A 230686-nucleotide genomic window follows, 5' to 3' on the forward strand; every position below is an offset into this window, starting at 1 on the left:
CGTTAAAACTGTTCTAGATGGTATTCAAATCGTTGGTTCCTTAGTAGGAACACGTAAAGATTTAGAAGAAGCATTCCAGTTTGGAGCAGAAGGTAAAGTAGTTCCTGTTGTGGAAACACGTTGCTTACATGAAGTGAACGATATCTTTGAAGAAATGGAACAAGGAAAAATCAAAGGTAGAATGGTCGTTGATTTAAAAAAATAAAGTATTTATAAAATAAAAAAAGAGTAAATAGAAAAGATCCTTGAGGGGTGTGGAACAAAAGTAAAAACCACTTTTGTTTCACACCCTTCAGTGCGATTAAACGCTTCTGTCCCAGCCTCAACTTTTTTATAAAAAGAATTGTTTAACCGCTCACCTAGGTACTTTGATAGCTTCTTAAAAAAGATTCTGTTACTATTAATAATAGAATTTAAGCCAAAGAATAAATCAGTAAAAAAACATGGATGATTGTAAATGACGATTCTGTGTCAAAAACAAAAAACATAGTTGAATGGAGGGATGAAAATGATCATTCGTTTAGAACAAGAAAAAGATTTCCCGGTAATTTATGACTTCACAAAAGAAGCCTTTAAAACAGCTAAAGTCAAAGATGGGGAGGAACAAGAATTTGTTAAGCGCATGAGGAAAAGTGAAAACTATTTGCCTGAACTAGCCTTTGTAGCAGAAGAAAATATGCAAATCGTTGGACATATCATGTTAACAAAAACAAGAATAACCAATGAGACAAGAACTATGGACGGGTTGATCTTAGCACCTTTGACTGTTCGATTAGATCAGCGAGGTAAAGGTGTAGGAGCAAAATTGATGACTAAAGCTGAACAAGAGGCCGAAAAACTTGGATATAGCGTGATTATTTTGATTGGTGATCCAGCTTATTACAACCGCTATGGATTCGAACAAGCTAGCCATTTAGGGATCACAACGGATCTGGAAATTCCTGCAACATACATATTAGCGAAGCGAATTGGGAAAAATGATATAAAAGATATTTCAGGAACTGTCTCTATCCCAGTTTAATACTGATCTTTAATAGGTATTTGGCAAGTCTAGCTAATTCCCTTGAGCGTGATATGCAGAAGCTAAAATATTGAAATAGGCTACAAATCATTATCAACAAAATATTGGAGGGATAATAATGAAAGAAAGTGCAAAAGCAGGAATTTCATTTGGTTGCGCATTAGCGTTGGTAATCTCATATGTAAATTGGCATAGTATACTTTGGGCAATTTTTCATGGAATATTAAGTTGGTTTTATGTAATTTATTACGTTGTAGTATATGGTTTGAACTAAAAAAGAAAAAAATCAATGATCAAAAACAGCAAAATCATACAAGGAGCCTCCTGTGCTCGTTTTGTGAATCGGAGAATTAGAGTAATGATAGCATAAGGATTTTTGCTGCTCAGTAGATTTTAACGACTAATTTTTAGAGAAGTTGTGAGAATCATGAGATTTTCTTTCATTCCAATTTGATGAACATTAAAAAAAAATTTAAACGGCGGATTTTCAGAAAATTTCTGTTAATAATGAGGCAAATTATGCTATAATTACATAATTAAGATGGGAGGTTTAGTGCAAATGGAATCCATTTCAAAAGATTTTGCCGTTCAGCTGTTAAACGATGATGCACAACGAATCATGATGTTGATCCGTAATCAAAAAAATAGCCTATGTATTTCCCAGTGTAAAGCCTTTGAGGAAGTCGTAGATACACAAATGTATGGTTTTTCTCGACAAGTGACCTATGCCATTCGACTAGGCATTTTAAGCGCAAAAGAAGGACATCAATTGCTAAGTGATTTAGAAAAAGAACTTAACCAATTATATAGTGACGTTTATGAAGAAACGCAAGAAAAAAAAGAGATTGGCAAGGAGGGTTAAACTTTGCCAAACAAGATAAAAAAGAGACACCTGTTAGATTATAGTATCTTGATCCCGTACTTAGTCCTTAGTGCTGTGGGCTTGATCATGGTTTACAGTTCAACATCATCTTTGCTCATATCAAAAGGCGAATCCCCAACAGCGATGGTCGTGTCTCAATTGCAGTTTTGGGTTTTAAGTTTAGTAGGAATGTTCTTTATTTATAAGATGAAAACAACAGTCTTTCAAAATAAAGGGTTTATCATGTTTGCAATCGCCGTGATATCCTTTCTACTCTTAGCAGTTAAATTTACCCCATTAGGTCGAAACATTAATGGTGCTTCTGGCTGGTTGCTGATTGGCTCATTTTCCATGCAACCGGCTGAATATTTGAAAATTATGGTGATTTGGTATCTTGCCTATATCTTAGGCCGAAGACAGAAGTACATTGATAAAGAGTTTAAGAAAGCAGTTTTTAGACCAATGCTTTTAGTTGGTTTTTTAATTTCTCTTGTGGCGATTCAACCCGATTTGGGGAATGCTGCCATTTTAACTTTATTGGTGATCATTATGTTATTGGCTAGCGGAGTAAACTATATGTACACTTATATCGTTGGCGGAGCTGGGATTTTAGGCAGTATTGCAGTGATTCAAGCATTGATCTTGAGCAAAGGAAGTTTTATTCCAGCTAGATATCAATACGTATATCAACGTTTCGCTATTTTCTTAAATCCGTTTAAAGATGAACGAAACTATGGCCATCAATTAGCTAATTCTTATTACGCAATCAATAATGGCGGTTGGTTTGGTAAAGGGTTAGGCAATAGTATTCAAAAGAAAGGCTTCTTGCCTGAAGCTCATTCGGATTTTATTTTTGCCATTACGATCGAAGAATTAGGGTTGTTCGTTTCATTGGTTATTTTAGCAATTTTAATGTTTATGATTGCTCGTATCATTTTAGTCGGTGTTCGTTCAAAAAAACCGTTCAATTCATTAATGTGTATTGGGATCGGTTCAATGTTGTTATTGCAAGTATTTATTAACTTAGGTGGAATTACTGGAGTGATTCCTCTAACTGGGATCACATTCCCCTTTCTCAGTCATGGCGGGAACAGTGTTTTGATTATTTCAATTGCTGTTGCGTTTGTTCTGAATATCAGTGCCGACGAGAAAAAACAAAAAATGGACCAAGAATACCAATTACTTGGTAAGATATAAATCAATGAAGGTCATTAGATGGCGAAGCAGAAGGAGCGCTTTATAAAATAAGAGCCTATCATTTCTGTTTCGCCCTCAATAAACAGGTAGGAGTGAAAGAATGAAAAAAGTTTTAGTAGCAAATCGTGGAGAAATTGCAATTCGAATTTTTAGAGCCTGTACAGAGATGCACATCGGGACAGTGGCAATCTATGCAGCAGAAGATGAATATTCTGTTCATCGTTTTAAAGCAGATGAAGCGTATTTAGTTGGTAAAGGCAAAAAGCCGATCGAAGCTTATCTTGATATGGAAGACATTATTCGTATCGCAAAAAAATCTGGCGCTGATGCGATTCATCCAGGATATGGGTTTCTTTCTGAAAACTTAGAGTTTGCCCGTCGTTGTGGAGAAGAAGGTCTTATCTTTGTAGGCCCAACATTACATCACTTAGATATTTTTGGTGATAAAATCAAAGCAAAAGAAGCAGCTGTAGCTGCAGGAATTGCATCAATCCCGGGCTCTGATGGTCCAGTGGATTCAGTGGAAGGTGTCTTAGAGTTTGGTAGAACTCATGGGTTTCCGATCATGATCAAAGCATCATTAGGCGGCGGCGGCCGTGGAATGCGAGTAGCACACGATGAGAAGGAAGCAAAAGAAGGGTATGATAGAGCGAAAAGTGAAGCAAAAGCAGCATTTGGTTCTGATGAAGTATATGTAGAAAAATATATCTCAAACCCGAAACATATTGAAGTGCAAATTTTAGGTGATAGTCACGGTAATGTGGTTCATTTATTTGAACGAGACTGTTCGGTTCAACGTAGACATCAAAAAGTAGTTGAAGTTGCACCTTGTGTTTCAATGAGTGAAGCAAAGCGCAAAGAGATTTGCGATGCAGCAGTTCAATTAATGAAACATGTTCAGTATGTCAATGCTGGAACCGTTGAATTTTTAGTTGAAGGGGATCAGTTTTATTTTATCGAAGTTAATCCTCGTGTTCAGGTCGAGCATACGATCACTGAAATGATCACAGATATAGATATCGTAGTCTCTCAACTGCAAATCGCTCAAGGCTTAGATATTCATAAGGACATGAAGATTCCGCAGCAAGAACAAATTACGTTGAATGGTGCAGCAATTCAGTGTCGGATTACTACAGAAGATCCATTGAATCACTTTATGCCGGATACTGGTAAAATCGATACCTACCGCTCACCAGGTGGCTTTGGCGTTCGTCTGGATGTAGGAAATGCCTATTCCGGTGCAGTCGTTACACCGTATTTTGATTCTCTATTAGTAAAAGTATGTACGCATGGTTTTACTTTTGAAAAGGCAATCCAAAAAATGGAACGTAGTTTGCGAGAATTTAGAATTCGTGGTGTAAAAACGAATATTCCGTTTTTACATAAAGTGATTGGTCATCCAGAATTTCAGTCTGGAGAAGCTAAGACAACCTTTATTGACAATACACCGCAATTATTTGAATTTCCAAAATTAAGAGACCGTGGCAATAAGACCATGAAATATATTGGTGAAGTGACAGTTAATGGTTTTCCAGGAATTGAAAAATCAACAAAAAAATATTTTGATGCACCGCGTATTCCAACAGATTTAGCATTACGAAGCGATTATGTGACTGCTAAAAATATATTAGATAAAGATGGCGCCCAAGGCGTTATTGATTGGGTCAAAAAACAAGATAATGTTTTACTGACGGACACGACTTTCCGTGATGCCCATCAAAGTTTACTAGCGACTCGTGTAAGAACGCAAGATTTTAAAGAAATTGCTCGTTTAACAGGTGAAGGATTGCCAGAATTATTTTCTAGTGAAATGTGGGGCGGTGCAACATTTGATGTAGCTTACCGTTTCTTAAATGAAGACCCATGGCAAAGGCTACGCAAGATACGTAAATTGATGCCAAATACCTTATTACAAATGTTGTTTAGAGGATCAAATGCGGTTGGTTATCAAAATTATTCTGATAATGTGATCGAAGAATTTATTAAAGAGTCTGCACGGCAAGGCATTGATGTTTTCCGCATTTTTGACAGTTTAAATTGGTTGCCGCAAATGGAAAAAAGTATTCAAGCTGTTAGAGACACCGGGAAAATTGCGGAAGCAGCTATTTGTTATACTGGGGATATTAATGATCCATCTAGAGCAAAATACAACGTTGAGTACTACAAAAATATGACCAAAGAACTTGAAAAAATGGGTGCTCATATTATTGCAATCAAAGATATGGCTGGTTTATTGAAGCCGCAAGCCGCATACCGTTTAATCAGTGAACTGAAAGATACGACAGATTTACCGATTCACCTGCATACTCATGATACAAGTGGTAACGGAATCATCACTTATTCAGCTGCAACCAAAGCTGGTGTAGATATTGTAGATGTGGCGACCAGTGCGATGAGTGGTGCTACAAGCCAGCCAAGTATGAGCAGTTTGTATTACGCTTTAGTTAATGGTGATCGGACGCCGGACGTTAACATTGATAATACACAAAAAATCAACCATTATTGGGAAGATGTACGTATGTATTATCAACCATTTGAAAATGGCTTGAATGCACCGCAAACCGAAGTTTATATGCATGAAATGCCGGGTGGCCAATACTCCAATTTACAACAACAGGCTAAAGCAGTTGGCTTAGGCCATCAATGGGATGACATTAAAAAAATGTATCACACGGTTAACCTGATGTTTGGTGATATTGTAAAAGTGACCCCGTCTTCAAAAGTTGTTGGCGATATGGCCTTGTTCATGGTTCAAAATAATTTAACGGAAGCAGATATTTATGAAAATGGGGATGAATTAAGTTTCCCAGAGTCAGTTGTGACCTTCTTCCAAGGAGACTTGGGTCAGCCGGTCTGTGGATTTCCTAAAGACTTACAGCGAATTATTTTGAAAGGACGTCCAGCTTTCACAGAAAGACCTGGTAGCTTAGCTGCACCTGTTAATTTTGATAAAGTAAAAGCTGAATTAGCCGAAAAAATTGGCTATGAACCAAAATTAGAAGAAGTATTGAGCTATCTAATGTATCCTCAAGTATTTTTGGACTATCGTACATCTTATCAAAATTTTGGTGATGTTACATTATTAGATACACCTACATTCTTCCAAGGCATTCGTCAAGGAGAATCTGTAGAAGTTCAAATCGAAAAAGGGAAGACCTTGATTATTCGCTTAGATGAAGTCGGTGATCCTGACATTGAAGGAAATCGCGTCTTATTCTTTAACTTAAATGGTCAACGTCGAGAAATCGTTATCAAAGATACTTCCATCAAATCATCTGTCCAAGCAAAACGCAAAGCAGAACCGACGAATAAAGAGCAAATTGGTGCAACCATGTCTGGCTCTGTTCTCCAAGTTCTAGTAAATAAAGGAGATAAAGTTAAAAAAGGGGATGCCTTGTTAGTAACGGAAGCAATGAAGATGGAAACCACGATTGAAGCACGTTTTGATGGAATCGTTGAACATATTTATGTATTTGAAGAAGAACCAATCAGCTCTGGCGATCTTTTGATCGAAGTAAAAGAAAAATAAAGAAAAGTGGGGAAAAAAATGAAACGATTTTTAGCTTTTTTAGGCGTTTTCTTTGTAGTCCTGATTATTGGTTATCTACAACCCGTTTTTTTCCCTGCTGAAAAAGTCCAACAAGAAGCAGATCATGGGAGCGCAATGATCTCCCATACTGCTTTACCTTATGAAGAAATTTCAACTTCTGGTTATGCTGTATACATAGGTAAAAAAGTCTCTGAATTTGTAACAGATTATGGTGAACCCCTTGAAAAACAAAAGAGTGGCATGGGGTATGAGTTATGGATATATGGGCAAAAAGATGCAGATTACCTAGAGCTGAATGTAGTAGATGAAAAAATTATTACGATCAAAGCTTTTAACGACACAAAAGAGGTCGCACCATTTTCAATCGGGATGCAATTATCTGATGTTTCAGAATTAATGACCATCTATTCAAATTTTGCCTTTACATATAAAGAAAATAACTATAATATCGAGCTGATGGAAGAAGATATGAATTACCGTCCTCTGATTGCCTTTGATAATAAGACTTTTGCGATATTATTTTTCAATCATGGAACTGGAAAATTGTCAGCCGTTACTTATCTAAATAAAGAAGCTTTATTGACTTTAATGCCTTACCAATTAATTGAAGGTGAAGTCATTCCTTTTTCTACAAACCAACAAGCGGCAAGTTTTGACGCTGTAAAAAGCAATCAGGTGATCCGAACAATCAATTTGTTAAGAGTTAAAGAAGGCCTACCGACTTACCGTGTAAATACAGAAAGCCAAAACAATGCTCAAAAACTTTTTGAAACCTTAGCTAAAAATCAAAAAAATATCCTTTCGTCAGAACGTGCTGAAACTTGGCAGTTCAGTAAAGAACAGATGACCGCATCAGCTCTTTTTACGTTGACAAATGACGAATATCAAAAGCTATTAAAAGTTGGACAACTAGACAAAAAAAAGGCAACGGGTATGTTTATCGAGCCAGTGTATGATCCAACGATCACAGTCCTTTCTTGGTTTTCTGATTCTTTATATCATTCTAGGTTTGCACACGAAGAAAATGAAAACATTGGCGTTGCTTTCTCTAAAGCAAGTATGTTAGTCTTATTACAAGAAACAGAGAAAGAAATATCTCAAACAGAGGAAAGTGAATAAGTATGATAGTGACAGAAAAACTTTTTGAAATAGAAGATCAGACAGAAAAACTTGTCCAAGCAATTTTAGCAAGCGAGAGCTTTGAAACGTATAAAGTAAATCGTCAAACAATGTACAGTTCAAAAGATGTTCAAGCCAAACAAAAGGCATTTTTAGAGGCAAAAGATTCATTTGAACGAATCGAAGCGTATGGTAACCATGCTCCAGATTTCCGAACAAAACAACGAGCTGTGCGAAAAGCAAAACGAGCGCTGGATCTGAGTGAAGAAGTAGCTGAATTTCGTTTTTCTGAAACAGAGATTCAAACGGTTTTAGATTTGATAGGGATGGCTGTAGCTAAAACTATTTCAGATGATATTAAAGTAGATGCTGGAAATCCTTTCTTTGAAAAAGGAAAACATTCAGGTTGCGGAGGTAGTTGTCATGCAAGTTAATGAAGAAAAAGAATTTGTTATCCAAAAGCGGCGCTGTTTAGTTGTGTGGGTATATAGCTTGAAACAATTAAAAACGCTAAAGCGTTTTGGGTTGATCCATTATGTTTCTCGTCGAATGAAATATGTGGTGATTTATATGAATGAAGAGGCTATTGAAAGTTCAGAAGCGAAAATCAATGGGCTACACTTTGTCCGTAGAGTAGAACGCTCTTATCGTCCTGATGTGGAGATGAACTTTGCTGAGAAAATCGGTACAAAAGCAGCTTATCAGCATGAAAAAGAAGAAGGATTTGAAGTTGAGGAACTAAATACTCAAATTCGTCTAGCTGAAAATGTGTAAAATTTGAGATGAAAAATGTGATCGAACTTCAAACATTTTTCATCTTTTTTCTGTATAGTTTAAGTACGATTAATATATACTGAACAATCAAGTAAAGGAGCACAAACAGATGCGGGTTATTTCAGGGGAATATGGCGGACGACGATTAAAAGCACTTGATGGTGATAATACACGTCCTACAACAGATAAAGTTAAAGAATCAATTTTCAATATGATTGGACCTTATTTTGATGGAGGAATTGCCTTAGATTTATATGCTGGTAGCGGTGGCCTAGCGATAGAAGCAGTATCTAGAGGGTTGGATCTAGGAATTTGTATTGAAAAGAATTTTGCTGCACTTAAGATCATCAAAGAAAATATTGAGGTAACGAAAGAACCTGAAAAGTTTATCGTCAAAAAAATGGATGCGAATAAAGCACTAGAATTTTTAAAACAAGAAGGAACAAAACTAGATTTGGTCTTATTGGACCCACCCTATGCAAAACAGGAAATTGCCAAGCAATTAGAGCAAATGCTAGCCTATAAATTATTAAGTGAAGATGCTATGATTGTTTGTGAGACCGATAAGTCAGTGGATCTTCCTGAAACTATTGGGACGTTGATCAAAACGCGTGAGACGACATATGGAATCACGCAAATCACTATTTTTAAACAGGAGGCCAATAATGACTAGAATTGCTCTTTTTCCTGGAAGTTTTGATCCGTTAACTAATGGTCATTTAAATATGATCGAACGTGGTACAAAAATGTTTGATAAAGTAATTGTCGGTGTTTTTGTAAATACCAACAAGACCGCTCTTTTTACATTAGATGAAAAACTGACGCTGATCAAACAAGCTGTGGCACACTTAGAAAATGTCGAAGTAATTGCTCAAGAAAGCAAACTGGCAGTTGAAAGTGCTGCTGAGTTAGGGGCTAATTTTTTAATTCGAGGCATCAGAAATGTGAAAGATTATGAATATGAAAAAGACATCGCAATGATGAACCATCATCTAGCACCTGAACTAGAAACGGTTTTTTTATTGGCAGATGAAGCCTACGCACACGTGAGTTCAAGTCTATTAAAAGAAGTGCTGAAATTCGGTGGAGATGTCTCGGCATATCTTCCCTTAGTTGTCGACCAAGCACTAAACCAAAAGAATCGTGAGATGAAGCCAAATGAATAATGAGCGTGAAGAAAAAATATCGATTAAATCGATGCTGCCGTTTGCAGTAGTTATTTTATTGATCATTATAATGATTTTTCCTATTCCGTATTACATTGAAGGACCTGGTACAACAGAGAATCTAAAAGAATTTGTGACCGTAGATAATAAAAAGGATTCAGAACCAGGAGCTTTTTATTTAACGACTGTTGGTGTACGTAAAGCAACACTAGGTTCAGCCTTAAAAGCTAAATTTTCTGACTTTCAAGAATTAGTGAGCAAAAAAGACTTGATGGGATCAAGTACAAACAGTGAGTACGAACGAATTCAACAATATTATATGGATTCTTCCAAAAATGCTGCGATCGAACAAGCCCTGAAGCTTGCTAAAGTTCCCTATGAAATGACATTTAAAGGAGTGTATGTCTTAGCTATTGAGGACAACTCTAGTTTTAAAGGGAAAATTTCAGTCGGAGATACGGTTACAGGGATTGATGGTAAAACATTTAAAAGTAGCGAAGAATTTGTTGATTATGTGAAGAAACAAAAGGTTGGACAAGTTGTAACCGTAGACTTTTTACAAGACGGGAAAGCGAAAGAAGCAACAGGCAAATTAATTGAATTACCGACAGATAAAAAGCCTGGTATTGGCATCGGCTTGACCGATCATACTGAAATTGACTCATCGATTCCTGTCGAAATCGATGCTGGAGACATCGGGGGCCCTTCAGCTGGATTGATGTTTACACTTGAAACCTATGAACAATTGACACAAAAAGGGATTCGTAAAGGACATAAAATCGCTGGTACTGGAACAATCAATACAGATGGTATTGTAGGTAGAATCGGCGGAATCGATAAAAAAGTTGTAACGGCCAGCAAAAATAATACAGAGATTTTCTTTGCCCCGGATGATGAGATCACCAAAGAGATGAAAAAAGCAGAACCAGAAATCAAAACGAATTATGAAGAAGCAAAAGCGGCAGCTGAAAAAATTGGTACAAAGATGAAAATTGTTCCAGTTAAAAATGTCCAAGATGCGTTAGATTATCTAGAAACGTTGAAAGAAAAATAAGTAATAAGGAGGTTGGGATAGAAGCGTTTAACTCCGAGAAATAAGAAGAAGTTGCTTCCGTTCCTACCGTTTATTCGGATACGAAGAGCCTGAAACATAACTTTTTTAGTTATATTTCGGGCTCTTGTTTTTTTATAAAAAAGACAAATTTAAAAGCATTTGCACCGTAGGCGTAGTAGTGAAATCGAACATTTGTTTTGCGGGTCCAATATGGAAGAAACCACCTAAAGCTAAGATCAAAAGGAAGGTTACGGCTGCAAAGATGGAGAAATAATACATAAGCCTATAAGCCAGTACAGGATTATTAACGACTCTATCAAATCTACGTTCGCGATAGACTTTTCTTGTGACAAGAATAGTTTGCAGTGCTGGAATTTCCAACAATTGACGTTTTAAAATATCCGCATCTTGTTGACCTAACAATTCTGAAAAGATATGGTCTTCAGATTCAAAATCAAACGTATAGGTATAAAGAGCAACCCGTTTAGGTGGGAAAGAATCATCCCAATCAAAGTAATTCATTTTATTTTCTCTTAGCGTGATTGCTTTGATCGTTGTATATGGGTAACTAAAAAAAGTTCTTTGGTCTAAAAATTCGATGATTGTTGTAAAAATCATTCGTTGGTCAGTGAAAATTAGAATTCGATTTCCTCTGAGATTATTGAAATCCTTCACGTAAGCTTTCGCTTCTTCTGTTTCGGGATGATACATTCCGAGTAAACCAAGCCCTACAACAGAAGCGTTCTGACCATCATTTGTCATTGGTAAGTAGGCATGGATTTCTTCACCATCTTCAAGGTAAGGTTTCATTTTCTCGATAAAATCTTGCAAAAAAATATACATTTTTGTTTGATTGAATAAATTTCTTTTTTGCTGAGTATTCAATTCTTTTTTTTGGCTAGTTGGGATGTCTTTATTGATTTGGTTAATAACAGCTTTAAATGGATTGACCATGAGAATTCCTCCTTGTTTTTTTTCGCCAGTTGTTCAGACGTCTGGATCGAATAACTCTTTGATTTTTTTCCGACCACGAGATAGATGATTATAAACTTGAGTAACATCCATTGTTAATTCCTTGGCAATTTCACTTGGCGTATCTTGATAATTGTAGTATTTGAGAAAAATCAATTGATCTTCTTCTGATAAATTTTGTAACAAATCCAAGAAATTCTCTTTTTCAAAATAGTCATCTACTAAAGTACTTTCAGGGAGCTGTTCTATGAGAATTATGTTTTGTGCACGAATGATCGCTCATTTTTTATCTAAACAAATGTTCCGTGTGATGGTTAAGCTCCATGTTTTTAAGCTACTCTTATCCGCATCATAACTAGCTATTTTCTGTCAAATACGATAAAACACTTCATTTTCAGCTTCTTTCCGATAGGTTATTTCCTCCGGGTGATTTAAGAGCGCCTGGATGCATTTAACGATATCGCTCCCCAATAGATCGGTAAATTGTTCTAACCCTAAAAAATCTCGCTTTATTAATAACGCTATAATTTCCTTCTCCATCTTTTATCACCTTCTTACCCTATTATACGATGAACTTTTTCCTTTTCTATCATGAAAATGGAAAAATAGTGCGTATCTTTATTTTGAAGGAGGAAAAGTATGGATTATCGTGAGCTGTTGAAAAAGTATAAACAATATTTAATTGTTGGGATGATTTTAGTACTATCGATCAGTGGAAGTATTTTTTTCATGATCGTTAATAGTAAACAAAAGCAAGTGGAGGATCCAGATGAAGCGTTGATAATGAATTCAACTAGCGTATCTCAATCGTTGGAAAGTGAGTCGATTTCACAGCAAATATACGTGGATATAAAGGGTGCTGTGGAAAAACCAGGGATGTATGAAGGAAGAGCAAACATGCGTGTCTGGGACGCTGTGATGCTTGCTGGTGGAGTGAATGAGGAGGCGGACACAAAACAAGTCAACTTTTCTGAACGCATTACAGATCAGATGGTGATTTATGTTCCAAAAGTTGGTGAAGAGCTTCAGGTTGAAAATAAAAATGGTGATGCTAAAGAGAATCCCTCAAAAGACACAAGTAAAGTTGATCTTAATCAGGCTGATGAATCTGAACTACAAACCTTACCTAGCATTGGTCAGAAAAAGGCCCAAGAGATCATTCGCTACCGAGAAGAAAAGGGCGGATTCAAAACAATTGACGAGCTAAAAAATATTTCGGGTTTTGGCGAAAAAACATTTGAAAAACTAAAAGAGTCGATTAAAGTGTAAAATACTATTGAATTTTAGAGAATAAATATCACTATTTTACAAATATAGTATGCAGGTTCTTGACGAGACTTTTTCTATAATTTACTATTTGTATATCCTACTATAAAATTGAGTATCGGCGAAATAACTTAAAAAAGTAAATAAATCATAAAAGGAGTAAACTATGACATTTGAAAGAATCCCTTGGGATCAATATTTTATGGCACAAAGTGTGCTTTTATCGTTAAGAAGTACGTGTACTAGACTTGAAGTCGGTGCAACGATTGTTAGGGATAAACGGATCATTGCTGGAGGCTACAACGGATCAGTTAGCGGCGATGTCCATTGCATAGATGATGGTTGTTACATTGTAGATGGTCACTGTGTAAGAACGATTCATGCAGAGATGAATGCAGTCTTACAATGTGCCAAATTTGGTATTCCTACAGAAGGCGCTGAGATTTATGTGACTCATTTTCCTTGTTTACAGTGTACCAAGATGGTCTTACAAGCTGGTATCAAAAAAATTCATTATTTAAAAGATTATCGAAATGATGAATATGCAATGGCTTTGATCAAGCAAGTAGGTGCAACAGTAGATCAGGTAACCTTATCAAAAAAATATTTTGCTGAATTACAACTAGGAGAAGAAGAGCTTGCTTCAGTGGACGAAGCATCTCAAACAGATCAATAATTACTGGATTTTTCCAGTATTAGTAACGATAGGAACAGTCTTTTTTGTTTTAGAACCAACACTTTTAACCGGCATTATCTGGCTTTTTTTCATTGGCCGAGTAGTCTGTACAGGAAATAAAATGATTGTTAGTGTTAGCTTTCTATGTATCTTCACGATGATCGGTCTGTGTTGGCAAATCCGTAGCAAAGAAAAACACTCAAAATTTCCAGAAACAACTGCAGTAAAGGGGCAACTATCTATATTGCCTGACCAATATAAGATCGACGGAGATCGTCTCCAGTTAGAGGGGGCGTTCGCTACACATAAAAAGGAAAATCGAAAAGTAGTAGCATTTTATCAGTTTTCATCAGAACATGAAAAGCAAAACTGGCAAAAAGTAAATCAACCAATCAATATCGATCTTACAGGCGAGTTTGAAACACCACTAGCACAAATAAATCTTAACGGATTTGACTATCGAAAGTATTTAAAAGAAAACAATGTCTATCAAACACTGAGGATCACTAACATCTATAAAATAAAAAAAGTAGTTCCAAAGGTTTACGATATCTTTTCATGGCTAAGTGTTTACAGGAAAAAGGCAATCGATTATTGTGACCAAGTATTTTTGAACGAAACGGCATTGTATCTTAAGACACTGATTTTTGGGTTTAAATCAAGCGAGTTTTCGCAAAAAGAAGGAGTACTAGCAAATTTAGGTATTCTTCATTTGTTTAGCCTATCTGGAATGCACGTGACTTTTTTTGTGGGGAGCTTTAGGTTTTTGTTTTTAAGAGCAGGAATCACAATAGAACGTCTATTTTGGCTACAGCTGCTCTTCTCGGTTGTCTATGGTGGACTTACTGGATTTTCAATCAGTGTTGTTCGGGCTTTGCTGCAAAGTATGATTTCACTAAGTAATCGTGAATTTAAGTGGGGATTATCAGGATTGGATTGTTGGAGCGTGGCACTGATAGTTGGTTTGTTTTTTCGACCCTATTTACTATTTTCAATTGGCGGACAGTTAAGTTATGGGCTATCTTTTTTCATTTTGTATGTTCATCCAATTACAGAGTGGATCAATAATCGCTATTTACGGATGTACTGTTTTTCTATATTGTTGAATGTCATGATGATTCCTTTGGTTGGATTAACGTTTTTTGAGTGGCAGTTAACAAGCAGCTTATTTACTTTTTTACTACTTCCTGTGTTTGAAAAATTGATCTTACCCATTTTAATGGTTAGTTTGGTGAGTTCATTTATCTTCAAACTGCAGCTTTTAGTTAGAGGGCTGGAAGTTTATTTTTTGATTCAACAAAGTATTTTTGAATGGTTGAGCCGTCACAGTACCTTTACATTGGTAATAGGAGCCATTTCACCAATTTTGTTTTTGACACTTTCTATATTGCTTTTTTTGTTCCTACAAATGTTGTATAAACGATCGAACAAAGTTTATGGATTAGCTGTAGCAATCGTTTTACTGCTTTTTAGTAAACATTTTTCGCCAAATGGCACTGTTGCATTTATTGATGTTGGACAAGGAGATAGTATTTTTATTCAATCACCGTTTCATCAAGAAAATATGCTGATCGATACGGGTGGCAAGCTTGATTTTCGAAAAGAAAAGTGGGCAACTAGACGGAATAAAAAAACGAATGCTGACTATTCTGTGATTCCATATTTGAAAAGTAAAGGCGTTAAATATTTGGATAAAGTACTGATCAGCCACGGAGATATCGATCATTGTGGTGATTTACTAGCAATCAATGAAAAGATTCCAATTCGTTCACTCTATTTTCCGGAAGGTACGGAGAAAAAAGTCGTCTTTCTGCGACTTCTTGAAGGGCTAAAAAAAAGTGGAACAAAGTGTTACCCAATTCTGGCAGGCGCAGTGATCAGCCAGTCAATCCCGTTAAAGATTCTCGCACCAACTACTCCAGGAACAGGGGAAAATAAAGATTCTATGGTAGTCTATACTCAATTAGCTGGCAAACGTTTCTTATTCACTGGGGATTTAGAAAAAGAAGGAGAAGTACAGTTGATAAAACAATTTCCTTCATTGAAGATAGACGTATTGAAAGTGGGGCATCATGGGAGTACGACGTCATCAGATGCTTCGTTTATTCAAAGCATCGACTTATCAGATGCGGTAATTTCATGTGGTCGGAATAATCGATTTGATCATCCTCATGAAGCAACCGTTTCGACATTAAAGGCAGCGAAAATCAATGAGTATCGAACTGATGAAAATGGTATGGTCTATTATGAATGGACACCTTTAACAAAAATGTCAGCGGCTAAAACAATCATTGGAGAAGACTAGCATTTCTTGAAATGACATGATAGGATGGATAAAGAAATGAGGGAATTTATGAACTTACAAGAGGCATTGAAAAAAGTAAGACAACAGCAGTTTGCTTCTGTTTATTTAATCCAAGGAACAGAAGGTTATTTAAGTGAATTATTTAAAACAGAATTGATGGATCAGCTGATCAAAACAGAAGATGATCAGTTCAACTATTCTTCTTTTGATATGGAAGAAGTTCCCTTATCTGTCGCAATGGAAGAAGCTGAAACCATTCCTTTTTTTGGCGATTATCGATTAGTTTTTATTGAGAATCCTTATTTTTTAACCGCCGAACGAAAAACGAATGGGCTAGATCATGATATAGATAGTTTGCTTAACTACTTAGAACAGCCATCTCCAACGACTATTTTAGTATTTATTGCGAATGTTGAAAAATTAGATGAACGAAAAAAAGTCACGAAAGCTGTAAAAAAACAGGCAAAAGTCATTGATGTTAATCCAATGGGAGAACGTGATGTAAGGCAATATGTGGAACAAACGATTCAAAGTGAAGGTTATGAAATTCGTCCTGAAGCATTTGATTTGTTGCTACAACTGACAGATTTAAACCTATCAAAAGTTATGGGAGAGTTACAAAAGTTATTTTTGTACGCTTCTGATAACAAAATAATCTCATTAATTGCAGTCAAAGAATTAGTACCTAAATCATTAGAGCATAACGTTTTTGATTTAACAAATGATGTTTTATCTGGAAATGGAGAAAAAGCAATTCAATTATATGAAGACTTATTATTACAAGGTGAGGAAACTATCAAATTAAACGCGATTTTATTAAATCAAATCCGTTTATTTTTGCAAACTAAAATTTTAGCGAAATTAGGTTATCAACAAGCGAACGTTGCAGAAACCTTAAAAATCCATCCCTACCGCGTTAAATTAGCGTTGCAGCAAGTTCGTAGTTTTGAATTAAGTCGGTTAGAAGCTATTTATGATGAATTAGTAGAGAACGATTTTAAAATGAAAACAGGTAAAATGGAAAAAGAGTTGCTATTTGAGTTATTCATTCTAAAATTATCTGGGCAAGTAGCAAGTTAAAAAGGTAGAGAGTTGTTTGAGTGAGGCCAAAACAATAGTAAGCGCATTTTTTGAAAATGTTCGTTCTGGAAAAAATCTCCAAGCAGCATACGAGTTTATGCATGAACAAGTCATTGCTCATCAAGTTCAGTCTGAAGATGAATATACAATCACTAGATCACCTAAAGATTATATTGAGCACGTAGAAGAGATGCAGGAACTTTATGGACAATTTGAATTGATTATTCAAGAAATAGTAGCTGATGAAAATAAAGTCTATGTTCGTTGGAAACAGATTGGACAAACAGATAAAAATAAAGCAATCATTCAGATTGCTAGTGCTGTTTATTTAGTTGAAAGAGGAAAAATAGCGGAGTATTGGATTCAGATCGACCGTAAAGGAATCGAAAATCAATGTCAATAAAGCTAGAGTAGTTCAACAAATCGAGTAAAAATTGTCAGCGCGAGATAGAGCTTTTTTGAGCCTATCTCGCGCTTTTTTTTTAAATAAAAAAGAAGCTAACATAAATGTTAACTTCTAAAAATCATTATTTTGCTAATTTTTTACTTAGACGAGATTTGTCACGGCTTGCTTTGTTTTTATGGATTAATCCTTTTGTTTCAGCCATATCAACAGCTTTAGCAGCTTCTGTATATAACGCATCCACATTGTCAGCACCAGCAGCTACAGCATCTTCAAATTTCTTGATCGCTGTACGCATAGCATTTTTTTGAGATGAATTTTGAGCATTCTTATTAGCATTAGTACGTACACGTTTGATTGCAGATTCAATATTTGGCATTTCTTTCACCTCCGATAAATTAAGGTCTTACACAGGAAAATCCATATGTAATTCAACACTAATCATTATACCTAATCCAAACAGGCATTGCAATAAAAGATGACAAGTTTTTTTCCTTAACAGTAAAAATATTGATTTCTTTAGCCAAAAATCAATTTGAAATCAAGTTTGCTAGGAAAAATAGATACATTTTATAAAAAATATGCTATCATAGCAGGGGAAAAATGAAATGGTGGTGTCAATGTGAATATTGCTTTAGTTGTAACGGTTACACTTGTGATGGGCGTGATATTTGTAAATGGATGGACTGATGCGCCGAATGCAATTGCAACCGCTGTCTCTACACGTGTTTTAAAGCCAAATGTGGCCATTTGGATGGCTGTTGTCATGAACTTCTTTGGTGCCTTAGTGATGACCTATTTTAATGCACAGGTTGCTGAGACGATCAGTAACATCGTGAGTTTTGATGCACAAGGAAATGCACCGCAAGTAGCTCTAGCGGCTTCTTTGTTTTCGATTGTTGTCTGGTCGGTAGCAGCTTGGTATTTTGGTATTCCTACAAGTGAGAGTCATGCGCTGATAGCTGGATTGACAGGGTCGGCAATGGCTTTAGGCGGACTTGGTGCAGTGAATGGTTCTGAATGGGGCAAAGTGCTAGTTGGTTTAGTTGTTTCCACAGTGATGGGCTTCGGTGGTGGTTACCTTGTCACAAAGCTAATTGTAATCTTTTTCAAAGATGTTGCTAGAAGGACTGCAAATAAAGTCTTTACCTATGGGCAAGCATTTGGTGCGGCTGCGAATGCTTTTTTACATGGTGCTCAAGATGGTCAAAAATTCATGGGTGTCTTTATGCTAGGACTTTATTATAATAACCTAGCTGAAAAATCAGGTTCAGGATTTATTATTCCAATCTGGGTCATGGTCCTTTGCTCTGTCACAATGGGGTTTGGGACATCTGTTGGCGGGATGAGAATCATCAAATCAGTTGGGATGGATATGGTAAAATTAGAGCGTTACCAAGGATTTGCAGCTGATTTAAGTACAGCGATTTGCTTGTTTGCGGCCTCTATTTTTGGTATTCCAGTTTCAACTACCCATACTAAGACAACAGCCATCATGGGTGTAGGTGCTTCCAAACGAGTTTCAAGCGTTGATTGGCGGATTGTCAAAGAGATGCTGATTGCTTGGATTTTAACATTTCCAGGTTGTGGTGTCATTGCCTTTGTTATGGCAAAACTATTTATAGCACTATTTTAAGGAGAGAATAAAATGGCTAGAAAGAAGCAATTTGATTATTTTGGGGAATTAGAACATTTGGCAAAAAATGCGCACCAAGCGGCAGAATTGCTAGAAGTGATTGCTCGTGATTATTCGTTGGAAAAATTAGAAACGGATGCAGAGCAAATTCATCTATTAGAACGTGAAGGCGATCAAATCGTTCAAAAAATTATGAAGGAATTATATATATCGTTTATCACACCAATCGATAGAGAAGATATTGTCGAAATAACGCAACGGTTAGATGACGTATTAGATACGATCAATAGTATTGCTTATTTGCTAAGTAGTTTAGTTGTGAAAGAATTGACTGAAAATGCCAAGGTCTTTATCACGTTTGCAGTAGAAGCCACAGCAGGTGTGTTAACGGCTACAAAAGAGTTTGCAAAATTCAAAAATTCTAAAACGTTGCATGCGATGATCGATGAAGTAAGCGAAATCGAAGGAAAAGCGGATAAACTATATAGTGACTCTTTAAAAGCATTATTTACAAACGAACAAAATCCTATCGAAGTAATTCGTTGGAAAAATGTATATGATCAATTAGAAGAGCTATTGAACGCTAGTGAATCTGTAGTTGATGTGATTGGTGGATTAGTTATAAAAAATAGTTGATTCCAAGTTAAATAAAGAGGGACAAAATACAGGTTGTTACTTCCTAATTGTCTATCTGACTGGCAGGGAAGATACTATAGATCGATTTCTATTTACTGATAGGAGGGACTAGGTGGATCAACCAAAAATAGAAGCAATCAAAAGCTATGCACAAACGATAATGGAAAGCGACCAATCAGGTCATGGGATGGATCATATTAATAGAGTGGTGCGCTTATCCAGTGAGATCGCGGAAACTGAAAGTTGTGATCATTTTATCGTAACAGCTGTAGCTTACCTTCATGATACAGTGGACGATAAGTTAGTCGCAAACCCAAAACAAGCTTATCAACAACTAAAAGAATTTTTACAAAAAATTGATGTTTCTACAATACAGATTGAGCAAATCATTCATATCATAACAAATCTTTCCTTTAGCCAAGAATTGACTGGAACAGCTGAAAAACTGACGATTGAAGGGAAAATAGTGCAAGATGCGGATCGTTTAGATGCCATGGGCGCAATTGGGATTACTCGAACGATTTATTACGGCGGTCATAAAGGAAACAAAATCTATGATCCAAACATTAAACCTAGAGCACTCGAATCTAAGGCAGAATATCGAGAAGAAAGTACTGTTATCAATCATTTTTATGAGAAGATTCTATTGTTGAACGAAAGATTAAATACAGATTATGCTAAAGAAAAAGGCAAGAAGCGGCAAAAGTTTTTAGAAGGTTTTTTACAAGAATTTTTGGAAGAATGGCATTGAAAGATCAAAAAAAATTGAAAGTGTCAGGTAAACGGAAAAAAGTTTATCTGACACTTTCAGCTTATCAAAATAGGAATATGAATAGATGGTGTCTTTTAAATAAATTCGGTAGTTTGTGCAGAAAAACGTGTAGCGTGAGATTTTTCAATGGGAATTGTTTGTAACAGTCTCAAACCATTTAAAATGACAAGAATCGTGCTTCCCTCATGACCAATAACGCCTAGTGGTAAATTAATGATTTGAACGAAATTTGATAAGATAAGCAGCACGATGATTCCCGCAGAAAGAATAATATTTTGGGTTACGATTCGTTTTAATTTTTTTGAAAGTAAATGACTCATTTGGAGCTTTTCCAAGTCGTTTTGCATTAACACCATATCGGCTACATCCATTGCGATGTCAGTTCCTTCACCCATCGCAACACCGATGGCCGCGTTGGCTAATGCTGGAGCATCGTTGATGCCATCCCCAACCATTACGTTAACGCCATAAGTTTCCTTTTGTTTTTTGATCAGAATGGTTTTATCTTCTGGTAAGCAATTAGCATAAACGTCATCTACTCCAAGCTCGGCTGCAACAGCAAGAGCTGTTTTTTTGTGATCACCAGTAATCATGGTTGTTTTGATTCCTGCTTGTTTGAAATAATTGATGACTCTTTTTGCTTCCGGCTTTGGAACGTCTAGGAGCCCAAAATAAGCAATAAGTTCTTGATCTTGAAATAGGTAAATCACTGTTTTTCCATCATTTTGAAGTTGCTCGATTTCAAGTTCCAAGTCGTTATTTAGAATAGCTTGATCATTAAAGGCACCTTTACCAACGCGCCAAGTTGTAGAATCAATCGTTGTTTCCATACCAAAACCAACAATATTTTTGACTTCTACATGACTATAATCTGCAGTAACTTCGTCTTCAAAGCGAAGGAGAATAGCCTGAGCTAAAGGGTGGGTTGAGTGTCTTTCCATGGCTAAAAGAATCGTTAAAGCTTCTTCTTTATTATTTAAAAAGATAGCATCAGTCACGACAGGTGTGCCTCGGGTTAAAGTTCCTGTTTTGTCAAACGCAATTGCTTTTAGAGAAGCTAAATTTTCTAAGTAGACACCGCCTTTAAACAATACACCATTTCTGGCACCGTTAGAAATAGCAGCTAATGTCGCAGGCGTTGCAGAAGCGACTAATGCACAAGGTGAGGCGACAACTAGTAGTACCATTCCTCTATAAAAACTTTCTGACCAAGACCAACCTAAAAATAAATAGGGGATCAAAATCATCATAGGAATAGCAAGCAAGACGATTTTGACATAGGTATTTTCTAATTTTTCAATAAAGCTTGCAGTTTGAGAAGGAGTATTTTGTGCTTCATCAACTAGGCGGATAATTTTGGCAAATAAAGTGTTCTCACTTGTTTTACTAACTGTCATTGTCAGTGCTTCACCTAAATTGATTGTTCCTCCAAAGAGTGGAGCATCCATTCCTTTTTCTACTGGAACAGATTCGCCAGTGATCGCGGATTCATCAATGCTTGACGTACCTTTTACCAAAGTACCATCTATTGGGATCCGAGCTCCTTTAGGGACGAGTAATCGGTCGCCAATCTGTAATTGAGTCACAGTAATTTCTGTTGTTTTACCGGATTCATCTAGTAAATAGGCAGTATCAGGTTGCATGTTCATCAAACTGGCAATCTCTTTTTTACTTTTGTTTGTTGTGTATTCCTCTAAAGCCCCGCTAAGACAAAAAATGAATGTCAGCATTGCACCTTCAAACCAATTTCCAATAATACAAGCTCCGATCGCGGCTAAGGCCATCAATAAATCTACATTAAGATGTTTATTTTCCAAAGTATCAAGAAGGCCTTCTTTTGTTTGTTTAAAACCACCAAAAAAAATAGCTGTTACAAAAATAAGTGGATAAAAGCGGACACCTGATTTTTCTAAAATAAAACCGACGATCATAAATAGTAAACATAAGATAGTAGCTAGAATTGCTTTTTTTTCCTCTGAAAGTTTCATTGTGATCACTCCTTACAATGAGCATAGCATAAATAAATTCTAATTGATAATCAAATTACTTAATTGAGAACGATAGTGATTATCAATTAGATTAACGCTGTTTTTATAGTGTTTTTGCATGTATGTAAAATAGATTTATTCTAATTAGTAATGATAATCATTATCAACATGATTCAAGGTAATTCTATAATAAATAAACAAGTTCTAAAAAATATAGTTTTAATTCGCATAAAAAAAGAACCGATTAAATCGGTTCTAAATGTTATTATGAAAATAGCCAGTAACTTATGAGTAGCACACCTAATACAATTCGGTACCAACCAAAGGCGGTGAAATCGTTGCGTTTTAAGTAGTTCAATAAGAACTTGATTACAATAATTGAAACAACAAATGCTACAATCGAGCCAACTAATAGAATGAAAGTTTCAGTAAAGCCAAATGAATTTCCTTTCATTACGAACTTTACAATTTTCAAAAAGCTTGCTCCAAACATGACCGGAATTCCAAGGAAAAATGAAAATTCTGTTGCGACAAAACGTGAAGCTCCAATAATAATTGCGCCAAGAATCGTTGCTCCTGAACGCGAAGTACCAGGGATTAATGAGAGCACTTGGAAAAAACCGACGATTGCTGCGGCTTTATAGGTAAAGTCTCTTAAATCGGTACATTTTGGTTTACGATCTCGATTCCTTTTTTCGATGACCACAAAGGCGATTCCATAAACGATCAGCATCAGTGCAACAGTAAAGAAGTTATGAAATTTGGCTTCCAACCAATCATCAAGTGGAATACCGATGATTGCGGCTGGTGCACAAGCCACAATAACTTTTGACCAAAGAATCCAAGTATCTTTCTTTTCTGTCTCGCTTTTTTGAGGTGAAAACGGATTTAGCTTGTGGAAATAAAGAATAACCACAGCCATGATCGCACCAAGTTGGATTACGACATTGAACATTTCCATGAAATCTTTGCTGAGATTCATTTTAATGAATTCATCGACCAAGATCAAATGTCCGGTGCTACTAATAGGGAGCCATTCGGTGACTCCTTCGATAATGCCTAAAATAATTGCTTTCCATAAATTTGATAAAAGCATAGGTTCAATCCTTTCCAGCATAAAATAGTCAATCACTAATAGTATACCTTTTACGATCAGAAAAACCAACTAAGTTTTCATGACCAATAGAAAAATTTAGATACTGGTCTGTTCTGTATTGTAATTATTCAAAGAATTTTCTATACTATTACTATTCATAAAAGTTGGAGGAGAAAATATGTTTGGATTTTTGAAAAAGAAAGAACCAGTTCAATTAAATGAAACGCTATACGCAGTAGCTACAGGAGAATTGATCCCAATCAGCGATGTAAATGATCCTGTTTTTTCACAAAAAATGATGGGAGACGGTTTTGCAGTTCTTCCTGAATCAGGAGCTATCTATTCACCAATAGTAGGGGAGATCCTAAGTGTGTTTCAAACAAAACATGCTGTCGGTATGAAAATGGCGAATGGACTTGAAATTTTGTTACACATGGGAATCGATACGGTTGAACTTAATGGAACACCATTTGATATAAAAGTTAGTGAAGGAACTAAAGTATCACAAGAGACACAAATCGCAGCAGTTGATTTAGAAGCGATCAAATCTGCTGGCAAAGCAACAGATATGGTTGTTGTGATCACCAATATTGATAAGGTGAAGAGCTTTGAACTTAATAAAACAGGATTTGTAAAGGCTGGCGATGAAGTTGGTCTTGCTAAAGCATAGCTGATCAATCAGGCTAAGCTTAAAACAACATATGATTCAGTTTATGTAAGGCGGAATATGACTCTTAGAGTGATGTTCCAGCCTTATTTTTCTCTTCTGATTTGAAAAATAATTTTATTTATACTCTGTTAAAAATAAATAAGTTGAAATTTTATTTCATTTGTTTTATAATGAAAGCGGATTAGGAGGGAGCAAATAAAAATGTATGGTATTTCAGTATTTTTAGGCGAAGAGATCACCGATGACACACGCAACTATATTCAAAAAATGAGTGAAGTTGGCTTTAATGGAATCTTTACTTCGTTACACATCCCGGAAGACGACTCTGCTTTGTACCGTCAACGGCTAAGAGAGCTTGGTTCGATTGCTCAAAAATTGGATATGAAGTTAATGGTCGATATTTCAGGCGAAGCACTGATACACGCAGGGCTTTCATTTGACCGTTTGGATGAGATTACTTCAATAGGCGTTACTGGCTTGCGTATGGACTATGCTATTTCAAATCAAGTAATTGCTGAAGCCTCTCGCCATCTAAATATTGGTTTGAACGCCAGTACAATTACTGCACAAGATGTCCAAGAATTGCAGATGTTTAAAGTGGATTTTTCAAAATTTGAAGCTTGGCATAATTATTACCCTAGACCTGAAACAGGTTTGTCCAGTACCTTTTTTAGAGAAAAAAATAGCTGGCTACAAGAATCAGGATTTAAAGTTGTTGCATTTGTTCCGGGCAATAAGAAACTAAGAGGGCCTTTATATGAAGGATTACCTACACTTGAAAAACATCGTTACCAAAACCCATTTGCAGCAGCGATTGAACTACAAAAAAATGATCAGATAGACAGTGTTTATCTAGGTGATCCTGAAATAAACGAACGAACTATACAGCAATTTGCTAGATACAATTGTGATCAAATAGTGCAGTTAGAAGTAGAACCTGTGGGGAGTGATTACTATTCACTTATTTTGGGCATACATGTTAATCGTCAAGATGAAGCCCGGGATGTAATCCGAAGTGCAGCTGCACGGTTTAAGGAAATAAATAGGATCGAACCAGAAACGTTAAGAGAGCGTGAAATAGGTAGCGTGACCATTGATAATTTTCAATATGGGAGATATATGGGAGAAATACAAATCGTGAAAAAACAGTTGCCAGCAAATAAAAAGATCAATGTTGTAGCAAAAGTTGTAGCCGAAGATCACTCTTTGCTTAAATTGATCAGCGCAGGTAAAACGTTTAATTTAATTGAGAAGGAGTCACTATAAGATGGATTTAGAAAAATTAACGACTGAACGAAGAAATCAGGAAACAATGAATTTAGATGAACTAACAATAAAAGATGCTTTAGAGAAAATGAATCAAGAAGATCAAAAGGTTGCAATAGCCGTCAAAGAAGCACTTCCACAAATAGAACCAGTAATACAATCGATTATTGCTGCTTTCAATGCCGGTGGCAGATTGATTTATATGGGAGCCGGAACAAGTGGACGTTTAGGTGTATTGGACGCAGCAGAGTGTGTTCCGACTTTCGGAGTTTCACCTGAGATGGTTCAAGGTTTGATTGCAGGTGGTAAAGAAGCCATGACAGTGGCAGTAGAAGGGGCAGAAGATTCTAAAGCGTTCGGACAAAATGATTTAAAAGCGCTGGGATTGACAAATAAAGATGTTGTAATTGGTATTGCTGCAAGTGGTCGAACCCCCTATGTGATTGGTGGATTGGTTTATGCAGATTCAGTTGGTGCCGTTACGGGTTCGATTTCATGTAATAAAGATGCTGAAATCAGCCGCTATGCTAAATTTCCAATCGAAGTCGATGCTGGACCAGAATTCTTAACAGGTTCAACTCGCTTGAAATCAGGAACGGCGCAAAAATTGATCTTAAATATGCTCTCAACGATTTCGATGATTGGAATTGGCAAAGTATACAATAATTTGATGGTGGATGTGAAACCGACAAATGAAAAACTAGTTGAACGATCAAAACGAATCATCATGGAAGCAACAAACTGTGATTACGAAACTGCAGCTGCTTATTTTATCAAAGCCGATGAAAATGTAAAATTAGCAATTGTAATGTTACTGACAAATTCATCAAAAGAAGCAGCAACAGAAAAATTAATACAAGGCAATAATTTTATCAAAAATACCATTTAAAAAATGAGGAGGAAAAGACATGACAGAAGATAAAATCAAACGTCTGGCTAGGGAAATTTATGAAGAGGTAGGTGGGCAGGAAAATGTCTTAAAATTGCGTCATTGTATGACACGTGTCCGGATGGATATTCGGGATTATGATAAAGTGAAATTAGAAGAATTAAAAGAAATTGATGGCGTAATGGGTGTGGTTGAAGACGATACACTGCAAGTTGTGATCGGGCCTGGAACCGTGAATAAAGTAGCTCAAGAAATGGTCGATATGGCGGGTGTAAAATTAGGAGAACCTTTCCCTGAACCGAAAATAACGCAATCAGGGAAGCAGTTAGTGGAAGAAAAGGCAGCTCAAGTCAAAGCAGCACAGAAAGAAAAAAATAAAAATAACTCTGGATTCAAAGCCGTTTTGAAATCCATTTCTAATATTTTTGTTCCGTTAATTCCAGCTTTTGTAGGTGCAGGGATCATCGGTGGTATAGCCGCAGTTATGTCCAATTTATTAGTTGCCGGCACAATTGAAGACTCTTGGCAACAATATATTGATGTATTAAATATTATCAAAAATGGTATTTTTGCTTATTTAGCATTATACACTGGGATCAATAGTGCAAGTGAATTTGGTGCAACACCAGCGCTTGGGGGCGTGATTGGTGCTGTAACGATGTTAACAGGAATGAATCCAGAAGCACCACTACCTAATATTTTGACTGGTGGAACTTTATCAGCAGGTCAAGGCGGAATTATTGGCGTGATTTTTGCAGTTTGGTTACTTTCATTGATTGAAAAACAACTCCATAAAATTATTCCAGATTCAATTGATATTATCATTACACCAACAGTTTCTTTGCTTGTGATTGGGTTAATTACGATTTTCCTAATCATGCCGGTAGCTGGATTGATTTCTAATAGTTTGGTAGGTGTAATCAATGTTGTTTTAGAAAAAGGTGGTATGCTAGCTGGTTTCACTTTAGGTGCAACCTTCTTACCAATGGTTATGTTTGGTCTGCATCAAATTTTAACGCCAATCCATATTGAAATGATTGCTCAAACTGGCATAACATTATTACTACCAATCCTTGCGATGGCAGGTGCAGGTCAAGTCGGTGCTGCTTTAGCATTATGGATTCGTTGTAAATCAGATACAAAACTGGTTGAAATGATCAAAGGTGCATTACCAGTGGGTATTTTAGGAATTGGTGAGCCATTGATCTATGGTGTAACATTGCCTTTAGGACGTCCGTTTATTACAGCGTGTATTGGTGGTGGGATCGGCGGAGCCGTGATCGGTGCTTTTGGAAATGTCGGCTCGATCGCAATCGGGCCAAGTGGAGTAGCGTTGATTCCACTGATTGCTAACAACCAATGGTTAGCCTATGTTTTAGGATTATTGGCTGCTTATGCTGGTGGATTTGTTGCAACATTTTTCTTTGGGATTCCAAAAGATCTACAAGAAAAATAAAGCGTTATTTTAACAACTGAAAAACAACTGATCTCCTAATTTGTGGTACTTTGACTGCTAAATGGAAAGAGATCAGTTATTTTTTTACAAAAAGTGACTTCAGTTTGGCGAATAGATTCCTTTTCTACTTATTTTTAGCTATAATGGAAGAGTATCTTGCCGAAATTTCTCTATTAAGTTTAGTTTGATTTTTGCATAAAAGAAGGATGTGTAGGCCATGCAGCAAAATATAATTTTAACGATACAAGATCATTTTGACCATTTGCCTGGATCTGAACAAAAAGTGGCAGAGTATATTTTGAAAAATACAAGTGAAGTTATTAATTTAAGTGCTCAAGAGTTGGCCAAAAAAGCTGGATCAAGTCCAGCAGCAATTATTCGTTTTTGCCGCTCGATCGAAGTTAGCGGTTTTACTGATTTAAAGTTACTGCTTTCAGCCAACTTGGGAGCAGTGGACACGCCAATGAATACTGAGGTTGAAGATGGTGAAACAACAGCTGCAATCAAAGAGAAGCTCCAGCATCGTTTGATCCATATCTTAGAAAGAACGAATGAGCATCTAGACGATCAAGCCATCGATGAAGCTGTTAGCGAGCTTGAGACTACTGAGATCATTTTTGTTTACGGGTTAGGGGCTTCATCGTTAGTGGCACAAGATATCTATCAAAAATTTACGCGTCTTGGGTTAAGTGTGTTTTTTACAATGGATCATCACTTATTCGCTTCTGCAATCGGAACAAATCGCTTGAAAGGGATTTTTATCGGAGTCTCAAACTCAGGTTCAAATCAAGAAACCAATGCATTGGCTGATCTTGCCATTGAAAAAGGTCTGACAGTGATCGGGTTAACTGCCAATAGTGACTCTGCATTAGCACAAAAGAGCACAATTTTATTATTGACTCCTATTGGTGGAGAAGCGCCATTAAGAAGTGCGGCAACTGTATCATTGACAGCTCAGCTCTATGTTGTGGATGTACTTTTTTTCGCTTATGCTGCTAAAAATTACGAAGAAACGTTGACGCAAATCAAGCATTCTAGAGGCGCCGTTGGCATTGTAAAAAAGGAATTGAATTGAGGATTTTAGTAAATTTAATTTGTAAATCAAAAAAAATAGACTATAAAAAGCAATAGCTGCTTTTTATAGTCTATTTTGAAGGTCATCAATACTGAGTGGAAATCCGGCGTCCATCATCAATATAATGAGTATCATTGACTGTATCGATCGTAAATTTCCCATTTTCATAGATAAGTTTTGTTACACTGCCATTTTCCAAACCAATTTGCATTGGCAAACTATCATCAATTAAGGACATTAAAAATGAAATCGTCAAACCATGAGAAACGATCATCACGTTTCCTCCGCCATCTTTCTCACGATGATGAGCAATATCTTCAAATCCGCTCCAAACTCGTTCACGAATTTTTTCATAAGGTTCCGCCCAATTTGCAGTGTCGGCCGCAATGATAGCATCCGCTAGATCTTTATAACTGATTCTATTGGTCATCATATCCTCATAGTTTTTAAACGCTAAGATTCTAGGTACAACTCCCCAAAGTTCACCATCGTATCCACCATCTAAAGAACCGAAACACCACTCGCGAATACGGCTGTCAGTGCCATATGGAATTGCTTGACCATTAGAATGCTCATGTAAAATGATTCGAGCAGTCTGCATAGCACGTCCACTGTCACTAGAGTAAGCTTCTTTGAACTCCGTATTGCTCAGACCAAGACCTAAATAGTGAATGACTTCTTCACCTTCTTTAGTCAATGGTGTATCCGACCAACCTTGTGTTCTACCAATCGTATTGAACATTGTTTTACCATGACGAATAATATATAACGTTGTAGGTTCATTCATCTCAAATTTCCTCCTTAAATTAAAAGCGCAGCAGGTTCGCTTAACTCTGACAAGAAAATAGGGAATTCCGACTGAGGTGTTCTTTACCTCATTCGGAATTTATCTTTTTCTCGAAGCGCTAGCCTGCGAAGCTAGATAAGACTAAAAGCGTAGTGGGCTCGTTCAGTCTCGACTGAAAAATAGGAAAAATTAACTGTGATGTTTCTTTATCACAGTTAATTTTTATCTTTTTTCCGAGAGATTAGCCCGCGAAGCTAGATAATACATGGTAACAACGTTTCGCTTCGCTAAACCTTGTACTTTTCAACATCAGTTCATTTTATTCACTGTGTTTCAAAGCAAATCAACGAGTTTAAAAAGAGTTAATTAAAAAAAGGATTTGTTTTTTTCTCATGTTCGATCGTTGTTGCGTCGCCATGACCAGGATAGGCAGGGAACTCGTCTGGCAAAGTGAAAAGATAAGTAGTGATACTGTGCAACAATTGCTGCATATCTCCTGTGCGTAAATCCGTTCTACCAATACTACCTTTGAATAGCGCATCTCCTGTAACTACAAAATCATCAAAAACAAAACTAACACTTCCAATTGAATGACCAGGTGTCGGTATAACAGAAAAGTTGATTCCGCCTAAATTATAATCAGTCAATTCAAATTCTACTTCTGCAGGTTGGACGATAATATCGGCAATATCGTTATGACGGCCAAGACCAGATAAATTGAAGATTGGGTTTGAAAGCCACTCTTGTTCAAGCGGGCTGACATACACTGGAATATTGTAAAGATGACGCAACTCTTCAACCGCACCGATGTGATCATAGTGGGTATGGGTTAGTAAAATTGCGATTGGCTTTTTACCTGTTTTTTTGATAAGTGCTGCTATTTTAGTTGCTTCATCACCAGGATCAATAATTAAAAGGTTTGTATCGTTATAAATTAAGTAACAATTTTCTTGGATCACGCCAGTTTGTATTCGTTCGATTTTCAACATAGTTTGTTGCCTCCTAGTTAATAAGATTCTTCTTCAAGTATAACGCAACTTTGACTAGAATCAAAAGGCGGAGCCATTTTTGTTTTGATTTTTAAATAAGTAGCAAAAATAGCGCTTGTTGTAAAATATACGACAGGTTTACTTTTATTTTACTATCACTCATAATGAATAAGTGTTCTATTAGTAACCTAAAAAAAAGGAGTCAATAAAAATGAAGAAAATCAATCAATTTTTAACGTCTATACCGACTTTATTATCAAGTAAACTGTCTATTTTTATTTATTTATTCCTATTTTTCTACTTAGTAGTTTTTGCGGTACTGACTATGTGGATACCTATATTGAAAAATGTGCAACCTTCTGCTAATGTGCAGTTGATACTGGGAAATTATACGAATGTTTTAAGTGCTCTAGGAGCTTCTTTGGCAGCTGGAAGTGGTACGCTTATTCATCATAGCTTGACTACGTTACATAAAAAGCACGATACTATGCATGATGAATTGCAAAAGACAATTACTGAACTACATGAAAAAATCGATTGTTTGGAACAAAGAAATCAAGGAAAGGATGTACAAAAAATTCATGACGATTCTAACAAGTGAAACTGTAACGTGGCGTAAATACCAAAAGCAATTATTGGAACGACTACCAAACTACAAGGAGAATCAGTCGGTTCATCTTGTTGTACCTCCGGGTTCAGGTAAAACATACTTGGGAATCGAAATCATTCGCCAGTTGAATGAGAAAACCTTGATTTTAGTGCCATCTTTAGTACTGAAGCAGCAATGGATTAGGACAATACAAACGATATTTTTGAAAAAAACAGCTGATCGATCTGAGGTTTCTGATTCGATTGATTCATTAAAAATGATTACAGTTGAAACCTATCAGACGATTTACAGTCGATTAAAAAATGATTCAATATTTTTTAAAAGAGAAAAAATCGGTGTTTTAGTTTTAGATGAAGCACACCACTTAAAGAAGAGCTGGGGAGAAGTGTTACTTGCTTTAAAAATTGAAGCCCCTGAATTAATTACTGTTTCGTTAACAGCTACGCCGCCATATGATGCTGACTTACAAGAATGGCAGCAATATCAACTTTTAAATGGACCTATTGATGAAGAAATAGCGATTCCTCAATTAATTAAAGAGCAAGCGCTAGCGCCACACCAAGACTATCTTTATTTAGTTTCAGCACCTACAGGGATCGTTGCACGTTACGAAGAATTTATGCAAAATCAATCTGAAATCGTTGAAACAATTGTTGCAAGCACTGAGATTTCAAACTGTCTGTTGCAAAAAGGCTTTATCCAAAATCCAATAGAATATGAGGAATTTATCTATCAATCTTTCGATGTTTATTTAAGTGCTTTATTATTTTTGCATTTACATGGTTATCAATTAGAGGAGCAACATTGGCACATGTTAGGTGTGTCACGTTCGCAAGGGGAAAAATTATCCTTCCCAACACTTGAAAAAAAACATATGATTCATTTGCTGACTTATTTATACGACTGCGATCCCAAGTTGTCTTTATTTACTTATTTAGAAAGTAAAGGTTGGCTAGTCCAAAATCAGTTACAATTGTTTCCAGAATTTTCAGATCGCATAGTAAACCAAGCGCCAGTTGAAAAAAAAGAAGCGATTTGTCGTATATTACTTTGTGAATATGAGAAAATGGGGCGTGAGCTTTGTGGGTTAGTTTTAACAGATTTTATAAAAAAAGAGGTTCTAGCTGGGAAAAATGGTGAGTTGGAGTACGGCTTGATCCCAATATTCGATTATCTAGTTCCTTTTTTCAGTGAAGATGTAAATTTAGCGGCAGTTTGTGGCGAATTTTTAATTATTTCAAAAGAATTTCAAACCTTATTTTCCGACATTTCAATCAAGATTACCGAGCATCCTTATTTTAGTGAATATGTTGTTGTTTATTCTAATGAACAAATGCGTTCAAAAGCTTTAACAATTGTAACAGAGCTAGTGGATCAAAAAGCGATTCAATTACTGATCGGAACTAGTAGTTTACTTGGGGAAGGTTGGAACTGTCCTGCAATCAATACGGTTGTTTTAGCAAACCACTCTACCTCATTTACTCAAACTCAGCAATTAAGAGGGCGTGGCTTACGAATGCATAAGAAAGGAAAAACAACGAATATCTGGCATTTGGCAGTTGTCCTACCTGGACTAGACTTTTCTAAGCAAATAGACCTTAACCGAATCATGAAGCGTATGGGATACATCTGTGGGTTAACTTTTGAGACACAGCCGGTTATTGAAAGTGGTGTAGAACGTTTCGACTTAATAAGTGTTAGTTCCGGAAAAGAAATTGCGGTCTACAACCAAGAGATGCTGTATTGGTGCAATGAAAGAGAACAGTTGGAACAACGTTGGAAGCAAGGGTTAGAAAAAGGGAATCATTTGACAATGCCTTTAATTATTAGAAAACAAGCTGAAGATAAACCTACCACACCTTTGTTAGTCGTTAAGCCGCAAGCGGCTAAATATTTTGATAAAGGGCGACTTTATTCAGGGATAGGAATTGCTGTTTTGTCAATTGCTGGCATTTTCTCTATGATTGCGGATCCTATTTTGGGCGGTATGATTTTTGGTGTGGATGGATTAGCAATTTTAGCGACTTTCAATAGAGAAAAAGTTTTGGAAACCTATCAAGTGTATGTCGGAAAAAAGGAGTGGCAAAAAGAAGTCAATCACATTCGTCATCTGGTACTCAGTATAACTGAAACATTTGTGGAGCTTGGCATATTTGAGTCAGATGCTTTAAAAAGAATCACAATCAATGTTTCAACTAGTGAATGTACATGTTATTTTACTCAAGCAAACTACCAAAAAGAACGACTTTTTCATACTACAATGAAGGAAGTTCTTTCACCAATAGAGAATCCGCGCTACTTTATTTATTTAAAAAACTCTGAGATTCTAAGTGTACCAGAGATATTTGGTCGAAATAAAAAGACGGCTATGATCTATCAATGTGCAATCAACCACTATTTTTCAGGTAAAAGTAACTTGATCTACTCTAGAACTCTAGAGGGAAGAAAAAAACTTGTCCAAGCTAAGCTTGTTAAGCACACATTGTATAGAAACTCTCTTCCAAAAGAAGTCATCCAAAAAAATATTTGGATCTAAAAAAGTTCTCTTTAAAGACTTAAACAAAATGCTTCATTCATTTTGTTTAAGTTTTTTTGGTTTAATGTTCGTGTTTTGTATATTACACGCGATTTTTTAATCTTTTGATAAAAAAATATAGATTAAAAACGAATTATTGTATATAATACTCTTTGTATCGTTATGAAGGGAGTCCTTAGTTTGTTTAATTTTGTTGTAAAAGGAACTGCATTTTCAAGTGTTGATCCAAAAAATGTTAACACATTAGAAAACTGCTTATTTTGTATTTTAGAATCAGGTGTGATCGGCAAGATTATTGCACCAGAATCAGAAGAATATGATCAAATTATTGAAGAGTATTCGGCAAAAAATAAATTTCAAGAATTGGCACCAGATCAATTTATCCTACCCGGATTTATCGATCTTCACATTCATGCTCCACAATGGGCACAAGCCGGTACGGCGCTTGATTTACCATTATATGACTGGCTCAACACGTATACCTTTCCGTTAGAAGCAAAATTTGCTGATAGTGACTTTGCAGAAACCGTCTATTCGGATTTAGTGACAAAGTTGATCAAAAATGGAACAACAACTGCTTTGTATTTTGCCACGGTTCATCGTGAAGCAAGTCGACGCTTGGCAGAAATTTGCAGCGAAAAAGGTCAAAGAGGCTTAGTGGGGAAAGTTGTGATGGACGATCTAGAACAGAATCCTGCTTACTATCGAGATGCAACAACGGCGGTAGCACTTGAAGAAACGGAATTATTTATTCAAGAAGTATTAGAATTAAATAAAAATACGCCACAAGGAGTATATCCAGTTGTCACTCCTCGATTTATTCCAAGTTGTACTGATGACTCTTTAAAAGGATTAGGTGCTTTAGCCGCTAAATATAATGTTCACATTCAATCACATTGTAGTGAGAGCGATTGGGCGCATACTTTTGTGCAAGAGCGTTTTGGAAAAAATGACGCATTTGCTTTAAATGATTTTGGGTTAATGACAGAAAAATCAGTGATGGCTCATTGTGGCTTCCTTTCCGATGAAGATATGAAGTTATTTGCTGAGAAAGGGACGGCAGTGGCTCATTGTCCGATTTCTAATGCATATTTTGGTAATGCCGTTACCCCAATTGCTAAACTATTGCATGAACATCGAGTAGAAGTAGGTCTAGGAAGTGATATTTCTGGCGGGTTTTCTCCAAGTTTATTTGACAATATTCGACAAGCAGTAATGTCTTCTAGAATGTTAGAAGATGGGGTAGATAACAATTGTTGTAGTGAAAAACGTGGGGTTTCTGGTTCAAGCATTACCTTGAATGAAGCTTTTTATCTCGCAACTGCCGGTGGTGGTGAATCATTAAGTCTACCAATTGGAAAAATTGCTGTCGACTATGCTTGGGATATTCAAATTATTGATAGTAAAGAGTTGCCTATTTTTTCGGAAGAAGAACCTTTAATGGCTATTTTTCAAAAAATTCTGTATTTATCTCGACCTGAAAATATTGATGAAGTTTGGATTCAAGGAAGAAAAGTTCATGATAAAAATAAAAAAGAGCTAGAGGTGTGAAAAGTAAAATGACAGAAAATCAAGTGAAAACATCAAAATTAACCGTAGGACCCAATGATGATCTATCGATTGGACAGTCAGCACTTTTAGGGATCCAACATGTTTTAGCAATGGATGTCTATGTTGTGCCATTTATTATTGCATCGATTATTGGTTTGACAACTAAAGAATCATCAGCACTTATTCAGGCTACTTTCATTGCTGCAGGGATTGCAACGATCATTCAATCTTACTTTTGTATGAAACTGCCCGTAGCACAAGGACCGTCTTTTATTCCAATTGGCGCTATTGCAGGGATTTATTTTGCAAATAATCAAGACGGAAACGGCTGGGGGACTGTTTTAGGGGCTAGCTTGATTGGGGCCGTCTTAGTCATTATTTTAGGATTAACAGGTATTTTTAATCGCTTGATCAAAGCTTTTGTACCGCCCATCGTCGGTGGCACTATTATTTTTATTGTCGGCTTATCATTAATGCCAGTAGCGTTGAATGATAATGTTTTCATGGCATCTGGAGATTTAGGTCAAAATATTTTATTGGCAGTGATTGCAGCTGTTTCACTTGTGCTGTTTGCGATGATCGGATCGCAATTTCCTGGGAAAGGACGGATTTTCCGAATATCTTCTGTGATTTTAGCTTTGGTTATTGGCTGTTTAGCAGCACAGTTTATGGGAATCCTTGATTTATCTCAAGTTAAGAATGCACCGCTACTTAGTGTTCCTCAAGTGCCGTTTGTAGATTTTCACTTTTCATTTGATTTGTCTTCAATTTTGACGATGATGATTATTTATGTTGTATTAATGGCTGAAACGACAGGAACCTGGTTTGCGGTCAGCAATGTTTGTGAAGAACCTTTAACAGATGAAAATATCAATCGCGGAGTGGTCGGAGAAGGAATCGGCTGCCTGATCTCATCCATGTTGGGAACAACACCAGTAACAGGCTATTCTACGAATGCTGGGATTATTTCGATTACAGGAGTTGCAAGTAAAAAAGTATTTGTAGCGGCTGGCGCATGGTTTATCGTATTTGGTTTATCTGGAAAGTTATCGACGTTGATTTCTTCAATCCCTGCGCCTGTGATTGGTGGTGTTTTTGTGATTGTTTGTGGAATCATTTCGATTAGTGGGATGAAAGTTATCAAGGAAGTTGAAATCAACGAGAAAGCTATGTATGTGATTGCGATTCCAATGATCTTAACATTGGCGTTGACCTTGATTCCTAAAGAATTTATTCAATCACTCCCATCATTTTTACAATATCTATTTGGTTCATCAGTTGCAACAGCATCGATTGCCGCAATTCTTTTAAATCGTCTTTTACCTGAAGAAAAAAATGAAAAACAAATAACCAAACAGAAAGAAATAAAGGCCGTCTAAAAAAGACGGAAATCTATTTTGAATCAAAACACGAACAATACCCTTTTAGTTTATGTGTTTTTCGGCATTTACCTTTGACATTTACAAATGGATGGTGTAAATTGACAGAGGTGCTTGAAAATACGAACTATTAATGGTTTGATGTTCGTGTTTTTGCGTGTTTTTATTAGAACCTATTAGGAGGCAATACAGTATGAAAGTTTTTGATTACGAAGATGTCCAGTTAATCCCAAATAAGTGTATCGTGAACAGTCGTTCAGAATGTGATACAGTTGTAAAATTAGGAAAACATACCTTTAAAATGCCAGTGGTACCTGCGAATATGCAGACGATCATTGATGATGAAATTGCAGAATTTTTAGCTAAAAATAATTATTTTTATATTATGCATCGTTTCGATGAAAATGCACGTATTCCATTTATCGAAAAAATGAATGCCAAAGGCTTGATCACATCTATCAGTGTTGGTGTAAAGGAAGCTGAGTATGGGTTTTTAGAAGAATTAGCTAAACGTAATTTGGTTCCTGATTATGTAACGATCGATATTGCACATGGTCATTCAAATGCCGTAATCAATATGATTCAGCATTTGAAAAAACATTTACCAGAAACGTTCGTTATCGCTGGTAATGTGGGAACACCTGAAGCGGTTCGTGAGCTAGAAAATGCAGGAGCCGATGCAACAAAAGTCGGCATTGGTCCTGGTAAAGTTTGTATCACTAAAATCAAGACAGGATTTGGAACTGGCGGCTGGCAATTAGCAGCACTACGTTGGTGTGCAAAAGCAGCTAGAAAACCAATTATTGCTGATGGCGGGATTCGTACGCCAGGTGATGTAGCAAAATCAGTACGCTTTGGCGCAACGATGGTGATGATTGGCTCATTATTTGCAGGTCATGAGGAATCACCGGGTGAAACAAAAGTAGAAGACGGGGTTGTTTATAAAGAATACTTCGGTAGTGCTTCTGAATTTCAAAAGGGTGAAAAGAAAAATGTTGAAGGAAAGAAAATCTGGATCCAACATAAAGGTAGTTTGGCGGATACGCTAGTACAAATGCAGCAAGATTTACAGTCCTCCATTTCTTATGCTGGTGGCCGTGATCTTGAAGCGATTCGTAAAGTAGACTATGTGATCGTTAAAAATTCAATATTTAATGGTGATACAATTTAATCAAAGAGACAAGGGGCTTCTCTTCCTTTGATCACCAAGCATTGCGTACCATCAACTCAGCAATTAGTTGTTAGAGTTTGCAATAAAAAAGGAGCGTATTTTACGCTTCTTTTTTATTTTGATTATTTTTACTTTACCTGTCGTAGTAATCGTGCTATGATAATTACAACGACAGACGTAGTACATCAGATGCAGTAATCGGAGGTGATTCAATGATCGGAAGTGATGCAATCAGAGGCTATAACGATACATTTATTTTGTCTGTATTGCAGGAAGGTGATTCATACGGTTATGCCATTTCTAAAAGAATCACGGAAATTTCTGAGAATAACTATTCAATTAAAGAAACGACATTGTATTCAGCCTTCAATCGTTTAGAAAAAAATGGATTTATAGCCTCTTTTCCAGGTCAAATCACACATGGGAAAAAAAGAACATACTATAAAATCACAACATCTGGACAAACCTATTTAGAGGAAAAGATAGCAGAGTGGACACTTACAAAAAAAGTCGTTGAACGCTTCATCAAGGAGGAAAAGTAATGAAAACGATCAGGGATTATATTGACAGTTTATTTTTGGGAGTAGTAGAAACAAGTCAAACGAAACAATTGAAGGAAGATCTATTAGCTAGTGCCGAAGACCGATATGAAGATTTGAAGGGGCAAGGAAAATCCGAGAACGAAGCAATCGGCGGTGTGATTGCAGAATTTGGTTCAATCGATGAACTATTGGAAGAAATGAATATTAAACAAGAATTCATTGATGAGAAGGGCTACGAATTAAATGAAATCACTCTTGACGAATCAGTTGATTTTCTTAAAGTGTATCACAGAGCTGCGACAATGATCGGTTTAGGTGTGATGATTATTATGTTAGGAGTGGCTGCCTTTTTTGCTAACATGGAAATATATGGTGGAGAGATTACAGAGAGTTTTGGGCTGCTGTTTATTTTCTTAGGAGCAGCGATTGGCGTTCCACTATTTATTATTGCAGGAACGACTATTGCAAATACAAGTAAAAAATTAGATGATCGTTTGATTCCAATTCAAGTAAAAAACGAAATGAAAAAGAGAAAAGAAGTATTTCAGCGTTCATTTATTTTCTGTATGGTTGCTGGGGTGGTGTTGTGTATTTTATCGGTAATACCTGTTATCTTTTTTGCAACATTATATGAATATGAGTTTTTTGGCATTGCTTGTCTCTTAGTTTTTGCATCTTTTGGTGTTTTCTTTTTCATTTTTGGTGGGGTTATCATGGGAAGTTTCACTAAAATGCTAGAACAAACCTATTTTATTTCAGATGATGGAAAGCCAGGTCCTAAAGCAATAGCAGAACGAAATAGCAGAAGACCTGCATGGTTTGAAACGCTGGAAAAAATCTACTGGCCGATTATTGTAGGAATCTTTGTATGTCAGGGGTTACTATTAGGAAATTGGGGAATAAACTGGGTGATTTTCCCAGTTTCAGGAATCATCTTTTGGGTGCTTGAAAGCATTTTTACTAATGATAAATAGAAAAACTTCGCTTAAGTTGGTTATTTCACTAAATTAGGCGAAGTTTTTTTGTTTGGTTCTCTAAAATGATTGCCTTGTAAAAATGACGTCCATTGCTTTTTTCAATGGGAAATAAGCGAGCGTTACAATCACAATTGTCGTAGCTACATTAATAAATGTTGCAGGTAATTTTGATAGGGCGCTTGCAAAAGCCACATTAACATCAGCACCAGCTAAAAGGCCCATTACAGTATTCTTAATTTGAGTCATAATAATTTTAGCAATGCCAGTTACTGTAGCTACTACAATGATTTTCCAAATCGTATCAATATTTTGATGGAAAAGCAAAATAATCAAAGCAGCGGCACCACCAACGATAAAGCTTTCTAAAATAAAGTAAGGTGCTTCAGCGGCAAAGCCATTTAAAACATCAAAAATTGCAAAACCTAAGCCACCAGCTAAAGCGCCTTTTTTATAACCAATCAAAAGAACAGCTAACAATAAAACAGAATTGCCTAAATGAGCAAATGCGCCAGTAGGCATAGGGATTTTAATCATTGTACCAAGAACGGTTAAGGCTGCAAATAAACCAACTAGCACAATAGACGTTGTTGAACTTTGCTTATTCATTGGATCACTCCTTAATTTTTGGTCATTCTGTTGGATGCATGATTGTACGCGCCATGCCAGACATGCCCAAGAAATGGATTGATTTTTTGTCCATTTTTAATTGCTGCAGCTACGAATTTTTTAGCTAAGGCAACGGCTTCAACAACTGAATAACCTTTGGCAAGACCAGCAGTTACTGCAGCAGCGAACGTACATCCTGCTCCGTGATTATAATCAGTTGAAAATAGTTCACTTTCAAAAATAGTAAAATCAGTTCCATCATAAAAAAGGTCGACTGCCTTATCCGTTTTTAAGCGGTGGCCACCTTTGATGACAACATTTTTTGGTCCTAAATCAAGAATCTTTTTAGCGGCTTCTTTCATTTGGTCGATAGAAGTCAAATCACCCATTCCAGATAAAATCCCTGCTTCAACTAAGTTAGGCGTGGTAACAGTTGCTTTTGGTAAAAGTAAACGAGTCATCGCTGCCACATTTTCTGGTTGTAATAATTCACTAGTCCCTTTACAAGCCATAACTGGATCGATCACAATATTATCCATGGCAAATTTATCAATATAAGTGCGAGTGATTTCAATCGCTTCGATTGTACCAAGCATCCCTGTTTTCATCGCATCAAGAGCGCCGCCCGCAAAAATAGTTTTCAATTGCTTTTCTACTAAATCGGGCTCGATTGGTGTTACTAAATGACTCCACCCTTCATCAGGATCCATGGTTACAATGCTAGTTAAAGCTGAAAAACCAAATGTTCCATACTCCTCAAACGTTTTTAAATCCGCTTGAATTCCTGCACCGCCGCTAGAATCAGAACCAGCAACTGTTAATACTTTTTTGATCATCCGTCAACCTCTATTCAGAAAATATTTTGATATACGTATTGTAAAACAAACATCAGTTGACAAAAACAGCCAATTGGGTTATTTTCAGGTCATCCAATTACTGCGAAACACAAAGAACGAAGTGATTTGATGTTGAGCAGTACAAGACGACCAAAGGGAGAGTTGATCCTTTAAACCACCAAACAAAAAAACAGGAGGCAAAAGCATGTGGTCACTAAAAAAAGAAAAAGGCGTACCAGTCTACGTAAGTATTATCGAACTAATTTTAACCTACATAAAAAACGGTGACCTGCTTCCCGGTGAACGTTTACCTTCAGAAAGAAAACTAGCTGCTTACTTTCAAGTCAATCGCTCTACAGTCGTTCATGCTTTAGATGAATTGGTTGCATTAGGTTGGATTCTTAGAAAGCAAGGAAGCGGTACGATTGTTAATGAAGGAAAATGGGGCATTAGTACCACGCCAAGAACGGACTGGCGTCGTTATCTAGAACAAAATGTATTTGCTAAAGTTGATCCATACACAGAACAGATCGAAAGGTTGATCAAACAGTCTGATCATGACGTTTTAGATTTGTATACAGGTGAATTACCCTTAGATCTAATTCCGAGTTTTTCATTTCCACCACTGACCTGGAAACATTTTTTAGAAGAAGAACAACAAGATGATTTAGGCTATTATCCTTTACGACAAGCAATTAGTAATGAAACGGAAAAGGAATATGGCTTTTCTCTTTCTCCAGAAAGTCTTTTGATTACTTCTGGTGCACAACAAGCGCTATTCTTGATTTTGCAAGTACTGTTGCAATCGGGTGACAGCGTTGCGATTGAAGACCCATCTTTTCTTTATGCGCTTCCCATTTTTCAAGCAGCCGGGATCCGTCTTTACGGAGTGAATATGGATCAAGAAGGTATTGATTTGATCTCTTTAGAAAAAGTGATTCGTCAACATCGCGTCAAAATGGTTATGGTCAATCCGTCATTTCAAAATCCTACAGGTAAAACAATGTCGATGAAACGTAGAAAAGCACTTGTAGAACTTTGTCAAAACTACCAAATACCGATTTTAGAAGATGATGTTTTTGCTAAATTAAATTTCGTTCCCTCAGATAAAATTCAGCCGTTAAAAAAATTAGATCCAGAAAATGTGCTCTATATTGGGTCGCTTTCAAAAATTCTTGGTTCGACAACCAAGATTGGCTGGTTAAGTGCACCAACTTCTGTTAATCAACAGCTAGCTGAGGCTAGAAAAATGATGGATTTTTCATTAAGTATCTTTCCACAGTTATTAGCTAATTTAGCGCTAACTGATGAAAATTTTCCAACGAAGGTTTCGTCTCTGAAACAAAAGTTAGAACAAAGAGGAAAAGCTGTATTTCAACTACTAGATCAATTATCAGAATGGGAAGTCACGATGCCAGAGGGTGGTTTTTACATTTGGGCAAAATGGAAGCAGGGGAAACTACAACAAAAAGACTGGGCTGTTTTTTTACAAGAAGGACTATTGATTGCACCTAGTTTCTTTTTTAGTGAAAATCAAGATAGTATCCGGATCAATTTTTCTAGAGTAGATGAAATAAATTTCCCACTATTTGAAACGAAATTACGAGAGATAACTAAAAAAATGAGTATGGACTCAAACAGACTATGATAAAATAGAAAAAAAGGAGGGATTCGCTCTTATGAATCAAACGATTGAATTATTACAAAATCGCCGCAGTCATCGTGATTTTGATGGAAATTATGTTATACCTCAAGCTCAATTACAAGCAATATTAGATGCGGCAAGACAGGCACCTAGTTGGATGAATGGTCAATTTTACAGCATTATCGTACTTCAAGACAAGCAAATCCGTGAACAGTTAGTAGAATGGAATCCAGGCAATCCTCAGATCAAAAAAAGTTCGGTTTTTTTACTTTTTATTGGAGATCTCCATCGTTCGAAGATGGTCAGTGAAGCGTATGATAGCACTTACCCAATAAATGAAAGTATCGAACCAGTTATCTTAGCCACAACAGATGCCGCCTTAGCACTTGAAAATGCAGTTATTGCTGCTGAAAGCTTTGGGTTAGGATCTGTCGTCGTCGGAAGTATTCGCAAACATGGAAAAGAAATTAGCAGATTACTAGAACTACCGGAACATACATTTCCACTATTTGGGTTAAGTATTGGACAACCAATCGTAGAAATGCAGGTCAAACCACGCTTACCAGAGACAACTGTCATTCATTATAATAAGTACCAACCATATGTGTATCAATTGATTGAAGAATACGATCAAACGATGGAAAACTTTGCAGAAGCACGAGAAACCAAACGCTGGAGTCAAAAAATTTCCGATTTCTTTGCTACTGAACCTTCAATGCTTACAGATCAACTCTTGCAAATTCAAGGCTTGTTAAAGTAATTACCAGAAGGAGCGCTTTTTAGGGATTGCTTTCCTCAAAAGCGCTAGAATGATATACTTACTAGTGGGTAAGAAAACAAATGATAAAAGAGGTGCTGATATGTCTTGGGAACAAGTCTATGAACAGTGGATAAATGAAGAAAATATACCAGAAAATCTAAAAAAAGAATTGAAAGATTTAAAAGAAGATCCTGAAAAATGTCAAGATGCTTTTTATGCACCATTAGAGTTTGGCACGGCAGGGATGCGCGGCATTTTAGGTGCAGGGATCAACCGAATGAATATTTTTACGATCCGTCAAGCAACTGAAGGGTTAGCCCGTTTTATGGATGCTGAAGGAATGGAAACGAAAAGACGGGGAGTGGCGATTGCTTATGATTCACGCCACATGTCACCAGAATTTGCAATGGAAGCTGCTAAAACATTAGCAAACCATGATATTCCGGCTTTTGTTTTTGAAAGTTTACGACCAACACCTGAGTTGTCTTTTGCTGTTCGTCATCTCAATGCATTCTCTGGGATCATGATCACGGCCTCTCACAATCCGGCTGCTTATAATGGTTATAAAGTTTATGGTGCAGATGGAGGACAAATGCCGCCCGCTGATGCTGATGCATTAACAAAGTATGTTCGCGAAGTCGAAAATCCATTAGAAGTTGACGTTTTAGCTGAAGACAAGGCAAAAGAGCGTGACTTAATTTCAATCATTGGGGAAGAAGTCGATACTGCTTACTTGAAAGAGATCAAAAACGTTACGATCAACCAAGAATTAATCAATGAGATGGGGAAAGAATTGAAACTGGTTTATACCCCTTTACACGGTACAGGTAAAATGTTGGGTGAAAAAGCATTAAAGCAAGCTGGTTTTGAAAAATTTGTACTTGTTCCGGAACAAGCAATCGCTGATCCAGATTTTACAACAGTCAAATCACCAAATCCAGAAGAACATTCTGCTTTTGAATATGCTATTCGTTTAGGTGAAAAAGAAGATGCTGATTTATTGATTGCAACTGATCCAGATGCGGATCGCTTAGGCGCAGCAGTTCGGTTACCGAATGGTTCTTATCAAGTTTTAACAGGGAACCAATTAGGTTCGATTATGATTCAATACATTTTAGAAGCACACAAACAAGCAGGTACGCTACCAGAAAATGCCGTTGTCTTAAAATCAATTGTCTCTAGTGAATTAGCTACAGCAATTACAGCAAAATACAACACTAAAATGGTTGATGTTTTAACAGGATTTAAATTTATTGCAGAAAAAATCGAGCAATATGAAGCCGATCATTCTCAAACATTCATGTTTGGTTTTGAAGAAAGTTACGGGTATTTAGTAAAATCGTTTGTTCGTGATAAAGATGCCATTCAAGCCCTGGTTTTATTGGCAGAAGTTGCGGCGTTCTACAAGAAACAAGGAAAAACACTTTATGATGGATTACAAGATATCTTTAAAGAATATGGCTATTTTGAAGAAAAAACAATTTCAGTTACATTGAGTGGCATCGAAGGCAGCGAAAAAATCAAAGCCTTGATGAAAAGATTCCGCGAAGAAGCACCTACTGCGTTTGCAGATATCAAAGTAACTCAAACAGAAGATTTTAAAGAACGAACGAGAACCTTTGCGGATGGTAAAGTCGAATCCTTAACATCGCCACCTTCAGATGTGCTAAAATATTTCTTGGAAGATGGTAGTTGGATTGCTATTCGTCCATCAGGAACGGAACCTAAGATCAAGTTTTATTTAGCTACTAAAGCTGCTTCACAATTAGAAGTAAATCAAAAAATCAAGAATTTTGAGCAAGCAGTCAATGATATAACCAAATAAAATGATTAGGACTGAAAAACTGGAAATCAGTATTACTTCAGTCCTTTCATTTGTAAATTTATAAGGAGTGATGGATATGAACATTGGATTTATTGGAGCAGGTCACATGGGTAGTGCGATGATCGAAGGTTTGCTAAAAGCCAAAACAGTAGCGCCAGAAAACTTATTCGTAAAAGGCGGTTCAAGCAAAACTGCTGAAGCACTTCAAGAAAAACTCGGGTTTCAATTGATCAAAGACTATGATGAATTGAAAGCGTGTAAGGTGATTTTTATTGCAACCGGAGCTAGAATTGTCTTAGAAATTTTAAAACAAGCAGCACCATTTATGGCCAAAGATACCATTCTTATTTCAGTAGCTACAGGTCATACAGTGGCAGAAGCTCAAGCTGTGTTAGGTGAAACAATCCATGTTGTTCATGCGATTCCCAACACACCAGTGAGTGTCAATGCAGGAATGATCGGTGCTGTTTTTGCGGACATGCCAGCTCCAACAAAAGCTGAGGCCGTTCGTGTACTAGAGTCTTTGGGGAAAGTTGAAGAAGTTAGCGAAGTTATTTTAGGTACGTTTGGAACAGTTGCCGGATGTAGCCCAGCTTTTGTGGATATCTTTATGGAAGCCTTAGCGGACGGCGCTGTTTTGGAAGGAATGCCTCGTGAACTTTCTTATGAAGTCATTGCTCAGATGATGCTTGGCTCTGCGAAATTAGCATTAGAAACTAAAAAGCATCCTGGTGAATTAAAAGATGGTGTAACCTCTCCTGGCGGTAGTACGATCAAAGGCGTTACAGCTTTAGAAAAGAATGGATTTAGATACGCCGTGATTGATGCGGTTAAACAAGCAAATAATTAACAAGAACAATTGAAAAGGCAAGTAGGGCGTTGTTTTGTCCTACCTGTTTTTTTGATTCCGCTTAAAAGGATGAAATATAGCCTCTTTTGAAAAAAGTTTGCTATAATAGTCAAGAGGAAGAAAGGAAGGAAGCTCAGCGATGAAAGAAATAGATGAGATTCAAAAAGTAAGTCAGTTATATAAAGTGTTGAGTGATCCAACGAGATTGCGGCTTTTACTTTTGTTAAAGCAAGGAGAGTTGAACGTAACAGCAATTGCAGAGCAACTTTCGATGGAACAATCGGCGGTTTCTCATCAACTAAAATTATTACGCGATAGCCATGTAGTGAGATCAAGACGTGAGGGGAAAACAATTTATTATACATTGGATGACCATCATGTTATCGACATTCTTAATCAAACATTTGAACATATCAAACATCAGTAATCTATCTTTTTCTATGATTCCTTCGGGAAATTCACAGAAAAGGGTAGTTTTTTTTTCGGCATTTCGTTATACTAGAGACATGTTTTATTAGAAGAAAATGAAATGTTTCTAATTTTATAGTTGGAGGAAGAAGAATGAAGGAAAAACTGAAAATTGGTTTACTTGGACTGGGGACTGTGGGATCTGGTGTACCAACCATTTTACAAGAACATCAAGAAAAAATTTCTCAAGTAACAGGGATGGAAATTGCTATTTCAAAAGCGTTAGTACGAGACGAAGAAGAAAAAAGACGTCAGGCTGAGAAATTCGATATCCAACTCACGACAAATATTGAGGATATTATCAATGATGATGAAATTAAGATCATTGTTGAATTAATCGGCAAAGTAGAACCAGCAAAAACCTTCATTACCAAAGCACTAGAAAATGGTAAACATATCGTAACAGCAAATAAAGATCTATTGGCGCAACATGGTAGTGAGCTTGTGGCATTAGCACAAAAAAATCATTGTGATTTGTATTATGAAGCGAGCGTGGCAGGCGGCATTCCGATTTTACGTACGATTGCGAATAGTTTAGCTGCTGATAATATCCAAAAAGTTTTAGGCATCGTAAATGGTACGACCAACTATATGCTGACACAAATGGTTTCAGCAAAAAAATCATACGACCAAGCGTTAAAAGAAGCGCAAGAATTAGGCTTTGCTGAATCTGATCCAACGAATGATGTCGATGGGATCGATGCGGCCTATAAAATGGTTATTTTAAGTCAATTTGCTTTTGGAATGAATATTAGATTGGAGCAAGTCGATACACATGGAATTCGCGGATTATCGATAGATGACGTTGCAATGGCTGCCGAATTAGGGTACGAAGTGAAATTAATTGGCTCTTCTGAAAATCAAGAAGGAAGTATTGCTGTTGAAGTAGGACCGATGTTAGTGGCTAAATCGCATCCGATTGCTTCTGTTCGCAACGAGTTTAATGCCGTCTTTATTGAAAGCTCAGGTGTTGGTGAATCAATGTATTACGGACCGGGAGCTGGCGCTAAACCTACTGCTACCAGTGTGGTGAGTGATATTATTACGATTGCTAAAAATATCCGTCTAGGAACAACTGGACATATGTTCAATTCCTATCAACACGATACTAAAATCGCCGCTGATGATACGATTTCTGGGAAGTATTATTTCTCGATCGAAGTACCGGATCGTCGTGGTCAAATTTTGAAGTTGACGCAAATTATGACGGAGGCCAATGTTAGCTTCGATCAATTAGTTCAGCAAAAATCTGACGGAACTAGAGCAAGAATCGTTGCAATCACTCATACCATTACGAAAGAACAAATGAAACAAGTGACGAAAGAAATCGAATCCACTGAAGAATTCGAACTATTAAATACATTTAAAGTATTGGAGGACTAAAGATGTACGAAGGACTATTAAAACAATATAAGGAATATTTACCAATTACAGATAAAACACCCATGATTTCTCTAGCTGAAGGAAATACACCATTGATTCCTTTGCACAGTTTATCAAAAGAATTAGGAATCAATCTATACGGAAAATATGAAGGGTTGAATCCAACCGGTTCCTTTAAAGACCGCGGCATGGTCATGGCCGTAGCTAAAGCTGTTGAAGAAGGGGCTAAAGCAATCGTCTGTGCTTCTACTGGGAATACAAGTGCTGCTGCTGCCGCTTATGCTACAAGAGCCGGTGTTAAAGCATATGTGGTTATTCCAGATGGGAAAATCGCAATGGGTAAATTAGCTCAAGCTATCATTTATGGCGCAGATATTATTTCGATTCCAGGAAACTTTGATGAAGCTTTAAAAGCTGTACGAGATATTGCCAAAACAGAAGCAGTTGCTCTTGTGAATTCTGTTAATCCATATCGTTTAGAAGGTCAAAAAACGGCTGCTTTTGAAGTTTGTGAACAACTGGGACAAGCACCAGACGTTTTAGCAATCCCTGTTGGAAATGCTGGAAATATTTCAGCTTATTGGAAAGGGTTTAAAGAATGGCATGATAAAAAAGGGACTCTTTTACCTAGAATGCACGGTTTTGAAGCAGAAGGCGCTGCAGCAATCGTAAAAGGAGAAGTGATTGAGCAACCTGAGACAATTGCAACAGCTATTCGTATCGGTAATCCAGCTAGTTGGAAATTAGCAGAAGCTGCACGTGATGAATCTAATGGTTATATCGATTCTGTAACAGACGAAGAAATTTTGAATGCTTATCGTAAAGTTGCTGCTCAAGATGGGGTATTCGTTGAACCTGGATCTGCAGCTTCATTAGCTGGTGTGATCCAACATGTGAGAAGCGGGAAAATCAAACCTAGTGAAACAGTAGTAACAGTTTTCACGGGAAATGGTCTGAAAGATCCTGATACAGCTATCAATGCAACAGACGTAAAAATCTCTAAAATGAGTGATTTAGAAGAAATGCGGATGCATTTACGTAATGGAGTGTCAGAATTATGAAAATAAGAATTCCCGCAACCAGTGCAAATCTAGGTCCGGGTTTTGACTCATGTGGGATCGCGTTGTCGCAATACCTGAATATCGAAGTGGTCAAAAATGCTGAAGAATGGAAAATCATCCATTCTTTAGGTGCGGATATTCCAAGTGATAAAACGAATCTATTGATTCAAACCGCATTGAAAATAGCACCTGACCTTTCACCTAAAGTTTTGAAGATGACATCCGATATTCCTTTAGCTAGAGGGTTAGGCAGTAGCTCTAGTGTGATAGTCGGCGGTATTGAGCTTGCTAATCGCTTAGGTAATTTGAACTTATCTCAAAAAGATAAAGTACAAATAGCGACGGAGATGGAAGGTCACCCAGATAATGTTGCTCCCGCCATTTGCGGCGATTTTGTTGTAGCTAGTTATGTTGATGGTGAAGTTTACTCTGTTAAACATCACTTCCCAATGTGTGATGTGATTGCTTATATTCCAGAAGCTCACTTATTGACCTCTGAAAGCCGTAGCGTATTGCCAGCTTCAATTCCATATAAAGAAGCGGTCCAAGCAAGTTCAATCGCAAATGTGATGATTGCGGCGATTTTAAATGGCAACTTGCCCTTAGCTGGTTTAATGATGGAAAAAGACCGGTGGCATGAATCATATCGCAAAAAATTAGTGCCACATTTGGAGCAAATCCGGGATCTTAGTCACAAGGTTGGAGCTTACGGCGCATTTCTAAGTGGAGCAGGACCGACTGTTTTAGTGATCTTGCCAGAAGAAAAAACAACTCAAATGGTTCGAGAGTTGGAAAAATTACCTCATTCGGCTGCTATCAATGTACTATCGATAGACCAAGAAGGAATTCAAGTATTTTAAATTAAAAAAGAGCATGATTGAGGGCGAAAAATAACCTTCAATCATGCTCTTCTATTTGGACTTGTTATGCTTCGGGTGACTCTGTTGCATAATAACTATGATCCTCTAAATTCAACGCATTTAAAATCATTGATGCTGTTTCTTCAATTGACAATGATGCCACATTGATCACGACACAGCCTAATTTCTCATATAAATCGTTAGCAAAGGCTAATTCCTTTCTGATCTTTTCAATATCTGAGTAGGAGGTATCAGCTGGTAAGCCATAAGTTCTCATTCGTTCTTTACGAATGCCGTTTAAGATATCAGGATCATTTGTTAAGCCAACAATTTTCTTAGGATTTGTTTCCCACAGTTGTTTTGGCAGATGTGCCTCGGGAATCAGTGGAAGATTGGCTACTTTCAAATTTTTATTGGCTAAAAATAGACTGAGTGGGGTTTTTGATGTTCGAGAAACACCTAGTAAGAGAACGTCTGCCTCTAAGAAACCTCTCGGATCTTTCCCGTCATCATATTTGACTGCAAATTCCATTGCTTCGATTCGTTTGAAATAATTTTCATTTAAATGATGCAATGCACCAGCTTCTCTGGTCGGTGCAATGCCTGTCAACCGTTCGATCTCAGCTACTGGCGGTGTTAATATATCAAAGTGATATAAATTATTTTCTTCAAAAAAATCATTCGCAATTTTAACTAAACGATCATTTACGATTGTATGTAACACCATGGCATTTTCACGTTTGGCGTCTTCAAGGGCTTTTCTCAACTTTTCTTCTTCTTTAGCAAATGTTCGTCTAAATAGAGAAAAGTCAACGGTAGGGTACTGTGCCATAGAAGCTGCAGCTAATTTTGAAGCTGTTTCGCCAGCCGAATCGGAAATAACAAAAATTGTCACACATTTTTTTTCTTCATTTATTGTCATAATTGGATTCCTCTCTTGCTTTTTTTATAGATTTATTATACCATACCTTCATAAATATTATTCGTAATGATTCTGATTTAAGAAGTGGAGGATCTAAAATGGCACAGTCTAACTCGAAAGTAGAACAATCTTTAACCGTGATGAAAGAGCATGGCTTGAAATATACAAAAAAGAGAGAAGCGATGATTACCTACCTTATTAGAAGAAATCGTTATATCTCGGCAAGGGAAGTTTATGAGTTTATGAATCAGGAATATCAAGGTGTGAGTTATGATACGATCTATCGCAATTTGCATGATTTTGAACAGTTGAATTTGTTGGAGACAACAGATTTAAATGGAGAAAAAAAATTTCGCTTCCATTGTTGTCAAGAAGTAGGGCATCATCATCATTTTATTTGTACAGTTTGTGGCAAAACAAAAGAAATTCATATGTGCCCGATGGATTTTTTTAAAGAACAATTGAGCGGGTGTGAAATTGAAGGACATCGATTTGAGATTTTTGGTCGTTGTGAAGAGTGCAGATGATCATTTTTTTCAGAAAAAAACATGAATATTGCATATGAGTGTAAAACTTTACTCATTTTGGCACTTTTTTATGCATTTTTTCAATACAAAGGTTGACGTTAAAATAACCATTCGATATAATGTAAAAAGAACGGTATTTTATTTATGTCAAATAACTCATAAATATAAAAAACGGTTACTTTTTAAGCTCGGAGGGAGGGAATTAACATGTCAAAAACTGTCGTTCGTAAAAACGAATCTCTTGACGATGCTCTTCGTCGCTTCAAACGTTCCGTTTCAAAAGCGGGTACTTTACAAGAATCTCGTAAACGTGAATTCTACGAAAAACCAAGTGTAAAGCGTAAGAAAAAATCTGAAGCAGCTAGAAAACGTAAAAAATTCTAGTTTTCGATGAATTGGAGTTGGTTGTATGTCATTACTAACAACATTGAATGACGATATCAAAACAGCAATGAAGTCAAAAGATAAAGATACTTTATCTGTACTTCGTATGTTGAAAGCAGCCATTCAAAATGAGCAGATTAAAGCTGGCCGTGATTTGGACGGAGAAGAAGAGTTAACAGTTTTATCTCGTGAGATGAAACAACGCAGAGACTCTTTATCAGAGTTTGAAAAAGCGGGACGTGACGATCTTGCTGACAAAGTAAAAATCGAAATCACAATTGTTGAAAAATATATGCCTAAGCAACTTTCAGAAGAAGAAATTCGTCAGATTGTTCAAACGGCAGTTGATCAGACCGGTGCGACTTCACCAAAAGAATTTGGTAAAGTTATGGGTGCTGTAATGCCAAAAGTCAAAGGCAAAGCAGACGGCAACCAAGTCAATGCAATTGTAAAAGAATTACTACAAGAGAATTAGTCAAATAAAAAAACCAACGGGATTCCGTTGGTTTTTTTGTCCAACTTAACCAAAGTAGAGCCAGATATTAAATCGAATTGTTAGATTTAATCGTGCTCTCTTTTTAATAAATTAATAATATGGTATGATTGTAAAGAATGAAAAAATAAAGGAGATGGGCATTTTTTGACAGAAAATCAGTCGATATCTTTGGAATTGAAGTTAAATGATTCTGACGATGTTAGTATGCTTTTAGGAACCCATGATAAACATATAAAATACTTAGAAGATAATACAGATGTAACGATCAATACACGTGGTGAGACGATTCAGTTGCTAGGAGAAGAAGCAGAAGTACAGTTGGTTGCTTCTGTTGTAAGAACATTACAAGTCTTAATACAGCGCGGCATTAAAATCAGTACGCCAGATGTTGTTTCTGCTTTGAAAATGGCAAAAAATGGTGAACTGGATACATTTGTTGCGATGTATGAAGAGGAGATCTTAAAGGACCACCATGGCAGAGCCATTCGTATCAAAAATGTAGGGCAGAAAAAATATGTTGAGGCAGTAAGAAAACGAGATATTATTTTTGGAATTGGTCCTGCGGGAACGGGTAAAACATTTTTAGCAGTCGTAATGGCTGTGTCAGCATTAAAAAAAGGTGAAGTCCAAAAAATAATTTTAACGCGTCCCGCTGTTGAAGCAGGGGAAAGTCTGGGATTTTTACCTGGTGACTTAAAAGAAAAGGTAGATCCCTATTTGCGCCCGGTTTATGATGCGTTGTACCAAGTTTTTGGTATGGAACATACAAATCGCTTAATGGAACGAGGCGTAATCGAAATTGCACCATTAGCTTATATGAGAGGTCGGACTTTAGATGATGCTTTTGTAATTTTAGATGAAGCACAGAATACGACTATTGCTCAAATGAAAATGTTTTTGACTAGACTGGGTTTTAACTCAAGAATGATCGTTAATGGCGATACGAGCCAAATCGATTTACCTAAAGGCGTTGCTAGCGGGCTGATCCATGCAGAAAAAACGTTACAATCAATCGATAAGATTGCATTTGTTCATTTTGATGCTGGAGATGTGGTGCGACATCCAGTTGTTGCTCAAATCATTCGAGCGTATGAAAATGAAAGTCAAAAATAGAGTTAAACCTGCGGAAAGGAGTGAAAATTCCGTTGAAGTATTCGTTATTAAAATTACGTGATAAATTAGGAAAAGCCTATATTCCATTACTACTACTTATATTTTCCTGTTTTTTATTTATCATTATGTTTGGCAGCGTTCATCAAAAAAGAGTTGAGATCAAAGAAGGACAGCTAGCAGAAAATACAATTCGAGCAAATAAAAATGTTGAAAACACGTATGAAACAGCTCAGAAGAAAAAGCTAGCAGCTGAAGCTGTTACTCCAGAGTACATTTATCAAGAAGAAACAGCCGATGTTCAGCATAAACGTATTGAAAAGCTCTTTAAGCTGATTGTGACAGCAAATGAGAAAACAGATAAAGACTATCAAGAAAAGGTCGCTAAGGCCAAAAAAGATGAAACGATTCCAAGGCCAACGATAGAGGAAAGAGTCGCTAATTTAAAAGCTCAATTTGAAGCGTTGGATCAAGATGAAGTCGCTTTTTATCAAAAATTTCCCAATGTGTTTTATCAAAATATTTTCTCATTAGATGCAACTCAGATTCAACAAGTAAAAACCGAAAGCTTGAAAATCGTAGACGAGAAAATGAAAGATCATGTTCGTGAAGCTGATCTAGATAATGTTCGTCAAAGTGCGATCGAAAAGATTCAATTTCTTGATGTTACCGGAACGATGCAACAAGAAATTCGTTATATTGTGAACCAAGGAATCGTGGCAAATGATTTTGCCAACGATAAAAAGACAAAAGAACTACGTCAAAATGCGATGGATGCCATTCCGCCTTCAATGATTTATCAAGGTGAAATCATTGTTCGTGAAGGGACTCAAATTGATAGTAAAGCGATGGAAAAACTTGAGTTGTTGGGTATGACAAATCAAAGCACTTCTTTATTTCCGATGGCTGCTTTGGCACTAGCAATTGTTTTACAAGTTTTAGTTTTATTGTTTTTCACTAAGCAAGTTACAGAAGAGGGTCGACGAAGACATTTTGTATTATTTTATGTAGGAGCAATGTCTCTAAGTGTTGTATTGATGAAATTTTTCCAAATCTTCCAAACAGAACAAATGATGTATATTTCTTTGTTCTTCCCAGCAGCCTTTACGCCACTAGTCCTAAATTATTTTGTTAGTAGACGAGCGGGTGTTTTAGCAGCTGTTTTCCAAGTGATTTTTTCACTGTTTGTTTTTTATAATGCTATTGGAACGAATACATTGACAGTAATTATAGTGAGCTATATGTTTTCTGGTTTGCTAGCAACTGTAGTTAAACGAACTCGTATTAGTGAGCAAGGCTTAGTTGCCGTATTCTGGGTAATCATTTTTCCAGTTTGTCTAGATTTTGTTTTGATGATTTATCAAGGGATGAGCTTTTTTGATGGTAAATCATGGACGATGATGATTTGTGCTCTTGCTGGGACTGTTTTGGCTTTCCTTGCAACAATGGGACTTCATCCATATATCGAATTACTTGTAACCGATGATAGTGTGATTGTTTTAAATGAGCTAAGTAACCCGAATCATCCATTATTAAAACAACTACTTGAAGAAGCTCCTGGAACGTATCATCATAGTATGATGGTTGCGAGTTTGAGTGCCAATGCAGTAGCTGAAATCGGTGGTCGTTCGTTACTGACTCGTGTTGCTTGTTATTATCATGATATTGGTAAAATCAAGCATGCAAATTTCTTTGTTGAAAATTTACCAGCGGGCGCAGAAAATCCGCACAACTTTTTATTACCTGAAGATAGTAAACAGATTATTTTTGGTCATGTTATTGATGGCGCTAAGATATTGGAAGAGTACCATATGCCTGAAATGGTGATCGATATTTGTCGCCAACATCATGGGACCACGTTAATGAAGTTTTTCTATGTTAAAGCTAAAGAACGTAATGCAGATATTTTAGAAGCAGATTTCCGGTACCCAGGTCCTAAACCTCAAACAAGAGAAGCTGGGATCGTAAGTATTGCAGATACATGTGAAGCGGCAGTTCGTGCAATGGATCATCCGACAAACGAAAAAATTCAAGCTTTTGTTCATAATGTTATCCAAGATCGGATTTCAGATGGACAACTAGATGATTGTGGCTTAACCATGAAGGAGATTCGGATTGTTGAGAAATCTTTAGTTAGTGGGTTGTGTAGCACATTCCATTCAAGAATCAAGTACCCAAAAATGAAATCAGAAGCGCAAGAAATGAAAGATGAACAAGAAAAGAGAGATGACTAATGGACATTTCATTTATTGATGAAACAACGAATTTATCAAAAGATAATTTAGAAGAAGTAGAAAATCTGTTGCAGTTTGCGGCTGATTTTCTGAACATATCTAAGGATACAGAAATGTCCGTGACTTTTATGGATAATTCAGGCATTCAAGTAATAAATCGAGACTATCGAGGCAAAGATGCCCCAACAGATGTCATTAGCTTTGCGTTGGAAGAAGAAGGGGAAGACGAATTGCCGATTATTTTTGACGATGAGACTGAAGCCTTCCCTAGAAACCTTGGAGATATTATGATCTCAACTGAACGCGCTGTAGAACAAGCGGTTGAATACGGTCATTCGTTTGAACGTGAATTGGGTTTCTTGGCTGTGCATGGTTTTTTACATTTAAATGGTTATGATCACATGGAACCTGAGGATGAGAAAGAAATGTTTGGTTTACAGAAAGAGATCTTAGATGCCTATGGACTCAAAAGATAAGCGGACAGCGAAAAATAAGCATTTTATAACATCCTTAGAGTTTGCTCTTCAAGGAATTAAAACGGTATTTAAAGAAGAACGAAACATGCGGACACATATTTTTATGGGAATAATTGCGATTATTTTCGGTTTTATTTTTCGATTAGTGCTTTCAGAATGGTTGTGGCTGCTGCTAGCAATCTTTCTGGTATTGGTGATGGAAATCATTAATACAGTTTTCGAGAATGTCGTCGATATGGTGACGGATTTTCACTTTCATCCAATCGGGAAAAAAATCAAAGATATGGCGGCAGGTGCAGTTCTTTTAACGACCGGATTTGCCGTAGTCGTGGGAGCGCTACTGTTTGTTCCCAAAATTTGGCAAATACTACAAGACTTTTTATAGAGGAGAGAAACTATGACAGAAGCACATAAATCTGGATTTGTAGCAATCGTAGGGAGACCAAACGTTGGTAAATCTACGCTGTTAAATCGAATCGTCGGACAAAAAATTGCGATTATGAGCGATAAGGCTCAAACAACAAGAAACAAGATTCAAGGGATCTATACCGTTCCCGAAGCACAAATCGTTTTTATTGATACACCTGGTATCCATAAGCCAAAACATCGCTTGGGTGATTTTATGGTTGAAACGGCTTATAGTGCTTTGCGCGAAGTTGATGCAACTTTGTTTATGATCAGTGCAGATCAAAAAAGAGGAAAGGGTGACGATTTTATCATTGAACGTCTTAAAACAATGACGAGCCCTGTGTATCTTGTAATCAATAAAATCGATACGGTTCATCCAGATCAGCTTTTGGGTATTATTGAAGATTATGCAAGTCAGATGGATTTTGCAGAAGTTGTGCCAATTTCAGCAACAGAAGGAAATAATGTTGATCGATTGATGGATGTTTTAGTGGATCAAATGCCTGAGGGGCCGCAATATTTCCCAGATGATCAAGTAACAGATCATCCTGAGTACTTTATCGTTTCTGAACTAGTACGCGAAAAAGTCCTCTTATTGACACGAGATGAAATTCCACATTCTGTTGCAGTAGTTGTGGATTCAATGAAACGTGATGAAAATGATAAAATCCGTATTCAAGCGACAATCATCGTTGAGCGTGATAGCCAAAAAGGGATCATCATTGGTAAAGGCGGTAAGATGCTTAAACAGATTGGAACCAAGGCTAGACAAGATATCGAACATTTATTGGACGATAAAGTATACTTGGAACTTTGGGTAAAAGTTCAAAAAGATTGGCGCGATAAAAAAGTTCATTTACAAGACTTTGGTTATCGTAAAGACGATTATTAATAAATGCCAAAAGAACAATTCTGTGTGGGAGCGGAATTGTTCTTTTACTTCTACATCTGCTAAAATAGACTAAAATACAAGGGAGGCGAAATCATGGCTTTAGGCGAAACAAAGGGGATTATTTTATTTACCAAAGACTATAAAGAAAAAGATAAATTAGTTAAGATTTTTACAGAGTCATTTGGTAAATTAATGTTTTTCGTAAAAGGGGCGCACCGAAAAAATAATCCAATTGGTCCTGCTATTTTGCCTTTTACAGAAGCTGTTTATATTGGCGATTTTAGAGAAGAGGGTCTATCTTTTTTGAACGGCAGTAAAGAAGTCTATCCCCTTCGTGTGATTCAGGAAGATATTTTTGTTAATGCCTATGCAACTTATATCTTGAATTTAGTCGATGCCGCTATCGAAGATCGGACTTATGATCCTAATCTATACCATTTTGTGCAGCAAGCGCTAAAATTATTAAATGAGAATAAAGATGCAGAGATCATTACTAATATTTTTGAAATTCAATTACTGAGTCGTTTTGGTATCACGCCGGAATGGAGACACTGTAGTGTTTGCCAAGAAACACGAGGAAAGTTTGATTATTCATCAAAGTATAGCGGTGTATTGTGTGAACGACATTGGCACCTTGATGATCATCGTTACCACGCTAATCCAAGGGCAATCCATTTTATTCGACTGTTTTCTGCCATTTCGTATGATAAGGTTCAGGATATCAATGTGAAAGCAGAGACGAAAACTGCAATTAGACAAACAGTGGATGAGCTTTATGATGAATATGTTGGGATTAATTTGAAGAGCAAGAAATTTATTGATCAGATGAAAAGTTGGGAAGACACGTTGAAAATACCTAAACGAGAAAGAGAAGAGGAAGAAGATGGCAAAACTTTATCTTAAAGGAATCAAATACGATAAAGCTCTTTCTTCAACTGAATTTCCGTTTAATTTACCTATTGCAGCGCATATTGAGCAACTTATATTTGAAACACCAGTTACATTTTTAATTGGTGAAAATGGTTCTGGAAAATCAACAATAATTGAAACGATGGCTGGATTAATGGGCTTAAATCTAGAAGGTGGGTCCAAAAATAATATTTTTACATCCTACAAAGAACAACCTTCATTTGTTGAAGCGACTCGGCCAATCAAATATCCAGATCATCCCAAAGATAGTTATTTTTATCGAGCTGAATCCTTTTATAATTTAATGACCGAGATTGAAACGATCGATCAAGGTGCAGGTTTTTTTGAAAGGTCATTACATACTTATTCAAGAGGAGAATCGTTTTATGAGTTAGTGGCAACTCGATTTTTGGGACGAGGTTTTTATTTATTAGATGAACCCGAAACTGGATTATCTCTTAGTACACAATTGCAATTAATGGTCTTGATGCAAGACTTAGTGCAGAGGGATTCTCAATTCGTAATCGCGACCCACTCTCCAATTTTATTGTTTTTTCCAAAGGCAACAATCTATGAATTTATGAATGGGGACATCGTTAAACGTAAACTAGAAGAGACAAAAATCTATCAAGATTGGGCGATGATTTTCGAAAGAAAAGAGCATTTTTTTCAGAAATTATTTGAATCTTGAAAAATAATTTGACATCTTCTTCATCTAAGATTATCATAAAGAGTAATTAAATAAATACGTTGAGAAAGAAGAGTAGAAAGAACTGCTGTGATAGCGAGTCTGGAAAAGTGTGAGCCAGATACAAGCAACTTTTGAAGGGCGCTTTTGAGTATACTTAAACGAAGCTGCCGATAGTTGTTATCGGAAGTAGGGTGGAACCGCGATTATTCGTCCCTATGTCTCTATGAGGCATAGGGACTTTTTGTTTGCTCTTGATCACTATGTTTTACGTCCTTAATCAAGGGAAAGGAGGAAATTCATGCAGTTTAATGCAACTTTCTTACCTGCTGATTTTTCACAGAACAAGTTAAAGGTTTTGTCGCTTGTTAAATTGTTAGTCCAGATCAAAGATAATGATGGTATCATTATTGAAGCGTTCGAAACAGTTTCTAGCGAAAAAATTTATACTATCAATACAACGCTGACGGACACTATGGAAGTTGAAGTTTCTGTTGTTCAAGGTGAAGTTATTGAGTTTTATCCAGTAGTTACAGCGTTGTAAAAAATTAATTGGTTTCATTAAGTTATTCGTTTAGATTTTTGAAAAAAGTAAATTCTAAATGAGGCAAAAAGCATTTCAATGTCAATTTCCTAATTTTCTACAGGATTGACCGATTTGCTACGCTTTTAAAATAGGAGGATCACAATGGAAAAGAAACTTACTGTACAAGAAATGATTTTAACGTTACAAAAATTTTGGTCATCAAATGATTGTATGCTGATGCAAGCATATGATACGGAAAAAGGAGCAGGAACAATGAGTCCGTATACTTTTTTACGGGCAATTGGACCAGAACCTTGGAATGCAGCTTATGTAGAGCCTTCAAGAAGACCAGCAGATGGTCGTTATGGTGAAAATCCAAATCGATTATATCAACATCATCAATTTCAAGTAGTAATGAAACCATCTCCAGATAATATTCAAGAATTATATTTAGAAAGTTTAGAATTATTGGGAATCGATCCTTTAACTCATGATATCCGTTTTGTTGAAGATAACTGGGAAAATCCTTCTATGGGGTGTGCTGGTTTAGGCTGGGAAGTTTGGCTAGATGGTATGGAAATCACTCAGTTTACGTATTTCCAACAAGTTGGTGGCTTAGCCTGTCACCCGGTTACCTCAGAAATTACTTATGGGATAGAGCGTCTTGCATCGTACATTCAAGAAGTAGAAAGTGTGTATGATTTAGAATGGACACAAGGTGTTAAGTACGGAGAAATCTTTAATCAGCCTGAATATGAGCATTCAAAATATTCATTTGAAGTTAGTAATCAAGAAATGTTGCTGGAAAACTTCGATAAATTTGAAAAAGAAGCGAAACGTTGTATCAATGAAAGCTTGGTACATCCAGCTTACGATTATATTTTAAAATGCAGTCATACCTTTAATTTGCTTGATGCCCGTGGTGCTGTTTCTGTGACGGAACGTGCCGGCTATTTAGCACGAATCAGAAATATGGCTAAAGCCGTTGCGAAAATTTTTGTTGCAGAGCGGGAAAAATTAGGCTTCCCACTCTTAAATAAAGAGGATCAAACTACTAAGGAGGCAAAATAACATGGCAAAAGATTTATTACTTGAAATTGGCTTGGAAGAAATGCCAGCACATATTGTCAGCCCAAGTCGCATACAATTAGAAAATAAAATCGTCAAATTCCTAGATGAAAATAAATTGACCTATGAAACGGTTCAAAGTTTTTCCACACCTCGTCGTTTGGCGGTACGTGTAACGCAATTGCCAGAGCAGCAAGAAGATACGCAAGAAGAAGTCAAAGGACCTGCTAAAAAAATTGCTCAAGATAGTGAAGGCAATTGGAGCAAAGCAGCCGAAGGATTTGTTCGTGGTCAAGGCTTGACGACAGAGGCTATCACATTCAAAGAATTGAACGGTGTAGAATATGTCTATGTGACCAAACAGAACCACGGTCAAAAAACACTTGATGTGTTGGCAGGATTAAAAGAGGTTATTACAAGTCTGACTTTCCCTGTTACAATGCACTGGGCAGATCATGATTTTGAATATATTCGTCCAATTCATTGGATCGTGGCATTATTGGACGATGAAGTGATTCCATTCTCTGTATTAGATGTAACAACGGGAAAAAGTTCTCGCGGCCACCGCTTCTTAGGGGATGATGTGGCATTTGATCATTCAAAAGAGTACGAAGAAAAGATGAAAGAACAGTTTGTAATCGTTGATTCCAATGAAAGAAAAACAATGATCATTGATCAAGCAAATCAATTAGCTGAGAAATATCATTGGACGCTAGATTTAGACGAGAATTTATTGGAAGAAGTGAATAATTTAGTTGAATACCCAACCGCATTTGTAGGGGCTTTCGATGAAAAATATCTTTCTGTGCCCGAAGAAGTTTTAGTTACTTCAATGAAAGAGCATCAGCGTTACTTTGATGTTCGTAATGATCAGGGGTTATTACTTCCGCATTTTATTTCCGTTAGAAATGGAGATAGTGTCCATATTGAAAATGTGATCAAAGGTAATGAAAAAGTCTTGATAGCTCGTTTAGAAGATGCAGAATTTTTCTATAATGAAGATAAAAAACTATCAATTGAAGAATGCATTGAAAAATTAAAAAATGTCACGTTCCATGAAAAAATCGGAACGATTTATGAAAAAATGCAACGGGTGGGTGTTATTGGGCAAATCATTGGAAAAGAAGTCGGATTGTCTGAAGATGAACTAACCGATTTAAAACGCGCTTCTGAAATCTATAAATTTGATTTAGTAACGAATATGGTGGGAGAATTCCCAGAACTACAAGGAATCATGGGTGAGAAATATGCCTTGCTTCAAGGGGAAAAACCAACTGTAGCTCAAGCGATTCGTGAACATTATTTACCAACATCAAGCAATGGCGCCTTACCAGAATCAACAATTGGAGCTGTATTAGCTTTAGCCGATAAACTAGATAGTGTCTTCGCGTTCTTTGCGGTTGGCATGATTCCTAGCGGCTCTAATGATCCATATGCATTACGTCGACAAACATATGGGGTCATTCGAATCGTCGAAGAAAAAGGCTGGCAGTTCCCACTTGTTCAGTTACAGATGGATATCGATGCCGCTGTCAATGCGGATAGTAAAAAATATGGTGTTCAATTGACTAGTGGACAAGAAGAAGTAATTGATTTTATAAAAGCGCGTCTGCGTCAACTGCTGATGACAAAAGATGTACGTCATGATGTCATCGATGCTGTGATTTCTTCTGAACAAAAAGATTTAGCCAAACTATTTTCGTCTGCAACAATTTTGAAAAAGCATTTGTTGGATCAAGGTTTTAGACCCTCCATTGAAGCTTTGACGCGAGTAATCAATTTAGCTAAAAAAGGGCGTGATTTACTAAACCAAGAAAGTAAAGTAGATGCAGCCTTATTTGAAAATGATGCGGAGAAAGCTTTACATCAAGCTGTTAATAAAATTGAAGAGCAGTTTGCTGAAAATACAATGTCGGAAAATTATCAAGCTCTAGTAGCACTGCGTCCATTGATTGAACAATATTTTGAAGAGACAATGGTCATGGTAGAGGATGAGCAAGTGAAAGTAAATCGTTTGAAAGAACTTAACCGAATTGCCAAAATGGCGTTATCATTGGCTAGTCTGGATTTACTGATTGTAAAATAAACTAAAGGTGGACAGAATACTGATTATAGTATTCTGTCCACCTTTTTCACTGTGCTATCAAGATCTAAATAGATAGCAAGCAAAATTTTTTCATAAATATTTTCAACGTGGTAGGATAACCTTATCAATCGATAAGGTTTATAAAATTTTTAGGAGGTAAAAAGATGAGTCATTTTGCGAAATTATTTATTACTGCAGCGCTGGCATTTTTAGTGTTTGATTTTACTTGGTTACTGTTGATTGCTAGACAAATGTATCAAGAATATTTGGGTAGTTTATTGGGGACAACCAAGATAATACCTGCTGTATTATTCTATATAGTTTATTTAGTAGGGCTACTCTTTTTCGTTGTTTATCCTGCGCTTGAAAAAGATAGTATGATGTATGCTCTTTTAGCGGGTGCTTTTCTCGGATTATTGTGTTACGCCACTTACGATTTGACGAATTTAGCTACGATCAAAGATTGGCCAATTTTAGTCACAATAATTGATCTAATATGGGGAACAGTAGTTACAGCAGTTACTAGTGGTATCACTTTTTATGTAGCACAATATTTTAACTGGAGGTGAATGGAGTATGGAAAGTCAACTGATTGACTATAAAGAGCTGGTGAATGCATTTCAACAAGGTGCAATTCTCGTATTGAATGAAAGACGAGAATTGAATCAAATCAATGTTTTTCCAGTTTCAGATGCTGATACGGGAAGTAATTTAGCTTCGTTGATGCAAGCAATTCTTGAGGAAACTAAAAAGGAATCGACATCTGTTATAGAGGTGTTTGAAAAAGTTGCCGACGCTTCTTTGGTTGGTGCTAGAGGAAACTCAGGAATTATTTTTGCTCAATATTTTAATGGGATCTATAATAACTTATTAATTCAAGAGGAGAAGAGTTCTGTTGCTAGTTTTGTGCATAGTGTAAAATTAGCAATTGTCGAGGCGTATCAAGCCATCAGTGATCCTGTTGAAGGAACGATCATTACGGTTATTCGATCGTGGGCAGAAGCCCTTAATGACATCGATCCAGTACACGGGCTAGATAAAATACTGCCGAGAGCCTTGACTAAAGCGGAACAAGCGTTGGAACATACAACGAACCAATTAAAAGTGTTACAAAGAAATCAGGTAGTAGATGCTGGAGCGAAAGGTTTTTATCTATTTATGGTTGGGTTTACTCAAGCATTTGTTGATAAAGAAACTGAAGCCCCAGATAGAAATTACATTGACGATTCACCCAAAATAGGGATATCTGAAACACAACATGTAAATACTGCTGAACCGAAATTTAGATATTGTACCGAAGTTTTATTAGATCAAGTCACAAAGTCAAAGGCTGAAATTCAGATGGATTTGGCTCCGTATGGGGATTCTTTGATCGTGGCTGTAAATCGCAACAAGGCAAGAATTCATATTCATTCTAATCAGCCAGATGAAGTATTACATTATTTAAGTAAGGTTGGTCAGTCTATGCAACAAAAGGCAGATGACATGCTACTGCAATATCAAATCAATCAACAAAGAAAAGCGTCGATTGCATTAGTAACGGATTCAATTGCTGACATTCCTTCTGAGTACTTGTTAGCTAATCAAATTCATGTCCTGCCAATGAATATCTTGATTGGAGATACTAGTTATCTTGATAAACTAACGATTCAAAGTAAACAATTCTTTGAATTGACTAACGCACTAAGTGACCGAGCAACTAGCTCACAACCAACTTTAAAGACTGTAGAGAATCTTTTTTCTTTCTTAGAAACGAGATATGAAGCAGTTATTGTTATTACAGTTGCAAAAAAATTAAGTGGCACATTTCATACAGTTAAGGAAGCGGCAAAGAAAAAAACATCCTCTGTGAAAATCGAAGTAATTGACTCCAAACTAAATTCTGCAGCGCAAGGGTTATTAGTGATGAATGCAAATGAATTGATCCAATCTGGAGCAGGTTTTGAAGACGTGGTGAAACACATTAAGAACAAGCGGAATAAGCTTAAAATAGTGGTTAGTGTAGATGATTTAGATCCGATGATCGAATCTGGCAGAATTCCGCAATTTGCTGGTAAAATAGCAAAAAAAATTAATTTGAAACCAATCGTCAGTTTAAATGAAACTGGTGAAGGGAAGCTGAGTGATTTTGCGTTTAGTTTGAAAGGGAATGAGCGAAAGGTTATTCAGCAATTAAAAAAACATCATAAGAAAAATAAAGTACGACGCTATGTTGTCATCCATGCAGGAGAAGAGGAACGAGCATTACAGTTGAAAAATAAATTAAGTGAAGCGTTAGGCTTTCAACCAAGTTACATGATGGATATTTCAACTGTGGTCGCGATGAGTGCGGGTCAAGGCAGTATAGCAGTAGCATTTGAAGAAGAAAGTGGGGAGTAGTATGACTATTTTGATTATTAGTGGTGTTATTTTTACTTATTTTACGTTGTTATTTTTTTTAGCGCAGTATCTTCATAATAATTCTATTGTAGATTTAGCTTGGGGGATGGGTTTTGTTCTTGTTGCAATTACAGGATATTTCATTATGCCCCAAAAAACAACCGCTAGTACAATCGTACTGGTATTAGTGACGGTATGGGGGTTACGCTTGTTTTTTCACTTAGCTAAACGGAACATCGGAAAACCGGAAGACTACCGTTACGTAAATATGAGAAAGCGCTGGGGGCATCATTTTGCAAAATTGAAAGCTTATCTAAATGTTTTTGTTCTTCAAGGAGTCTTGCTATTAGTGGTTTCAATGCCAATACTATTTGTTATGACAAGTTCAACAGATGCATTTTACTGGTGGAATGGATTAGGTATTGTGATTTGGGGTGTAGGGTTTGCATTTGAAACGATTGGTGATACTCAGTTGACAAATTTCAAAAAGAACGGCAGTAATCAGGGGAAGCTTTTAACAACTGGCCTGTGGTCTATCACAAGACACCCCAATTATTTTGGAGAAGCACTTAGTTGGTGGGGGATTTTTCTGGTCACTTTGAGCGAGCTGCGAAATAGTTGGGGACTTATTGGTCCTTTGACAATCACTTTATTACTTTTATTTGTATCAGGTGTTCCTTTGTTAGAAAAAAAATACAAAGATCGTCCGGATTTTATTGCCTATGCAGATAAAACACCAAAATTTGTTCCATTTTTTGGAAAAAAAGGCTTATAAGGAGGAATTAGCATGTCTAAAAGTAACTCTTTAGGTACGAAATTATTGCTGACGATTATTTATTTCGTTATGATTGCAGTTAATGCAGCAGCTGTATTATTGCCATTAAATGGGATGACGACACAAGAAGTTTCAGATACTTATCCCAATTTATTTGCTCCAGCTGGTTTAACTTTTTCGATTTGGTCAGTAATTTATCTAAGTTTAGCAGGATTCGTTGTGTATCAATGGTTTAAACCAGCTGATCAATCTGTTTTAAACGACCGGCAAATTCGTAGAAAACTTAGCATACTATTTATTACTTCTTCTATTCTAAATAGTGCTTGGCTATTGGCATGGCAATATTTACAAATTGATTTATCAGTGGTGATCATGTTGGCTTTGTTAATCGTTTTGATTTATACAAATCATATGCTGACTAAAGCTTCATTAACGAAGAAGGATTACTTTTTTATCCGGTGGCCTTTTAGCGTTTATTTTGGCTGGATCACGATTGCAACAATCGCCAATATCACAGCTTTCTTAGTCGATAAAAATATCGCTGTTTTGCAAAATAACCAAGTCGTGTGGACGATTATTATCTTGATCGTGGGTTTAGTCATTATTGCCACAACAATCATTCGGAATCAAGATATAGCTTATGGTCTAGCAACATTGTGGGCGTATTATGGAATTTTGCTCAAACACCAGGCTCTCGATGGGTGGGCTGGAGCATATCCAGAGATTATTACTACGGTGGCAATTTGTTTAGGAATTTTAGCGATTCTCTGTCTGTATGAAGCAGCACAACTTTTTAAACATAAAAAGAGTGTTATCTAGTATAGGTTTCTTGGTCTGCTTCTGTTAAAATAGGAGTGAAATCAACTATAGGTGGCTAAACAATGGATAAAGAAACGAAAAATACAAGAGAAAAAATTATTCAAGTCGCAACAAGATTATTTATGGACAATGGCTATCAGAGCACCTCGACAAGACAAATCGCACAGCTAGCTGAAGTGACCCAGCCTAATTTATATCATCATTTTAAGAATAAAGAGGCCGTTTATGTGGGGGTCATTGAAAGCTTGTTAGGCGATGTAAACGAAGAACTAGTGTTGATCGTGGAAGATCAACATCTTGATACAATCAATAAATTACAAAGATTTGCAGTCTGTCTGAAAACAAAGCATCCATTTGATTTTGATTTAATGATGCATGATTTTCGGACCAAATTAACGAAAGAGACGCAACTCAAATTATTTACATTATGGAATCAATCGTATAAGAAGCCTTTGCTGGAGCTCTTTGAAAAGAGTGATTTTAATATTCGTAAAGGCTTATCACCAGAGGTTGCAACGACACACTTTCTTAACACTTTATCTCCTTATATCAAAACAGAGCAAAGAAGCTCCGTATTAAGTATTGCACAGGTAGTTGATTTGTTTGTGTTTGGTGTTTCAGTAAATTAAAAAACAAGACCCAACGCAGTCAATCCGTTGGGTCTTGTTTTTTTGTTACTTTCTATTTTGTTTTCCAGCATTTCTACCTTTTTTAGAAGTATTGTTTTGAGGTGTTGCTTTTTGTACTGTTTTCTCTTGTGTTGGTGTTACATCTTTACGTGGTGTAATCACTTGTTTCGGTGGATTTTGTTTCAATTCCTCTGCCACTTGGGCTTTGATTCTTGGTTTTAAGAATTGATTTGTGATTAATGTTTGGATACTACTGAAGATCCCACCGACTACCCAGTATAATGTTACACCAGCTGGAGAGCTGATTGACATAAATACAATCATTAAAGGTGACACGATCAACATTGATTTCATGGTTTTCTTTTGTTCTTCTGGAATACCAATAGTAGAAAGATACCCTTGAAGTAAATAGGCAACACCGGCTAAAATAACGAAAATCATGCTTGGTTGACCAAGATTAACGCCGAAAAATGAGGCGTCCCCAATACCTTTTGTATAACGAGCAGCAAAGAATAAGGCAGAGAAGATTGGCATTTGGATCAATAATGGTAGACAACCGATTCCACCCATCATGCTCATGTTGTTCTCTTTGTAGACTTGTTGCATCTCAGCTTGAGCTTGCATTTGCTCTTCACGTGTTGTTGCTTCTTTGACCTTGGCTTGAGCCGCATCGATTTGAGGTTTGATTGCTTGCATTTTTTCTGTTTGGATCATACTTTTTTTCGATTGATTCAAGCCTAAAGGCATAATAATCAAGCGAACGATGATCGTGATAAAAATGATTGCCCAGCCATAATTCCAATTGAAATTATCAACAAGGTATGTAATGGCACTACTCATTGGTTTTACTAAAAAATTGTAGATGATTCCTTCACCAGTTGGTTGACCATCCGATCCCGTTTTTACACATCCAGATAAAAATAGGACTAAAGTAAATAGGCCAGAACTCAGTAGCCACTTATTTAATTTTCTCATTTTATTCTTTCCTTTTCTAAAAAATTTGCACAAGGTTAACTATACTTGAAAAAGCGTTTTTTTTCAATAAAAATTAGAAGAATCCGCCTCAAGACTGAGCAAGATTCTTCTTGATCTAAATCAATTTGTTACTTTGAAGCTAGTATATTCTTCCATCAACGGGTCTTCTTGAATATCAACATACGTAACACGGCCTACAGGACTAGGAGAGTCTTTGATTTTTTGGATAAATTGTACCATAGCATCGTCTTCACCCAAAGATTCAATAGAAACAGAACCGTCATCTTCATTTCGTACAGTGCCGTGAATACCTAATTCATCTGCAACCATTTTAGTCATATAGCGAAACCCAACACCTTGAACTCTTCCCTGTACATTCATACGTACCTTTCTCATTGATTCTACACCTCGCTTTTAATTAAATTAATGATAGCGATTTTTTGAACATATGGCAAGTAAAGTTGTGATTGTTTGATTGAAAAAAAACATGGTATAATGCTCGTGTGAGGTGTAGAAATGAAAGAAATTTTATCAACAAAGAATACGATGATCAAAGAGTTAAAAAAACTACATAAAAAAAAGCATCGTGAAGACAATCAAGAATATATGATTGAAGGCTTCCATTTGATTGAAGAGGCAGTTAAAGCAAATGCGCAAATCAAATGGATCCTCTTTAATCAACGAGGGGAATCAGAATGGTCAGCTTGGTTAAACGATCAATCACAAGAACAACTAATTCGTGTTTCTGATGAAGTCCTAGAGTCTATTTCCGAATTACCAACGCCTCAAGGAATGATCGCAATCATTATGATGCCGACAGAAGAAGACATCCAATTAGAAGGTGGGTGGTTACTTTTAGATAATGTCCAAGATCCTGGGAATGTCGGCACTATGATTCGAACGGCTGATGCAGCAGGTCTTTCTGGTGTGATCTTAGGCGAAGGCAGCTCAGATATCTATAATACCAAGGTACTTAGAGCAATGCAGGGAAGTAATTATCATTTACCTGTCATCCGTAAACCTTTAGTTGAAATGATCAACAAATTTAAAGCAGCCAAAATACCTGTTTATGGAACCGAATTAAATCCAGAAGCCATTGCCTATCAGAAATTAACTGGATTAGATCAGTATGCCTTGATTATGGGGAATGAAGGGCAAGGAGTTTCATCTGAAATTTTAGAACTGACAGACCAAACTATTTATATTCCGATCAGAGGGGCAGCTGAATCCTTGAATGTTGCAATTGCAGCGGGAATTTTAATGTATCATCTGGAACTTAATAAGTAGTACCATTTACTAGCTAACTGAAATACAAGATTTCATTCGTTTTTTCAATGACTTTCTAAAAAAAATACTTGATTCGGTTGAAATATATAAAATAATCATGTATACTAGACAACGGTGTGAAAACACTAAATCCACATCCTGATTTGATTTGTAAGGCGGTGCTACTTTTAGTAGTTCCTTATAGATATGAGAACAGGAGAGGGAACAAATAAAAACCAAATTGGAGGAAACAACACATGGCAGTAATTTCTATGAAACAATTACTAGAAGCTGGCGTACACTTTGGACACCAAACTCGTCGCTGGAACCCAAAAATGAAGAAATACATCTTCACAGAAAGAAACGGAATCTACATCATTGACTTACAAAAAACAGTTAAATTAGTAGATGCTGCTTACGATTACATGAAAAATGTTGCTGAAGACGGCGGCGTTGCATTATTCGTAGGAACTAAAAAACAAGCACAAGAAGCGATTAAAGACGAAGCGATTCGTTCAGGTCAATACTTTGTTAACCACCGTTGGTTAGGTGGAACATTGACTAACTGGGATACAATCCAAAAACGTATCAAACGTTTGAAAGATATCAATAAAATGGAAGAAGACGGAACTTTTGATGTTCTTCCTAAAAAAGAAGTTGTTGGTTTAAACAAACAACGTGAACGTCTAGAAAAATTCTTAGGTGGTATTCAAGATATGCCTAGAATTCCAGATGTAATGTACATTGTTGACCCTCGTAAAGAACGTATTGCTGTTCAAGAAGCTCAAAAATTGAACATCCCAATCGTAGCGATGGTTGATACAAACTGTGATCCAGATGAAATCGATGTAGTAATCCCATCAAATGATGATGCGATTCGTGCGGTTAAATTGATCACTGCTAAAATGGCTGATGCGTTCATCGAAGGAAACCAAGGTGAAGATCAAGCTGTAGAAGAAATCTTTGTTGAAGCAGCTCCAGAAGCAGCAACTTCAATCGAAGAAATCGTTGATGTTGTTGAAGGCGCAAACGATTCAGCAGAATAATTTAAAATAACGGAGCTGTCTCGAAGGCTAGGCGAAAAAGCCTGATTCTCCTTTGAGATAGCTTTTTTTAAACGAATTTTACAATTCATATTATCTAGCTTCATGAGCTAGCCTTTCGGGAAAAAGATAAAAATGGAGTGAGATGAAGAGCATCTCAATCAATTTTCCTATTTTCCTGTCAAGGCTTAACGAGCTCATTTAGCTTTTAAAATTATCTAGCTACGCAGGCTAGCTCTTCGGAAAAAAGATAAAATATAAATGAGGCAAAAAGCACCTCAGTTATATTTTCCTATTTTTCAGTCAGAGCCGGACGAGCCTGCTACGCTTTTAAAACTTAGGAGGAACAAAAAATGGCAGATATTTCAGCAAAATTAGTTAAAGAATTACGCGACATGACAGGTGTCGGTATGATGGACGCAAAAAGAGCGTTAGTAGCAGTAGAAGGTAACATGGAAGCAGCAGTTGATCATTTACGTGAAAATGGTATGGCTAAAGCTGCTAAGAAAAATGATCGTGTTGCAGCTGAAGGTTTAGCAAATGTTGCTTCAAATGGTAACTTTGCAGCTATCGTTGAAGTGAACTCTGAAACAGACTTCGTTTCTAAAAACGAAATGTTCCAAGATTTAGTTAAAAAAATCGCAACTGAAATTGCAACAAACAAACCAGCTAACTTAGAAGAAGCTTTAGCAATTAAAACAGACAAAGGCACTCTTGAAACTGAATTGATCGAAGCAACAACTGTTATCGGTGAAAAAATCAGTTTCCGTCGTTTTGAATTAGTAGAAAAAGCTGACAATGCAGCATTTGGTGCTTATTTACACATGGGTGGCCGTATTGCCGTATTAACAGTATTAGAAGGAACAACGGATGAAGAAGTTGCTAAAGATGTTGCAATGCATGTTGCAGCAATCAACCCTCGTTATGTTAACGAAACTCAAATTCCTCAAGAAGAATTAGAGCATGAAAAATCAATTCTTTCTGAACAAGCATTAAACGAAGGCAAACCAGCGAATATCGTTGAAAAAATGGTCGTAGGACGCTTGAACAAATTTAAAGCTGAGATTTCATTAGTAGATCAACCATTTGTTAAAGATCCTGATATGACAGTTGAAAAATATGTTGCATCTAAAGGTGCGACAGTTAAATCATTTATCCGCTTTGAAGTTGGCGAAGGAATTCAAAAACGTGAAGATAACTTTGCAGACGAAGTAATGAGCCAAATCAAAAAATAAATCTGTTACGTATGTGACAGTTGAGGTTGGGACAGAAGTGTTTAACCCCGAGAAATAAGAAGGAATTCACGAAAATTGCTCTTCAAATTTTTGTGAATTCCAGCTTATTTCCGAAGGGGTTGCTTCTACTCCCACCGTTTATTCGTATTTAGGGTGTGAAACAAAAGTGTTTTTTACTTTTGTCCCACACTCTTTTTTTAGGCAAATCAAAAGAAATAGACTGGCAGAATGCCTAGAGTATGTTAAAATGTTCTTAGACAAATGGTGGAGGGAAAACAAAAATGGTAAAACCTAAATATCAACGTGTTGTATTAAAGTTAAGTGGCGAAGCTTTGGCCGGAGAAGAAGGGTTTGGAATAAAACCTCCAACAATCAAAGAGATTGTAGAAGAAATCAAAGAAGTTCATGAATTAGGTATCGAGATGGCAATTGTTGTTGGTGGTGGAAATATCTGGCGTGGGCAAATTGGTGCTCAAATGGGTATGGAACGCGCTCAAGCAGATTATATGGGAATGTTGGCTACTGTAATGAATGCTTTAGCCTTACAAGATACCTTAGAAAATATAGGTGTTCCAACTCGTGTTCAAACATCCATCGAAATGCGTCAAATTGCGGAGCCATATATCCGTCGACGTGCGGAACGTCATTTAGAAAAAGGACGTATCGTGATTTTCGCTGGGGGAACAGGGAACCCATACTTCTCTACCGATACTACTGCAGCGTTACGTGCAGCAGAAATCAATGCCGATGTCATTTTAATGGCTAAAAACAATGTTGATGGTGTATACTCTGCCGATCCTAAATTGGATTCAAGCGCAGTCAAATTTGAAGAATTGACACATTTAGATGTAATCTCAAAAGGATTGCAGGTAATGGACTCAACAGCTAGTTCGCTAAGCATGGATAATGATATTCCATTAGTCGTTTTCAATTTAAATGAAACAGGTAACATTCGCCGCGCATGTCTTGGCGAAAATATTGGAACAACCGTAAGGGGGAAATAAAAAATGAGTGGAACTGTATTAGCAACAGCAAAAGAAAAAATGAGTAAAGCAGAACAAAGTTTACAACGTGAACTTGGTCAAATCCGTGCAGGACGTGCCAATGCAAGTCTGTTAGACAGAATTCAAGTGGATTACTATGGCGCACTTACACCAGTGAACCAACTTGCTGGAATTAATATTCCAGAAGCACGTGTTTTAATGATCACGCCATTTGATAAAAACTCACTGGAAGATATCGAAAAAGCTATCCAAGCAAGTGATATCGGTATTAGCCCGACCAATGACGGCACGGTGATTCGTTTAGTGATTCCGCAATTAACAGAAGAACGTCGTAAAGAATTAGCAAAAGACGTGAAAAAAGCTGCAGAAAACGCTAAAATTGCTGTTCGAAACATTCGTCGTGATGCAATCGATGAACTAAAAAAACAACAAAAAAGTAACGATATTACTGAAGATGAATTACGCAGCTTGGAAAAAGAAGCACAAAAGCTAACAGATGATAGTGTTAAAAATATTGATACTATTACTGCTGAAAAAGAAAAAGAACTTCTAGAAGTTTAAGAATATTAATAGAAAAAACAACAAGGTTCCCGCTTTTTCCAGTGGTGAGTCTAGTTGTTTTTTGTTTTATTTAATATAATTGTTATTTTATTAGTATAAAACAAAAAACATAAAATTATAATCTATTGGATGAGTAAGAATAAGCAACTATGCTGAAAAACATCTTGTTAAAGGTGAAGTGTTATGGAATAATGAGAGTAACTTTATTTTTTTAAAAGGAGTTGATAAAGTGAATTTTATTAATCGTGCATTATGCAGCGTTACAAGAAAAAAGGGGAAATCACTCATTTTATTTGCAGTGATATTTGTCTTGGGGAATGTTATTGCAGGATCGATCGCAATTCAACAGTCGACACAGAATGTTGAAAAAAGCGTCAAAAAACAGTTAGGTGGTATGGCGACTATTCAACTTGATTACGAAAATAATCAAGAAGAGTTTGCAAAAGAAGACCTTAAAATTGATCAACTTAAAGTTGATTTGATGAAAAAAATCGGGAATTCTCCTTATGTGAAATACTATGATTACAATGCTCTATCAATGTCACAAACGAAAGAATTGAAAAGTGCAACATTAGATGCAGAACAATCAGGAGCAATGATGGAAGGATTTACCTTAAAAGGTTCAAACTATCATAAAATTTTAGATGTTGAAGAAAAAAGTATAAAGTTAGTAGACGGTAAAGTGTTTACTCAAGAAGAGGTTGATAACGGTAAAAACGTAGGGCTGATTTCTTCGAAAGTTGCAGAAGAAAATGGACTTTCAGTTGGAGATCAAATGGTGATGGATACTCGAGGCTATGACTATAATGAGAGTGGCGAAGAAAAGGAATTATTTAAAATAGATGTTCCTATACAAATTATAGGGATTTTTGAGCCAACTACGGTAGAAATGAAAGATAAAGAGAAGAAAAAGAATGATGAACAAGAAATGAATCAGCAATTTATGTCATTACAACAAATCAATACGATTTACTTACCAAATAAAACTGTACTAGAAATCAATAAAGACTATACAGAAAAATTAAAAAAAGTCGCACCAGATAGTATGTTTATTCCAGAAGAAGACCAAGAAGAATATTACACACCTATCTACGTACTAAAAAGCCCAGATGACGTAGAAGCCTTTAAACAAGAGACGCAACCTCTGTTACCTAAGTTGTATACAGTCAAAGCATCGACTGATCAATACGAACAAATTGGCGGCAGTATGAAAAAAATGTCTCAAATTTCAGGTTATGTCGTGATGATTGCCGTTATCGCCACATTGTTGATTATTTCCCTTGTGGTTTTATTGTTTATGCGTGATCGTAAACATGAATTAGGCATTTATCTATCATTAGGTGATAAACGAAGTCATGTCATGGGACAAATTATCATTGAAATGCTGATAATAAGTGGAATCGCATTGATTTTGTCGCTGATCACAGGTAATTTCTTAGGGAAAATAGTTTCAGAGTCCTTACTAAATAGTGATCTATTAAGTAATTCTAACGATCAAATGAATATGTATATGGGATTAGATGGATTAGGGTCAACCATGTTAACATCGGATGACATCATGAATGCGTATGAAGTAAAATTCTCATTAGGCTATATCATTACCTATTTAGTTGTTGGATTAGGAACAGTATTGTTAGCGGCTATTTTACCGTTGCTCTATATTGTTCGATTGAATCCAAAGAAAATCATGATGTAGGGGGTTAGAAAAAATGGCGATTTTAGAAACGAAAAATCTCAGCTATTTTTATCAAGATGGCGATCAGCGCCGTTTTATTTTAAAAGATACTAGTGTTTCATTTGAACAAGGAAAATTTTACACGATCTTAGGACAATCTGGCTCAGGAAAAACGACCTTTCTTTCTCTGATCAGTGCTTTAGATACGCCAAAAGAAGGACAAGTTCTACTAAAAGGGCAAGATATTAAGGCAATTGGCTATGAAAAATACCGTCGTGATGATATTAGTATCATCTTTCAAAGCTATAATTTAGTTCCTTATTTGACTGCTTTAGAAAATGTCTTAGTTGCAATGTCGATTACAGATAATGAGCTGCCAGCGAATCAAAAAGAAGTGGCCTATAACCTCTTGGATTATATTGGTATTACGAGCGAAAAGGCAGACCGACTTGTAAACCAACTCTCTGGTGGTGAACAACAACGTGTTGCAATTGCTAGAGCTTTAGCAACAAATGTCGATATCATTTTAGCGGATGAACCAACAGGAAATTTAGATGAAGGTATGGAACAAGAAATTGTCGACATCTTTCAAAACCTTGCTAAAGTCCATAATAAATGTGTTATTGTTGTGACACATTCCAATGATATTGCTGACCAGTCTGATGAGACTTACTACCTGAAAAAAGGTGTGTTAAAAAAATATGAGTGATTTTCTATCAAATTTCAGCGGGGAAAACTATGAAAAAACCCGTCAGGAAAAAAATAAGCAAAAAGAGCAGTCAGACAAACTGGAACGGAAAAAAATAGCAAGACCAGAAAAAAAAGCAAGCAAGCAAGAGCTGTTAGCGGATAAAGCAGTCCAACCTGAAGCTTCCTTTGGACCGCAAAACAGTCCTGAAAATGAGGGGAACTCTACTGGGGAACAGTACAAGAGCCTAACAAGCGAGCCAGAAGACTCAATCTATATCAAAAAACGCATCAAAAAGAAAAAAAACGAACCGAAAAAAGCAACCACTACTAGTGAACCAGTGACAACAGCAACTGTAAATCAGTCCAAGAATCCTGATGAAGTGATCGAAACAGATCCCACATATAAAAAGAAAAAAATCCGTAAATTTATTCTTTTTGGCTTAGGTGGTTTAGTCGCTGCCCTATTATTATACTTTGGGTATTATCAATTGACCCATGTCAAAGTACCAGATTTTGAAGGAAAAGAATTATCAGAAGTACGCGTCTGGACTACGGAAAATGGTGTGAAACTCCAAGTTGAACAGAAATATGATTTTGCTAAAGAAGCAAACATCGTTATCCATCAAAATGTGAAAAATAAAAAAATAAAAAAAGGCAAAGAATTAGTTGTTGATGCAAGTCTGGGTGCAGATCCTGAAGAGGCTATTTTGCTTCCTGATTTTAAAGAAATGAAATTAAACGATGCAAAAAGCTGGATCAAGGAACAAAAAGCTGAAAACTTGGCAATCATTGAAGAGTACAGTGACAAAGTTGCAGCTGGTGATTATCTAAAATTTGAGATAACCAATAAAGATGTAAAAGCTGAAAATTATAAACGTAAAGATAAAGCAAAAGTTTATTTCTCCAAAGGCAAAGAAGTCTTTGAAAAAAATATTTCAGTACCTGACTTTGCTGGAAAAGCGAAAGAAGAAGCAACAGAATGGGCGAAGAAAAATGAGATTACGCTGAAAACCGATGAAGCCGATTCCGAAACAGTGGAGAGTGGCAAAGTCATTTCACAAAGTATTGGCAAAGATACTAAAGTTGCGAAAAAAGAATCGATGTCGGTCACTGTCTCAACAGGTAAAGCTATCGTAGTACCTGATTTTTCACAGTTTACTGCCGAAGAAGCAGAATCAAAAGCAAATGGCTTACAAGTACAAGTAAAGCAGTTGTTTAATGATCAAGTTCCTTATGGCCAATTTATTAGTCAATCAGTAGAAATTGGGAAAAAATATACTGAAAAAGAAGAGAAACCTGTGGTCCAAGTAGTCTATTCATTTGGGAAACCATACCTTAAAGATTTACGGGATAGTACGTTAGAAGGCGATCTTCAAAAGATTTTTTATGATGAATATCAATCTAAAGGTGCGAACATCACGTATCAAGTTTATTACGTAGATTCTACTGTGACAAAAGGAACGGTAGTTAAAATGAGTCAATACAATGAATTCATCCCAATCAATTCTGTGGTTCAAATTGGGATCAGTAAAGGGAATTTAAAACCAGAAGAAAATAAACCCTCTGACAAACCAGAGTAGCCATTTATTTCGTTTAAGAGTATGAGATAAAACTGATTTTAGTTTTGTTTCATACTTTCTTTTTTGAAAATGGAGTGTTAAAAAGTGCTTTTTCATTGTGGATTACAGCAAATCAGCAAGAAAAAGATTAAATAATATCGAAATTCTTTCATTTGCATAGGCATTTTTGAAAGATATTGCTATAATAGTCTAGACAGATTTTTGGAATGGAGGGAAAAATATGTTACGTTTTTTTCCACAAAAGAATAAATACATACAAGAAGAAAGTACTTTTACATTTAATAGTAAAGGACCTATACCCAAACACGTGGCAGTTATTATGGATGGAAATGGAAGATGGGCGCAAAATCGTCGTTTACCTCGGATAGCTGGGCATAAAGAAGGGATGAACACTGTCAAAAAAATCACGAAGCATGCTAGTAAGTTAGGGGTCAAGGTTTTAACCCTATACGCATTTTCTACAGAGAACTGGAAACGGCCCTCTGAGGAAGTAAGCTTTTTAATGCAGCTACCAGTTGATTTTTTTGATACATTTGTGCCCGAACTGATCAAAGAAAATGTAAAAGTTCATGTGATGGGCTACAAAGAATTCTTACCAGAACATACTCAAGATGCGGTAGAGCGAGCAATTGACCAAACAAAAAACAATACTGGGATGGTTTTAAACTTCGCTTTAAATTATGGTTCAAGAGCTGAAATCGTTACGGCAGTTAAAGAAATTGCCCAAAAAACAGCGGATAATGAACTTTCTGCTGAAGAAATCACTGAAAATACAATAGCAGATCATTTGATGACTGGTTTTCTGGCTGATGATTTAAGAGATCCTGAATTGTTGATTCGGACTAGCGGAGAAGAAAGAATCAGTAATTTTTTACTTTGGCAAATTGCCTATAGTGAGTTATTTTTCACAGATGCTTTATGGCCTGACTTTAATGATACATTATTAGAATCGGCACTAGCATCGTTTCAAAATCGGAATCGCCGTTTTGGTGGTTTAAAGGAAACTGAGGAGGAAAAAAAATGAGACAACGCGTTATTACAGCGGCCGTAGCATTAGTTGTTTTTATACCGATTATTTGGTACGGCGGTTTCGTGATCGAACTCGCAGCAGCATTATTAGCTGTAGTTGGAGTCTATGAGTTATTTAGAATGAAAGGATTGGAAATCGCTAGTTTTGAAGGCGTTCTTTCTGCTCTAGGGGCAATATTTTTAGTGCTACCTAAAGACCGTTGGTTCTTCTTTTTACCTGAAAAAGCAGATAATTTCATTTTATTTTACCTAACTGTCATGATTTTGCTAGGTGGCTTAGTTGCATCGAAAAATATGTATACAATCTCCCAAGCAGGATTTCCGGTGATCACTAGCCTATATGTGGGTGTTGGTTTCCAAAACTTTGTGAGTGCTAGACATACTGGTTTTGTTGTCTTGTTGTATGCATTATTTGTTGTTTGGTCGACGGATATTGGTGCATATTTTATTGGTAAACGATTTGGCAAAAGAAAATTGTGGCCAGAAGTTTCGCCCAATAAAACAATTGAAGGTTCACTAGGGGGAATCCTTTGTGCGGTTGTAGTAGCATTCTTATTCTTGACATTGACACCTAATAAAGAGTTATTCACTTATAATTTACCAATCATGTTACTTATCACAGTAGTTTTTTCGGTTGTTGGTCAATTTGGCGATTTAGTCGAGTCATCAATCAAGCGACACTATGATGTGAAGGATTCTGGAACTATTTTACCAGGGCATGGTGGGATCTTAGATCGATTTGATAGCCTACTTTTTGTTTTTCCAATCATGCATTTATTCGGACTATTTTAATTTCTAAACAAGAAGGGAAGGTGAAAAACTCTGAATGTTCAGGGTTTTTCTTTTTAATATGAAAAATATAGCATTATTAGGAGCAACGGGCTCTATTGGCACAAACACCGTAGATGTTGTTATGGCATACCCTGAACTCTTTAAAATCGTTTCGCTGACGTTTCATTCCAATAGTGAAAAAGGGACAGAATTAATAGAACGCTTAAAACCACGATATGTCGGTGTGGGCTCAGAAAAAATCAAAGCAGAGTTAACGGACCGCTTTCCCGATATCGAGTTTGGTGTAGGAGCAGAAGGTCTTGTAGGAGCTGCCATACATGAGGCAGTGGATGTTGTCTTAACCGCTATAACAGGAAGTGTAGGGTTACTCCCTACGATGGCGGCCATCGAAGTAGGGAAAGATATTGCTTTAGCCAATAAAGAGACCTTGGTCATGGCAGGAAAATGGGTCATGGAAGCAGCAGAAAAAAATAATGTCAACATCTTACCAGTCGATAGTGAACATTCAGCGATTTTCCAATGTTTAGAAGGGCAGAAAGCTGATAACTTGAAGGAGTTAGTGATTACCGCTTCAGGAGGCAGCTTTAGAGACCTGACACGTGATGAGTTGGAAACTGTGACCTTAGAACAAGCCTTAAACCATCCAAATTGGTCGATGGGGAAAAAAATTACAATAGATTCTTCTACAATGATGAATAAAGGGTTAGAAGTTATCGAGGCTCATTGGTTATTTGGTACAGATTATGATAAAATAAAAGTTGTTTTACATAAAGAAAGTATTGTTCATTCAATGATTGCATTAAAAGATGGGGCTTACTTGGCTCAAATTGGACCAAGTGATATGCGAGAACCAATTCAATATGCATTGACTTACCCGGATCGGTTGCCAATCAAAAATGAGTTGGCATTTGATTTAACTCAGATTGGTCAATTAAATTTTGAATCGATGGATTTCAATCGTTTTCCAATGTTGGATCTAGCTTTTACGGTCGGGAAAAAAGGTGGTGCCTATCCAACTGTCTATAATGCGGCAAATGAAATTGCGGCAACTTCATTTATAAATGGAAAGATTTCGTATTTACAAATCGAACAATTCGTTCAACGAGCAGTCGATCATTACCAAGAAACTACCGAAGTCACTTTATCAGAAGTGATCGAAATCGATAAACAAACAAGAACTATCGTAAAAAGATGGATAAAGGAAGAAGGTCGGTTATGAAAACAATCATTACATTTATTATTGTCTTTGGAATTCTTGTTTTAGTACATGAATTTGGACATTTTTTCTTCGCAAAGCGTTCAGGTATTTTAGTGCGAGAATTTGCGATTGGTATGGGTCCAAAGATTTTTGCCCATCAAGGCAAAGACGGAACAGCTTACACGATTCGGATACTGCCAATCGGCGGATATGTTCGCATGGCGGGCATGGGGGAAGATGAAACAGAGTTAGCTCCTGGAATGCCGCTTTCTGTTGAGCTAAATGAGCAGCAAGAAGTTGTAAAAATCAATACAAGTAAAAAAGTCCAGTTGACCAATAGTATTCCGATGGAAATGTTAGCAGCTGATTTGGAAAAAGTGTTGTTCATTAAAGGGTATGTCAATGGTGATGAGTCGGAAGAAATCACCTATAAAGTAAATCATGATGCAACTATTATTGAGCAAGATGGAACCGAAGTTAGGATTGCACCAATCGATGTCCAATTCCAATCAGCAAAATTATGGCAACGAATGTTGACCAATTTTGCTGGACCGATGAATAATTTTATTCTGGCTCTCGTGTTATTTACAGTCTATGTCTTTATGCAAGGTGGTGTGACGTACACAAATACTAACTTAATTGGTGGTATCCAACCAGATAGTCCGGCTGAAAAAGCAAGCTTGAAAGCAGATGATCGTATCGTATCGATTGATGGACAATCTGTCAATGATTGGAACGATTTCACAAAGATCATTCAAGATAGCCCAGATAAAGAACTAAATCTGATGGTCGAATCAGCTGGTAAAACAAGAGAAGTGGATATAACGCCTAAAAGTCAAAAATCTGGTAAGGAAGAAATTGGTGTGATAGGAATCTTGCCACCAAAGAAAACGGGTCTAGCAGATAAGTTACTTGGAGGGGTTCAAACAACATTAAGTAGTTCTATGCAAATCTTTACAGCGCTAAAATCATTATTTACTGGATTTAGTTTAGATAAATTGGGTGGTCCAGTAATGATGTTCCAAATGTCTGCAGAAGCTTCAAAAGCAGGTGTCAACACGGTGATTTGGTTAATGGCAATGTTATCAGTCAATCTAGGTATCATCAATTTATTGCCAATACCAGCACTTGATGGCGGTAAAATCGTATTAAATATTTTTGAAGGACTTAGAGGCAAACCTTTAAGTCAAGAAAAAGAAGGTTTACTAACATTGATTGGTTTTGGTTTCATCATGCTATTGATGGTGTTAGTGACTTGGAATGATATTCAACGTTTTTTCTTTTAAATAATTTGATTTTACAACGAAGCACTTGAGGAGTGTCAATTATTCGTTTAAACAAAGGAGAGTTCTAATGAAACAGTCAAAAATGCTAATCCCAACTTTACGTGAGGTGCCTAATGATGCAGAAGTCTTAAGCCACCAAATGTTACTTAGAGCAGGGTATATTCGCCAAGTCTCAGCAGGGATTTATTCTTATTTACCCTTAGCAAATCGAGTACTTGAAAAATTAAAAAAAATCATGCGAGAAGAGTTTGATAAGATCGATGCGATCGAAATGTTGATGCCAGCGTTGCTACCTGCAGAGCTATGGAAAGAATCTGGTCGTTACGAAACTTACGGTCCTAATTTATATCGTTTAAAAGACCGTAATGAACGGGACTATATTCTTGGTCCTACACATGAAGAAACGTTTACAGAATTGATCCGAGATGAAGTGAACTCATACAAACGGTTACCGTTAAATCTTTATCAAATTCAGACAAAATACCGTGATGAAAAACGTCCTCGCTTTGGCTTATTGAGGGGTCGAGAATTTATCATGAAAGACGGTTATTCATTTCATGCAGATGAAGAAAGTTTGGACCAATCTTATCGCGATTATGAAAAAGCGTATTCTGCTATATTTGAGCGTTGCGGTTTGAATTTCCGAGCAATCATTGGTGATGGCGGAGCAATGGGTGGAAAAGATTCTAAAGAATTTATGGCGATTTCTGAAATCGGTGAAGATACAATTTGTTTTTCAACAGATGGTGATTATGCTGCCAATCTAGAAATGGCAACGAGTCTATATACTCCGAAAAAATCACATGAAACGCAATTAGACATCGAAAAAATTGCAACACCTGATGTTAGCTCAATTGAACAAGTTGCAGCATTTTTCAACGTGGAACCACAGCGCATTATCAAGTCTGTTTTATTTATGGCCGACGAAGAACCTGTGTTAGTACTAGTTCGTGGTGATCATGAAGTAAACGACGTTAAATTAAAAAACTTCTTGGGTGTTGATTTCCTAGAGGAAGCAACGGATGAAGATGCACGGAAATATTTAGGTGCTGATTTTGGTTCAGTTGGTCCCGTTGAATTATCAGAAGAAGTGAAGCTATTTGCTGATCTTCATGTTCAAGATTTAGCGAATGCGATCACGGGTGCTAATGAAACAGGTTTCCACTTAAGCAATGTTAATCCTGGACGTGATTTTACACCAATCAGCTATGAAGATTTACGATTTGTTCAAGAAGGAGATCCTTCACCAGATGGCAACGGTGCTTTAGAATTTACTAAAGGAATCGAAATCGGTCATATCTTTAAACTAGGTACTCGCTATAGTGAAGCAATGGGTGCAACAGTTTTAGATGAAAATGGTCGAGAAAAACATGTAATCATGGGCTGTTATGGAATCGGTGTAAGCCGTTTACTTTCTGCAATCGTTGAACAAAATATCGATGAGAATGGTATTAATTGGCCAGCTGGCATTTCACCATTTGATCTACATGTTGTTCAAATGAACATAAAAGACGAATATCAAATAAAACTAGCACAAGAAGTTGAAGAAATGATGTCAGCAGCTGGTTATGAAGTATTAGTAGATGATCGAAATGAGCGAGCAGGGGTAAAATTTGCTGATGCTGACTTGATCGGTTGTCCAATCCGCATCACTGTCGGTAAAAAGGCTGTTGATGGTGTCGTAGAAGTCAAAATCAAGCGCACTGGCGAAATGGTTGAAGTTCGGAAAGAAGAGCTTGAAAGTACATTATCTATATTGTTGAATGCAGATAAAGACTAAGACAAAAAAGCCTGTGAAACTAATCAATGATTGGTTTCATAGGCTTTATCTATTAGCATGTCTATTACTTTGTGAGTGAGTTAAATTGGTTCGTAGTGTTCTTACTTTACATTGTATTTCCTCGGAAAAAATAGTATACTTAATTGTGGCGAGGCACTTGGCAGAAATGTTTAAGGGCCTCTTTCTTATCAAAATGTCCAGTTTAAAACGGATGATTTTTGACTATATTTGGATTATAGAGGCTGGAGTAGTTTATCTAGCTGCATGGGCTAGTCTCTCGGAAAAAAGATAAAAATTAAATGTGATAAAGAAACATCACATTTAATTTTTCCTATTTTTCAGACAGAGCTGAACGAGCCCATTCCGCTTTTGCTTTGAAACACAGTGAATAAAATGAACTGATGTTGAAAAGTACAAGGTGTAGCAAAGCGGAACGTTGTTACCATGCGTTATCTAGCTGCACGGGATAACTCCTTAGGAAAAAGATAAAAATAGTTTGTGGTAAAAAGCACCACAATCGATTTTTCAGTCGGAGTTGAACGAGCCCGCTACGCTTTTATTATAAGGAGGTTCATTTAATGGCAGAAAAGGCACAAGAGTTATTTGCACAGTTGATTGATCAAATTCAATTAAATGAACAAGAGCGGCAACATCCGCTTATTCAACAGGGAAGAATCGATAAAGTCGTTGTTCATCAGCAAAGTCGTTTATGGGAATTTCATTTAGGTTTTGCTGAGATTTTACCAGTGATGTTGTATCAATCATTTATGCAGCAATTAGAACTTGCTTTTCAACAAATTGCAGGTGTAACTGTAAAAATTTCGACTGATAAAAGTGAATTTACAGAAGAGCAATTGACGGATTATTGGCAACTAGCATTATTGAATAGTCAATGTGATACGCCTTTAGTTCAACGTGTAATCAAAACCCAAACACCGATTATTGAAGATAAAAAAATTATTTTACCTGTCGATAACGATGCTGTGATTCCATATCTAAAACAACAATATCTACCAATTATTGAGGAGCTATATATCAATTACGGCTTTCAAAAATTTCATATCGAACCAAAAATGGATGAACAGCAAGCGAAACGTGTATTAGCGCTATTTGAAGAACGTAAGCAAGAGCAAGATGCTGCATTCCAACAACAAGCAGCTGAATCACTGGTTAAACATGAGCAAAAGAAAAAACAACAGCAACAACAAGGTCCGGCACTTGAAGGCCCCATTCGACTTGGTCGGAACATTCCAAATGACGAACCAATTATGCCGATGGGTAATATTCTAGAAGAAGAACGTCGCGTAACGATCGAAGGGTTTGTCTTTGATGTTGAAGTGCGGGAATTACGTTCTAAACGGAAAATCTTGATATTAAAAATTACGGATTATACATCATCTTTTATTGTAAAAAAATTCTCTAATGGTGAGAAAGATGAACAAGTTTTTGATGCGATCCAAAAACATAGCTGGGTAAGAGTACGCGGAAGTATTCAAGAAGATACATTTATGCGGGACTTAGTTATGAACTGTCAAGATTTAATGGAAGTCAAACATGCACCACGTAAAGATTACGCTCCAGAAGGCGATAAACGGGTTGAACTTCATTTACATAGCAATATGAGCACGATGGATGCAACCAATAATGTTGCTGATTTCGTGGCACAAGCGGGTAAATGGGGGCATAAGGCAATTGCAATCACTGATCATGGTGGTGCGCAAGGCTTTCCCGATGCTCATAGTGCAGGAAAAAAAGCGGGTGTAAAAATTTTATATGGAGTTGAAGCCAACGTAGTAGATGACGGTGTGCCAATTGCCTATAACGAAGCTCATATTGAATTGACAGATGCAACTTATGTAGTATTTGACGTTGAAACGACCGGGTTATCAGCTGTTTATGACACGATTATTGAATTAGCCGCTGTGAAAATGCATAAGGGAAATATTATCGATACGTTTGAACAATTTATCGATCCAGGTCATCCTTTATCGCAAACTACGATCAATTTAACAGGAATTACAGATGAAATGGTTCGTGGATCAAAATCAGAAGAAGAAGTTCTGCGTTTATTTAGAGAGTTTTCAGAGGACACTATTTTAGTTGCCCACAATGCGTCTTTTGATATGGGCTTTTTAAATACGAGTTATGGAAAATATGATATTCCGGAAGCTGAAAATCCGGTCATTGATACATTGGAACTATCACGTTATTTAAATCCGACCTTCAAAAGTCATCGATTAAATACTTTGTCGAAGAAATTTGGCGTTAATCTAGAACAACATCACCGAGCTATCTATGATTCTGAATCAACGGGACATTTATGTTGGATTTTTTTGAAAGATGCGAAAGAAAACCATAATATGAACTATCATGATGAATTGAATATGCATATCGGGGAAGGGGATTCTTATAAACGAGCAAGACCCTTTCACGCCACGATTTTAGCAACCACACAAGCAGGGTTAAAAAATCTCTTTAAATTAATTTCCATGTCTAACATCGATTATTTTTTCAGAATTCCAAGAATCCCTCGTTCTCAATTAAGCAAATTACGGGAAGGGCTGATCATTGGTTCAGCTTGTTCAAGTGGTGAAATTTTTGAAGCGATGATGCAAAAAGGGGTAGAAGAAGCAAAGAATCGAGCGAAGTTTTACGATTATATTGAAGTGATGCCCAAAGCTGTTTATGCTCCTTTACTTGAACAAGAATTAGTAAAAAGTGAGGCAGATTTAGAAGAAATCATTGCAAACTTAGTCAAAATTGGTGATGAACTTGATAAGCCTGTTGTGGCGACTGGAAATGTTCATTATCTAAATGAAGAAGATAGTATTTACCGTAAAATATTAGTTGGTTCTATGGGAGGAGCAAATCCGCTCAATCGTCATAGTTTGCCAGATGTTCATTTTAGGACAACAGATGAAATGTTGACTGCCTTCCAATTTTTAGGAGAAGAAACGGCTCATCGCCTTGTTGTCGAAAATCCTAATGCTATTGCTGACATGTGTGATGAAATCACCCCGGTGAAGGATGATTTGTATACACCAAAAATTCCAGGTTCAGAAGATGAAATTCGAAATTTGAGTTACACACGTGCAAAAGAGCTTTACGGGGATCCATTACCTGATATTGTTGAAAAACGTTTAAAAAAAGAACTAGATAGTATCATTGGGAATGGATTTTCAGTTATCTATTTGATTTCACAAAAATTAGTGCATAAAAGTATGGAAGATGGTTACTTAGTTGGTTCACGTGGCTCGGTTGGCTCGAGTTTTGTTGCAACGATGACTGGTATCACGGAGGTCAATCCTTTAGCACCGCACTATCATTGCGTTAATTGTAAACATTCTGAGTTTTTTGAAGATGGTTCGTATGGTTCTGGTTTTGATATGCCAGAGAAAAATTGTCCCAATTGTGGTCAACGACTATTTAAAGACGGTCATGATATTCCATTTGAAACCTTCTTAGGGTTCCATGGAGATAAAGTACCCGATATTGATTTGAATTTTTCAGGGGATTATCAAGCGGAAGCGCACAACTACACAAAAGTTTTATTTGGTGAGGAATATGTGTATCGAGCTGGTACGATTGGTACTGTTGCAGATAAAACCGCCTACGGTTTCGTAAAAGGGTATGAACGTGATCATAATCTTCATTTTAGAGGAGCTGAAGTGGATCGTTTAGCAAAAGGCTCGACTGGTGTGAAGCGGACGACCGGACAGCATCCTGGGGGGATCATCGTTATTCCTGATTATATGGATGTTTATGATTTTACGCCAATTCAATATCCCGCTGATGATCAAAATTCTGAATGGAAAACGACTCACTTTGATTTCCATTCGATCCATGATAATATTTTGAAACTTGATATACTAGGACATGATGATCCCACTGTGATCCGGATGCTGCAGGATCTGTCTGGAATCGATCCAAAAACGATTCCGACAGATGACCCGGAAATGATGCGGATTTTTGCAGGACCAGAAGTTCTAGGTGTAACACCGGAACAAATTTATTCTAAAACAGGTACATTGGGCATTCCCGAGTTTGGAACTCGTTTTGTTCGAGGTATGTTAGAAGAAACACATCCGTCAACGTTTGCAGAATTACTGCAAATATCTGGTCTATCTCATGGTACCGATGTTTGGTTAGGAAACGCTGAAGAACTGATCCGTCAAGGCGAAGCGACCTTGGCTGAAGTTATCGGTTGTCGGGATGATATTATGGTCTACCTGATCCATGCTGGATTAGATAGTGGTATGGCATTTAAGATCATGGAAACCGTACGTAAGGGACTTTGGAACAAAATCCCTGATGAACTAAGGGAAGAGTATTTAACGGCGATGAAAGAGAATAACGTACCAGATTGGTATATTGATTCTTGTTCTAAAATTAAATATATGTTCCCGAAAGCCCATGCGGCAGCTTACGTTTTGATGGCCTTACGTGTTGCTTACTTTAAAGTTTATTTCCCAATCCTTTACTACTGTGCTTATTTTTCAGTACGTGCGGATGATTTTGATTTAGTTGCAATGTCACAAGGAAAAGAAGCGGTCAAAGCGCGTATGAAAGAAATTCAAGATAAAGGCTTAGAAGCGTCTACAAAAGAAAAAAATCTATTAACAGTTTTGGAACTTGCCAATGAAATGATTGAGCGTGGTTTCAAGTTTGGTATGATCGATTTGTATAAATCGGATGCTGAAAATTTTGTGATCGATGGTGATACGTTGATTGCTCCTTTTAGAGCAGTTCCAAGCTTAGGACTTAACGTAGCTAAATCGATTGTGGAAGCAAGAGAAGAACCCTTCTTGTCTAAGGAAGATCTTGCAAGTCGCGGAAAAGTTTCTAAAACGTTGATTGAGTATATGACTGAAAATGGTGTTTTAAAAGATTTACCAGATGAAAATCAATTATCACTGTTTGATATGTTATAAACGAGATGAAAGGGTTTATTCAGGTTTAGAGAGTGAAACAAGACTGATTTTCAGTTTTGTTTCACTCTCTTATTTATGCTATTCGAATTTTACTAAGGTAGTGGTTTTGTATTTTAGGTGGAGAGAGAAACCTAATAAAAGTTATAATAATAACACTAAACCTTTAATTTTCCGTTTTAGTAGCATATAATAGTAAAGGGTTATTTGAAAACACATATTGGTGATTTTCATGGTACAATAGCATGTAATGGATCTATACAGGAGGGAACACTATCATGGTTAAAGAAAAAACAAGATATAAAGCTGTAATTGCCGATCATACGTACACAATTATCGGTCAAGAAAGCAAACAACATATGGATTTAGTCACTAAATTAGTTAATGAACAATTAGCTGAAATTAAACACATATCACCACAAACAAATGACGAACAAGCATCTGTTTTACTTGCGATCAATGCAATTTCTGATCAATTGAAAAAACAAGAAAAAGTGCTTAATTTAGAGCAAGAAGTTGCTGAATTAAAGAAAAGAACCATTCGATTAGCTGAATTGGAAAATCGGATCAAACGCATCGAAGCAATTGAAGAAGAAGCCAGAGGTGTCTTGAAAAAGAATGGACAAGAAGATGTTGAGATCCATAATCATATGGAAGCACAACAAATCTTAAATGAAAATCGTAAACAACAGATTCAAAGCAAAAGTACTCAAGACTAATAATCTGAGAGGATGACAGGATGTTAACATTACTTATTTTACTACTATTAGCCATTGGTTTTTATACAGGCGCTAGGCGCGGACTGATTCTACAAGTTTTATATACATTTGGTTATCTGATTACTTATTTTGTAGCTAAAACGTATTATAAGAGTTTAGCCTCTCATCTGGAATTGTTCATCCCGTATCCTTCGCCGACAGCTGATACTAAATTGGTCTTTTTCAATCAGGAGCTTACGCTTGATTTAGATCAAGCTTTTTATGGAGCAGTGGCATTTTTACTCATTCTAGCAGCTGGTTGGTTAGTGGTCCGATTTTTGGCTATTTTTGCCCATGGCTTAGTTTTCATACCTGTATTAAAACAAGCAAATTGGCTAGCAGGCGGATTAATCAGCTTAGTAGTCATCTATATCGGAATATTTTTAGTATTGAGTACGTTATCGATGTTACCTGTTGATGCCGTCCAAAACCAATTCAAAAATAGTGGCTTGGCAAGTTATATTGTAAAAGATACACCAATATTTTCAAAGCAAATCTATCATTTGTGGGTAGAACAGATGATTAAATAGTTTCAAGTAGTACCTGTAGCAAGTCTTACAAGAACAGAAGGTGAAAAAATGAATACACGAATTTTAACAACACTAGGCTTTGACAAGGTCAAACAGTTGATCTCCCAATACGTCGTTACAGCTCAAGGGGGAGAAGAGATCGAACAGCTTGTCCCTGTAAATGATGCAATGACAATTCAGGCTTGGTTGGAAGAAACGGAAGATGGATTAAAAATCCAACGCTTACGAGGGGGTATCCCAATTCCTAAGCTAGAGAATATTCGTCCTCATATGAAACGTATCGAAATAGGCGCTGATTTGAATGGTATCGAATTGGCTCATGTAGGGCGAGTACTCTCTACCACCTCTGAAGTTATTCGCTTTTTTAACGATTTGCAGGACAGCGAAATCGAATTACTTCGACTGTATTCTTGGATCGATCAATTGATTGTTTTACCAGAATTAAGTCGCAGATTAAAAGAGTCAATCGATGAAGATGGTCGAGTGACAGATGAAGCGTCACCTGAATTAAAAATCATTCGCAATAATATTCGTAGAAGCGAACAAACAATTCGTGAACAATTAGATGGCATTGTTAGAGGGAAAAATGCTAAATATTTAAGTGATGCAATTGTGACAATGAGAAATGAACGCTATGTAATTCCAGTTAAACAAGAATACAAAAGTATTTTTGGCGGTGTAGTCCATGACCAAAGTGCTTCAGGACAAACATTATTTGTTGAACCAAAACAAATCGTTGATCTGAATAATCGCTTGCGTCAGCATCAAATTGCAGAACGCAATGAAATTGAACGGATTTTAGCTGAGTTATCAGCAGAGTTAGTTCCTCATCGCAATGATATCATGCACAATGCGTATGTTATCGGCAAATTAGACTTTGTAAACGCAAAAGCTCGTTTTGGTAAGGAATTAAAGGCAGTCGTTCCTGAAATCAGTGCAGAAAATCACATTTATTTTAAACAAGCGAGACATCCTCTTTTAGATCAAGAGAAGGCTGTTCCAAACGACATAACAATTGGTAAAGAGTATCAAGCTGTCGTGATCACAGGACCAAATACGGGTGGTAAGACGATTACATTGAAAACGCTCGGGTTACTTCAATTGATGGGACAATCAGGCTTGCCGATTCCAGCAGGCGAAGAAAGCCGTATGGGGATTTTTGACGAAGTTTTTGCAGATATCGGTGACGAACAATCGATTGAGCAAAGTTTGAGTACTTTTTCTTCACACATGACAAACATTGTTGAGGTGTTGAAAAAAGTTGATAACTATAGTTTAGTCCTATTTGACGAATTAGGTGCTGGAACGGATCCTCAAGAAGGGGCAGCACTAGCCATTTCCATTTTAGATGAACTGGGTAGCAAAAGTGCCTATGTGATGGCAACAACTCATTACCCTGAGTTAAAAGTTTATGGCTACAATCGAGCAGGCACAATCAATGCTAGTATGGAGTTTGACGTAGACACACTAAGCCCGACTTATCGCCTATTGATTGGTGTTCCAGGACGCAGTAATGCATTTGAAATTTCAAAACGTCTAGGGTTAGATACATCAATCATCGATGAAGCAAAACATATTATGGATGGTGAAAGCCAAGATTTAAATGAAATGATTGCTGATTTGGAAAACCGTCGTAAAATGGCTGAAACTGAGTATCTAGAAGTTCGTCATTACGTGGATGAGGCTGAACGCTTGCATAAAGAATTAAAAGAAGCCTATGGGTACTTTTTCGATGAGCGTGAAAAAGAAATGGCAAAAGCTCGTCAAAAAGCCAATGAATTGGTTTCCCAAGCGGAAGAAGAAGCGAGCCGTATTATCTCAGATATCCGTAAAATGCAGTTGACTAGCGGAAACCAAGGTGGTGTGAAAGAACACCAATTGATCGATGCTAAGTCAAAACTCTCTCAACTGCATCAGGAAGAAACCCATTTAGAAAAAAATAAAGTGCTGAAAAAAGCGAAAGAACAAAAGAAACTTAAATCAGGTGATGAAGTTATCGTTAATACGTTTGGGCAACGAGGCACATTAATTCGTAAGTCTAGCGATAATGAATGGCAAGTGCAATTAGGGATCTTAAAGATGTCTGTTGCAGAAAGCGATATGACCCCAGTTGCACCTGAAAAGGAACCTACACAAAGAGTAACCGCTGTTCGCTCAAATGAAAGTAGTCATGTAGCGAACCAATTGGATCTACGTGGAAAACGCTATGAAGAGGCTCTGGCTGAAGTTGATCAGTATCTTGATGCAGCAATTTTAGCAGGTTACCCTCAAGTCACGATCGTTCACGGCAAAGGAACAGGTGCTTTAAGAACAGGGATTACTGACTATTTAAAAAATCATCGCAGTGTTAGTAGCTTTGAGTTTGCGCCAGGCAATCAAGGTGGCAATGGCGCTACTATCGTAAAGTTTAAATAAGATGCTTACCTTTAGTAAGCAGAAAACTGGTCGAATCAGCAAACCAGTGCTATACTAATTTTAGAAATGATTACCGAGCTTCACGGGTTAACTCTTCAGAAAAAAGATAAAATGGAGTGAGACTAAAATCATCCCAATCAATTTTTACTATTTTCCTGTCAAGGCTAGATGAACCCGCTGTGCTTTAAAAATTAGGAGGTCTATAATATGACACAAGTAATTACAGATAAAGATTTTTCAGCAGAAACAGATAACGGTCTTGTTTTGATCGATTTTTGGGCAACTTGGTGTGGTCCTTGTCGGATGCAATCACCGATTTTAGAACAATTAAGTGAAGAATATGATGAAAGTGAAGTAAAAATTGCGAAAATGGATGTAGATGAAAATCCAGCAACACCAGCTTCATTCGGAATCATGAGTATTCCAACTTTACTTTTAAAAAAAGATGGAGAAGTTGTAGAAAAAGCAGTAGGTGTTCATTCAAAAGAACAGTTACGTGCATTGATCGACAAACATCTGTAAAAAAACTTAGGATGGAGTATTTCTTCATCCTATTTTTTATGCCTAAGTATGGAGAAAATGGTATAATATACTCTATCAATGGATTAGAAAGGAAGTACTATGAACGAAAGAATCAAAAATAAGTTAGCCTTACTTCCTGACCAACCAGGTTGTTACTTGATGAAAGATAAAAACGGTACGATCATTTACGTTGGGAAAGCCAAAGTGTTAAAAAATCGCGTACGCTCTTATTTTACTGGTAGCCATGATACAAAGACAGAACGGCTCGTTAGTGAGATCGAAGATTTTGAATATATTGTAACAGAATCCAATATTGAAGCCCTACTACTGGAAATTAATTTGATTCACAAAAATGATCCTAAATATAATATAATGCTGAAAGATGATAAAAGTTACCCCTTTATCAAAATCACCAATGAAGATTATCCACGCTTATTAATTACTAGGAAAGTATCAAAGGATAAAGCATTATATTTTGGTCCGTATCCAGATGTAGGTGCAGCCAATGAAACTAAACGTTTGTTAGATCGACTTTTTCCTTTAAGAAAATGCCGAGTCTTACCAAAGGAAGTTTGTTTGTATTATCATATGGGGCAATGTTTAGCGCCCTGTGTCTTTGATATTCCTAAATCTACGTACACAAAAATGGTTGCGGAAATCAAAAGTTTTTTAAATGGTGGGCACCCTGTAATTCAAGAAGAAATTCAAAGGAAGATGAACGAAGCCGCTGAAAACATGGAATTTGAAAAAGCGGCAGAATATCGTGATCAGATCAAAGCAATCGAGACGGTGATGACACGTCAAAAAATGACCAATGCTGATTTAGTTGATCGAGACGTTTTTGGATTTGCTGTTGATAAAGGTTGGATGTGTGTGCAAGTATTCTTTATTCGCCAAGGAAAATTGATTGAGCGAGATGTCTCTATTTTTCCTTTTTATAATGAAGAAGAAGAGGATTTTCTAACATTCGTTGGACAATTCTATCAAGAAAACGAGCATTTTATTCCAAAAGAAGTCTTGATTCCAGATCATATTGATATTGCTAGTGTTGAAGCCATGCTATCGACTAAGGTCATCCAACCGCAAAGAGGCGAGAAAAAGAAATTAGTCAAATTAGCTGGAAAGAATGCGACAGTTGCTTTGCAAGAAAAATTTGATCTTATTGTGCGTAAACAAGAACGTACAATCGGAGCAGTTGAAAAATTAGGAAATGCCATGAATATTCCAGCACCTATCAGAATCGAAGCGTTTGATAACTCGAATATCATGGGAACTGATCCAGTTTCAGCGATGGTTGTGTTTATCGATGGACGTCCTGATAAAAAAGAATATCGTAAATACAAAATCAAAACAGTCAAAGGTCCAGATGATTATGCATCGATGCGTGAAGTCATCTATCGCCGTTACGCAAGAGTTTTAAAAGAGAATCTGCCGTTCCCTGATTTGATTGTGATCGATGGTGGAAAAGGGCAAGTAGATGCAGCAAAAGAAGTATTGGATAATCAATTAGGCTTAGACATTCCGATAGCGGGGCTTGCAAAAAATGATAAGCACAAAACAAGTGAATTATTATTTGGTCCTAATTTAGAAATTGTTCCTTTAGAAAGAAACTCCCAGGAATTCTTTTTGCTGCAGCGTATCCAAGATGAAGTTCATCGATTTGCGATTACTTTTCATCGACAATTACGTAGTAAAAACAGTTTTGCTTCTCGTTTAGATAATATTGAAGGATTGGGACCGAAGCGAAAAAAAGAACTGTTAAAACAATTTAAGTCATTGAAGAATATTACAGAGGCAACTATTGATGAGTTAATTGCCTCTGGTTTACCGAAAAATGTCGCTAAAAATGTGTATGATCATTTGCATCAAGAAAAAATAAATTTAGAAGAAAATAATCCATAACTGATTGAGGATGAGATGAGGATCTAAACCTTTTTACTTTTAAAGGAATTCCTGTTGCTCTCACTATTTAGTTGACTTTCATGTGGCTAGGATATAACTCTGTGAGTTGTAACCTAGTCATTTTATTCTTTAATGGATTGTCAAGTAATATGCCTTGGGTTTTAAATCAAGGTTTGACAGTAAGGTCAAGTTTCGGTATTATATCAGTATGTGATATATCATTAGGTGATATAAAGGAGTAAGATATCATGGAAGATACACTGACGGACTCTACTTATCTAATTCTGTTAGCGTTACTGAAACCGCAACATGGTTATGCTATCATGAAAGAAGTGAATGTTTTAACAAATGGGCAGGTAGATATTGGTCCGGCAAGTATGTATACCATATTAAAAAAGCTACAAAAAAATGAGTTTATTACTCTGGAAGATAGTAATGAACGAAAAAAAACGTATTTGATTACAGAGAAAGGATACGATATCTTGCAGAAGGATATTGAGCGCCGTAAACTTCTTTATCAAGCTGGAAATCGTTTGTTAGCTGAAAAAAGGGAGATATGAATGGAGATATTTAGGGGGAAGAAATATATTTTTTCTAGAGGAATTGCCTTTTATCCTGAGAAGGAAATGCAGCTACTAAAGAAACAAGGAGAAAAGGGTTGGCATTTTAGAAAAATGAATCAAGTTGGGTTATTGGTTTTTGAAAAAGGAAAGTCAGAAGAAAAGGAATATTCAGTAGATTTTTTTGACGGTTCATCAGAAGAATTATCTGAATATTTAGTAATCTACAAACAAGCTGGTTGGGAAAACATAGCAAATTATAAAAAGAGATATTTCTATTTTAAAGCGGATTGTGGTACGCCAACTATTTATTCAGATGCTGAAAGCTATTGGATTCGCATGAAAAAAGAATGGAACTGGTTGCTGATTCGTTCGTTGGCTTACCTACCTATTGGGATAGTTTTGCTAATCATGCTATTTTTTACTAAAACATCTAAAACTATTTTTTTTGCTAACCTGTGGATTCGAACGATGCTGATTTTTTTTGGAATGTTATTTACCGTATTACCACTAGGTGTTGCGATCAGCGTTATTTTTTCATTGGTTATTTATAGAGATCGGACAAAATACTACAATCAGCCAGAACGATTTGCTAGAAAGCAAAAAGTTTTGAGGGATTCTATAATACTGGCAATGATTGGTTTTATTGTAGGTATGTTAGTCAGTATCTTACTAAGGAATTCTTTTTAAAAACCGCAAATACGTGGTAAAATCTGTTCAGCATCAACTAAAAACAGGACCATTAAATCGGGTAAGATACTTTTTAAATAAGAACTGAATATAGGAGGATGGGAAATGTTAGAAGTAAAGAATTTGGTTAAAACATTTGGTGATTATACAGCTGTAGACAATATGTCTTTTGAAATCCCAGATGGAAAAATACTTGGGCTGATTGGTCAAAATGGTGCAGGGAAAACAACAACATTCCGTTTGATTTTAGATTTTTTAACCCAAGACAGCGGGGTTGTACTTTGGAACGGTCATCAATTAAGTGGTAAAGATTACAATGATATTGGCTATTTACCAGAAGAACGTGGCTTGTATCCTAAGGTCTCCATTCAAGAACAACTGATTTATTTTGCAGAATTGAGAGGGAAATCGAAAAAAGAAATTGAACCAAAAATCGACGAATGGATGGAAAAATTCAAAGTTAAAGGCAAAAAAACAGATAAAGTAAAATCACTTTCTAAAGGGAACCAACAAAAAGTTCAACTGATCGCAACGTTGATCCATGAACCTAAATTAGTTATTTTGGATGAACCTTTTAGCGGATTAGATCCAGTTAATGCTGAGCTTTTAAAAGATGGCATTCTGGCATTAAAAGAAAAAGGCTCTTGTGTCATTTTCTCCAGCCATAATATGGATAATGTTGAAAAAATCTGTGATCATCTTGTGATGCTACGTAGTGGCGAGATGGTACTCAATGGCAAAGTTCATGATATTCGTGAAAGCTTTGGTCGTACAAAAGTGTTCTTGGAATCGCCTTTGACTCCAGAAGACGTATTAGCTATCGATGGTGTAAAAACAGCTGTCAAACGTGGTGATGGTGTGGTTGAAGTAACGTTAGCTGATCCAAAAGCCGGGGAAGAAATTTTTGCACGGGCCACACAATTCGGTTATATTCCCATGTTTAATCAGCAGCCACCAACCTTAGAAGAAATCTTTAAGATGAAAGCAGGTGAACCAAATGAGTAAATTCTGGATCATAGCAAGTGATGTTTATAAAAAGAATGTAAAATCTGTTTCTTTTGTTATTATGATATTGGTACCATTTATTGTGATGGGGATAATTTATGCTGCGGGTTCACTAGCAGGCGGTTTTTCAGAAGAGACGAAAGTTGGGCTTGTGTCCGATAATCAAGAATTAGCAACCCAATTAGCTAAATCGAAAACAGATGATTATACGTTTAAAGTGGTTTCCTCACAAGATGAGGCAGAAAAACAGTTAAAGGATAAAGATCTTGAAGCATTTCTAGTTTTAGATACGAAAAATGATCAAGTTCAAGGAAAATTGTATGCTGAATCTTCTTTAGGCACAACGACCGAACTAATGATGAGCCAAATGCTCAACGGACTGCAATCTTCACTAAAAGCAAGTAAATTAAATTTAACAGCTGACCAGTTAGCCAGTTTAAGTCAACCAGCTAATTTTGAAAAAACAAAAGTCAGTTTTGATGATAATGGTAAAATGACGACAGGACAAGATAATACTGGGATTCAGTCAGCGATGTCATTTGTCATTACGATTATTCTTTGGGTGATTATCATCACGTATGCATCCATTATCGCTCAAGAGATTGCCTCTGAAAAAGGCACTCGGATCATGGAAGTTATTTTATCAAGTACAAAAGCTCAAACTCATTTCTATGGGAAGTTAACAGGTGTCATTTTGGTTGCGCTGACTCAAATCGTGATTTATGCTGCAGCAATTGGTATTGGTTATTCACAGTTGAAAAACTTAGATATGGTGAAGAGCTTGTTGGAAGGACTTTCAACGACCAATATTTTTGGTAGTTTCTTATACTTCACATTAGCATTCTTTGTTTTAGGAGTCTTAGTTTATTCTGTTTTAGCAGCACTTTGTGGTTCGTTAGTATCAAAACCAGAAGATACTGCCAAAGCTGTTCAACCCATTATTTATATCGCAATGATTGGGTATTTTATTGGGATTTCGTTAGGTACAACGGATCCGCAAAATATTGTCATTAAAGTCTCTTCTTACATCCCATTGATTTCATCGTTTATTATGCCGATTCGTTTAGCCAGCGAAACAGTAACAAATACAGGGGCAATGATTTCTGTTTTGATTCTAGTTGTTTTCGGAGTATTATTGACGATGTTTTCAGCGAAATTGTATAAATCAAATGTCTTGGTTTATAGTGAAGGTGGCGTCTTGAAATCATTGAAACAATCAATTTCGATCTTAAAAAATGAACGTAAAAAAGTAACGAAATAGCCAAAAAAGAGCACTGAGGAAAAAATCTCAGTGCTCTTTTTCTTGTTTTCGCAAGGGAACAGTTTGTCTTTCAATAAGCTGGACACTGATTTCTTGTTCGGGGATCGTCGCTTTATTGAGTTGATTATGAAGATAGATAAACGAATTTTCCGCTTGACGCTTGATTGAATAATCCACAGTTGTTATATGCATTAAACGACTAATTTCACTGTTATCGAATCCGATTACAGCAACATCTTCTGGAACAGAATAGCCTAATAATTGAAGTTCGGATATGAATTCTGCGGCAACTGAATCTGTATAAAAAGCCATTGCATCTGTTTTACTGGTCATTTTATGCCAAAGTTGTGCAATCGTCCGTCCATTGTTGATTCTGGATTTATCTTGGAAAATCCACTCATCGTTGATTGGAATCTGTTTAGCTCGATGAAAATCATCAATAGCTTTTAAACGGGCCTTAGTATTCAAATTTTCAAAATTCCCTAAAACATGACCAATCGAACGGTATCCACGTTGATAAAGGTAATCCAATGAGCGATAATAACCAGAATAGTGGTCAATGTAAGAAGAATAGATACGCTCAGAGTCAATACGATGCCAAGTAGAAATTGGACCATAGATGCTATATGGCTCGATTAGGTCCCATTTATTGGCTCGGGTTAAAATAAAAACACCATCGATTTGTTTGTATTTCATTTGGTTCAAGGCATCGATTTCCTTCTTTTTATCTCCGTCAGTAAAGTATAATGTAACATAATAGTTGTATTTTTTGGCAATAGAAATAAAACTTTGAAGAAAAATACCTAAAGGATCGAAAAAGCCTTGAGCGAGAAAACCAATCGTCTTGGTCTCGCCGCTTTGAAGGTTTCGTGCAATCAGATTAGGAGAATACGATAACGCTTCCATTGCTTCCAACACTTTTTTTCGACTTTCTTGACTAACATAACCATTTCCAGAAATAACTCTAGAGACAGTTGATTTTGATACGTTCGCTTGTTTTGCTACATCAATAATAGTTGTCATAAATACTCCTCACTACCGAGTTTATTTCATTTAGCTGAATCTTACTTTCTATACAGGGTTGAGACCTTTTTACTTTATCAGTATAACATAAAAAAATTAAAAAAAGAGCTTGACATGGGAACATTCCCACATATTATGATAAGAATGTAAACGATATCAGAACATATTCTGAACAAGAAATCAGGAGGGAAACACATGACAAGAGATGCATTGAAAATCGCAACAATTGGTGGCGGATCAAGTTATACACCAGAATTAATCGAAGGATATATCAAAAGAAAAGATGAGTTGCCAATCAAAGAGATTTGGTTAGTAGATATTGAAGCAGGAAAAGAAAAATTAGAAACAGTTGGTGCTATGGCTAAGCGTATGGTCAAAGCAGCTGGATTAGATTGGGAAGTTCATTTAACATTAGATCGTCGTGCGGCTTTGAAAGATGCTGACTTCGTTTCCACACAATTCCGTGTAGGATTACTTGATGCGCGAATCAAAGACGAACGTATTCCATTGTCACATGGGGTGTTAGGCCAAGAAACAAATGGAGCAGGCGGTATGTTTAAAGCGTTCCGTACGATTCCTGTGATCCTTGGTATCATCGAAGATATGAAAGAGCTATGTCCAGATGCTTGGTTAGTCAACTTTACCAATCCTGCCGGAATGGTTACAGAAGCTGCTATCAAACATGGCGGTTGGAAAAAAACAGCAGGATTATGTAATGTGCCGATAGGTCATAGAAAACAAGCAGCTGAAAAGCTAGGCATTCCAGAAGATGATTTATTCTTCAAATTTGCTGGGATCAACCACTTCCATTGGCACCGTGTATGGGATAAACAAGGCAATGAACGCACACAAGAATTGATCGATTTGATTTATGGACCACAAGAAGATTCTGAAAGTCACTTAAAAAATATTCATAATGCACCATTCCACTACGAACAAATCAAAGATTTAGGTATGTTGCCTTGTGGTTATCATCGTTATTACTATATTGAAGATGAAATGCTAAAACATTCGATTGAAGAATTCGAAAAAGGGGAAACTAGAGCACAAGTTGTAAAAGAAACGGAAGCTCGTTTGTTTGAATTATATAAAGATCCTAATTTAGATTACAAACCAAAAGAGTTAGAGCAACGTGGAGGCACGCATTATAGTGATGCTGCTTGTGAATTGATTGCATCCATCCATAACGATAAACGTACGGATATGGTTGTTTCAACTGAAAATAATGGAACAATCACTGATTTACCATATGACTGTGTTGTTGAAGTTTCAGGTCCAGTAACAGCACACGGCCATGAACCTTATAACTGGGGTGCCTTTCCACCGGCAGCACGTGGGATCATCCAAGTAATGAAAGGGATGGAAGAAACAGTGATTCGTGCAGCGATTGAAGGGAATTATGGCGCAGCATTACACGCATTTACGATCAATCCTTTAGTGCCTGGTGGTTCAATGGCTAAAACATTATTAGATGAGTTATTGATTGCCCATAAAAATCATCTACCAAACTTTGCTGAAGCAATTGCTAAAATTGAAAGTGAACAACCAGAGACAGTTGCTTACGTGACAGAATTGATGAAAAGTAATTAATTAATAAAATTGACACTTAACTATAAAAATGTGAACCGTTTCCTGAAAAAATTTTTTCAGAGGAACGATTCACATTTTTAGTTATCTATCGAAAAAGATCAAGCAGCAAGAATCAAGCGGGTTTAATACCACTGATAGACTTCAACAATGACTGTATTGGTCGGTTTGTTTCAACATTGAATTGATAAGAACGATAACGAAACAAATGGTTTAAAATGACAAAAGAAGTTATTTCAACTGCCAAAAAAACTTGAATAGAATTGATAGACAGACAAAGCAGAGAAATTGCTAAAAATAAGATAATGAATAAAGAGAATAATTGCTGAAGACGATAACTGTTTGTAATTGAAATTTCTTTGGTATCTGTTGTAACGACGACTTTTTGAGAAAAACGGAAAAGACCTTCTCTGAACTCAAGTGTATCACCTAATTCAACATCCATTTCTGTCGGAATATTGTTAAATAAATTTCCTTGGCGAATGCCATTTTTATAGACTGTAAAATAGCGGACACAACCCCAAGTAGTTTGTCTTTTTAAGTTAATTTTCATCCTAATCACCTCTTGAGATTAGTTTCTCATGAAAGTTGCTCATGAGAATCAAGCAAAAGGCTGATTTATTCCACATTTTTTCTCATGCTAAAGTCTTAGTACGAATTAAAAAGCTTAATCAGATTCTAGATCAGGTAAACAAGTATATTCGGCAATAGCGGCAGCATGGGTTCCTGCAACATGCCCTGTCACAAAAGCTGCTGTAACATTATAACCGCCTGTATAGCCATTAATATCTAGTAGTTCGCCAGCAAAGAATAAACCATTAACTAATTTACTTTCCATTGTTTTAGGTTGAATCTCTTTTAACGAAATACCTCCTCCAGTTACAAAAGACTTTTCAATTGGCAAAGTTTTTTCAGCAGTTATCTTAAAAGACTTTAATTGCTGGATAAATTGATCTAGTTGTTGATCAGAGACTTGTTTAGCTGAAAGATCAGACATGATAAGTTGGCTTAAAATAAAATCCATTAGACGTTCTGGAATAAAATTTTTCAAAGCATTTTTGACAGATTTTTCAGGTTGCTCGAAAAACTTTGTATTAACTTCTTTTTTCAGATTTTGCCTTTCTACTTCGGGGAACAGATCTAATTGTAAAGTAACGGGATGCTGTTCGTGTTTAGTCAGTTCTTGATTCACAAAGCTTGAACATCTTAAAGCAGCAGGTCCTGAAATACCAAAATGAGTGAAGAGCAAATCCATCTGATGTGTAACAACTACTTTGCCTTTCTCATTTAAAACAGAAAGAGCAATATTTTGTAATGAAAGTCCTTGTAGTGTTTTATCTTGAATAAAGTAATCATTTGAGATAATAGGTGATTCTGTGGCATATAGAGGACTGATGGTATGTCCAAGTCTTTTTGCTAACTTATATCCATCACCTGTGGAACCGGTAGAAGGATAGGTGCGTCCACCTGTTGTTAAAATGACACATGGTGCATAAATTTTTTCATGTTCCAATGCGATTCCAATCGTTTGACCGTCTTTGTGTAATACTTTCTCCACTTTTGCTTCCGTATAAATTGTCACACCAAGTTGTTCTAATTGGTTGAAGAGTGTTTCTACAATTGTTTTAGAACGATCAGTAACAGGAAACATCCGTCCATGATCCTCTTCTTTTAAGTGGGTGCCATTTGACTCAAAAAATTCCATAATATCATAATTATTGAATTGTGAAAAAGCACTATATAAAAATTTACCATTTCCTGGGATGTGGGCAATGATCTCATCAGCGGGTCGGTTATTAGTGACATTACACCGCCCACCACCAGTCAATAATAGTTTTTTTCCGACACGTTTGTTTTTTTCTATTAGTAAAGTTTTGCTGCCGGCTGTTGCTGCTGCGATAGCGGCCATCATTCCACTAGTTCCAGCGCCAACGACAATAACGTCATATAATTTCATACATTCTCCTCCGATTCAATGGTAGTTTAACACAATTTTCAAAACTTTTTCTACTTTTTTTGCAATTCATAGTAAAAAATTGTGGAAATTTTCAGAATTTAGGTTAAAATAGGATTATAACGATGAGAGGGTGATTAAATGGAAGCAAAACAGTACGTGGAAGAGATTCAAAAGAAGATTCATGAAAACGATCGAGGGCAAGTGGAATACTTGCAAGCAGTAGACGAATTTTTACCAACGGTTGAGGTATTCTTAAAAGAGAATCCAGCATTCATTGAAGCCAACATTTTAGGGGTTTTAATTGAGCCTGAACGAATGTTACAATTCAGAGTACCGTGGCAGGATGATCAAGGCAATTGGCGCGTAAACCGTGGTTACCGAGTACAGTACAATTCAGCGATTGGTCCTTATAAAGGTGGCTTACGTTTTCACCCTAGCGTGAATTTAAGTGTGATGAAGTTTTTAGCATTTGAACAAATTTTCAAGAATAGCCTAACTGGATTACCGATCGGTGGCGGCAAAGGCGGTAGCGATTTTGATCCTAAAGGGAAATCAGATGCTGAGGTCATGCGTTTTTGCCAAAGCTTTATGACAGAGTTGCAAAAACATATTGGACCAAGCACTGATGTACCAGCAGGTGATATCGGTGTAGGTGCACGGGAGATCGGTTACTTATTTGGGACGTACAAGCGCTTGAGAAATTACGATGCAGGCGTTTTAACAGGTAAACCGTTAGGGTACTGGGGAAGCCAGGCTAGAACGGAAGCAACAGGTTATGGCTGTGTTTATTTTGTAAAACACCTGTTAGCTGATGCAGATGATTCGTTTGCAGGTAAAAAAGTCGTTGTTTCAGGAAGCGGTAATGTATCAATCTATGCTATGGAAAAAGCGAAAGAATTAGGCGCAACAGTGTTAACGTGTTCTGATTCAAATGGTTTTATCTATGATCCAGCTGGTATTGATGTTGAATTAGTTAAAGAATTAAAAGAAAAAAATCGTGAACGAATTTCAAAATATGTTGAGACACACAGCGATGCTACTTACTATGATGGTCAGTCTGTTTGGGATTTCGAAGTCGCTTATGATATTGCTTTACCTTGTGCGACTCAAAATGAAATCAATGATCAACAAGCTGAACTCTTAGTGAAAAACGGCGCCCAAGTTGTGGCAGAAGGAGCAAATATGCCTTGTACACTAGCTGCTGTTGAAGTATTTGATAACGCTGGTGTTCTATATTGCCCAGGTAAAGCTGCTAATGCTGGCGGAGTAGCCGTTTCTGCATTAGAAATGAGTCAAAATTCAGAACGTTTATCTTGGTCTTTTGAAAAAGTTGATGGTATGTTAGACGACATTATGAAAAATATTTATGAAACTTGTCGTGATACGGCCAATAAATATGATGCCGCTAATAATTTTGTGCTGGGCGCGAATATTGCTGGATTTGAAAAAGTTGCAACAGCGATGCTTAGTCAAGGTTTAGTTTAATAGAGGATGGTTAAAAAAGAATGACCGTGATTTTTTCTCACGGTCATTCTTTCATTTTGGAAGAACCACTCAAAATTTGCATTAGAAAATTACCTTTTTAAGTGTTTTAAAATAAAATTGGTACAGACGTTCATAAATTGCTTGAAAAAAGGGTGAAAAGAACGTAAAGTAGATACTGTATTAAGTTTAATTTCAAGGAGGAGAAGGAATGTCACACATTCAATTCGATTATTCCAATTTGACACCATTTGTTGCTGATCATGAATTGGAATACATGCAGACACAAGTGACTGCAGTGGACAAAGCATTAAGAGAAGGAACTGGGGCTGGCAGTGATTTTACTGGTTGGATTGACCTACCAGAAAATTATGATAAAGACGAATTTGCCCGTATTAAAAAAGCGGCTGAAAAAATCCAATCTGACTCAGAAGTTTTAGTTGTGATCGGTATTGGTGGTTCTTACTTAGGTGCAAGAGCAGCTATCGAATTTTTACATCATTCATTTAATAATTTACTACCCGCAGATGAAAGAAAAACGCCACAAATTTTCTTTGCTGGAAATAGTATCAGCTCAACTTATTTAGCTGATTTGATCAATGTGATCGGTGACCGTGATTTCTCTGTTAATGTGATTTCTAAATCTGGAACAACAACAGAGCCAGCAATCGCTTTTAGAGTATTTAAAGAATTATTAGTGAAAAAATATGGTAAAGAAGAAGCAAACAAACGGATTTATGCTACAACGGATCGTGCCAAAGGTGCTGTTAAAGTTGAGGCTGATGCGCAAGGTTGGGAAACATTTGTGATTCCTGACGATGTTGGTGGTCGTTTCACTGTGTTGACACCAGTAGGTTTATTACCAATTGCCGTTAGCGGTGCTGATATCGATGGCCTAATGACAGGTGCTAATGACGCCCGTAAGGAATATGCTTCTACAACTGATTTAAGCAAAAATCAAGCTTACCAATATGCAGCGTTAAGAAATATTTTATATCGTAAAGGTAAAACAACTGAAATGTTGATCAACTATGAACCTGGGATGCATTATTTTTCTGAATGGTGGAAACAACTTTTCGGTGAATCAGAAGGAAAAGATCAAAAAGGTATTTTCCCAGCAGCTGCTGATTTTTCAACTGACTTACACTCAATGGGACAATACGTGCAGGATGGCATGCGCAACTTATTTGAAACAGTTGTAAAAGTGGAAACACCACGTCATGCTGTATCAATCCCTGAATTGGCTGAAGACTTAGACGGATTAGGCTACCTACAAGGCAAAGAAATCGACTTCGTCAATACAAAAGCCTTCCAAGGAACCTTACTTGCTCATACTGATGGCGGTGTGCCAAATATGATCGTTAAGATTCCAGCAATGGATGCTTACTCATTAGGTTATGTTATGTATTTCTTTGAGATTGCGGTCGGTATTTCTGGTTACTTGAATGGTGTGAATCCATTTGACCAAGAGGGCGTTGAAGCATACAAGAAAAATATGTTCGCTTTACTTGGAAAACCGGGCTTTGAAGATTTAGCGAAAGAATTGAATGATCGCTTATAGAACAACGTTTATATCGTGTTTGTAATAGTAAAAAGAATGCCACTAAAGCATGTGCTAAAATTGCTTTGGTGGCATTTTGGTGGCATTCGATTTAGTTTTGGTTTCCATATGGCTATCTAATTTATCCATAGCGCTCTGCTTTACTTCTTCTGTTATGTGAGTATAGATGAGGGTAGCGGTCGGATTTTTATGTCCTGGTATACCTTGTATATCTTCTAGACTAACTCCGGCTTGACGGAGTAGGACAGCATGCGTGTGCCTTAGATCATGAACCTTGATTTTAGGTAACTTTGCTTTTTTACTAATGCGTTCAAAAGCACCGTTTACCGTTCTGTCTGCTATCGGGTTGAAATTTTTGAAACAAAACACGAAATCTGTGTTAGGATATTTTCTTTCTGAGTAGAAGGGGAGATAGTTTTGTTGCCTATTTTTTAATTCTAGCAATGCTTGTTTCACTGTTTTTGACATTACAAGGGTTCTGAATCCTGATTCAGTCTTAGGTGTGGAAAGTTCAAGTTGTCCGCGCTTTTCTTTGCGATACAAACGTGTCTGATCAATTTTAATCGTATTCCTCAAGAAGTCCACATTACTCCATTGCAACGCCATTAACTCTCCTTTACGCATGGCAGTATAGATGGTGGTGAGAAAGAAGTAATAATATATATATTCATTTTCCTCTTTGGCATATGCTAAAAAAGTTTCGATTTGGTCTTTATTGAAATAGTGCAACTCCTTTTCTTTAGAAGTGATTGATTTCCTGAAATTAACACCGTTACAAGGGTTAATTTCAATCATGCCCAAAGAGATGGCTTTTTTTAATACATTATGCAAAGTCCCGTTTATTAATCTAATGGTAGTAGTGGCCAATCCAAGACCGTACAAATTATTAATGTACTCCTGGTGATCCTTTAGCTTATAATCAGATATGGATATTTGGCACAGTGGGGAGTAAGCAAAGCTCGTTTAGCACAAGTTTTAATGAACGGATTACCTGAAGATGGTAGAGAGACAATCGTTAAACCTAACAAGCCGAATACACCTAAATATAAAGTTGGTCAACATATTCGTTTTGCGTCAATTTACAATACTCCTGATGATCCGACAGAAAAGCATATCAATGCTGATAAAAAATGGACCCAAGTAGGGACTATCACTCAAAAACTAGACGGTCGTAAAAATCTTTACAAGGTCGAAAATAGCGGTAAGTTATTAGGTTATGTTAATGATGGAGATATCGTAGAAATTTGGAATCCCAGTCAACCTACTGCACCGTCTAAACCACAAGATTCTAATTTAGTTTCAATGGTTGGGACGTTTACGACTGATCAAAGTTTGACATTGTCACCAGATAGCACGGTTGAGAGTCCAGCATCAGCATGGTACGATCCGTTTGAGTCAATGGAGTATGATGGTTACGTCTTGCCAATGGTTATGCATGGGTTAGCTACATTGATTACGGTGGAAATCGTCGATACGTTGCCGTTGGTCCAGATGATGGACACGTGGACACGACCTGGGGGACTAGATTTTTTAATTAGACAATGCATATCATTTGAATTCAGTCGTAAACTAATATATTCTATTAATAAGGACATATAACTTTTACATCATTTCCTTGCCCATCTCTTTCGAGGTGGGATTTTTTAGGACCTTTAGCTCAGTTGGTTAGAGCAGACGGCTCATAACCGTCCGGTCGTAGGTTCGAGTCCTACAAGGTCCATTTTAATATCTAGTAGAAGTATCATTCGTTCTTTTTGACAATTCCGACAAATATTTATAAACTAAAAAATGGACACACCTATCTATGTGTTCGTCATAATCATAATGCCGCCCTTTCGTCGGGGCGGTTTTATTTAGCACTTGACTTTTAGGTACGCCTAACTTATTATAGGAGTATCTTCTTTCAGTGTAAGTCAGAAGATTCCCTAGAATAATTATTTATTGTTTGCCGTCTCTTAAGAGGCGGTTTTTTTGAGCATATAAATTTACTGGAATTAAGATTTTCGTTATATTATATACCTAAAGTAGTTAAAGGCACTGGTTGTGATTCCCGCAAAGATCACATTCCAGTGTTTTTTATTGAGCTTTTCATTTGAATAATTATATGTAGCTATATATATTTAAATGAACAGTTGGCTATAGGAATTAATCTTCGTTAAAAAAAATCCAATTCATTTTAAAGGAGAGGTCGAAATGAAGATGAGAGCTATTATAGTGTGCTTAATATCAATCTCTATAATGTTTTTGTTCTTTTTAGCGTTGGGTAATGAAATGAAATCTAACAAAGAAAAAAACTTTAGAATAAAGGCTGAGCTTTCACATGATCCTACTCAATATGAAGGACCTGATAATTATTTAATAGTATTCTCAGATACAGAATTGATTTCAGGAGGAAACTATAAAAATATTTCAGCAATATCAAACGAAGGAAGGATACTTACCACGATTCCAAAAAATGATAGAATAGAAAAGGAACAGAGATAAAAGTTGTAGTCAAAGAAAACTTTAAAGTTTCTAAAGTATATCCCTTCGAGATATTATCGGAGTATGTAAAAGAAGTTAATTTCGTAAATGATTAAATTGAAGCTAAGTCAAATCTCTCAATCCTCTTGGGTAAGAATCTCAAAAGCTCAAATTCATTATAACCTGTGACAATTCGGAATTCATCCACTAAAATAGGTGTCTGTATAACATATGGTTTATCATTAAGAAAAAATTTAAGTTCGTTTATATTTAGATGATTTATGAATTCGCAGTAAATGTTTTTATAATAAATATTTAGAAGTTCACTGGGACCATCTTCGATCATTCTCAAAAGTAACTTAATATCTTTTGATTTCATAGATTGAGGGGCAATACTTTTTTCGATAAAGTCAACATTGTTTTTTTCTAACCACTTTTTCGTTTTGATAGAAGAAGTGCAGTTTTGTGAAGAATAAACGGTTAAAATAATTACACAACCTTTCTTTAAGTTAAAAATAAAATACTATTAAATTCGGAGAATTGCAAGAGAAATAGCTTTTTTTATAAATTGGTCTATATGTATGCCCTTTAATATTGTGATATTTACTTTATTGGTCCGGCCGTGTTGGCTTAAAAATATGATAAAAACCTACTACTCGTTGAGTTGTAGGCTTAAGCAATTGACTTCATCGGTTTTAATATAAATTCTCGAACAAAACTGTCAGGATTTCTGACGGTAAACTTTTCTATCACAAGTTGATTTCTACTGTTATAGTGACCAAAGGTAGCAAGTTCAAATTTACCATCCTCAAGAAAAAGAATAAGGTTAGCGAGTTCTTTCTTGCTGACTAGGCAGTTAATGTCACCAGCGGTAGCATGTAGCGTAAAACGTACTAACATATTGGGAAACGACTTTATAACCCTGATCTTATCTACTACTCCTACATAACTATTCTTTTGCATAATATTCGCCCTCCTCAGCGTTTAAGTAAAAAACAAACTTATCTAATCCGATCTCATTAATTAACCGTTGTCCACAGCCCCATATGTACGACTGGAATTCTTGATAGGTCAGTAATCCAGCTTCATATTCATCGATTAAATTCACGATTCCGCACTCTCCCAATCATCGTAGATATATTCAACTTTCTTCTTTTGCATTTTAAAGTCTGTTTTCTGATAAACTTTTTTACTCGATAAAGTTAGATATTGATAGGGGTCTACGTATTCAAAAACAATAAAATGATCAATTTTTTTCAGCGGAAATGCTATTAAGTAATCTCTTTTTTTAATCTTGGGAAATGACCAGAAATTGTATACAGTACCCTCGATATTAATCCGCTTGGATGACACTTTACGGAACGGGACCAGATGCAACGAGTAAAAATATTGCGCTGGTCTTATATGATCCTTTAAATGCACAGTTTTTACATATCTCATTATCATCACCTAAATACATTATACAAACGTTTGTTCGTGTTTGTCTAGCATGAGATATTTAGCCTTCAGTAAAGTAAGATATAATACATATGATTGATAATTTTTGGTGGCATTTTGGTGGCATATTTTGATAAAAGTGGCAATAAAAAGATTTATATGATAAAAGTAGATAACGGAAACGCCTATAAATAGCCATTCATGACTACTATGATAGTTATAATAAAAGAATAACTTATGAGAAAAATATGTTCGCTTTACTTGGAAAACCGGGCTTTGAAGATTTAGCGAAAGAATTGAATGCACGTCTGTAATCAATATGATAAATTATGTACCGCTAGCAGGAACCTAGAATCTTGCTAGCGGTATTTTTTATTGAGTTCAGAGGACGATGAAAGTTGTAAAATAAAAAAAGCACAAAACTAAATTGTAGTTTTGCGCTTTTTTTATTTGAAATCATCATCTTTTGGATAAGGAAGAATCTGTAAAGGATCTTCCTCTTCAATAATATCTTGAGAATGTGAATTCTGCTCATACTCTGTTCTGAATTCATTATGATAATCTGAATTATTTTGCCTAAATTGCTGCTCTGATGGAGGCGTAGGGGTGTTTTGAGCTAATCGCTCTCTAGCAGCTTCTTCAGCTTGATGTATCTTGTTATGACGCGGTTGCTTATTACCTCCTGTAAACGTTAAATAAATAATTAATGCAATCATAATAATTGTTACTATAATTAAACCAATAAACATGCCGAATGAAATAAACATAATGCTATCCCTCCTTTGTTCAATCTATACTCCATCAGTTTATCAAAAGATCCGTATACAGTCATCTATTTTTCTTGTATATTAGTAATTAAGTTTGATTATTATAAAAAATAGGGAATTCATGGGGGAATAGAGATGAATACATTGGACGCAATGAATTATTTAAAGAAGAAAAAGTGGATTGATTTAAGTCATGAGATACATGAGTCAATACCTAGGTTCGGAGCTTTTAACGGATCTCAAGAAAAAACGTTATTTACAATTAAAAAAGATGGCTTTTTTGCTAAAGAATATACCTTGCCAACGCAATATAGTACACACATCGATGCGCCTATACATTTTGCTGAAGGAAAACGTTACTTACATGAAATTAAATTAAAAGAATTAGTTTTACCATTGTATGTGATTCATAAAGAAGACGTTGTTCAAAATAACCATGATTATTGTTTGACGATTCAGGATATACTTGATTTCGAAGCAGAATTTGGTTCGATTCCAGAAGGTTCTTTTGTTGCGTTTGCAAGTGGTTGGTCAAGTCGCTGGAAATCTACAGAAGCCTATTATAATTGTGATAAAGAAGGGGCAGCTCATACACCAGGATGGAGTCTAGCAGCGTTGAAATATTTAAGTGAGATAAGAAATGTTACGGCGATTGGGCATGAGACTTTGGATACGGATAGTGCTGCTGATTTCAGAAAAAATCAGGGATTACTAGGTGAATATTATTGGTTGAAGCAAAATAAGTATCAAGTCGAAGTGATGCGGAATCTGAATCAAGTGCCTGCTGTTGGGAGTGTGATTGTAACTAGTTTTCCTAATCTACTAAATGCTCCAGGTTTCCCTGTACGTTCAATTGCACTATTACCAGATTAAATGAAATGTTAGTATGCGAAAAAGCATACTGAAATCGATTGCTAAATAGCCATATTCTTGATAAAATTATTCTTGTATAATAATTGTTACAAAATGATTTTGATTATAAGTTGTATGATGACTGGACTAGTGATCGACTTTTACCTAGGTAAAAACGAATGTATATGCCAACGTTATTTTTGACTATATAGATGACTGCTTTGTCCTGCTCGCACAACTTACGAGGAGGGCTTTTTTTGAAAGTAAGCATTTTTTCTACTTGTGTTGTTGATTTACTATTTCCAAATGTGGGACAGGCGATGGTAGAAGTTTTGGAGCGGTTAGGTTGCGAAACAACGTTCCCAGATAAGCAAACTTGTTGCGGACAGCCAACTTATAATAGTGGCTATGTTGAAGAAAGTTATGCCACGCTGAAAAATCAAATCGATTGTTTTGAAGATGCAGAGTATGTGGTGGGACCTGCTGGATCATGTGTGGGAATGCTAAGAGAGTATCGTCACTTTTTAAAAGACGATCCTATTTATGGCCCCAAAGCGGAAGCTCTAGCGGCTAAATCATTTGAATTTAGCCAATTTCTATACCGAGTTTTAGGCGTCACTGATGTTGGCGCAACGTTAAATGCCAAAGCAACTTATCACCGTTCATGCCACATGACCAGAATTTTAAAGGAACGTGAAGCACCATTTATCTTGTTAGACCATGTAGCAGGCTTAGAGATGATTCCATTAAATCATATTGAAAATTGTTGTGGATTCGGCGGTACCTTTTCAGTAAAAATGCCGGAAATCTCTGAACAAATGGTTACAGAAAAAATGAATGATGTGATCGACACTGGCGCTGAAATTTTAATTAGCGCAGATATGGGCTGCCTAATGAATATTGGTGGGAAGTTCAATCGAGTCGGTAAACCAATCAAAATTATGCATATTGCAGAGGTTTTAAATCAACAGGTGGATAAGAAACGAATGGATCAACCAAAAATAATGACGGTCATTTAGGGGGAAATAGTGTGGGATTAACGACTAGTACGAAGCCTTTCAAACAACGATTAGAAGAGAGCAAAAACGATGTTTTCATGCAAAAAGCTGTAGCAAAAGCACAAGATGATCAGTGGATCAAACGAGAAGGCGCAAGAGCAGAACTCGGTCACTGGGAGCATTGGCGAGAACTTGGAGAACAAATCAGGCAGCATACGATTTCGTATTTACCAGATTATCTAGAGCAGTTTAGCGATATGGTTGCTGAACAAGGTGGAAAAGTCTTTTTTGCTCAGACAGCGGAAGAAGCAACGGAATATGTAAAACAAGTGGTTTTAGAGAAAAATGCAAAAAGAGTAGTGAAATCAAAATCAATGGTAACCACAGAAGTTGATATTGATCCTATGTTGTTAGAGCTAGATGGTGTCAGTGTTATGGAGACAGATTTAGCGGAATTTATCTTGCAAATGGATGATTGGGATGAGCCTTCTCATATTGTTTTCCCTAGCATTCATAAAAATCGCGAGCAAATTCGGCAAGTTTTTGCAGAAAAATTAGGGTATAAAGGGGATAACGATCCAGTTAACTTAGCTCGATGTGCTAGAGAGGTTATGCGTAAGTTTTTCTTGGAAGCGGAAGTAGGAATAACAGGGTGTAACTTTGCGATTGCTGACAGTGGCTTAATCAATCTGAATACGAATGAGGGGAATGCTGATTTAACAATAAGTATCCCTAAAACACAAATCGTCTTGATGGGGATGGAGCGAATCGTACCCAGCATGAGGGAGGTTGAGGTGCTAGATAACCTCTTAGCTAGAAGTGCTGTTGGACAAAGTTTAACAACATATGTCACTTTTGCTGGTATCAAAAAAAAAGATGAATCAGATGGTCCTGAAGAGTTTCATGTTGTGATTTTAGATAATGGTCGTTCTAATGCGTTAGGTACAGCTTTTGAACCTGTTTTACAGTGTATTCGTTGCGGTTCTTGTTTAAACGTTTGTCCAGTATATCGCCATATTGGCGGTCATGGTTATGGATCAATTTATCCTGGCCCGATTGGCGCGGTGTTATCCCCAGTGTTAGGCGGCTACAATCAATTTGGAGAGTTACCGTATGCCTCTAGTCTTTGTGGTGCGTGTACGGATACTTGTCCAGTGAAGATTCCATTACATGAATTATTGATCGAGCATCGACGTGTAATGACCGATGAATTAAAGATGCAACATGGCTTTGATGATTTTCAAATGCGGGTTGTAGGAAAAGCGACAGCAACGCCAAGCTTATTTAAAACAGCCATGAAAGTCGATCATATGGGATTAGCACCATTAAGTAAGAAAAAAGGAATTACTGTAGATAATATGTTCCAGTACGGTGGCTATGTTGCAAAAGGACCAGGTCTTGTGAAAGGTTGGACAGATGTTCGTGATTTACCACGTCCGCCAAAAAGTTCAGAAAATTTTAGAAGCTGGTATAAAAAGCATAAAGCAGGTGAACAAAATGACTAATGCCAATATACAAAATAGAGAGTCTTTCTTAAATAAGCTGACGGAAAAACTTGGTACAAAACGTCAAGACACTTTAGAGCATCCATTCAAGCCAATTAATGATTTGCCCGAAACAACGCTTGCAGATAAATCTCAAGATGAATTGTTAGAAATTGCTAAAGCACGAGTAGCGAAAATCAATACCACTCTTGTTGAAACTACGAAAGCCAACTTAAAAGAAACGATCGATCAAATGGTAGAATCATTTGGAGGCGGGAAAATAGTGCTGCCGATTGATGACCGATTTGCAGAATTTGGCTTGCAACAGTTTATACCAGATCAAGAATCAGAAGCAATGCAGGATGAACTGTTACTGTTTTGGAAACCCGGACCAGAGTATAGAGAGACTAATATAGCAACTGTAGCAACTGCTAACATTGCAATAGCTTTTGCCGAATTTTTATTGGCTGAATCAGGCTCGATCGTTGTTGAAACCAATGCAGGTCAAGGTCGTTCATTCCATTTCTTGCCACAACACTATATTTCAATTATCCCAATGAGTAAAATTGTACCTCGCTCTACTCAAGCCGCGGCGTACTATGGAGAGAAACAGAAAAATGGTGAGAAAATCGGATCAGCGATTCATTTTATTTCAGGACCTTCCAATTCGGGTGATATAGAAATGCAATTGGTTGTTGGATTACATGGCCCTTTAGCTGTTTGTTATATCGTTGTAAAAGATATGTAAGGTTAAAATGGTCTTAGCTTTTTAACTTCATTCCCAAAATAATTGAATATATGAAATCTTAAGAGAAATGCTAAAAATTTACCCAAAAAGGAAACAAATCTGTAGAAATTTCTTGGTCTGTGGTAAACTATAGAAAGCAAGTTTTTGGAGGAATGAATTTGAAATCTAAAGAGTTATTAAATACTATATTATTTTTTGTTGGTCTAGCAGCGTTGCTATTTTTATTAAGGCAGTTTGTTTTTACCCCAGTTGTGGTCAAAGGGCATTCGATGGATCCAACATTAGCAGATGGTGAACGTGTGATTGCATTAAAAAATACTGAAATCAAACGCTTTGATATTGTGACGTTCCCAGCACCAGATGAACCGAAAAAAAGTTACATTAAACGCGTGATCGGTTTACCAGGAGATACCGTGGAATACAAAGCTGATGTTCTGTATATTAATGACAAAGAAGTAAAAGAACCCTATTTGGATGAGTTTAAAAGCGCAGTAACAGATGGTTCACCCTTGACGCTTGATTTTACTTTAAGTGAAGTCACTGGTGAGAAAAAAGTCCCTGAAGGGGAATATTTTGTGATGGGAGACAATCGCAGAAATTCAAAAGATGGACGAATGATCGGATTTATCAACAAAAAAGATATATCAGGTGATGTTAAATTCGTCTTATGGCCATTAAATCGTTTCGGTACCATCTAAGTATTGGTTATATAATATAAAAAAGTTCTCTTTTAATTAAGAGGCTTTTTTTGTTGGACAATGAAAGGCGTGTTCAAGGTGATTTTATGATAAACTAAGAAGGTAAGACTGAAATAAAGGATGTGATGAAATGAGTTTGCAGTTTATTCGAGGAACAGCTGAGATGGACTTGGAAGAGGCGCTTTTGCAAACATCTGTTCAGTGGTTAGCTGAAGATGATGCACATGAAGTTTTCTATTTAGTGCCCAACCATATGAAGTTTGAACAAGAAATCAATGCCCTTAAACGCATTAAAATCATCCAAAATAATCAAAGTGATTCTATCGCAACAATGCGTTTTCAAGTGTTTAGCTTTTATCGATTGGCTTGGTATTTTTTACAGCATACTCAATTTTACAGTTCAGAAGTACTTACTGAAGCTGGAGCTGCAATGGTTTTTAGAAAAATCTTATCGGAAAACGAGGAAGCATTAAAGGTTTTTCGTGGAGAAGTCAATAAATCAGGGTTTATTCAGCAATTATTTGATCTGTATCAGGAAATAAAAGAAGGCAATGTTGATTTAGACGACTTATTTGCTCATTTATCAGGAGCAAATTCAGATAGTAAAGAGCAAGATCTACAATTAAAAATCCAAGATATTAAATTAGTTTTTTCAAAATTTGAAGAAACTATGAGTCAGTACGGCATAAAATCAGCAGAAATCATCAATTATTTGACGGACTATTTAGAAACAAAAGACTTAAGTCACGTTCTATTTGTAGTCAATGGATACCATAATTTTTCTGCTAGAGAGCTAAAATTGCTCGATACATTGATGCGTCGTGGTGGTCAAGTCAAAATATCTTTGGTTTTAGATAAAAAATACCCAAATGACGTGCCGCAGTTGATGAATTTATTTTACGAAACGGGTACGACTTATTATAAACTTTATCAGTTAGCTAGAAATTCTAATGTAGCAATATTACCTGACTATGTTGAACAAAAGAAAAGGTTGCTTAAAAATGACAGCCTTCAAACACTGGAAAAATATTGGGTTAATGCCCAAGAAAGTCATCCGAAAAAAGCAAAAGAAAAGATCAATGATGATCATCTTCAGTTTTGGTGTGCAGAAAATCCTAAAGAAGAAATCAATCATATTGCAAAGGAAATCAGAAGATTAGTTGCTGAAGAAAATTATCGGTATAAAGATATTCAAGTGCTAACACGAGAATTGGACAGCTATGAAACCATGATCGAACCGTTATTTTCCATGCATGAAATCCCTGTCTATTTGGATCGAGATATGGCGATGGAACAGCATCCGTTAGTTGAATTTATTCAATCATTATTTGCAATCAATAGTTACCATTACCGTTATCGAGATGTCTTACGCTTTTTAAGAACAGAACTATTTTTTCCTATAGAAGATCAAATGACTATGGAAGAATGGAAAATACAGCGCAATGAATGGCGGCGGAAAATCGACCTAGCTGAGAATGTTGTCTTGGCTTATGGTTATGAGGGATATCATTGGGAAAAAGATAAGGACTGGCATTTTATCCGCTATGATTTTGAAGCCGAACAACAAGACGACACAGAATTGATTGAAAAAGATGCCAATGCTGTGCGAAATAGGGTCCAACAAACAGTACCAGCTTTTTTCAAACAAATGCAAAAAGCGCATAAAGGGATCGAAGCGGCGGATTATTTCTATCGATTTTTAGTCAATAATGGTATCGAAAAGCAATTGATGATGTGGCGGAATCAAGCCATTGAGAGCGGTCAATTAGAAGCAGGTCGCAACCATGAGCAGACCTGGGAAGCTTTAATGACGTTACTGGATGAATACGTCACGATTTATGGGGATGAAGCATTTGATCTCTCAGTATTTGAAGAAATTTTTTCTAGTGGTTTAGAAGGTTTACGCTATAATAAAGTTCCCACAGCGATCGATCAAGTTCAAATTCGTTCACTCGATCTAGCACGACCCGGACAAGCCAAAATCGTTTTTGCAATTGGTTTGACAGATCAAGTTTTACCACAAAAATTTGATAATAAGACTTTACTTTCCGATGAAGAGCGCCAATATGTGAATGGCTATCTAGAGGAAGGGCAGTTTTTACTAAATGATACTAGAAAAAGCATTGCCAAAGAGCCATTTACGGCTTATATCATGTTTGCTTCGGCAACAGATCGGTTGTATTTTTCTTACCCAAGTGTAAAAGATACTGCTAAAGACGTTAAAGTCTCAGCATACTTAATGAATATTCAAAAAGATTTAGGCGTACAAATACAATTAAAAAATGCACTGACAATATTAGATAACGAACAAATTAGTATAGAGCATGTAGGGACTTATCGAACATTGATCAGTGATTTAACGAACTTAAAGCGTCAGAAAAAAGAAACACAGGAAGGCATCCTAGCTTTTTGGCTTACTTTGGAACGCGAATTAATGAAACAGGAACAAGCGAATTTGGCTCACCGTGTTTTTGAAAGTTTAGGCCATCAAAATCTGCCAGAAAACTTAGAGGAACAGCTAGCTGATGAATTATATACAAAACATATTTATACATCCGTTTCCAGAATGGAAAGTTTCTATCGTTGTCAGTATCAATATTTTACTCGATTTGGTCTAGGTCTAAAAGAAAGAGATGTTTTTGGGCTGACACCTGCTGCAACAGGAGATTTTTTCCATGAGGCACTAGATCAGTTTTTCAAATTATTGATTACGCAAAATAAGCAGCTATCTGAATTGACTGATCGTGAAGTGAACGAATTTACAGAACAAATCCTTAATGCCGTATTTGGTGAGATCAAATTTTCGATTCTTGATACGTCAAGTCGGATGAATTATATTCGCTATCAATTAGGTCAAACGATCAAAAAAGTTAGTTGGGCTTTAAAACGTCAAAGTGAGCGTAGTGGGATGTCGACGGTTCAGACAGAAGTTTTGTTTGGTCAGATTGCCAGTCAAAAGGGAATCAAGGGCTTAGAATTGCCACTTGATAACGGTGGTAATATCAGTGTCAGAGGGAAAATCGACCGTTTAGATCAATTAGTGACACCAGATTCTTTATATTTAGGTGTTGTTGATTATAAATCAAGCCACAAAAAATTTAATATTACAGAAGCTTACTATGGTTTAGCGATGCAAATGTTGACCTATTTGGACGTCGCGTTGATGGATGCTGTGAATCTAGTCGGTCAATCAGCTAAACCAGCGGGCTCATTCTACCTACATGTTCATAACCCGATTCTTCCTTATGAAACAGAAGATAAGAAAGAACAGCAGCTTTTAAAGAAATTCCAATTTGACGGACTGTTATTGAATGATCCCGTTTTGCTTGAAAATCTGGATAAAAGTCTACAAGCTAAACAAAGTTCGCTGATTTTTCCAATTGAAGAATCTGCTAAAGAAATTATTAAACCAGGACGCCGCCAAGAAGATAAATTTGTGACAGAGCCTGAATTAGATGCCTTATTGATTCATAACCGCAGCAAGTTTATCGAAGCAGGTAATAAAGTTACCAGTGGCGAAATTGATTTAAACCCAGCTTATCAAGGCAAAGAGCGAATTGCTTGCCGTTACTGTCCGTTTAGGAGTGTTTGCAATTTTGATGTTATGTTAAAGGAGAATAACTATAATCGAATTGAAACATTGACGAAAAAAGAAGTAATGGATCGTTTACTTGAAAATGAGTCGGAAGGAGGAACTATTGATGAGTAAGACTATCCCGTTACGTCCAGAAAATGAGCAATTTACTGATAATCAATGGCAAGCCGTTTTTGATGGTGATGAAAACATTTTAGTTTCTGCTTCTGCTGGTTCTGGAAAAACAACGGTTCTAGTACGCAGAGTTATCGAAAAACTCAAAAGTGGTGTGAATATCGATCGCTTGTTGATCGTAACCTATACAGAAGCGGCCGCAAAGGAAATGAAAGAAAGAATCCAAGCAGCATTACAAAAAGCAATTACAAACGAGAGTGAGCAAGAGAAAAAAAACCATTTTATTAAACAGTTGACCTTGCTTCCAACTGCCAATATCAGTACGCTACACGCATTTTGTTTAACAGTGATTCGTCGTTTTTATTATCTGATCGAAATGGATCCAGTTTTCCGACTATTGACAGATGAAACGGAAATGTTACTTTTGAAAGAAGATGTTTGGGATGGACTTAGGGAACAATTTTATGGTGAAAACCAAGAAGCTTTTTTTCAGCTGACAAGTAATTTTTCCAATGATCGTAGTGATGATGGACTGACTCGATTAATCTTTTCCCTGTATGATTTTGCCCGTGCTAATCCTGATCCAGAGGAATGGTTGACCCATTTAGCTGACAGCTATCAAGTGACTGGGCAGTTAGGTGACTCGGTGCTATTCCAAGACTATTTGAAACCTCAAGTTATGGAAAGTCTATTCCGTTGTGTAGAGCGTTACGAAGAGATGATTCGTTTAACTGAAGGAGAAGAAAAGCTAGAAAAAATTGCAAATCTTGCTAGAAATGAAAAAGAATTTGTGGAAACATTCAGTAGCCAGTTAGCAGATAATGATCTAGAATCAGGCTTTGACGTTTCAAAAACAATCACATTTGAACGTTATCCAACGGTGCGAGTAGAAGAATTAAAAGAAACTGCCGCACAAGCCAAAAACTTACGAGAACAAAATAAAAAAGCAATCAATGCTATTTTAGAGAACCTATTCACTTTATCACCAGAGGAAATGAAAGGAATTTTAGACCGTTCTCAACCACTAGTTGAGGAAATGGCACAAGTTGGAAAAGCCTTCATTGATACTTATAGCCAACAGAAACTAAAAAAAGGGTTAGTTGATTTCAATGATTTGGAACATTTCACCCTGAATATATTAGCAAAAAAAGAGGCAAGTGAGTGGCTCCCAACAGAAGCATCAAACTATTATCGTGAGAAGTTTGATGAAGTATTAGTTGATGAATATCAAGACATTAATCGATTACAAGAAACAATTCTTTATTGGTTAAGAAGACCAACGGCTTCTGAAGGAAACCTGTTTATGGTTGGTGATGTTAAGCAGTCGATCTATTCATTTCGTTTAGCTGACCCAACCTTATTTATCGAAAAATACAATCAATATGGAGCAAATAAAGAGGGAAAGCGAATCGTTTTAGCCGAGAATTTCCGCTCTAGAAGGAATGTATTAGATTTTACCAATTTAGTTTTTGAACAATTGATGGATGAACGTGTCGGACAAATCGCTTATGATGAAGCAGCTAAACTCGTTCATGGTTTTGATCAGTTTGCAGAAGCAGAAAATTATGATACCGAACTGTTGATCTATGAAAAAAAATCAGAACGTGTGGAGGAAGTACTCGGACTGGACGATTCTCAGCTGATTTTGGAAGATAAAACAGAAGGCGAATTGCATATGACAGCGCTGAAAATCAGAGAATTGATCGATAAAAACTTTTTGATCTATGACAAAACAACAAAAGAAAATCGACCATTGACTTATAAAGATATTGTATTGTTGACGCCAACTAAAAAAAATAATTTGACGATTTTAGAGATATTTAAATTAGCAGGTATCCCAATCCAAGTAAACGATGCCCAAAATTATTTTCAAGCAACCGAAATTCAGACAATGGTGGCTCTTTTGCAAATTATTGACAATCCCTATCAAGATATCCCCTTGGCCGCGGTGTTGCGTTCGCCAATTGTAGGATTAAAAGAAAATGAATTAGTAACGCTTCGGTTAGCTGCTAAAAAAAGTTCTTATTATGAAGCGTTCCTGACCTTTAATCAAATTGAGGCGAAAGAGTCAGCTCAATTGGCATTGAAAGAAAAAACACAGGCATTTGCAGCTCAACTTGAACAATGGCGCGAAATGGCACGAAGAAATCAATTAGCAACTTTAATCTGGCAAATTTATCAAGATACGGCTTATTTAGATTACGTAGGCGGTATGCCAGCGGGGAAACAAAGACAGGCGAATTTATTTGCATTGATCGATCGAGCCGCCAGTTATGAACAAACCAGTTTCCGTGGCCTATTTCAATTTGTTCGGTTTATTGAAAAAATGCAGGAAAAAGATAAGGACTTAGCAGAACCTGTTATTTTGAGCGAAGAAAATGCTGTTCGCGTTATGACGATCCACGCTAGTAAAGGATTGGAATTCCCAGTTGTTTTCATTTTAGATATGACAAAAGAGTTCAACCTTGGCGATCTGAATGAACGGTATATCTTTGACGACCGACTTGGTGTTGGGATTCGTTATTTGGATCAAACAGATCGGATGCTTTATGAGACATTGCCGTTTTTAGCAATCAAGCAGGCAAAATTAAAAAAATTACTCTCAGAAGAGATGCGCAAATTGTATGTAGCGTTGACTCGTGCAGAACAAAAGCTTTATCTTGTGGGGTCATATAACAATCAAGAAGCAACATTTAAAGAGTGGCTGAAAGTGGCTGATGTTCAAACTAAAGTATTACCAAGCGAAAATCGGTTACAAGGAAAGAGTAGTTTGATGAACTGGGTGGGAATGAGTTTGGTTCGTCATCAGAAAATGGCTGAATTCCAATCGGCGTTTACAACTGAAAAAATTGTGGGAATCACACAACATCCAGCGGGATTCTCGGTTTCATTCATGACTGAACAAGCCATCCAAGAACAATTTGCTGCCCTTCAATTTATCGATACAGGTTTGAGTAAAGCCGAAAATTCTAAAAGTAGTGATCCTAAATTAGTAGAGCAAGGGTTATACCGTTTAAATTATGATTATCCCTACCAGCTCTCAACCAAAACGACTAATTACCAATCAGTATCAGAAATCAAACGTGTATTTGAAGACCCGGATAATAAAGAAATCGCTAAAATCGAAGTAGATGAAAAAAATACACTTCAGCCAACTCCAATGATCGTTCACCGAATGAGTGAAGGTGAGTTGGGGAAACCTAGATTTATTGAAACGATCCGAAAACCATCAGCAGTGGAGGTTGGTTCAGCAACTCATTATTTATTACAATTGCTGGATTTAAACGAAGAACCAACCAAAGATAGTATTACCCAATTGATCGAAGAATTAGTCCAAACGAAAATTATTCAAGAAAATGTAGCAAAACAAATCAAGATTGATCAGGTACTCTCTTTTTATCAGACACACTTGGGCCAACAACTGTTAGAAAATCCAACTAAAGTTTTGCGAGAACAACCATTTTCAATGTTGTTGAGAGCAGAAGAATTGATCAAAGATTATCCCAGAGAAACACAAGATGATTTATTGATCCATGGAATGATTGATGGTTATCTTGAACAAGACAACAATTGCATTCTTTACGACTATAAAACAGATTTTGTCCAAGATATCGAAAACGTCCAAGAGATCAAGAAAGTCATTCAGCGGTACCGTGGTCAGTTAAATTTATATCGAAAAGCACTTGCTCAAGCTACGAGCAAAGAGGTAAATAATGTTTTTCTAGTCTTATTATCTGCTGGTATCATTATCGATATGGATGAAGAACAGATCATTGAAAAAATGAAGTAAAACAAAAGCAAATCTACTTACAAATTGTAAGTTGTGTGCTATACTCAGTTCACGAGGTGAGGAAAATGGAGCAAGTAAAAACAACCGAATTTTCATTATGTCCTAAGTTTGAAAAAGCTTTTGCGATTTTAGGGAAGAAATGGAATGGTTTGATTATTGACGTCTTGTTGGAAAACGGTCCTCAACGATTTGGTGAGTTAAGACAAAAAATCCCTGAACTAAGCGATCGCGTATTAGTCGAGCGCTTGAAAGAATTAGAAGTTGAAGGGATCATCTCAAAAGCAGTTCGCTGTGACGAGAGTAGCCGTCTTGAATATTTTCTCTCAATCAAAGGCAAGGACTTACAACAAGCAATGGAACAAATCCAACATTGGGCAGAAAAATGGGTCACTGCTGAAGAATGCAGTTGACCTAAGACCTAATTTCTTGTAAACTGTAATCAATTGAATAGCAAAAAGCGTTGATGGAAAAGAGTAATTTGGCTGATACGAAAAGGGAAAACTTGTCTTAGACTGAAAACAAGTTACGTAATCGAAAAATGAAGTTCACTTCCGGAGTTTGTTTGTTCCAAGTGTTCAGACCGGTGAAAGCCGTTATAAGAATTGAGTGCATGATTTTTTGTCATGAAGTAGGATGGTAACACGATAGCTCGTTCCTTTAGATAGGAGCGGGCTATCGTTTTTTGTTTTATCAAGTACCTACAATTAATGTACTTAGTTCAATTATTATAGAAAAGAAAGGATTAGAAAAATGACATTAAAAGCTCAATTAGAAGCTTTAAGAGATGAAACATTGACGAATATTCAAAATGTAGCGGATCTTAAAGCCTTAAACCAAATCAGAGTGGAAACACTAGGTAAAAAAGGACCCATCACAGAAGTCTTGAGGGGAATGAAAGATTTATCAGCAGAAGAACGTCCAGTAGTGGGGAGCTTTGCCAATGAAATCAGAGATTTATTGACTGAAGCTGTTGAAACTCGCAAGGAAGTTTTAGAAACAGAGGCGTTGAATGCAGCTTTAGAACAGGAAACAATTGATGTAACATTACCAGGTAAACAGATGACACATGGCACTCGTCATGTGTTATCCCAAGTGATGGAAGAAATCGAAGATATTTTTGTAGGAATGGGTTATCAAGTTGTAGAAGGCTATGAAGTTGAGTCTGATCATTACAATTTTGAGCGGATGAATTTACCAAAAGATCACCCAGCACGTGATATGCAAGACACGTTTTATATCTCAGATGATATCTTGATTCGCACCCATACTTCTCCTGTACAAGCAAGAACGATGGAAAAACATGATTTTTCAAAAGGTGCACTCCGCATGATTTCTCCTGGGAAAGTATTCCGTAGAGATACAGATGATGCAACACATAGCCACCAATTCCATCAAATCGAAGGGCTAGTTATCGATAAAAATATTACAATGGGTGACCTAAAAGGCACATTAGAAGTTGTGATGAAAAAAATGTTTGGTGAAGATCGTAAGATTCGTCTGCGCCCAAGTTATTTTCCGTTTACTGAGCCTTCCGTTGAAGTGGATGTTAGTTGCTTCAAATGTGGTGGTGCAGGCTGTAATGTCTGTAAACAAACTGGCTGGATCGAAATTTTAGGTGCCGGCATGGTTCATCCAGATGTTTTATCGATGTCAGGTATTGATCCAAAAGAATATACTGGTTTTGCTTTCGGTTTAGGGCCAGATCGTGTTGCAATGTTGCGTTATGGCGTTAACGATATTCGTAATTTCTATCAAAATGATTTACGTTTCTTAAATCAGTTCAAGGTAAAGGAGTAGTCGACGATGTTAGTTTCTTATAAATGGTTAAGTGAATATTTAGATCTATCAAAAATCTCAGCAAAAGAATTATCTGATCAAATGTCTTTGACAGGGATCGAAGTTGAAGGCGTTGAAGTTCCAGAAGATGGTTTGAAAAAAATCGTCGTTGGTGAGGTCAAAGAATGTGTTCCTCATCCTAATTCAGATCATTTATCGATTTGTCAAGTGGATATCGGTGAAGCAGAATTATCCCAAATCGTTTGTGGTGCACCGAATGTCAAGGTCGGTATCAAAGTAATTGTGGCCTTGCCTGGTTCTCGAATCACTGGTAATCAAAAAATCAAAAAAGGTAAAATGCGTGGTGAAGTGTCAAATGGGATGATTTGTTCTTTACAAGAATTAGGTTATTCCGATAACGTAATCCCGAAAGCCTATTCGGATGGAATTTATTACATGCCAGCTGACGCAGTTAATGGCGATGATGTTTTTTCATACTTAGATATGGATGATCATATTATCGAATTATCAATCACGCCAAATCGTGCAGATGCATTGAGTATGCGTGGTGTTGCGTATGAAGTTGGGGCGATTTACCGTCAAACACCCAAGTTTAATGATGAGCCCTTAAAAGAGGATACAAGTGAAACAGCTGCAGATTACATTTCTGTGGAAGTGACCGACAAAGAAGATACACCAGCCTACCAAATCAGAGTCATCAAAGATGTAAAAATCGCTGAGAGCCCACTATGGCTGCAAACACGTTTAATGAATGAGGGGATTCGCCCAATCAATAATGTAGTTGATATCACAAACTATATTCTTTTATTATTCGGACAACCGTTACATGCGTTTGATTATGATAAACTAGCAAGTAAAACTATTTTAGTAAGACGTGGTAAAACAGGTGAAGAAATCGTCACGTTAGATGGCGAAACACGCAAAGTATCAGAAGGAAATATCGTCATCACAAATGGGCAAGTTCCTGTTGCTTTGGCTGGAGTTATGGGTGGAGCCGACTCAGAAATTACTGATGAAACAACAACTGTAGCTTTGGAGTCAGCTTTGTTTAATTCATTATCCGTTCGTAGAACGTCAAAAGAGTTCAATTTGCGGAGTGAGTCTTCTAGCCGATTTGAAAAAGGAATCAATCATGCAACGATTGGTGAAGCAGGGGATGTGGCTGCTGCAATGATTGCTAAATTAGCTGGAGGAACAGTAGTTTCAGGTAAAGCGATTGGCTCAGAAGTAAGACTTGAAGAGGTTATTGTAAGTGTGACGATTTCAAGAATCAATGAATATCTAGGGACTAAAATGGATCAAGCAACGGTCAGTGAAATTTTTGACACACTAGGTTTTGACTATGTACTTGATCAAGAGAAATATACTGTGACAGTTCCCCCTAGACGCTGGGATATTAAGATCGAAGCTGATTTGATCGAAGAAGTGGCACGGATTTATGGGTATGATAACTTACCTTCCACATTGCCAAAAGGTGAAACTGTGGCAGGTAGCTTAACGAGTGGACAACTATTAGTTCGTAAGATCAAGAGTTTACTTGAAGGATGCGGTGCCAGTGAGGCAATTAGCTATGCTTTGACAACTAAGGAAAAATCTCGTCAATTTATGATGAGAGAAAGCCAAACAACAAGTCTGCAATGGCCAATGAGTGAAGAGCGTTCTGTCTTAAGAATGAACTTGATTTCAGGATTATTAGATGACGTAGCCTATAATGTTGCCCGTAAAAACAACAATATTGCACTTTATGAGGTTGGACGAGTTTTTTATCAAGACAATGATCCTAAAAAAGAATTGCCTTATGAAGAGAACCATCTAGGGATCGTCTTATCAGGAAACAGTAAAGTGAAAGATTGGCAAACCAAGGAAACAACTGTTGATTTTTACACAGTGAAAGGGATGCTTGAAGAATTATTTGACTCTGTTGGGATTTTAAATAAAATTTCTTACGAAGCAACAAAAGAAAATCAAGATCTACATCCAGGAAGAACGGCTTTGATAAAATTGAATGATACGGTCATCGGATTCATCGGGCAAGTTCATCCAACTGTAGCAAAAGAATACGAGATTCCAGAAACATACGCCGCTGAATTAAATCTTCAAGCAATCATCGCAGAAGAAAATGACGCATTAGTGTATCAACAAATCTCAAAATTCCCAGCAGTTTCACGGGATATTGCTTTACTGGTCGATGAATCAGTAACAAGCCAAGAATTAGTAGGAACTATTTCCAAACATGCTGGAAAATTCTTGCAATCCGTTCACTTATTTGATGTTTATCAAGGAGAGAACATCGCTGAAGGGAAAAAATCAATGGCTTATAGCTTGACGTTTGTCAACGCTGAAGCAACATTGGTTGATGAAGAGATCAATCAATCAATGGAAAAAGTAGAAAAGGCATTAGTGGAGCAATTTGCTGTGAAGATTCGCTAAAAGAAAAAGTTCCGCAAAACTTAAATAGTTTTGCGGAACTTTTTTTAGTCGATTAAGCCCAATTTCTAGATAACCATCTGGAAAACTGAGAAATCGAAAAATTAATGACAAAATACATCAAGGCGACAAGGCCGTAAATTGCAAAAACTTGACTTGTTTGAGCATAGCGGCCCATCAATATATAAGATTTCCCGAAGAGCTCTTGCAGCGCAATAACGGAATATAAAAAACTAGTATCCTTAATTACCGTCACAAATTGTGAAACAATTGCGGGCAATACGTTGCGAATGGCTTGAGGTAAAACGATATATATAAGAATTTGAAAATTGCTAAAGCCTTGAGAACGGGCGGCTTCTTTTTGTCCTTTGTCAACACCATTTAAACCGCCACGGATAATTTCAGCTAAAGCAGCGGTTGTAAAAACAGTAAAGCTAACAATTCCAGCAGGAGTAGACTTTATTTTAAAAATCAAGAAAATAACATAGATCCATAGTAAATTAGGTATATTACGAACGATTTCGATATATAAACTAGCTAGAAACTTTAAAGGACCTTTTTTTTGATTTCTTAAAACAGCTAAAATAGTACCGAAAATCGTACTTAAAATAATTGATACAAAAGAAATGTAAAGAGTAAGCTTCAACCCATCGAATAAAAAGCGCAAGTTATTGCCGGTGAGAAGTTGACTCATTTGTTCTGAAAAAGACATATTTGCGACCTCCTATCTGGTATAAGCTTTCTTATTGTTTTCTTCTAATTTCCGAGCCAATTTAGCTAACGGGAAGCACAGGATAAAGTAAAGGAATCCTGCTAGCGCAAATGCCGGAATATAGTTTAGATTGATCGAAGACCAACTATTTGCTGTAAACATCACATCTGCTCCCGAAATAATCGCAACTGTTGAGGTATTTTTGATTAAATTTACGATTTGATTTGTAAGTGGCGGTAGCATAATTCGCCAAGCTTGAGGCAATACGACAAAGCGCATTGTTTTTCCATAAGAAAAACCTTGAGAATAAGCTGCTTCAAATTGCCCTTTAGGCACAGCACCGATCCCTGAACGAACAACTTCTGAGATATAGGCGCCATGATAAAGGCCCACACAAATGATCGCAATCGTTGTTGTCGAAAAAGTTAGCATTGGACTAATCAATGGAAAACCATAATAAACAACGATAAATTGAATCAACAATGGGGTGTTCTGAAAAAATTCAACATAAATTCGACTGATTAGATTCAATAATTTGTTGTGCATCGCAGAGAGGCTCCCAAAAAATATCCCTAATAACATCGCCACGATCAATGATCCGACCGCAAGTAAAATGGTATAAAGGAAAGCATCGCCAAAAAGTCTCCAGTCTTTAAGCAAAGCTTCCCAACGATAAAGCGCAAATGGCCCTGAATTCGCTATAATGAACATTTGATTTCCTCCCAAATTCTAACGAAATTGTATAGAATCGGGAAAAATTAGTCCAGATTCCACGTTTTGTAGATTTTTTCCAAAGTACCGTCTTTTTCCCATTTTTCAATGGATTTATTTAACTGATCGTTTAATTCCGTATTTGCTTTCTTCGTAGCGATACCGTATTCTTGTGGTGAGAAACCATCTTTCAAGATTTCGGTACTATCATCTACATAACCAGTTAAAATTGATTTATCTACTGAAAAAGCATCGATTCTTTTAGATGTTAAGGCTGTTTTTAGTTCAGGATATGAGCCTAGTTCTTGATATTTGAACGTTACACCCAAATCCTTTGCCTGTTTTTCAATTGCTTCTTTGGTCGTTGCGGATTGAACGACACCAATTGTTTTACCATCTAAACTAGCAGTGTCGGTAAATTTGTCAGCTTTTCTAACCAAAAAACCAACTTCGTCTTTATAATATGGCGTTGTGAAATTATAGGTTTCTTTGCGTTCATCTGTGATGGTAAACGTTGCGATCACCATATCCAGTTCGCCATTATCTAATAGAGGTCCCCGAGTTTTTGCGGTTACACCAACAAACTCAACATTATCTTCACTACCAGTTAATTCTTTTGCAATCAAGCGCGCGATATCTGGCTCCATACCTTCATTTTTATTCGTATCAGGATTCATATATCCAAAGTTCGGAACATCTTCTTTAACACCGACTTTAATTACACCAGCATCTTTGATTTTTTGAAGATCAGTCGTTCCTTTGTTACCAGAATCAGTCGAATTTTTATCTTCGCCACTGCCACAACCGACAATCAGGCCGAGTAATAACGCAAGAGACAATGCACCGAATAATTTTTTTGTTTTTTTCATTTGAAATTCCTCCTTAGGTCTATTTTATTGTATTAATTATGAATGATTTTACTTAAGAACTCTTTAGCACGTTCGTTTTCAGTGCTAGTAAAGAAATGTTCTGGTGTTCCTGTTTCGATGATTTGCCCATCATCCATAAAAATCACTTTATCAGCGACTTGACGAGCGAAACCCATTTCATGAGTGACGCAAATCATCGTAATATTTTGTTTAGACAAGTCAACCATTACATCTAAAACTTCTTGGATCATTTCTGGGTCAAGAGCTGAGGTTGGTTCATCAAACAAGATGATTTCCGGATGCATATTTAAGGCTCTGGCAATCGCGACGCGCTGTTGTTGCCCACCAGAAAGCTGGGCAGGATAGGCATTTGCTTTATCTGCTAAACCGACTCTTTCTAAGTATTCCATTCCTGTTTTAGTTGCTTCTTCTTTACTGACCCCTTTGACTTTTATGGGTGCTAATGTAAGATTTTGAATAATTGTTTTGTGTGCATAGAGGTTAAAACTTTGAAAAACCATTGCTACTTTTTGACGAACCTTTTGAACGGGAGCTTTAGGTTCTGTGATATCGATGCCATCGACTAATATGTGTCCGTCGGTAACTTTTTCTAAACGATTGATACAACGGATCAGAGTGCTTTTACCGGAGCCAGAAGGTCCGATGATGACAATTTTTTCTCCTTCGTTGACCTTTAAAGAAACATCTTTCAATACATGATGGTCCCCAAAATACTTATTTACATGTTCCAACGAAATCATGGCCATTCTCCTTTATGTATAAAATTATCACATCATTTATAATGATTGTTGATTTATCAGTGATTGAATAGATTGGATAAAAATGAAAAAAAGAACGTCAAAAAGTTAAACTGAGAAAATGATAAGAAATACTTATTAATGGATAGTATACGTAGTGTCTCTTATACACATCTAGATGTGTATAAGAGACAGCAATTTCAACACTAATAATCAAATAAAAAATTATTAGAGAAAGAATGATATAATAGAAGAAACGATAATAAAACTTGAAAAAAAACACCAAAAAGTAGAAAATAAGAGTGTTGAAAAAATACTGTAAAGGTTGATTGACTTGAATAATCATGAAGCAATAGGATTTATAGATTCCGGAGTCGGTGGACTTACGGTAGTAAAAGAAGCAATGAGGCAACTTCCGAATGAGCGTTTGATCTATCTTGGTGATACAGCACGCTGTCCGTATGGTCCTAGGCCGGCTGAGCAAGTCGTGCAATTTACTTGGGAAATGACCAATTTTCTTTTAGAGAAGAACATTAAAATGTTAGTGATCGCATGTAATACAGCGACTGCAGTTGCCTTAGAAGAAATCAAAGCTGAATTGGATATCCCAGTTGTAGGCGTGATTTTACCTGGTACAAGAGCTGCCTTAAAAGCAACAAAAAATAATCGTGTGGGTGTGATTGGAACTGCTGGAACCATCAAAAGCCGTGCCTATGAAACAGCATTAAAGAGTAAAGCACCGAATACATTTGTTTCAAGTTTGGCCTGTCCAAAGTTTGTTCCGATTGTTGAAAGTAATGAGTTTCACTCTTCTGTAGCAAAAAAAGTTGTATCAGAAACGTTAAATCCACTGCAATTGAAAAAATTAGATACATTGATTTTAGGCTGTACGCATTATCCGTTATTACGTCCTTTGATCCAAAATGTTATGGGTAGCCAAGTAAAATTGATTGATTCGGGGGCTGAAACGGTAAGTGAAGTCAGTATGTTATTAGATTATTTTGATATAGCGAATATGCCAAACTATGTTAATGAGCCAAATGAATTTTATACGACTGGATCAGCGAAAATGTTTAAAGCGATTGCTGATGATTGGTTAAATCTAGAAACTATAACTGTTGAGCAAGTTCGCTTACCTATTAAGAAATGAGGAGAAATGAATGATGATCAGACATGATGGAAGACAGGCGAAAGAATTAAGAAAAATCACCATTGAGACAAATGTTTACAAACATCCAGAGGGATCTGTCGTGATTTCTTTTGGTGATACCAAAGTAATTTGTTCTGCGACTGTGGAAGAAAAAGTTCCACCATTTTTAAGAGGTGAAGGGACTGGCTGGGTGACTGCAGAGTATAGTATGCTTCCAAGAGCGACAAATACAAGAAATATCCGAGAAAGTGCTAAAGGAAAATTAACAGGAAGAACAATGGAAATTCAACGTTTGATTGGTCGATCATTACGTGCAGTGATTGATTTGAAAAAATTGGGTGAAAGAAGTATTATCGTGGATTGTGATGTTGTCCAAGCCGATGGTGGCACTCGGACTGCAAGTATCACAGGTGCTTTTGTTGCGATGAAAATCGCAGTGGCTAAAATGCTGAAAAATGGCGACTTACAAGAAGACCCAATCAAAGAGTACTTAGCTGCCGTTAGCGCTGGGATTTTAAATGATGGCCAATGTGTTCTTGATTTGGACTATACAGAAGACTCAACAGCCGCTGTAGATATGAACTTGGTGATGACTGAATCAGGTAATTTTGTTGAGCTCCAAGGTACAGGGGAAGAAGCGACTTTTTCAGGCGATGAACTAAACTCGTTGTTATTCTATGGCAAATCCGGGATTGAACATTTGATCGCCTATCAAAAAGAAGCGTTAATGTATCAAACAAGTGAAAAGAGTTTTCCAATAGAAGATAGAACGATCGTGATTGCAACAAGAAATCCCGGAAAAGCCAAAGAATTCACGAAACTTTTCGCTGAAAAAGGCTATCAAGTAAAAACGCTATTAGATTATCCAGAATTACCCGATGTTGAGGAAACAGGGAAAACATTTGAAGAAAACGCCCGTTTAAAAGCAGAAACAATTGCTGCTATTTTAAAACAACCTGTTTTAGCAGATGATTCAGGTTTAATCGTCGATGCGCTAGATGGCATGCCAGGGATATTTTCAGCCCGTTTTGCTGGTGAACCAACGAATAATGCTGCAAACAACGCTAAATTACTACATGAATTAACTGGAGTACCTAAAGAAAAACGGACAGCGATGTTCCATTGTACGCTCGTATTTGCAGCACCAGATAAAGAGAGCTTAGTCGTAGAAGGCAATTGGGCAGGCGAAATCGGTACGATTCCGCGTGGTGATCATGGATTCGGCTATGATCCATTATTTTTTGTGCCTGAAGAGCAAAAAACAGCAGCAGAACTTTCGGATGAACGCAAAAATGAAATCAGCCATAGAGGGTTAGCTGTTGCCAAACTAAAAGATCAATGGGAAAATTGGTTGAAAAACTAGGAGGTTGTGCATGAAGTATTTAGTAGTAAGTGATAATCATGGTGATCGAGACATACTGGCTGATTTAGTTGCAAACTATCGAGGAAAAGTAGATAAGCTGTTTCATTGTGGTGATTCTGAATTGGAAGCTCACGATGTATTATGGAATGATTTTATCGTCGTGAGAGGAAATTGTGATTATAGTTCTGAGTTTCCTGATAGTATCGTGGAAAAAACAGATGAAGATACAATTTTTATGACACACGGACATTTGGCTAATGTGCGTTCTGGCTTGACTACTCTTGCTTTAAAAGCAGAACAAGTCAAAGCGACTATTGTGTTATTTGGTCATACGCATGAAATTGGTTGTGAGGTTCGGGCCAATGTTCTGTATTTGAATCCTGGAAGTATTAGCCAACCTAGAGGCGCGATTCAACTAAAATCATACGCGATCATTGAGAGCACGACAGATCGTTTTATCGTTCAATATTATGGACGAGATCACCAACCATTTAAAAAACTTCATTTTGTTTTTAATAGGAAATAATTAAATGGAGCTTGGGACAGAAGATATCAAATTCTAGCATATTTCATGCGTAGAGGTTAAAGAGATCGAAACGAAGTGTAGTCCCTGCTTCCGATCCACCGTCTATTCGAGATTAGCGTGTTTAACAAAAAGAGAACCGATTTTTGTCCCAAACACTGTTTTTACTTTTACCAAAAAGCAAATATGAAGAAACTAAGGTCAAATGTTAATTTTTTTTAAGAGTTATGAAAAAAGTTTGAATTTCAAGACATTTGCATCCGTTTTCTGTACAATGATAATTGTGGCAAAGAAAATGAAATGGAGGCACTCCAAATGATTGGAACTGCTGTAAAAGAATTATTATTAGAAAAACAAGAAACCTTTTTGATTCCTGCGGAAAATGTCGCAAACGTGATGTGCTTAAATCCGTTGAGTCATGCGTTATTAGTTTTATCTCAAGTAAAGTATTCAAAAATCCCTGTATTGGATAAAGGTGATCGCTTTGTAGGGCTGATCAGTTTATCTGATGTAGTGGATAAAATGTTTGACATTACATCTATTGACTTTGATAAATTAAAAGATTTTACTGTAGCAGATGTTATGGAAGTTAATGTACCAGTGATCGGTGAACAATGGGAGTTAGAAGATGTCCTTCACTTATTAGTGGATGCGGCTTTTCTTCCAGTTGTTGATGACAATCAATGTTTCAAAGGAATCATTACACGCAAAGAATTGTTAAAGGCGATCAATCATATGGCTCACGAGCTAGAACGTAAAAATATCATTTTACCAAAATCGGAAGGAGAGTCTAGAGAAATGAAAGTAATTTGATTTTTCTTCCCTTTTGTTCATTTTTTTGATAAACTAAACACCTAATTGAAGGGAGTTATTTGATGGACGCTTATGAAATTATTAACTACATCGGGAATGCTGAGAAAAAAACGCCAGTTAAAGTTACTTTAAAAGGTAAATTGAAGGAAGTTTCTTTTCCTGACGAAATACAAGCTTTTACTAATTGTAAAACGGGAACTTTATTCGGTGAATGGAATATCATCAAAAAGTTTTTAGAGGATAATAAAGAATACATTCTTGATTATGTCATCGAGAATGATTCAAGAAACTCTGCGATTCCAATGTTGGATATCAAAGAAATCAATGCCCGTATTGAGCCAGGGGTAACGATTAGAGATCAAGTTGAGATCGGCGATAATGCGGTAATCATGATGGGAGCCGTAATCAATATCGGAGCTGTGATTGGCGCTGGGACAATGATCGATATGGGCGCCATTTTAGGTGGACGTGCAACAGTTGGTAAAAACTGTCATATCGGTGCAGGAACTGTGTTAGCGGGTGTTATCGAACCACCAAGTGCAGAGCCAGTTGTAATCGAAGATAATGTCTTGATCGGAGCTAATGCAGTTGTCTTAGAAGGAATTCGAGTAGGGGAAGGCGCAGTTGTTGCTGCAGGTGCAATTGTTGTGGATGATGTAGCACCATATACAGTTGTTGCTGGTGTTCCTGCTAGAAAGATCAAAGATATTGATGAAAAAACGAAAAGTAAAACAAATATGATGGAAGAATTACGTAAATTATAATAACGATTAAAAGAGTGAGTCATAACTAGTAATAGTTTGGGCTCGCTTTTTTTTCGTTTAAAAATGGATTGTTATATTAAACTTGCAAATGTGTAAGCCGAATGCATGACTATTCAATTTTTTATTAGCTTGTTTCTAGCTATAATCGATTATATTAGATTAAGTAGGGGGAACAAGTATTATGAAAAGCAAAAAATTTAAATTAGTTATTGGTGGTATTTTAGTTGGAATCTGTGTAGGAAGCTATTTTCTATTTTTTTCCTCCCCTAAAAAAACTGAGTCTAGCTACAATGTTTTTACGTTAAATCAGTTAGATCCGTTACTTTTAAAGGGTGAAGTGAAAGCAGCACAAACAGAGGATATTTTCTATGATCAAGCATTAGGAACAATTACAGACATTCCAGTAAAACATGAACAAGAAGTGAAAAATGGTGATGTTTTACTTAATTATTTAAATGGGGAAGCTCAAACTAGAGCTGACCAACAACAAAGAACAGTCAATAAAAGTAGTTTATCAGCACAACAAGCATCACAGAATCTAAGTCGTGCGCAAACTCGTTATAACGAAGCACAAGCAAGTTTAAATCAAAGTAAAGCTGAGTTTGATAGAGAAGTAGATCCAGAAAAAAAGGAAGAGCTTAAAAGCAAGGTTGAACAACAAAAAACAGAAGTAACTAGTATAAATAACGAAGTAATCCAAGCACAACAAGCGCTAGATTTAGCTTATACGGAAGTAAACGATGAAGCAGCAGTGTTAGAATCAGAACAAGGAAAAGTTACGTCAACTGTTAAAGCGACAATTGATGGTGTTGCGATGGTCAATGAAGCAGGTAAAAAATCATTAGACCAGCCTTTGGTTCAGGTACTAAGTAAGACCAAACAAACTAAGGGGATTGTGACAGAATATGATTTAGCAAAACTAAAAACTGGACAAGAAGTCAGTGTAACATCTGTTGGTTCAAACCAAACAGCTCAAGGAAAAATCAGTTCGATCAATCAATTGCCTAAATCAAAAAATGGAACTGAATCAGAAATCCCTACCTACGAATTTATTGTGGAGGGAGACTTCCCATGGGCGTATGGTTCATCTGTCCAGGTATCGTTGCCGCAACCGCAACTCGTTTTACCTGAAAAATCAATTGTTACGAAAGAAGATAAAACTTTTGTATTCATCTATAAAAACGGTCGTGCAGTGAAGACTGATGTCAAAGTGGTGGATATGAATGGCGTTAAAAACGTGGAATCAGGTGTAACAAAAGGCACTAAAATCATTGGAAACCCAGATGACGTGTTAAAAGATAATACAGAAGTGCAGGTGGTTGAAAATGATTAAGCTTGAACAAATCAACAAATATTATGCTTTAGAAGAAGAAAAGTTACATGTTTTAAAAAATATCAACTTTGAGATTAAAGAAAAAGAGTTTGTTGCAGTTATGGGGCCGTCTGGTTCAGGCAAATCGACATTGATCAATCTGATCGGTTTTATTGATAAAAAATTTGAAGGGACGTATTTATTCGAAGGCAAAGAGATCACAGATTTCTCTGATAAAGAACTTTCTGCAATTCGTAATCAATCAGTAGGATTTGTGTTTCAAAACTTTAGTTTGATCGAAAATAACACAGTTTTTGAGAATGTCGAGTTACCGCTACTGTATAATGGTTCAGCTTATACAGATACAAAAAAGAGAGTCCAAGAAGTATTAGCAAAGGTTGGTTTAGCTGATAAAGGGAATAAATACCCAAAACAACTTTCAGGTGGTCAGCAGCAGCGGGTAGCCATAGCAAGGTCTATTGTGAACTCTCCAAGCTTTATTATCGCAGATGAGCCTACAGGGGCCCTAGATTCAAAAACCTCGGAAGATATCATGCAGTTATTTCAGGATTTGAATAAGCAAGAAGGTGTAACCATCATTTTGGTAACACATAATCCTGAGATGATCTCTTACTGTGATCGTTTGATTCGGGTCAAAGATGGGGTAATTGTTGAAGAGGAGCTGATCAAATGAAAAACTACGTCATTTGGAAGACAGCCTTAAAATCAATTTTAAAAAATAAAAAACGTAGCTTTTTAACAATGTTCGGTATTATTATCGGGATTGCTTCAGTGATCACGATCGTATCTATCGGTAATGGTTTTAAACGAGATATGATCGACAAAATGTCCATGACCAATACAAATGAAAATGTTAGTAATATTACGTTTAACTATTATGATGTTGCCAATGCTTTTAAAGAGGGCGAAGTTTTTAAAAAAAGTGATTTAGATTTAATTAAAAACATCAAAGGAATCAAAAAAGTAGCTTTTTACAAGCCTAAAATTATATTGACTGAACGTCAAATAGAGCTCTATGTTCGTGGTAAAAAGCTAACAAAAAAAGTAGAACGGGTTGAGCAAACATCAGCTCCATTGTTAAGTGGTCGTCAAATAGAACCTAAAGATAATGAAACGTTGAATAAAGTTGTGGTCGTTGATGAAGTGTTGGCTCAGAAACTGTATGGTGAGCCAGAAAAAGCGATTGGTAAAGGCTTTGAAGTCATGAATGAATTATTCACAGTCGTAGGCATCAAAGCGAGTGAAAGTGGCACTTTGTCCATGGAAAATCAAGCTCCGTTAGCATACTTTCCGATTAAAACCTATGATCACTACTTTAATAAACCAGACAGTCAATCAATCTTGGATTTGGAAACTGAGGCAGGTGAAGATAAAGCCAAAGTAACATCAGAGGTTTTAAAACAGCTCAACTTCAATGGGAGCATGAGAAATACTGGTGAGTACGAAGTATATAATCCCAAATCAGATATTGATCAAATGGGTAGCATTTTAGATAATCTAACACTCTTTATTTCTGCTGTCGCTGGTATTTCGTTGTTTATTGCAGGGGTGGGTGTTATGAATATGATGTACATTTCTGTTTCAGAACGTACGAAAGAAATTGGTATTCGCCGAGCTTTGGGGGCAACAGAAAAAGATATCAGAAAACAATTTTTAGCTGAAGGGCTAACATTGACACTGCTTGGCGGGATGATCGGTTATTTACTGGGAATGATCTTAGGCGTTGTTTCGTCGATCTTTCTACCATTCGCAGTACGTCCAGATTTGTTTACAATTGGACTAGCTGTAGGAATTTCAGTTCTAATCGGTGTCGTCTTTAGCTACATGCCGGCATCAGCCGCATCTAAGAAAGACTTGATTGATATTATGAAATAGTCTAAATAAAGCCAACTAAATGAAATTTTAGTTGGCTTTTTTATCAATGTCATATGTTGTTATTTCCTCTGTAATTGATCATCGAGTACGGAAACGGCTTTTGCTAAGAAATGATTGTTCAGTTCTAGTTCTGATTCAGAATACTCTTGTGCTAAACGCAACATCGCAGTATCTAATGGTTGATAGGCATTTTTTATTTTTTCTTTATCGTCATACGTCGGCACAATAATCACACGCCTTCGGTCAATTGAAATCGTATGGTTCGGTGGTTATAAGCCTTCATGGGTTCCCGTAAGCCCTGAGAATAAGCTAAAAGGAATTGATTTAGAGAAAATTAGTGAATTTGCTCAACGCTATTTAGAGCACTTATAAAAGCTGAATCAGGTTAAATTTGCTAAAAGTCAAAAAATAATTCTTAGTCAAGGATTGACAGAAGAATTATTTTATTCAACAATAAGATATAGAGAAATAGAAAAGAGGCAGATGAACAGTGATTCAAGAACAATTGATCGAGATTCGCAGACAACTTCACAAAATACCAGAAATTGGACTAGAAGAAGAAAAAACACAAAAACGCTTATTAGAAATTATCTTGTTGATTGATAAAGAGTTTATAGAGTATAAAACATGGCGAACTGGAATCATGGTTTTTGTTCATGGCAAAAATCCCCAAAAAACGATTGGTTGGCGAGCTGATATTGATGGTTTGCCAATTGCTGAAGAGGTCCTATCTGATTTCCAATCTGAACACGAGGGATATATGCATGCTTGCGGACATGATTTTCATATGACAATTGGTTTAGGCTTGTTGGAACAAATGTCAGTTGAACAACCTGAAAATAATTACTTATTTTTATTTCAGCCAGCAGAAGAAAATGAAGCTGGTGGTATGTTGATGTATGAGGCAGGAGCTTTTGGTACTTGGTTACCGGATGAATTTTATGGGTTACATGTAAACCCAGAGTTACCAGTTGGGCAAATTACAACGAAGATCGGCACACTATTTGCAGCAACTTGCGAAGTTCAAATCACTTTAACGGGGAAAGGCGGCCATGCAGCGTTTCCTCATGCTTCAAATGATATGATCGTAGCTGGAATGAGTCTGGTTCAACAAGCTCAAACAATCGTTAGCCGAAATGTTAATCCAGTTGAGGGAGCGGTAGTCACTTTTGGTACCTTTCATGCTGGTTCAGCGACCAATGTGATTGCAGGAGAAGCCACAATATCCGGCACAATTCGGACATTAACAGAAGAAATGAACCAATTGACTCAAATCAGAATCAGAGAAATTGGTGAAGGAATTGCAAAGTCATTTAACTGCGAGGTCGTTGTATCATTAGATCAAAAAGGTTATGTTCCTGTAATTAATGATCCGCAAACAACAGAAAAATTTATCTCCTTTATGAAACAAGAGCCTGATGTTGTATTTGAAGAGGCAGAAGTGGCTATGACGGGGGAAGATTTCGGGTATTTATTATCTAAGGTTCCTGGCACAATGTTTTGGCTCGGAGTTGATAGTCCTTATGGTCTACATTCTGCTAAGTTTGAACCAAAAGAAGCAGCAATTCCATTTGCAGTAGAACATATCAGTCATTTTTTGAAATTTTTAGATAAATAGAAAGATGATCCTGACTGTAAAAAGTCAGGATCATCTTTTCACTTTAATGTAATCGGTGTATTTGGAATGGTGAAGTTTGCTTCAGATAGTTTTTTTACATACTGCGCTAAAAACTCTTCTCTAATCGGTGCTTGTTTTCCGTTTAAAACGTACATGGTTGTACGAACGGCAAAATTTCCATTTCCTAAATCAACCATACCAAAAATCGTTGGACCATTTTGAATGATCTCAGCATATTTTTCTTTCAATTCTTGATTGACTTGATCAATAAGCGCTGTGATTTGATCATAGCCTTCATCTGGCATGATGCGCACATCAATCAGAACTTGCATGTTTGATCTAGAAAGGTTACTGATTGTGGTGATGTTTCGATTAGGAATAAAATGAACAGTTCCATCTAATGCTTTCATCTGTGTTGTTCTAAGGCCAACAGCAGTAACTGTTCCCTCAATGCCAAGAGCAGTTAAACGTACATAGTCGCCAACATCCATTTGTTGTTCTAAAATGATAAAAAAACCAGTGATAATATCATTCATAAAGCCTTGTGCGCCCAAACCAATTGCCACACCAGCAATCCCAGCTCCTGCAAGGAGTGAACCGACAGGAACGCCAATCACGGTAAGTAGTGAGTATGTGAAAAAGAAAAAGAGCGTGTATTGAAAAGCGTTATTGATCAGTGTATGTAGTGTTTTCAAACGACTTTCACTGAACGATTGTTTTTTACTGTAGTTGCCATATGTTTTATCTATAAGTGTTTTACCTATCCGGTTAAGCAGGGCAAAAAGTAAAATAAGAAATAGTAGGTAAATCACTTTTTCAATCAATGTTGCAATAATTTGATCCCAATTGATTCCATTCCAAAAGCGTTGCAGTGCATTGACTTTGTTTTCAGTGACAGCTTTGATATCAAGAGCAGAATCCATGGTACTGTCAACCGTTTTACTGGATCCTGATTGGCCAAGAATAAACAAGAAAATCCCAACTTTCTTTTTTAGCGATAATTACTCTATCATTATACTTGAATTTGAAAAAAGATGTCATTATTTCTGTAAAAAGCTTAACAAATTCATTGGAAATGTGTTACAATATTCTGAAAATAAGGAGTGATCGTATGACAATTGATTGGGATAACTTAGGCTTTGATTATATAAGAACACCATTTCGCTACATTTCAACTTGGAAAAATGGCCAATGGGATGAAGGAACGCTAACAGAAGATAATACATTGCATATTCATGAAGGTTCAGCAGCCTTACATTACGGACAGCAATGTTTTGAAGGGCTAAAAGCTTATCGCTGTAAAGATGGATCGATCAATTTATTTAGAGTGGAGGAAAATTCTAAACGAATGAATCGTAGTGCTAAGCGATTATTGATGGCTGAAGTTCCAGAAGCTAAATTTATCCATGCAATTGAAGAAGTGGTAAAAGCGAACGAGGCATTTGTTCCGCCATATGGTAGTGGTGCTACGTTATATATTCGCCCGCTTTTGATCGGTGTTGGAGAAGGAATCGGTGTAAAACCTGCGCCTGAGTATCTATTTACAGTTTTCTGTATGCCTGTAGGTGCTTATTTTAAAGGAGGTTTAACACCAACGAACTTTATCTTTTCCGATTATGATCGTGCTGCACCTCAAGGAACTGGAGCAATTAAAGTTGGTGGAAATTACGCAGCTAGTTTTATGCCTGGCGAAGAAGCCAAGGAAAAACACTTCTCAGATTGTATTTACTTAGATCCCAAAACACATACTAAAATCGAAGAAGTCGGTTCTGCTAATTTCTTTGGAATCACTAAAGATGATCGTTTCATTACACCGTTATCACCTTCAATACTACCAAGTATTACGAAGTATTCGCTACTTTATTTAGCGGAGAATAATCTTGGAATGGAAGCAGCAGAGGAAGATGTTTATATTGATTCTTTAGATCAATTTAAAGAAGCTGGTGCTTGTGGAACGGCTGCAGTCATCTCGCCAATCGGAGGGATTCAAACCTATGATGACTTTCATGTATTTTACAGTGAAACAGAAGTCGGTCCAGTAACACAAAAACTTTATGATGAGTTAACTGGTATTCAGTTTGGAGATGTAGCTGCTCCAGCAGGCTGGATTAGAAATATAAACGTATAACAAATAAAAAAACGTCAAAGCGAACTTTGACGTTTTTTTATTGAGTCAAGACAATTTGGAAAAGCACTCGTATTTTGAATTTAGGTTTAGTATAATAAAAACTAGGGGATTATTTTAATCAATATACTATAAAGAGTTGGGGAGTTTAGATGAAAAAATTTGTTTTGGTTTTTGTATTATTAGCAACGTTGGTTGGCTGTAATAAGCCACTTACGAAAGAAGCAACACTTAAGCGGATGGACGCGAAGGAAGGTAAGATAGACAGCTACTCATTAGATATGGATCTTAGTGTGAAAGTGAGTGCCTTAGGACAAAAAAATAACTCAGCTGTTGAAATGAGTTCAGAAGTCGATCGCAAAAATAATGCGTACAGCATTGATTCAACCAATGCAGATGGAGAAGAACTTGAATTTATCATTAAGGATGGTAAAGCATATTTAGAAGATCGACCTGGCGTTTGGAAGAAAACAGCAAAGGTTGATGCCAAAGAATTTAGCAACCAAGCTGATTATAGTGTGCCATTAGAATTACTTGGGTTAGTATCAGAAGATCTAGGGTTTGAAACGACGGATGATGAGTATCATTTCATGTATGATGGTTATGATAAAAAATTATATAAAACATTGAAAAAATATTATAATATTTCATTTACAGGTTTTGACACGGAGGATGATCTGAGGATTACAATGAATGTAAGTGTTGATAAAAAAACATTTAACGTAAAAGAAATGGTAACAAAGGTTATCGGTGAAAATAAAAAAGGGAAAGTCATTGTCAGTATTGACTCAGAGTTTGATAATTTCAATACAATTGAAAAAATAGAGTTACCCGAGGAAGATTAATTTTAAACCAATCAAAAAAGAAAACGACGAAGTCATTCGTTGTTTTCTTTTTTTTGTACTTAAACAAGAAAAAATAGAAAATAGGACTATTTTTGATCAGAAAGGGAATTAAATGCGTATTACTATTTTAGAAGAATGATCAAGAATAGGAGATGCTCATGAAAAAGAAAGTGTTGTTTACAATTTTAATGATGATTACAATAATATTACCAAGTTTGGCTGTTGGTGCACCGATTAAAGAGCTGCAACGATTTCAAACGGCAGATTCATCAAACTATTTGGAAAACCTCAATGAAGAGATAAGGGAAAATCAACCTGTAAAAGAAGAACAAGCAGTTGAACCGCTCGCCTTAGCTTTAGCTGACAAGACTTTTGAGAAGGGGAATGAGGGAGTGGATACAGCGTTATTTATCAAAAATCAAAGAATAGAAGAATTTATTCAGGTTATTAGTGGTTTTGCTGAAAGGCTTGCATCTAAATATGATTTGTATGCTTCGGTGATGATTGCTCAAGCAATTTTAGAATCAGGAGCTGGCAGTAGTCGTTTATCCGAGGCGCCATTTTACAATTTATTTGGAATTAAAGGGGATTATGAAGGCAGATCAATAGTCATGAAGACGCAAGAAGATGATGGAGAAGGTCATTTCTATATTGTTGAGGCACTATTTCGGCAATATCCGTCATATGAAGAATCTTTAGAAGATTATGCACGCTTGTTAAAAGAGGGATTAATTGGAAATTCTGAGTTTTATAAAGGTACTTGGAAAAACGAAACTAACAATTATCGGGAAGCAACTACTTTTTTGACTGTAAAATATGCTACGGATATCCAATATGCTGAAAAATTGAATCAATTGATTGCAGTTTATCAATTAACGAATCATGATGAATATAGTAAGGAAGAAGTCAATAAACTACAAAAAGATAAAGGGTTAGCAATTGATAAACTGAAAAAGAGTGAGTACCCTTTAAACATTAATACGCTACGCGAGCTGGCCAATTAGAGTAAACAGTTAGTAAGTCTTATGTTTAACGGAAAGGTAAAAGCTAATCTCATATAATCTACATATTTTGCTTCTGATATTTTAAGGAGTATACTAAAAGTAGTGGTACTTTTTCAAAGAAAGGAATGAAAAAAAGATGTCATTTAAGAAAACAAAAGAGTTAGCGAATGGTTCAATTATTCCGCGTTTAGGTTTAGGGGTCTGGCAAGTGAAGGACGGAGCAGAAGCAGTTGATTCTGTAAAATGGGCTTTGCAAGCTGGTTATCGCTTGATCGATACTGCTGCAGCGTATAAAAATGAAGTCAGTGTTGGTGAAGGGATTCGAGCATCAGGTATTCCAAGAGAAGACATTTTCGTAACAACAAAATTATGGAATGCAGATCAAGGCTATGAGTCAACGCTAAAAGCGTTTGATGAAAGTTTAACAAAACTTGGTTTGGACTATGTTGATCTCTATTTGATCCATTGGCCTGTAGAAGGTAAATATAAGGATTCTTGGCGTGCTATTGAAGAGATCTATCAAAGTGGTCGTGCAAAAGCGATTGGGGTCTCAAACTTCCATGAACATCATCTTAAAGAGTTGTTGAAAGAAGCTAAAGTCGTCCCAATGGTTGATCAGATCGAGATTCATCCTACATTGACACAAGAACCATTACGTAAATTTTTATCAGAGAACAACATCGCAGTTGAAGCGTGGTCTCCATTAGGACAAGGTAAAATTTTAGAAAATCCAACGTTAGTTGAGATCGGGAAAAAATACAATAAAACAGCAGCTCAAGTAATCATCCGTTGGCATTTGCAAAGTGATATCATCGTAATTCCAAAATCAGTTCATGAGGAACGGATTAAACAAAACTTTGATGTTTTTGACTTTGAATTAAGTGGAGCAGATATGGAACGAATCAACAACCTGAATACAAATGAGCGTTTAGGTCCTGATCCAGATAATTTTGATTTCTAAATCAAAATAGACTAATTAAAAAGTACGGTAGAAGATCGATAGTTGTCGACTTCTTACCGTACTTTATTTTTATAATTGATTCACAAAATAGTCGAATAATTTAAATTCCTTAGAATCGACTTCATAGCGAAGCTCCGGGTGCCATTGAACGCCTAACAATCGTCGGCTCGCATCGATCGCTTCAATGCCTTCTACGATCCCATCTGCCGATTTTGCAGTGATTTTTAGAGACGATGCCAACGTGTTGATTGCCTGATGATGATAAGAATTGACACGGTATGTTTGTCCAAATACTTGATACAGAGTGCTGTCTTTTTCAATTTGAATACTGTGAGTTGCGAATTGTGGTTGTGTAGGTTGCTGACCATGTTTTATAGTCCAGTCAGTGTATAACGATAAATCTTGATATAAAGTACCGCCTAGCGCAACATTGATTAATTGCATGCCGCGGCAAACGGCAAAAATCGGTTTATGTTGTTTGATCGCTTCTTTGATTAAAGCCAATTCAAAGAGATCACGATTTCGATTTGTTTCTTCAAGTTTAGGATGTGGCTCTTCTCCAAAGAAATCAGGAGAAATATCTTGTCCCCCTGCTAACAATAATTTGTCGATTTTAGAAATATAGGCAGCAGCAGTTTCCTCTGCACCAATAGGTAAAACGATAGGTAATCCGCCTGCATTTTGAACAGCTGTCACAAATCCTTGTGGTGTATAACTCACATGGTTTCCGTTAAATACATCAACCGATTGAATAATTTGATTTCCAGCAATACCGATAGTTGTTGTCATTTGATCACGTCCTCAATTAATATGTAGAATAACAGTGTATCACTTTTTCAAAAAATAAGGTTACAAATCAACTTTAAATCAGTTGCAATTAGTTAAGTACGATAATTAGTCAAAAAGAAACAGCCACTCACACCTTAGGTAAGACCTAAAAAGTAAGTAACTGTTTTTAGACTAGCGAGTACGAATAACTTCGATTTTGTAGCCATCTGGATCAGTAATAAAATAATATGATGGCGGAGTTCCTGGTAAACCTTTCATATCTGTAACAGTGAAACCAGCATTTTTTTGTTCTTCATGTAGCTTCTCAATTTCATCTGTGCTAATAGCGATATGACCGTAACCGTCTCCTAAATTGTACGCTTCATGGTCATAATTATACGTTAGCTCTAGTTCATAACCGTCACCAGGTAAAGTTAGGTAAACTAAAGTAAATTTATGTTCTGGAAAATCACGACGACGGCTTTCTTCAAAATTGAATGCTTTTTGATAAAACTCCAACGACGCTTCTAAATCTTTGACACGAACACACGTGTGAGCCATTTTCATATGAGTTATCTTCCTTTCACAAATGGATAATTATCGCAGATCATTACAAAAATCTGCAGATATTTTTATAGTAGCATAGACTTTATGGAAAATGTGAGTAAAACGATAAGATAATACTTGTTCATGAGAAAATTCTCATGTAAAATTAGGTTAAACGATAAGGGAGTTGTTTTTATGGAAACACCGTCATTCGGTGAAAAATCGGAAACAATAGTATATCAAAAAAGGCTGGGTGCTTATATTATTGTATCAAGAAGTAATGGTGCAGAAATAGTTTTAGTTCAAGCACCAAATGGAGCTTATTTTTTACCGGGCGGCGAAATTGAACCAGGCGAAACAAAAGAAGTAGCGATTCATCGTGAAATGCTCGAAGAACTAGGGGTAGAAGTGGTGATTGGTGATTATCTGGGACAAGCAGACGAATACTTCCATTCAAGACATAGAAGTACCGATTATTATAATCCAGGTTATTTTTTTGTTGCAGATAGCTGGAAACAAGTATGTGAACCACTGGAGAAAACCAACACGATTAGTTGGGTATCCGTGGAGCAAGGAATTGAGTTGCTAAAGCGCGGTAGTCATAAATGGGCTGTGCGACAATGGCAAGCAGGGCAACAAAAATAAGAAAATAGAGTTAAGAAAGCAAATCGAGGCTGATTTGTTTTCTTTTTTTTGAAAATGAAAACAATTATGGAAAAATCATGAGAAAATACAATCGATTTCTTGAATTTAAACGATTCGGTTCAATTATTGTTTATAAGAAATCTATTTATTGAAATGAATAAGTCGATCAAGAAACCGTTTGATCGAGATATATGACATTTGATGAATCCTTTTTATCAGATAGCTGATTTTGTTGAACTTTCTTGATTTTCAAGACCACTCTTTGTTTCAGAGGTAAACAAAATAAGGAATCAAAAGAGATTGAAACCCTTTCATAAACAGCTTATATTGAAAAGGAACCAATAAGTCGTACGCTTGGTGAATTTCAAAAGGGGTGTTGCATATTGTTAAGTGAGATGATAAAACCAGAATTTATTCAGCTAAACGTTGAAGCGTTAGATTGGGAGGATGCGATTAGAAAATCTGCCGAACCTTTACTCAATGGAGGAAAAATCACAGCTGACTATATCGAAAAAATTATTGAAACAACACAAACGCTTGGACCTTACATTGTAGTCACAAAACATGTTGCACTACCTCATGCGCCTACACAATGTGGTGCACTTGATTTAGCAATGGGAATTACAACGTTAAAAAATCCTGTTGTGTCTGGTAATGAAAGTAATGATCCTGTTAAGTATCTTTTTTGCATGAGCGCTAAAGATAGTGAGACGCATCTAGAGTCAATGGCTGAGCTAGTTAATTTATTAAGTGATCAACGTTTTTATCAGATTTTAGACACAGCGGAAAAACCAATGGATATTTTAGACTATATCATTAAAACAGAATAGGAGATGAGACGTATGCATAAAGCACTTGTAGCATGTAGAGCAGGAGTAGGTTCAAGTTTGATGTTAAAAATAAAAACAGAGCAGGTCATCAAAGAAAATGGGTTTCCAATTCAAGTTGAGCATTCCTCATTAGATGCAGTATCGGGATTTGACGGTGACTTATTGATTACTTTAGCGGATGTTGCTAAGGAGCTAGAAACACAGGGGTTAAAACAAACAATCATTGGCATCAATAACATAGTAGATAAAGTCGAGATTGAAAGTAAATTAAGTCATTTTTTGACTAGCTGACACCGCTTTACACATAAGGAGATGAAAAAAAGTGGATTTTATTATTAGTTTTTTAAGTACACCAGCAATTTTGCTTGGTATTGTTGCCTTTGTTGGACTTGTCGCTCAAAAGAAGACAGGAACAGAAATTTTAACTGGAACCTTCAAAACGATTATCGGCTTCATGGTTTTTAGTGCGGGTGGTGCATTGATGACAGGTGCTTTGCAAAATTTCAATAAACTGTTTCAAACAGGGTTCAATATTGTCGGCGTTGTTGCTTCACCTGAGGCTGCAACTGCTATGGCACAAGAGCAATACGCTTTGGTGACATCTTGTACGTTGATTTTAGGATTTGTAATGAACTTAATTTTTGCGCGGATCACACCAATGAAAAATATCTTTTTTACAACGGGTCATAGTTTATTTTTCGCCTGTGTTCTGTCTTTGATCATCAAATCCCACGGCATTTCAGATATTGCAGCAATTATTATTGGCGGAACGATCTTAGGATTTTGTTCAGCAGCGTTGCCTCAGCTATGTCAACCTTTTATGCGAAAAATTACTGGGAGTGATGATGTTGCGATCGGCCATTTTAATATGATTGGTTACTCATTGTCAGGCTATATTGGTAAACTGTTTAGTAAACATGAAGATAAAAGTACAGAACATATCAATTTTCCTAAATGGCTCTCTTTTTTCAGAGACTTTTTAATGGGTGTTGCAGTGATTATGTTGATTCTATTTTATGTATCCGCTTTAAAAGCTGGTCGTGATGTTACACAGGAATTGGCTGGAACTACTCACTGGTTAGTTTTCCCAATGATTCAAGCATTTACATTTACTGCAGGAATGTCAATTTTAATGACAGGTGTCCGGATGTTTTTAGCGGAAATTACAGCAGCGTTCGTTTCAATATCAGAGAAGTTTATTCCAAATTCTCGTCCAGCTCTAGATGTACCAACGGTTTTCCCATATGCTCCAACAGCCGTGATCGTAGGTTTTCTGTCAGCATACGCAGCCGGACTCGTTGGTGTAGCAATCATGGTGATCTTTAAATTCCCAATTGTGATTATTCCAGCAGCTCACATTTGCTTTTTCTCTGGAGGAACGGCTGGTGTTTTTGGAAACTCGACTGGCGGCTGGCGTGGTGCTGTTGCAGGATCATTTATTGTTGGGTTATTACTAGCATTTTTGCCAACGATTCTTTATCCGGTTTATGGCAGCATGGGCTTAGAAGGCTCGACTTTCCCTAATATTGATTACAATGTAATCGGTATTTTTATTGAAAAAGTATTAAATCTATTTTCTTAATTGAATAGATTGGAGGTTGAGATAAAATGGAAACACAAGAAACCAATCAAGTATTGCTTCGCTTTTTTGAAACTACATCTGGAGAAATCAATAAATTTATTCAAACAATATCAGTAGAACCTTTACTTGAAGCAAAGAAATTGATTCTTTCTTCAGAAAAACAAGGAGGGCGAGTCCACGTGACGGGGATCGGTAAGCCTGGTCATGTCGCTGAATACATTGCATCACTATTATCATCTACAGGCACACCAGCTTATTTTTTAGATGGTACAGAAGCAATCCATGGCTCTGCAGGACAAGTTCGATCTGGCGACATTGTACTTTCAATTTCAAATAGTGGTGAAACAGCTGAACTCAAAAAAACTGTTCAAACACTTAAAAATAATGGCGCTAAAATTATTTCTATTACAGGCAAAAAGAATTCTTGGCTCTCAAAAAATAGTGACTGCTTTTTGTTTGCTGGTGTAGAGCAAGAGGGCGATCCTTTAAATAAGCCACCTCGAGCTTCTATTTTGGTAGAAGTACTACTCCTTCAAGCGTTGAGCGTCTTATTACAGCAGGAAAAGGGGATCACCAATACAGAATACGTGAAGTGGCATCCAGGAGGAACTTTAGGGCAAAGTATTTTAACCTAGTAAAGAAAGGACGAACGATAATGAAAGCAGAAGGAATTATTACGGCGATGGTCACTCCCTTAGATAAGACGGATAAAATAGATGCTAGTGCCACCAAACAATTAGTTAATCGTTTGATCAATAAAAAAGTAAATGGTCTGTTTATCCTTGGAACGAATGGGGAATTTCATGTCTTAAGTGATTTAGAAAAGTTGCGGTTTGCTGAAATAGTGATTGCCGAGACTCGTGGTAGACTCCCTGTTTATGTAGGGACAGGAGGAAACAGTACGGACCAAGTCATTTCTTTATCCAAAGAAATGACAAGTCTTGGTGCAGATGCGCTATCTGTGATTACGCCATACTTTGTAGCGCCAACGGAAGTGGAATTGATCCAACATTATTTAACAATTGCCGAAGCGAATATCGCACCTATTTTACTCTATAATATACCTAAAAATACTAGAACGAATATTAGCCAACATGTAGTTGAGATGGTCGCTGGGCATCCAAATATTATCGGTATCAAAGATAGCAGCGGGAATATCGAAATGATCAAAGAATACTTAGCGATAGCTAAAAACCATGATTTTTCGGTTTTATCGGGATCTGATTCTTTGATATTATCTGGTTTAAAAGCTGGAGCTACAGGAGCCATTGCGGCTACTTCCAATGTTTTAACTGAAATCGATGTAGCTATTTATCGTCACTGGTTAGAAGGTGAAATAGAAAAAGCACAGGTGATGCAAGATAGTATAGAAGAATTTCGACGTATTTTAAAGCTAGGAACGATTCCATCGGTGTTAAAAGCTGCTATCTGTCATCAAGGTATCGCAGTTGGAACAGCACGCTTACCAGTTCAACCGCTGAGTGTCGAAGCATTATCTGAAGTAACACAGGTTATGGATCATTACACAGAAAAATTTGGGTCGTTATAGAGGAGGGCCAACCATGTTCCGAACAAATATATTAAATCGAATCGAAGCAACAAAGATTATGGCGATTGTCAGAGTAGAAACGCTAAAAAGAGCAATAGAAATTGCAGATGGCTGTCTAGCAGGTGGCGTAGATTGTCTAGAAATCAGCTATACATTACCAAATGCTGGTGAAATGATTAAACAGTTGAATGAACAATACCAAGAGAAATTATTGGTCGGTGCTGGAACTGTGTTAGATAGCGAAACGGCTAGATTGGCAATTTTAGCAGGAGCAAAATTCATTATTGCGCCAAACTATAATGAATCTGTTTGTAAACTTTGCAACCGATATCAAATTCCCTATATGCCAGGCTGTACTAGCGTAACGGAAATGCTGACGGCAATTGAAGCTGGCGCAGCAATGGTCAAAGCATTCCCAATTTCAAGCTACTATGGTCCGACCGTGATAGCAACATTAAAAACACCAACACCCTATCTGCCAATCATGTCATCTGGCGGTGCTAATTTAACGAATATTCATGAGTGGTTAGAAAGTGGCGTGGATTGTATAGGGGTTGGCAGTCTTTTGACGAAAGGCACTCAAGAAGAGATCATGGAAAATGCTAAACAACTAAAACAAGCTGTCATTAAACACAGAACACAAAAAGATTAGATCTACTATTAAAAAAAGTTGCTTTTGGAGGAGGGGATTGAATGACTGATGAGCGATCCAGAAAACTAATGAAACGTTTGATCGAACGTTCGATACATGAAATAAATGAATTAGCTACACAAACTGGTTTAACTAAAAGACAATTAGAATATTCGTTGGAAAAAATCAATGAATTGCTTGCATTAGAAACCGAAGCCAAATTAGTGATCGAAAATAATCGGATCATTTTAACCAACCAACTCCGAGAGCATTTTATTGCAATACTTTCAGACAAGACATATGCTAAAGGGTATTTGATGAATGCTTTTGAACGATCAAAATATCTGTATTTATTACTATTTTATTATGCAGATGAGTATCTTTCAATCAATCATTTTATCGAAGAACTCGGAGTTGGCAAGACAACGATCGTCAATGATCTGAAAAATTTAACAGTTGAGTTGGAAAGTAAAAATATTCAACTTGTTTATACAAGAAAAGATGGTTATCGATTATCAGGAAATGAAGAGCACATTCGCTATCATTTGATGAAAATGATTATTTTAGATTCAACTGAAAATAACACGGTCTTTATCTATGATCAGTTTATCGAAAAACATCACATTGAAACAGTCGAAGCAACGAAGCAACTGATTGAAGAATATACAACACAATATGGTCTTTCATTTGTAGAAAATCGCTTGATCGAATTTTTATATACATTTATTTTTCTAAAGAAACGACTACTGACAACCACAACTGTTTTTTATGACAAATTCCAATTGAATGCTTTGATTGCTATGAAGGAATATCAATTTTCCAAAAGTATTTTGGCCCAATCTGGCATTGAGGATGAGTCCGCTTATTTGTATCTTTGTGCGTGGATTTTAGGCTTGTCTGTTGGGCGTCCGAATGACTCTACTAAGGATTATGAAACGATTCTGGAACTTGTTAAGCGGATTATTTTACGTTTTGAAGCGATATCGGGTATTCGTTTTAATAATCAAGAGTTAGTAGTTCGCCAACTATATGCTCATCTGAGGCCAGCGTATTACCGTTTATATTTTAAGCTGCCGATTGTTAATCCGTTACATAATCGGATCAAAGATGAATATCATGAATTATTCAATATTGTTGAGGAAACATTAAAACCGATTGCTTCATTATTTGAACATCCGATTCCTGAAGACGAGGTTGCTTTTTTAACCATGCATTTTGCTTCTTTATGTTCAAATTTCGATGAATACACGACTTCTCAAAAGGTCGCGTTGATCGTTTGTCCAAATGGGATAGGGAGTTCATCAATTGTGTACACAGAGCTGAAATCTCTGTTTCCAGAGCTATCCTTTTTAGGCCCAGTCGAAACGAATGAGATTGAACGTCTGTCAGACTCTTATGATTTGATTTTTTCGACTGTTCCAAATATTCGACTTTTTTATACGAAGAAGCCTGTATATATTGTTAGTCCGATCATGAATACACAAGAAAAATATCGCTTGATCAGTGATGTATACACGCAAATCGGTAATTTTAATTTTAAGTTGCCAAGTGTTGGAAAAATTATGGAAATCATTCAACGACATACGGCTGTATTAGAAGGCTCTGCGCTAGAAAAAGAGTTATATGAGTACTTGATCAACCAAGATGAGCCGAGCCAATTGGATGATGGTGGTCCAAGTTTGTTTGAAATAACAGCTCCTGAATTGATTCAGTTAAATATACCTGCAAAAAACTGGGAAGAAGCGATTCGTTTTTCAGCAGCATCATTATTGAAAGAAGGACGGATTACCCGAAACTATATTGACACCATAATCGAAACTGCAAAAAAAGAAGGACCTTATATGGTGATATCTAAACATGTGGCGTTACCCCATGCTAGACCGATAGATGGTGTTGAGCAGTTAGGGATGAGTATCAGTGTCCTAAAACAGCCGATTCTATTCGGCAGTAAGGAAAATGATCCAGTCAAATATATATTTTGTTTAGCTGCTACAGAAAATAATCGACATTTAAACGCAATGGCGGAATTAGTTAATTTATTAGATGATCCTCAATTTTATTCTTTACTTGATACATGTCAAGATCCCTACGAGGTTTATCAATATCTAACTCAGAAGAAACGATCCTTAGTAGAAAACAACTAAGATGGCTACTAAAAAAAGCAGTTTGCAAAATAACTGCAAGCTGCTTTTTAATTTGAATCAAGGATGAGGTCGAGATAGAAGGGGGTATTCCGAGAACCAATTAGGGACTGTGTACCATGCTCGTACCTCGCTGTGTTTACAGCAATAAGACTATTACATATATTTTAGCAAAATTTCTGCAACACCGTCTTCATCATTACTTGTTGTTTGAATATCGGCTGCTTGCTTTACACTTTCAGTTGCATTGCCCATCGCAACACCAATACCAGCATACTCAATCATAGATAGATCATTTTCGTTATCACCAATCGCCATTGTTTCTGCTTGAGTAATCCCTAAATGTTCTGCAAGTTTTGCTAATGCATTGCCTTTGCTTGCTTCTTTATTTAAGATTTCATAGTAAAATTCAGTACTTTTGACGGTTGTATACTTATCGACAAACGTTTCAGGTAACTGCTTGATTGCCTTATCTAAAATAGCTGGTTCATCAATCATCATCATTTTAATGATCGACATATCTGATGTCATTTCTTCAACGGTTCGGTATTTAAGTGGCATATCTACTAGATAGGCTTCGTGTACTGTGTATTTACCAATATCACGATTGGCGGTGTAGATTGCTTGGTCATCAATCGTGTGCAAATGGACACCTGCTTTGCGTGACATCGCTTCGATTTCTAAAAAGTCATCATGGCTTAACCCATACTGAGAGATGATTTCATTTGATTTTGTTGCTTGGACTAGAGAACCATTGTAAGTAATCACGTAATCATTATCACCATACAAATCTAATTCGGCTAATTGCTCTTTAACGCCGGGTAAAGGTCGTCCCGTGCATAAAACAATATACATGCCATTTTCGTTAGCTCTTTGCAGTGTCTCTTTCACCTTAGGGCTGATTTTCCGGTTTGAATCTAGTAATGTTCCATCAATATCGATTGCAACTAATTTGACTGTCATAACTTCCTCCTGTAATAACTTCTTATTTTTTCCATTCAACTAATGCACCATTGTGAATATAGGCAGCAAATTCACGGTAAGTATCATCAAATAAATCATAATGTTGTTGTCTTTTAGGGTCAACCATTTCTTTTGGGAAATAAAAGCGTTCATCGATCTGCGTTTGACCTGCAAGCGCTGCGACTAGGTGACTGATTTTAGATAATTCAATTAAGGTACCATCTTTTTGCATGATTTCAATTTGTGTACGATGGCTATTTTTTTCTGGACGATAAAAGTCGTACGGTAGATCATAGCTTGAATTGATAGCAGTATAATATTTGGGATTATAACCGACCTTCTCGATCAAGGCTTGCAGGTGACGTATCGTCACAGAATCTTGATCGCCAGAAAACGTGACTGATTTTAGCGGTTTACGGATCAAGAAACGATTAGCCAAATCATTCAGAATTGGATCTGGTAAAGAAGTCCATTGCGTAAAGTAAGTGTTCAAGACACCATCATCTAATTTTAAATATTCCTGCAAAGAAAAATTCCCCTTAAAAAAAGGGACCAATAGTTGGGAATGCAGTTGATAGTCTTCAGGCTGTTGTTCATACAATTCCTTAGCACGATGAAGTAAATGATCTAAAATAACTTCCATTCCTCTGGAAACAGGGTGGAAATAGACCTGAACATACATTTGATAGCGACTGACAATATAGTCTTCAACCGCATGCATACCGTTCATGGCAAATGCCAGGCCATCTTTATAAGGGCGAATCACTCGTAAAATCCTTGTCAGGTCAAATGTTCCATATTCAGTTCCAGTAAAATAAGCATCTCGCAATAAGTAATCCATCCGATCGGCATCGATTTGACTAGAAATCATTTGAACAACTTGGGGATTCGGATATTTTTTAGTAATGACACTAGCCACTTTGTTTGGAAAATCAGCCGAAACACGATTCAATATTTGAAAAACTTCTGTTTCTGGTGAAGTAATGATTTCTACTGTGATCGCTTCATGATCCGTATTGAAGATATGTTCAAACGTATGAGAGTACGGGCCGTGACCGACATCGTGAAGTAAAGCAGCACAAAGCGTCACTAACCGTTCATTATCATCCCAACCATCCGATCCTATTCGCTCAGATGAATAATTACGTTGAAAAATATCACAAATACGGCGAGTAATTTCGTAGACGCCTAGAGAATGAGCAAAACGACTGTGTTCTGCGCCATGAAAGGTAAAAGAAGAGGTACCTAATTGTTTGATTCTCCGCAAACGTTGGACTTCTGCAGAATTGATTAGATCTAAGATAACTTGGTGTTGGACATGAATATAGTTATGGACAGGGTCTCTAAAAACTTTTTCGATTGGTAAAATTTGATATTTATATGGCGTTGGCATATTTTCACTCCTTATCGCTGGTCAGTCCAATAATTGGTTTCGCTGTTGCATTTTATTCATTTGTTTGCTGATTTCAGAAGTAAACCATTCAGATGTGAATAGTGTTGGTAGTGTTTGGTTATCAAATACGTTTGGTCTATTCTCAGCTAAGACAGCAAGCAATCGTTGTTTCACTTCTTGAACAGTTAGTGTTTTATGAAGCAAGTCTTCTAAATTTGCCATCACAGTTGGATCAACTGGAGGGTAGCCATTTTTACCAAAACTTTCAGGCAAACTGGCTTTATAAAAACGGCGAACACTTTCCCCACGCTTTTGTTGGTTACCATTGACACTGATATATAACATAATCGCCGTGCCATCTTTTACTCTTCGTTGAGCTGTCCCAGCAAATTTTTTACCGTTGATGCTCAAATCAAATGTACCAGGACAGTAAGACTCGCTGATTTCAAAAGCTTCAATAGAATGGTCAGAATCTTCAAAAGCCAATTTGGTCCAGTTCCACATAAGGGTATAGGCTTCATCAATGCTCATTTTTTTATTCGTAGGATTTGGTAGTATTAGTGAAACATTTAAAACACCCTCATCTGCAATGACACCTAAGCCGCCAGCATTTCTAATTACAACGTTATAGCCATCCTGTTTCAACGCAGTCAATCCACTGTTCAAATCAGCAACTCGAGTATCTTTCATACCAAGAATCATCGCTTGATCAAGTTGCCAAAAATGAATGATCGGCTGCTGATTGATCCCAGAGAATGTAGTTAAAACATCAGTCAAGGCAAAAGGTAGAAAATAATCTGGTTTCATCAATAATTCTTGATCATATAAAAAGACTGTATTGGTTGTGAATAATTCATTTAAATTAGTCATCTTGATTTTCATCCTGTTTTACGCGAGAAACGTAATCTTTCACTTCTTTATTCATTTGATTATATTCATTTGTAAAGCGCATTGGTTTACTAATGATCCGCATCGGCATAGTAGCTAAAAATTTACTGAAGTCTTGTCTAGCTTCTTCGGTTAAGCGCCCTGGCTTAGAAACTAAGCGTTCATATAAATAATGATAAAATTGATTCATTGCATCAATATCAATACTCATTTGGTTGTGACACTCAGTACATTCGATACTAGAAATGATCTCATTCATATATTGAATGTCATGGAGCGTTTCTTTTTGGCAATGCATACAAAATAACATCGCTTCTTCATCATGAAATAACATTTGTCTCCACCTCCATGTTCTATTATATACGATTTAAACCAAAAATCATGCAAATCTGAGCAGAAATGACTTGGAAAAGAGAGAATTTTTAAGGAAAACCAAAAATTGACGAGAAAATCTTGCTATCGCTTAAAGAAAACTATAGAATGTTTACATATGATTCGGGAGGGAACAATTGTAAAAAGGAGCGAGAAAATGAAACAAGTAACTGTAAAAGAGGAGCCAACCACATCAATTGATGAGCTAGAGGCATTAAAGAAAATGTGGCAAATACGAATTTTTGAAGAAACGCTTCAAGAACTTTTTGATGCTGGGGAGCTATACGGAACGATGCATTTGTGTATCGGACAAGAAGCAACGGCAGTTGGTGGCGCAAGTCTCTTAAATGAAAGCGACTGGATCGTTTCCACGCATAGAAATCACGGCCACTGCATCGCTAAAGGGACAGATATTAGAAGTATGTTTGCTGAGATGCTGGGGAAAAAAACAGGGACAAATGAAGGCAAAGGCGGCAGCATGCATATTGCAGATCTTGCAGTAGGAAATCTAGGCTCAAATGGTATCGTGGGCGCAGGCTTTCCTATTGCGGCAGGGGCAGCTTTGAGTGCCCAAATGCAAGGAACAAAACAAGTTGTCCTTTGCTATGCTGGAGATGGCGCGACCAATGAGGGTAGTTTTCACGAAGCTTTAAACTTGGCCTCTATTTGGCAATTACCAGTTATTTATTTCATTGAAAATAATCAATATGGAATGAGTAGTTCGATCGAACAAATGGTCAACATAGAGAAATTGTCTGAGCGTGGGAAAAGCTACGGTATCGAAGGTATAACGATTGATGGCAACGATCTATCAGTTGTCTCAAATACTGTTTCTGAAGCAGTGAAGAAAGCCAGAAACGGTGGTGGACCGACACTAATCGAAGCGTTGACCTATCGCCACAAAGGTCATTCAAAATCAGATAAGTTGAAGTACCGATCAGAGGATGAGTGTCGTCAGTGGCAAGAACACAATGACCCTATTTTACGCTTAGAAAAAAAACTGCTTGAACATAATGAAATTACAAGCAAGGGAATCAGACAGTTAGAACAATCGATCCGACAAGAAATGGCTGATTTAGTCGCCTCAGTAAAATTAGATGATGAGCCCACAAAAGCAGATTTATGGACTCATGTTTATGCGGAGGAAAAAATATGAGAACAGTCACGTATTTACAAGCAATCAATGAAGCACTAGATGAAGCGTTGGCACAAGATGATCAAGTGTTTCTTTTAGGTGAAGATATTGGGGTATATGGTGGCGGCTTTGGTGCCACCAGCGGACTTCAAGAAAAATATGGAAAACAACGTGTTCGTGATACACCGATCTCTGAGAGTGCTATTGCAGGTGCTGCGGTAGGCGCGGCTATGACCGGTATGCGTCCCATAATCGAATTACAATTTTCTGATTTTATTACTGTGGCAATGGATCAGTTGGTCAATCAAGCAGCGAAAATCCATTATATGTACGGTGGAAAAGCGAATGTTCCCCTTGTAATGCGGACAGCAGCTGGATCAGGTACAGGAGCTGCGGCTCAACACTCTCAAAGCTTGGAAAATTGGATGGCACATATTCCAGGCTTGAAAGTAATCCAACCAACTACGCCCTACGATGCAAAAGGCTTGCTTCACGCTGCAATAAAAGACAATAACCCTGTTATGTTTTATGAACACAAACTATTATATCAAGCGGAGGGCGTCGTACCAGCAGAATCTTACACGATACCGATCGGTGTGGCTGATGTTAAACGAGTAGGGAATGATGTTACGATTATTGCGACAGGGATCATGGTCAGTAAATCTTTAGCCGCTGCTGAAATCGTAAAAGAAAAAGGAATTTCAGTGGAAGTCATTGATCCAAGAACTTTGGTTCCCTTAGATAAAGAAACACTATTAACTTCAGTCGAAAAAACGAATCGAGTAATCATTGCAACAGAAGCAGTTAAAAATAGCGGATTTAGTGGTGAACTAGTTTCAATCATCGCCGAGTCTAAAATCAGTCTGAAGTTGAAAGCACCAATCGTCCGATTAGGCGGGGAATTTGTACCAATGCCTGCTCAAAAAACGTTAGAGGCCCATGCAATACCTCAAATCGATTCGTTAGTTCAAGCCGTGGAACAACTAATGAAAGAGGTTGACAATTAACGATGAAAATTAGTGAAGATCGTAGAAAAATGTTGAAAATCGTCACGATGTATTACGAGCAAGGGTTGACACAAGCCATAATTGCTAAAAAAATGGGGATCTCTCGACCAGTTATATCAAAAATTTTACAACAGGCAAAAGAATCAGGGGTTGTTTCCATTTCAATCAAGGATGAATCTGCATATGCGGTTGAGTTAGGGTTGCGTCTTGAGCAAAAATACCAACTTGATGACGTAATCGTAGTTCCTACAAATGAACAAAAACAAAGTCAATCAGTCAAAAAAGAGGTCAGCCGAATTGCGGCATTTTATCTTAAAGAACGATTGAATGTCGAGATGAACATCGGTTTATCATGGGGTACAACACTAGCAGATATGATTGATGAGATGCCCTATTCTTCATTTCCAACAATCAACATTGCTCCTTTAGTCGGTGGTGTCTCTAGTGAGCATCTTTACTTTGATACAAACCATTTAGTTTTCAGATTAGCTGAAAAGCTCAATAGTCGTTGCCAGTATTTTTATGCCCCAGCATTAGCTGAAAGTATTGAATTGGCTACAGTTTTAAATAAGTCTCAATTGGTTAGTAAAGCTCTGGAGCAAGCAAAGCATGTTGACTTTGCGATTATCGGCGTAGGAAATCCAAATGAAAGCTCTACTTGGAAACGACTTGGATATATCGAAGCAAATGAATTACAGATTATTAAAGAAACAGGGGTCAAAGGGGATGCTGTAGCATCCTTATTTGACAAAAATGGCCAAACAGTCAACAATGAAATAAGCCAGCGAATGTTAGGCATTAAGGTAGAGGATTTAGTCAACATACCAGATGTAATGGTGATTGGTTGCGGTGAGGAAAAAGCAGAGGGCATCAAACCATTATTGATTGGGCGCTGTTGTTCTATTTTAGTTATTGATCAAACGATTGCGGAAGCTTTGGCTTGAAATCGTGCGGAAAAAGGATAGAATGTACTAAGGATAAAAGTGTTATGGTTCATTTTTCCTATTTTCCTGTCAGAGCTGGATGAGCCCGCTACGCTTTTAATTCTATCTAGCTTCACGGACTAGTCTCTCGGAAAAAAGATAAATCATGAACGAGGTAAAAAACATCTCAGTCATGATTTCCTATTTTTCAGTCGAGCCAGAACGAGTCCGCTATGCTTTTAATTCTATCTAGGTTTATAGGCTAGACTTTCGAAAAAAAGACAAAAATGAAGTGTGACCCAAAGCGTCACAATTCATTTTTCCTATTTTTCTGTCAAGTCTAAACGAGCCTATTCACCTTTTAACTTAAGGAGAGTGTTCTAATGGATTTATCACAAGGAACGCCAGTATCTATTCAATTGAAAACAGTTGTGGATCAAGCTGGTGAGAAAAAGAATTTTTATTTTGATTTAGAAGGTCAAATCGTAAAGATTGGCGATACTTTGTATATTCGCTACAAAGAGGAACAGGAAGAGGGCGAACCTGTACCTGTAACAATCAAAGTTGAGCCAGACGGTAAGATTCAATTGATTCGGGCAGGTGGTCTGAGAATGCGTTTGAAATTTGCTTATCAGGAACGTTTGGAAACGAGCTATAAAACACCTTATGGGCTATTCCAAATCACGACTTTTACCCGTAATTTACGTTTTAGTTTGAAAGATCAGCCAGTTGCTGGTAGTATTTTGATTGATTATGATTTATGCTCTCAGGCAGAAAAAATAGGGGAATATCATTTAGAACTAGAATTTACTACTTAATTATGCAATAATCAATTGATTTTTTCTTCATGTTTTTGTATGATAAGGAGTAGACTGTGAAAGGACGTGTACCGTTTGGAAATTAATGTATTTGACGGGTTGAACAAAGATGAATTATCCATGATCGAAGTTGCGCACGCAATTTTAGAACAACGTGAAGATGTGATGGACTTCTCTGATTTAGTAAACCAAATTCAAAACTATCTTGGAAAATCTGACAGCGAAATTCGTGACTCTTTAGCACAATTTTATACTGACTTAAATATTGATGGCAGTTTTATCTCTCTTGGAGATAACCGTTGGGGCTTGCGCTCATGGTATCCAATCGATTCTATCGACGAAGAAGTAACACATGGTTTGGATGAAGATGAAGAAGACAAACCTCGCCGTAGAAAACGTAAGAAAGTCAACGCCTTTATTATTGATGCCAATGATGAAGATGTGATCGACTACAACGATGATGATCCGGAAGATGCTGAATTAACGGATGAAGACGATGACGATATTCTTTATGATGATGACGACGATGAAGAAGATGAAGAGATCAAAGCTTATAATTCAGACCTGCAAGAAATCGGTGCAGATTCTGATGACGAAGAAGAAGAGTTACCAGGAATTGAAGAAGATCTGACCATTATTGATGAAGATGATGTGGATGATGACTTCGATGACGAAGATGAATATGCCGATCCTGAAGAAGAAGCATAAAATGTAACAGGAGTGGTCTCGTTTAGAGACTACTCTTTTTTTCTGTCTAAACTATAAATTGATGGATTTTTGAAATAAGAAGAAAAAATGAATCAAAATGATTGACAAATGGTCTATATCTTTGTAAACTATCACTGTTAACAAAAACAAATAGCGTTTTCATGTGACTAGATAATACTAGGCATGGAAGAATTTCAAATAAATATGATATACTCATATTTTGACGGGATTGTTCTATGCTTTTTTTGTTGTCTTGGTGCAAGTTAGCGGACAATCTACTTCTGCAGAAGAGGAATGTTTATGAAAATTAAAAAGGTGCTCAATCAAAATGCTGTACTCGTCATCGACAAAGAACAAGAAAAAGTAGCTGTTGGCAAAGGCGTGGGCTTTAACAAAAAGAAAAATGATTTGTTATCCCCACAACAAGTGGAGCGAATGTTTGTGATGGAACCTGAAGGCTTGAAAAAGCTTCAAGTTTTATTATCACAAATCGATGAAAAGTATTTTTTTGTCACAGAAGAAATCATTGCTCATGCTGAGACGATTCTTGGTGAAAAGCTGAATGAACATATCAATATTGGTTTAAGTGATCATATTGCGTTTGCAGCTGAAAATATCCAAAATAATATCATTGTGCGAAATAAGCTTTTAAATGAAATCGAGATTCTTTATACAGAAGAGTTCTCAATAGCACAGTGGGCGGTGGATTATTTGACGCAAACGTTAGAAATTCCATTTAGTTATGATGAAGCAGGCTACATTGCGATCCATATTCATAGTGCTCGTAGTGGTCGTACGGATAATAGTAAAAGTATTCGTGAGGTCACAATCGTTTCAGAAATTATTCATTTAATCGAGCAGGAATTAGGAATCAACATCCATGATGAAAAGATGAGTCTGAGTTATTCGCGACTAGTGAATCATTTACGATTGTTTATTCACCGTTTTCAACAAAGTCAGTATGCAGTGTTAGACGATGAGATTTTGGATGTCGTAAGGAAGAAATACGCAGAAAGTTATGAGATATCGAAAAAAGTTCAAGTTTTGTTAATGAGAAATTTTCACTATCAAGTACCAAACGAGGAATTAGGTTATCTAGCTATTCATATTGAACGGCTGAAGATGATCAAATAAAAGACAAGGGGAGATACAAAAATGAAAGCATATATGCAAAGAATGGGACGCTCATTGATGCTTCCTGTAGCTGTATTACCAGCTGCAGCAATTTTAATGGGTATTGGGTATTGGATTGATCCAAACGTAATGACAGGTTTAGGCGATCCAAATTTTCTATCTGTTTTTCTAGTTAAAGCCGGTGGCGCAATTATTGATAATCTACCTGTTTTATTCGCAGTAGGTTTAGCATTAGGCATGTCTAAAGATAAAGATGGTGCGGCAGCACTCAGCGGACTGGTGGCGTTTTTAGTTGTAACAACGTTACTTTCAACTGCTACTGTTGGTGCTATGAAAGGTATTCCAGTAGAACAAGTAGATCCTGCATTTGCTAAAATTGAGAATGCATTTATCGGGATTTTATCTGGGTTGATTGCTGCATCTATGTACAATCGATTTAGTCAGGTGAAATTACCGATGGCGCTATCATTCTTTAGTGGTAAGCGATTAGTACCAATTATGACAGCATTAGCAATGTTAGTAGCTTCTGGCGTATTGTTCTTCTTATGGCCAGTTGTTTTCTCTGGATTAGTCGCTTTTGGTGAGTCTATTTCAAAATTAGGTGCTGTAGGTGCTGGTCTTTATGGATTCTTTAACCGTTTATTGATTCCAACAGGATTACATCACGCATTAAACTCAGTATTCTGGTTTGACGTTGCAGGTATCAATGATATTGGAAACTTCTTATCAGGTACTGGTGAAAAAGGAATTACTGGTATCTATCAAGCAGGGTTCTTCCCAATGATGATGTTTGGTTTACCAGCAGGTGCATATGCAATTTATCGTAATGCACGTCCTGAAAAGAAAAAAGCAACTGCTTCATTGATGATCGCAGCAGCTTTTGCATCATTCTTTACAGGTATTACTGAACCATTAGAATTCTCATTTATGTTTGTTGCATGGCCTTTATATGTTTTACATGCTATTTTGACAGGTATTTCACTATTTATTTCTGCAATTTTCCATTGGACAGCAGGTTTTGCATTCAGTGCTGGTTTGGTCGATTTCGTGTTAAGCCTACGTAATCCTATTGCAAATCAACCATATATGTTAATTGTTCAAGGTTTAGTTATGGCTGTTCTTTACTTCTTCGTATTTGATTTTGCAATCAAAAAATTCAACTTGATGACTCCAGGTCGTGAAGAAGGTGAAGGCGAAGAAACACCAGATATCGATACAACTGGTGACAATAAATTTGCAGTATTAGCAAGCAAGATCTATCAAGGTCTTGGTGGCGATGCAAATGTTACGTCTATCGACAACTGTACAACTCGTTTACGTTTAACTGTAAGTGATACAAGTAAAGTTGATCAAGCAAAAATTAAAGCAACTGGCGTTCCAGGTGTGAAAGTAATCGATGATACAAATATTCAAGTAATCGTCGGAACTGAAGTACAATTCGTAGCGGATGAAATGAATAAAATCCGTAACGGCGCAGCACCAATTTCAGGTGAACCTGCAAAAAAGCCTGAGGTGAAAGCCGAAGCTCCCAAAGTAACTGCAAAAGAAACGGAATTATACGCAGTTGCCAACGGAAAAGTTATTCCAATTTCAGAAGTACAAGACGATGTTTTTTCCGTGAAAATGATGGGTGACGGTTTTGCGGTCATTCCAACTGATGGTGAAGTAACAACTCCTGTTGCTGGTAAAATTACAAGTATTTTCCCAACAAAACATGCTTTAGGAATCCAAACTGATTCAGGTATTGAAGTATTGTTGCACATGGGCTTAGATACAGTTGAATTAAAAGGTGCGCCTTTTACTTTACATGTTGAAGAAGGTCAAGTCTTGAAACAAGGCGATAAAATTGCAACAATCGATCTAGCAGCGTTAGAAACTGCTGGTAAAAAATCTGATCTAATCGTTGTTTTCACTAACCAAGATGTGGTTGAAAACTATGATCTTTCTAAAGGAAATCAAACAGTATCTGCCAATGATTCTATTGGTAAAGTGACTGTGAAATAAGAAAAGAAAGACTATCTGAGAGTAATCTCGGATAGCTTTTTTCTTTCTATTGATTTATTTTTTTCTATGATATGGTTAGATTGTACTTGTTTTATGTTACCTAGCTACACGGGCTAGTGCTTTGCTCTAATCCCATCAATTTCTATAAGATAAAGCTCCAAGAATTGAAGCTCTTAGGAAAAAAGATAAAAGTGAAATGTGACAAAAAACGTCACAGTCAATTTTTTCTATTTCACTGTCAGAGCTAAACAAACCCGCTAGGCTTTTAAAATAGGAGGAGATCATCTTGCATGAATAACGCTGGACACAAAGAAGTGCCAGTTGATGATCATACGGTTTCTTTGTGTCATATTGGGTAAATATGATAAAGATGAAGGAGCAAAATCACATGATTATTATTAAAGGGAACAATCCAAGGAAAATCGACAAAATTTGGGAATTAGTCAAGAAAGATCACACAGTAAAGAAAATTGCAATTATTGGGTACCCTGGAGCAATTCCACATAATTTTATTCGTGCAAAACAAATGCCTGCATATGAAACAATAACAAAACAAAACGCACTTGATGATTTAACGCGTTTTTTAAGAGAGACAAAGGATCGATTTGAAGCAATTATTCTCTATATTGATTGTGAATCTCATTTAATAGAGTCAATAAAGGAAGCAACCAAGTCTTATAAAGAACAGTTTATCTTAACTGTTTAAGATGAAAAGGTGTATGAACAAGTGGTTAATGGAGAATAAAGGTGGTAATGGTATGAATGACAATACAGAACAATTAGTAGGATTGATTGAAAAATTTCAAACGGAAGATCTTTCATTAGATGAGGCAATTGAACTTCGACGACTATCAGCAGAATTTGCTAATGTTTGCGGCGAAGCAGTTGAAATCAAGATGGATCATTTTTATAGAAAGTAAACATTTTAAAGAAGTGACGGAGTGAAAAGTGAAAGAGGTTAGGACAGAAGTGTTTAACTCCGAGAACCAGGAAGAAGTCGGTTCTGTCTTCACCGTTTATTCGGATACGAAGAGCCTGAAACATAACTTTTTGAGTTATGTCTCAGGCTCTTTCTTTTTTCATTATTCTCTAAGTAACGTTACTTATAAATAGTAAGCAAATAAGTTGTATATTTTTTTTGAAGGTATATAATAACACCATAAAGGTCAGAAATGGTCAATAAACGAATGATCACCTACTTAGCCTTTAACCCAAATAGGAGGTTTGTAAATTATGGCAAAACAACATTATGACAGAAGTAAACCACATGTAAATATCGGCACAATTGGACATGTCGATCATGGGAAGACAACATTGACTGCTGCGATCACCACAGTATTAGGGAAAAAAGGCCTAGCAAACCCGCAAGACTATGCTAGTATTGACGCAGCCCCAGAAGAACGTGAACGTGGAATTACAATTAATACCTCACATGTTGAGTATGAAACTGAAGCACGCCACTATGCTCATATTGATGCACCAGGACACGCAGATTATGTGAAAAATATGATTACAGGTGCAGCTCAAATGGATGGTGCGATTTTAGTCGTATCTGCAACAGATGGTCCAATGCCGCAAACGAGAGAACATATCTTGTTATCTCGCCAAGTTGGGGTGAAATATTTGATCGTCTTTCTTAATAAAACTGATCTAGTGGATGATGATGAATTGATCGACCTAGTTGAGATGGAAGTTCGTGAGTTGTTAAATGAGTACAATTTCCCAGGTGATGACACACCGATCATCAAAGGTTCTGCTTTAAAAGCATTACAAGGTGATCCAACTGCAGAAGCGGCAATCATGGAATTGATGGACACTGTAGATGAATATATTCCAACGCCAGAAAGAGATACAGACAAACCACTGTTGTTACCAGTGGAAGATGTCTTTTCAATCACAGGTCGAGGAACTGTAGCATCTGGTCGAATCGATCGTGGAAAAGTAAATGTTGGGGATGAAATCGAAATCGTAGGGATCAAACCCGATACGCAAAAAGCAGTTGTTACAGGAATCGAAATGTTCCGTAAAACATTAGACTACGGTGAAGCAGGCGACAATGTTGGTATGCTTTTGAGAGGAATCACTCGTGATGAAATTGAACGTGGTCAAGTAATTGCAAAACCAGGATCCATTACGCCTCATACAAAATTTATTGCCGAAGTTTATGTATTAACAAAAGAAGAAGGCGGACGACACACACCATTCTTCACAAATTACCGTCCACAATTTTATTTCCGTACAACCGATGTAACGGGAGTCGTGGAGCTACCAGACGGCGTTGAGATGGTCATGCCAGGTGACAATATTACGATTGATGTAGAATTGATCCATCCAATCGCAGTAGAGCAAGGAACAACTTTTTCAATTCGTGAAGGTGGACGAACAGTCGGCTCAGGTATTGTGACTGAAATAGAAAAATAAATAAAAAAGAATCTTTGATGCTATTTATCGGAGATTCTTTTTTTATGCTATACTATTTGACAAAAAGCAAGGAGTTAAAAAAATGAAGTGTAAGGTTGTACAAATAGATGCATTTACAACAATTGCTGGACAAGGGAATCCAGCTGGAGTCGTCTTCGAAGGTGATAAATATACGACTGAAGAAATGCAGAAAATCGCTAAGAAAGTTGGTTTTAACGAGACAGTATTTATTTGTAAAAGTGAAAATAAAGCAGCTACGTTAAAATTAAGATATTTTACGCCAGGTCATGAAACACCACTCTGCGGACATGCGACAATAGGTGCGATTTTCGCTTTATACAGTGGAGCAGAAGACCAACAGTTACAAATCGAGACAGGAGCCGGAATTCTGCCAATAGTATATGAGAAAACGGGGCAAAGAATTACAATGAACCAGGCAAAGCCAACATTCATTGATTTTCAAGGAGATCCATTAGCACTTTGTCAAAACCTGGGCATTAAAACGATTGATCTGCATCCAACTTTACCTATTCAGTACGGAAATACTGGCTCATGGACCTTGATTCTACCAGTAGTGGATGCAACGATTTTAGATAAAATGAACCCAAAACCGTCAATGTTTCCAGATATTTTAACAGAGATGCCTAAATCATCGATCCATCCATTTTCGATTGTTTCAGAACAGGAAGCAATGTTCACTGCCAGACATTTTTCCTCACCGTTTTCTGGAACGACAGAAGATTCAGTTACAGGAACAGCCTCCGGAGTGATGGGGGCTTATGCATTGAATCATTTATACAAGCATGACCAAAAGAAAGAAATCAGCGTCTCACAAGGAAAACACGTTAAAAGTGAAGGAACCGTTTTAGTACAGGTTAGTCGAGATGAAGAAGTTGGGCACCAGGTCAGTATTTCAGGTACCGCGACTCTAAATAAAGCATTTGACATAATTATATAAAACAGAGGAGAACTAGATGATTTTAGTTCTCCTCTGTTCATTTTATCGTTGATATCTATTTCTAAGAATCCGACGAACCCCATGTATTTTTCGTTGTTTTTCAATTGGAGCGTTGTCTATGATCAATAAAGCAATCATCACGTAGGCAATAAAACTGTCTCTTGAATACAGAGTATATCTAGATACCCACTCAGTAGCGTATTTTTCTTTATAATCACGTAATCCTTGGAATGAATAAAAACGTGAACCAAATTCATAAACAAGATACGCAATTCGTTCTTGGATAAAACTTTTTTTAGATGTTCCTACATTGGATAAAGGTGCCATACCTAAATTGAAGTAGTTGAATCCTTCCTCGTTCATATAGTTGAATAAAGAAATAAATAAATAATCCATCACCCCAGAAGGTGCTTTTTTACTATAACGCATCAAGTCGATCGTACCTTCTTCTTTGGTATACGTAGGCATGATATTTGCGAAGGCAATAATGTGATTCTCTTGATTTTTTGCAACCGCGATTTTACCACGTTGTAAGTAACTCTCAGAAAAGAATCCCAACGAGAAGCCTTTTTCCTTACGGCTACCTAGCCACTCGTCAGAAACTTGTCGTAACTCGCTCATAAGTTCCTTAGTAAAAGGCGGGGAGAGCACTTCGAAGCGATAATCTTCTTTTGTAAAACGATTCATGACGGCTCGCTCACTTTTCATTTTCTTCCCTGATAATGTGAAATTAGGGAGGTCAACGTGCGCTTCTTCACCCATTTTGATAAAGTCATAGCCAAATTCATGTAAAAACATCACCACTTCTTCAGAGGCCTCATAGAATACAGGAAGATAGCCCCAAAGGTCTGCCTCATTGATGAACTGTTCCACGGCAATTGAGAAGTCTTCTTTTTTACCAGAAGGATCACCCATTACAACGCATTTATTATTTAGGGTTTTAAATTGTAACAACACAGTATCTTCACCATTTTGGTCTGTATAGATATACATATCTTTATCTTTAAGAAAAATTAGTTGACTATCGGTATTTCCTCCGTAAATCGTTAACAGATGCATTGCTCGTTCTTCATCCAATGGAAGCCCGATTTTATGGCGTTTCCCTTCAAGATAACGAATGAATAAGTAACTAAATAGTGTTACTAGTAAAATACCTACAAAACCCGAAAACCAAATTTTTTCTGATGGAAACAAAAAGAACTCAATAAAATGATGTTTGCGGTGAGGGAATGTCGGTAGATTATATACGCCGATGACGATATATAAGATAGTCAACGCAAGAAAGATAATTCCATCGATGGTCACCATTTCCCATGAGTATACAAGTTGTTCTCTAAATAGTTCTCTCTTTGAAAATACAATGATCACGAGCAAAAGTGTCAGAAAAATGATTACACCCCAACTAAAATCTTTGATAAAGGTGTAAATCAATGTGACTAAAATTAACCCAATCGTTGGAAGATAAGCCCGTTTGACCCGAGCCGCAATTCCTCGTCCTGTGATCAATAATAAAAAACCAAGCAAAATCGCAGGAAGCTGTGTAATCAAGTGAAACGAGAGGGGATTTAACTGTTTTAACCACTTAAAGTGACTGAATGCCTCAGGAATCGTTGCGGAAAGAACAATCATAACACCAGAAAAATACATCAGGAAAACAACAAATTTATGTGCTAATTCCGTTGATAGCTCTCTTGGAATCCCAGAATAACGTGTATTCAAACTGTGACTTAGATTTTTTATAAAGAAAATGGCACCGATCATAAAAGGAACAATGTAGTAGAATAAGCGATAAAGTAAAATCCAAGCAATCACAACTTCTCGATCGATTCCTAATGCTGATAGACCAATAATCATCATAATATCAAAACTACCTAATTCACCTGGAATCATTGATACGATCCCAATTACGGAAGCAGCGATGAAAAGGGGCATAACTTGCAGTGGGTTCATTTTAACACCCATCAACATACCGATCAGTAAGAAGCTACCTAAAACACCTGTCCATTCTAAAAAAGACGTTAAAATAAGACCAGTACGTGTTTTAGTATCAATATCACCAATATATTCATCTTTTCTAAGCAAACTTGCAATCAAAACAACAGGAAAATACAAGCCGCCGCCAATCAGCCAAATCCAATATTGTTGCAAATAATCATTGGTATGACCAAACATAACTAGAAAAAAGGCAAGTAAGCTGTAAATAGATAAACCTGACATAAGAAAAACCAAAATTTTTGAAAGTGCTCGAACAACTGATTTTCCGTCTTTTTCTTTCCCATAAAACTCTGAGCGTAAGCCAATGCTGATCAAACCGCCAAATCCAGCAATATTATTGATCGTATTGATCATCCAACTACTTTCTAGGAGGAAAAGTCTTTTTGGTTTTTGTTTTAAAATATTATTTAAGATCACGTCATAGCCAATCATAGGAAGAACCGCAATTAGACCAATTAAAAACATGAGTAAGACTTTCCATAACGCAATATCCTGAAAAATGGCCGTTAATTGACTAAGCGAGATCGTTTTACTGATCGATAGTAATTCACGAATAATAATAATCACAACTGAAAAAATAAAGATACTTTTAAAATAGCTGACATGGTCTTTCACCCATTGTAGTATTTTTTTCATGCAATACACCTACTTTTCTTTTAAAAATCTTAAGATTTCTTGATTGAATGTTTTTGGATCTTTTTTAGCAAAAGAATGACCTTGTTTTGCTACGAGAACGAAAGAGGCATTAGGAATTTCTTTCGCTAAGTAGATTGAGTGGCTTCGCTTGATAATATCATATCTCCCAACGATCACTAATGTTTTTTGGGAAATTCGTCTTAAATCTGAACGAGAAACACCAATATCATGTAACATTAAGTTTATAATCTGGAGCCGTTGTCTGGCTTTTTTATTAAATAAGGCTAAAACCTTAAAACAAACATACTCCACGACTGTCAACATTCTTATCGGAAAATGAACAGCTTGAACGACTGTATTTCCAGCATTTAATACCAAGCGTCGGACACTATCAGGATATTTTTTGGCAAAAACAAGAGCAAGGTTGGCACCATCGCTAAAACCAACAATGTCGGCTTGTTCTATTTGTTCTTGTTTCATGATCAAATATAGATCGTCGGACATTAGGTCAAATGTCAACGTTTCACTTTCATTCGTTGAGCGTCCGTGACCACGACTATCTATAGTATACACAGTGAAAGAACGATTGAATGTTGGTACTTGTTTTTCAAAATACCTGCCGCTACCACCATTTCCATGAAGCAAAATCAAGGGGCTACCGTGACCCGATACTTCGTAGTAAATAAAGCTGTTATCGGCTGTGAGCAAAAGTTTTTTTTCTTTTTTCATAAGTTTACCACCTGTCTTATTCTAGTATATCGGTTTTTAGTTGGATTTAAAACTAAAAGGGATAAAAGTAAAACACAATTTTTTATTAAAGAATAATAAAGAATCAACCTTTTTTTAGATTTTTTTTGAATAATAAAGTATGATAAAAGCTACTCAGAAAAAGTTTGGATGATAAGATGGGCAAAATAATGAAAATTGTAAAAAGATTACTACTCTTGTTTTTTTTACTGCTGATTATTGGTTTAGGTTATTTAGGTTTTAAAATTCGTCAAAATGTTCAGCAAGTAATGACGTATGAAAGTGAAGTAAAGCAAGCAGTTAAAGCAAATAATATACCCGAACATAAAGACTTAGTTTTAGCAATTATTTACACTGAATCTAAAGGACGTGCAGAAGATTTGATGCAGAGTAGCGAAAGTGCTTATGGTAAGCGGCAAATGATTGGGACGACTAAGGAAAGTATTGAGACTGGAGTCGCTTTTTTAGCTCAATCGATTGAAAAAGCCAATGAAGCAGGTTGTGATATTTGGACAGCTGTACAAGCGTATAATTTTGGACTAGATTATATTGAATTTGTAAAAGAGCGAGGCGGTAAAAATTCAATTCGGATTGCAGAGGAATACTCTAAAGAAGTGTTATCACCTATATTGGGTAATACCAATCAAAAAACGTATCGTTATTATCGTCCGCAAGCAGTCATTTATAATGGGGGCTACTTATATAGTAACGGTGGGAATATGTTCTATGCCGATCTAGTCAAAATGAATCAACAATTTATTAAGTGGTTAAAATAAGTTCATTATTAAAATATCGATCCTTAAGAATACCATCTATTAAATATAGTAGGAATTCTTAAGGATTTTCTTGAAGTTCTGACTATTAACAAGTAAACTAAAGAAGATGTATTTTTAACAATGAGAAAGTAGGGAACAAAATCCATGACAAATAAGTTTGACCTGAAACAAGGATTGACTCAATCAGAGGTTGAGGAACGAAAAAAGCAAGGCTTGCAAAATGATTATGAGGAAAACGTTGCAAAGTCAACGAAAGATATTATTTATGACAACGTTATGACCTTGTTTAACTTTTTAAACTTTGGGATCGCACTTTGTTTGTTATTTGTTGGAGCATATTCCAATTTAGCCTTTTTAGCAATCATACTAGTGAATATGGGGATGGGGATCTACCAAGAAATCCATGCAAGAAATTTAGTCCAGAAATTATCCATCGTCGCCAAAGAGAGTGTTCATGTGATCCGTGACGGTAAAGAGCTAGAAATCGATACCAAAGAATTAGTAATGGATGATATCGTTGTGATATCTGCTGGGGAACAAGTCCCTTCTGATTTGGAAGTGTTAGATGGAAAAGCTGAAGCCAATGAGGCATTATTGACTGGTGAATCCGACTTGATCGAGAAGACTGAAGGCGATATTGTGTTATCTGGTAGTTTTATAGCAAGTGGACAAGTTTATGGGAAAGTGATTCACGTTGGAGCTGATAATTATGCTGTCAAAATTACAGCAGAAGCGAAAGTGCATAAACCAATCCAGTCAGAATTGGTCAATTCAATCCGTAAAGTCTCTAAATTTACGAGTTTAGTCATTATTCCATTGGGGGTCATTTTGTTTGTGGAAGGTTTTATGATTCGTGATTCAGGGATCGAAGCTTCTGTTGTTGCATCTGCCGCTGCACTACTGGGTATGCTGCCTAAAGGGTTAGTTCTTTTGATCAGTATTACCTTGACGACAGGTGTCGTAAAGCTAGCGAAAAAGCGCATTCTTGTTCAAGACATGTATTCGATCGAAACACTCGCTCATGTGGATACACTTTGTTTAGATAAAACTGGAACAATTACTGAAGGCAAAATGAAAGTTCAAAAAGTAGAAATTTTACATGCAAACTACCATGAAAACTTTCCGCAAGTGATTGGAAGTTATCTTGCAGAAAGTACAGACAACAACATTACGATGCAAGCAATTCGAGATCACTTTGAGCTTTCTAATCGTTACGGAGCGATCAAGACCTTACCGTTTTCTTCTGAACGCAAGTGGGGCGCAATTGAATTTAAAGAATTAGGCACGGTTTATCTTGGCGCACCTGAAAAATTAGTTGCAGCAGACCGTTTACCCACAGAAGTGATTGACGCACAAGAAAATGGCTATCGTGTTTTGATGTTAGGTATTGCTGAAAATAGTCCATTAAATGAAGATGAAATGCCTTATTTAGAACCATTAGCTGTTTTAGAAATTGATGATCCGATTCGTCAAAATGCGAATGAAACATTAGCTTATTTGCGTGAAGAGGGAATTGATCTGAAAGTAATTTCAGGAGATAATCCAGTAACTGTTTCGAATATTGCTCGTCGTGCGGGATTGTTTGGCTATGAATCCTATATCGATATGTCAACGATGGAAACAGAAACCGAAGTGCGCCAAGCGGTTCATAATTATACTGTTTTTGGCCGTGTAACCCCTCAACAAAAACGCACGATCGTACGTGAATTGAAAGATCATGATCATGTTGTTGCGATGACTGGAGACGGCGTTAATGATGTTTTAGCATTAAGAGAAGCGGATTGTAGTATTGCGATGGCTGAAGGTGATGGCGCAACGAGACAGATTTCTAACTTAGTTTTACTGGATTCTGATTTTACTACATTGCCTGATGTGTTATTTGAAGGCCGACGAGTTGTCAACAATGTAACGAAAGTCGCGAGTGTTTTCTTCATCAAAACCATTTATTCTTTTATCTTATCAATGATTTGCGTCTTTACGACGATTGCATTTCCGTTTATCCCAATTCAGATCACATTGATCGATTTAGCGATTGAAGGCTATCCAGCATTCTTCTTATCATTTGAAAGTGATAAACGAAAAGTACAAGGGAAATTCTTGCCGACCGCATTAAGAAATGCTTCGGTGAATGCAGTGCTGGTTGTATTAAATATCGTTGCTATTTATTTAATGGGTCAAAATCAAGGCTTTACTCAAATGGAAACAACCACATTGATGTATTATCTATTAATTGGGATCAGTTGTATGGCAGTTGTACGCGCATGCTTACCATTCAATCCATTACGGATTTTCTTAGCAGTTACAACTGTTGGTGGAATTTATGTCGCTGCGATGCTGTTCCATAGTATTTTGGAAGTAGGATTCTTGAATCAGCAAACATTACCTATTTTTGCGGTAATGATGCTTATTAATATCGTTGTTCGAATCTTGATTGGTCTTTTCCAACTGAAACGAGCGGGTAAAACGATCAAAGAGCTTTAAAATGAAGTGGAGAAGTATGAAAAATAGGAAGGGGCATTTATGAGTGGAGAGTATCAAATGCGCAAGGCGATCGGTAAGTGCTTTCGGTCTGCTACAGATAATTTTAACGGAATAGTTCGAATTTACGGAAGTCCATACACATATCGTGTAATAAATGGCATCCCTGAAGAGGGGGCGATGTTGGAGGTCGTGGATTTTTCTAGTACTGAATTATTTGTAACGGTAAACAACTATTTATTCGAAAGTGATGTGAATTATATTGATAATCCTTAATATTCTAATTTTTATCATTGTTCTTGTGTTGATTTTGGTTCTTATCTCAAAAATGGTGATCATTGTTCAACAAGGTGAAGTGAAAATTGTTGAAAGTTTCGGTAAGTATGTAAAAACGATCGATCCTGGGCTACATTTTTTGATTCCTGTACTATACAAAGTAAGAGGACGAGTATCATTAAAGCAAACACCACTAGAAATTGACTCTCAAAGTGTGATTACACGTGATAATGTAATTGTAGAAGTTGATGAAGCGATAAAGTATCATGTGACGGATGTTCGCGCATTTGTCTATGATAATGAAGATTCAGTTCGATCAATGATTCAAGATTGCCAATCAAATCTGCGTGGAATTATTGGGAAAATGGATTTGAATGAAGTTCTTAATGGAACAGAAGAAATCAACGTTAGCTTATTTGAAAGTGTAAAAGATATTACTGCGGGTTATGGATTATCAATTGACCGCATCAATATTGGTGAAATATCTGTTTCAGATGAAATTGTCAATTCGATGAATAAACTAATCACAGCGAGTCGAGACAAAGAATCGACGATTACAATTTCAGAAGGTCGAAAACAATCAATCATATTAGATTCTGAAGCCAACGCCTCACAGATGCAGATCGATGCTGAAGCTCGTGCTAAACAAACAAACATCGATGCAAAAGCCCGTGCAGAGCGCACTAGAATTGACGCAGATGCCGAAGCTGAAAGAATACGCATTACAACGGAGGCCGAAAGACAACGTATTTTAGCGTTGAATAAAGCGATCAAAGAAAGTGATCTGAATGAACAAGCCTTAGCCTATTTGGGCATCGAAGCATTTAAACAGGTTGTTAGAAGTGAGACGAATACCGTTATCCTGCCGAGCAACATGATGGAATTAGGCAATATACCTGTAGTAAAAGAGCTGTGGACTGCACAGGATACTAAAAATCAATCGAACCATAGTCAAATAGGAGAGTAGTCTCTGTAGTAAATGAAAAGCAGATAGTAGCTATCTGCTTTTCATTTACTAAAAATAATCAGGTTACAATAATTATGTTATGTAAACAATTATGGTGATCATGAAAAGAAAGATGCAATTTACTTGAAAATTATGTTAAATGTGATAGAATAAAACATGTGTAATTGTGTCTTTTGAAAAGTCGCGCTGAAGATTTCAGTGCTTTTTTACTGACTATCGCATCATTTAGCTATCGGCTATTTTTTGGAGGTGAGAACAGTGGCACAAAGAATTCCTCAAGAAGTGATCGAGGAAGTGAGACAGCGTACAAATATCGTTGATGTTGTCGGACAATATGTTCAATTAAAAAAATCTGGCAAGAATTATATGGGTCTATGTCCGTTTCATGAAGAACGTTCCCCTTCATTTTCAGTAGCAGAAGACAAACAAATTTTTCATTGTTTTGGCTGCGGAAAAGGTGGAACTGTTTTTAATTTTCTGCAAGAAATAGAAGGAATCAGCTTCCCGGAATCAGTACGCAGAGTTGCTGAATTAGAACAAATTCCCGTCAATATCGATTGGGTCAATACAACGGATTCTGACACCGCGGAAAACGTCCATAATCGCAAACTGATTGAACTGCATAAAAAAGCTGCGGATTTATATCATCATGTTTTGATGAACACACAAATCGGTGAACCAGCATTGAATTATTTGTTGGAACGTGGCTTGACAAAAGAGCTTATCGAAACATTTAAAATTGGATTTGCTCCGCAAAAGCGCGATTTTTTAAGTCAAGTTTTCCAAAATGAAACTGTGGCTGAGCAACTATCTAAAGAATCTGGTTTGTTTATTCAAAGAGACAATGGTGAATTTTTGGATCGTTTTTACCAACGAGTTATGTTTCCAATTAATGATGATCGTGGAAATGTGATTGCTTTTTCAGGGCGATTGCTTAAAACAGAAAATTTTCCAGGAGATGATATGCCCAAGTATTTAAATAGTCCGGAAACGGTCCTGTTTAATAAAAGGGACACATTATTTAACTTCGATAAAGCTCGTAAAGAAATTCGCAAAGAGGATACAGTTTTCTTATTTGAAGGGTTTATGGATGTGATCGCAGCCTGGCAAGCAGGCATTACTAGCGGTGTTGCTTCAATGGGAACAAGTTTGACCAATGAGCAAATCCGCAAGCTTGAACGAGTAGCAAAAGAATTAGTCGTTTGCTATGACGGTGATACTGCTGGTGTTGAAGCTACCAATAGAGCTATTTCTTTATTGAGTGAGCATAGTCGCTTTCAATTGAGTATTGTCAGCATTCCTGAAAAATTGGATCCAGATGAGTATCTAAGAAAGTATGGTAATGACTCTTTCCGAGAGTTAGCATTGCATGGTCGAGAAACTGTATTTAGTTTTAAAATGCACTATCATCGCCTGACTAGAAATATGAACAATGAGAAAGAACAGCTGGATTATGTAAATGATTTACTACAAGAACTGATACTAGTCCAATCACCCTTGGAGCGGGATCGCTATTTAAATCAACTAGCGCAAGAATTTCAGCTATCATTTCACTCTTTAGAAGAGCAGCTGAAACAACTAGAAACAAAACAGCGCTCTACGAAAAGAAGAGAGAGACAATCGCAAAGTGTACCTCCTCCTCAAACGTATGAGATTGATGATATGTTGGAACCGCCTGAGATGCTTGAAGAGATGAGTACTCCTTCCGTTCAAAATAAGCTTCCGCTCACTAAGGTGGAGAAAGCCGAACGGACATTACTGTATCGGTTGATGAATGAACAAAGTATTCGAAATCAATTGGTTCAGTTACCGGAATTTAGTTTTGCTCATGATCAATATCAGGAACTTTACTTGTTGCTAGATAGTTATATGAGTATCCATTCTGATTTTCAGCTCGCTGATTTCATCGACTATCTAAAAGAAGAAACGATCAAAAAATTAGCAATCGCCATTTCTTTACAAACCATTTCAGAAGAAAGTTCTGAAAGAGAAATAACTGATGTGATAAGAGTGATTGAAAATTCTAGTTTAGAAGATCAAATAGCTGAAAAACAACTGCAAAAAAAAGAAGCAGAGAGACTAGGCAATAAACCATTAGTTGATGAACTGTCAATTGAAGTAATCGGCTTAGTAAGACAATTGCAAAAAAGTCGTACAGTGTCTTAAAAGCAACTTTTAGATATCGTACTTGACTATTATTTATATATTTATCCGAATGGAAAAATGAAGGGGGCCTTCTTTCATGGAAAAAGAAACAGAAAAAAAATATGCAGCTGCATTGGCAGCCTTTATCAAAGAAAACAAGCCTAAAGGCAATGTTTTTTATGATGATCTAACAAACACATTAGCAACACCGTTTACATTGAATGCCGACGAAATGGAAAAGTTGATTCAAAAAGTCGAAGATGCTGGTATCAGTGTCGTTGATGAGAATGGTGACCCAAGTGAACATAGTCTTAAAAAAGACGCAAAAGTTGCTGAAAAAGCCCAAATGGAAGATTTATCTGCCCCGACTGGTGTTAAAATCAATGACCCTGTTCGGATGTATCTAAAAGAAATCGGACGTGTTCAATTATTAACAGCAGCAGAAGAAGTAGAATTAGCCCTGAAAATTGAAGAAGGCGATCAAGAAGCTAAACAACGTTTAGCAGAAGCTAACTTACGTCTGGTGGTTTCCATTGCAAAACGTTATGTAGGACGTGGCATGCAATTCCTTGATTTGATCCAAGAAGGAAATATGGGCCTGATGAAAGCTGTTGAGAAATTTGATTACCGTAAAGGATTTAAATTTTCAACATATGCAACTTGGTGGATTCGTCAAGCAATCACTCGTGCGATCGCTGACCAAGCTAGAACGATTCGGATTCCAGTGCATATGGTGGAAACAATCAATAAATTGATTCGGATACAACGTCAATTATTACAAGATTTGGGTCGGGAACCAACACCTGAAGAAATTGGTGCTGAGATGGATTTACCAACTGAAAAAGTCCGTGAAATCTTAAAAATCGCACAAGAGCCAGTTTCATTGGAAACACCAATTGGTGAAGAAGATGATTCTCATCTTGGAGATTTTATTGAGGACCAAGATGCAACAAGTCCTGCAGAACATGCAGCATATGAATTATTAAAAGAACAATTGGAAGATGTATTAGATACATTAACTGACCGTGAAGAAAATGTATTACGTTTACGTTTTGGTTTAGATGATGGACGTACTCGTACATTGGAAGAAGTTGGTAAAGTTTTTGGTGTAACTCGCGAACGGATTCGTCAAATCGAAGCCAAAGCATTGCGCAAACTACGTCATCCTTCTCGTTCTAAACAATTAAAAGATTTTCTAGAATAGTAAGTTTTTATTAAAAATTTGAACAGCTCTTTTCGATTTCTTTCGGAAAGGGCTGTTTTTAAACAATCGTAACAAAAAAGTTAGATAGTACATATTGGAAGAAACGCGATTTTATGGTAGATTAGATTTACGAATGTGTAGAATGTGAGGCGGAATGAATGACGAAACAATGTCCGAATTGCGGAACTGAGATAGACAAGCAAATAGAAGTATGTCCGGAATGTGGTTATTCTTTTGAAAAAGAGCAAATCAAAGAGGAAACAGCACCTAATGAAAAAACTGATTCTAATGAAAAATCAGATGATACTTCTAATTTTTTAAATAAAGAGCAAAATGAAAATATCGAATGGTCCGAATTAAAGGATATGAGTATCGGTCACGTAATGACGATGTTCAATGAACAGCAACCTGAAGAAAAGATTGTAGATCCAATTGAAGAGATAAAAAAAGAAAAATCGGAAACAAAAGCGGCATCGATCGAAGAAAAAGCAGCTGAACTAGAAGAACCTGTTTCTGCAGAAGCTAAAACGGATGAGCTTGTGGATACCGCTGCTTTAGATCAGTATATCAATGAACACAAAAACGAGACACCAACTATTGAGACACTATCTGAAATTGAACGTACAGAAGAAACTGATGAAACAGCAGATATCAATGAGCAACCAACGACGGCTGGTACCTCATCAGAATCAAAAGACAAAGGACAAGATGACGTGAAATCAAACGAACCTGATCATAAGCCAAGTGAACCAACTAACAAAGAAACTGAGCAAGCAAAAGAGGTCGTACTAAAAGAAGAGATCACGAAATTTACTAAACCAGAAGACCAGACAATAGAGTCAAAGCCCATTGGTCCAAAAGCTTTACCTAATACGGCAACTGAAATTCCGTCAAAAAGCAAAAAACCTGAAGAGATCGAAATGGATGCTGCGCCAATTTTCTTTAAAGATGGGGAAGACGCGAAGTCTGCAAAGGATCAATTTGAGAAACTCACAGGTGAACAGAACATTTTAAAAGAAGTGAAAGGAGAGGAATCAACTACTTCAGCAAGTAAAAACTACAAGAAAATATCGATTGTTTTAGCTGCTGTTATCGTCCTTTCTGGCGGCTCATGGTTTGCCTATAGTCAAACGCAAAAAAAATCAGCATCTGATGGTGAAGTGACTCAAAAACAAGATAAAGTTGCTACTCAAACTGAAAAAGAACTAAATAGTTATTTTACAGATGACAAACAATTATTTCTTAAACCAGAGATGGTAAGCGTTAGTCCCAAAGCAATCAAGGAGAACTTAGATACCCTCAAAAGCGAAGCCAACTATAAAGAGCTTGAAACCCTCTACAAAAAAGTCGCAGACAAGCAAGCGGCAGTTACAAAGGTCAATGAATTATTCGCTCAACCAATTATCAATGGCAATAAATTAAATGATGTCGCAATCAAAGCTGACAAGAAAGTCGATCTGGCTAAACGAGAAGAAAAGGATGATTTTGATAAGCTACTGAATCAAGCAACAGAGCAAGCTACAAGTCAATACGACCAACTACAAAAAGCAAAAACGGCAGTCGCTGTTTTTTATGAAAACAATGAGTTGACTGAAACATTGTCTAGGGAAAACTATACAGCAGCAAAAACCGAAGTAGATAAGGTCAAAAGTGAAACATTGCGTAAGCCATTGACTGAAGCATTAACTAAAGCAGATAAATCCTTGACAGACGCTGAGACAGCATTTGCAGTACAACAACAAGCACAGGCGGATCAAACCGCTGCTCAGACTTCAGAAACACCTGCTAACAATCAAGGAAGTACCTCACAAGCAGCAAATGGTGTTCAACCGGATTCAAATACTTTTTCAGCACCTAATGCTGATGGCGTGTATACAGATCCTGTGTACTCAGTTAACCCAACTGATGTTAGCGATATGAGTAATCCTGCGTGGAGTTGGGCTCCAGGAGTTCAAGAAAAAGTCATTGCAACCTGTATTGAACGCGGCTATATAAAAGCCGGGGGATACTCATTACAGCCAGCTAGAATAATTAATGGCGAAGGCTATTACAATTTATATGGTTCAGATAACCAGTATTTGGTGACCATCAATGCAAAAACTGGCTGGTTTAAAGGAAATGCATCTAGAAACGCTGGAAGATAGTCTTGTTTTTACAGAATATGAGTATAAGATTGAGACAGAAGTGTAATGTAGTAGTCGCTTCTGTTCAATTGCTTATTCAAATACTAAGGGTCTGAAACATAACTCTTTGAGTTATGTCCCAGGCTCGTTTTTTCTTCCAGTAACGCTAGATAGGCAATAAATATCAATGACGATTGATATTATCACAAGGAGAAAAGTATGGAAAAAAAAGAATATTTAACCTTTAGAGACGGGATAAATGCTTGTATACCAACAATTTTAGGCTATTTAGGCATTGGAATTGCAGCGGGCGTAGTTGGCAAAAATGTGGGGTTATCGATAGTAGAGATCGCTTTGATGTCGATTTTAGTCTATGCTGGTGGTGCACAATTTATTATTTGTGGTATGTTAGCAATTCATTCACCGATCTCGGCAATTGTTTTTACAACATTTTTAGTGAATTTACGCCACTTTTTGATGAGCATGTCGGTGGCTTCATATTTTAAAAATGAACCATTGATTACTAGTATTGGAATTGGTACACTTTTAACGGACGAATCTTACGGCGTTTTAATGTCAGCGTTGGCAAATGATCACCGCGTCAGTTCCGCTTGGACGCATGGCTTGAACATCACTGCCTATTTAGCTTGGATCTTGTCGACCATTATCGGTGGTTTATTAGGAACCTGGATTCCAGATCCCTATCTATTAGGCTTAGACTTTGCGTTAGTGGCCATGTTTGCAGGATTATTTGTTTTGCAAGTTGATGCGCCTATCAAAAAACATACCAAAGAAACGCTGATCGTATTAGGAACAGTCTGTTTATCTCTTTATTTTTTTATGGGCTTTTTTTCGCCGGAACTCTCTGTTTTATTCGCAACTCTTTTAGGTTGTACTGTTGGGGTGGTGAATCATCATGAGTAACACCTATGTACTATTGACGATTTTAGGTTGTTCGATCGTTACGTGGATTCCGCGGATTTTTCCTTTTTTGATTTCTAAACGAGTCGATTTTCCAGACTGGTTTCTTCGATTTTTATCTTATATCCCGATTTGTATCTTGACGGCACTCTTATTTCAGAGTATTTTAGAAGTTCAGGCAACAGGCTTTCCTAAAGTAAAAACGTTAGAAGCGTTAAGTTGTATTCCTACTTTACTTGTTGCTATTCTTACCAAAGATTTAATGAAAACCGTTGTAGTAGGAATCATTACAATTGCATTATTACGTATTTTTTTAGGCTAAGTGCCAGAAGGAGAAAATTATGAACGAACTATTAGCGCAAATTTTTACAGCATTAGTGATTGATGAAAATGAAAGTCACTATTTTTTACAAAAAAACGGAATCACATTGCGATTATCTAAAGAAGAAGGCAGTCATGAAATCGGTGAAGCGGTAGAAGGCTTTGGTTATATGAATCAAAAGCAAGAACCTGAAATGACTACGATGATTCCGACCGCTCGAATCGGGCAATATGCGTTTGGAACAGTTACCGGCACAAGACGTGATTTAGGCGCTTTTGTGGACATTGGACTGAAAGATAAGGATGTAGTCGTTTCTTTAGATGAACTACCTGTAGTGCGTGAATTATGGCCTAAAAAAGGGGATCAATTGATGATCGCTTTGAAAGTGGATAACAAAGAGCGTATATGGGGTGAATTAGCAGATGAGAAGATTTTCAAAGCGATGGCTAAACCAGGAACGGAAGAACTTAAAAATGAAAATATCAGTGGCATTGTGTATCGGTTAAAAATGATTGGTTCATTTGTTTTAACAGACGATTTCTACATTGCATTTATTCATCCTTCAGAGCGTTATCAAGAACCACGTTTGGGGGAACGAGTAAATGGTCGTGTAATCGGCGTTCGACCTGACGGCACATTGAATATTTCTTTGAAGCCGCGTGGTTATGAAGCAATCAGCGATGATGCAGCGATGATCTTAACGTTTTTAGAGCGTTCAGCGGACCATAAAATTCCATTTACAGATAAATCCAATCCAGAAGAAATCATGCAAACGTTTGGAATTAGCAAGGCGCAATTTAAGCGCGCTATTGGTAATTTATTGAAACAAGGAAAGATTACTCAAGAAGCAGGATTTACGATTTTAAAAGAAGAAGCGCAAGAAAAATAAGCATTTTTTCATTCTAATTGAGAATCACTTGCAAATATCTTTAAGTTATTTTATACTTATTACAATGTAATGCTAGGATATCCCGTTCTAGATTAAAATAATTATAAATAAGGGGCTGCATTTATGGATTCTACTGCTGCTTTAAAGAAAACAAAACAACAATTGCATGAATCTGGTTTCAAACTGACGCCTCAACGAGAAGCAACAGTATTGGTATTACTAGAAAATGAAAAAGACCATTTATCAGCAGAAGAAATTTATTTTTTAGTTAAACAAAAAAGCCCGGAAATCGGTTTAGCAACTGTTTACCGTACATTAGAAATTTTGACTGACTTAAAAGTCGTAGATAAGGTAAGTTTCAACGATGGGTTAGCTCGTTATGACTTACGCAAAGAAGGCGCCAAACATTTCCATCATCATCTTTTATGTTTAGAATGTGGCAATATTGAAGAAGTGGAAGAAGATTTATTAGGGGACGTAGAAGACGTTGTAGAACAACGTTATCATTTTCTTGTGAAAGACCATCGCTTAACCTTCCACGGTATTTGTCAAGAGTGTCAACAAAAAAAGAAAAAGCAGTCAACAGAAGAGGCTGTATCAAAAATTTAAGATTCGGATTAACCAGGTTAAGGGCTGAAGTGTATTCTTTATCCTTGATTGCTTGGTTTTTCTTTTTGAAAAAGATTGACAATTCTGACAGAATCTCTTACAATGACTTCAATAAACAATAAATGTTTTGATAAGAACTAGTAAGATAATACAGGTGTACAGAAAGTAGCCGGTTGTTGAGAGGCGCACAAACCTAATGTATCTGAATTCCTCTTTGAACTTCACACCGAATCAAGTAGGCTGTGACGGTTATGCGCACCCGTTATTGTGCCAGGGTATAATTTTGTACCTGACAAGACAATGAGTGTGAGCTGATTGTAAACAAAGGTGGTAACACGGATCAATTCGGTCTCGTCCTTTTCAGTAATGAGAAGGGTGAGGCTTTTTTTATTTTACAGATCTTTAATTTATTGTTTGATTATAAGAAAAATGAAGGGGCGTTATCGTATGAGTTTTAAAGCATTGAGCCAACCAATCAATTTTGAACAAGTCAAATCATTATCTAAACTAACACCAGAGCAAGAAAAATTGAAAGCTGTTCGGGATCAAGAGTTAAAAGATATCATTGAGGGAAAAAGCCAAAAAATTCTTTTAGTGATTGGTCCATGTTCTGCTCACAATGAAGAAGCCGTGATGGAGTATGTAACGCGTTTAGCAAAACTACAAGAAAAAGTTCAAGATAAAATCTTTATGGTACCGCGTGTCTATACGAATAAGCCTAGAACTAACGGCGATGGCTACAAGGGGTTACTTCATCAGCAAAATCCAGAAGGAGAAAGTAACTTAATCAAAGGAATTGCGGCTGTTCGTAGTTTGCATAATCGTGTTATTAGTGAAACGGGCTTAACCACTGCAGATGAAATGCTTTATCCTGAAAACTTAGAATTTGTTCAGGATTTAGTTAGTTATATCGCTGTGGGCGCTCGTTCTGTGGAAGATCAACAACATCGTTTTGTTGCCAGCGGGATCGATCAGCCGACAGGAATGAAAAACCCGACCAGCGGCAATTTGAACGTGTTGTTCAATTCCTTATATGCGGCGCAACAAAAACAAGAATTTATTTTCAATGGACTTGAAGTAGAAACAAGTTCTAATCCATTAGCACACGTCGTCTTAAGAGGTGGATTAAATGAGTATGGTGAAAATATTCCTAACTATCATTATGAAGACTTATTAAAAGTAGTAGCTCTATATAAAGCTGGTAATTATAAAAATCCATTCATCGTGATCGATACAAATCATGATAATTCAGGGAAACAGTATAAAGAGCAAGTCCGGATCGTGAAAGAAACCTTGATCAATCGTTCTTGGAATCAGGATATGAAAAAATGGGTACGCGGATTTATGATAGAAAGTTTTCTTGAAAGTGGTCGCCAAGAAGCGGATGGCAAAGTGTTTGGTCAATCAATTACTGATCCCTGTTTAGGTTGGGCTGAAACAGAAGAACTAGTGTATTATATTGCTGAAAATGCTTAACTTAACCAAAAACAGTCGCTCATGAACGAACATGAGCGACTGCTTTTTGGTTAAGCTACTTTATAAGTTAGCAAATTTTTCTAACAAGCGGATCATTTGGCAGGTAAAACCATATTCATTATCATACCAAGCAACTGTTTTAACTAGTTGGAAATCACCTGATGTGGTTACTTCGGTTTGCGTGGGATCAAAAATGGATCCTTCGGTTGTCCCAATCACATCACCTGAGACGATTTCACGATCATCATAACCAAATGAAGGATTATCAATTGTATGTTTTTTGATTGTTTCATTAATTTGATCAGCAGTGACTTTTGTTTTTAAAATAGAGACAAGTTCAGTCAATGATCCGTCGACTACTGGGACACGTTGCGCATGTCCTTGTAACTTCCCATTTAATTCTGGAATAACTAAACCAATTGCTTTAGCAGCACCTGTTGAATGAGGAATCGTATTATCAGCTGCTGAACGAGCAGCACGTAAATTACCGCCTTTTACAGGTCCATCTAACAACATTTGGGTAGAGGTATAAGCATGAACAGTTGTCATGGTACCAACTTCAATCCCAAATTCATTATTTAAGAAATAAGCCATTGGCGCTAAACAATTTGTTGTACATGAACCAGCTGAAATAATTTTATCCTCTGGCGTTAAGGTATCATCATTAACGTTATAAACGATTGTTTTCATGTCACCAGCTGGAGCTGAGATCACAACCCGTTTCGCACCAGCGTCAATATGTGCTTGTGATTTCGCTTGTGAGGCGTAAAAACCAGTACATTCCAAAACAATGTCAACACCATTTTCAGCTACCCATTTAAGTTTGCTAGCATCAGCTTCCGCATAAACCTTTGTTTCCTCACCGTCAACTACGATTGCATCTTCTGTTGCTGTCACTTTTCCAGGATAAGTACCATGTGTCGAGTCAAATTGTAATAATTGGGCTAACATCGTTGGACTTGTCAAATCATTGATTGCTACAACTTCAATATCATCGGAAACTTCTTTGATACGGCGGAATGCAAGGCGACCAATTCGTCCAAATCCATTAATGCCTACTTTTACTGTCATACTAAATTTCCTCCTTTGATAATTTAGAGCAAATGAACAAACTTGTCTTATTAAGTAGAAACAAATGACCGTAAAACAAGTTCCCATGCTCGACAAATTTAAAATGACTAGCTTTTAATAATCACACATTTAAAAAAGTAATTATATCAGCTATACTAGTAGCATGAACGCTTTTGAGATTTTTGTCAAAAATCTTGTCTTTTAATAGGAAAAAGGAGTTGGGAGAATGAATAACGCTCAAATTGTTGTGTTACTTCAATGGAAGCGATAAAGAGTTGAGACAGATGGGGATCAACTCTAAACCAGAGCTGTATAATAGTATTGTCACGTTGGTTTTTTTAGCCACTATGAAAAGGTTGACTTCCAAGCGTTAGGCGATTATTCAGAACTACTTGAAGAAAAGACCAATTTACGTTTGTATAAAGACTTCTGCCATTCTTTGGCTTTAGGGCTCTTGATCCAAGCAGAAATGACTGATTTATCTAATGATACTAATTTAAATATAACAGCATTAACGCTCACTATGATGACGGCGCAAGAAGCTAGTGCAGCAGCAGCGGCAATCGCTGTATCTGCTACAGCAGCTAATTCTAGTTCATAAAAACGAATTTGGCTAGACAAATCTAGGTTTAACCTTTACAATAAGAAAGGCTTTCAAACAGAATATGTTATCGAAAAGCGAAGGTAAACGAATAACTAAATTTGTAAAAAAGTAAACCCAAAGAAATGGTGAGTTAGAGTATTTCACGGTAAAAGTGAACTATTTTATCCTAATTTCTTTAAGATAGGAGGACACAATATGTCCATGTTTTTAGATCAGGTAACAATCGATGTCAAAGCCGGTAAGGGCGGCGACGGAATGGTTGCCTTTCGTAGAGAAAAATATGTTCCAGATGGCGGACCAGCTGGAGGAGATGGCGGTCAAGGAGGAGATGTGATCCTTGTTGTTGAAGAAGGATTACGGACATTGATGGATTTCCGTTTTAATCGTCATTTTAAAGCACAACCTGGAGAAAACGGGATGAGCAAAGGTATGCACGGACGTGGTTCGGAAAACACTTTTGTTAAAGTTCCCCCTGGTACAACCGTTCGTGATGCTGAAACTGGCACCTTGATCGGAGATTTGATTGAAAATGGTCAAACATTGACGGTCGCAAAAGGTGGACGCGGCGGACGCGGAAATATCCGTTTCGCCTCAGCAAAAAATCCAGCGCCTGAAATTGCTGAAAACGGTGAACCCGGGCAAGAAAGAAAAATCGAACTAGAATTAAAAGTATTAGCTGATGTTGGTTTAGTTGGTTTCCCATCTGTGGGAAAATCTACTTTATTATCTGTGATTTCATCGGCTAGACCTAAAATTGGTGCCTATCATTTTACAACATTAGTTCCTAATCTAGGAATGGTTTCAACGAGTGATGGACGAAGTTTTGCCGCTGCAGATTTACCTGGTTTGATCGAGGGGGCCTCACAAGGTGTTGGGCTTGGAACTCAGTTTTTACGTCATATTGAACGAACTAGAGTTATTTTACATGTGATCGATATGAGCGGGATGGAAGGCCGCGATCCTTACGAGGATTATCTAGCTATTAATAAAGAGCTAGCTTCTCACAATATGCGCTTAATGGAACGTCCGCAAATTATTGTAGCAAATAAAATGGATATGCCAGAAGCAGAAGAAAATTTAAAGAAATTCAAAGAAAAAATTGAAAAAGAACGTACCGATGAATATGCAGATCATCTGCCAATATTCCCAATTTCTGGGGTTTCACGTAAAGGGATTGAACCGTTGCTTAATGCAACAGCTGATTTGATTGATGTTACGCCAGAATTCCCATTATATGAAGAAGAAATCGTAGAGGATACTGTTCGTTATGGTTTCCAACCAGCAGGATCAGAGTTCACAATCGATCGTGATTCAGATGCAACATGGATTTTGTCTGGTGAATCATTAGCAAGACTATTCGAGATGACCAACTTTGAACATGATGAAAGTGTTATGCGTTTTGCTCGTCAATTACGTGGCATGGGCGTGGATGAAGCTTTACGCGCACGTGGAGCTAAAGATGGCGATATTGTTCGAATCGGCGAGTATGAATTTGAATTTGTAGATTAAAAAGAACGATAGAAGAAAAGAGAGCTGATGAATTTCATTGGTTCTCTTTTTTTCTATCGTTTAGTGATTTTGCTAGAAAAATGATCTTAACAATCATTATTGAAAAAATGCAGCTGATTAGTGACTGGCGTTTCCAAAACGACAGAGCTTTTAACGTTGGCAAACTCCATCCACTTTGCAAGCAAATCTTTCATTTCAGTGGTATTGGCCACTGTTGCTTTCACCAAATAATTCACTTCACCACTGACAATATGTACTTCGTTGACATAAGGACTCCCTTTTAAGAGTGCTAAAACTTTTCTGACAGGCAAAGTAACATTACTTAATTCAGTGAAAAACGTAATGGTTTGTTTAATATGCTCCATTGAAAGTTGTATCGTAAAATTTTTGATGATACCTTGTTCAACTAACTTGTTGATTCGTTCCTTCACACTCGGACGACTTAAATTAATTTTTTGAGATAACTCAACGATTGAGATTCTTGAATTTTCATGAAGAATTTGTAGAAGTTTACGATCCGTTTTATCCAATGGTCTACCTCCTTAAGCTGATTCATTTAGTAAGTTTATTATAGAGGATAAATACTAGCTTTTCCATATGATTTTTGACTTATAGGTGATTTTCTGCATCAAAAAGAAACGGAGGATCCCAATTTAATTTCAGATTGTAAAAATAATTGGCATACTTTTGACACATCTGAAAGAAAACGTTATCAATATCTTCATATCTTCATATCTTCATATACAAGAGACAAGCAAATTCGCTATGATTAGTTTATCTGTAAGATGATTTGATGGTATTTTCATAAATAGATTGTTTCTACATGCTAAAAGACAGACTAAAAAGGAGTTTTTTTATGTTGAGAAACAGATGGGTAAAATTTCTTTTGTTATATTTGGGTGGAGTGATTGTTTCTTTAAGTCAATTGAAACTAGTTCCAATTCAAAATGAACTGGGGGCAGACTTAGCTATAAGTCTTTCAATGGTCTCGTGGTTAATGTCGATCTTCACACTTTCAGGTATTTTTTTAGCAATCCCGGGCGGAGCGTTCGTTACTCGCTTTGGTCCTAAAAAATTATTAGTAGGTTTAATGGGTTGCTTGGCAATTGGAAATATCTGGGGAGCCTTTTCAAAAAGTTTTTGGTCATTATTGATTTCAAGAGCCATTGAAGGAATTTCTTTTTCAATGATTATTATGGTCGGAATTGTTTTGATCAACTTTTGGTTTAAAGATAGCAGTAGTGGGATCGCAACTGGGATTTGGGGAACTTTTTCGGCATTAGGATCAATGCTAGCAATGAATTTATTTAAACCATTAGCAAAATCATACGGTTTACGTTCACTTTGGCTGATCATTGCTGTTTTATCTATGATCTTTTTATGTCTATATCTTTTTTTATTAGATGAACCACGTAGTCGATCCAAAACTGGGTCACAAGCAGATAAAGGTTCATTCAAAAAAGCAATAGAAAATAAGGGGATTTGGCTATTAGCACTTGCACAAGGTTGCATGGCGTTTATATTGTTTGCCTTTATCAATCTTTATCCGCAAATTTACACACAACTATACGGATTGTCAGAGACCTTAGCTAATAGTTACACTGGATATTTTGGGCTATTCGGGATTCCATTTGGCGCATTGGCGGGTTATTTGATCGATAAGACTAAAAAGGGGCAAGTTATTATTTTCTGTTCATTTTTATTGATGTTAGCGGCTACCTTTTGGATGGGCTTTTTATCTAACAGTTTTACACTTTTCGCCCAGCTCTTTGCACTTTCTGCTGGAGCCAGTTTAGCTTCCTCATGTGTAATGATTTTAGCACCAAAAATAGTGAAAGAAGAACGATTGATCGGTACCAGTATTTCATTTATCAATTTATTTTATTATATCGGCATTTTTATTGGAACGCCGATTGTGACAAAAATTAGTGACTCAAGCCAATCATGGATAATTGCTATTTATTTACTTAGCGGCGTGGGCGTTATTGCTTTAATAGCTGTTTTTGGATTTGTTAAATTAACTAAACAGAACGCAGTCTTGTAATTCAGTTTGCTGACAAGAAGTATTTTTGATTACTTCTTTAAATAAAAAACTTGGAAGGTGACAAATAATGGAAAGAGAATTTCAAACCACTCTTGCATTTGCAAAAGAATTAGATGAAAAAGATCCACTTAGAAGCATTAGAGATCGCTTTTATGTCCAACCTGGCGAAATTTATATGGATGGTAATTCTTTGGGCTTGGCATCGAAAGACGCTGAAAAAGTCTTACTAAATATGCTGGATATCTGGAAAAAAGAAGGAATCAAATTATGGGATGGATTGTTTCATTATCCTGGAAAATTAGGCGAGATGACATCACCGTTGATCAATGCTTTTCCAGAAGAAATCGTCATTACAGGGAGTACAACGATCAACATCCATCAATGTATCAGCACGTTATATAAACCGACAAAAGATCGTTATAAAATTCTAGTTGATGATTTAAATTTCCCTACAGATCGTTATGCCATCGATAGTCAGGTACAGTTAAGAGGATATGATCCAAATGATGCCGTAAAAGTGGTAAAAAGCGCAGATGGACGATTGATTGATGAATCATCTGTTATTGATGCCATGACGGATGATGTTGCCATCATCTTATTGCCAACTGTTTTATATCGTAGTTCACAAGTTTTAGATATGAAACGAATAACAAAAGCTGCCCATCAAAGAGGGATTCTGATTGGTTGGGATTTATGCCATGCAATTGGGGCAATACCAATGGATTTTAAAGAAGTCGATCCAGATTTTGCAATTTGGTGTACGTACAAATATTTATCAGCTGGTCCTGGATCAATTGCGGGCCTTTATATGAATCAAAAACATTTTAAAGAGACACCTGGTTTAGCTGGTTGGTGGGGAAATAAGGATGAAACACAATTTGAATTGAAACATGAATTTGAACATCAACAAGATGCAAGCGGATGGCAAATTGGATCCCCAAGCTTTTTAGCAATGGCACCTTTGGAAGGAACGTTAGCGATTTTTAATGAAGTAGGAATGGACAAGATTCGTGAAAAATCCTTGTCGATTACAGCATACTTGATGTATTTGATTGATGAAAGGCTTGTAAAATATGGTTTTTGTGTAGGAAATCCTCGTGAAGATAGCAAACGAGGTGGCCATGTCTGTTTAGAGCATGAAGAAGCCTACAGGATTTGTAAGGCCTTGAAAGCAGCAAATATTATTCCTGATTTCAGAGAACCAAATGTCATTCGTTTAGCGCCTATCGCGCTATATAATACCTACGAAGAAGTCTACATCCTAGTTGAAACCTTAGAAAATATTGCTCTAAACAAAAAATATGAGCAGTATAGTAATGAACGAAGCTTAGTCGTATAAACGAAATAAGTATTTTACAACGGTTGATGAACAGTTTAACGAATAGTAATAAAAAAACGTGGTACAAAACTAAAAATTAGTTTTGTACCACGTTTTTTAAGCTTCGTTTATGGTTGCTTTTTTATAATGGGTTTAGTCAAAGGAGGAGAAAATAATGGTCAAACTAAAAAATAGCTTTCAAAGAAAAGAAAAAAAGTATGCACTGACAGAACAACAGTATCAAAAATTAAGAGAGAAGTTAGATGGTTTTATGCAAGAAGACGCTTATGGTCTACATACAATTATTTCAGTTTATTTTGATACGGAAGATTATGAACTAATCCGCCATTCAGTTACCAAACCTGTTTATAAAGAAAAATTTAGAATCCGTAGTTATGGTGTTCCTAAAGCAGAATCTGATGTCTTCTTAGAAATAAAAAAGAAAGTCAGCGGTGTGGTCTATAAAAGAAGAGTGGCGTTAACCTATAATGCAGCTAAAGGATATATTCAGCACCCACATGCATTTGAATTAGCGAAAAGAAAAGACCAGCAAATCAAACAGGAAATCGACTGGCTTTTAGCTAGAAAGAGATTAGAACCTAAAGTGATGATTGCATATGACAGACGAGCTTTATTCGCTTGTGAAAACGAAGAATTTAGAGTGACATTTGATTTTGATATTCGCTATCGAAAAGAAAATTTATCTCATAAATTAGATGACAAAGGAGAGCGAGTAGCACCGGAAATCGATGTGTTGATGGAAGTTAAAGCTTTGGGTGCCTATCCTTTATGGTTTTCAGAAATTTTGACTGAACTAGAATTGTATCCAACTTCCTTTTCAAAGTATGCGCAAACATATCAACGTTATCTCTATACATTAAACCCATTAAGTAGTAAACAAAGAGAGGAATTTAGTCATGTTATCTAGTTTATTAGTAGAAAGTTCAGTTGAGTTATCATTAAAGCAGCTTTTAGTCTGTATTGTTACATCCGTTTTATTAGGTCTTTTAGTAGCTTGTGTCCATATGTATCGAAATGTCTATAGTAAAAACTTTGTGATTACGTTAGCTGTTTTACCACTATTGGTGCAATTAGTGATCATGTTAGTTAATGGTAATTTAGGAACTGGTGTTGCGGTTTTAGGTGCATTCAGTTTGATCAGGTTTCGCTCTGTAGCTGGAGGGGCTAGAGAGATCACCAGTATTTTCTGGTCAATGGGCATTGGTTTGGCAACTGGGATGGGTTATGTTCATTATATTGTTTTATTTTCCATTGTTATCGCATTGTTTTTAATCCTGTTGAACACCATTCACTTTGGGGAGAAACAAAAAGTTGCAGAAAGAGAAATAAAAATCACGATTCCTGAAGATTTAGATTATCCTGGTTTATTTGATGACCTGTTTCAACAATATACCTATGCGGCAAATTTGGACTCAGTAAAAACGACAAACATGGGTAGTTTATATGAATTACGGTATCGTGTTACCTTAAAGGATAACCAAAAAGAAAAGGAATTGATGGACGCAATGCGTGTTAGAAATGGTAATTTAACGATTGTTTTTGGGAAAGTTTCGACAAATAGAGAAGAATTGTAGGTGCTTATAATGAAAAAAACGAAATTCAACTTAACGATCTTAAGCCTGTTGCTTATTACTCTATTGGCTGGTTGTGCAAAAGAAGAGACCGTCAAAACAACAACATCGACAACAAAAAATTCAGAGCAGGTCGTCTCGGTTCAAGAAGCAACAAAAACAGCTGACAACAAATATGGTGTGTATGAAGATGAAGATTTTGATGAAGAATATGATAAAAATACCGCAACAACAATCGAGTTAAAGGACTCTGGTAGCGTCATTACCGGTTCAGGCGTCTCTGAAAAAGATAAGATCGTCTCAATTACTGCTGGTGGAACATATATTATAACGGGGAATTACCATGGCCAACTGAAAATCAACGCTAACGAGGAAACAGTTCATTTAGTTTTAAATAATGTTGAAATAACAAATGACTCTTCTTCAGCCATTTACGTTGAGCAAGCTAAAAAAGTGATTACAACTTTAGCTCAAGGAACAAACAATACTCTTTCAGATGGTTCTGACTATACATTTACTACTACTGATCAAACCGAACCCGATGCTACATTTTATAGTAAAGATGATTTAACGATTAATGGGACTGGTAATCTAGAAGTTAGTGGCAACTACAGCAACGGGATTCGCAGCAAAGACGATTTAGTGATTACCAATGGAACAATCAAAGTCACTGCTAAAAATAATGCAATCAAAGGCAAAGATTCCGTATCAATTGCAGATGGAACATTTACGCTAACAACTACTGAAGGAGATGGAATTCAAGCCAATAATAGTACTGATACAGATAAAGGGTGGATCGCTATCGATGGTGGGATATTTGCGGTTCAATCAGGAAATGATGGGATTCAAGCAGAAACTAACTTATCGATCGGGAAAGCTGAGATCCAAATTCAGACAGCAAAAGGTTATGACGATCAATCAATTGATACTACGGCTAGTTACAAAGGTTTAAAAGCTTCTGGTAATATTATTATAGAGGATGGAGAATTTGATTTAAACACAGCTGATGATGCAATCCATTCAAATGCGACTGTTACGATCAATAACGGAATGTTTTCGTTAGCAAGTGGTGATGACGGTATTCATGCGGATACTGATTTGTTGATCAATAACGGAACGATCAATGTTAGCCATTCGTATGAAGGGTTAGAAGGTGCAACCGTGACCATTAATAACGGGGACATTTCTGTCAACGCATCAGACGATGGAATCAATGCTGCAGGAGGCAGTTCTGGCGAAGCAGAAGCTGGTGGTCAATTTGGACCAGACTCATTTGGAGAACCTGGCGGCCAACCAGGTGGTGGTGGAGATAGTACTAAATTTATCGAAATAAATGGTGGAACCACCTACGTAAATGCTGATGGCGATGGTATTGACAGCAATGGGGATGTTCGGATGACAGATGGAACGCTGATTGTAAATGGACCTACTGATAACGGTAATGCAGCCCTTGATTATGATGGAACCTTCACTATGACTGGTGGTCTATTGGCAGCAAGCGGTAGCGCAGGTATGGCGATGAGTGCAAGCGACGTTTCTACCCAAGCATCCTTAAGTTTATATTTTGACGAAACACAAAAAGCTGGAACAGTGGTTCACTTGGAAAATGCTGCAGGTGATTCGATTATTTCCCTTGCTCCAGACAAAGACTTTTCTCATATTACCATTAGTTCGCCAAACCTAAAAGTCGGAGAAACTATAACGTTATTTACTGGTGGTAAAGAATCAGGCACAGCTAAAAATGGTTTATACAGCAATAGCAACTATACAAATGGAACAGAGCTAGCCAAAATTACCCTTGATAGCATATTAACTTCAGTTGATCAATCTGGTGCGGTAGTCACCGGCAGTCAAATGGGGGGCGGACCTGGCGACCAAGGACCCAGATAATTGATTTTCATTGCACTAGTGACTAGTTTATTGATAGAATAAGGATATCAAATAGAACGAGGTGGTCAAATGTCGAAACGTGTTATTATTATGCATTTTGAAGTAGAGAGCCAAGCTTACCAAGCATTTTCAGAGATAAAAAAATTGTATGTTGAGAAAAAAATCAAAGGAGAGCAAATGGCTGTTGTAACCCATATAAACGATGGGGTTCATCAATTTAAAATTGATGATTTCTTAGACTTTACTGGTAATAATCATACATCAAAAAATAGTATGATCGGTATGTTGATCGGCATTTTAGGCGGTCCGCTAGGAATTTTACTAGGTTGGTTTGCAGGAAGTCTCTTTGGTGCTTCTCAAGATGCTAAAGAGATTCAAGGTGCACAAACAGTTTTTGAACATGTGACAAAACAAATCGGTGTAGGCGAAACAGGACTCATTCTGATTGCTGAAGAAGATGACAATCGCCCTTTAAATCAGTTGATTATGAATGAATTAGGCGGAGAAATTACCCGCTTAGATTTTGAAGATGTCGAAAAAGAGATCACAGATGCCAAAGCAGTTGAAAAAGAAACAAAAGACTCTGCTGAAAAATCTTGGCAAGATAAAAAGCAAGATACAAGTGAAAAAGACGAAAAGTAAGCGATAGGCAAAATAAAAGCAATTAAAGAACTCAGAAGACGTGACAAAGAAAACTCTTTTGGCACGTCTTTTTTGAGCTTAAAGGATGTGAAGAGCACTGTTAAAAATATTATTAGTTGAAGATGACGAAATTTTGTCGGATAGCATTTTAGAGATTTTATCTGAAATCGGTGAAATCACGCAAATTTATGATGGAGCAGAAGCACTGTACGAGGGTGAACGTGGGATCTATGATTTAATCGTTCTAGATTTAATGTTGCCGACCATATCTGGTGAACAGGTTTTGACGGCATTGAGAAAAAAAAGCATCTATACACCGGTTCTGATTTTAACCGCTAAAGATGGCTTAGAAGATAAAGTGAATGGGTTTAAAAATGGTGGCGATGACTATTTAACCAAACCATTTCATCGCGAAGAACTATTACTGCGTGTTCAGGCACTGGCTCGTCGATCATTAGGAATGAACAGTAAAAATGAGCTAGTGATCGGACCGCTATGTTTAGAGTTAGATAATCGACAAGCCAGTTTTAATGGCAATGAAATCACGCTGCAAGGAAAAGAATTTGATTTATTACACTACTTGATGCAAAATCAGGGACGAATCATTACGAAAGATCAATTATTTGACCGCATTTGGGGCTTTCAATCAGATACAACACTCACTGTTGTTGAAGTCTATATGAGTAATTTAAGAAAGAACTTGAAGCCATGGGGCATCGATCGTTGGATTAAGACCTTACGTAATGTTGGTTACCTTTTTGAAGTACCAGAGGATGTGAAACATGAATAAACAACTGAGTAAAAAGCAGAGAATCCATTATTTTCTGATCAATTTGATTTCATTTGCAAGTATCTTTTTAATCCTAGGCTTGATTGTTTTTCAATTAGTCCAAACATCAATTTATCAAACAGTTGATCATGATCTAAAGCGACTTTCCCAAGATCAAAAATTTTTATCGCATCAATTACTCCAAGTAGAGCGCACGCAAGGCGATCCCTCTCAGCTAGCCAAATTTGATACACCACCACCTAATAATTTTCAACAACAGGTGATTCTTTGGTCTAAAGAGGGAGACATACTCAATGAAGCTGAATTAGGTTCGCGTTTTTATGACTTTCAGAAGTTAACGTTATCAACGGATGACTTAAATAAAATCACTAGCGTTCAAACAAAAGATAGTAACAATCGTTCATTACAGTTTCGCTCAATCACTTTAGCGGTTACGAATTCAGAACAGGTCGCTTATGTTCAACTTCTAGTAAATATTGATCCGATTAAAGGAACGGTTGAGCAATTCAAACAAATCTTAATTATCTGTATGATTATTTTCGGGTTATTGTCGATCGCTTTAAGTTACTTTCTTTCAAAATGGTTTATGAAACCCATTTTGATTTCTTGGAAAAAACAGCAAGAATTTGTTGAAAATGCTTCTCATGAGTTGCGAACACCATTAACGATCATCCAAGCAAAATTAGAGAAATTATTTACTAAACCAAACCATACTATTTTAGAAGAGTCAGAAACGATTGCTTTATCACTAGATGAAGTACAACGCCTGAGCCAACTGACTAGTGACTTACTTTTATTGGCACGATCAGATTCCAACTCGTTGACATTGGAAAAAGAACCTGTAAAAATCAACAGTTTTTTAAAAACTGTACTCATACCATATCAAGAATTGGCTACTGCAGAAGCAAAAGAGTTCATTATTGATTTAGGAGAAGAACAACAATTGCTTTTCGATAAGAAAAGAATTCATCAGTTACTGATTATCTTGTTGGATAATGCTCTAAAGTATACCGCTCCTGGTGAAAAAATAACTGTCTTTTCGACTGTCAAAAATAACGAGTGGCTACTTAAGATTAGCGACACTGGCATTGGAATTGCTGCAGAAAAAAAGAGCGCTGTTTTTGAACGATTTTATCGAGGAGAAGAGTCTAGGAACCGTAAAACAGGTGGATACGGAATCGGGTTAGCTATTGCTAAATGGATCGTAGATGAACACCAAGGAAAAATCGACTTACTAGATACAGACCCAAAAGGTACAACAGTTATGCTACGTTTTCCTGTAAAATAAATATTATTTGCTAAAGCGGCAACTTTCTTCTAAAATAAAGGAGAAGTTTAAAGAAAGATAGGTAGCCAATGGAATTACAATTTTTAGGTACAGGCGCTGGGGTTCCAGCAAAACATCGTAATGTGAGTAGCATTGCTCTGAAATTATTAGACGAAAGGAATGCAGTTTGGTTGTTTGACTGTGGCGAAGGAACACAATTACAAATTTTAAAAAGTAACATTCGTCCAAGAAAAATCGAGAAAATTTTTATCACTCATTTACACGGCGACCATATTTTTGGTCTACCAGGCTTATTAAGTAGTCGCTCGTTCCAAGGCGGCAATGAAAAACTAGAGATTTACGGACCAGTTGGAATTGCCGACTATGTGAGAACGGCACTAAAAGTTTCCCAAACGCGACTTTCATATGAATTGAAGTTTGTTGAAATCACAAAAGCAGACACAGTCTTTTCTGACAAACAATTTATAGTGTCTTGTCTACCATTAGACCATGGGATTGCTAGCTTCGGTTACCGGATTGTTGAAGCGGATCATGAAGGGGAATTACAAGTAGAAAAATTAGCAGCTTTAAACATCCCTTCAGGACCGATATACGGAAAAATCAAACGAGGAGAATCTGTAACCTTACCTGATGGAACGGTGATTAACGGAAAAGACTTCGTTGGTGAGAAAAAACTTGGTAGAATCGTCACTATTTTAGGTGATACAAGAAAAACCAAAAATAGTGTATCTCTTGCAGAGGACGCCGATGTGCTCGTTCATGAAAGCACCTTTAATAAAGAAGAAGAAAAAATGGCAAAAGCTTATTATCATTCGACGAGTCATCAGGCCGCCCAAGTTGCTCTGGAAGCCGACGCGAAAAAATTAATATTGACACATATCAGTGCTCGATACTTAACAGGGGACATTATCCAATTAGAAAATGAAGCCAAAGAAATTTTTCGGAACACTAAGATTGTTAAAGACATGGAGATTATCGAGATCCCTTTTAGAAATGAGTAAGGAGGAAAAAGTATGATTAAAGGACAAGCGTTAGCTGACAAAGTTGTTGTTGTAACGGGTGGTTCAGCAGGGTTAGGCGAACAAATTTGTTACGAAGCAGCAAAACAAGGAGCCATCGTAGTTGTTTGTGCTAGAAGAATCAATTTGATTGGAAAAGTGAAAGAAACGTGTGAAGAACTGAGTGGGAAATTGGCTCATTCATTCCAATTAGACATTGCCGATCCTGACAATGTTGAGACTGTTTTTGAGAAAATTCAGACGGAAGTTGGCCCCATTGATGTACTAGTCAACAATGCTGGCTTTGGACTATTTGAAAATTTCATCGATACAGATTTAGCGATTGCTAGAAACATGTTTGAAGTAAATGTTCTAGGCATGATGGTCTTCACTCAAAAAGCTGCGATTCAAATGGCTGAAAGAGGGACTGGCCATATAATGAATGTAGCCTCGATGGCTGGAAAAATGGCCACAGCAAAATCAACTATTTACTCTGCTACTAAATTTGCTGTCCTAGGTTTTTCAAATGCTTTACGTTTAGAACTAAGACCATTAGGAATCTCAGTTACGACCGTTAATCCGGGCCCAATCGAAACTGAATTTTTTGATAAAGCGGATCCTACTGGCAATTATCTAGCTTCTGTGGATCTATTCGTTTTAGAACCTACTAAATTAGCTAAAGAAATTGTGAATGCAATGGGCACCTCGAAACGTGAAATCAATCGCCCGCGCATCATGGAAGCCGCTTCCCGGCTGTATACTTTATTTCCATATTTAGGTGATTTATTAGCTGGCGGAGTACTAAACAAAAAATAATATAACTACAAGGGGGAAACTGTTCATGAAAAACCAGTGGCGTGTAGTTATCGGTCTGGTGTTAGTTCTGATTGTTGTTGTTTTTGCTGTGTTGAATAGTCAAACTGTTCCAGTCAGCTTTGGCTTTGCAAAAATCTCAGGTCCATTGATTTTGATTATTCTAGGTTCCGCAATTGTTGGTGCGTTGATTGGTCTATTGACTTCGACAACGACAATGTGGAAACAGAAGAAACAAGTAAAAGAATTAAAGAAGGACATTGAAACATATAAAAATGATGCAGATAAACTAGCTCAAGAAGAAGTAGAGAAGGTTAAACGGACCTATGAGAATCAGCTAGCAGAGTTGCAAGCTAAATACGATGCTGCAGCATCTCAAGCGCCAATATCACCAAATGTTGACGTAGAATCTGTTGGTAGTCGGGTTGATCACTTTACTAAGCCAAGAACGAGCGACGAAGATTTATAAGGTGGAAAAGCCAAGATACAAAGTAGTAATATTTTGTCTTGGCTTTTTAATTTGTGTTTTTTTAGGATACTTTCTTTAGTTTTCCGATTCTATTTGATATAATTACTTGGTTAGGAGTGACGTCGTGAAAAAAGCAAAATATATATGGCAATTACGGGAAAAAACAGCGTTGCCAGAAGAATTTTCAGCTATACTAACAAAAGAGCAGATCAATCCTTTATTAGGTCAAATTTTGTGGCATCGTGGTATTCAGTCTCAAGAAGTCCTGGAAACCTATTTACGTCCCACAGTAGAAAATCTTTATGACCCTTTTTTGATGCATGATATGGAGAAAACAATAACCAGAATCCAAGATGCTGTGGCTCAAGGCGAAAGAATCTTGATATATGGAGATTATGATGCTGATGGTATCACAAGCACAACGGTTATGAAAGAAGCTATTGAATTGATAGGTGGGGAAGTAGAGTATTTCTTACCAAATCGATTTATTCATGGCTATGGACCTAATTTGACTGTGTTTAAAGAACAGATTGAAAATGGTGCTCAATTGATTATTACAGTCGATAATGGCGTGGCAGGTCATGAAGCAATTAATTATGCAACAGAACAGAGCGTCGATGTCATTGTGACCGATCACCACGAATTGCCACCAGAATTACCCAATGCGTTTTCAATTATTCATCCAAAACATCCACAAGGTCAGTATCCTTTTGGAGACTTAGCTGGGGTAGGGGTAGCATTTAAAGTAGCAACAGCTCTGTTAGGAGAATTGCCAGCTGAATTTCTTGATTTAGTTGCGATTGGAACAATTGCCGATTTAGTCTCTCTAACAGATGAAAATAGAGTTCTGGTTAAAATGGGACTAGAAATGATTCAAAACGGTGAAAGAATCGGTTTGGATATCTTAATTCATCTAGCAGAATTAAAAAAAGAGGCAATCAGTGAAGAAAATATTGGTTTTACAATTGCACCGCGTTTGAATGCTTTAGGCCGATTAGGCGATGCCTCTTCCGGAGTTGAATTAATGACAACTTTCGACGAAGAAGAAGCAGAGCGGATCGCAACCTATATCAATAATCAAAATGATGAGCGTAAAGAAATTGTCGCTACAATCACAAAAGAAGCTTTTGAGCTGATTGAACCAACAGATCCCATTCAGATTGTTGCAAAAAAAGGTTGGCATGAAGGTGTTTTAGGTATTGTTGCTGGCAGAATTATGCAGGATACTGGAAAACCGACGATCGTGTTAACGATTGACGAATCAGATGAAATTGCTAAAGGATCAGGGCGTAGCGTCTCAGCACTGAACTTATTTGATTCTTTAAGCGAAATTCGTGAAGAATTCACTCATTTTGGTGGTCATCATATGGCTGCTGGAATGACATTACCTGTTCAGAATATCAACAAAGTAAAAGAACATTTAATTCATTATCTTGAAAGAAATCAGATCGATCTTTCACAAGGACAAGAACTATTGATCGATGAGTCTTTAAAAGTCGATGAAGTGACAATTCCTTTCATCCAACAATTAAAAATTCTCGCGCCATTTGGGACAGACAATCCAGTTCCAAATTTCTTGTTTGAAGATGTTTCAATCGAACAAAGTCGTCAAATCGGGGCTGATAAAAGCCATCTTAAGTTCCAGCTAAGTCAAGGTGGAGCTAAATTAGATGCAATTGCATTTCAAATGGGCAATCAGGCAGATGAATTTGGTCAAGGCACAACGAATGTTGCAGGACAATTATCGATCAATGAGTGGAATGGGAATAAAAAACCGCAATTAATGGTCAGTGATTTTTCAGTAGATGGTATGCAGCTTTTTGACTTTAGAGGGAAAAATAGTCGGCAAAAAGAAATATCTATTGCTAATACACTCTATATTTATTTTAATTCCGAGAGTAAAAAACTAGTTGACGAGCAAACGGATCATTGGTTGTTTAGCACTGTTGATGAAGCTGTCATGATGATTGAAAAAACTAATAGTCAACAATTAGTTTTTGTCGATTGTCCCGACGATGTTGGGTTGTTAAAACAAATCACCCAAACAGGGAAAATCGAGCGTGTTTACATGTTAGGTGTTTCTCATGAAGAAGCCTATCTAAATGGGACAGGCACTAGAGAACAATATGCTCAACTTTATAAATTTGTCAGACAACAAGAACAAGTAGATGTTCGTTACAAGCTGAATGTTGTAGCACAACACTTAAAAATTCAAGAAAAGCTATTAATTTTTATGATTCAGGTGTTTTTTGACTTAGGATTTGTTACAATAGAAAACGGTGTTTTAAGAAAAGTTGAAAGTCCTGAAAATCATCCATTGACGGAAAGTAAGGTCTATCAAACTCGCTTAAAAAAAATCAAAACAGAAGAGTTTTTGCTATACAGCGATCGTGAGACATTACAACAGTGGCTGTGGAACGAGGAGGAAGTATAAAAGATGAATTTAAAAGATTATATTGCTAGTATTCCAGATTATCCAGAAAAAGGAGTTATCTTTAGAGATATCTCACCATTGATGGCCAATGGCGAGGCCTATCGTGAAGCAACAAAACAAATCGTTGATTATGCGAAAGAAAAAAGAATTGATATGGTCGTAGGCCCTGAAGCGCGCGGTTTTATTGTCGGGTGTCCAGTCGCATATGAATTAGGTGTCGGCTTTGCTCCAGTCCGTAAAAAAGGAAAGTTACCACGCGAAACGATTGAAGTAACTTATGATTTGGAATATGGGACTGATACATTAACTCTTCATAAAGATGCCATCACTCCTGGTCAACGAGTATTGATTTGTGATGACTTATTGGCAACAGGTGGTACCATCAAGGCAACGGTTGAGTTGATCGAATCATTAGGTGGTATCGTAGTCGGTTGTGCTTTTCTAATTGAATTGATGGACTTACATGGACGCGATAAAATCAAGGATTATGAAATTGTGACATTGATGGAATATTAAAAAAGAGGATAGGATAGAAGGGCGTTCTTCTGCATCTACGGTTCTCGTTTCACTCCGATCGTCGAAGCATCGAGGGCCGTTTGCTCCAAGCGTTTATTTGGATAAAAAGATCCTGAAACATAACTTTTCAAGTTTATGTTCCAGGATCTTTTTTTATTCTAACTAACTAAATAGCTCAGTTTGGTTCTATGGATATTTGCGATAAACATATTGTTGATGGTCATTTTTTTTTCTAGTATGAGAATATCGTTTTTCATCCCATAGCATAAACCATATAATAAATAGAGGGCTAACAATAAGTAATGCGGACTGTAACCCTAATGTTCCTAAGAAAATACCAATAATCAATACAACAAATAATAACCCGCCACGACGAACTGCTTTCATTCTTAATCACCTCATAATTTTTATCGAACAAACGTTTGTATAGTTATTATACGAATGTTTGTTCGGTTTGTAAAGATATAAATACAAAAAAAGGTACTTCTTTTTTGATTTCTCAAAAAGAAGTACCAAGAATCCTTTGTTCATAAGGATTTGATAGTTGTTTAAGTATAAAGTAAAATTGAAAAGAACATGAATCCTGCTCCTAACATTACGAACAAATGCCAAACTACATGCATGAAGCGAACGCTCTTTAAACTATAAAAGGCAGCACCTAATGTATAAGAAACGCCTCCAGCCACTAATAAAGCTATTCCAGTAGGCCCTAAAGAATCATATAAAGGTTTTGCTGCTGTAATACAAAGCCAGCCCATAATAATGTAAATGACCGTTGAAACATTTTTTACTGTCTCTTGTTTATGAAGTGTTAAAGATTTGTAGACAACTCCACTGATTGCCATGACCCAAATAAGAACAAACAATAGCCAGCCTAACCAACCCTTGATGCTCAATAAGCAAAATGGTGTATAGCTACCAGCAATCAATAAGAAAATCGAACTATGGTCGAAGACCTGGAAGACTTTCTTAGCTCTAGTAAAAATCAAACTGTGAAATAAAGTTGAGGATAGGAATAACAGAATCAATGTTGAACCATAAATAGCATAGGAAACAACATGAACAGCTGAACCAAGCCTTGCACCCTTGACTAACAAAATCACTAATCCTGCAATACTTAAACTAGCCCCAATCCCGTGAGTAACTGCATTAAGTACTTCATTTAAAATCATATATTTTCTCGAGAATTTTGCTTTTTCCAAGAAATCAACTTCCTTCATTTTAATTTGGTGAAAAATAATTCTTTGTCTGTTATAATATAAACAGACATTCAAGCCTCAAAAGTATTCTACCACGAATTGAGGTTGTTTTTAAAGAAAGAGTGATAAAATTATGACAAATGTTAAAATTGTGACTGATTCTTCTTGCACAATGCTGAAAAGTATACGCGATGATTTAGATATTCAGATGATGCCTTTATCTGTAATGATCGATGGCGTAGTTTACGCAGATGACGATCATTTAGAAGGCGAACATTTTATGGAATTAATGAGTACGGCTAAAGCTTTGCCAAAAACGAGTCAACCACCAATTGGTGAGTTTGTAGACCTGTATGACCGTTTAGGCGCTGATGGCAGTGAAGTTGTCTCGATTCATATGACAAAAGGCTTGAGCGGCACTGTAGAAGCTGCTAGACAAGCTGGGAATCTTAGCTCTGCTAACGTTACAGTGATTGACAGTGACTTCACGGATCAAGGATTATCATTCCAAGTGATTCAAGCGGCTAAACTTGCTAAAAACGGGGCTGGTGTTCCAGAAATTTTAGCAGAAATCAATCATGTCAAAGAAAACACCAAGCTTTTCATCGGTATATCTACATTGGATAATCTAGTTAAAGGTGGCCGAATCAGTCGTGCAACCGGTCTTTTATCCAGTATTTTTAATATGAAAGTTGTAATGGATTTTGATCAAACAGAACTGATTCCAGTAGCCAAAGGTAGAGGGATGAAAACCTTTAATAAATGGTTTGATGAGTTGAAAAGTGAATTGAGTAGCTTATCAAATGTACGTCAAATTGGGATTTCTCATGCAGATGGACTAGAGCTGGCAAACAGTTTTAAAGAAGGGCTGCAAGCACTATTTCCTGATATGGATATTCCTGTATTGCATACAAATCCTGTAATTGCGACTCATACAGGTAAAGGTGCTTTTGCTATCATGTACTATACAGACTAAACAGACTGAGTTTTGAGCAGATCAAACTGATCTGCTTTTTTTAATAAAAATTTTTATAACTTTTACTGTACAAATGACAATAAAATAGAGATAATTTAGTTTAATAGGACTAAAAAGCCGGTGACTGTATATTGCACTATTTTTTTGTGATTTCCGGCAAAGGAAGGGATACAATGAAATTATTTTTCAAAAAAAATGGAGCAAGCGTGGCACTGCTCATACTCACCATAATTGGTGTATTTTTATTATTGATCGTGGCGGTTCCTAAAGCAAAACCAATCTTAGGAACGGGAGCAAAACAAACCGTAAAAAGTGAAACGAAAGAGGTGATTCGATACACCGCAATTGGGGACTCACTGACAGAAGGAATTGGCGATTTAACAAATTCAGGTGGATTTGTCCCGTTAGTTGCCAATGATTTACAAGAACAGTATCATTTAAACGGTGTTCAAACGGATAACTTTGGGAAAAACGGTGATCGCAGTGATCAAATTCTAAAACGAATCAAAAAAAATGAAGATATTCAAAAAGGTTTGGCAGCAGCAGATCTCATTACCTTAACCGTTGGTGGAAACGATCTAATGAAAGTAATCAAAGGAGATGTCTTCCGCTTAACCAAAGACTCATTTAAAAAACCACTTAAAAGCTATCAGAAAGAAGTGGAAAAGCTCCTTACAGAGATACGTAAATATAATGAAGAAGCCCCAATCTATGTTTTAGGGATCTACAATCCATTCTATCTTTATTTCCCTGATATTACTGAAATGCAGGAAATAGTGGATACTTGGAATGATGGGACAAAGGAAGTCGTTACTGCAGAAAAAAATGCCTATTTTATTCCAATCAATGACTTACTGTATAAAGGAGCAGGGGACCAAGTCGGGATTGTTAGTAGTGAAGAAACGACAACCTCAAGTTCAGAGCATGATATAAAAAATAATGCGCTTTACGAAGAAGACCATTTCCACCCTAATAATTTAGGGTATCAAATTATGGCTAGTGCTGTTCGTGAAGAAATGGTCAAAACCCAAGATAAATGGCTCAAAAAGGGAAGTGAGTGAAAACAATGAAAAATGAACCAGAAGAAAAAAAGGAATCAACAGCAGAAAAAAAGACAAGCCCAAGAAGAAAAAAAATACCTGAAGTCAAAAAAACAATCAATCACTGGAAAGTGGCTTTTATCGTTTTAATTGGACTGATAATCGGAAGTGCGGCTTTCGTCTTTATAAGAGTTACTCAAGTTAGAGAACCGAACTATACACCTGTCCCTGAGTTAGTCGAAAAAGATGGAACCCCCGTTATTGCCATCCAATCAAAGAAGAAGCAGATAAATGCGTTAATTGATTTTTATCTTGGTGATTTCCAAAAAGGCTCTGATATTACGTATAAATTCTATCTAGAAAATGAAGCAATGTTGAATGGAACCTTTGAAGTTTTAGGTCATCCAATTCAATTTTACCTCTATTTTGATCCGTATGTAATGGACAATGGGAATGTCCAATTAAAAGCAAAAAGCTTGTCAATTGGCACGCTAGGTTTACCAATGAAAGAAATTTTGAAGTTTGTTCAAAGAGATTACAAATTGCCAAACTGGGTAGAAGTAAATCCAGATGACAGTACAGTTCTACTCCGTTTAGACCAATTTAGAATGCAAAATGGTCTATTTATCCGGGCTGAGAAAATAAACTTAGTCGATGATGATATCCGAATGAACATTTATTTGCCTAAAGATAAATAATCCAGTAAGGGAGGAATTCGAATGAATGAAAAAGCCATTTTTGCTGGCGGGTGCTTTTGGTGTATGATCCAACCATTTGATACACAGCCCGGCATCAATTCAGTAACCTCAGGCTATACAGGTGGTCATGTTGTTAATCCAACTTATGAACAAGTGTTAAGTCATACAACTGGGCATACAGAAGCAGTTGAAATTGACTTTGATCCTGAGATTATGCCCTATGAAAAGCTAGTAGAGATCTACTGGCAGCAAACAGATCCGACAGATGCTTTAGGTCAGTTTGAGGATCGTGGGGATAATTATCGGCCAGTTATTTTTTATACCAATGAGCAACAGAAAAAGATTGCAGAAGATAGTCGGCAAAACTTACAAGAAAGTGGCCGCTTTAATGAACCCATTGTAACAACGATTGAGCCTGCAGCTATTTTTTATCCAGCTGAAGACTATCATCAAGACTTCTATCAAAAAGATCCTGAACGTTACAAAGACGCCCATCTTAATCGAGAAAATTTTATAAAAGAAAATTGGTGACCCTATGAGAAGAAGTTTTTATCACTACCTAATGACCTTAAGAGCGCCTAAAAAAACGGCTGAAAGCCAATTTGCAAATGACGCGTCAAGAGATATTCAGTTTCCAAAACAATCAGAAGATTATCATGAGATATCTACTTATTTAGAAATGAATGCTGATTATTTGACCAATATGCATATTTTTGATGAGATGTGGGAAAAATACTTAGAAAACAATAAATAAAAAAAAGAAGGAAAGGGCAAAGAAAGCTTTTCCTTCTTTTTTTTTCATGTTAAACTGGAAAACATGCAATGATAATTTTACGAAAAGAGATGACTATATGAAAAATAAACAACAAGTACCCTTCCATCAATATATTATTTCGATTGTTTGTGTCGCTTTTCTTGTTGGAGGAGGTAGCTATATTTATTTTGACTATCAATATAAAAAGCAACTTGCAGACAATCCGGCTCGAAGTGCTGACTTAGAAAAAATTGATAACTTATACAGTGAAATCATCAATAATTATGTAGGAAAAGTTGATGAAAAAAAATTAGTTGATGGTGCATTGAAAGGGATGACAGAAGCTTTAGAGGATCCTTACTCTAGTTATCTAAATGAACCTGAAGCTGACGAGTTAGATCAAAGCCTTGCAGGCAGCTTTGAGGGAATCGGTGCCACTATGACTATGACAGATGATCTGCCTACAGTAGCTCAAGCACCTATCGAAGGCTCACCAGCAGCTAAGGCTGGAATGAGAGCGAATGATACAGTGCTAAAAGTCGATGATGAAGAAACCCAAGGTAAAACACTTTCTCAAGTAGTCAGCAAAATTCGTGGAAAAAAAGGAACCGAAGTTCGTTTAACGATTGCTCGTGGTGAAGAAACATTTGAATTAAAACTGACACGAGATACAATCCCAATTGAGACAGTCAAAGGAGAACTAGACAAAACAGATCGATCGATAGGTTCAATTAAAATCACTTCTTTTGGTGAAAATACTTACCAGGAACTTAAAAATACGATTAAAACGTTAAGAAAAGATGGCGCAAAATCTTTTGTCATCGACCTACGCCAAAATCCAGGTGGACTTCTTAATCAAGTAGAACAAATGGCCAGTATGTTTCTGGAAGATGGCAAACCAATCATCAAATTTGAAGATAAAAATGGTAATACCAGTGAAGAAGTCGCATCTAGCAAACTAGATGGAGGTTTTAAAGTTACGGAGCCTACTGTTGTTTTAGTAGATGAAGGAAGTGCGAGCGCTTCTGAAATTTTCGCAGCAGCCTTAAAAGAATCAGGGAATAAAAAAATTATTGGAACAAAAACGTTTGGTAAAGGAACCGTTCAAACAGTTAAAAACTTAAATGATAAGAGTGAAATCAAATTAACTGTTCTAAAATGGTTAACGCCAAATGGAGAATGGATCCATGAAAAAGGCCTAGAACCTACTATTAAAGCCGATTATCCTGATTATGCCTATCTATCTCCAATTTCTAGAGATAAAACATTAAAACAAGGTGATTCCTCACCAGTTGTTAAAAACGTCAATGCTTTATTACAAGCACTGGACTATGAAGTTGATGCTAACAGTAGCGAATTTTCAGAGCAAACTCAAACAGCTGTGAGCAAATTGCAGACCAGCACAGGACTTCCTGTTACTGGAGAAGTTGATAACGAAACAGCTGCCCAAATTGAGTTAGAGATAGGCAAAAAAATCAAAGAAAACGACCAGGCATATGAAGCGGGTCTAAAAGAACTTCAAAAAAAATAGCTGGAACTCATGTGAAAAAACGATAAGTGCGTAATACTATTGCTTTTTCACATCAATTTCACACTTTACTCAAATAGGGTGAAATATTTCCTTTAAAATTGTCGCTTTTTCTAGTGTTTTTCCTTTATAATAGAAACAGTGAGAGCAAGGGAGAGAAACTACGTGGAAAAACAGAAATCTTATATCGGTTATTTTATTTTTTTCATGAAACTACTCGTTCCTTCGTTAGTGTTGTTATTTATATTGCGAGGCTTTCTTTTGATTCCTGTGCCGGTTGATGGAAATTCAATGGAAAAGACACTTAGTCAAGGTGACATGATCGTCATGGAAAAATTTTCTTCGATCAAGCGATTTGACGTTGTAGTGTTTAAATTACCAACTGGAGCGATTTATATCAAACGAGTTATTGGATTGCCAGGAGATGCTGTACGATATGAAAACGACCAGCTTTATATAAATGAAAAACCGATAGAAGAGCCTTTTCTAGAAAAAAATATAAAAAAAGATCACGAAACAGCGCCATATACAACAAATTTTAATTTAAGTGATTTAACCACGGAGAATACGTTACCAAAAGATAGTTATTTTGTGTTAGGTGATAATCGCCGGATGTCAAAGGATAGTCGTTCTTTCGGAGCCGTTCAAAGTAAATATATTTTAGGAAAAGCCCAATTCGTGTATTACCCGATAACACATATGAAATTCATACCAAGATAGGTGATAAAATGACAATACAATGGTTTCCAGGACATATGGCAAAAGCCAGAAGAGAAGTATCCGAAAAAATAAAGTATGTTGATATTGTTTTTGAATTGATCGATGCACGCTTACCTCTTTCATCAAGAAATCCAATGATGGATCAAATCGTTCAACAAAAGCCGCGGTTGATTTTACTAAACAAAGGTGATTTAGCTGATAAAGAACAAAATCAAAAATGGCAACATTATTTTCAAGAAAAAGGCTACCATACGCTAGTAATCAATGCTCAGCAAAATAAAGGTGTTAACAAAATCGTTCCTGAAGCAAAGAAAGCCCTAAAAGAAAAAATCGATCGTGAACGGGCAAAAGGGGTGAAACCTCGTGCAATCCGTGCGATGTGTATCGGTATTCCTAATGTAGGGAAATCGACTTTAATGAATCGGTTAGTTGGAAAGAAAATTGCACAAACCGGGAACAAACCCGGAGTAACTAAAGGGCAACAATGGCTTCGTTCAGGCACAGACTTAGAGTTACTTGATACGCCAGGGATTTTGTGGCCTAAGTTTGAAGATCAAGAAATTGGTAAAAAATTAGCATTGACTGGAGCAATTAAAGATCAATTGCTTCATTTAGATGATCTGGCTATTTATGGGCTAACATTTTTTTCACGATTTTACCCAGAGCGTTTGGTTGAACGCTATAAATTAACAGAAGAGGAAACAGGTTTACCAGGTGCTAAACTTTTGATGTTGATCAGTCAAAAACGTGGATTTAAGGACGATTATGATCGAGCAAGTGAAATGATCATTCAAGAAATCCGCAGTAGCAAATTAGGACCTTATACTTTAGATCGTTGGGAAGAATTAGGAGTTACAAAAGATGAAAACTGAGTCAATCCAGCAAATTAAAGCAGCATTAACAACTATTGATACAAGAGATGATGAACGAATCAAGTTATGGCAAGCAGATGAACGTAATGGCGTTCAACAAGCTTTAGCGCAGTGGGATAGGAAGATCCAGCGTCATGAAAAAGCCGTAGCCTTACTTGAAGAAATGCAGCAATTTGAAAATCAGGCACGGACTCAAGGTCATCGTTTGATCGTAGGGATCGACGAGGTAGGAAGAGGACCGCTAGCTGGTCCAGTTGTTGCCGCAGCCGTTATCCTCCCTGAAAAGTTCCAGCTTTTAGGTGTCAATGATTCTAAAAAATTGTCTGCCAAAAAAAGAGATGAACTTTATGACGAAATCCAAAATCAAGCCATATCAATAGGGATTGGAATGGTTGATCATAATAAAATCGATGAAATCAATATTTATCAAGCATCCAAATTAGCTATGGGGATCGCGCTCGAAGATCTTTGCTTCATCCCAGATTATTTATTGATTGATGCAATGAAGCTAGACGTTAACATTCCACAAAAAAGCCTCATTAAAGGAGACGCTCGCTCCGTATCAATTGCAGCAGCTAGTATTGTAGCTAAAGTGATTCGAGATCGTTTAATGGAAGATTACGCTAAAATGTACCCTGGATATGGGTTTGAAAACAACGCAGGCTATGGAACCAAGGAACATCTAATCGGACTGGAAACACAAGGAATTTGTACAATCCACAGAAAAACATTTGCTCCAATCAAAGACATGTGTTAAAAAAAATAAAATTTTCCTTTTTTTGCGGATACTTACTATAACAAGTATTTGTGAAAGAAGGTTTTTTTTATGGAAGCAAAACAACGAGAACTTTTATTTAAATTAACAGTTTGTAATGGAATTGGCAACTTGGGTATGCTAAAAGTCTTAGATTTTTCAATGAACTATAATAATTGTACAGACTTCTCAAAAGAAGAAATTATTCAGATTGCAGGAATCACAACCTACCAAAAATTGTTTTCTAAATCCTGGGATCATTGGTCAAATAATCCAGAAAAAACACAGGAGTACTATAATGCACATTCATTTATCACGATTTTGGATCCAACCTATCCTGAGTATTTAAAACAAATTTATAACTGTCCCGTACTATTATTTTACAAAGGCAACATAGAATTATTGCAAAAAAAATGTATCTCCTTTATCGGTGCTAGAGCAGCTTCTGTTTACGGAATAAATGTCGTTCGTCAGTTGATCCCTGAAATGATCCGTCATGATTTGACGATTGTTAGCGGGTTAGCCAAAGGAATCGATAGTGTTAGTCATCAAGTGACCATGCAACAGGGTGGACATACGATTGGCGTTATTGGAACGGGTCTAGATATTTGTTACCCTAAAGAAACGGCCCATATACAGCGAAAAATGATGGACGAACAATTAGTTGTCAGTGAATATCCAAATGGTACAAGACCAAGAAAATATCATTTTCCAATGAGAAATCGAATTATTGCAGGAATGAGTTTAGGAACTTGTGTGATCGAAGCGCGAAAAAAAAGCGGAACCTTGATCACTGCTCAAGCTGCTTTAGAATATGGCCGTGAAGTTTTTGCAGTCCCTGGTAATCTTTTTGATGCCCATTCTGACGGTTGTCATGGCTTGATTCAAGATGGTGCAAAATGTACAATTTGTCCGCAAGATATTTTAGAAGAAATTCAACTTTTTTCGATTTAACTACATCAATCCTTGACAAACCTGTGATGAATAGATATGATGAAGTACGATTTGTGAGTTCTCTACATTTTGATATATATAATAGAAGAAACACAAAAACCGAAAGGAGCCACACGTTGAATGGCGTATAAATATCTAGTTATTGTAGAATCACCAGCTAAAGCCAAAACGATTGAAAAATATTTAGGAAAAAACTATAAAGTTGTTGCCAGTGTTGGGCATATACGAGATTTACCTAAAAGTAAAATGGGTGTTGATACTGAAAATAATTACGAACCTCACTACATATCTATCCGTGGTAAGGGCGATGTAATCAAAAGTTTGAAAGCCGCTGCAAAAAAAGCCGAAAAAGTCTACCTCGCAGCCGATCCGGACCGAGAAGGGGAGGCTATTGCCTGGCATTTGTCTTTCCTTCTTGGCTTGGATTTAAAAGATAAAAATCGAGTTGTTTTTAATGAAATCACTAAAGAAGCAGTTAAAGCTGCCTTTAAAGAACCGCGTACGATCAACTTAGATTTAGTTGATGCACAGCAAGCACGTCGTATTTTAGACCGCTTGGTTGGTTATTCACTGAGTCCGATATTATGGCGAAAAGTAAAAAAAGGATTAAGTGCAGGTCGAGTTCAATCTGTCGCACTTAAAATTATCATTGATCGTGAAAATGATATTCGGAAATTTATACCTGAAGAATACTGGAGTATCGATGGTAATTTCCAAAAAGCTAAGAAAAAATTCAAAGCTAATTTTTGGGGACTTGATGGTAAAAAGAAAAAGCTACCCAATGCAGAAGCCGTAAAAGAAGTGACTACTCGTATCAAAGGAAAAGAATATGACGTCACAAAAGTTGAGAAAAAAGAACGCAAACGTAATCCAGCATTGCCATTTACAACGAGTAGCTTACAACAAGAGGCCGCTAGAAAGCTAAACTTTAGAACAAGAAAAACGATGATGGTGGCCCAACAGCTTTATGAAGGTATTGCTCTAGGAAAACAGGGTACAGTAGGGTTGATCACCTATATGCGTACAGATTCTACTAGAATAGCTGATTCAGCTAAAGCTGAAGTGGCTGAATACATTCAAAAGACCTATGGCAGTGAGTTCTCAGCTCATGGCGGACGAAAAGTTAAAAATGCCCAAGGTGCTCAAGATGCCCATGAAGCAATCCGACCTTCCAGCGTAATGCGTGCGCCAAATGAAATCAAACAATACTTGGATAAAGATCAACTAAAACTTTATACTTTGATTTGGTCACGTTTAGTTGCTAGTCAAATGACACCGGCTGTGTTAGACACAATGAAAGTAACCCTAGAGCAAAATGGCGTGATTTTCATTGCCAATGGTGCCAAAGTAAAATTCAAAGGATTTATGCAGGTTTACGTTGAAGGCCGTGACGATGGGAAAGAAGATAAAGAAAATATTTTACCTGACTTAGTCGAAGGTGATAAAGTCAATGCCTTAGATATCGAGCCAAAACAACATTTTACACAACCACCAGCAAGATTTAGTGAGGCAACTCTAATTCGAGCGCTAGAAGAAAATGGTGTAGGACGTCCATCAACATATGCGCCAACTCTAGAAACAATTCAAAGACGATACTACGTTAAACTAACAAATAAACGTTTTGAACCAACTGAGCTGGGTGAAATCGTCAATTCACTGATCGTTGAGTTTTTCCCGCAGATCGTCGATGTTCATTTTACCGCATCAATGGAGGGTGACTTGGATAAAATCGGAGTGGGAACAGAAAAATGGGTAGAAGTCGTAGATCGTTTCTACCGCCCATTTGAAAAAGAGCTGACGAATGCAGAAGAAAAAATCGAAAAAATCCAAATCAAAGACGAACCTGCAGGATTTGATTGTGATCTTTGTGGTCATCCAATGGTGATCAAACTAGGACGTTACGGCAAGTTTTATGCATGTAGTAATTTTCCGGAATGTCGAAACACTAAAGCGATTGTTAAAGAAATCGGTGTTACTTGTCCCGTTTGTAATGAAGGACAAGTGATTGAACGTAAATCTAAAAAGAATCGTTTATTCTACGGTTGTAGTCGCTATCCAGACTGTGATTTCACTTCTTGGGACAAGCCAATCGGACGTCCATGTCCGAAATGTGGGCAATATCTTGTTGAGAAAAAAGTTAAGGGTGGAAAACAAGTCGTTTGTATCAATGGCGACTATGAAGAAAATGTTCAAAAATAAAAAATTTGAAAACCAGCGGAAAATCCCGTTGGTTTTTTGAAGAAAAGAGGAAATATATGTCTACTTCTGTCACAGTTATTGGTGCAGGACTTGCGGGTAGTGAAGCTGCCTGGCAAGTTGCCCAAGCAGGTGTCCCTGTAACCCTGTATGAAATGCGTCCTGTAAAAAATACACCAGCTCATCAAACAGAAAACTTCGCCGAACTTGTTTGTTCAAACTCGTTAAGAGGGAATAATTTGACAAATGCGGTCGGTGTACTAAAAGAAGAAATGCGCCGTTTAGACTCCATCATCATTAATAGTGCAGACAAAACAGCTGTTCCTGCTGGCGGTGCCTTAGCAGTGGATCGCGATACTTTTTCACAAGCGATCACAGATAAAATCAAAAATCATCCGTTAATTACCGTAAAAAATGAAGAAATCACTGCAATCCCAGATGGTATCGTCATTATTGCAACGGGTCCATTAACTTCAGAGTCTCTGGCTGAACAAATCAAAGACTTTAACGGTTCAGATGGTTTTTACTTTTATGACGCAGCAGCTCCAATCGTTGATAAAGCGACGATCGATATGGATAAGGTATATCTGAAATCTCGCTACAATAAAGGGGAAGCAGCCTATTTAAATTGCCCGATGACCGAAGAAGAATTTAAAGCATTTTATGAAGCCTTGATTTCAGCTGAAGTTGTACCATTGAAAACGTTTGAAAAGGAAAAATTCTTTGAAGGCTGTATGCCAATTGAAGTCATGGCGAGTCGTGGTATCAAAACAATGTTATTTGGCCCGTTAAAACCTGTTGGCTTGGAAGATCCTAAAACAGGTAAACGTCCCTACGCTGTTATTCAGTTACGTCAAGATAATGCAGCAGCTTCCTTGTACAACCTTGTTGGTTTCCAAACTCATCTAAAATGGGGTGAACAAAAACGTGTCTTCCAAATGATCCCAGGTTTAGAAAATGCTGAATTTGTTCGCTATGGTGTTATGCATCGCAATAGTTTTATGAACTCTCCTGAACTATTGAAACCTACCTATCAGTCTCAAAAACGAGAAAATCTATTTTTCGCAGGACAAATGACTGGTGTTGAAGGGTATGTAGAAAGCGCAGCTAGCGGCCTATTAGCTGGAATCAATGCAGCAAGATTAGCAAAAGACGAAGAACTTGTAGTCTTTCCAAGAGAAACAACCCTAGGCAGTATGGCCTATTATATTACCCATGCTGAAGGGAAACATTTCCAACCTATGAACGCTAATTTTGGTCTTTTCCCAGAATTACCTGAAAGAATCCGCGATAAGAAAAAGCGCTATGAAGCAATTGCAGACAGAGCGTTAACAAAATTAGCTGAAGTAACAAAAGAATTAAATTTTCTAGAACAAACAAAATAAATGAAGGCCCTAAACAAATTTCAACGTTTGTTCAGGGCTTTTTTCTTTGATAAGCGAACGAAACATTAAATTACACTTATAATTTATGAGTATTTAAAGGCAAATATGAATAAATTGTTACCAAATTTGAAAATATTGATTAAATTCTGACAATTCGTTTGTCTTTTCAAAATGGTTATGCTAAAGTTACTTTGTAATTTAATGGAGGAAGCCTATATGCAAGAAAAAAACTGGTCAGAACTGTTTTTAAACTATTTGATCGTTGAACGTGGCTATTCGGACAAAACCAAAATTGCTTACCAAGAAGATATTCTCAACTTTTTTGATTTTTTAAAGAATTCAGGAGAAGCTGACTATTTAAGTGTGGATCATTTAGATATCCGTACTTATTTAAGTTTTTTGTATGATAAAAACTATAGTCGGAACTCGATCAGCAGAAAAATTGCCAGTTTACGTTCTTTCTATCAATTTTTGCTAAAAAACGAAGTTATCAAGGAAAACCCATTTTCATATGTACATATGAAGAAAAAGCAACTACGTCTTCCACGTTTTTTTTACGAAAAAGAAATGGATGCACTTTTTGATAGTGCTAAAGGATCAAAACCGTTGGATTTGAGAAATCAGGCGTTGCTAGAAATTTTATATGGCACTGGGATTCGTGTAAGTGAATGTGCAAATTTAACCTTACAGTCAATTGATTTTTCAGCAAACGTATTATTGATTCATGGTAAAGGGAATAAAGATCGCTATGTGCCGTTTGGTTCCTTTGCCCAAGATGCGCTTAAGGAGTATTTGGAAAATGGGCGAGCTGTTTTGATGACCAAATATCATCAAGAGCATGCTTTTGTTTTTATCAATCATCATGGTGAACAAATCACATCGACAGGAATTGAATACGTTTTAAATCAGCTTATCAAAAAAAGTACTTTGAATAGCGATATCCACCCACATATGTTGCGGCATACATTTGCAACACATCTATTGAATAATGGTGCGGATATGCGGACTGTTCAAGAATTGCTAGGACACTCTGATTTATCTACTACACAAATTTATGCTCATGTAACCAAAGAAAGTTTACAAAAAAATTATCGAACATTTCACCCGCGTGCTTAAAGGATGAGAGGTTTTGCTTTGAATCATGCCAAGAAATATGCCAAGAAACACAACGAGGAACTGAGTTGATGTTGATTGGTACAAGGTGACTGAAAGAAATAATGTTACCATATCTAGCTACGTAGGCTAGCTCTTCGGAAAAAAGATAAAATATGATTGTGGCAAAAAGCGCCTCAATCAATTTTTCCTATTTTCCAGTCAAGTCTGAACGAGCTCGTTACGCTTTTATTATTATCTAGCTACGCAGGCTAGGCTCTCGGAAAAAAGATAAAATATGATTGTGGCAAACAGCGCCATTCTCATATTTTCCTATTTTTCTGTCGAGACTAGACGATCCTGCTTCGCTTTTAAATTAGGAGGAATTAGAATGGTTGAATCACAATTTCATTCAACAACAATTTGTGCCGTTGAAAAGGACGGTAAATTTGCAATGGCTGGTGACGGTCAAGTTACAATGGGTGAGTCAGTCGTTATGAAAGGTACTGCGAAAAAAGTTCGTAGAATCTATAATGACGAAGTCGTTGTGGGATTTGCAGGAAGTGTAGCAGATGCATTTACACTTGAAGAAAAATTTGAAGGTAAATTAAATGAATACAATGGTAATTTAACCAGAGCTGCAGTTGAATTAGCACAGGAATGGCGCACGCAACAATCTATGCAAAAATTAGAGGCCATGTTGATCGTGATGAATGCCAAAGAAATGCTATTAGTTTCTGGAACAGGTGAAGTGATTACTCCAGACGATGGTATTTTAGCTATAGGTTCAGGTGGTAATTTTGCTTTATCTGCAGCTCGAGCTATGAAACATTATGGAGATAAAGAAATGTCTGCACAAGATATCGCCAAAAATGCATTGAATATTGCGGCAGATATCTGCGTCTTTACAAATCACAATATTATTGTAGAAGAAATATAAATGGGGGACATGACCATGAATGAGTTAAACAAAACACCAAGAGAAATCGTGAAAGAATTAGATGAATATATAATTGGGCAAGAAACTGCGAAAAAGTCAGTCGCTGTTGCTTTAAGAAACAGATATCGCCGTTTACAACTTGATGAAAAAATGCAGCAAGATGTAACGCCTAAAAATATGCTAATGATCGGACCAACTGGTGTAGGGAAAACAGAAATCGCTAGACGTTTGGCTAAAATCGTCAATGCGCCTTTTATCAAAGTTGAAGCGACTAAATTTACTGAGGTCGGTTATGTCGGTCGAGATGTCGAATCGATGGTTCGTGATTTAGTTGAGAACGCCATTCAAATCGTTGAAAAACAACAATACAGCCGTGTCTATTCTCAAGCATTGAAGAAAGCAAATAATCGCTTAGTAAAAGTTTTAGTTCCAGGAATTAAAAAGGAACAAAAGCAAGCATCGAACAACCAATTTGAACAAATGATGCAAATGTTCAATAGCGCACAACAACCTCAAGACACGCAAGAGGAAGTAACTGAGGAAATCAAGGTCAATCGTAAAACAATTCTTGAACAATTAGAAAAAGGGCTATTAAACAATCGCGAAGTGACGATAGAAATAGATGAACCTAAAAAAACAATGCCTGCAATGAACACCGGTATGGAACAAATGGGGATCGACTTAAATGAAACACTAGGTGCCCTATCACCTAAGAAAAAAGTTGAACGTGTGGTAACAGTCAAGGAAGCCCAAGAACTATTAGTGAAAGAAGAATCTGCTAAAATTGTCAAAGAAGCTGATATCCATAGTGAAGCAATTCGGTTGGCTGAGAGTAGTGGGATTATTTTTATCGATGAATTTGATAAAATCACCTCAAAAAGTCAACAAAATTCTGGTGAAGTTTCCCGAGAAGGGGTACAAAGAGATATTTTACCGATTGTTGAAGGCTCTCAAGTCAATACAAAATACGGTGCCATCCAAACAGACCATATTTTATTTATTGCATCAGGTGCTTTTCACTTGTCAAAACCAAGTGACTTGATTCCTGAGTTGCAAGGGCGTTTCCCGATTCGAGTAGAATTAGATGATTTGACCGCTGAAGACTTCGTACGCATTTTAACAGAACCGAACAATGCGTTGATCAAACAATATATTGCCTTGATTGGAACAGAAAATGTCAATATTATTTTTACAAAGGAAGCAATTGAACGGATTGCTAATATCGCATTTGATGTAAATCGTGATACAGATAACATTGGAGCGCGCCGCTTGCATACGATTTTAGAACGCTTATTAGAAGATTTATTGTTTGAAGCACCAGATATGCAAATGGGCGAAATAACGATCACTGAAGCTTATGTGAATGAAAAACTAAACAGTATTGTTCAAAATGAAGATTTAAGCCGTTATATACTTTGATATAGTTTAGCTACACACATCAATTTTCCCTATGTTTAGCTAGTGCTGAAATGACTCTGTCATACTATGTATTATCTAGCTTCGCAGGCTAGCTCTTCGGAAAAAGATAAAATATGATTGTGACAAAGAACGCCATCCTCATATTTTCCTATTTTTCTGTCAGAGCTGGACGAGCCTGCTACGCTTTTAAATTAGGAGGAGTAAAAATGACTACTTTATTAGAAAAAACGCGTCAAATCAACAAGCTTTTACAACAGAAAAATACGTTTGATCAAAAAGCCGATTTACCTTACGATAAAATGGCAGTAATTTTGGGCGATGTTTTGGACAGTAATGCCTATATTATTAGTAACGAAGGGGTATTGTTGGGGTACAACGAAAAACTAGATGTTAATAATGCGCGTGTAAAGCATATGTTTGAGGAAAAGCGTTTTCCACAAAGCTACACAGATGCTGCTGATAATTTAATGAAAACCGAGGCTAATATTTCAATTACTAGTGATTTAACTGCTTTTCCAGTCGAGTTACGTAAAAAATACCCTTTTGGTCTGACGACCATCGTACCAATGTTTGGTGCTGGTGAGCGTTTAGGAACGATTATCTTAGCAAGAGTTGAACAGTCCTTTGATGATGAAGATTTAGTCTTAGCAGAATATAGTGCCACAGTTGTAGGAATGCAGATTCTCTATCAACAATCAAGAAACATTGAAGCCAACGTCCGTAGCGCAACCGCTGTACAAATGGCAATCAACACTTTGTCTTATAGTGAACTAAAAGCAGTCCAAGCGATTTTCAAAGCTTTAGATGGAGAAGAGGGTCGGTTAACAGCTTCTAGTATTGCTGATGAGATTGGAATTACTCGTTCTGTGATCGTAAATGCCTTAAGAAAATTAGAATCAGCTGGTATTATCGAATCAAGATCATTAGGAATGAAAGGGACCTATTTAAAAGTTTTAAACAAACAGTTTATCAAAGAATTGGAAAAAGATAACAAGTAGGAGGCAGCGGATATGACTGTACAAATTGAAAATGAATTTCTAATTGCGACAATCGCAGAAGATGGAGCTGAATTAATCAGCTTGAAATCAAAGAAAAACAACATTGAATATATTTGGCAAGGAGACCCAGCCTTTTGGGGACGTCATGCACCAGTGCTCTTTCCTGTCGTTGGTCGCCTAAAAGACGATCAATACACCTACCAAAACCAAACATATCCGATGAGTCAGCATGGCTTTGCTCGAGATAGCCTTTTTAATGTGATCGAGCATGGTACTGAGCTAGTTTCATTATCACTGAAAAGCAATAAAGAAACCAAAAAAGTTTATCCATTCGATTTTGAATTGATTCTGTCATATCTTTTAGAAGAGGATAATTTAGTGGTACGTTATCAAGTTGAAAATACTGGAGCAAGCGACATGTACTTTTCAATTGGTGGCCATCCAGCATTTAACGTTCCATTGGAATCAGGACTAACCTTTGATGATTATTATCTAAGCTTTTCGCCCAAAAAATCTCGCACTCAAATCCCTTTAGCTGGACCATTTGCAGATTTTGAACATAAAACATTAGGACAAACAAATACAAGTCTTGATATTCGTCGCGAATTATTTAAAGAGGATGCCATTATTTTTGAAACAAAAGGGGCAAACGCTTTTACGATTGAAACAGACGAGGGAGCTCACAGCATTAGTTTAAGCTATACTGACATGCCTTACGTGGGGATTTGGTCTCCTTATCCACAAGAAGCGCCATTCGTTTGTATTGAACCCTGGTGTGGTATAGCGGATGAAGTGAATGCGACAGGAAATTTAGTCGATAAAAAAGGCATCAATACATTAGCTGCCTCAGATATCTTTAAAACACAATATACACTTACAGCGAAATAAGACCAATAAAAAACTCAGACAAGAAGTTATGAAGAGCTTCTTGTCTGAGTTTTAATCGTTTATTTCTTTGAGCCTAATCCAAACGGGACACGACTTTCTGTTCCATCTTTGATTCGCTGAATATTCTCTTTATGTCGAATGAAAATGAAAATCGTTAGAGCTAATGCAATCAATGTCAACAACCAATCAAATCGAGGCAAAATTGCTGGAATAGCAAATGGTAGAATAACGGTTGAAAGAGTAATCAACACAGCGCTAATCATGCTTGTCAAACTTACCATACTAGTAATGTATAACATAATAATAAAAATCAAGGCAGAATAAACAAAAAATGCTGGATTGTAAGCTAAAAGCATGCCTGCGCTTGTTGCAACAGCTTTCCCCCCTTTAAAATTGGCAAAAACTGAAAATGTGTGACCTAAAACGGCAGCAACACCAAAAACTAGTGGATTAACATGTAAAGAAAACAATAGTGGCAAACAAGTTGCTAAAGTTCCTTTTAAAATGTCCATCAACAAAACAGCAATACCAGCTTTTTTTCCCAAAACCCTAAACGTATTGGTTGTTCCTGTATTACCGCTGCCAAACTGGCGTAGGTCTTTTTTAAAGAACAGTTTTCCCACCCAAACACCTGAAGGAATAGAACCTAATAAATACGCGATAATCAATAGCACAAAGAATTTCATAGAGTAACCTCTTTCTGTTCAAACTAGCATTTATTTTATCATGAATAGAAACAGCTAACAATAATTAAATATTCGTTGTATAATGAAATAGAGAGAAATCGGAAAGGATGACTAAAATGCCTATAGAAAACCCATCACAAGAACAAATCTTTGAGTACCTAAAGCAAGCCAAACGAATTGCTATTGTTGGCTTGAGTGCAAAAGAAGACCGCACCAGCTATAAAATAGCGAAATTACTACAAGAGTACGGCTATGAAATCATTCCCGTAAACCCATTATTAGCTGGTCAAGAAATTCTCGGAGAGAAAGTTTATGAGAAATTACAAGACGTACCTGGCTCAATCGATATTGTCGATATTTTTCGTCGCAGTGAATTTTTACCAGAAGTTGCAAAAGACTTTTTAGAAACAGATGCCAAAATCTTTTGGGCACAGTTAGGATTAGAAAATCAAGAAGCGGCTGAAATGTTGAAAAATGCTGGAAGAAATGCTATTATAATGAATCATTGCATTAAAATTGAATTAGCAGCAATGCCAAAATAGATGCACATAATTTTAAGAAAGAGTTACCGAATAGGAAAGCTCTTTTTTTTTGAGAGCTTTTAGAGTATTATTGTAATGATGTGGCCTAGCGCCCTATAATTCAAGTATAAGGAGTTTTTTCTTTGGCGAAAAAAGTAAACAATGAATACAATGACGCCTCCATTCAAGTTTTAGAAGGATTGGAAGCTGTAAGAAAAAGACCAGGAATGTATATCGGCTCCACAGACAGCCGTGGATTACATCATTTAGTCTATGAAATCGTCGATAACGCTGTCGATGAAGCATTATCCGGTTATGGAAATGAAATCAGCGTGACGATCCAAAAAGATAATAGCATCAAAATAACTGATTCAGGTCGTGGAATGCCCGTGGGGATGCATGCATCTGGTATCCCAACTGTAGAAGTGATTTTCACCGTTCTCCATGCCGGCGGTAAATTTGGTCAAGGTGGATACAAAACTTCTGGAGGACTTCATGGTGTAGGTGCCAGTGTGGTTAATGCACTATCAAGTTGGTTAGAAGTTCGTATTGTCCGTGATGGCGTTGAATATATGGAACGCTTCGAAAACGGTGGTAAACCTGTTGGGACCTTGAAAAAAGTTGGTAAGACAACTAAAAAGAATGGTACTTCTGTGATTTTCTTACCAGATGATACGATTTTTTCGACCATTCATTTTTCATATGACACACTAGCCGAACGTTTAAGAGAGTCCGCATTCCTATTAAAAGGAGTAAAAATCTCCTTAGCAGATTTTAGAGGAGAAGAACCCAAAGAAGAGACCTTTCACTATGACGAAGGGATCAAGGAGTTTGTAGCGTATCTTAATGAAGAAAAAGATACATTAACACCTGTTGTCTATTTTTCTGGTGAAAAAGACGGTATTGAAGTAGAACTTTCATATCAATACAATGATGGTTATTCAGAAAATGTTCTTTCATTTGTAAATAATGTCCGGACAAAAGATGGCGGTACTCATGAAGTTGGTATGAAATCTTCAATGACAAAAGCGTACAATGAGTATGCTAGAAAAGTCGGGTTACTAAAAGAAAAAGATAAAAATCTTGAAGGTAGTGACTTCCGTGAAGGTTTAGCTGCGGTGCTATCGATTCGAGTTCCAGAAAACCTATTACAATTTGAAGGTCAAACAAAAGAAAAACTTGGGACACCAATGGCACGTAATGCAGTAGATAATGTTGTTGGTGAGCAAATGGGATTTTATCTCCAAGAAAATAGCGAAATGAGTCAACAGTTGATCCGTAAAGCGATCAAAGCGCGTGAAGCACGTGAAGCAGCACGGAAAGCGCGTGAGGAAAGCCGCAACGGGAAAAAACGCAAAAAAGGGGAATCTCTTTTATCAGGTAAATTAACCCCTGCTCAATCACGTAATCCTAAACGAAATGAATTATACCTAGTCGAAGGAGATTCTGCCGGCGGCTCAGCTAAACAAGGTCGCGACAGAAAATTTCAAGCGATTTTACCTTTACGAGGAAAAGTTCTGAATACTGAAAAAGCGAAGATGCAGGATATTCTGAAAAACGAAGAAATCAATACAATGATCTATACGATCGGCGCAGGCGTGGGGCCTGAGTTTTCAGTTGAAGACTGTAACTATGATAAAGTCATCATCATGACCGATGCGGATACCGATGGTGCCCATATCCAAGTCTTACTCTTAACTTTCTTTTACCGTTATATGAAGCCACTGATTGAAGCCGGTAAAATCTATATTGCACTACCACCGCTTTATAAAGTTTCAAAAGGGATCGGCAAAAAAGCTGTGACTGAATATGCTTGGACCGATGAAGAACTAGCCAATGTTACGGAGCAAGTCGGTAAAGGCTATATGCTTCAACGCTACAAAGGATTAGGGGAAATGAATGCAGATCAGCTGTGGGAGACCACAATGGACCCTGAGACACGCACATTGATCCGAGTTAGAATAGATGATGCAGCTCAAGCAGAACGTCGTGTAACCACTCTGATGGGGGATAAAGTAGAACCAAGAAGAAAATGGATTGAACGTCATGTCCAATTTACGTTGGAAGAAGATGGCAGCATTTTAGATAGAAAAGATGGGGAAACAGAAATCTCTCCATCCATTTCTAACGAAGTACTAGATGAAGAAAAAAAAGAAGAAGCTGAACGTAAAAATGCAGATACAGAAGAAATCAGTTTGTTTGATTTAGAGTAGGGAGTGACGAATTTGGAAAAACGCCAAGATATTCAAGAATTAACGCTTGAAGAAGTAATGGGCGATCGTTTTGGAAGATATTCCAAATATATCATTCAAGAACGGGCCCTACCAGATATTCGTGATGGGTTAAAACCTGTCCAACGTAGAATTTTATTTTCCATGAATAAAGATGGTAATACCTTTGAAAAAAGCTTTAGAAAATCTGCAAAATCTGTCGGAAATATCATGGGGAATTACCATCCTCATGGCGACAGTAGTATTTATGAAGCGATGGTTCGATTGAGTCAAGATTGGAAGCTTCGTGAAGTTTTAATTGAGATGCACGGAAATAATGGGAGTATGGATGGTGATCCGCCAGCTGCGATGCGTTATACCGAAGCGCGTTTGTCTGAGTTAAGCGGAGAACTTTTAAAAGATATCGAAAAAGAAACCGTCGATTTTGTCTGGAACTTTGATGATACTGAAAAAGAACCAACCGTTTTGCCTGCAAAATATCCTAATTTACTCGTGAATGGTTCAACAGGGATCTCTGCAGGTTATGCGACTGAAATTCCTACGCATAACTTAGCTGAAATTATTGATGGAACAATTTATTTGATCGATCATCCAAATGCAACGTTAGACAAACTAATGGAATTCATTCCAGGACCTGATTTTCCAACAGGCGGTATCTTGCAAGGAAAAGAAGAAATCAAAAAAGCTTATGAAACAGGGCGAGGAAAAGTGATTCTTCGTTCAAAAACAAGAATTGAACCTTTAAAAGGTGGTAAACAACAAATCGTTGTGACTGAAATTCCTTATGAAGTCAATAAAGCGACATTAGTGAAAAAAATGGACGAAGTTCGTTTAAACAAAAAAATCGATGGGATTGCCGAAGTACGTGACGAAAGTGACCGTACTGGGCTACAAATCGCAATTGAATTGAAAAAAGATACAAATGCTGAAGGTATTTTGAATTATTTTTTCAAAAATACAGAGCTACAAATAAATTATAATTTCAACATGGTTGCGATTGATAATATGACTCCGCAACAAGTCGGCTTAAAACGTATTTTAGATAGCTATATCGCACACCGGAAACGAGTCATAACGAATCGTAGTCAATACGAATTGAACAAAGCGAAAAAACGCCAACATATAGTAGCTGGATTGATCAAAGCTTTATCGATCCTAGATAAAGTAATTGAAACGATCCGTGGTAGTAAAGACAAAAAAGATGCGAAGATGAATTTAGTAAAAGCTTATGCCTTTACTGAAGAGCAAGCAGAAGCAATTGTTACATTGCAATTATATCGTTTAACGAACACGGATATCACGCAGCTTGAAAAAGAAACGGAAGAATTAAATCAGTTAGTGACAGAGTTGACCAAAATTCTAAGTGACGAAAAAGAGTTATTCAATGTCATGAAAAAAGAATTACGTGAGGTTAAAAAACAATACGGTAATCCACGTCTAACACAAATCGAAGATGAGATCCAAGAGATCAAAATCGATACTAAAGTGTTAGTGGCTCAAGAAGACGTCATTGTAACAGTTACCCATGAAGGCTATATCAAACGTAGTAGCATACGCTCGTATAGCGCCTCCAAACCGGAAGAAGTCGGAATGAAAGAAGGGGACTTCCTTCTTTACACTGGCGAAGTGAATACGTTAGATCATATTTTATTGATCACGAATAAAGCAAATGTGATTTATCGCCCAATTCATGAGTTACCTGATCTAAGATGGAAAGAAATTGGGGAACACATATCTCAGGCTATTTTAAATCTATCCGTTGATGAATCGATTATTGCAGTTTATACCTATAAAGAACTTTCACCAACGAAAACCTTCGTGTTCATGACTAAAGAAGGTATGATCAAACAAACTAAAATGACTGATTTTGAACCTTGGAGAACGTACAAGAGTCGTCCAACAAACTGTATGAAATTAAAATCCGAATCAGATGAGATCGTCAATGTCTTTTTAACAAACGAACAAAAAACTTTGGATGTGTTCTTAGTTAGTCATCGCGGTTTCGGGCTGCGTTATCCTTTGGATGAAGTACCAGTCGTTGGGGCCAAAGCAGCCGGTGTGAAAGCAATGAACTTAAAAGAACAAGATTATGTGGTCAATGGATTACTTGTTCATGAAGACGGCGATACACCGATCGTGATCTTGACTCAACGAGGTAGCATCAAACGAATGTTAGCACAAGAACTGCCGCAATTAGGACGTGCCAAACGTGGTTTGATGGTTCTTAGAGAATTGAAGAAAAATCCTCATCGCGTAACATTTATGTCCGAGAGCAGTCCCTTAGAATTACTTGTAACAACGCAAAACGGTAAACAGTATAATCTTGATTCTGAAAAATATCCAATTAATGATCGAACATCTAATGGATCATTTATGCTGGATGAAAAGCAAGACGGTGAAATTTTAGAAGTCCATGAAATGCATACCGCAGAATTAGAACCCAAAATAGAAGAAACATCTAATTAAAAGAACGAACTGTTCTATAGAATTAGAAAAAACAGCCCCCTGTACTAGTACAGAGGGCTGTTTTTGTATAACAGATTTCTTACTTTATAGAAACAGTGAGATCAAATTAGTTAATTAAATCACAAATATAAAAGCTTATTATATAAGCTTTATACGAGTATTTAATGAAAAAAAACATAAATTAGTTCGAAATGTAGTAAGGAAAGGCTTGCATAAAAACGATGATGTGTTATACTAATCACATAAAGCTGTTACAATAGATTTCAGCATACTAAGGAGGCCCCAAAATGGAGCAATGGAAAGGCTTTAAAGGCGAAAAATGGCAAACATCAGTAGATACACGAGACTTTATCCAAAGAAACTACACTGAATATATAGGTGATGATTCTTTCCTAGAGCCAATCGCACCAAGCACAGACAAATTATGGACAAAATTACAGGAATTATTTGAAGTACAACATGAAAAAAATGGTGTATATGATATGGACACAAATATTCCTGCAACTGTAACGTCTCATGAACCAGGTTACTTGATCAAAGAAGAAGAAACAATCGTTGGTTTGCAAACAGATGTACCGTTAAAACAAGCATTCATGCCGTTTGGCGGAATCAACATGGCCAATAACTCTTTGACTTCTAATGGTTATGAAGTAGATGCAGAAATGTCTAAAATCTTTACTGAGTGGAGAAAAACACATAATCAAGGTGTTTTTGATGCTTACACACCTGAAATGAGATCTGCACGTAAAAACAAAATCATCACAGGTCTTCCTGATGCTTATGGCCGTGGCCGTATCATCGGTGATTATCGTCGTATCGCATTATATGGTATGGATTTCTTGATTGCCGAAAAGAAAAAAGATTTAAGTAACACTGGTAACAAAGTAATGACAGATGATGTTATTCGTTTAAGAGAAGAAATTTCTGAACAAATCAGAGCAATGGCTGATCTTAAAGAAATGGCTTCAACTTATGGCTTTGATATCTCTAAACCAGCTGCAAATGCAAAAGAAGCAATACAATGGTTATACTTTGGTTACTTAGGCGCTATCAAATCACAAAATGGTGCAGCTATGTCTATCGGACGTATCTCTGCATTCCTAGATATCTATATCCAACGTGACTTAGAAGCAGGCCTTATCACTGAATTTGAAGCACAAGAAATGATCGACCATTTGATCATGAAATTACGTATGGTTAAATTTGCTCGTACACCAGAATATAACCAACTATTCTCTGGATACCCAATCTGGGCAACCTTATCAATCGCTGGTATGGGCTTAGATGGACGTTCATTAGTGACTAAGAGTGATTTCCGTATCTTACACACACTAACAAACATGGGACCATCTCCAGAGCCTAACTTAACTGTGTTATATTCTTCACATTTACCAGTTGGATTCAGAACATTTGCTTCTAAAATTGCAAAACAAAGTTCATCTATCCAATTTGAAAATGATGATTTATTACGTGCTAACTGGGGATCAGATGACTGTGCGATCGCATGTTGTGTATCTGCAACAGTTATGGGTAAAGACATGCAATTCTTCGGTGCTCGTGCTAACTTAGCAAAAGCTGTTCTTTATGCTATCAATGGTGGGGTAGATGAAAAAACAAAAATGCAAGTAGCTCCTAAGTTCCGTCCAATGACTGGCGATACTTTAGACTACAATGAATTTATCGATCGTTACAAAGATATTATGGACTGGTTAGCTGAATTATATGTAAATACATTAAATGTTATCCACTACATGCATGATAAATATTCTTATGAAGCAGCACAATTAGCCTTCATGGAAAGTAACTTACAACGCACATTCGCAACTGGTATTGCAGGGATTTCACATGCTGCTGACTCAGTAATGGCGATCAAACATGGTAATGTACAAGTAATCCGTGATGAAGATGGTTTAGCAATTGACTATGTTCCTCAAAACGAGTTCCCAACTTATGGTAACGATAATGAAGAAGCAGATGCAATGGCTAATTGGATACTTGAGTACTTCATGACTCAAATCAGACGTCAACATACGTATCGTAACGCTAAACCAACAACTTCATTATTGACAATCACTTCTAATGTTGTTTACGGTAAAGCAACTGGTAATACACCAGATGGTCGTCGTGCCGGCAAACCATTAGCACCAGGTGCTAACCCAAGCTACCAAGATGGTAAATTCTTAGGTGAGAAAAATGGTCTTTTAGCATCACTTAACTCAACTGCTAGATTAGAATATACAAGTGCATTAGATGGAATCTCTAATACACAAACAATCAACCCTAACGGTTTAGGTAAAGATGATGATACAAGAATCGATAACTTACGTAACGTAATGGATGGCTACTTCGATAAAGGTGGTTACCACTTGAACGTTAACGTGTTCACAAACGAATTATTATTAGATGCACAAGCACATCCAGAAAAATACCCTAACTTAACAATTCGTGTATCTGGATATGCCGTGAAATTCCGTGATTTAACTCCTGAGCAACAAGCAGATGTTATCTCTAGAACTTCACATGACAGACTATAATAAACAAACAACTGAAGGGTTGACCTCGTGTCAGCCCTTTTTTTAAAAGAAATGAGGAACAAGCAATGACAACTCCAGTTATCGGTAGAATTCACTCTACAGAAAATTTTGGAACCGTTGACGGACCCGGCGTTCGTTTCATCGTATTTACACAAGGTTGCCGCATGCGCTGCCAATTTTGTCATAATCCTGATACTTGGAAGATTGGTTCTGGCGGACGCGAAGTAACAACCGATGAAGTTTTAGAAGAAGCAATCAAATATCGTTCTTATTGGGGCGAAAAAGGCGGAATCACTGTCAGTGGGGGCGAACCTTTACTTCAATTAGAATTTTTAACTGACTTGTTTAAAAAAGCGAAAGAAAAAGGAATACATACAACAATCGATACTTGTGGCAAACCATTCACAAGAGAAGAACCCTTTTTCAGCCAATTCGAAGAACTAATGAACTATACTGATTTACTGTTATTTGATATCAAACATATTGATAACGAACAACACAAATTACTTACTTCGTTAGGAAACGAAAATATTTTGGAAATGGCCCAATATCTTTCTGAGATTGGAAAACCAGTTTGGATTCGTCACGTTTTGGTTCCCGAACGTAGTGATTACGATGAGTATTTGATTCGGTTGGATACGTTTATCAAAACATTGAAAAATGTCGACAAAGTAGAAGTGTTGCCGTATCATACAATGGGTAAATACAAATGGGATGAATTAGGCTTAACGTATCCATTAGATGGAATCGAACCACCGAAAGAAGATCGTGTAGCAAATGCGAAAAAATTGCTTCACGTCAACGACTATCAAGGCTATGCGACAAGATAGTCGATAAAAATAGAAAAGAAACAACAATTATTGTTGTTTCTTTTCTATTTTTTGTTATTATTAGT

General features: G+C 36.8%; 217 protein-coding genes, 1 tRNA gene, 1 pseudogene and 1 other annotated feature (1 of these 220 cut by a window edge). Of the genes and pseudogenes, 178 read left to right on the top strand and 41 right to left on the bottom strand.

Features of this window, described 5'->3' with window-relative positions:
- The 12 genes from adhP to A5819_RS13430 form a co-directional block, all read left to right on the top strand.
- On the top strand, positions 1-205 hold the 3' end of the coding sequence (adhP, locus tag A5819_RS13380) for an alcohol dehydrogenase AdhP (RefSeq protein WP_086279254.1). The gene continues 815 nt to the left of window position 1, outside the view; only the last 205 of its 1020 coding nucleotides appear in the window; its start codon lies beyond the left edge, outside the window; it ends in the stop codon at positions 203-205.
- A gap of 303 nt (positions 206-508) precedes the next feature.
- On the top strand, positions 509-1021 hold the full coding sequence (locus tag A5819_RS13385; protein ID WP_176271427.1) for a GNAT family N-acetyltransferase: 513 nt from the start codon (positions 509-511) through the stop codon (positions 1019-1021).
- Between the two features lie 118 nt (positions 1022-1139).
- Positions 1140-1295, top strand: a complete 156-nt coding sequence (locus A5819_RS19305; RefSeq protein WP_176271428.1) for a hypothetical protein — start codon at positions 1140-1142, stop codon at positions 1293-1295.
- Positions 1296-1580: 285 nt separating this feature from the next.
- Complete coding sequence (locus A5819_RS13390) at positions 1581-1883, top strand: YlaN family protein (RefSeq protein WP_086279256.1); 303 nt, start codon at positions 1581-1583, stop codon at positions 1881-1883.
- A gap of 3 nt (positions 1884-1886) precedes the next feature.
- Positions 1887-3080 carry an FtsW/RodA/SpoVE family cell cycle protein gene (locus A5819_RS13395; protein ID WP_086279257.1) on the top strand — a complete coding sequence of 398 codons (1194 nt, stop codon included), beginning with the start codon at positions 1887-1889 and terminating at the stop codon, positions 3078-3080.
- A 100-nt stretch (positions 3081-3180) separates the two neighbouring features.
- The gene (locus tag A5819_RS13400) at positions 3181-6609 is read left to right on the top strand and encodes a pyruvate carboxylase (RefSeq protein WP_086279258.1); all 3429 of its coding nucleotides are present in this window, start codon (positions 3181-3183) and stop codon (positions 6607-6609) included.
- Positions 6610-6627: 18 nt separating this feature from the next.
- Entirely contained in the window at positions 6628-7749 is a 1122-nt protein-coding gene (locus tag A5819_RS13405) for a CAP-associated domain-containing protein (protein WP_086279259.1), read from the top strand.
- A 2-nt stretch (positions 7750-7751) separates the two neighbouring features.
- The gene (locus A5819_RS13410) at positions 7752-8183 is read left to right on the top strand and encodes a YlbF family regulator (RefSeq protein ID WP_086279260.1); all 432 of its coding nucleotides are present in this window, start codon (positions 7752-7754) and stop codon (positions 8181-8183) included.
- Complete coding sequence (locus A5819_RS13415) at positions 8173-8523, top strand: YlbG family protein (RefSeq protein WP_086279261.1); 351 nt, start codon at positions 8173-8175, stop codon at positions 8521-8523. The genes A5819_RS13410 and A5819_RS13415 overlap by 11 nt, the downstream gene beginning before the upstream one ends.
- A 79-nt stretch (positions 8524-8602) precedes the next feature.
- Positions 8603-9196, top strand: coding sequence for a 16S rRNA (guanine(966)-N(2))-methyltransferase RsmD (gene rsmD / locus A5819_RS13420; protein ID WP_254907315.1), 594 nt, complete (start codon positions 8603-8605; stop codon positions 9194-9196).
- A complete protein-coding gene (coaD, locus tag A5819_RS13425) occupies positions 9189-9689 on the top strand; it encodes a pantetheine-phosphate adenylyltransferase (protein ID WP_086279263.1) in 501 nt (166 codons plus the stop codon). The genes rsmD and coaD overlap by 8 nt, the downstream gene beginning before the upstream one ends.
- On the top strand, positions 9682-10743 hold the full coding sequence (locus tag A5819_RS13430; protein WP_086279264.1) for a SepM family pheromone-processing serine protease: 1062 nt from the start codon (positions 9682-9684) through the stop codon (positions 10741-10743). Before coaD ends, A5819_RS13430 begins: the two co-directional genes overlap by 8 nt.
- A 132-nt stretch (positions 10744-10875) precedes the next feature.
- Here the strand turns inward: A5819_RS13430 and A5819_RS13435 are convergent, their stop codons facing one another.
- The 3 genes from A5819_RS13435 to A5819_RS19880 all read right to left on the bottom strand — a co-directional run bounded on the left by A5819_RS13435 (position 10876) and on the right by A5819_RS19880 (position 12255).
- Positions 10876-11697: a hypothetical protein gene (locus A5819_RS13435; RefSeq protein WP_086279265.1), complete on the bottom strand. Its 822-nt coding sequence runs from the start codon at positions 11695-11697 to the stop codon at positions 10876-10878.
- Positions 11698-11730: 33 nt separating this feature from the next.
- On the bottom strand, positions 11731-11907 hold the full coding sequence (locus A5819_RS19875; protein WP_254907275.1) for a sigma factor-like helix-turn-helix DNA-binding protein: 177 nt from the start codon (positions 11905-11907) through the stop codon (positions 11731-11733).
- A 177-nt stretch (positions 11908-12084) separates the two neighbouring features.
- Complete coding sequence (locus A5819_RS19880) at positions 12085-12255, bottom strand: hypothetical protein (protein ID WP_254907276.1); 171 nt, start codon at positions 12253-12255, stop codon at positions 12085-12087.
- Positions 12256-12354: 99 nt separating this feature from the next.
- On the opposite strand from A5819_RS19880, the gene A5819_RS13445 reads away from it, so the two are divergent.
- The 5 genes from A5819_RS13445 to A5819_RS13465 all read left to right on the top strand — a co-directional run bounded on the left by A5819_RS13445 (position 12355) and on the right by A5819_RS13465 (position 17445).
- On the top strand, positions 12355-12984 hold the full coding sequence (locus tag A5819_RS13445; RefSeq protein ID WP_086279266.1) for a helix-hairpin-helix domain-containing protein: 630 nt from the start codon (positions 12355-12357) through the stop codon (positions 12982-12984).
- A 163-nt stretch (positions 12985-13147) separates the two neighbouring features.
- A complete protein-coding gene (locus A5819_RS13450; protein ID WP_086279267.1) occupies positions 13148-13657 on the top strand; it encodes a ComE operon protein 2 in 510 nt (169 codons plus the stop codon).
- Positions 13620-15962: a DNA internalization-related competence protein ComEC/Rec2 gene (locus A5819_RS13455; RefSeq protein WP_254907277.1), complete on the top strand. Its 2343-nt coding sequence runs from the start codon at positions 13620-13622 to the stop codon at positions 15960-15962. The genes A5819_RS13450 and A5819_RS13455 overlap by 38 nt, the downstream gene beginning before the upstream one ends.
- Before the next feature lie 48 nt (positions 15963-16010).
- Positions 16011-17042 carry a DNA polymerase III subunit delta gene (gene holA / locus A5819_RS13460; RefSeq protein ID WP_086279268.1) on the top strand — a complete coding sequence of 344 codons (1032 nt, stop codon included), beginning with the start codon at positions 16011-16013 and terminating at the stop codon, positions 17040-17042.
- Positions 17043-17058: 16 nt separating this feature from the next.
- A complete protein-coding gene (locus A5819_RS13465) occupies positions 17059-17445 on the top strand; it encodes an ester cyclase (RefSeq protein ID WP_086279269.1) in 387 nt (128 codons plus the stop codon).
- 124 nt (positions 17446-17569) lie between these two features.
- Here the strand turns inward: A5819_RS13465 and rpsT are convergent, their stop codons facing one another.
- Positions 17570-17824 carry a 30S ribosomal protein S20 gene (gene rpsT, locus A5819_RS13470; RefSeq protein ID WP_010772698.1) on the bottom strand — a complete coding sequence of 85 codons (255 nt, stop codon included), beginning with the start codon at positions 17822-17824 and terminating at the stop codon, positions 17570-17572.
- 279 nt (positions 17825-18103) lie between these two features.
- On the opposite strand from rpsT, the gene A5819_RS13475 reads away from it, so the two are divergent.
- The 3 genes from A5819_RS13475 to A5819_RS13485 all read left to right on the top strand — a co-directional run bounded on the left by A5819_RS13475 (position 18104) and on the right by A5819_RS13485 (position 20468).
- Positions 18104-19081, top strand: coding sequence for an inorganic phosphate transporter (locus A5819_RS13475; protein ID WP_086279705.1), 978 nt, complete (start codon positions 18104-18106; stop codon positions 19079-19081).
- A 12-nt stretch (positions 19082-19093) separates the two neighbouring features.
- On the top strand, positions 19094-19717 hold the full coding sequence (locus A5819_RS13480) for a DUF47 domain-containing protein (protein WP_086279270.1): 624 nt from the start codon (positions 19094-19096) through the stop codon (positions 19715-19717).
- A 112-nt stretch (positions 19718-19829) separates the two neighbouring features.
- On the top strand, positions 19830-20468 hold the full coding sequence (locus A5819_RS13485; RefSeq protein ID WP_086444340.1) for an HD domain-containing protein: 639 nt from the start codon (positions 19830-19832) through the stop codon (positions 20466-20468).
- A 95-nt stretch (positions 20469-20563) separates the two neighbouring features.
- Here A5819_RS13485 and A5819_RS13490 read toward each other — a convergent pair whose 3' ends face one another.
- Together A5819_RS13490 and A5819_RS13495 are read right to left on the bottom strand one after the other, a co-directional pair.
- Complete coding sequence (locus A5819_RS13490; protein ID WP_086279271.1) at positions 20564-22477, bottom strand: heavy metal translocating P-type ATPase; 1914 nt, start codon at positions 22475-22477, stop codon at positions 20564-20566.
- Between the two features lie 265 nt (positions 22478-22742).
- The gene (locus tag A5819_RS13495) at positions 22743-23573 is read right to left on the bottom strand and encodes an undecaprenyl-diphosphate phosphatase (RefSeq protein ID WP_086279708.1); all 831 of its coding nucleotides are present in this window, start codon (positions 23571-23573) and stop codon (positions 22743-22745) included.
- Between the two features lie 178 nt (positions 23574-23751).
- On the opposite strand from A5819_RS13495, the gene A5819_RS13500 reads away from it, so the two are divergent.
- From A5819_RS13500 to A5819_RS13520, 5 genes are all read left to right on the top strand, one after another.
- Complete coding sequence (locus A5819_RS13500) at positions 23752-24243, top strand: PTS glucose transporter subunit IIA (protein WP_086279272.1); 492 nt, start codon at positions 23752-23754, stop codon at positions 24241-24243.
- 201 nt (positions 24244-24444) lie between these two features.
- On the top strand, positions 24445-25509 hold the full coding sequence (locus tag A5819_RS13505) for a DUF871 domain-containing protein (RefSeq protein WP_086279273.1): 1065 nt from the start codon (positions 24445-24447) through the stop codon (positions 25507-25509).
- A 1-nt stretch (position 25510) separates the two neighbouring features.
- Complete coding sequence (gene murQ / locus A5819_RS13510) at positions 25511-26398, top strand: N-acetylmuramic acid 6-phosphate etherase (protein ID WP_086279274.1); 888 nt, start codon at positions 25511-25513, stop codon at positions 26396-26398.
- A gap of 19 nt (positions 26399-26417) precedes the next feature.
- Complete coding sequence (locus A5819_RS13515; protein ID WP_086279275.1) at positions 26418-27854, top strand: PTS transporter subunit EIIC; 1437 nt, start codon at positions 26418-26420, stop codon at positions 27852-27854.
- A 217-nt stretch (positions 27855-28071) separates the two neighbouring features.
- Positions 28072-28929 (top strand): MurR/RpiR family transcriptional regulator, encoded by an 858-nt coding sequence (locus A5819_RS13520; RefSeq protein ID WP_086279276.1) that lies wholly within the window; start codon positions 28072-28074, stop codon positions 28927-28929.
- Between the two features lie 85 nt (positions 28930-29014).
- On the opposite strand, the gene A5819_RS13525 is transcribed toward A5819_RS13520, so the two are convergent.
- Both A5819_RS13525 and A5819_RS13530 read right to left on the bottom strand, forming a co-directional pair.
- Positions 29015-29716, bottom strand: a complete 702-nt coding sequence (locus A5819_RS13525; RefSeq protein WP_086279277.1) for a histidine phosphatase family protein — start codon at positions 29714-29716, stop codon at positions 29015-29017.
- 362 nt (positions 29717-30078) lie between these two features.
- On the bottom strand, positions 30079-30705 hold the full coding sequence (locus A5819_RS13530) for an MBL fold metallo-hydrolase (RefSeq protein ID WP_086279278.1): 627 nt from the start codon (positions 30703-30705) through the stop codon (positions 30079-30081).
- Between the two features lie 211 nt (positions 30706-30916).
- On the opposite strand from A5819_RS13530, the gene A5819_RS13535 reads away from it, so the two are divergent.
- From A5819_RS13535 to A5819_RS13565, 7 genes are all read left to right on the top strand, one after another.
- Positions 30917-31306, top strand: coding sequence for a hypothetical protein (locus tag A5819_RS13535; protein ID WP_086279279.1), 390 nt, complete (start codon positions 30917-30919; stop codon positions 31304-31306).
- Positions 31287-33851, top strand: a complete 2565-nt coding sequence (locus tag A5819_RS13540; protein WP_176271429.1) for a DEAD/DEAH box helicase family protein — start codon at positions 31287-31289, stop codon at positions 33849-33851. Before A5819_RS13535 ends, A5819_RS13540 begins: the two co-directional genes overlap by 20 nt.
- A gap of 180 nt (positions 33852-34031) precedes the next feature.
- Positions 34032-35402 (top strand): guanine deaminase, encoded by a 1371-nt coding sequence (gene guaD / locus A5819_RS13545; protein WP_086279281.1) that lies wholly within the window; start codon positions 34032-34034, stop codon positions 35400-35402.
- Between the two features lie 8 nt (positions 35403-35410).
- Positions 35411-36781: a uracil-xanthine permease family protein gene (locus A5819_RS13550; protein ID WP_086279709.1), complete on the top strand. Its 1371-nt coding sequence runs from the start codon at positions 35411-35413 to the stop codon at positions 36779-36781.
- Between the two features lie 193 nt (positions 36782-36974).
- On the top strand, positions 36975-37952 hold the full coding sequence (guaC, locus tag A5819_RS13555) for a GMP reductase (RefSeq protein WP_086279282.1): 978 nt from the start codon (positions 36975-36977) through the stop codon (positions 37950-37952).
- Positions 37953-38164: 212 nt separating this feature from the next.
- Entirely contained in the window at positions 38165-38494 is a 330-nt protein-coding gene (locus tag A5819_RS13560; protein ID WP_086279283.1) for a PadR family transcriptional regulator, read from the top strand.
- Positions 38494-39468: a permease prefix domain 1-containing protein gene (locus A5819_RS13565; protein WP_086279284.1), complete on the top strand. Its 975-nt coding sequence runs from the start codon at positions 38494-38496 to the stop codon at positions 39466-39468. Before A5819_RS13560 ends, A5819_RS13565 begins: the two co-directional genes overlap by 1 nt.
- Before the next feature lie 60 nt (positions 39469-39528).
- Here A5819_RS13565 and A5819_RS13570 read toward each other — a convergent pair whose 3' ends face one another.
- Together A5819_RS13570 and thiD are read right to left on the bottom strand one after the other, a co-directional pair.
- Positions 39529-40077 carry an ECF transporter S component gene (locus tag A5819_RS13570; protein ID WP_086279285.1) on the bottom strand — a complete coding sequence of 183 codons (549 nt, stop codon included), beginning with the start codon at positions 40075-40077 and terminating at the stop codon, positions 39529-39531.
- Between the two features lie 11 nt (positions 40078-40088).
- Positions 40089-40913 (bottom strand): bifunctional hydroxymethylpyrimidine kinase/phosphomethylpyrimidine kinase, encoded by an 825-nt coding sequence (gene thiD, locus A5819_RS13575; protein WP_086279286.1) that lies wholly within the window; start codon positions 40911-40913, stop codon positions 40089-40091.
- Between the two features lie 205 nt (positions 40914-41118).
- Here thiD and A5819_RS13580 point away from each other — a divergent pair, with 205 nt between their 5' ends.
- The 8 genes from A5819_RS13580 to thrB all read left to right on the top strand — a co-directional run bounded on the left by A5819_RS13580 (position 41119) and on the right by thrB (position 49765).
- Entirely contained in the window at positions 41119-42561 is a 1443-nt protein-coding gene (locus tag A5819_RS13580; protein WP_086279287.1) for a PLP-dependent aminotransferase family protein, read from the top strand.
- Positions 42562-42592: 31 nt separating this feature from the next.
- Complete coding sequence (locus A5819_RS13585) at positions 42593-43318, top strand: nitroreductase family protein (RefSeq protein WP_086279288.1); 726 nt, start codon at positions 42593-42595, stop codon at positions 43316-43318.
- A 100-nt stretch (positions 43319-43418) separates the two neighbouring features.
- Complete coding sequence (locus A5819_RS13590; protein WP_086279289.1) at positions 43419-45143, top strand: phospho-sugar mutase; 1725 nt, start codon at positions 43419-43421, stop codon at positions 45141-45143.
- Between the two features lie 76 nt (positions 45144-45219).
- Positions 45220-45993 carry a pyrroline-5-carboxylate reductase gene (proC, locus tag A5819_RS13595; protein WP_086279290.1) on the top strand — a complete coding sequence of 258 codons (774 nt, stop codon included), beginning with the start codon at positions 45220-45222 and terminating at the stop codon, positions 45991-45993.
- Positions 45994-46132: 139 nt separating this feature from the next.
- The gene (locus A5819_RS13600) at positions 46133-46420 is read left to right on the top strand and encodes a helix-turn-helix transcriptional regulator (protein WP_086279291.1); all 288 of its coding nucleotides are present in this window, start codon (positions 46133-46135) and stop codon (positions 46418-46420) included.
- Between the two features lie 134 nt (positions 46421-46554).
- Positions 46555-47844, top strand: a complete 1290-nt coding sequence (locus A5819_RS13605) for a homoserine dehydrogenase (RefSeq protein WP_086279292.1) — start codon at positions 46555-46557, stop codon at positions 47842-47844.
- A gap of 2 nt (positions 47845-47846) precedes the next feature.
- Complete coding sequence (gene thrC / locus A5819_RS13610; RefSeq protein WP_086279293.1) at positions 47847-48905, top strand: threonine synthase; 1059 nt, start codon at positions 47847-47849, stop codon at positions 48903-48905.
- Positions 48902-49765 (top strand): homoserine kinase, encoded by an 864-nt coding sequence (gene thrB, locus A5819_RS13615; protein ID WP_086279294.1) that lies wholly within the window; start codon positions 48902-48904, stop codon positions 49763-49765. Before thrC ends, thrB begins: the two co-directional genes overlap by 4 nt.
- Positions 49766-49829: 64 nt before the next feature.
- On the opposite strand, the gene A5819_RS13620 is transcribed toward thrB, so the two are convergent.
- Positions 49830-50687 carry a pyruvate, water dikinase regulatory protein gene (locus A5819_RS13620; RefSeq protein WP_176271430.1) on the bottom strand — a complete coding sequence of 286 codons (858 nt, stop codon included), beginning with the start codon at positions 50685-50687 and terminating at the stop codon, positions 49830-49832.
- A gap of 98 nt (positions 50688-50785) precedes the next feature.
- Here A5819_RS13620 and A5819_RS13625 point away from each other — a divergent pair, with 98 nt between their 5' ends.
- The 18 genes from A5819_RS13625 to A5819_RS13710 all read left to right on the top strand — a co-directional run bounded on the left by A5819_RS13625 (position 50786) and on the right by A5819_RS13710 (position 67093).
- Positions 50786-51214 carry a Fur family transcriptional regulator gene (locus A5819_RS13625; RefSeq protein WP_086279295.1) on the top strand — a complete coding sequence of 143 codons (429 nt, stop codon included), beginning with the start codon at positions 50786-50788 and terminating at the stop codon, positions 51212-51214.
- 207 nt (positions 51215-51421) lie between these two features.
- Positions 51422-51598, top strand: coding sequence for a 30S ribosomal protein S21 (rpsU, locus tag A5819_RS13630; RefSeq protein ID WP_002356740.1), 177 nt, complete (start codon positions 51422-51424; stop codon positions 51596-51598).
- Positions 51599-51623: 25 nt separating this feature from the next.
- Positions 51624-52073, top strand: coding sequence for a GatB/YqeY domain-containing protein (locus tag A5819_RS13635; protein ID WP_086279296.1), 450 nt, complete (start codon positions 51624-51626; stop codon positions 52071-52073).
- A 165-nt stretch (positions 52074-52238) separates the two neighbouring features.
- Positions 52239-53207, top strand: a complete 969-nt coding sequence (locus A5819_RS13640) for a PhoH family protein (protein ID WP_086279297.1) — start codon at positions 52239-52241, stop codon at positions 53205-53207.
- 32 nt (positions 53208-53239) lie between these two features.
- Positions 53240-55438, top strand: a complete 2199-nt coding sequence (locus A5819_RS13645; protein ID WP_086279298.1) for an HD family phosphohydrolase — start codon at positions 53240-53242, stop codon at positions 55436-55438.
- A complete protein-coding gene (gene ybeY / locus A5819_RS13650; protein WP_086279299.1) occupies positions 55438-55914 on the top strand; it encodes an rRNA maturation RNase YbeY in 477 nt (158 codons plus the stop codon). Before A5819_RS13645 ends, ybeY begins: the two co-directional genes overlap by 1 nt.
- Entirely contained in the window at positions 55892-56299 is a 408-nt protein-coding gene (locus A5819_RS13655; protein ID WP_086279300.1) for a diacylglycerol kinase family protein, read from the top strand. Before ybeY ends, A5819_RS13655 begins: the two co-directional genes overlap by 23 nt.
- A gap of 12 nt (positions 56300-56311) precedes the next feature.
- Complete coding sequence (gene era, locus A5819_RS13660; protein WP_086279301.1) at positions 56312-57214, top strand: GTPase Era; 903 nt, start codon at positions 56312-56314, stop codon at positions 57212-57214.
- A gap of 93 nt (positions 57215-57307) precedes the next feature.
- Positions 57308-58117 carry a DNA repair protein RecO gene (gene recO, locus A5819_RS13665; RefSeq protein ID WP_086279302.1) on the top strand — a complete coding sequence of 270 codons (810 nt, stop codon included), beginning with the start codon at positions 57308-57310 and terminating at the stop codon, positions 58115-58117.
- The gene (locus A5819_RS13670; protein ID WP_086279303.1) at positions 58098-58814 is read left to right on the top strand and encodes an AAA family ATPase; all 717 of its coding nucleotides are present in this window, start codon (positions 58098-58100) and stop codon (positions 58812-58814) included. The genes recO and A5819_RS13670 overlap by 20 nt, the downstream gene beginning before the upstream one ends.
- A gap of 298 nt (positions 58815-59112) precedes the next feature.
- On the top strand, positions 59113-59355 hold the full coding sequence (locus tag A5819_RS13675; protein WP_086279304.1) for a hypothetical protein: 243 nt from the start codon (positions 59113-59115) through the stop codon (positions 59353-59355).
- Positions 59356-59499: 144 nt separating this feature from the next.
- A complete protein-coding gene (gene glyQ / locus A5819_RS13680; protein ID WP_086279305.1) occupies positions 59500-60408 on the top strand; it encodes a glycine--tRNA ligase subunit alpha in 909 nt (302 codons plus the stop codon).
- A gap of 1 nt (position 60409) precedes the next feature.
- Positions 60410-62491 (top strand): glycine--tRNA ligase subunit beta, encoded by a 2082-nt coding sequence (gene glyS, locus A5819_RS13685; protein WP_086279306.1) that lies wholly within the window; start codon positions 60410-60412, stop codon positions 62489-62491.
- A gap of 164 nt (positions 62492-62655) precedes the next feature.
- Positions 62656-63060 carry a DUF2177 family protein gene (locus tag A5819_RS13690; RefSeq protein ID WP_086279307.1) on the top strand — a complete coding sequence of 135 codons (405 nt, stop codon included), beginning with the start codon at positions 62656-62658 and terminating at the stop codon, positions 63058-63060.
- Positions 63061-63067: 7 nt separating this feature from the next.
- Positions 63068-64870, top strand: coding sequence for a DegV family protein (locus A5819_RS13695; protein ID WP_086279308.1), 1803 nt, complete (start codon positions 63068-63070; stop codon positions 64868-64870).
- A gap of 1 nt (position 64871) precedes the next feature.
- Entirely contained in the window at positions 64872-65645 is a 774-nt protein-coding gene (locus A5819_RS13700) for a DUF1295 domain-containing protein (protein WP_086279309.1), read from the top strand.
- A 12-nt stretch (positions 65646-65657) separates the two neighbouring features.
- Complete coding sequence (locus tag A5819_RS13705) at positions 65658-66464, top strand: TspO/MBR family protein (protein ID WP_086279310.1); 807 nt, start codon at positions 65658-65660, stop codon at positions 66462-66464.
- A 62-nt stretch (positions 66465-66526) separates the two neighbouring features.
- Positions 66527-67093 carry a TetR/AcrR family transcriptional regulator gene (locus A5819_RS13710; protein WP_086279311.1) on the top strand — a complete coding sequence of 189 codons (567 nt, stop codon included), beginning with the start codon at positions 66527-66529 and terminating at the stop codon, positions 67091-67093.
- A gap of 45 nt (positions 67094-67138) precedes the next feature.
- Here the strand turns inward: A5819_RS13710 and yidC are convergent, their stop codons facing one another.
- Positions 67139-68068 (bottom strand): membrane protein insertase YidC, encoded by a 930-nt coding sequence (gene yidC, locus A5819_RS13715; RefSeq protein ID WP_086279312.1) that lies wholly within the window; start codon positions 68066-68068, stop codon positions 67139-67141.
- A 120-nt stretch (positions 68069-68188) separates the two neighbouring features.
- The gene (locus A5819_RS13720) at positions 68189-68464 is read right to left on the bottom strand and encodes an acylphosphatase (protein WP_086279313.1); all 276 of its coding nucleotides are present in this window, start codon (positions 68462-68464) and stop codon (positions 68189-68191) included.
- A 120-nt stretch (positions 68465-68584) separates the two neighbouring features.
- On the opposite strand from A5819_RS13720, the gene A5819_RS13725 reads away from it, so the two are divergent.
- The 23 genes from A5819_RS13725 to A5819_RS13835 all read left to right on the top strand — a co-directional run bounded on the left by A5819_RS13725 (position 68585) and on the right by A5819_RS13835 (position 97778).
- Complete coding sequence (locus tag A5819_RS13725; protein WP_086279314.1) at positions 68585-69355, top strand: RNA methyltransferase; 771 nt, start codon at positions 68585-68587, stop codon at positions 69353-69355.
- 236 nt (positions 69356-69591) lie between these two features.
- The gene (gene rpsB, locus A5819_RS13730; protein ID WP_010764803.1) at positions 69592-70380 is read left to right on the top strand and encodes a 30S ribosomal protein S2; all 789 of its coding nucleotides are present in this window, start codon (positions 69592-69594) and stop codon (positions 70378-70380) included.
- A 350-nt stretch (positions 70381-70730) separates the two neighbouring features.
- On the top strand, positions 70731-71612 hold the full coding sequence (tsf, locus tag A5819_RS13735) for a translation elongation factor Ts (protein ID WP_086279315.1): 882 nt from the start codon (positions 70731-70733) through the stop codon (positions 71610-71612).
- A 281-nt stretch (positions 71613-71893) separates the two neighbouring features.
- Positions 71894-72616: a UMP kinase gene (gene pyrH / locus A5819_RS13740; RefSeq protein ID WP_086279316.1), complete on the top strand. Its 723-nt coding sequence runs from the start codon at positions 71894-71896 to the stop codon at positions 72614-72616.
- 3 nt (positions 72617-72619) lie between these two features.
- Complete coding sequence (gene frr / locus A5819_RS13745) at positions 72620-73177, top strand: ribosome recycling factor (RefSeq protein WP_086279317.1); 558 nt, start codon at positions 72620-72622, stop codon at positions 73175-73177.
- Positions 73178-73406: 229 nt separating this feature from the next.
- Positions 73407-74873, top strand: a complete 1467-nt coding sequence (locus tag A5819_RS13750) for an ABC transporter permease (protein WP_086279318.1) — start codon at positions 73407-73409, stop codon at positions 74871-74873.
- A gap of 13 nt (positions 74874-74886) precedes the next feature.
- Positions 74887-75561 carry an ABC transporter ATP-binding protein gene (locus tag A5819_RS13755; RefSeq protein WP_086279319.1) on the top strand — a complete coding sequence of 225 codons (675 nt, stop codon included), beginning with the start codon at positions 74887-74889 and terminating at the stop codon, positions 75559-75561.
- On the top strand, positions 75554-77122 hold the full coding sequence (locus tag A5819_RS13760) for a PASTA domain-containing protein (RefSeq protein ID WP_086279320.1): 1569 nt from the start codon (positions 75554-75556) through the stop codon (positions 77120-77122). Before A5819_RS13755 ends, A5819_RS13760 begins: the two co-directional genes overlap by 8 nt.
- A 220-nt stretch (positions 77123-77342) precedes the next feature.
- Positions 77343-78146: an isoprenyl transferase gene (locus A5819_RS13765; RefSeq protein ID WP_086279321.1), complete on the top strand. Its 804-nt coding sequence runs from the start codon at positions 77343-77345 to the stop codon at positions 78144-78146.
- The gene (locus A5819_RS13770; protein ID WP_086279322.1) at positions 78143-78943 is read left to right on the top strand and encodes a phosphatidate cytidylyltransferase; all 801 of its coding nucleotides are present in this window, start codon (positions 78143-78145) and stop codon (positions 78941-78943) included. Before A5819_RS13765 ends, A5819_RS13770 begins: the two co-directional genes overlap by 4 nt.
- A gap of 58 nt (positions 78944-79001) precedes the next feature.
- Positions 79002-80162, top strand: a complete 1161-nt coding sequence (locus tag A5819_RS13775; protein ID WP_086279714.1) for a 1-deoxy-D-xylulose-5-phosphate reductoisomerase — start codon at positions 79002-79004, stop codon at positions 80160-80162.
- Positions 80159-81427: an RIP metalloprotease RseP gene (gene rseP, locus A5819_RS13780; protein WP_086279323.1), complete on the top strand. Its 1269-nt coding sequence runs from the start codon at positions 80159-80161 to the stop codon at positions 81425-81427. Before A5819_RS13775 ends, rseP begins: the two co-directional genes overlap by 4 nt.
- Before the next feature lie 67 nt (positions 81428-81494).
- Entirely contained in the window at positions 81495-83207 is a 1713-nt protein-coding gene (locus A5819_RS13785) for a proline--tRNA ligase (protein ID WP_086279324.1), read from the top strand.
- A 578-nt stretch (positions 83208-83785) separates the two neighbouring features.
- Positions 83786-88138 (top strand): PolC-type DNA polymerase III, encoded by a 4353-nt coding sequence (locus tag A5819_RS13790; protein WP_086279325.1) that lies wholly within the window; start codon positions 83786-83788, stop codon positions 88136-88138.
- 275 nt (positions 88139-88413) lie between these two features.
- Positions 88414-88854, top strand: coding sequence for a cell division protein ZapA (gene zapA / locus A5819_RS13795; protein WP_176271431.1), 441 nt, complete (start codon positions 88414-88416; stop codon positions 88852-88854).
- Between the two features lie 20 nt (positions 88855-88874).
- Positions 88875-89423 (top strand): CvpA family protein, encoded by a 549-nt coding sequence (locus A5819_RS13800; RefSeq protein WP_086279327.1) that lies wholly within the window; start codon positions 88875-88877, stop codon positions 89421-89423.
- Positions 89424-89471: 48 nt separating this feature from the next.
- The gene (locus A5819_RS13805; RefSeq protein ID WP_086279328.1) at positions 89472-91838 is read left to right on the top strand and encodes an endonuclease MutS2; all 2367 of its coding nucleotides are present in this window, start codon (positions 89472-89474) and stop codon (positions 91836-91838) included.
- Between the two features lie 207 nt (positions 91839-92045).
- Positions 92046-92360, top strand: a complete 315-nt coding sequence (gene trxA / locus A5819_RS13810; protein ID WP_086279329.1) for a thioredoxin — start codon at positions 92046-92048, stop codon at positions 92358-92360.
- A 99-nt stretch (positions 92361-92459) separates the two neighbouring features.
- Positions 92460-94262, top strand: a complete 1803-nt coding sequence (uvrC, locus tag A5819_RS13815) for an excinuclease ABC subunit UvrC (protein WP_086279330.1) — start codon at positions 92460-92462, stop codon at positions 94260-94262.
- A gap of 248 nt (positions 94263-94510) precedes the next feature.
- Entirely contained in the window at positions 94511-94822 is a 312-nt protein-coding gene (locus A5819_RS13820; protein ID WP_086279331.1) for a PadR family transcriptional regulator, read from the top strand.
- Positions 94823-95512 carry a DUF2812 domain-containing protein gene (locus A5819_RS13825; RefSeq protein WP_086279332.1) on the top strand — a complete coding sequence of 230 codons (690 nt, stop codon included), beginning with the start codon at positions 94823-94825 and terminating at the stop codon, positions 95510-95512.
- Positions 95513-95617: 105 nt separating this feature from the next.
- Entirely contained in the window at positions 95618-96517 is a 900-nt protein-coding gene (locus tag A5819_RS13830; protein ID WP_086279333.1) for an ABC transporter ATP-binding protein, read from the top strand.
- A complete protein-coding gene (locus tag A5819_RS13835) occupies positions 96510-97778 on the top strand; it encodes an ABC transporter permease (protein ID WP_086279334.1) in 1269 nt (422 codons plus the stop codon). Before A5819_RS13830 ends, A5819_RS13835 begins: the two co-directional genes overlap by 8 nt.
- A gap of 27 nt (positions 97779-97805) precedes the next feature.
- Here A5819_RS13835 and A5819_RS13840 read toward each other — a convergent pair whose 3' ends face one another.
- Complete coding sequence (locus A5819_RS13840; protein ID WP_086279335.1) at positions 97806-98801, bottom strand: LacI family DNA-binding transcriptional regulator; 996 nt, start codon at positions 98799-98801, stop codon at positions 97806-97808.
- Between the two features lie 195 nt (positions 98802-98996).
- On the opposite strand from A5819_RS13840, the gene A5819_RS13845 reads away from it, so the two are divergent.
- The gene (locus tag A5819_RS13845; RefSeq protein ID WP_086279336.1) at positions 98997-100391 is read left to right on the top strand and encodes a 6-phospho-beta-glucosidase; all 1395 of its coding nucleotides are present in this window, start codon (positions 98997-98999) and stop codon (positions 100389-100391) included.
- Positions 100392-100503: 112 nt separating this feature from the next.
- Here the strand turns inward: A5819_RS13845 and A5819_RS13850 are convergent, their stop codons facing one another.
- Entirely contained in the window at positions 100504-100941 is a 438-nt protein-coding gene (locus A5819_RS13850; protein ID WP_086279337.1) for a hypothetical protein, read from the bottom strand.
- A 114-nt stretch (positions 100942-101055) separates the two neighbouring features.
- Entirely contained in the window at positions 101056-102345 is a 1290-nt protein-coding gene (locus A5819_RS13855; RefSeq protein WP_086279338.1) for an NAD(P)/FAD-dependent oxidoreductase, read from the bottom strand.
- Between the two features lie 138 nt (positions 102346-102483).
- Here A5819_RS13855 and gdhA point away from each other — a divergent pair, with 138 nt between their 5' ends.
- Positions 102484-103830, top strand: a complete 1347-nt coding sequence (gdhA, locus tag A5819_RS13860; protein ID WP_086279339.1) for an NADP-specific glutamate dehydrogenase — start codon at positions 102484-102486, stop codon at positions 103828-103830.
- Between the two features lie 208 nt (positions 103831-104038).
- Positions 104039-105388, top strand: coding sequence for a glucose-6-phosphate isomerase (locus A5819_RS13865; RefSeq protein ID WP_086279340.1), 1350 nt, complete (start codon positions 104039-104041; stop codon positions 105386-105388).
- A 54-nt stretch (positions 105389-105442) separates the two neighbouring features.
- On the opposite strand, the gene A5819_RS13870 is transcribed toward A5819_RS13865, so the two are convergent.
- Positions 105443-106270, bottom strand: coding sequence for a site-specific integrase (locus tag A5819_RS13870; RefSeq protein WP_086279341.1), 828 nt, complete (start codon positions 106268-106270; stop codon positions 105443-105445).
- A 42-nt stretch (positions 106271-106312) separates the two neighbouring features.
- On the opposite strand from A5819_RS13870, the pseudogene A5819_RS13875 reads away from it, so the two are divergent.
- The 4 genes and pseudogenes from A5819_RS13875 to A5819_RS13890 form a co-directional block, all read left to right on the top strand.
- Positions 106313-106666: pseudogene (locus A5819_RS13875) on the top strand (N-acetylmuramoyl-L-alanine amidase); the annotation flags it as partial.
- 170 nt (positions 106667-106836) lie between these two features.
- The gene (locus A5819_RS20125; protein ID WP_086279716.1) at positions 106837-106926 is read left to right on the top strand and encodes a hypothetical protein; all 90 of its coding nucleotides are present in this window, start codon (positions 106837-106839) and stop codon (positions 106924-106926) included.
- A 108-nt stretch (positions 106927-107034) separates the two neighbouring features.
- A tRNA-Ile gene (locus tag A5819_RS13885) sits at positions 107035-107108 on the top strand.
- A gap of 473 nt (positions 107109-107581) precedes the next feature.
- Positions 107582-107872, top strand: a complete 291-nt coding sequence (locus A5819_RS13890; RefSeq protein ID WP_086279342.1) for a hypothetical protein — start codon at positions 107582-107584, stop codon at positions 107870-107872.
- A gap of 91 nt (positions 107873-107963) precedes the next feature.
- On the opposite strand, the gene A5819_RS20130 is transcribed toward A5819_RS13890, so the two are convergent.
- From A5819_RS20130 to A5819_RS13910, 4 genes are all read right to left on the bottom strand, one after another.
- Positions 107964-108368 (bottom strand): ArsC/Spx/MgsR family protein, encoded by a 405-nt coding sequence (locus tag A5819_RS20130; protein ID WP_369596916.1) that lies wholly within the window; start codon positions 108366-108368, stop codon positions 107964-107966.
- A 155-nt stretch (positions 108369-108523) separates the two neighbouring features.
- A complete protein-coding gene (locus tag A5819_RS13900) occupies positions 108524-108814 on the bottom strand; it encodes a hypothetical protein (protein WP_086279344.1) in 291 nt (96 codons plus the stop codon).
- Positions 108801-108959 (bottom strand): hypothetical protein, encoded by a 159-nt coding sequence (locus A5819_RS19310; protein ID WP_176271432.1) that lies wholly within the window; start codon positions 108957-108959, stop codon positions 108801-108803. The genes A5819_RS13900 and A5819_RS19310 overlap by 14 nt, the downstream gene beginning before the upstream one ends.
- A gap of 775 nt (positions 108960-109734) precedes the next feature.
- Positions 109735-110055: a hypothetical protein gene (locus A5819_RS13910; RefSeq protein ID WP_086279346.1), complete on the bottom strand. Its 321-nt coding sequence runs from the start codon at positions 110053-110055 to the stop codon at positions 109735-109737.
- Between the two features lie 135 nt (positions 110056-110190).
- On the opposite strand from A5819_RS13910, the gene A5819_RS13915 reads away from it, so the two are divergent.
- The 10 genes from A5819_RS13915 to pheT all read left to right on the top strand — a co-directional run bounded on the left by A5819_RS13915 (position 110191) and on the right by pheT (position 126561).
- On the top strand, positions 110191-110928 hold the full coding sequence (locus A5819_RS13915) for a cyclase family protein (protein ID WP_086279347.1): 738 nt from the start codon (positions 110191-110193) through the stop codon (positions 110926-110928).
- 236 nt (positions 110929-111164) lie between these two features.
- Positions 111165-111926, top strand: coding sequence for a (Fe-S)-binding protein (locus A5819_RS13920; protein ID WP_086279348.1), 762 nt, complete (start codon positions 111165-111167; stop codon positions 111924-111926).
- 11 nt (positions 111927-111937) lie between these two features.
- Positions 111938-113410 (top strand): LutB/LldF family L-lactate oxidation iron-sulfur protein, encoded by a 1473-nt coding sequence (locus A5819_RS13925; RefSeq protein ID WP_086279349.1) that lies wholly within the window; start codon positions 111938-111940, stop codon positions 113408-113410.
- Positions 113403-114137, top strand: a complete 735-nt coding sequence (locus A5819_RS13930) for a lactate utilization protein C (protein WP_086279350.1) — start codon at positions 113403-113405, stop codon at positions 114135-114137. Before A5819_RS13925 ends, A5819_RS13930 begins: the two co-directional genes overlap by 8 nt.
- Positions 114138-114289: 152 nt before the next feature.
- A complete protein-coding gene (gene lepB / locus A5819_RS13935) occupies positions 114290-114835 on the top strand; it encodes a signal peptidase I (RefSeq protein WP_086279351.1) in 546 nt (181 codons plus the stop codon).
- 130 nt (positions 114836-114965) lie between these two features.
- The gene (locus A5819_RS13940; protein WP_086279352.1) at positions 114966-118544 is read left to right on the top strand and encodes a PD-(D/E)XK nuclease family protein; all 3579 of its coding nucleotides are present in this window, start codon (positions 114966-114968) and stop codon (positions 118542-118544) included.
- A complete protein-coding gene (gene addA / locus A5819_RS13945) occupies positions 118537-122334 on the top strand; it encodes a helicase-exonuclease AddAB subunit AddA (RefSeq protein WP_086279353.1) in 3798 nt (1265 codons plus the stop codon). Before A5819_RS13940 ends, addA begins: the two co-directional genes overlap by 8 nt.
- Positions 122335-122399: 65 nt before the next feature.
- Complete coding sequence (locus A5819_RS13950; RefSeq protein ID WP_086279354.1) at positions 122400-122744, top strand: helix-turn-helix domain-containing protein; 345 nt, start codon at positions 122400-122402, stop codon at positions 122742-122744.
- A gap of 340 nt (positions 122745-123084) precedes the next feature.
- Positions 123085-124131, top strand: a complete 1047-nt coding sequence (gene pheS / locus A5819_RS13955) for a phenylalanine--tRNA ligase subunit alpha (RefSeq protein WP_086279355.1) — start codon at positions 123085-123087, stop codon at positions 124129-124131.
- Positions 124132-124137: 6 nt separating this feature from the next.
- Positions 124138-126561, top strand: coding sequence for a phenylalanine--tRNA ligase subunit beta (pheT, locus tag A5819_RS13960; protein WP_086279356.1), 2424 nt, complete (start codon positions 124138-124140; stop codon positions 126559-126561).
- Positions 126562-126613: 52 nt separating this feature from the next.
- Here the strand turns inward: pheT and A5819_RS13965 are convergent, their stop codons facing one another.
- From A5819_RS13965 to A5819_RS13980, 4 genes are read right to left on the bottom strand one after another with little or no spacing between them, the layout of a single operon-like run.
- A complete protein-coding gene (locus tag A5819_RS13965; RefSeq protein ID WP_176271470.1) occupies positions 126614-127252 on the bottom strand; it encodes an amino acid ABC transporter permease in 639 nt (212 codons plus the stop codon).
- A gap of 30 nt (positions 127253-127282) precedes the next feature.
- Positions 127283-127981, bottom strand: a complete 699-nt coding sequence (locus A5819_RS13970) for an amino acid ABC transporter permease (RefSeq protein ID WP_086279358.1) — start codon at positions 127979-127981, stop codon at positions 127283-127285.
- Between the two features lie 47 nt (positions 127982-128028).
- Positions 128029-128850 carry a transporter substrate-binding domain-containing protein gene (locus A5819_RS13975; protein WP_086279359.1) on the bottom strand — a complete coding sequence of 274 codons (822 nt, stop codon included), beginning with the start codon at positions 128848-128850 and terminating at the stop codon, positions 128029-128031.
- A 32-nt stretch (positions 128851-128882) separates the two neighbouring features.
- Positions 128883-129611, bottom strand: a complete 729-nt coding sequence (locus A5819_RS13980; RefSeq protein WP_086279360.1) for an amino acid ABC transporter ATP-binding protein — start codon at positions 129609-129611, stop codon at positions 128883-128885.
- Positions 129612-129936: 325 nt separating this feature from the next.
- Here A5819_RS13980 and racE point away from each other — a divergent pair, with 325 nt between their 5' ends.
- The 8 genes from racE (at position 129937) to A5819_RS14020 (ending at position 137429) form a co-directional block, all read left to right on the top strand.
- Positions 129937-130758 (top strand): glutamate racemase, encoded by an 822-nt coding sequence (racE, locus tag A5819_RS13985; RefSeq protein ID WP_303393685.1) that lies wholly within the window; start codon positions 129937-129939, stop codon positions 130756-130758.
- 13 nt (positions 130759-130771) lie between these two features.
- Positions 130772-132121, top strand: coding sequence for a ribonuclease PH (rph, locus tag A5819_RS13990; RefSeq protein ID WP_086279361.1), 1350 nt, complete (start codon positions 130772-130774; stop codon positions 132119-132121).
- Positions 132122-132131: 10 nt separating this feature from the next.
- Positions 132132-132647, top strand: a complete 516-nt coding sequence (locus A5819_RS13995) for a metallophosphoesterase (protein WP_086279362.1) — start codon at positions 132132-132134, stop codon at positions 132645-132647.
- A 312-nt stretch (positions 132648-132959) separates the two neighbouring features.
- Positions 132960-133457: a cyclic-di-AMP-binding protein CbpB gene (gene cbpB / locus A5819_RS14000; protein ID WP_086279363.1), complete on the top strand. Its 498-nt coding sequence runs from the start codon at positions 132960-132962 to the stop codon at positions 133455-133457.
- 62 nt (positions 133458-133519) lie between these two features.
- A complete protein-coding gene (gene dapD, locus A5819_RS14005) occupies positions 133520-134221 on the top strand; it encodes a 2,3,4,5-tetrahydropyridine-2,6-dicarboxylate N-acetyltransferase (protein ID WP_086279364.1) in 702 nt (233 codons plus the stop codon).
- A 181-nt stretch (positions 134222-134402) separates the two neighbouring features.
- The gene (locus A5819_RS14010) at positions 134403-135554 is read left to right on the top strand and encodes an efflux RND transporter periplasmic adaptor subunit (protein WP_086279365.1); all 1152 of its coding nucleotides are present in this window, start codon (positions 134403-134405) and stop codon (positions 135552-135554) included.
- Positions 135547-136227, top strand: coding sequence for an ABC transporter ATP-binding protein (locus A5819_RS14015; protein ID WP_086279366.1), 681 nt, complete (start codon positions 135547-135549; stop codon positions 136225-136227). The genes A5819_RS14010 and A5819_RS14015 overlap by 8 nt, the downstream gene beginning before the upstream one ends.
- Positions 136224-137429, top strand: a complete 1206-nt coding sequence (locus A5819_RS14020) for an ABC transporter permease (protein ID WP_086279367.1) — start codon at positions 136224-136226, stop codon at positions 137427-137429. Before A5819_RS14015 ends, A5819_RS14020 begins: the two co-directional genes overlap by 4 nt.
- A gap of 59 nt (positions 137430-137488) precedes the next feature.
- Here the strand turns inward: A5819_RS14020 and A5819_RS14025 are convergent, their stop codons facing one another.
- Positions 137489-137653 carry a hypothetical protein gene (locus A5819_RS14025; RefSeq protein WP_176271433.1) on the bottom strand — a complete coding sequence of 55 codons (165 nt, stop codon included), beginning with the start codon at positions 137651-137653 and terminating at the stop codon, positions 137489-137491.
- A 266-nt stretch (positions 137654-137919) separates the two neighbouring features.
- Here A5819_RS14025 and A5819_RS14030 point away from each other — a divergent pair, with 266 nt between their 5' ends.
- Positions 137920-139047 (top strand): N-acetyldiaminopimelate deacetylase, encoded by a 1128-nt coding sequence (locus tag A5819_RS14030; protein WP_086279368.1) that lies wholly within the window; start codon positions 137920-137922, stop codon positions 139045-139047.
- Positions 139048-139085: 38 nt separating this feature from the next.
- On the opposite strand, the gene A5819_RS14035 is transcribed toward A5819_RS14030, so the two are convergent.
- A complete protein-coding gene (locus A5819_RS14035; RefSeq protein ID WP_086279369.1) occupies positions 139086-140018 on the bottom strand; it encodes a mechanosensitive ion channel family protein in 933 nt (310 codons plus the stop codon).
- Between the two features lie 140 nt (positions 140019-140158).
- Between A5819_RS14035 and A5819_RS14040 the strand changes: the two genes are divergently transcribed.
- The 4 genes from A5819_RS14040 (at position 140159) to A5819_RS14055 (ending at position 143982) form a co-directional block, all read left to right on the top strand.
- Positions 140159-141175 (top strand): branched-chain amino acid aminotransferase, encoded by a 1017-nt coding sequence (locus A5819_RS14040; protein WP_086279370.1) that lies wholly within the window; start codon positions 140159-140161, stop codon positions 141173-141175.
- A gap of 149 nt (positions 141176-141324) precedes the next feature.
- Positions 141325-142017 carry a DUF6612 family protein gene (locus A5819_RS14045; RefSeq protein ID WP_086279371.1) on the top strand — a complete coding sequence of 231 codons (693 nt, stop codon included), beginning with the start codon at positions 141325-141327 and terminating at the stop codon, positions 142015-142017.
- Between the two features lie 158 nt (positions 142018-142175).
- The gene (locus tag A5819_RS14050; RefSeq protein WP_254907278.1) at positions 142176-143021 is read left to right on the top strand and encodes a glucosaminidase domain-containing protein; all 846 of its coding nucleotides are present in this window, start codon (positions 142176-142178) and stop codon (positions 143019-143021) included.
- Positions 143022-143157: 136 nt separating this feature from the next.
- Positions 143158-143982 (top strand): aldo/keto reductase, encoded by an 825-nt coding sequence (locus A5819_RS14055; protein WP_086279373.1) that lies wholly within the window; start codon positions 143158-143160, stop codon positions 143980-143982.
- Between the two features lie 69 nt (positions 143983-144051).
- Here the strand turns inward: A5819_RS14055 and A5819_RS14060 are convergent, their stop codons facing one another.
- Both A5819_RS14060 and A5819_RS14065 read right to left on the bottom strand, forming a co-directional pair.
- A complete protein-coding gene (locus A5819_RS14060) occupies positions 144052-144771 on the bottom strand; it encodes a gamma-glutamyl-gamma-aminobutyrate hydrolase family protein (protein ID WP_086279374.1) in 720 nt (239 codons plus the stop codon).
- Between the two features lie 171 nt (positions 144772-144942).
- Positions 144943-145317, bottom strand: a complete 375-nt coding sequence (locus A5819_RS14065; protein ID WP_069644781.1) for a VOC family protein — start codon at positions 145315-145317, stop codon at positions 144943-144945.
- 174 nt (positions 145318-145491) lie between these two features.
- Between A5819_RS14065 and A5819_RS14070 the strand changes: the two genes are divergently transcribed.
- The 8 genes from A5819_RS14070 to A5819_RS14105 all read left to right on the top strand — a co-directional run bounded on the left by A5819_RS14070 (position 145492) and on the right by A5819_RS14105 (position 152677).
- Positions 145492-145941 carry an NUDIX hydrolase gene (locus tag A5819_RS14070; RefSeq protein ID WP_086279375.1) on the top strand — a complete coding sequence of 150 codons (450 nt, stop codon included), beginning with the start codon at positions 145492-145494 and terminating at the stop codon, positions 145939-145941.
- A 383-nt stretch (positions 145942-146324) separates the two neighbouring features.
- Complete coding sequence (locus tag A5819_RS14075) at positions 146325-146771, top strand: PTS sugar transporter subunit IIA (RefSeq protein WP_086279376.1); 447 nt, start codon at positions 146325-146327, stop codon at positions 146769-146771.
- Between the two features lie 12 nt (positions 146772-146783).
- The gene (locus A5819_RS14080; protein WP_086279377.1) at positions 146784-147062 is read left to right on the top strand and encodes a PTS sugar transporter subunit IIB; all 279 of its coding nucleotides are present in this window, start codon (positions 146784-146786) and stop codon (positions 147060-147062) included.
- A 31-nt stretch (positions 147063-147093) separates the two neighbouring features.
- Positions 147094-148353, top strand: coding sequence for a PTS ascorbate transporter subunit IIC (locus A5819_RS14085; RefSeq protein ID WP_086279378.1), 1260 nt, complete (start codon positions 147094-147096; stop codon positions 148351-148353).
- Positions 148354-148379: 26 nt separating this feature from the next.
- A complete protein-coding gene (locus A5819_RS14090; RefSeq protein WP_086279379.1) occupies positions 148380-148988 on the top strand; it encodes an SIS domain-containing protein in 609 nt (202 codons plus the stop codon).
- A gap of 20 nt (positions 148989-149008) precedes the next feature.
- On the top strand, positions 149009-149902 hold the full coding sequence (dapA, locus tag A5819_RS14095; protein ID WP_086279380.1) for a 4-hydroxy-tetrahydrodipicolinate synthase: 894 nt from the start codon (positions 149009-149011) through the stop codon (positions 149900-149902).
- A 13-nt stretch (positions 149903-149915) separates the two neighbouring features.
- Positions 149916-150554, top strand: coding sequence for a ketohydroxyglutarate aldolase (locus tag A5819_RS14100; protein ID WP_086279381.1), 639 nt, complete (start codon positions 149916-149918; stop codon positions 150552-150554).
- 41 nt (positions 150555-150595) lie between these two features.
- Positions 150596-152677, top strand: coding sequence for a BglG family transcription antiterminator (locus A5819_RS14105; RefSeq protein ID WP_086279382.1), 2082 nt, complete (start codon positions 150596-150598; stop codon positions 152675-152677).
- 153 nt (positions 152678-152830) lie between these two features.
- On the opposite strand, the gene yidA is transcribed toward A5819_RS14105, so the two are convergent.
- Genes yidA through A5819_RS14125 form a run of 4 tightly spaced genes read right to left on the bottom strand, consistent with a single transcriptional unit; the run spans position 152831 to position 156252 of the window.
- On the bottom strand, positions 152831-153637 hold the full coding sequence (gene yidA / locus A5819_RS14110) for a sugar-phosphatase (RefSeq protein WP_086279383.1): 807 nt from the start codon (positions 153635-153637) through the stop codon (positions 152831-152833).
- Between the two features lie 22 nt (positions 153638-153659).
- Positions 153660-155030, bottom strand: a complete 1371-nt coding sequence (locus A5819_RS14115) for an HD domain-containing protein (RefSeq protein ID WP_086279384.1) — start codon at positions 155028-155030, stop codon at positions 153660-153662.
- A gap of 21 nt (positions 155031-155051) precedes the next feature.
- A complete protein-coding gene (locus A5819_RS14120; protein WP_254907316.1) occupies positions 155052-155837 on the bottom strand; it encodes a lipoate--protein ligase family protein in 786 nt (261 codons plus the stop codon).
- A 55-nt stretch (positions 155838-155892) separates the two neighbouring features.
- On the bottom strand, positions 155893-156252 hold the full coding sequence (locus tag A5819_RS14125; protein ID WP_086279386.1) for a hypothetical protein: 360 nt from the start codon (positions 156250-156252) through the stop codon (positions 155893-155895).
- A 195-nt stretch (positions 156253-156447) separates the two neighbouring features.
- On the opposite strand from A5819_RS14125, the gene A5819_RS14130 reads away from it, so the two are divergent.
- The 11 genes from A5819_RS14130 (at position 156448) to A5819_RS14175 (ending at position 167398) form a co-directional block, all read left to right on the top strand.
- On the top strand, positions 156448-157446 hold the full coding sequence (locus A5819_RS14130) for a thiamine pyrophosphate-dependent dehydrogenase E1 component subunit alpha (RefSeq protein WP_086279387.1): 999 nt from the start codon (positions 156448-156450) through the stop codon (positions 157444-157446).
- Positions 157443-158432, top strand: coding sequence for an alpha-ketoacid dehydrogenase subunit beta (locus A5819_RS14135; RefSeq protein WP_086279388.1), 990 nt, complete (start codon positions 157443-157445; stop codon positions 158430-158432). The genes A5819_RS14130 and A5819_RS14135 overlap by 4 nt, the downstream gene beginning before the upstream one ends.
- Before the next feature lie 2 nt (positions 158433-158434).
- Positions 158435-159376: a sugar-binding transcriptional regulator gene (locus A5819_RS14140; RefSeq protein WP_086279389.1), complete on the top strand. Its 942-nt coding sequence runs from the start codon at positions 158435-158437 to the stop codon at positions 159374-159376.
- 362 nt (positions 159377-159738) lie between these two features.
- Positions 159739-160173: a DUF1934 domain-containing protein gene (locus A5819_RS14145; RefSeq protein ID WP_086279390.1), complete on the top strand. Its 435-nt coding sequence runs from the start codon at positions 159739-159741 to the stop codon at positions 160171-160173.
- A 75-nt stretch (positions 160174-160248) separates the two neighbouring features.
- The gene (gene rpoE, locus A5819_RS14150; RefSeq protein WP_176271434.1) at positions 160249-160881 is read left to right on the top strand and encodes a DNA-directed RNA polymerase subunit delta; all 633 of its coding nucleotides are present in this window, start codon (positions 160249-160251) and stop codon (positions 160879-160881) included.
- A gap of 300 nt (positions 160882-161181) precedes the next feature.
- Complete coding sequence (locus A5819_RS14155; protein WP_086279392.1) at positions 161182-162015, top strand: PRD domain-containing protein; 834 nt, start codon at positions 161182-161184, stop codon at positions 162013-162015.
- Positions 162016-162036: 21 nt separating this feature from the next.
- Positions 162037-164019 carry an N-acetylglucosamine-specific PTS transporter subunit IIBC gene (gene nagE / locus A5819_RS14160; RefSeq protein WP_086279393.1) on the top strand — a complete coding sequence of 661 codons (1983 nt, stop codon included), beginning with the start codon at positions 162037-162039 and terminating at the stop codon, positions 164017-164019.
- 388 nt (positions 164020-164407) lie between these two features.
- On the top strand, positions 164408-164725 hold the full coding sequence (locus A5819_RS14165; RefSeq protein WP_086279394.1) for a hypothetical protein: 318 nt from the start codon (positions 164408-164410) through the stop codon (positions 164723-164725).
- Positions 164726-164738: 13 nt separating this feature from the next.
- A complete protein-coding gene (locus A5819_RS18995) occupies positions 164739-164939 on the top strand; it encodes a hypothetical protein (RefSeq protein WP_139843304.1) in 201 nt (66 codons plus the stop codon).
- Positions 164940-165252: 313 nt separating this feature from the next.
- On the top strand, positions 165253-166440 hold the full coding sequence (gene tuf / locus A5819_RS14170; protein ID WP_086279395.1) for an elongation factor Tu: 1188 nt from the start codon (positions 165253-165255) through the stop codon (positions 166438-166440).
- 82 nt (positions 166441-166522) lie between these two features.
- Complete coding sequence (locus A5819_RS14175) at positions 166523-167398, top strand: PhzF family phenazine biosynthesis protein (protein WP_086279396.1); 876 nt, start codon at positions 166523-166525, stop codon at positions 167396-167398.
- 42 nt (positions 167399-167440) lie between these two features.
- Here the strand turns inward: A5819_RS14175 and mprF are convergent, their stop codons facing one another.
- Positions 167441-170029 carry a bifunctional lysylphosphatidylglycerol flippase/synthetase MprF gene (gene mprF, locus A5819_RS14180; RefSeq protein ID WP_086279397.1) on the bottom strand — a complete coding sequence of 863 codons (2589 nt, stop codon included), beginning with the start codon at positions 170027-170029 and terminating at the stop codon, positions 167441-167443.
- Between the two features lie 9 nt (positions 170030-170038).
- Positions 170039-170758 carry an alpha/beta fold hydrolase gene (locus A5819_RS14185; RefSeq protein WP_086279398.1) on the bottom strand — a complete coding sequence of 240 codons (720 nt, stop codon included), beginning with the start codon at positions 170756-170758 and terminating at the stop codon, positions 170039-170041.
- 176 nt (positions 170759-170934) lie between these two features.
- Between A5819_RS14185 and A5819_RS14190 the strand changes: the two genes are divergently transcribed.
- From A5819_RS14190 to A5819_RS14245, 12 genes are all read left to right on the top strand, one after another.
- Entirely contained in the window at positions 170935-171552 is a 618-nt protein-coding gene (locus A5819_RS14190; protein ID WP_086279399.1) for a lysozyme family protein, read from the top strand.
- Positions 171553-171696: 144 nt separating this feature from the next.
- On the top strand, positions 171697-174033 hold the full coding sequence (locus tag A5819_RS14195) for a cation-translocating P-type ATPase (protein WP_086279400.1): 2337 nt from the start codon (positions 171697-171699) through the stop codon (positions 174031-174033).
- A 39-nt stretch (positions 174034-174072) separates the two neighbouring features.
- Positions 174073-174306 (top strand): hypothetical protein, encoded by a 234-nt coding sequence (locus A5819_RS14200; protein WP_086279401.1) that lies wholly within the window; start codon positions 174073-174075, stop codon positions 174304-174306.
- The gene (locus tag A5819_RS14205) at positions 174293-175273 is read left to right on the top strand and encodes an SPFH domain-containing protein (protein ID WP_086279402.1); all 981 of its coding nucleotides are present in this window, start codon (positions 174293-174295) and stop codon (positions 175271-175273) included. The genes A5819_RS14200 and A5819_RS14205 overlap by 14 nt, the downstream gene beginning before the upstream one ends.
- A gap of 258 nt (positions 175274-175531) precedes the next feature.
- Positions 175532-177439, top strand: coding sequence for a DNA primase (gene dnaG / locus A5819_RS14210; RefSeq protein ID WP_086279403.1), 1908 nt, complete (start codon positions 175532-175534; stop codon positions 177437-177439).
- Positions 177440-177515: 76 nt separating this feature from the next.
- Positions 177516-178622, top strand: a complete 1107-nt coding sequence (gene rpoD, locus A5819_RS14215) for an RNA polymerase sigma factor RpoD (protein ID WP_010764887.1) — start codon at positions 177516-177518, stop codon at positions 178620-178622.
- A 158-nt stretch (positions 178623-178780) separates the two neighbouring features.
- Complete coding sequence (locus A5819_RS14220; protein ID WP_086279404.1) at positions 178781-180766, top strand: cell division site-positioning protein MapZ family protein; 1986 nt, start codon at positions 178781-178783, stop codon at positions 180764-180766.
- Positions 180767-180964: 198 nt separating this feature from the next.
- A complete protein-coding gene (locus A5819_RS14225) occupies positions 180965-181669 on the top strand; it encodes an AzlC family ABC transporter permease (protein ID WP_086279405.1) in 705 nt (234 codons plus the stop codon).
- Complete coding sequence (locus A5819_RS14230) at positions 181662-181988, top strand: AzlD domain-containing protein (protein WP_086279406.1); 327 nt, start codon at positions 181662-181664, stop codon at positions 181986-181988. The genes A5819_RS14225 and A5819_RS14230 overlap by 8 nt, the downstream gene beginning before the upstream one ends.
- A 19-nt stretch (positions 181989-182007) precedes the next feature.
- Positions 182008-182877, top strand: a complete 870-nt coding sequence (locus tag A5819_RS14235; protein ID WP_086279407.1) for a S1 RNA-binding domain-containing protein — start codon at positions 182008-182010, stop codon at positions 182875-182877.
- Positions 182878-183000: 123 nt separating this feature from the next.
- A complete protein-coding gene (locus A5819_RS14240; RefSeq protein WP_086279408.1) occupies positions 183001-183486 on the top strand; it encodes a Fur family transcriptional regulator in 486 nt (161 codons plus the stop codon).
- Between the two features lie 118 nt (positions 183487-183604).
- Positions 183605-183848 (top strand) — a binding site (T-box leader).
- 85 nt (positions 183849-183933) lie between these two features.
- Positions 183934-184962, top strand: coding sequence for a 3-deoxy-7-phosphoheptulonate synthase (locus A5819_RS14245; RefSeq protein WP_086279409.1), 1029 nt, complete (start codon positions 183934-183936; stop codon positions 184960-184962).
- Between the two features lie 60 nt (positions 184963-185022).
- Here A5819_RS14245 and gap read toward each other — a convergent pair whose 3' ends face one another.
- Complete coding sequence (gene gap, locus A5819_RS14250; protein WP_086279410.1) at positions 185023-186033, bottom strand: type I glyceraldehyde-3-phosphate dehydrogenase; 1011 nt, start codon at positions 186031-186033, stop codon at positions 185023-185025.
- Positions 186034-186411: 378 nt separating this feature from the next.
- Positions 186412-186654, bottom strand: a complete 243-nt coding sequence (locus A5819_RS19315; RefSeq protein ID WP_176271435.1) for a hypothetical protein — start codon at positions 186652-186654, stop codon at positions 186412-186414.
- A 178-nt stretch (positions 186655-186832) separates the two neighbouring features.
- Between A5819_RS19315 and obgE the strand changes: the two genes are divergently transcribed.
- On the top strand, positions 186833-188146 hold the full coding sequence (gene obgE / locus A5819_RS14260; protein WP_086279411.1) for a GTPase ObgE: 1314 nt from the start codon (positions 186833-186835) through the stop codon (positions 188144-188146).
- An 86-nt stretch (positions 188147-188232) separates the two neighbouring features.
- Here the strand turns inward: obgE and A5819_RS14265 are convergent, their stop codons facing one another.
- Positions 188233-188676 (bottom strand): Lrp/AsnC family transcriptional regulator, encoded by a 444-nt coding sequence (locus A5819_RS14265; protein WP_086279412.1) that lies wholly within the window; start codon positions 188674-188676, stop codon positions 188233-188235.
- A gap of 326 nt (positions 188677-189002) precedes the next feature.
- Between A5819_RS14265 and A5819_RS14270 the strand changes: the two genes are divergently transcribed.
- From A5819_RS14270 to A5819_RS14330, 13 genes are all read left to right on the top strand, one after another.
- Positions 189003-190190, top strand: a complete 1188-nt coding sequence (locus tag A5819_RS14270; protein WP_086279413.1) for a nitrate/nitrite transporter — start codon at positions 189003-189005, stop codon at positions 190188-190190.
- Between the two features lie 67 nt (positions 190191-190257).
- Positions 190258-191529 (top strand): kynureninase, encoded by a 1272-nt coding sequence (gene kynU, locus A5819_RS14275; RefSeq protein WP_086279414.1) that lies wholly within the window; start codon positions 190258-190260, stop codon positions 191527-191529.
- Positions 191530-191683: 154 nt separating this feature from the next.
- Positions 191684-192436 carry a polyphosphate polymerase domain-containing protein gene (locus A5819_RS14280; RefSeq protein WP_086279415.1) on the top strand — a complete coding sequence of 251 codons (753 nt, stop codon included), beginning with the start codon at positions 191684-191686 and terminating at the stop codon, positions 192434-192436.
- Positions 192426-193103: a DUF4956 domain-containing protein gene (locus A5819_RS14285; protein ID WP_086279416.1), complete on the top strand. Its 678-nt coding sequence runs from the start codon at positions 192426-192428 to the stop codon at positions 193101-193103. The genes A5819_RS14280 and A5819_RS14285 overlap by 11 nt, the downstream gene beginning before the upstream one ends.
- A gap of 9 nt (positions 193104-193112) precedes the next feature.
- Complete coding sequence (locus A5819_RS14290; RefSeq protein ID WP_086279417.1) at positions 193113-194990, top strand: carbohydrate-binding domain-containing protein; 1878 nt, start codon at positions 193113-193115, stop codon at positions 194988-194990.
- Positions 194991-195059: 69 nt separating this feature from the next.
- Complete coding sequence (locus A5819_RS14295) at positions 195060-195632, top strand: DUF1269 domain-containing protein (protein ID WP_086279418.1); 573 nt, start codon at positions 195060-195062, stop codon at positions 195630-195632.
- A gap of 97 nt (positions 195633-195729) precedes the next feature.
- On the top strand, positions 195730-196422 hold the full coding sequence (locus tag A5819_RS14300; protein WP_086279419.1) for a response regulator transcription factor: 693 nt from the start codon (positions 195730-195732) through the stop codon (positions 196420-196422).
- A complete protein-coding gene (locus A5819_RS14305) occupies positions 196415-197710 on the top strand; it encodes a cell wall metabolism sensor histidine kinase WalK (RefSeq protein WP_086279420.1) in 1296 nt (431 codons plus the stop codon). Before A5819_RS14300 ends, A5819_RS14305 begins: the two co-directional genes overlap by 8 nt.
- A gap of 68 nt (positions 197711-197778) precedes the next feature.
- Entirely contained in the window at positions 197779-198711 is a 933-nt protein-coding gene (gene rnz / locus A5819_RS14310) for a ribonuclease Z (RefSeq protein WP_086279421.1), read from the top strand.
- 12 nt (positions 198712-198723) lie between these two features.
- Positions 198724-199524, top strand: coding sequence for an SDR family oxidoreductase (locus A5819_RS14315; RefSeq protein WP_086279422.1), 801 nt, complete (start codon positions 198724-198726; stop codon positions 199522-199524).
- 25 nt (positions 199525-199549) lie between these two features.
- Positions 199550-199990, top strand: coding sequence for a lipopolysaccharide assembly LapA domain-containing protein (locus A5819_RS14320; RefSeq protein WP_086279423.1), 441 nt, complete (start codon positions 199550-199552; stop codon positions 199988-199990).
- A 124-nt stretch (positions 199991-200114) separates the two neighbouring features.
- A complete protein-coding gene (gene recJ / locus A5819_RS14325) occupies positions 200115-202424 on the top strand; it encodes a single-stranded-DNA-specific exonuclease RecJ (RefSeq protein WP_086279424.1) in 2310 nt (769 codons plus the stop codon).
- A gap of 3 nt (positions 202425-202427) precedes the next feature.
- Entirely contained in the window at positions 202428-202940 is a 513-nt protein-coding gene (locus tag A5819_RS14330) for an adenine phosphoribosyltransferase (protein WP_086279425.1), read from the top strand.
- Positions 202941-203126: 186 nt separating this feature from the next.
- Here the strand turns inward: A5819_RS14330 and A5819_RS14335 are convergent, their stop codons facing one another.
- Positions 203127-203327 (bottom strand): hypothetical protein, encoded by a 201-nt coding sequence (locus A5819_RS14335; RefSeq protein WP_086279426.1) that lies wholly within the window; start codon positions 203325-203327, stop codon positions 203127-203129.
- A gap of 161 nt (positions 203328-203488) precedes the next feature.
- Complete coding sequence (locus tag A5819_RS14340; RefSeq protein WP_176271436.1) at positions 203489-204142, bottom strand: hemolysin III family protein; 654 nt, start codon at positions 204140-204142, stop codon at positions 203489-203491.
- Between the two features lie 130 nt (positions 204143-204272).
- On the opposite strand from A5819_RS14340, the gene A5819_RS14345 reads away from it, so the two are divergent.
- From A5819_RS14345 to A5819_RS14425, 17 genes are all read left to right on the top strand, one after another.
- Positions 204273-205115, top strand: coding sequence for a DegV family protein (locus A5819_RS14345; RefSeq protein ID WP_086279428.1), 843 nt, complete (start codon positions 204273-204275; stop codon positions 205113-205115).
- 173 nt (positions 205116-205288) lie between these two features.
- Positions 205289-206176, top strand: coding sequence for an SGNH/GDSL hydrolase family protein (locus A5819_RS14350; RefSeq protein ID WP_086279429.1), 888 nt, complete (start codon positions 205289-205291; stop codon positions 206174-206176).
- A 5-nt stretch (positions 206177-206181) separates the two neighbouring features.
- Positions 206182-206853, top strand: a complete 672-nt coding sequence (locus tag A5819_RS14355) for a YpmS family protein (RefSeq protein ID WP_086279720.1) — start codon at positions 206182-206184, stop codon at positions 206851-206853.
- Between the two features lie 21 nt (positions 206854-206874).
- On the top strand, positions 206875-207384 hold the full coding sequence (msrA, locus tag A5819_RS14360; RefSeq protein ID WP_086279430.1) for a peptide-methionine (S)-S-oxide reductase MsrA: 510 nt from the start codon (positions 206875-206877) through the stop codon (positions 207382-207384).
- A 4-nt stretch (positions 207385-207388) separates the two neighbouring features.
- Positions 207389-207607 carry a YozE family protein gene (locus tag A5819_RS14365; RefSeq protein ID WP_086279431.1) on the top strand — a complete coding sequence of 73 codons (219 nt, stop codon included), beginning with the start codon at positions 207389-207391 and terminating at the stop codon, positions 207605-207607.
- A 97-nt stretch (positions 207608-207704) separates the two neighbouring features.
- Positions 207705-209138, top strand: a complete 1434-nt coding sequence (locus A5819_RS14370) for a S41 family peptidase (RefSeq protein WP_086279432.1) — start codon at positions 207705-207707, stop codon at positions 209136-209138.
- Positions 209139-209342: 204 nt separating this feature from the next.
- Entirely contained in the window at positions 209343-209855 is a 513-nt protein-coding gene (gene lepB, locus A5819_RS14375) for a signal peptidase I (RefSeq protein WP_176271473.1), read from the top strand.
- Positions 209856-209863: 8 nt separating this feature from the next.
- Complete coding sequence (gene ylqF / locus A5819_RS14380; RefSeq protein WP_086279434.1) at positions 209864-210727, top strand: ribosome biogenesis GTPase YlqF; 864 nt, start codon at positions 209864-209866, stop codon at positions 210725-210727.
- A complete protein-coding gene (locus A5819_RS14385) occupies positions 210717-211484 on the top strand; it encodes a ribonuclease HII (protein ID WP_086279435.1) in 768 nt (255 codons plus the stop codon). The genes ylqF and A5819_RS14385 overlap by 11 nt, the downstream gene beginning before the upstream one ends.
- A 69-nt stretch (positions 211485-211553) precedes the next feature.
- The gene (gene dprA / locus A5819_RS14390; RefSeq protein ID WP_086279436.1) at positions 211554-212435 is read left to right on the top strand and encodes a DNA-processing protein DprA; all 882 of its coding nucleotides are present in this window, start codon (positions 211554-211556) and stop codon (positions 212433-212435) included.
- A 120-nt stretch (positions 212436-212555) separates the two neighbouring features.
- A complete protein-coding gene (gene topA, locus A5819_RS14395) occupies positions 212556-214634 on the top strand; it encodes a type I DNA topoisomerase (RefSeq protein WP_086279437.1) in 2079 nt (692 codons plus the stop codon).
- Between the two features lie 56 nt (positions 214635-214690).
- On the top strand, positions 214691-216016 hold the full coding sequence (trmFO, locus tag A5819_RS14400; RefSeq protein WP_086279438.1) for an FADH(2)-oxidizing methylenetetrahydrofolate--tRNA-(uracil(54)-C(5))-methyltransferase TrmFO: 1326 nt from the start codon (positions 214691-214693) through the stop codon (positions 216014-216016).
- Positions 216017-216232: 216 nt separating this feature from the next.
- Entirely contained in the window at positions 216233-217132 is a 900-nt protein-coding gene (gene xerC, locus A5819_RS14405; protein WP_086279439.1) for a tyrosine recombinase XerC, read from the top strand.
- Positions 217133-217499: 367 nt separating this feature from the next.
- Positions 217500-218048, top strand: coding sequence for an ATP-dependent protease subunit HslV (hslV, locus tag A5819_RS14410; protein ID WP_086279440.1), 549 nt, complete (start codon positions 217500-217502; stop codon positions 218046-218048).
- Positions 218049-218063: 15 nt separating this feature from the next.
- On the top strand, positions 218064-219467 hold the full coding sequence (hslU, locus tag A5819_RS14415) for an ATP-dependent protease ATPase subunit HslU (protein WP_086279722.1): 1404 nt from the start codon (positions 218064-218066) through the stop codon (positions 219465-219467).
- 206 nt (positions 219468-219673) lie between these two features.
- Complete coding sequence (codY, locus tag A5819_RS14420) at positions 219674-220465, top strand: GTP-sensing pleiotropic transcriptional regulator CodY (RefSeq protein WP_086279441.1); 792 nt, start codon at positions 219674-219676, stop codon at positions 220463-220465.
- Between the two features lie 12 nt (positions 220466-220477).
- On the top strand, positions 220478-221353 hold the full coding sequence (locus A5819_RS14425; protein WP_086279442.1) for an aldose 1-epimerase family protein: 876 nt from the start codon (positions 220478-220480) through the stop codon (positions 221351-221353).
- A gap of 59 nt (positions 221354-221412) precedes the next feature.
- Here the strand turns inward: A5819_RS14425 and plsY are convergent, their stop codons facing one another.
- A complete protein-coding gene (plsY, locus tag A5819_RS14430) occupies positions 221413-222039 on the bottom strand; it encodes a glycerol-3-phosphate 1-O-acyltransferase PlsY (protein ID WP_086279443.1) in 627 nt (208 codons plus the stop codon).
- Positions 222040-222155: 116 nt separating this feature from the next.
- Between plsY and A5819_RS14435 the strand changes: the two genes are divergently transcribed.
- The 5 genes from A5819_RS14435 (at position 222156) to pflA (ending at position 230621) form a co-directional block, all read left to right on the top strand.
- Complete coding sequence (locus A5819_RS14435; RefSeq protein ID WP_086279444.1) at positions 222156-222581, top strand: CoA-binding protein; 426 nt, start codon at positions 222156-222158, stop codon at positions 222579-222581.
- 122 nt (positions 222582-222703) lie between these two features.
- A complete protein-coding gene (gene parE / locus A5819_RS14440) occupies positions 222704-224773 on the top strand; it encodes a DNA topoisomerase IV subunit B (RefSeq protein WP_086279445.1) in 2070 nt (689 codons plus the stop codon).
- Positions 224774-224785: 12 nt separating this feature from the next.
- Positions 224786-227257: a DNA topoisomerase IV subunit A gene (parC, locus tag A5819_RS14445; RefSeq protein ID WP_086279446.1), complete on the top strand. Its 2472-nt coding sequence runs from the start codon at positions 224786-224788 to the stop codon at positions 227255-227257.
- A gap of 287 nt (positions 227258-227544) precedes the next feature.
- Positions 227545-229791: a formate C-acetyltransferase gene (pflB, locus tag A5819_RS14450; RefSeq protein ID WP_086279447.1), complete on the top strand. Its 2247-nt coding sequence runs from the start codon at positions 227545-227547 to the stop codon at positions 229789-229791.
- A gap of 65 nt (positions 229792-229856) precedes the next feature.
- Positions 229857-230621 carry a pyruvate formate-lyase-activating protein gene (pflA, locus tag A5819_RS14455; protein ID WP_086279448.1) on the top strand — a complete coding sequence of 255 codons (765 nt, stop codon included), beginning with the start codon at positions 229857-229859 and terminating at the stop codon, positions 230619-230621.
- The last annotated feature ends 65 nt before the right edge of the window (positions 230622-230686 follow it).

It is taken from the genome of Enterococcus sp. 7E2_DIV0204 (genome assembly GCF_002140855.1).
GTDB classification, from domain to species: Bacteria; Bacillota; Bacilli; order Lactobacillales; family Enterococcaceae; genus Enterococcus_L; species Enterococcus_L lemimoniae.

Bases quoted from the DNA above. Each gene is read 5' to 3' on its own strand.
- A5819_RS14385 (WP_086279435.1), top strand. From the start codon at position 210,717: ATGAAAACTGAGTCAATCCAGCAAATTAAAGCAGCATTAACAACTATT.
- A5819_RS14185 (WP_086279398.1), bottom strand. From the start codon at position 170,758: ATGAAAAAAGAAAAAAAACTTTTGCTCACAGCCGATAACAGCTTTATT.
- trxA (WP_086279329.1), top strand. From the start codon at position 92,046: ATGACACAAGTAATTACAGATAAAGATTTTTCAGCAGAAACAGATAAC.
- A5819_RS19880 (WP_254907276.1), bottom strand. From the start codon at position 12,255: ATGGAGAAGGAAATTATAGCGTTATTAATAAAGCGAGATTTTTTAGGG.
- A5819_RS13495 (WP_086279708.1), bottom strand. From the start codon at position 23,573: ATGCTTTTATCAAATTTATGGAAAGCAATTATTTTAGGCATTATCGAA.
- A5819_RS13690 (WP_086279307.1), top strand. From the start codon at position 62,656: ATGAGTCATTTTGCGAAATTATTTATTACTGCAGCGCTGGCATTTTTA.
- gdhA (WP_086279339.1), top strand. From the start codon at position 102,484: ATGGAAGCAAAACAGTACGTGGAAGAGATTCAAAAGAAGATTCATGAA.
- obgE (WP_086279411.1), top strand. From the start codon at position 186,833: ATGTCCATGTTTTTAGATCAGGTAACAATCGATGTCAAAGCCGGTAAG.
- A5819_RS13695 (WP_086279308.1), top strand. From the start codon at position 63,068: ATGGAAAGTCAACTGATTGACTATAAAGAGCTGGTGAATGCATTTCAA.
- lepB (WP_086279351.1), top strand. From the start codon at position 114,290: ATGAATTTGAAATCTAAAGAGTTATTAAATACTATATTATTTTTTGTT.
- A5819_RS13670 (WP_086279303.1), top strand. From the start codon at position 58,098: ATGGCAAAACTTTATCTTAAAGGAATCAAATACGATAAAGCTCTTTCT.
- dapA (WP_086279380.1), top strand. From the start codon at position 149,009: ATGAAAGCAGAAGGAATTATTACGGCGATGGTCACTCCCTTAGATAAG.
- A5819_RS13865 (WP_086279340.1), top strand. From the start codon at position 104,039: ATGTCACACATTCAATTCGATTATTCCAATTTGACACCATTTGTTGCT.
- rnz (WP_086279421.1), top strand. From the start codon at position 197,779: ATGGAATTACAATTTTTAGGTACAGGCGCTGGGGTTCCAGCAAAACAT.
- A5819_RS14230 (WP_086279406.1), top strand. From the start codon at position 181,662: ATGAGTAACACCTATGTACTATTGACGATTTTAGGTTGTTCGATCGTT.
- A5819_RS13855 (WP_086279338.1), bottom strand. From the start codon at position 102,345: ATGAAATTATATGACGTTATTGTCGTTGGCGCTGGAACTAGTGGAATG.
- A5819_RS18995 (WP_139843304.1), top strand. From the start codon at position 164,739: ATGAACAAGTGGTTAATGGAGAATAAAGGTGGTAATGGTATGAATGAC.
- A5819_RS13565 (WP_086279284.1), top strand. From the start codon at position 38,494: ATGAAAACGATCAGGGATTATATTGACAGTTTATTTTTGGGAGTAGTA.
- codY (WP_086279441.1), top strand. From the start codon at position 219,674: ATGACTACTTTATTAGAAAAAACGCGTCAAATCAACAAGCTTTTACAA.
- A5819_RS19305 (WP_176271428.1), top strand. From the start codon at position 1,140: ATGAAAGAAAGTGCAAAAGCAGGAATTTCATTTGGTTGCGCATTAGCG.
- A5819_RS13975 (WP_086279359.1), bottom strand. From the start codon at position 128,850: ATGAAAAAAACAAAAAAATTATTCGGTGCATTGTCTCTTGCGTTATTA.
- A5819_RS13775 (WP_086279714.1), top strand. From the start codon at position 79,002: ATGAAAAATATAGCATTATTAGGAGCAACGGGCTCTATTGGCACAAAC.
- A5819_RS13710 (WP_086279311.1), top strand. From the start codon at position 66,527: ATGGATAAAGAAACGAAAAATACAAGAGAAAAAATTATTCAAGTCGCA.
- zapA (WP_176271431.1), top strand. From the start codon at position 88,414: ATGGTTAAAGAAAAAACAAGATATAAAGCTGTAATTGCCGATCATACG.
- A5819_RS13705 (WP_086279310.1), top strand. From the start codon at position 65,658: ATGTCTAAAAGTAACTCTTTAGGTACGAAATTATTGCTGACGATTATT.
- A5819_RS14190 (WP_086279399.1), top strand. From the start codon at position 170,935: ATGGGCAAAATAATGAAAATTGTAAAAAGATTACTACTCTTGTTTTTT.
- pflA (WP_086279448.1), top strand. From the start codon at position 229,857: ATGACAACTCCAGTTATCGGTAGAATTCACTCTACAGAAAATTTTGGA.
- A5819_RS13805 (WP_086279328.1), top strand. From the start codon at position 89,472: ATGAATACACGAATTTTAACAACACTAGGCTTTGACAAGGTCAAACAG.
- A5819_RS13505 (WP_086279273.1), top strand. From the start codon at position 24,445: ATGTATGGTATTTCAGTATTTTTAGGCGAAGAGATCACCGATGACACA.
- A5819_RS14435 (WP_086279444.1), top strand. From the start codon at position 222,156: ATGCCTATAGAAAACCCATCACAAGAACAAATCTTTGAGTACCTAAAG.
- holA (WP_086279268.1), top strand. From the start codon at position 16,011: ATGAACTTACAAGAGGCATTGAAAAAAGTAAGACAACAGCAGTTTGCT.
- A5819_RS14050 (WP_254907278.1), top strand. From the start codon at position 142,176: ATGAAAAAGAAAGTGTTGTTTACAATTTTAATGATGATTACAATAATA.
- lepB (WP_176271473.1), top strand. From the start codon at position 209,343: ATGAAACTACTCGTTCCTTCGTTAGTGTTGTTATTTATATTGCGAGGC.
- A5819_RS13590 (WP_086279289.1), top strand. From the start codon at position 43,419: ATGTCTTGGGAACAAGTCTATGAACAGTGGATAAATGAAGAAAATATA.
- tuf (WP_086279395.1), top strand. From the start codon at position 165,253: ATGGCAAAACAACATTATGACAGAAGTAAACCACATGTAAATATCGGC.
- pheS (WP_086279355.1), top strand. From the start codon at position 123,085: ATGACATTAAAAGCTCAATTAGAAGCTTTAAGAGATGAAACATTGACG.
- A5819_RS14115 (WP_086279384.1), bottom strand. From the start codon at position 155,030: ATGCCAACGCCATATAAATATCAAATTTTACCAATCGAAAAAGTTTTT.
- A5819_RS14425 (WP_086279442.1), top strand. From the start codon at position 220,478: ATGACTGTACAAATTGAAAATGAATTTCTAATTGCGACAATCGCAGAA.
- recO (WP_086279302.1), top strand. From the start codon at position 57,308: ATGGCTTTAGGCGAAACAAAGGGGATTATTTTATTTACCAAAGACTAT.
- A5819_RS14140 (WP_086279389.1), top strand. From the start codon at position 158,435: ATGAAAATTAGTGAAGATCGTAGAAAAATGTTGAAAATCGTCACGATG.
- A5819_RS14155 (WP_086279392.1), top strand. From the start codon at position 161,182: ATGAAAATTAAAAAGGTGCTCAATCAAAATGCTGTACTCGTCATCGAC.
- A5819_RS14350 (WP_086279429.1), top strand. From the start codon at position 205,289: ATGAAATTATTTTTCAAAAAAAATGGAGCAAGCGTGGCACTGCTCATA.
- A5819_RS13720 (WP_086279313.1), bottom strand. From the start codon at position 68,464: ATGAGAAAGGTACGTATGAATGTACAGGGAAGAGTTCAAGGTGTTGGG.
- A5819_RS14135 (WP_086279388.1), top strand. From the start codon at position 157,443: ATGAGAACAGTCACGTATTTACAAGCAATCAATGAAGCACTAGATGAA.
- A5819_RS13435 (WP_086279265.1), bottom strand. From the start codon at position 11,697: ATGGTCAATCCATTTAAAGCTGTTATTAACCAAATCAATAAAGACATC.
- A5819_RS13760 (WP_086279320.1), top strand. From the start codon at position 75,554: ATGAGTGATTTTCTATCAAATTTCAGCGGGGAAAACTATGAAAAAACC.
- A5819_RS14355 (WP_086279720.1), top strand. From the start codon at position 206,182: ATGAAAAATGAACCAGAAGAAAAAAAGGAATCAACAGCAGAAAAAAAG.
- rpsU (WP_002356740.1), top strand. From the start codon at position 51,422: ATGTCAAAAACTGTCGTTCGTAAAAACGAATCTCTTGACGATGCTCTT.
- addA (WP_086279353.1), top strand. From the start codon at position 118,537: ATGAGTAAGACTATCCCGTTACGTCCAGAAAATGAGCAATTTACTGAT.
- A5819_RS13825 (WP_086279332.1), top strand. From the start codon at position 94,823: ATGGAGATATTTAGGGGGAAGAAATATATTTTTTCTAGAGGAATTGCC.
- hslU (WP_086279722.1), top strand. From the start codon at position 218,064: ATGAATGAGTTAAACAAAACACCAAGAGAAATCGTGAAAGAATTAGAT.
- A5819_RS13430 (WP_086279264.1), top strand. From the start codon at position 9,682: ATGAATAATGAGCGTGAAGAAAAAATATCGATTAAATCGATGCTGCCG.
- yidC (WP_086279312.1), bottom strand. From the start codon at position 68,068: ATGAGAAAATTAAATAAGTGGCTACTGAGTTCTGGCCTATTTACTTTA.
- A5819_RS14305 (WP_086279420.1), top strand. From the start codon at position 196,415: ATGAATAAACAACTGAGTAAAAAGCAGAGAATCCATTATTTTCTGATC.
- A5819_RS14270 (WP_086279413.1), top strand. From the start codon at position 189,003: ATGTTGAGAAACAGATGGGTAAAATTTCTTTTGTTATATTTGGGTGGA.
- A5819_RS14315 (WP_086279422.1), top strand. From the start codon at position 198,724: ATGATTAAAGGACAAGCGTTAGCTGACAAAGTTGTTGTTGTAACGGGT.
- A5819_RS13900 (WP_086279344.1), bottom strand. From the start codon at position 108,814: ATGCAAAAGAATAGTTATGTAGGAGTAGTAGATAAGATCAGGGTTATA.
- topA (WP_086279437.1), top strand. From the start codon at position 212,556: ATGGCGTATAAATATCTAGTTATTGTAGAATCACCAGCTAAAGCCAAA.
- plsY (WP_086279443.1), bottom strand. From the start codon at position 222,039: ATGAAATTCTTTGTGCTATTGATTATCGCGTATTTATTAGGTTCTATT.
- rseP (WP_086279323.1), top strand. From the start codon at position 80,159: ATGAAAACAATCATTACATTTATTATTGTCTTTGGAATTCTTGTTTTA.
- trmFO (WP_086279438.1), top strand. From the start codon at position 214,691: ATGTCTACTTCTGTCACAGTTATTGGTGCAGGACTTGCGGGTAGTGAA.
- yidA (WP_086279383.1), bottom strand. From the start codon at position 153,637: ATGACAGTCAAATTAGTTGCAATCGATATTGATGGAACATTACTAGAT.
- A5819_RS13535 (WP_086279279.1), top strand. From the start codon at position 30,917: ATGAAGAAAATCAATCAATTTTTAACGTCTATACCGACTTTATTATCA.
- A5819_RS13390 (WP_086279256.1), top strand. From the start codon at position 1,581: ATGGAATCCATTTCAAAAGATTTTGCCGTTCAGCTGTTAAACGATGAT.
- A5819_RS14010 (WP_086279365.1), top strand. From the start codon at position 134,403: ATGAAAAGCAAAAAATTTAAATTAGTTATTGGTGGTATTTTAGTTGGA.
- A5819_RS13620 (WP_176271430.1), bottom strand. From the start codon at position 50,687: ATGACAATAAATGAAGAAAAAAAATGTGTGACAATTTTTGTTATTTCC.
- tsf (WP_086279315.1), top strand. From the start codon at position 70,731: ATGGCAGATATTTCAGCAAAATTAGTTAAAGAATTACGCGACATGACA.
- A5819_RS13770 (WP_086279322.1), top strand. From the start codon at position 78,143: ATGAGACAACGCGTTATTACAGCGGCCGTAGCATTAGTTGTTTTTATA.
- xerC (WP_086279439.1), top strand. From the start codon at position 216,233: ATGCAAGAAAAAAACTGGTCAGAACTGTTTTTAAACTATTTGATCGTT.
- A5819_RS13570 (WP_086279285.1), bottom strand. From the start codon at position 40,077: ATGAATAAGCAAAGTTCAACAACGTCTATTGTGCTAGTTGGTTTATTT.
- A5819_RS14125 (WP_086279386.1), bottom strand. From the start codon at position 156,252: ATGTTATTTCATGATGAAGAAGCGATGTTATTTTGTATGCATTGCCAA.
- A5819_RS13415 (WP_086279261.1), top strand. From the start codon at position 8,173: ATGCAAGTTAATGAAGAAAAAGAATTTGTTATCCAAAAGCGGCGCTGT.
- A5819_RS13515 (WP_086279275.1), top strand. From the start codon at position 26,418: ATGACAGAAGATAAAATCAAACGTCTGGCTAGGGAAATTTATGAAGAG.
- murQ (WP_086279274.1), top strand. From the start codon at position 25,511: ATGGATTTAGAAAAATTAACGACTGAACGAAGAAATCAGGAAACAATG.
- A5819_RS14365 (WP_086279431.1), top strand. From the start codon at position 207,389: ATGAGAAGAAGTTTTTATCACTACCTAATGACCTTAAGAGCGCCTAAA.
- A5819_RS14175 (WP_086279396.1), top strand. From the start codon at position 166,523: ATGAAGTGTAAGGTTGTACAAATAGATGCATTTACAACAATTGCTGGA.
- frr (WP_086279317.1), top strand. From the start codon at position 72,620: ATGAGTGGAACTGTATTAGCAACAGCAAAAGAAAAAATGAGTAAAGCA.
- thrB (WP_086279294.1), top strand. From the start codon at position 48,902: ATGAAAATAAGAATTCCCGCAACCAGTGCAAATCTAGGTCCGGGTTTT.
- A5819_RS13525 (WP_086279277.1), bottom strand. From the start codon at position 29,716: ATGAATGAACCTACAACGTTATATATTATTCGTCATGGTAAAACAATG.
- rpsB (WP_010764803.1), top strand. From the start codon at position 69,592: ATGGCAGTAATTTCTATGAAACAATTACTAGAAGCTGGCGTACACTTT.
- A5819_RS13800 (WP_086279327.1), top strand. From the start codon at position 88,875: ATGTTAACATTACTTATTTTACTACTATTAGCCATTGGTTTTTATACA.
- A5819_RS14240 (WP_086279408.1), top strand. From the start codon at position 183,001: ATGGATTCTACTGCTGCTTTAAAGAAAACAAAACAACAATTGCATGAA.
- A5819_RS14330 (WP_086279425.1), top strand. From the start codon at position 202,428: ATGAATTTAAAAGATTATATTGCTAGTATTCCAGATTATCCAGAAAAA.
- dapD (WP_086279364.1), top strand. From the start codon at position 133,520: ATGGACGCTTATGAAATTATTAACTACATCGGGAATGCTGAGAAAAAA.
- ylqF (WP_086279434.1), top strand. From the start codon at position 209,864: ATGACAATACAATGGTTTCCAGGACATATGGCAAAAGCCAGAAGAGAA.
- A5819_RS13725 (WP_086279314.1), top strand. From the start codon at position 68,585: ATGAAAGAAATTTTATCAACAAAGAATACGATGATCAAAGAGTTAAAA.
- A5819_RS14100 (WP_086279381.1), top strand. From the start codon at position 149,916: ATGTTCCGAACAAATATATTAAATCGAATCGAAGCAACAAAGATTATG.
- pyrH (WP_086279316.1), top strand. From the start codon at position 71,894: ATGGTAAAACCTAAATATCAACGTGTTGTATTAAAGTTAAGTGGCGAA.
- guaC (WP_086279282.1), top strand. From the start codon at position 36,975: ATGAAAGTTTTTGATTACGAAGATGTCCAGTTAATCCCAAATAAGTGT.
- A5819_RS14080 (WP_086279377.1), top strand. From the start codon at position 146,784: ATGCATAAAGCACTTGTAGCATGTAGAGCAGGAGTAGGTTCAAGTTTG.
- A5819_RS13410 (WP_086279260.1), top strand. From the start codon at position 7,752: ATGATAGTGACAGAAAAACTTTTTGAAATAGAAGATCAGACAGAAAAA.
- A5819_RS13790 (WP_086279325.1), top strand. From the start codon at position 83,786: ATGGCAGAAAAGGCACAAGAGTTATTTGCACAGTTGATTGATCAAATT.
- rpsT (WP_010772698.1), bottom strand. From the start codon at position 17,824: ATGCCAAATATTGAATCTGCAATCAAACGTGTACGTACTAATGCTAAT.
- A5819_RS14195 (WP_086279400.1), top strand. From the start codon at position 171,697: ATGACAAATAAGTTTGACCTGAAACAAGGATTGACTCAATCAGAGGTT.
- A5819_RS13845 (WP_086279336.1), top strand. From the start codon at position 98,997: ATGACAAGAGATGCATTGAAAATCGCAACAATTGGTGGCGGATCAAGT.
- A5819_RS14145 (WP_086279390.1), top strand. From the start codon at position 159,739: ATGGATTTATCACAAGGAACGCCAGTATCTATTCAATTGAAAACAGTT.
- A5819_RS13500 (WP_086279272.1), top strand. From the start codon at position 23,752: ATGTTTGGATTTTTGAAAAAGAAAGAACCAGTTCAATTAAATGAAACG.
- A5819_RS13970 (WP_086279358.1), bottom strand. From the start codon at position 127,981: ATGTTCATTATAGCGAATTCAGGGCCATTTGCGCTTTATCGTTGGGAA.
- A5819_RS14040 (WP_086279370.1), top strand. From the start codon at position 140,159: ATGACAATTGATTGGGATAACTTAGGCTTTGATTATATAAGAACACCA.
- A5819_RS13480 (WP_086279270.1), top strand. From the start codon at position 19,094: ATGGCTAGAAAGAAGCAATTTGATTATTTTGGGGAATTAGAACATTTG.
- A5819_RS14070 (WP_086279375.1), top strand. From the start codon at position 145,492: ATGGAAACACCGTCATTCGGTGAAAAATCGGAAACAATAGTATATCAA.
- A5819_RS13450 (WP_086279267.1), top strand. From the start codon at position 13,148: ATGACATTTGAAAGAATCCCTTGGGATCAATATTTTATGGCACAAAGT.
- A5819_RS13820 (WP_086279331.1), top strand. From the start codon at position 94,511: ATGGAAGATACACTGACGGACTCTACTTATCTAATTCTGTTAGCGTTA.
- A5819_RS13910 (WP_086279346.1), bottom strand. From the start codon at position 110,055: ATGTTTATTTCATTCGGCATGTTTATTGGTTTAATTATAGTAACAATT.
- A5819_RS14105 (WP_086279382.1), top strand. From the start codon at position 150,596: ATGACTGATGAGCGATCCAGAAAACTAATGAAACGTTTGATCGAACGT.
- A5819_RS13675 (WP_086279304.1), top strand. From the start codon at position 59,113: ATGCAGTTTAATGCAACTTTCTTACCTGCTGATTTTTCACAGAACAAG.
- A5819_RS13600 (WP_086279291.1), top strand. From the start codon at position 46,133: ATGAAAGAAATAGATGAGATTCAAAAAGTAAGTCAGTTATATAAAGTG.
- hslV (WP_086279440.1), top strand. From the start codon at position 217,500: ATGGTTGAATCACAATTTCATTCAACAACAATTTGTGCCGTTGAAAAG.
- A5819_RS13765 (WP_086279321.1), top strand. From the start codon at position 77,343: ATGTTACGTTTTTTTCCACAAAAGAATAAATACATACAAGAAGAAAGT.
- pflB (WP_086279447.1), top strand. From the start codon at position 227,545: ATGGAGCAATGGAAAGGCTTTAAAGGCGAAAAATGGCAAACATCAGTA.
- A5819_RS13965 (WP_176271470.1), bottom strand. From the start codon at position 127,252: ATGAGTCAACTTCTCACCGGCAATAACTTGCGCTTTTTATTCGATGGG.
- mprF (WP_086279397.1), bottom strand. From the start codon at position 170,029: ATGAAAAAAATACTACAATGGGTGAAAGACCATGTCAGCTATTTTAAA.
- A5819_RS13530 (WP_086279278.1), bottom strand. From the start codon at position 30,705: ATGTTGAAAATCGAACGAATACAAACTGGCGTGATCCAAGAAAATTGT.
- A5819_RS13385 (WP_176271427.1), top strand. From the start codon at position 509: ATGATCATTCGTTTAGAACAAGAAAAAGATTTCCCGGTAATTTATGAC.
- A5819_RS14225 (WP_086279405.1), top strand. From the start codon at position 180,965: ATGGAAAAAAAAGAATATTTAACCTTTAGAGACGGGATAAATGCTTGT.
- dprA (WP_086279436.1), top strand. From the start codon at position 211,554: ATGGAAGCAAAACAACGAGAACTTTTATTTAAATTAACAGTTTGTAAT.
- glyS (WP_086279306.1), top strand. From the start codon at position 60,410: ATGGCAAAAGATTTATTACTTGAAATTGGCTTGGAAGAAATGCCAGCA.
- coaD (WP_086279263.1), top strand. From the start codon at position 9,189: ATGACTAGAATTGCTCTTTTTCCTGGAAGTTTTGATCCGTTAACTAAT.
- A5819_RS13890 (WP_086279342.1), top strand. From the start codon at position 107,582: ATGAAGATGAGAGCTATTATAGTGTGCTTAATATCAATCTCTATAATG.
- thrC (WP_086279293.1), top strand. From the start codon at position 47,847: ATGTACGAAGGACTATTAAAACAATATAAGGAATATTTACCAATTACA.
- A5819_RS13835 (WP_086279334.1), top strand. From the start codon at position 96,510: ATGAGTAAATTCTGGATCATAGCAAGTGATGTTTATAAAAAGAATGTA.
- A5819_RS13585 (WP_086279288.1), top strand. From the start codon at position 42,593: ATGAATCAAACGATTGAATTATTACAAAATCGCCGCAGTCATCGTGAT.
- A5819_RS14165 (WP_086279394.1), top strand. From the start codon at position 164,408: ATGATTATTATTAAAGGGAACAATCCAAGGAAAATCGACAAAATTTGG.
- A5819_RS13605 (WP_086279292.1), top strand. From the start codon at position 46,555: ATGAAGGAAAAACTGAAAATTGGTTTACTTGGACTGGGGACTGTGGGA.
- A5819_RS14245 (WP_086279409.1), top strand. From the start codon at position 183,934: ATGAGTTTTAAAGCATTGAGCCAACCAATCAATTTTGAACAAGTCAAA.
- nagE (WP_086279393.1), top strand. From the start codon at position 162,037: ATGAAAGCATATATGCAAAGAATGGGACGCTCATTGATGCTTCCTGTA.
- A5819_RS13625 (WP_086279295.1), top strand. From the start codon at position 50,786: ATGGCACAGTCTAACTCGAAAGTAGAACAATCTTTAACCGTGATGAAA.
- A5819_RS14120 (WP_254907316.1), bottom strand. From the start codon at position 155,837: ATGAAACCAGATTATTTTCTACCTTTTGCCTTGACTGATGTTTTAACT.
- A5819_RS13930 (WP_086279350.1), top strand. From the start codon at position 113,403: ATGACTAATGCCAATATACAAAATAGAGAGTCTTTCTTAAATAAGCTG.
- A5819_RS13655 (WP_086279300.1), top strand. From the start codon at position 55,892: ATGCCTATGGACTCAAAAGATAAGCGGACAGCGAAAAATAAGCATTTT.
- A5819_RS14045 (WP_086279371.1), top strand. From the start codon at position 141,325: ATGAAAAAATTTGTTTTGGTTTTTGTATTATTAGCAACGTTGGTTGGC.
- A5819_RS13700 (WP_086279309.1), top strand. From the start codon at position 64,872: ATGACTATTTTGATTATTAGTGGTGTTATTTTTACTTATTTTACGTTG.
- A5819_RS14290 (WP_086279417.1), top strand. From the start codon at position 193,113: ATGAAAAAAACGAAATTCAACTTAACGATCTTAAGCCTGTTGCTTATT.
- A5819_RS14370 (WP_086279432.1), top strand. From the start codon at position 207,705: ATGAAAAATAAACAACAAGTACCCTTCCATCAATATATTATTTCGATT.
- A5819_RS14280 (WP_086279415.1), top strand. From the start codon at position 191,684: ATGGTCAAACTAAAAAATAGCTTTCAAAGAAAAGAAAAAAAGTATGCA.
- cbpB (WP_086279363.1), top strand. From the start codon at position 132,960: ATGATTGGAACTGCTGTAAAAGAATTATTATTAGAAAAACAAGAAACC.
- A5819_RS13400 (WP_086279258.1), top strand. From the start codon at position 3,181: ATGAAAAAAGTTTTAGTAGCAAATCGTGGAGAAATTGCAATTCGAATT.
- A5819_RS13915 (WP_086279347.1), top strand. From the start codon at position 110,191: ATGAATACATTGGACGCAATGAATTATTTAAAGAAGAAAAAGTGGATT.
- uvrC (WP_086279330.1), top strand. From the start codon at position 92,460: ATGAACGAAAGAATCAAAAATAAGTTAGCCTTACTTCCTGACCAACCA.
- A5819_RS13540 (WP_176271429.1), top strand. From the start codon at position 31,287: ATGACGATTCTAACAAGTGAAACTGTAACGTGGCGTAAATACCAAAAG.
- glyQ (WP_086279305.1), top strand. From the start codon at position 59,500: ATGGAAAAGAAACTTACTGTACAAGAAATGATTTTAACGTTACAAAAA.
- A5819_RS13475 (WP_086279705.1), top strand. From the start codon at position 18,104: ATGGGCGTGATATTTGTAAATGGATGGACTGATGCGCCGAATGCAATT.
- A5819_RS14130 (WP_086279387.1), top strand. From the start codon at position 156,448: ATGAAACAAGTAACTGTAAAAGAGGAGCCAACCACATCAATTGATGAG.
- gap (WP_086279410.1), bottom strand. From the start codon at position 186,033: ATGACAGTAAAAGTAGGCATTAATGGATTTGGACGAATTGGTCGCCTT.
- A5819_RS13490 (WP_086279271.1), bottom strand. From the start codon at position 22,477: ATGAAACTTTCAGAGGAAAAAAAAGCAATTCTAGCTACTATCTTATGT.
- A5819_RS13840 (WP_086279335.1), bottom strand. From the start codon at position 98,801: ATGACAACTATTATTGATGTAGCAAAACAAGCGAACGTATCAAAATCA.
- A5819_RS13785 (WP_086279324.1), top strand. From the start codon at position 81,495: ATGAAACAGTCAAAAATGCTAATCCCAACTTTACGTGAGGTGCCTAAT.
- A5819_RS13980 (WP_086279360.1), bottom strand. From the start codon at position 129,611: ATGATTTCGTTGGAACATGTAAATAAGTATTTTGGGGACCATCATGTA.
- A5819_RS13520 (WP_086279276.1), top strand. From the start codon at position 28,072: ATGCAGCAAAATATAATTTTAACGATACAAGATCATTTTGACCATTTG.
- A5819_RS14235 (WP_086279407.1), top strand. From the start codon at position 182,008: ATGAACGAACTATTAGCGCAAATTTTTACAGCATTAGTGATTGATGAA.
- A5819_RS13940 (WP_086279352.1), top strand. From the start codon at position 114,966: ATGAGTTTGCAGTTTATTCGAGGAACAGCTGAGATGGACTTGGAAGAG.
- thiD (WP_086279286.1), bottom strand. From the start codon at position 40,913: ATGATCAAAAAAGTATTAACAGTTGCTGGTTCTGATTCTAGCGGCGGT.
- A5819_RS13755 (WP_086279319.1), top strand. From the start codon at position 74,887: ATGGCGATTTTAGAAACGAAAAATCTCAGCTATTTTTATCAAGATGGC.
- A5819_RS14200 (WP_086279401.1), top strand. From the start codon at position 174,073: ATGAGTGGAGAGTATCAAATGCGCAAGGCGATCGGTAAGTGCTTTCGG.
- kynU (WP_086279414.1), top strand. From the start codon at position 190,258: ATGGAAAGAGAATTTCAAACCACTCTTGCATTTGCAAAAGAATTAGAT.
- A5819_RS13405 (WP_086279259.1), top strand. From the start codon at position 6,628: ATGAAACGATTTTTAGCTTTTTTAGGCGTTTTCTTTGTAGTCCTGATT.
- msrA (WP_086279430.1), top strand. From the start codon at position 206,875: ATGAATGAAAAAGCCATTTTTGCTGGCGGGTGCTTTTGGTGTATGATC.
- pheT (WP_086279356.1), top strand. From the start codon at position 124,138: ATGTTAGTTTCTTATAAATGGTTAAGTGAATATTTAGATCTATCAAAA.
- A5819_RS13635 (WP_086279296.1), top strand. From the start codon at position 51,624: ATGTCATTACTAACAACATTGAATGACGATATCAAAACAGCAATGAAG.
- A5819_RS14020 (WP_086279367.1), top strand. From the start codon at position 136,224: ATGAAAAACTACGTCATTTGGAAGACAGCCTTAAAATCAATTTTAAAA.
- rph (WP_086279361.1), top strand. From the start codon at position 130,772: ATGATCAGACATGATGGAAGACAGGCGAAAGAATTAAGAAAAATCACC.
- A5819_RS13580 (WP_086279287.1), top strand. From the start codon at position 41,119: ATGTGGTCACTAAAAAAAGAAAAAGGCGTACCAGTCTACGTAAGTATT.
- A5819_RS14090 (WP_086279379.1), top strand. From the start codon at position 148,380: ATGGAAACACAAGAAACCAATCAAGTATTGCTTCGCTTTTTTGAAACT.
- A5819_RS14345 (WP_086279428.1), top strand. From the start codon at position 204,273: ATGACAAATGTTAAAATTGTGACTGATTCTTCTTGCACAATGCTGAAA.
- A5819_RS13550 (WP_086279709.1), top strand. From the start codon at position 35,411: ATGACAGAAAATCAAGTGAAAACATCAAAATTAACCGTAGGACCCAAT.
- rpoD (WP_010764887.1), top strand. From the start codon at position 177,516: ATGGAAAAAGAAACAGAAAAAAAATATGCAGCTGCATTGGCAGCCTTT.
- A5819_RS13830 (WP_086279333.1), top strand. From the start codon at position 95,618: ATGTTAGAAGTAAAGAATTTGGTTAAAACATTTGGTGATTATACAGCT.
- A5819_RS14335 (WP_086279426.1), bottom strand. From the start codon at position 203,327: ATGAAAGCAGTTCGTCGTGGCGGGTTATTATTTGTTGTATTGATTATT.
- A5819_RS13950 (WP_086279354.1), top strand. From the start codon at position 122,400: ATGGAGCAAGTAAAAACAACCGAATTTTCATTATGTCCTAAGTTTGAA.
- A5819_RS14060 (WP_086279374.1), bottom strand. From the start codon at position 144,771: ATGACAACAACTATCGGTATTGCTGGAAATCAAATTATTCAATCGGTT.
- A5819_RS14015 (WP_086279366.1), top strand. From the start codon at position 135,547: ATGATTAAGCTTGAACAAATCAACAAATATTATGCTTTAGAAGAAGAA.
- A5819_RS14295 (WP_086279418.1), top strand. From the start codon at position 195,060: ATGTCGAAACGTGTTATTATTATGCATTTTGAAGTAGAGAGCCAAGCT.
- A5819_RS14065 (WP_069644781.1), bottom strand. From the start codon at position 145,317: ATGAAAATGGCTCACACGTGTGTTCGTGTCAAAGATTTAGAAGCGTCG.
- ybeY (WP_086279299.1), top strand. From the start codon at position 55,438: ATGGACATTTCATTTATTGATGAAACAACGAATTTATCAAAAGATAAT.
- A5819_RS13445 (WP_086279266.1), top strand. From the start codon at position 12,355: ATGGATTATCGTGAGCTGTTGAAAAAGTATAAACAATATTTAATTGTT.
- A5819_RS14285 (WP_086279416.1), top strand. From the start codon at position 192,426: ATGTTATCTAGTTTATTAGTAGAAAGTTCAGTTGAGTTATCATTAAAG.
- A5819_RS13560 (WP_086279283.1), top strand. From the start codon at position 38,165: ATGATCGGAAGTGATGCAATCAGAGGCTATAACGATACATTTATTTTG.
- A5819_RS14320 (WP_086279423.1), top strand. From the start codon at position 199,550: ATGAAAAACCAGTGGCGTGTAGTTATCGGTCTGGTGTTAGTTCTGATT.
- proC (WP_086279290.1), top strand. From the start codon at position 45,220: ATGAACATTGGATTTATTGGAGCAGGTCACATGGGTAGTGCGATGATC.
- A5819_RS13850 (WP_086279337.1), bottom strand. From the start codon at position 100,941: ATGAAAATTAACTTAAAAAGACAAACTACTTGGGGTTGTGTCCGCTAT.
- A5819_RS14220 (WP_086279404.1), top strand. From the start codon at position 178,781: ATGACGAAACAATGTCCGAATTGCGGAACTGAGATAGACAAGCAAATA.
- A5819_RS14055 (WP_086279373.1), top strand. From the start codon at position 143,158: ATGTCATTTAAGAAAACAAAAGAGTTAGCGAATGGTTCAATTATTCCG.
- A5819_RS13995 (WP_086279362.1), top strand. From the start codon at position 132,132: ATGAAGTATTTAGTAGTAAGTGATAATCATGGTGATCGAGACATACTG.
- era (WP_086279301.1), top strand. From the start codon at position 56,312: ATGACAGAAGCACATAAATCTGGATTTGTAGCAATCGTAGGGAGACCA.